Origin of the sequence: Luteimonas salinilitoris, from assembly GCF_041300785.1 — a bacterium.
Taxonomy (GTDB): domain Bacteria; phylum Pseudomonadota; class Gammaproteobacteria; order Xanthomonadales; family Xanthomonadaceae; genus Luteimonas; species Luteimonas salinilitoris.
Map to the genome: position 1 here is coordinate 403,701 of NZ_JBFWIB010000001.1, position 226,287 is coordinate 629,987.

202 protein-coding genes, 5 tRNA genes and 7 pseudogenes (2 of these 214 running past the window's edge) are annotated in these 226,287 nt (G+C 69.2%); 142 read left to right on the forward strand and 72 right to left on the reverse strand.

The window, feature by feature from the left end:
• Positions 1-938, forward strand: the final stretch of a protein-coding gene (locus AB5T46_RS01575; RefSeq protein ID WP_370562059.1) for a bifunctional (p)ppGpp synthetase/guanosine-3',5'-bis(diphosphate) 3'-pyrophosphohydrolase. 1,204 nt of this gene lie to the left of the window's left edge; the window shows 938 of its 2,142 coding nt (coding positions 1,205-2,142); the start codon falls outside the window, past its left edge; the stop codon is at positions 936-938.
• A 40-nt stretch (positions 939-978) separates the two neighbouring features.
• Positions 979-2,592 (forward strand): hypothetical protein, encoded by a 1,614-nt coding sequence (locus tag AB5T46_RS01580; RefSeq protein WP_370562060.1) that lies wholly within the window; start codon positions 979-981, stop codon positions 2,590-2,592.
• A 4-nt stretch (positions 2,593-2,596) separates the two neighbouring features.
• On the opposite strand, the gene AB5T46_RS01585 is transcribed toward AB5T46_RS01580, so the two are convergent.
• Together AB5T46_RS01585 and AB5T46_RS01590 are read right to left on the reverse strand one after the other, a co-directional pair.
• The gene (locus tag AB5T46_RS01585) at positions 2,597-3,919 is read right to left on the reverse strand and encodes a glycosyltransferase family protein (RefSeq protein WP_370562061.1); all 1,323 of its coding nucleotides are present in this window, start codon (positions 3,917-3,919) and stop codon (positions 2,597-2,599) included.
• Positions 3,919-5,187: a glycosyltransferase gene (locus AB5T46_RS01590; RefSeq protein WP_370562062.1), complete on the reverse strand. Its 1,269-nt coding sequence runs from the start codon at positions 5,185-5,187 to the stop codon at positions 3,919-3,921. The genes AB5T46_RS01585 and AB5T46_RS01590 overlap by 1 nt, the downstream gene beginning before the upstream one ends.
• A 171-nt stretch (positions 5,188-5,358) precedes the next feature.
• On the opposite strand from AB5T46_RS01590, the gene mrcB reads away from it, so the two are divergent.
• The 5 genes from mrcB (at position 5,359) to lepB (ending at position 12,055) form a co-directional block, all read left to right on the forward strand.
• Positions 5,359-7,833, forward strand: a complete 2,475-nt coding sequence (gene mrcB, locus AB5T46_RS01595) for a penicillin-binding protein 1B (RefSeq protein ID WP_370562063.1) — start codon at positions 5,359-5,361, stop codon at positions 7,831-7,833.
• Complete coding sequence (locus AB5T46_RS01600) at positions 7,830-8,369, forward strand: tetratricopeptide repeat protein (RefSeq protein WP_370562064.1); 540 nt, start codon at positions 7,830-7,832, stop codon at positions 8,367-8,369. The genes mrcB and AB5T46_RS01600 overlap by 4 nt, the downstream gene beginning before the upstream one ends.
• Before the next feature lie 67 nt (positions 8,370-8,436).
• Positions 8,437-10,494, forward strand: coding sequence for an ATP-dependent DNA helicase (locus tag AB5T46_RS01605; protein ID WP_370562065.1), 2,058 nt, complete (start codon positions 8,437-8,439; stop codon positions 10,492-10,494).
• Positions 10,495-10,617: 123 nt separating this feature from the next.
• Positions 10,618-11,331, forward strand: a complete 714-nt coding sequence (tsaB, locus tag AB5T46_RS01610; RefSeq protein WP_370562066.1) for a tRNA (adenosine(37)-N6)-threonylcarbamoyltransferase complex dimerization subunit type 1 TsaB — start codon at positions 10,618-10,620, stop codon at positions 11,329-11,331.
• A 94-nt stretch (positions 11,332-11,425) separates the two neighbouring features.
• A complete protein-coding gene (gene lepB, locus AB5T46_RS01615; protein WP_370562067.1) occupies positions 11,426-12,055 on the forward strand; it encodes a signal peptidase I in 630 nt (209 codons plus the stop codon).
• Positions 12,056-12,451: 396 nt separating this feature from the next.
• Here lepB and AB5T46_RS01620 read toward each other — a convergent pair whose 3' ends face one another.
• Both AB5T46_RS01620 and gshB read right to left on the reverse strand, forming a co-directional pair.
• Complete coding sequence (locus AB5T46_RS01620; RefSeq protein ID WP_370562068.1) at positions 12,452-13,330, reverse strand: energy transducer TonB; 879 nt, start codon at positions 13,328-13,330, stop codon at positions 12,452-12,454.
• A 108-nt stretch (positions 13,331-13,438) separates the two neighbouring features.
• Complete coding sequence (gene gshB, locus AB5T46_RS01625) at positions 13,439-14,395, reverse strand: glutathione synthase (RefSeq protein WP_370562069.1); 957 nt, start codon at positions 14,393-14,395, stop codon at positions 13,439-13,441.
• A gap of 197 nt (positions 14,396-14,592) precedes the next feature.
• On the opposite strand from gshB, the gene pilG reads away from it, so the two are divergent.
• From pilG to AB5T46_RS01650, 5 genes and pseudogenes are all read left to right on the forward strand, one after another.
• The gene (pilG, locus tag AB5T46_RS01630; RefSeq protein ID WP_370562070.1) at positions 14,593-14,994 is read left to right on the forward strand and encodes a twitching motility response regulator PilG; all 402 of its coding nucleotides are present in this window, start codon (positions 14,593-14,595) and stop codon (positions 14,992-14,994) included.
• Between the two features lie 21 nt (positions 14,995-15,015).
• Positions 15,016-15,387: a response regulator gene (locus AB5T46_RS01635; protein WP_370562071.1), complete on the forward strand. Its 372-nt coding sequence runs from the start codon at positions 15,016-15,018 to the stop codon at positions 15,385-15,387.
• Positions 15,384-15,941 (forward strand): chemotaxis protein CheW, encoded by a 558-nt coding sequence (locus AB5T46_RS01640; protein ID WP_370562072.1) that lies wholly within the window; start codon positions 15,384-15,386, stop codon positions 15,939-15,941. The genes AB5T46_RS01635 and AB5T46_RS01640 overlap by 4 nt, the downstream gene beginning before the upstream one ends.
• A gap of 31 nt (positions 15,942-15,972) precedes the next feature.
• Complete coding sequence (locus tag AB5T46_RS01645; RefSeq protein WP_370562073.1) at positions 15,973-17,994, forward strand: methyl-accepting chemotaxis protein; 2,022 nt, start codon at positions 15,973-15,975, stop codon at positions 17,992-17,994.
• A gap of 91 nt (positions 17,995-18,085) precedes the next feature.
• Positions 18,086-20,257, forward strand: a pseudogene (locus tag AB5T46_RS01650) (Hpt domain-containing protein); the annotation flags it as partial.
• Positions 20,258-20,711: 454 nt separating this feature from the next.
• On the opposite strand, the gene AB5T46_RS01655 reads toward AB5T46_RS01650, so the two are convergent.
• Positions 20,712-21,614 carry a pentapeptide repeat-containing protein gene (locus AB5T46_RS01655; protein WP_370562429.1) on the reverse strand — a complete coding sequence of 301 codons (903 nt, stop codon included), beginning with the start codon at positions 21,612-21,614 and terminating at the stop codon, positions 20,712-20,714.
• A 143-nt stretch (positions 21,615-21,757) separates the two neighbouring features.
• On the opposite strand from AB5T46_RS01655, the pseudogene AB5T46_RS01660 reads away from it, so the two are divergent.
• The 3 genes and pseudogenes from AB5T46_RS01660 to AB5T46_RS01670 all read left to right on the forward strand — a co-directional run.
• Positions 21,758-24,052, forward strand: a pseudogene (locus AB5T46_RS01660) (response regulator); the annotation flags it as partial.
• Entirely contained in the window at positions 24,045-25,586 is a 1,542-nt protein-coding gene (locus tag AB5T46_RS01665) for a chemotaxis protein CheB (RefSeq protein WP_370562074.1), read from the forward strand. The pseudogene AB5T46_RS01660 and the gene AB5T46_RS01665, both read left to right, overlap by 8 nt.
• Complete coding sequence (locus AB5T46_RS01670) at positions 25,583-26,053, forward strand: chemotaxis protein CheW (RefSeq protein WP_370562075.1); 471 nt, start codon at positions 25,583-25,585, stop codon at positions 26,051-26,053. Before AB5T46_RS01665 ends, AB5T46_RS01670 begins: the two co-directional genes overlap by 4 nt.
• A 475-nt stretch (positions 26,054-26,528) precedes the next feature.
• On the opposite strand, the gene AB5T46_RS01675 is transcribed toward AB5T46_RS01670, so the two are convergent.
• A complete protein-coding gene (locus AB5T46_RS01675; RefSeq protein WP_370562076.1) occupies positions 26,529-27,272 on the reverse strand; it encodes a 16S rRNA (uracil(1498)-N(3))-methyltransferase in 744 nt (247 codons plus the stop codon).
• Positions 27,273-27,576: 304 nt separating this feature from the next.
• Positions 27,577-28,974: an adenosylmethionine--8-amino-7-oxononanoate transaminase gene (gene bioA / locus AB5T46_RS01680; RefSeq protein ID WP_370562077.1), complete on the reverse strand. Its 1,398-nt coding sequence runs from the start codon at positions 28,972-28,974 to the stop codon at positions 27,577-27,579.
• 38 nt (positions 28,975-29,012) lie between these two features.
• Between bioA and nudE the strand changes: the two genes are divergently transcribed.
• The 12 genes from nudE (at position 29,013) to AB5T46_RS01740 (ending at position 39,981) form a co-directional block, all read left to right on the forward strand.
• Positions 29,013-29,567 (forward strand): ADP compounds hydrolase NudE, encoded by a 555-nt coding sequence (nudE, locus tag AB5T46_RS01685; RefSeq protein WP_370562078.1) that lies wholly within the window; start codon positions 29,013-29,015, stop codon positions 29,565-29,567.
• On the forward strand, positions 29,554-30,348 hold the full coding sequence (cysQ, locus tag AB5T46_RS01690) for a 3'(2'),5'-bisphosphate nucleotidase CysQ (RefSeq protein ID WP_370562079.1): 795 nt from the start codon (positions 29,554-29,556) through the stop codon (positions 30,346-30,348). The genes nudE and cysQ overlap by 14 nt, the downstream gene beginning before the upstream one ends.
• 178 nt (positions 30,349-30,526) lie before the next feature.
• Complete coding sequence (gene mazG / locus AB5T46_RS01695; RefSeq protein ID WP_370562080.1) at positions 30,527-31,390, forward strand: nucleoside triphosphate pyrophosphohydrolase; 864 nt, start codon at positions 30,527-30,529, stop codon at positions 31,388-31,390.
• A 200-nt stretch (positions 31,391-31,590) separates the two neighbouring features.
• Positions 31,591-31,893, forward strand: a complete 303-nt coding sequence (locus tag AB5T46_RS01700) for an Mpo1-like protein (RefSeq protein WP_370562081.1) — start codon at positions 31,591-31,593, stop codon at positions 31,891-31,893.
• 166 nt (positions 31,894-32,059) lie between these two features.
• Positions 32,060-32,773, forward strand: a complete 714-nt coding sequence (locus AB5T46_RS01705; protein WP_370562082.1) for a response regulator transcription factor — start codon at positions 32,060-32,062, stop codon at positions 32,771-32,773.
• 28 nt (positions 32,774-32,801) lie between these two features.
• A complete protein-coding gene (locus tag AB5T46_RS01710) occupies positions 32,802-34,073 on the forward strand; it encodes a sensor histidine kinase (protein WP_370562083.1) in 1,272 nt (423 codons plus the stop codon).
• 119 nt (positions 34,074-34,192) lie between these two features.
• On the forward strand, positions 34,193-35,713 hold the full coding sequence (locus AB5T46_RS01715) for an efflux RND transporter periplasmic adaptor subunit (RefSeq protein WP_370562084.1): 1,521 nt from the start codon (positions 34,193-34,195) through the stop codon (positions 35,711-35,713).
• Positions 35,710-36,465, forward strand: coding sequence for an ABC transporter ATP-binding protein (locus AB5T46_RS01720; RefSeq protein ID WP_370562085.1), 756 nt, complete (start codon positions 35,710-35,712; stop codon positions 36,463-36,465). The genes AB5T46_RS01715 and AB5T46_RS01720 overlap by 4 nt, the downstream gene beginning before the upstream one ends.
• Positions 36,462-37,697 carry an ABC transporter permease gene (locus AB5T46_RS01725; protein WP_370562086.1) on the forward strand — a complete coding sequence of 412 codons (1,236 nt, stop codon included), beginning with the start codon at positions 36,462-36,464 and terminating at the stop codon, positions 37,695-37,697. The genes AB5T46_RS01720 and AB5T46_RS01725 overlap by 4 nt, the downstream gene beginning before the upstream one ends.
• A 172-nt stretch (positions 37,698-37,869) precedes the next feature.
• Positions 37,870-38,883 (forward strand): isoaspartyl peptidase/L-asparaginase family protein, encoded by a 1,014-nt coding sequence (locus AB5T46_RS01730; protein WP_370562087.1) that lies wholly within the window; start codon positions 37,870-37,872, stop codon positions 38,881-38,883.
• Positions 38,884-38,931: 48 nt separating this feature from the next.
• The gene (locus AB5T46_RS01735; protein ID WP_370562088.1) at positions 38,932-39,579 is read left to right on the forward strand and encodes an RNA polymerase sigma factor; all 648 of its coding nucleotides are present in this window, start codon (positions 38,932-38,934) and stop codon (positions 39,577-39,579) included.
• A 24-nt stretch (positions 39,580-39,603) separates the two neighbouring features.
• Positions 39,604-39,981: a VOC family protein gene (locus tag AB5T46_RS01740; RefSeq protein WP_370562089.1), complete on the forward strand. Its 378-nt coding sequence runs from the start codon at positions 39,604-39,606 to the stop codon at positions 39,979-39,981.
• Between the two features lie 157 nt (positions 39,982-40,138).
• Here AB5T46_RS01740 and AB5T46_RS01745 read toward each other — a convergent pair whose 3' ends face one another.
• Positions 40,139-40,864: an SGNH/GDSL hydrolase family protein gene (locus tag AB5T46_RS01745; RefSeq protein ID WP_370562090.1), complete on the reverse strand. Its 726-nt coding sequence runs from the start codon at positions 40,862-40,864 to the stop codon at positions 40,139-40,141.
• Between the two features lie 263 nt (positions 40,865-41,127).
• On the opposite strand from AB5T46_RS01745, the gene AB5T46_RS01750 reads away from it, so the two are divergent.
• From AB5T46_RS01750 to AB5T46_RS01770, 5 genes are all read left to right on the forward strand, one after another.
• Positions 41,128-41,508 carry a diacylglycerol kinase gene (locus tag AB5T46_RS01750; RefSeq protein ID WP_370562091.1) on the forward strand — a complete coding sequence of 127 codons (381 nt, stop codon included), beginning with the start codon at positions 41,128-41,130 and terminating at the stop codon, positions 41,506-41,508.
• A gap of 41 nt (positions 41,509-41,549) precedes the next feature.
• Positions 41,550-42,329 carry a TerC family protein gene (locus AB5T46_RS01755; protein ID WP_370562092.1) on the forward strand — a complete coding sequence of 260 codons (780 nt, stop codon included), beginning with the start codon at positions 41,550-41,552 and terminating at the stop codon, positions 42,327-42,329.
• A gap of 31 nt (positions 42,330-42,360) precedes the next feature.
• Entirely contained in the window at positions 42,361-43,284 is a 924-nt protein-coding gene (lgt, locus tag AB5T46_RS01760; protein ID WP_370562093.1) for a prolipoprotein diacylglyceryl transferase, read from the forward strand.
• Positions 43,284-44,078: a thymidylate synthase gene (locus AB5T46_RS01765; protein WP_370562095.1), complete on the forward strand. Its 795-nt coding sequence runs from the start codon at positions 43,284-43,286 to the stop codon at positions 44,076-44,078. Before lgt ends, AB5T46_RS01765 begins: the two co-directional genes overlap by 1 nt.
• Before the next feature lie 114 nt (positions 44,079-44,192).
• Positions 44,193-44,696, forward strand: coding sequence for a dihydrofolate reductase (locus AB5T46_RS01770; RefSeq protein ID WP_370562096.1), 504 nt, complete (start codon positions 44,193-44,195; stop codon positions 44,694-44,696).
• Between the two features lie 81 nt (positions 44,697-44,777).
• Here the strand turns inward: AB5T46_RS01770 and AB5T46_RS01775 are convergent.
• From AB5T46_RS01775 to lptD, 7 genes and pseudogenes are all read right to left on the reverse strand, one after another.
• Positions 44,778-45,593: pseudogene (locus tag AB5T46_RS01775) on the reverse strand (symmetrical bis(5'-nucleosyl)-tetraphosphatase); the annotation flags it as partial.
• 25 nt (positions 45,594-45,618) lie between these two features.
• Positions 45,619-46,002 carry a Co2+/Mg2+ efflux protein ApaG gene (gene apaG, locus AB5T46_RS01780; RefSeq protein WP_370562097.1) on the reverse strand — a complete coding sequence of 128 codons (384 nt, stop codon included), beginning with the start codon at positions 46,000-46,002 and terminating at the stop codon, positions 45,619-45,621.
• A 35-nt stretch (positions 46,003-46,037) separates the two neighbouring features.
• Complete coding sequence (gene rsmA, locus AB5T46_RS01785) at positions 46,038-46,844, reverse strand: 16S rRNA (adenine(1518)-N(6)/adenine(1519)-N(6))-dimethyltransferase RsmA (protein ID WP_370562098.1); 807 nt, start codon at positions 46,842-46,844, stop codon at positions 46,038-46,040.
• Positions 46,841-47,179 carry a tRNA-binding protein gene (locus AB5T46_RS01790; protein ID WP_370562099.1) on the reverse strand — a complete coding sequence of 113 codons (339 nt, stop codon included), beginning with the start codon at positions 47,177-47,179 and terminating at the stop codon, positions 46,841-46,843. The genes rsmA and AB5T46_RS01790 overlap by 4 nt, the downstream gene beginning before the upstream one ends.
• On the reverse strand, positions 47,176-48,195 hold the full coding sequence (gene pdxA, locus AB5T46_RS01795) for a 4-hydroxythreonine-4-phosphate dehydrogenase PdxA (RefSeq protein WP_370562100.1): 1,020 nt from the start codon (positions 48,193-48,195) through the stop codon (positions 47,176-47,178). The genes AB5T46_RS01790 and pdxA overlap by 4 nt, the downstream gene beginning before the upstream one ends.
• A 257-nt stretch (positions 48,196-48,452) precedes the next feature.
• Positions 48,453-49,781 (reverse strand): peptidylprolyl isomerase, encoded by a 1,329-nt coding sequence (locus tag AB5T46_RS01800; protein ID WP_370562101.1) that lies wholly within the window; start codon positions 49,779-49,781, stop codon positions 48,453-48,455.
• On the reverse strand, positions 49,778-52,153 hold the full coding sequence (gene lptD / locus AB5T46_RS01805) for an LPS-assembly protein LptD (RefSeq protein ID WP_370562103.1): 2,376 nt from the start codon (positions 52,151-52,153) through the stop codon (positions 49,778-49,780). The genes AB5T46_RS01800 and lptD overlap by 4 nt, the downstream gene beginning before the upstream one ends.
• A gap of 182 nt (positions 52,154-52,335) precedes the next feature.
• Here lptD and AB5T46_RS01810 point away from each other — a divergent pair.
• Both AB5T46_RS01810 and AB5T46_RS01815 read left to right on the forward strand, forming a co-directional pair.
• Positions 52,336-52,584 (forward strand): annotated as a pseudogene (locus AB5T46_RS01810) (peptide-methionine (R)-S-oxide reductase); the annotation flags it as partial.
• 62 nt (positions 52,585-52,646) lie between these two features.
• Positions 52,647-53,126, forward strand: coding sequence for a hypothetical protein (locus tag AB5T46_RS01815; RefSeq protein ID WP_370562104.1), 480 nt, complete (start codon positions 52,647-52,649; stop codon positions 53,124-53,126).
• Between the two features lie 124 nt (positions 53,127-53,250).
• On the opposite strand, the gene AB5T46_RS01820 is transcribed toward AB5T46_RS01815, so the two are convergent.
• The 3 genes from AB5T46_RS01820 to AB5T46_RS01830 all read right to left on the reverse strand — a co-directional run bounded on the left by AB5T46_RS01820 (position 53,251) and on the right by AB5T46_RS01830 (position 55,567).
• Positions 53,251-54,204, reverse strand: a complete 954-nt coding sequence (locus AB5T46_RS01820) for a histone deacetylase family protein (protein ID WP_370562105.1) — start codon at positions 54,202-54,204, stop codon at positions 53,251-53,253.
• Between the two features lie 157 nt (positions 54,205-54,361).
• Complete coding sequence (locus tag AB5T46_RS01825) at positions 54,362-54,910, reverse strand: cob(I)yrinic acid a,c-diamide adenosyltransferase (RefSeq protein WP_370562106.1); 549 nt, start codon at positions 54,908-54,910, stop codon at positions 54,362-54,364.
• A gap of 60 nt (positions 54,911-54,970) precedes the next feature.
• A complete protein-coding gene (locus AB5T46_RS01830) occupies positions 54,971-55,567 on the reverse strand; it encodes a DUF6580 family putative transport protein (RefSeq protein WP_370562107.1) in 597 nt (198 codons plus the stop codon).
• A gap of 130 nt (positions 55,568-55,697) precedes the next feature.
• Between AB5T46_RS01830 and ubiH the strand changes: the two genes are divergently transcribed.
• Together ubiH and AB5T46_RS01840 are read left to right on the forward strand one after the other, a co-directional pair.
• Positions 55,698-56,903 carry a 2-octaprenyl-6-methoxyphenyl hydroxylase gene (gene ubiH / locus AB5T46_RS01835; protein WP_370562109.1) on the forward strand — a complete coding sequence of 402 codons (1,206 nt, stop codon included), beginning with the start codon at positions 55,698-55,700 and terminating at the stop codon, positions 56,901-56,903.
• Positions 56,900-58,078: a UbiH/UbiF family hydroxylase gene (locus AB5T46_RS01840; RefSeq protein ID WP_370562111.1), complete on the forward strand. Its 1,179-nt coding sequence runs from the start codon at positions 56,900-56,902 to the stop codon at positions 58,076-58,078. The genes ubiH and AB5T46_RS01840 overlap by 4 nt, the downstream gene beginning before the upstream one ends.
• Positions 58,079-58,180: 102 nt before the next feature.
• Here AB5T46_RS01840 and AB5T46_RS01845 read toward each other — a convergent pair whose 3' ends face one another.
• The 5 genes from AB5T46_RS01845 to AB5T46_RS01865 all read right to left on the reverse strand — a co-directional run bounded on the left by AB5T46_RS01845 (position 58,181) and on the right by AB5T46_RS01865 (position 62,694).
• Positions 58,181-58,708 (reverse strand): EF-hand domain-containing protein, encoded by a 528-nt coding sequence (locus AB5T46_RS01845; RefSeq protein ID WP_370562112.1) that lies wholly within the window; start codon positions 58,706-58,708, stop codon positions 58,181-58,183.
• A gap of 118 nt (positions 58,709-58,826) precedes the next feature.
• On the reverse strand, positions 58,827-59,873 hold the full coding sequence (gene rlmM / locus AB5T46_RS01850; protein WP_370562113.1) for a 23S rRNA (cytidine(2498)-2'-O)-methyltransferase RlmM: 1,047 nt from the start codon (positions 59,871-59,873) through the stop codon (positions 58,827-58,829).
• 102 nt (positions 59,874-59,975) lie between these two features.
• Positions 59,976-60,551, reverse strand: coding sequence for a nucleoside deaminase (locus AB5T46_RS01855; protein ID WP_370562114.1), 576 nt, complete (start codon positions 60,549-60,551; stop codon positions 59,976-59,978).
• On the reverse strand, positions 60,551-60,931 hold the full coding sequence (locus tag AB5T46_RS01860; RefSeq protein ID WP_370562431.1) for a hypothetical protein: 381 nt from the start codon (positions 60,929-60,931) through the stop codon (positions 60,551-60,553). The genes AB5T46_RS01855 and AB5T46_RS01860 overlap by 1 nt, the downstream gene beginning before the upstream one ends.
• 20 nt (positions 60,932-60,951) lie before the next feature.
• On the reverse strand, positions 60,952-62,694 hold the full coding sequence (locus tag AB5T46_RS01865; protein ID WP_370562115.1) for a glutamine--tRNA ligase/YqeY domain fusion protein: 1,743 nt from the start codon (positions 62,692-62,694) through the stop codon (positions 60,952-60,954).
• A 269-nt stretch (positions 62,695-62,963) separates the two neighbouring features.
• Here AB5T46_RS01865 and AB5T46_RS01870 point away from each other — a divergent pair, with 269 nt between their 5' ends.
• The gene (locus tag AB5T46_RS01870; RefSeq protein ID WP_370562116.1) at positions 62,964-65,147 is read left to right on the forward strand and encodes a diguanylate cyclase; all 2,184 of its coding nucleotides are present in this window, start codon (positions 62,964-62,966) and stop codon (positions 65,145-65,147) included.
• A gap of 319 nt (positions 65,148-65,466) precedes the next feature.
• Entirely contained in the window at positions 65,467-66,387 is a 921-nt protein-coding gene (locus AB5T46_RS01875; protein WP_370562117.1) for a DMT family transporter, read from the forward strand.
• An 87-nt stretch (positions 66,388-66,474) separates the two neighbouring features.
• On the opposite strand, the gene rnk is transcribed toward AB5T46_RS01875, so the two are convergent.
• From rnk to ahpC, 4 genes are all read right to left on the reverse strand, one after another.
• Positions 66,475-66,999 carry a nucleoside diphosphate kinase regulator gene (rnk, locus tag AB5T46_RS01880; protein WP_370562118.1) on the reverse strand — a complete coding sequence of 175 codons (525 nt, stop codon included), beginning with the start codon at positions 66,997-66,999 and terminating at the stop codon, positions 66,475-66,477.
• 51 nt (positions 67,000-67,050) lie between these two features.
• Positions 67,051-68,004 carry a DNA-binding transcriptional regulator OxyR gene (gene oxyR / locus AB5T46_RS01885; protein WP_370562120.1) on the reverse strand — a complete coding sequence of 318 codons (954 nt, stop codon included), beginning with the start codon at positions 68,002-68,004 and terminating at the stop codon, positions 67,051-67,053.
• Between the two features lie 22 nt (positions 68,005-68,026).
• The gene (gene ahpF / locus AB5T46_RS01890; protein WP_370562122.1) at positions 68,027-69,619 is read right to left on the reverse strand and encodes an alkyl hydroperoxide reductase subunit F; all 1,593 of its coding nucleotides are present in this window, start codon (positions 69,617-69,619) and stop codon (positions 68,027-68,029) included.
• A gap of 154 nt (positions 69,620-69,773) precedes the next feature.
• Entirely contained in the window at positions 69,774-70,337 is a 564-nt protein-coding gene (ahpC, locus tag AB5T46_RS01895) for an alkyl hydroperoxide reductase subunit C (protein ID WP_370562123.1), read from the reverse strand.
• Between the two features lie 586 nt (positions 70,338-70,923).
• Between ahpC and prmC the strand changes: the two genes are divergently transcribed.
• Together prmC and pip are read left to right on the forward strand one after the other, a co-directional pair.
• On the forward strand, positions 70,924-71,784 hold the full coding sequence (gene prmC, locus AB5T46_RS01900; protein WP_370562125.1) for a peptide chain release factor N(5)-glutamine methyltransferase: 861 nt from the start codon (positions 70,924-70,926) through the stop codon (positions 71,782-71,784).
• Between the two features lie 35 nt (positions 71,785-71,819).
• The gene (gene pip / locus AB5T46_RS01905) at positions 71,820-72,761 is read left to right on the forward strand and encodes a prolyl aminopeptidase (RefSeq protein WP_370562126.1); all 942 of its coding nucleotides are present in this window, start codon (positions 71,820-71,822) and stop codon (positions 72,759-72,761) included.
• Between the two features lie 160 nt (positions 72,762-72,921).
• On the opposite strand, the gene AB5T46_RS01910 is transcribed toward pip, so the two are convergent.
• From AB5T46_RS01910 to AB5T46_RS01925, 4 genes are all read right to left on the reverse strand, one after another.
• On the reverse strand, positions 72,922-73,479 hold the full coding sequence (locus tag AB5T46_RS01910; protein ID WP_370562127.1) for an NUDIX hydrolase: 558 nt from the start codon (positions 73,477-73,479) through the stop codon (positions 72,922-72,924).
• Positions 73,480-73,886: 407 nt separating this feature from the next.
• On the reverse strand, positions 73,887-74,762 hold the full coding sequence (locus AB5T46_RS01915; RefSeq protein WP_370562128.1) for a hypothetical protein: 876 nt from the start codon (positions 74,760-74,762) through the stop codon (positions 73,887-73,889).
• A gap of 74 nt (positions 74,763-74,836) precedes the next feature.
• A complete protein-coding gene (locus AB5T46_RS01920; RefSeq protein WP_370562129.1) occupies positions 74,837-75,739 on the reverse strand; it encodes a 5'-3' exonuclease in 903 nt (300 codons plus the stop codon).
• A complete protein-coding gene (locus tag AB5T46_RS01925; RefSeq protein WP_370562130.1) occupies positions 75,736-76,332 on the reverse strand; it encodes a nitroreductase family protein in 597 nt (198 codons plus the stop codon). Before AB5T46_RS01925 ends, AB5T46_RS01920 begins: the two co-directional genes overlap by 4 nt.
• 100 nt (positions 76,333-76,432) lie before the next feature.
• Here AB5T46_RS01925 and AB5T46_RS01930 point away from each other — a divergent pair, with 100 nt between their 5' ends.
• Positions 76,433-78,763 carry a DUF1631 family protein gene (locus tag AB5T46_RS01930; protein ID WP_370562132.1) on the forward strand — a complete coding sequence of 777 codons (2,331 nt, stop codon included), beginning with the start codon at positions 76,433-76,435 and terminating at the stop codon, positions 78,761-78,763.
• A 263-nt stretch (positions 78,764-79,026) separates the two neighbouring features.
• Entirely contained in the window at positions 79,027-80,118 is a 1,092-nt protein-coding gene (locus AB5T46_RS01935; protein ID WP_370562133.1) for an NAD(P) transhydrogenase subunit alpha, read from the forward strand.
• 177 nt (positions 80,119-80,295) lie between these two features.
• On the opposite strand, the gene AB5T46_RS01940 is transcribed toward AB5T46_RS01935, so the two are convergent.
• The 3 genes from AB5T46_RS01940 to AB5T46_RS01950 are packed head-to-tail and all read right to left on the reverse strand — an operon-like array spanning position 80,296 to position 81,708.
• Positions 80,296-80,712, reverse strand: coding sequence for a DUF3106 domain-containing protein (locus tag AB5T46_RS01940; protein ID WP_370562134.1), 417 nt, complete (start codon positions 80,710-80,712; stop codon positions 80,296-80,298).
• 7 nt (positions 80,713-80,719) lie between these two features.
• A complete protein-coding gene (locus AB5T46_RS01945; protein WP_370562135.1) occupies positions 80,720-81,106 on the reverse strand; it encodes a hypothetical protein in 387 nt (128 codons plus the stop codon).
• Entirely contained in the window at positions 81,103-81,708 is a 606-nt protein-coding gene (locus AB5T46_RS01950; protein ID WP_370562432.1) for an RNA polymerase sigma factor, read from the reverse strand. The genes AB5T46_RS01945 and AB5T46_RS01950 overlap by 4 nt, the downstream gene beginning before the upstream one ends.
• Positions 81,709-81,879: 171 nt before the next feature.
• Here AB5T46_RS01950 and AB5T46_RS01955 point away from each other — a divergent pair, with 171 nt between their 5' ends.
• Together AB5T46_RS01955 and AB5T46_RS01960 are read left to right on the forward strand one after the other, a co-directional pair.
• Positions 81,880-82,194, forward strand: a complete 315-nt coding sequence (locus tag AB5T46_RS01955; protein ID WP_370562136.1) for an NAD(P) transhydrogenase subunit alpha part 2 — start codon at positions 81,880-81,882, stop codon at positions 82,192-82,194.
• Complete coding sequence (locus AB5T46_RS01960) at positions 82,191-83,594, forward strand: NAD(P)(+) transhydrogenase (Re/Si-specific) subunit beta (RefSeq protein WP_370562137.1); 1,404 nt, start codon at positions 82,191-82,193, stop codon at positions 83,592-83,594. Before AB5T46_RS01955 ends, AB5T46_RS01960 begins: the two co-directional genes overlap by 4 nt.
• A gap of 12 nt (positions 83,595-83,606) precedes the next feature.
• Here AB5T46_RS01960 and AB5T46_RS01965 read toward each other — a convergent pair whose 3' ends face one another.
• The 7 genes from AB5T46_RS01965 to AB5T46_RS01995 form a co-directional block, all read right to left on the reverse strand.
• On the reverse strand, positions 83,607-83,750 hold the full coding sequence (locus AB5T46_RS01965) for a hypothetical protein (protein ID WP_370562138.1): 144 nt from the start codon (positions 83,748-83,750) through the stop codon (positions 83,607-83,609).
• A gap of 247 nt (positions 83,751-83,997) precedes the next feature.
• The gene (locus AB5T46_RS01970; protein ID WP_370562140.1) at positions 83,998-84,870 is read right to left on the reverse strand and encodes an alpha/beta fold hydrolase; all 873 of its coding nucleotides are present in this window, start codon (positions 84,868-84,870) and stop codon (positions 83,998-84,000) included.
• 145 nt (positions 84,871-85,015) lie between these two features.
• On the reverse strand, positions 85,016-85,891 hold the full coding sequence (locus AB5T46_RS01975; RefSeq protein WP_370562141.1) for a helix-turn-helix transcriptional regulator: 876 nt from the start codon (positions 85,889-85,891) through the stop codon (positions 85,016-85,018).
• 709 nt (positions 85,892-86,600) lie between these two features.
• A complete protein-coding gene (locus tag AB5T46_RS01980; RefSeq protein WP_370562142.1) occupies positions 86,601-89,576 on the reverse strand; it encodes a TonB-dependent receptor domain-containing protein in 2,976 nt (991 codons plus the stop codon).
• A 192-nt stretch (positions 89,577-89,768) separates the two neighbouring features.
• Positions 89,769-90,305: a hypothetical protein gene (locus tag AB5T46_RS01985; RefSeq protein WP_370562144.1), complete on the reverse strand. Its 537-nt coding sequence runs from the start codon at positions 90,303-90,305 to the stop codon at positions 89,769-89,771.
• A complete protein-coding gene (locus AB5T46_RS01990) occupies positions 90,305-90,766 on the reverse strand; it encodes a hypothetical protein (RefSeq protein WP_370562146.1) in 462 nt (153 codons plus the stop codon). Before AB5T46_RS01990 ends, AB5T46_RS01985 begins: the two co-directional genes overlap by 1 nt.
• Positions 90,767-91,033: 267 nt before the next feature.
• A complete protein-coding gene (locus AB5T46_RS01995; protein WP_370562147.1) occupies positions 91,034-91,558 on the reverse strand; it encodes a hypothetical protein in 525 nt (174 codons plus the stop codon).
• Positions 91,559-91,753: 195 nt separating this feature from the next.
• Here AB5T46_RS01995 and pdxR point away from each other — a divergent pair, with 195 nt between their 5' ends.
• Positions 91,754-93,226: a MocR-like pyridoxine biosynthesis transcription factor PdxR gene (pdxR, locus tag AB5T46_RS02000; protein WP_370562149.1), complete on the forward strand. Its 1,473-nt coding sequence runs from the start codon at positions 91,754-91,756 to the stop codon at positions 93,224-93,226.
• Positions 93,227-93,235: 9 nt separating this feature from the next.
• Here the strand turns inward: pdxR and AB5T46_RS02005 are convergent, their stop codons facing one another.
• Positions 93,236-93,649, reverse strand: coding sequence for a hypothetical protein (locus tag AB5T46_RS02005; RefSeq protein ID WP_370562150.1), 414 nt, complete (start codon positions 93,647-93,649; stop codon positions 93,236-93,238).
• 99 nt (positions 93,650-93,748) lie between these two features.
• Between AB5T46_RS02005 and sufT the strand changes: the two genes are divergently transcribed.
• The 5 genes and pseudogenes from sufT (at position 93,749) to AB5T46_RS02030 (ending at position 99,804) form a co-directional block, all read left to right on the forward strand.
• Complete coding sequence (gene sufT, locus AB5T46_RS02010) at positions 93,749-94,300, forward strand: putative Fe-S cluster assembly protein SufT (protein WP_370562151.1); 552 nt, start codon at positions 93,749-93,751, stop codon at positions 94,298-94,300.
• Between the two features lie 501 nt (positions 94,301-94,801).
• Positions 94,802-96,547, forward strand: a pseudogene (locus AB5T46_RS02015) (S8 family peptidase); the annotation flags it as partial.
• 141 nt (positions 96,548-96,688) lie between these two features.
• A pseudogene (locus tag AB5T46_RS02020) lies at positions 96,689-96,910 on the forward strand (proprotein convertase P-domain-containing protein); the annotation flags it as partial.
• Between the two features lie 111 nt (positions 96,911-97,021).
• Positions 97,022-99,337 (forward strand): pre-peptidase C-terminal domain-containing protein, encoded by a 2,316-nt coding sequence (locus AB5T46_RS02025; protein WP_370562152.1) that lies wholly within the window; start codon positions 97,022-97,024, stop codon positions 99,335-99,337.
• Between the two features lie 29 nt (positions 99,338-99,366).
• Complete coding sequence (locus AB5T46_RS02030; protein WP_370562154.1) at positions 99,367-99,804, forward strand: hypothetical protein; 438 nt, start codon at positions 99,367-99,369, stop codon at positions 99,802-99,804.
• An 81-nt stretch (positions 99,805-99,885) separates the two neighbouring features.
• On the opposite strand, the gene AB5T46_RS02035 is transcribed toward AB5T46_RS02030, so the two are convergent.
• The 3 genes from AB5T46_RS02035 to wrbA form a co-directional block, all read right to left on the reverse strand.
• Positions 99,886-100,374, reverse strand: a complete 489-nt coding sequence (locus tag AB5T46_RS02035) for an asparaginase domain-containing protein (RefSeq protein WP_370562156.1) — start codon at positions 100,372-100,374, stop codon at positions 99,886-99,888.
• Between the two features lie 203 nt (positions 100,375-100,577).
• Positions 100,578-100,943, reverse strand: coding sequence for a DUF2069 domain-containing protein (locus tag AB5T46_RS02040; protein WP_370562157.1), 366 nt, complete (start codon positions 100,941-100,943; stop codon positions 100,578-100,580).
• Entirely contained in the window at positions 100,940-101,533 is a 594-nt protein-coding gene (gene wrbA / locus AB5T46_RS02045; RefSeq protein WP_370562159.1) for an NAD(P)H:quinone oxidoreductase, read from the reverse strand. The genes AB5T46_RS02040 and wrbA overlap by 4 nt, the downstream gene beginning before the upstream one ends.
• Positions 101,534-101,649: 116 nt before the next feature.
• Here wrbA and AB5T46_RS02050 point away from each other — a divergent pair, with 116 nt between their 5' ends.
• The 3 genes from AB5T46_RS02050 to yccX are packed head-to-tail and all read left to right on the forward strand — an operon-like array spanning position 101,650 to position 103,759.
• Complete coding sequence (locus AB5T46_RS02050) at positions 101,650-102,924, forward strand: YihY family inner membrane protein (protein ID WP_370562160.1); 1,275 nt, start codon at positions 101,650-101,652, stop codon at positions 102,922-102,924.
• Positions 102,921-103,490, forward strand: coding sequence for a TlpA family protein disulfide reductase (locus AB5T46_RS02055; RefSeq protein ID WP_370562161.1), 570 nt, complete (start codon positions 102,921-102,923; stop codon positions 103,488-103,490). The genes AB5T46_RS02050 and AB5T46_RS02055 overlap by 4 nt, the downstream gene beginning before the upstream one ends.
• Positions 103,487-103,759, forward strand: a complete 273-nt coding sequence (gene yccX, locus AB5T46_RS02060; RefSeq protein WP_370562162.1) for an acylphosphatase — start codon at positions 103,487-103,489, stop codon at positions 103,757-103,759. The genes AB5T46_RS02055 and yccX overlap by 4 nt, the downstream gene beginning before the upstream one ends.
• A gap of 136 nt (positions 103,760-103,895) precedes the next feature.
• Here yccX and ppk2 read toward each other — a convergent pair whose 3' ends face one another.
• The 7 genes from ppk2 to hemA form a co-directional block, all read right to left on the reverse strand.
• On the reverse strand, positions 103,896-104,684 hold the full coding sequence (ppk2, locus tag AB5T46_RS02065) for a polyphosphate kinase 2 (RefSeq protein WP_370562163.1): 789 nt from the start codon (positions 104,682-104,684) through the stop codon (positions 103,896-103,898).
• Positions 104,685-104,838: 154 nt separating this feature from the next.
• On the reverse strand, positions 104,839-105,183 hold the full coding sequence (locus tag AB5T46_RS02070; protein WP_370562164.1) for a helix-turn-helix domain-containing protein: 345 nt from the start codon (positions 105,181-105,183) through the stop codon (positions 104,839-104,841).
• Positions 105,184-105,187: 4 nt separating this feature from the next.
• Positions 105,188-105,706: a molybdenum cofactor biosynthesis protein B gene (moaB, locus tag AB5T46_RS02075; protein ID WP_370562165.1), complete on the reverse strand. Its 519-nt coding sequence runs from the start codon at positions 105,704-105,706 to the stop codon at positions 105,188-105,190.
• A gap of 25 nt (positions 105,707-105,731) precedes the next feature.
• Entirely contained in the window at positions 105,732-107,462 is a 1,731-nt protein-coding gene (locus AB5T46_RS02080) for an O-linked N-acetylglucosamine transferase, SPINDLY family protein (protein ID WP_370562166.1), read from the reverse strand.
• Positions 107,463-107,465: 3 nt separating this feature from the next.
• On the reverse strand, positions 107,466-107,921 hold the full coding sequence (locus tag AB5T46_RS02085; protein ID WP_370562167.1) for a GNAT family N-acetyltransferase: 456 nt from the start codon (positions 107,919-107,921) through the stop codon (positions 107,466-107,468).
• 532 nt (positions 107,922-108,453) lie between these two features.
• Positions 108,454-109,536 carry a peptide chain release factor 1 gene (prfA, locus tag AB5T46_RS02090; RefSeq protein WP_370562168.1) on the reverse strand — a complete coding sequence of 361 codons (1,083 nt, stop codon included), beginning with the start codon at positions 109,534-109,536 and terminating at the stop codon, positions 108,454-108,456.
• A complete protein-coding gene (hemA, locus tag AB5T46_RS02095; RefSeq protein ID WP_370562169.1) occupies positions 109,514-110,788 on the reverse strand; it encodes a glutamyl-tRNA reductase in 1,275 nt (424 codons plus the stop codon). Before hemA ends, prfA begins: the two co-directional genes overlap by 23 nt.
• Positions 110,789-110,866: 78 nt before the next feature.
• Between hemA and AB5T46_RS02100 the strand changes: the two genes are divergently transcribed.
• The 54 genes from AB5T46_RS02100 (at position 110,867) to AB5T46_RS02365 (ending at position 155,107) form a co-directional block, all read left to right on the forward strand.
• Complete coding sequence (locus tag AB5T46_RS02100; protein ID WP_370562170.1) at positions 110,867-112,558, forward strand: tetratricopeptide repeat protein; 1,692 nt, start codon at positions 110,867-110,869, stop codon at positions 112,556-112,558.
• Positions 112,559-112,725: 167 nt separating this feature from the next.
• On the forward strand, positions 112,726-113,364 hold the full coding sequence (gene lolB / locus AB5T46_RS02105; RefSeq protein ID WP_370562171.1) for a lipoprotein insertase outer membrane protein LolB: 639 nt from the start codon (positions 112,726-112,728) through the stop codon (positions 113,362-113,364).
• A 10-nt stretch (positions 113,365-113,374) separates the two neighbouring features.
• Entirely contained in the window at positions 113,375-114,241 is an 867-nt protein-coding gene (gene ispE, locus AB5T46_RS02110) for a 4-(cytidine 5'-diphospho)-2-C-methyl-D-erythritol kinase (RefSeq protein WP_370562172.1), read from the forward strand.
• A gap of 74 nt (positions 114,242-114,315) precedes the next feature.
• A tRNA-Gln gene (locus AB5T46_RS02115) sits at positions 114,316-114,392 on the forward strand.
• A 135-nt stretch (positions 114,393-114,527) separates the two neighbouring features.
• Entirely contained in the window at positions 114,528-115,487 is a 960-nt protein-coding gene (locus AB5T46_RS02120) for a ribose-phosphate diphosphokinase (RefSeq protein WP_149195987.1), read from the forward strand.
• 158 nt (positions 115,488-115,645) lie between these two features.
• Positions 115,646-116,329, forward strand: a complete 684-nt coding sequence (locus AB5T46_RS02125; RefSeq protein WP_370562173.1) for a 50S ribosomal protein L25/general stress protein Ctc — start codon at positions 115,646-115,648, stop codon at positions 116,327-116,329.
• A 57-nt stretch (positions 116,330-116,386) separates the two neighbouring features.
• Positions 116,387-116,971 (forward strand): aminoacyl-tRNA hydrolase, encoded by a 585-nt coding sequence (gene pth, locus AB5T46_RS02130; RefSeq protein WP_370562174.1) that lies wholly within the window; start codon positions 116,387-116,389, stop codon positions 116,969-116,971.
• Positions 116,972-117,051: 80 nt separating this feature from the next.
• On the forward strand, positions 117,052-118,143 hold the full coding sequence (gene ychF, locus AB5T46_RS02135) for a redox-regulated ATPase YchF (RefSeq protein ID WP_370562176.1): 1,092 nt from the start codon (positions 117,052-117,054) through the stop codon (positions 118,141-118,143).
• Between the two features lie 282 nt (positions 118,144-118,425).
• Positions 118,426-118,511, forward strand: a tRNA-Tyr gene (locus tag AB5T46_RS02140).
• Positions 118,512-118,534: 23 nt separating this feature from the next.
• A tRNA-Gly gene (locus AB5T46_RS02145) sits at positions 118,535-118,608 on the forward strand.
• 155 nt (positions 118,609-118,763) lie between these two features.
• Positions 118,764-118,839 (forward strand) — tRNA-Thr (locus AB5T46_RS02150).
• Positions 118,840-118,884: 45 nt separating this feature from the next.
• A complete protein-coding gene (gene tuf / locus AB5T46_RS02155; RefSeq protein WP_370562177.1) occupies positions 118,885-120,075 on the forward strand; it encodes an elongation factor Tu in 1,191 nt (396 codons plus the stop codon).
• 178 nt (positions 120,076-120,253) lie between these two features.
• Positions 120,254-120,329 (forward strand) — tRNA-Trp (locus AB5T46_RS02160).
• A 37-nt stretch (positions 120,330-120,366) separates the two neighbouring features.
• A complete protein-coding gene (gene secE / locus AB5T46_RS02165; protein ID WP_370562178.1) occupies positions 120,367-120,747 on the forward strand; it encodes a preprotein translocase subunit SecE in 381 nt (126 codons plus the stop codon).
• A gap of 16 nt (positions 120,748-120,763) precedes the next feature.
• Positions 120,764-121,339 (forward strand): transcription termination/antitermination protein NusG, encoded by a 576-nt coding sequence (gene nusG, locus AB5T46_RS02170; protein WP_370562180.1) that lies wholly within the window; start codon positions 120,764-120,766, stop codon positions 121,337-121,339.
• Between the two features lie 154 nt (positions 121,340-121,493).
• Positions 121,494-121,922 (forward strand): 50S ribosomal protein L11, encoded by a 429-nt coding sequence (gene rplK / locus AB5T46_RS02175; protein WP_149196634.1) that lies wholly within the window; start codon positions 121,494-121,496, stop codon positions 121,920-121,922.
• Between the two features lie 4 nt (positions 121,923-121,926).
• Positions 121,927-122,628 (forward strand): 50S ribosomal protein L1, encoded by a 702-nt coding sequence (rplA, locus tag AB5T46_RS02180; RefSeq protein ID WP_370562181.1) that lies wholly within the window; start codon positions 121,927-121,929, stop codon positions 122,626-122,628.
• Positions 122,629-123,054: 426 nt separating this feature from the next.
• A complete protein-coding gene (gene rplJ / locus AB5T46_RS02185) occupies positions 123,055-123,579 on the forward strand; it encodes a 50S ribosomal protein L10 (protein WP_370562183.1) in 525 nt (174 codons plus the stop codon).
• A gap of 174 nt (positions 123,580-123,753) precedes the next feature.
• The gene (gene rplL, locus AB5T46_RS02190) at positions 123,754-124,131 is read left to right on the forward strand and encodes a 50S ribosomal protein L7/L12 (RefSeq protein WP_370562185.1); all 378 of its coding nucleotides are present in this window, start codon (positions 123,754-123,756) and stop codon (positions 124,129-124,131) included.
• Positions 124,132-124,450: 319 nt separating this feature from the next.
• Positions 124,451-128,623 carry a DNA-directed RNA polymerase subunit beta gene (rpoB, locus tag AB5T46_RS02195; protein WP_370562187.1) on the forward strand — a complete coding sequence of 1,391 codons (4,173 nt, stop codon included), beginning with the start codon at positions 124,451-124,453 and terminating at the stop codon, positions 128,621-128,623.
• 128 nt (positions 128,624-128,751) lie between these two features.
• Entirely contained in the window at positions 128,752-132,987 is a 4,236-nt protein-coding gene (gene rpoC / locus AB5T46_RS02200; RefSeq protein WP_370562188.1) for a DNA-directed RNA polymerase subunit beta', read from the forward strand.
• A gap of 347 nt (positions 132,988-133,334) precedes the next feature.
• On the forward strand, positions 133,335-133,709 hold the full coding sequence (gene rpsL / locus AB5T46_RS02205; protein WP_370562190.1) for a 30S ribosomal protein S12: 375 nt from the start codon (positions 133,335-133,337) through the stop codon (positions 133,707-133,709).
• Positions 133,710-133,811: 102 nt separating this feature from the next.
• Complete coding sequence (rpsG, locus tag AB5T46_RS02210) at positions 133,812-134,279, forward strand: 30S ribosomal protein S7 (protein ID WP_370562191.1); 468 nt, start codon at positions 133,812-133,814, stop codon at positions 134,277-134,279.
• A gap of 170 nt (positions 134,280-134,449) precedes the next feature.
• Entirely contained in the window at positions 134,450-136,540 is a 2,091-nt protein-coding gene (gene fusA, locus AB5T46_RS02215) for an elongation factor G (RefSeq protein WP_370562192.1), read from the forward strand.
• Between the two features lie 99 nt (positions 136,541-136,639).
• Entirely contained in the window at positions 136,640-137,830 is a 1,191-nt protein-coding gene (tuf, locus tag AB5T46_RS02220) for an elongation factor Tu (protein ID WP_370562177.1), read from the forward strand.
• A 529-nt stretch (positions 137,831-138,359) separates the two neighbouring features.
• Positions 138,360-138,671: a 30S ribosomal protein S10 gene (rpsJ, locus tag AB5T46_RS02225; RefSeq protein ID WP_010341589.1), complete on the forward strand. Its 312-nt coding sequence runs from the start codon at positions 138,360-138,362 to the stop codon at positions 138,669-138,671.
• A 10-nt stretch (positions 138,672-138,681) separates the two neighbouring features.
• Positions 138,682-139,335, forward strand: coding sequence for a 50S ribosomal protein L3 (rplC, locus tag AB5T46_RS02230; protein ID WP_370562193.1), 654 nt, complete (start codon positions 138,682-138,684; stop codon positions 139,333-139,335).
• 12 nt (positions 139,336-139,347) lie between these two features.
• Positions 139,348-139,968 (forward strand): 50S ribosomal protein L4, encoded by a 621-nt coding sequence (rplD, locus tag AB5T46_RS02235; RefSeq protein WP_370562194.1) that lies wholly within the window; start codon positions 139,348-139,350, stop codon positions 139,966-139,968.
• A 26-nt stretch (positions 139,969-139,994) separates the two neighbouring features.
• Complete coding sequence (gene rplW, locus AB5T46_RS02240) at positions 139,995-140,294, forward strand: 50S ribosomal protein L23 (RefSeq protein ID WP_370562433.1); 300 nt, start codon at positions 139,995-139,997, stop codon at positions 140,292-140,294.
• A gap of 45 nt (positions 140,295-140,339) precedes the next feature.
• Positions 140,340-141,167, forward strand: a complete 828-nt coding sequence (rplB, locus tag AB5T46_RS02245; protein ID WP_149195994.1) for a 50S ribosomal protein L2 — start codon at positions 140,340-140,342, stop codon at positions 141,165-141,167.
• A 6-nt stretch (positions 141,168-141,173) separates the two neighbouring features.
• Complete coding sequence (gene rpsS / locus AB5T46_RS02250; RefSeq protein ID WP_149195995.1) at positions 141,174-141,440, forward strand: 30S ribosomal protein S19; 267 nt, start codon at positions 141,174-141,176, stop codon at positions 141,438-141,440.
• A gap of 13 nt (positions 141,441-141,453) precedes the next feature.
• The gene (gene rplV / locus AB5T46_RS02255; RefSeq protein ID WP_370562196.1) at positions 141,454-141,813 is read left to right on the forward strand and encodes a 50S ribosomal protein L22; all 360 of its coding nucleotides are present in this window, start codon (positions 141,454-141,456) and stop codon (positions 141,811-141,813) included.
• 2 nt (positions 141,814-141,815) lie between these two features.
• A complete protein-coding gene (gene rpsC / locus AB5T46_RS02260) occupies positions 141,816-142,556 on the forward strand; it encodes a 30S ribosomal protein S3 (protein ID WP_370562197.1) in 741 nt (246 codons plus the stop codon).
• A 2-nt stretch (positions 142,557-142,558) separates the two neighbouring features.
• Positions 142,559-142,972: a 50S ribosomal protein L16 gene (gene rplP, locus AB5T46_RS02265; protein ID WP_149195998.1), complete on the forward strand. Its 414-nt coding sequence runs from the start codon at positions 142,559-142,561 to the stop codon at positions 142,970-142,972.
• Positions 142,972-143,160, forward strand: a complete 189-nt coding sequence (gene rpmC, locus AB5T46_RS02270) for a 50S ribosomal protein L29 (RefSeq protein WP_370562198.1) — start codon at positions 142,972-142,974, stop codon at positions 143,158-143,160. The genes rplP and rpmC overlap by 1 nt, the downstream gene beginning before the upstream one ends.
• 12 nt (positions 143,161-143,172) lie before the next feature.
• Positions 143,173-143,439 carry a 30S ribosomal protein S17 gene (rpsQ, locus tag AB5T46_RS02275; RefSeq protein ID WP_149196000.1) on the forward strand — a complete coding sequence of 89 codons (267 nt, stop codon included), beginning with the start codon at positions 143,173-143,175 and terminating at the stop codon, positions 143,437-143,439.
• Between the two features lie 16 nt (positions 143,440-143,455).
• Complete coding sequence (gene rplN / locus AB5T46_RS02280; protein ID WP_149196001.1) at positions 143,456-143,824, forward strand: 50S ribosomal protein L14; 369 nt, start codon at positions 143,456-143,458, stop codon at positions 143,822-143,824.
• A gap of 16 nt (positions 143,825-143,840) precedes the next feature.
• Complete coding sequence (gene rplX / locus AB5T46_RS02285) at positions 143,841-144,155, forward strand: 50S ribosomal protein L24 (protein ID WP_370562199.1); 315 nt, start codon at positions 143,841-143,843, stop codon at positions 144,153-144,155.
• Positions 144,156-144,166: 11 nt separating this feature from the next.
• Complete coding sequence (gene rplE / locus AB5T46_RS02290) at positions 144,167-144,706, forward strand: 50S ribosomal protein L5 (protein ID WP_370562200.1); 540 nt, start codon at positions 144,167-144,169, stop codon at positions 144,704-144,706.
• 108 nt (positions 144,707-144,814) lie between these two features.
• Positions 144,815-145,120, forward strand: coding sequence for a 30S ribosomal protein S14 (gene rpsN / locus AB5T46_RS02295; RefSeq protein WP_149196004.1), 306 nt, complete (start codon positions 144,815-144,817; stop codon positions 145,118-145,120).
• Between the two features lie 140 nt (positions 145,121-145,260).
• Complete coding sequence (rpsH, locus tag AB5T46_RS02300) at positions 145,261-145,656, forward strand: 30S ribosomal protein S8 (RefSeq protein ID WP_149196005.1); 396 nt, start codon at positions 145,261-145,263, stop codon at positions 145,654-145,656.
• A 14-nt stretch (positions 145,657-145,670) separates the two neighbouring features.
• Entirely contained in the window at positions 145,671-146,198 is a 528-nt protein-coding gene (rplF, locus tag AB5T46_RS02305; protein WP_370562201.1) for a 50S ribosomal protein L6, read from the forward strand.
• 27 nt (positions 146,199-146,225) lie between these two features.
• Positions 146,226-146,579, forward strand: coding sequence for a 50S ribosomal protein L18 (gene rplR, locus AB5T46_RS02310; RefSeq protein ID WP_370562202.1), 354 nt, complete (start codon positions 146,226-146,228; stop codon positions 146,577-146,579).
• Positions 146,580-146,852: 273 nt separating this feature from the next.
• Positions 146,853-147,386: a 30S ribosomal protein S5 gene (gene rpsE, locus AB5T46_RS02315; protein WP_370562203.1), complete on the forward strand. Its 534-nt coding sequence runs from the start codon at positions 146,853-146,855 to the stop codon at positions 147,384-147,386.
• A complete protein-coding gene (gene rpmD / locus AB5T46_RS02320; protein ID WP_149196008.1) occupies positions 147,379-147,576 on the forward strand; it encodes a 50S ribosomal protein L30 in 198 nt (65 codons plus the stop codon). Before rpsE ends, rpmD begins: the two co-directional genes overlap by 8 nt.
• Positions 147,577-147,581: 5 nt before the next feature.
• Positions 147,582-148,031: a 50S ribosomal protein L15 gene (gene rplO / locus AB5T46_RS02325; RefSeq protein ID WP_370562204.1), complete on the forward strand. Its 450-nt coding sequence runs from the start codon at positions 147,582-147,584 to the stop codon at positions 148,029-148,031.
• Between the two features lie 175 nt (positions 148,032-148,206).
• The gene (gene secY / locus AB5T46_RS02330) at positions 148,207-149,535 is read left to right on the forward strand and encodes a preprotein translocase subunit SecY (RefSeq protein ID WP_370562434.1); all 1,329 of its coding nucleotides are present in this window, start codon (positions 148,207-148,209) and stop codon (positions 149,533-149,535) included.
• A 400-nt stretch (positions 149,536-149,935) separates the two neighbouring features.
• Positions 149,936-150,292 carry a 30S ribosomal protein S13 gene (rpsM, locus tag AB5T46_RS02335; protein WP_149196011.1) on the forward strand — a complete coding sequence of 119 codons (357 nt, stop codon included), beginning with the start codon at positions 149,936-149,938 and terminating at the stop codon, positions 150,290-150,292.
• Between the two features lie 12 nt (positions 150,293-150,304).
• Positions 150,305-150,694: a 30S ribosomal protein S11 gene (gene rpsK / locus AB5T46_RS02340; RefSeq protein ID WP_149196012.1), complete on the forward strand. Its 390-nt coding sequence runs from the start codon at positions 150,305-150,307 to the stop codon at positions 150,692-150,694.
• A gap of 14 nt (positions 150,695-150,708) precedes the next feature.
• The gene (gene rpsD / locus AB5T46_RS02345; protein ID WP_370562206.1) at positions 150,709-151,341 is read left to right on the forward strand and encodes a 30S ribosomal protein S4; all 633 of its coding nucleotides are present in this window, start codon (positions 150,709-150,711) and stop codon (positions 151,339-151,341) included.
• Positions 151,342-151,506: 165 nt separating this feature from the next.
• Complete coding sequence (locus AB5T46_RS02350; RefSeq protein ID WP_149196014.1) at positions 151,507-152,505, forward strand: DNA-directed RNA polymerase subunit alpha; 999 nt, start codon at positions 151,507-151,509, stop codon at positions 152,503-152,505.
• A gap of 175 nt (positions 152,506-152,680) precedes the next feature.
• On the forward strand, positions 152,681-153,061 hold the full coding sequence (gene rplQ, locus AB5T46_RS02355; RefSeq protein WP_370562207.1) for a 50S ribosomal protein L17: 381 nt from the start codon (positions 152,681-152,683) through the stop codon (positions 153,059-153,061).
• Positions 153,062-153,125: 64 nt separating this feature from the next.
• A complete protein-coding gene (locus tag AB5T46_RS02360; protein WP_370562208.1) occupies positions 153,126-153,632 on the forward strand; it encodes a disulfide bond formation protein B in 507 nt (168 codons plus the stop codon).
• A gap of 80 nt (positions 153,633-153,712) precedes the next feature.
• Positions 153,713-155,107 (forward strand): class II 3-deoxy-7-phosphoheptulonate synthase, encoded by a 1,395-nt coding sequence (locus AB5T46_RS02365; RefSeq protein WP_370562209.1) that lies wholly within the window; start codon positions 153,713-153,715, stop codon positions 155,105-155,107.
• Between the two features lie 6 nt (positions 155,108-155,113).
• Here the strand turns inward: AB5T46_RS02365 and AB5T46_RS02370 are convergent, their stop codons facing one another.
• The 3 genes from AB5T46_RS02370 to typA form a co-directional block, all read right to left on the reverse strand.
• Positions 155,114-156,763, reverse strand: a complete 1,650-nt coding sequence (locus tag AB5T46_RS02370; protein WP_370562210.1) for an amidase — start codon at positions 156,761-156,763, stop codon at positions 155,114-155,116.
• An 84-nt stretch (positions 156,764-156,847) separates the two neighbouring features.
• Positions 156,848-157,417 (reverse strand): 2'-5' RNA ligase family protein, encoded by a 570-nt coding sequence (locus AB5T46_RS02375; RefSeq protein WP_370562211.1) that lies wholly within the window; start codon positions 157,415-157,417, stop codon positions 156,848-156,850.
• Between the two features lie 10 nt (positions 157,418-157,427).
• Entirely contained in the window at positions 157,428-159,272 is a 1,845-nt protein-coding gene (typA, locus tag AB5T46_RS02380; protein WP_370562212.1) for a translational GTPase TypA, read from the reverse strand.
• 153 nt (positions 159,273-159,425) lie between these two features.
• On the opposite strand from typA, the gene AB5T46_RS02385 reads away from it, so the two are divergent.
• The 5 genes from AB5T46_RS02385 to AB5T46_RS02405 all read left to right on the forward strand — a co-directional run bounded on the left by AB5T46_RS02385 (position 159,426) and on the right by AB5T46_RS02405 (position 164,479).
• Positions 159,426-159,920, forward strand: coding sequence for a peptidylprolyl isomerase (locus tag AB5T46_RS02385; protein ID WP_370562213.1), 495 nt, complete (start codon positions 159,426-159,428; stop codon positions 159,918-159,920).
• A gap of 978 nt (positions 159,921-160,898) precedes the next feature.
• Positions 160,899-162,098 carry a pyridoxal phosphate-dependent aminotransferase gene (locus AB5T46_RS02390; protein ID WP_370562214.1) on the forward strand — a complete coding sequence of 400 codons (1,200 nt, stop codon included), beginning with the start codon at positions 160,899-160,901 and terminating at the stop codon, positions 162,096-162,098.
• A gap of 15 nt (positions 162,099-162,113) precedes the next feature.
• Complete coding sequence (locus AB5T46_RS02395) at positions 162,114-162,470, forward strand: glutaredoxin family protein (RefSeq protein WP_370562215.1); 357 nt, start codon at positions 162,114-162,116, stop codon at positions 162,468-162,470.
• Positions 162,471-162,513: 43 nt separating this feature from the next.
• The gene (locus tag AB5T46_RS02400) at positions 162,514-163,500 is read left to right on the forward strand and encodes a malate dehydrogenase (protein WP_370562216.1); all 987 of its coding nucleotides are present in this window, start codon (positions 162,514-162,516) and stop codon (positions 163,498-163,500) included.
• Positions 163,501-163,549: 49 nt separating this feature from the next.
• Positions 163,550-164,479 carry a glycosyltransferase gene (locus AB5T46_RS02405; RefSeq protein ID WP_370562436.1) on the forward strand — a complete coding sequence of 310 codons (930 nt, stop codon included), beginning with the start codon at positions 163,550-163,552 and terminating at the stop codon, positions 164,477-164,479.
• Here the strand turns inward: AB5T46_RS02405 and AB5T46_RS02410 are convergent.
• On the reverse strand, positions 164,409-165,827 hold the full coding sequence (locus tag AB5T46_RS02410) for a hypothetical protein (RefSeq protein WP_370562217.1): 1,419 nt from the start codon (positions 165,825-165,827) through the stop codon (positions 164,409-164,411). The two genes, AB5T46_RS02405 and AB5T46_RS02410, sit on opposite strands and share 71 nt — an antisense overlap.
• A 337-nt stretch (positions 165,828-166,164) precedes the next feature.
• On the opposite strand from AB5T46_RS02410, the gene prpE reads away from it, so the two are divergent.
• Positions 166,165-168,072 carry a propionate--CoA ligase gene (prpE, locus tag AB5T46_RS02415; protein WP_370562218.1) on the forward strand — a complete coding sequence of 636 codons (1,908 nt, stop codon included), beginning with the start codon at positions 166,165-166,167 and terminating at the stop codon, positions 168,070-168,072.
• A 138-nt stretch (positions 168,073-168,210) separates the two neighbouring features.
• On the opposite strand, the gene AB5T46_RS02420 is transcribed toward prpE, so the two are convergent.
• On the reverse strand, positions 168,211-169,848 hold the full coding sequence (locus tag AB5T46_RS02420) for a M14 family zinc carboxypeptidase (protein WP_370562219.1): 1,638 nt from the start codon (positions 169,846-169,848) through the stop codon (positions 168,211-168,213).
• A gap of 123 nt (positions 169,849-169,971) precedes the next feature.
• On the opposite strand from AB5T46_RS02420, the gene prpB reads away from it, so the two are divergent.
• The 3 genes from prpB (at position 169,972) to prpC (ending at position 172,542) form a co-directional block, all read left to right on the forward strand.
• Entirely contained in the window at positions 169,972-170,856 is an 885-nt protein-coding gene (prpB, locus tag AB5T46_RS02425) for a methylisocitrate lyase (RefSeq protein ID WP_370562220.1), read from the forward strand.
• Positions 170,856-171,311 carry a GNAT family N-acetyltransferase gene (locus tag AB5T46_RS02430; protein ID WP_370562221.1) on the forward strand — a complete coding sequence of 152 codons (456 nt, stop codon included), beginning with the start codon at positions 170,856-170,858 and terminating at the stop codon, positions 171,309-171,311. The genes prpB and AB5T46_RS02430 overlap by 1 nt, the downstream gene beginning before the upstream one ends.
• A gap of 70 nt (positions 171,312-171,381) precedes the next feature.
• Positions 171,382-172,542, forward strand: a complete 1,161-nt coding sequence (gene prpC, locus AB5T46_RS02435; protein ID WP_370562222.1) for a bifunctional 2-methylcitrate synthase/citrate synthase — start codon at positions 171,382-171,384, stop codon at positions 172,540-172,542.
• A 446-nt stretch (positions 172,543-172,988) separates the two neighbouring features.
• Here the strand turns inward: prpC and AB5T46_RS02440 are convergent, their stop codons facing one another.
• The 5 genes from AB5T46_RS02440 to AB5T46_RS02460 form a co-directional block, all read right to left on the reverse strand.
• Complete coding sequence (locus AB5T46_RS02440; protein WP_370562224.1) at positions 172,989-173,447, reverse strand: cell wall hydrolase; 459 nt, start codon at positions 173,445-173,447, stop codon at positions 172,989-172,991.
• 335 nt (positions 173,448-173,782) lie between these two features.
• Entirely contained in the window at positions 173,783-175,837 is a 2,055-nt protein-coding gene (locus AB5T46_RS02445; RefSeq protein ID WP_370562225.1) for an oxidoreductase, read from the reverse strand.
• Positions 175,838-176,230: 393 nt separating this feature from the next.
• Entirely contained in the window at positions 176,231-177,247 is a 1,017-nt protein-coding gene (locus AB5T46_RS02450) for a zinc-binding alcohol dehydrogenase family protein (protein WP_370562226.1), read from the reverse strand.
• A 24-nt stretch (positions 177,248-177,271) separates the two neighbouring features.
• Entirely contained in the window at positions 177,272-178,303 is a 1,032-nt protein-coding gene (locus AB5T46_RS02455; protein ID WP_370562227.1) for an aldo/keto reductase, read from the reverse strand.
• 34 nt (positions 178,304-178,337) lie between these two features.
• Entirely contained in the window at positions 178,338-179,567 is a 1,230-nt protein-coding gene (locus AB5T46_RS02460) for an MFS transporter (protein WP_370562228.1), read from the reverse strand.
• 102 nt (positions 179,568-179,669) lie between these two features.
• On the opposite strand from AB5T46_RS02460, the pseudogene AB5T46_RS02465 reads away from it, so the two are divergent.
• From AB5T46_RS02465 to AB5T46_RS02480, 4 genes and pseudogenes are all read left to right on the forward strand, one after another.
• A pseudogene (locus tag AB5T46_RS02465) lies at positions 179,670-180,588 on the forward strand (LysR family transcriptional regulator).
• A 109-nt stretch (positions 180,589-180,697) separates the two neighbouring features.
• The gene (locus AB5T46_RS02470) at positions 180,698-182,137 is read left to right on the forward strand and encodes a bifunctional 2-methylcitrate dehydratase/aconitate hydratase (RefSeq protein ID WP_370562229.1); all 1,440 of its coding nucleotides are present in this window, start codon (positions 180,698-180,700) and stop codon (positions 182,135-182,137) included.
• A 180-nt stretch (positions 182,138-182,317) separates the two neighbouring features.
• Positions 182,318-183,463, forward strand: coding sequence for an OmpA family protein (locus tag AB5T46_RS02475; RefSeq protein ID WP_370562230.1), 1,146 nt, complete (start codon positions 182,318-182,320; stop codon positions 183,461-183,463).
• Between the two features lie 178 nt (positions 183,464-183,641).
• Positions 183,642-184,199: a hypothetical protein gene (locus tag AB5T46_RS02480; RefSeq protein ID WP_370562438.1), complete on the forward strand. Its 558-nt coding sequence runs from the start codon at positions 183,642-183,644 to the stop codon at positions 184,197-184,199.
• A 76-nt stretch (positions 184,200-184,275) separates the two neighbouring features.
• On the opposite strand, the gene kbl is transcribed toward AB5T46_RS02480, so the two are convergent.
• The gene (gene kbl / locus AB5T46_RS02485; protein ID WP_370562231.1) at positions 184,276-185,469 is read right to left on the reverse strand and encodes a glycine C-acetyltransferase; all 1,194 of its coding nucleotides are present in this window, start codon (positions 185,467-185,469) and stop codon (positions 184,276-184,278) included.
• Positions 185,470-185,644: 175 nt separating this feature from the next.
• Entirely contained in the window at positions 185,645-186,667 is a 1,023-nt protein-coding gene (gene tdh / locus AB5T46_RS02490) for an L-threonine 3-dehydrogenase (protein WP_370562439.1), read from the reverse strand.
• Between the two features lie 189 nt (positions 186,668-186,856).
• On the opposite strand from tdh, the gene AB5T46_RS02495 reads away from it, so the two are divergent.
• On the forward strand, positions 186,857-189,010 hold the full coding sequence (locus AB5T46_RS02495; RefSeq protein WP_370562232.1) for a S46 family peptidase: 2,154 nt from the start codon (positions 186,857-186,859) through the stop codon (positions 189,008-189,010).
• A 108-nt stretch (positions 189,011-189,118) separates the two neighbouring features.
• Here the strand turns inward: AB5T46_RS02495 and AB5T46_RS02500 are convergent, their stop codons facing one another.
• Positions 189,119-189,337 carry a DUF6289 family protein gene (locus tag AB5T46_RS02500; RefSeq protein ID WP_370562233.1) on the reverse strand — a complete coding sequence of 73 codons (219 nt, stop codon included), beginning with the start codon at positions 189,335-189,337 and terminating at the stop codon, positions 189,119-189,121.
• A 78-nt stretch (positions 189,338-189,415) separates the two neighbouring features.
• Positions 189,416-189,643 carry a DUF6289 family protein gene (locus AB5T46_RS02505; protein ID WP_370562234.1) on the reverse strand — a complete coding sequence of 76 codons (228 nt, stop codon included), beginning with the start codon at positions 189,641-189,643 and terminating at the stop codon, positions 189,416-189,418.
• Between the two features lie 284 nt (positions 189,644-189,927).
• On the opposite strand from AB5T46_RS02505, the gene AB5T46_RS02510 reads away from it, so the two are divergent.
• The 5 genes from AB5T46_RS02510 (at position 189,928) to AB5T46_RS02530 (ending at position 195,518) form a co-directional block, all read left to right on the forward strand.
• Positions 189,928-190,575, forward strand: a complete 648-nt coding sequence (locus AB5T46_RS02510) for a histidine phosphatase family protein (RefSeq protein ID WP_370562236.1) — start codon at positions 189,928-189,930, stop codon at positions 190,573-190,575.
• 23 nt (positions 190,576-190,598) lie between these two features.
• On the forward strand, positions 190,599-191,876 hold the full coding sequence (folC, locus tag AB5T46_RS02515; protein WP_370562238.1) for a bifunctional tetrahydrofolate synthase/dihydrofolate synthase: 1,278 nt from the start codon (positions 190,599-190,601) through the stop codon (positions 191,874-191,876).
• Between the two features lie 57 nt (positions 191,877-191,933).
• Positions 191,934-192,863, forward strand: a complete 930-nt coding sequence (locus AB5T46_RS02520; protein ID WP_370562239.1) for an SPOR domain-containing protein — start codon at positions 191,934-191,936, stop codon at positions 192,861-192,863.
• 158 nt (positions 192,864-193,021) lie between these two features.
• Positions 193,022-194,494, forward strand: a complete 1,473-nt coding sequence (gene purF, locus AB5T46_RS02525) for an amidophosphoribosyltransferase (protein ID WP_370562240.1) — start codon at positions 193,022-193,024, stop codon at positions 194,492-194,494.
• 199 nt (positions 194,495-194,693) lie between these two features.
• Positions 194,694-195,518 carry a ferritin-like domain-containing protein gene (locus AB5T46_RS02530; RefSeq protein ID WP_370562241.1) on the forward strand — a complete coding sequence of 275 codons (825 nt, stop codon included), beginning with the start codon at positions 194,694-194,696 and terminating at the stop codon, positions 195,516-195,518.
• Between the two features lie 68 nt (positions 195,519-195,586).
• On the opposite strand, the gene lpxH is transcribed toward AB5T46_RS02530, so the two are convergent.
• On the reverse strand, positions 195,587-196,324 hold the full coding sequence (lpxH, locus tag AB5T46_RS02535; RefSeq protein ID WP_370562242.1) for a UDP-2,3-diacylglucosamine diphosphatase: 738 nt from the start codon (positions 196,322-196,324) through the stop codon (positions 195,587-195,589).
• Positions 196,325-196,683: 359 nt separating this feature from the next.
• Between lpxH and gltX the strand changes: the two genes are divergently transcribed.
• Together gltX and AB5T46_RS02545 are read left to right on the forward strand one after the other, a co-directional pair.
• Positions 196,684-198,087 carry a glutamate--tRNA ligase gene (gene gltX, locus AB5T46_RS02540; protein ID WP_370562243.1) on the forward strand — a complete coding sequence of 468 codons (1,404 nt, stop codon included), beginning with the start codon at positions 196,684-196,686 and terminating at the stop codon, positions 198,085-198,087.
• Positions 198,088-198,310: 223 nt separating this feature from the next.
• The gene (locus AB5T46_RS02545; protein ID WP_370562244.1) at positions 198,311-198,835 is read left to right on the forward strand and encodes a transcriptional repressor; all 525 of its coding nucleotides are present in this window, start codon (positions 198,311-198,313) and stop codon (positions 198,833-198,835) included.
• Positions 198,836-198,889: 54 nt separating this feature from the next.
• On the opposite strand, the gene AB5T46_RS02550 is transcribed toward AB5T46_RS02545, so the two are convergent.
• Positions 198,890-201,100 carry a TonB-dependent receptor gene (locus AB5T46_RS02550; protein ID WP_370562245.1) on the reverse strand — a complete coding sequence of 737 codons (2,211 nt, stop codon included), beginning with the start codon at positions 201,098-201,100 and terminating at the stop codon, positions 198,890-198,892.
• A gap of 92 nt (positions 201,101-201,192) precedes the next feature.
• Between AB5T46_RS02550 and AB5T46_RS02555 the strand changes: the two genes are divergently transcribed.
• Both AB5T46_RS02555 and AB5T46_RS02560 read left to right on the forward strand, forming a co-directional pair.
• Complete coding sequence (locus tag AB5T46_RS02555; protein ID WP_370562246.1) at positions 201,193-201,588, forward strand: MerC domain-containing protein; 396 nt, start codon at positions 201,193-201,195, stop codon at positions 201,586-201,588.
• 78 nt (positions 201,589-201,666) lie between these two features.
• The gene (locus AB5T46_RS02560; RefSeq protein WP_370562247.1) at positions 201,667-201,849 is read left to right on the forward strand and encodes a 30S ribosomal protein THX; all 183 of its coding nucleotides are present in this window, start codon (positions 201,667-201,669) and stop codon (positions 201,847-201,849) included.
• A 220-nt stretch (positions 201,850-202,069) separates the two neighbouring features.
• Here the strand turns inward: AB5T46_RS02560 and AB5T46_RS02565 are convergent, their stop codons facing one another.
• Positions 202,070-203,272, reverse strand: coding sequence for a dipeptidase (locus tag AB5T46_RS02565; RefSeq protein WP_370562248.1), 1,203 nt, complete (start codon positions 203,270-203,272; stop codon positions 202,070-202,072).
• Between the two features lie 181 nt (positions 203,273-203,453).
• Positions 203,454-204,686 carry an imidazolonepropionase gene (gene hutI / locus AB5T46_RS02570; protein ID WP_370562249.1) on the reverse strand — a complete coding sequence of 411 codons (1,233 nt, stop codon included), beginning with the start codon at positions 204,684-204,686 and terminating at the stop codon, positions 203,454-203,456.
• A gap of 65 nt (positions 204,687-204,751) precedes the next feature.
• On the opposite strand from hutI, the gene AB5T46_RS02575 reads away from it, so the two are divergent.
• The 3 genes from AB5T46_RS02575 to AB5T46_RS02585 all read left to right on the forward strand — a co-directional run bounded on the left by AB5T46_RS02575 (position 204,752) and on the right by AB5T46_RS02585 (position 210,178).
• Positions 204,752-206,050, forward strand: coding sequence for a formimidoylglutamate deiminase (locus tag AB5T46_RS02575; protein ID WP_370562440.1), 1,299 nt, complete (start codon positions 204,752-204,754; stop codon positions 206,048-206,050).
• A gap of 154 nt (positions 206,051-206,204) precedes the next feature.
• Positions 206,205-208,883 carry a DUF2339 domain-containing protein gene (locus AB5T46_RS02580; RefSeq protein ID WP_370562250.1) on the forward strand — a complete coding sequence of 893 codons (2,679 nt, stop codon included), beginning with the start codon at positions 206,205-206,207 and terminating at the stop codon, positions 208,881-208,883.
• 122 nt (positions 208,884-209,005) lie between these two features.
• Positions 209,006-210,178 (forward strand): phosphoglycerate kinase, encoded by a 1,173-nt coding sequence (locus tag AB5T46_RS02585; protein WP_370562252.1) that lies wholly within the window; start codon positions 209,006-209,008, stop codon positions 210,176-210,178.
• A gap of 9 nt (positions 210,179-210,187) precedes the next feature.
• On the opposite strand, the gene AB5T46_RS02590 is transcribed toward AB5T46_RS02585, so the two are convergent.
• Positions 210,188-210,862, reverse strand: coding sequence for a GNAT family N-acetyltransferase (locus AB5T46_RS02590; RefSeq protein WP_370562253.1), 675 nt, complete (start codon positions 210,860-210,862; stop codon positions 210,188-210,190).
• A 155-nt stretch (positions 210,863-211,017) separates the two neighbouring features.
• On the opposite strand from AB5T46_RS02590, the gene pyk reads away from it, so the two are divergent.
• The 7 genes from pyk to AB5T46_RS02625 all read left to right on the forward strand — a co-directional run bounded on the left by pyk (position 211,018) and on the right by AB5T46_RS02625 (position 223,615).
• A complete protein-coding gene (pyk, locus tag AB5T46_RS02595; protein WP_370562255.1) occupies positions 211,018-212,484 on the forward strand; it encodes a pyruvate kinase in 1,467 nt (488 codons plus the stop codon).
• A 232-nt stretch (positions 212,485-212,716) separates the two neighbouring features.
• Complete coding sequence (locus tag AB5T46_RS02600; RefSeq protein ID WP_370562256.1) at positions 212,717-213,727, forward strand: class I fructose-bisphosphate aldolase; 1,011 nt, start codon at positions 212,717-212,719, stop codon at positions 213,725-213,727.
• Positions 213,728-214,432: 705 nt separating this feature from the next.
• Entirely contained in the window at positions 214,433-218,434 is a 4,002-nt protein-coding gene (locus AB5T46_RS02605; protein WP_370562257.1) for an amino acid adenylation domain-containing protein, read from the forward strand.
• A gap of 240 nt (positions 218,435-218,674) precedes the next feature.
• Positions 218,675-220,000 (forward strand): glycosyltransferase, encoded by a 1,326-nt coding sequence (locus AB5T46_RS02610; RefSeq protein ID WP_370562258.1) that lies wholly within the window; start codon positions 218,675-218,677, stop codon positions 219,998-220,000.
• Entirely contained in the window at positions 219,997-221,343 is a 1,347-nt protein-coding gene (locus AB5T46_RS02615; protein ID WP_370562260.1) for a condensation domain-containing protein, read from the forward strand. The genes AB5T46_RS02610 and AB5T46_RS02615 overlap by 4 nt, the downstream gene beginning before the upstream one ends.
• Positions 221,340-222,323: a glycosyltransferase gene (locus AB5T46_RS02620; protein WP_370562261.1), complete on the forward strand. Its 984-nt coding sequence runs from the start codon at positions 221,340-221,342 to the stop codon at positions 222,321-222,323. Before AB5T46_RS02615 ends, AB5T46_RS02620 begins: the two co-directional genes overlap by 4 nt.
• The gene (locus AB5T46_RS02625) at positions 222,320-223,615 is read left to right on the forward strand and encodes a condensation domain-containing protein (protein ID WP_370562262.1); all 1,296 of its coding nucleotides are present in this window, start codon (positions 222,320-222,322) and stop codon (positions 223,613-223,615) included. Before AB5T46_RS02620 ends, AB5T46_RS02625 begins: the two co-directional genes overlap by 4 nt.
• A gap of 81 nt (positions 223,616-223,696) precedes the next feature.
• Here the strand turns inward: AB5T46_RS02625 and cysK are convergent, their stop codons facing one another.
• Positions 223,697-224,653 (reverse strand): cysteine synthase A, encoded by a 957-nt coding sequence (gene cysK, locus AB5T46_RS02630; RefSeq protein WP_370562263.1) that lies wholly within the window; start codon positions 224,651-224,653, stop codon positions 223,697-223,699.
• A gap of 186 nt (positions 224,654-224,839) precedes the next feature.
• Between cysK and AB5T46_RS02635 the strand changes: the two genes are divergently transcribed.
• Both AB5T46_RS02635 and AB5T46_RS02640 read left to right on the forward strand, forming a co-directional pair.
• The gene (locus AB5T46_RS02635; protein WP_370562265.1) at positions 224,840-225,964 is read left to right on the forward strand and encodes an efflux RND transporter periplasmic adaptor subunit; all 1,125 of its coding nucleotides are present in this window, start codon (positions 224,840-224,842) and stop codon (positions 225,962-225,964) included.
• A 39-nt stretch (positions 225,965-226,003) separates the two neighbouring features.
• Positions 226,004-226,287, forward strand: partial view of an efflux RND transporter permease subunit gene (locus AB5T46_RS02640; RefSeq protein ID WP_370562266.1) — the 5' end (the start) only. It continues 2,851 nt past the right edge of the window; the window shows 284 of its 3,135 coding nt (coding positions 1-284); the start codon lies at positions 226,004-226,006; its stop codon lies beyond the right edge, outside the window.

A 226,287-nucleotide genomic window follows, 5' to 3' on the forward strand; every position in this document is an offset into this window, starting at 1 on the left:
CGCGCGGCGCGACGCCGCTGGATTTCGCCTACCACGTGCACACCATGGTCGGGCACCGCTGCCGTGGCGCCAAGGTCAACGGGCGCATCGTGCCGCTCGACCATCGCCTGCACAGCGGCGACCGGGTCGAGATCCTCACCGGCAAGACCGCCGAGCCGCGCCGCGACTGGCTGGTCGCCGCCAACGGCTATCTCGCCAGCGGCCGCTCGCGCGACAAGGTGCGGGCCTGGTTCCACAAGCTCGATCGCGAGCGCAACCTGCAGGCCGGGCGCGACCTGCTCGATCGCGAACTCAAGCGGTTGGGATTGCAGCACGCCGACCCGGCGCCGGCGCTGCGCAAGTTCAGCGTCGCCACGCTCGACGACCTGCACGTGCTGGTCGCGCTCGGCGACATCGGCCCGCACCAGGTCACGCGCGCGTTGCTGGAGCACGCGTCGCCGCCGGAGCCGGCGACGGTCGCCGCGCCGCGGGCGCCGCGCAAGCCGCCGCAGTCGAGCTCGGCCTTCAGCGTGGTCGGCGTCGACAACCTGCTGGTGCAGACCGCGCGCTGCTGCCGGCCGTTGCCGGGCGAGGCGATCGCCGGCTATCTCACCCGCTCGCGCGGCGTCAGCGTGCATCGCGCCGACTGCACCGTCCTGCAGCGCCTGGCGGCGCGCCAGCCGCAGCGCATGCTGCCGGTGGAGTGGGGGCGGACCGGCGGCGCCCACGACGCCGACGTGACCGTGGAGGGCGTCGACCGCAAGCACCTGCTCAAGGACCTGACCAACCTGATCGCGCAGGAAGATGCGCACGTGCTGGCGATCAGCAGTGACGGCGGCCGCGGCCTCGGCCGGATGCGGCTGCGATTGCAACTGCGGGTGCAGGACTACGGCCAGCTGTCGCGGTTGCTGGGCAAGATCGAGGGCATCGCCGGGGTGGAACGCGCCTGGCGGGCTTGAGCACCGGCACTCATGCGCTTGTCTTGAGTATGCTGCGTGCGTGAGCCGTGACCGCGATCCGCAGATTCCGCCCGCTTCCGGCGAAACGCCGGCACGCCGGCCGGACGGCAGGCGTGAACCGGTATTCGGTGAACTGCACGCATGGCTCCCCGACAGGCGCCGCATGCGCCGCGGGTTGGGGACGGCGACCGGGTGGCAGCGCCACTGGCCATGGCTGGCGGCGGTCGCGGGCGTATTCCTGCTGCTGTTGATCGTCCTGCGGGAGCCGCTCGCCGATCGTCTTTGGCCGCAGACGCGCGCCCAGGAGCTCCGCGAGGACGCCGCCGCCGCCCTGCAGCGCGGCCACCTGAGCGCCGCCGACGGCAGCGGTGCCCGCGAGCTGTACGAGGCCGCGCTGGCGATGGAACCCGACCGCAACGAGGCGCACCAGGGGTTGGCGCAGGTCGCCCTGGCCGCTCTGGCGCAGGCCGAGAACGCCACCCGGCAGAACCGCTTCGAAGACGCCCACCGCGCGCTGCGCCTGGCGCGTGAACTATCGTCGCCGCGCGACGCCACCCGGGCCACCGCCGACGCCCTGCGCGTGCGCGAGGCGGCCCATGCCGGGCTCGATCGCATGTGGGCCCGCGCGCAGCAGGCGCATGAGGCCGGGCGCCTGCATGGCGCCGAAGACACCGCGCTGCCGCTGTATCGCCGCATCCTGCAACTGGACCCGGGCAACGACGACGTGCTGCGCGCCCGCGAGGACGCGATCGGACAACTGCTGCAGGACGCGCGCGGCGGCCTGCGCCGCGGGGAGTTTGCGCCGGCGGCCGCGGCGATCGCGGTGGCGCGCGAATACGATCCCGGGCATGTCGATCTGCCCGACACCGAGGCGCGCCTGGCCGAGGAGCGCGACGCCGCGCTGCGCAGCGCCAACGAGGACCTGGAGGCAAACCGCCTGGAATCGGCCGAGCGGCGCTACCGCCGGTTGCTGGACATCGATGCCGATGCGCCCGATGCGCGCGCCGGTCTGGTCCAGGTCGGCGTGGCCCTGGCGCGGCGCGCCGAGCGGCTGGCATCCGATTTCCGTTTCGCCGATGCCGATGCCGCCCTGGTACAGGCCCGCGTCCTGGCGCCGGAGCACGCGGCGGTACGGGACGCGACGCGACGCATCGAGCGCTCGCGCCGGCTCAAGGCGCAGTTGCAGCCCGCACCGTCGCGACAGCGGCAGCAACGTGTCGAGGTCCTGTTGCGCGAGGCCGCCGCAGCCGAACAGCGGGGCGAGCTGTTGGCACCGCCGGGCGACAGCGCCTACGACAAATTACGCGCAGCGCGCGCCATCGCGCCGGACGATGCGCGGGTGCGGCGGGCCAGCGACCGGTTGCTGCCGTTCGCGCGCGACTGCTTCGAACGCGAGTTGCGCAGCAACAGCCTCGGTCGTGCCCGTGCCTGCCTGGACGCCCGGGTCGCGTTGGCCGACGAAGGGGATGCCCTGGCGCAGGCGCGGCGGCGCCTGGCGCAGCGCTGGCTCGCGGTCGGCGATGAGCGCCTGGCCGCGGGCGAAGTGCAGGCGGCGAGATCGGCGCTGCGGTTCGCGCGGGAGGTCGACACGGCGGTGCCCGGGCTGGCGGAGTTCGCCGAACGGCTGCGTGCGGCTTCGGCGTCGGGCGACTGAGCGGTCAGCGGCGCCCGGCGCCTGCGGCGACCGCCAGCAACAGCGCCTCCAGCCGGCCGGCGATCTGCCGCCAGCCGTATTCGCCGACCGTCTCGGGACCGAGCGCAAGGCCCTGTTCGAGGCGTCCTCGCGCTTTTTCCTGTGCCAGGGCCAGTAAACGTTCGCTGATGGCTTCGGCGTCGTTGTGGCAGGTCCAGCCGCGGCGCAACCGCACCACCATCGCGGCGACGGGATCATCGCCGTTGCCCAGGTGCAGGATCGGCCGGCCGGCCCCCAGGTACTCGTAGAACTTGCCCGGGATCTGGGTGACGTCGTCGTTGGCGATGTTGACCAGCACGTCGGCGTGCCGCTGCAGGTCCAGGATCGCGTCGTGCGGCAGGAAACCGAGTAGGCGGATCCGCTCCGGCGCAGCCTTCGCCGCGGAGACCATCGCTTCGGGGACGGTCACCGCGGCAATGCTGAGCCGAAGCGCGGGATGCGCCTCGAGGGCCCGCATCAGCGCGTCGGCGCGACGGAAGCTGTAGAAGCTGCCGGTGTACAGCAGCTCGAGCCGGTCGCGGTCGAAGATGCGGGGTGCCGCGGTCGCCCGCGCGCGTGACCGGTCGTCGAATCCTTGCGGCAATATTCCGATGTCTGCGCAGCGCCCGTGCCGCTGGCGCAGCAGTTCGGCGGCGCCGGCGTTGGTGACCGTGACCAGGTCGGCACGATCGCAGACCTCGTTTTCCAGTCGCCCGGCGCGGTCGCGCCAGTGCGGCGCGACATAGCCCGCCAGCACCGGATCGCCGAGATCGGCCGCCCAGCGGAAGCCCAGCGCCTGCGCCGACAAGCCGAGTTCGAGCGTGGTGGCAGGTTCGTGCGAACTGATCACCAGGTCGGGAGCGATCCGGTCGAGCAGCGGCTCCAGCGCGCGCTCTGCCCAGAACCGCCATTCGCCGCGGACATCGGGAAACCAGATGCGCTGCGCCGCCGACTGCACCATCTCGGACACCTGTTGCTTCCAGTTGCGCGGGGGACGCAGGGCCGCGCTCCGTGTTCCGGAATCGGCGGACACGGGAGGATCCATGTGTGGGTGCACGGCGGTGGCCGCCCGGCGCCGGCGCCGCTTGCGGATGAACGCGAGCATGCCCCGCACCGGCCCCGCAAAGGTGCGGTGCACACGCACGCTGTCGGGCAACGCCGGCAGCCCGGGCGTCTCGCCGCCCAGGTCCGGCGCCAGCACATGCACCTCGTGCCCGAGCGCGGCGAGCTCGCGCGCGAGATAGGTCCAGCGCAGCGACTGCGGCGACGGGCTGGGCGGGAACTCGTAGGCGATCAGCAGCAGGCGCATCAGCCGGAGGCGGGTGGCAGGGAGGCGGCGATGGTGGCGCGCGCGGCCTCGAATGAGAAGTGTCGGCGCACGTTGTCGCTGCCGGCGCGCGACAGCCGCGACCACAGCGCCGCGTCGCCATGCAGGCGGACGACGGCGTCGGCGAACGCCTCGGCGGCGTCGGCCACCAGCAGGTCGTCGCCGTCGCGCAGGTGCATGCCCTCGGCGGCGGACGAGGTCGCCACCACCGGCATGCCGGCGGCCATGCACAGGTTGATCTTGCCCTTGACCCCCGCGCCGAAGCGCAGCGGCGCCAGGCCGACCCGGCACCGTGCCAGCAGCGGTCCCAGGTCGGGCACGTGTCCGTGGAGTTGCACGCCATCGGCGAGCGGAGCATTTCCGGTCGCGGCCCCGGACATGCCTTCGCCGACGATGTGCAGCATGCAGCCGGGCATGCGGTCGCGGACCCGCGGAAAGATCTCGGCCAGCAACCAGCGGACCGCGTCCACGTTCGGCGGATGCCGTGCGCCGCCGACGAACAGCAGTCCGCTGCGCTGCGGGAACGGCGCCGGCGCATTCTCGGCCTCGTGCAGGTTGGGCACGACCTCGACCCGTGCGGTCGGCAGCGCTCCGCGCAGCAGTTCGGCTTCCACCGGGCTGACCACCCAGGTCGCGTCCGCGGCCGCCGCGGCCTGCAGCTCGCGCTTGCGGGTGACCGCCGCCAGTCGCCTGAGCCGACGATCGTCGTGCAGGTCGGCTTCGCGCGCCTCGCGCAGGTGGTGCAGGTCCACGGTATCGAGCACCACGTGCAGCGCGGGCGCGATCTGCCGCGCCAGCGGAATCAGGAACTCGGCCAGGTGATAGCGGCTGACGACCAGGACGTCGTAGTCGCGCAGGTGGCGCGCGAACCAGCGCGGGTAGGCCTCGGCGCCTGCATGCACGGTCACGCCGAGGCCGCGCAGGGCTTCCGTGTATTCGCCGGCCTCGGCGCGATCGTCGGGCAGGAAGTCGACCCGGTAACCGTCGGCGCGCAGCAGCCGCATCAGGTTGAACGCCCGCAGCGAGCCCGAATCGCGGTCGGGTCGCGGCGTGGCGACGTCGATCAGCAGGATGCGGCGGCCGCCTCCGGACGCCTCCGATACCTGCGGCCGCGGTACCGGGGAGGGCTCCGGCCGTGGCGCCTTCAGCCGCGCCAGCATGCCGCGCCATCCGCGCGCGTGCAGCGCCAGGCGCAGCCGGTGCAGGCGGGCGCGCAACCGGCGCCAGTGGTACATCAGGGTCGGAAACACGGCGTCGGCTGTCGCTCGCAATCTGAATGGTCGGTCACCCGCGGCGCAATCGCGCCGGCGCCGCTGCGCTAGACTCGCGGGAATGCCCATTGTCGCATCCCGCGCATGCGTCGTATCGGATTCCGTTCGCCCGTGCGGAGTAGGTCGCGTCGGGCCCTAGACCCCAGGTTCATGGCCCGCATCGATTACGACGAAGACGATCAAGACGACCGCGCGCGCGCCGACTGGCGGCGGCGGATCCTCACCTGGGGACTGGCGGCGATCGGCCTCGGCCTCGGCTTCCTGATCCCCTACACCCTGTACCTGAACCAGCAGGTGAGCCGGCACTTCGGCGAGCTGCAATGGCAGGTTCCGACCCGCGTCTACGCCCGGCCGCTGCAGCTGGCGCCGGGGCTCGCGATGGACGCGCGCACGCTGCAGGTCGAACTCGAATCGGCCGGCTATCGTGAGGGCGACGGCGAGCGCGCCGGCACCTGGTCCGGCGGCGAAGGCAAATGGGTGATCGCCAGCCGCGGCTTCCAGGACGTGGACGGCGCCGTCGCGCCGTCGCGGCTCGAGGTCACCTTGTCCGGCGGCCGGATCTCGCGCCTGCGCGATGCCGGCAGCGACAAGGGGGTCGAGCGCGCGCGGCTCGATCCGGCGCGGATCGCCACCCTGTACGGGCAGAAGCAGGAAGAGCGGCGGCTGGTGCGGATCGAGGAGGTGCCGGTGCTGCTGACCGACGCGCTGCAGGCGGTCGAGGACCGCGATTTCGCCCACCACCACGGCGTCGATCTCAGCGGCATGCTGCGCGCCGCCTGGGTCAACCTGCGCGCCGGCGAGGCGAAGCAGGGCGGCAGCACGCTGACCCAGCAGCTGGCCCGCTCCGGGCTGCTCGGCATCGGCCGCGAGCAGACCTATGCCCGCAAGTTCAACGAGATCCTCTACGCCCTGCTGATCGAGGCGCGCTACGACAAGGGCACCATCCTCGAGGCCTATCTCAACCAGGTCTACCTGGGCCAGCGCGGCGCGCAGGCGATCCACGGCGTGGCCGCCGGTGCCGAGTTCTGGTTCGGGCGCCGGCTGGCCGACCTGGAGACCGAGCACATCGCGCTGCTGGTGGGGATCATCCGCGGGCCGTCGTACTACGATCCGCGGCGGCACCCGGAGCGGGCCAGGCAGCGGCGCGATTTCGCGCTGGCGCAGATGCGCGAAAGCGGGCTGATCGACGCCGCTGAGTTCGAGCGCGCCGTCGCCGCGCCGCTGGACATCAGCAGCTCGCCCGGCAGCCTGGCGGCCAACCGCTTCCCCGCCTATGTCGACCTGGTGCGGCGGCAACTGGCGCGCGATTACCCTTCCGACGCCCTGCAGGGCGCGGGCCTGAGCGTGATGACCGCGATGTCGCCTTCGGCGCAGGGCTATGCCGAGGGCGCGGTACGGCGCACCATCGAGGCGCTGAGCAAGGGCAAGGGACCGCCGCTGCAGACCGGGCTGGTGCTGACCGACGTCGACAACGGCGAGGTGATCGCCGTTGTCGGCAGCCGCGATCCGACCCAGCACGGCTTCAACCGCGCGATCGAGGCGCATCGTCCGGTCGGCTCGCTGCTCAAGCCGTTCGTGTACCTGCTGGCGTTGGCGCAGCCCGCCAGCTATTCGCTGGCGACCTGGGTGGACGACGCGCCGGTCACCGTCACCCTGCCCAACGGCAAGCGCTGGACGCCGGTCAATTCCGACAAGCGCAGCCACGGCAGCGTGCGCCTGATCGACGCGCTGGCGCGCTCCTACAACCAGGCCACGGTGCGCATCGGCATGCAGGTCGATCCGCGCCGGCTGGCGGACCTGCTGCGCACGCTCGCCGGGATCGAGGCCGATCCCAATCCGTCGCTGATCCTGGGTTCGGTCGACCAGAGCCCGTACGCGATGGCACAGCTGTACCAGTTCCTGGCCTCCGGCGGCGAGATCCAGCCGCTGCGGCTGGTGCGCGGCGTGCTCGATCCGGAAGGGCGTACCGTCAACCGCTACGACCAGGCGCCCGCCGATGCCCAGGAGGGCGACGCGGTGGCCGCGCGCCTGGTCACCCTGGCGCTGCAGCATGCGGTGACCTCCGGCACCGGCCGCCAGCTGGTCAACGACGGCCTCGGCCGACTCAAGCCCGCCGGCAAGACCGGCACCAGCAACGACGGTCGCGACAGCTGGTTCGCCGGCTGGACCGGCGACCATCTGGCGGTGGTGTGGATCGGCAACGACCAGAACGAGTCCACCGGTCTGTACGGCGCCACCGGCGCGATGCGCGCCTGGTCGGACCTGTTCGCGCGGCTGCCCAGTGCGCCGCTCGAGGTCGGCGACGGTGGTCTCGACTGGCAGTGGGTGGTACAGGGCTTCAGTACCGAATCCGGATGTCCGCAGGCGCGTCGTTTCCCCTTCGTCGAAGGATTCGCGCCGCCTTACCAGCCCTGCGACTATGGTCAGCCCGACCCCTACTACAGCGCCTACGGCCAGTCCGATGGCGCGCAGGTTCCACAGCAGGGAGAGCCGGCGCAGCAGCAGGCGCCGGCACGTGGCTGGCGGCGCTGGTTCGGGCTTGGCGACCGCGCGCCGCCGGCCGAGGCCCCGCCCGCCGCCGAACCAGAAAGCCAGCCCGTTCCGCAATCCGAAGACGAACCATGAGCAAACGCCTCGCCATCTCCCTGCCGCATTCGGCTTCGATCCTGTTGGCCGTCGGCCTGGCGGCTTGCGCCAGCGCACCTGCGGATGCGCCCGGTGTTGCGAGCGAGGCGAAGGTTCCGGCGGAACAGATGGTCGCGAGCATCCGCGCGGCCGCCGGCGACGGCGAGGGCGAATTGGCGGTGCAGCCGCTGCGCGATCCCCAGGTCGAGGACCTGCGCCAGCAGGCGGCGCGGCTCGAAACGCAGCGCGACTACGCCGGTGCCGCGGACGCGCTCGACCGCGCGCTGCAGATCGTCGACGACGACCCGGCGCTGCTGCAGGAGCGCGCCGAAATCGCACTGCTGCTGGGCGACGACGACACCGCCGACCAGCTGGCCCGGCGCGCCTATGCGCTCGGCGCGCAAGTCGGGCCGCTGTGCCGCCGCCACTGGGCCACCCTGGAGCAGCTGCGGCTGCGTGCCGGGGATGCGGCCGGCGCGGCGTCGGCCAGGGAACAGGTCGACGGCTGCAAGGTCGCCGGTCCCGTGCGGTACTGAGCATGCGGCATCGATTCCGCGGCGGGAGCGAGCCCCCGCGCCCGTCGCCGCCGCACGGGAAGGTGGCATGAGTCCGGATCCTGCCGTGGCGATCATCGCCGGCGATACGCTGGCCGGGGCCGGCCGCGCCGCGCTGGGCGAGGGCGGCGCGCTGGCGGGGAAGATCGCCGCCTTCGTGCCGCGGCCTTCGCAGCAGGCGCTGGCGGTCGCGATCGCCGCCGCCTTCGACCGGCGCGGCACGTTGCTGGCCGAGGCCGGCACCGGCACCGGCAAGACCTTCGCCTATCTGGTGCCGGCGCTGCTCTCGGGCCTGAAGACCATCGTCTCCACCGGCACCCGCGCGCTGCAGGACCAGCTCTACCACCGCGACCTGCCGCGGGTGCGCGACGCGCTCGGCGTCGGCCTGAAGAGCGCGCTGCTGAAGGGCCGTGCCAACTATCTTTGTCGCTATCGGCTCGAACGCGCCAAGGGTGAGCCGAAGGCGTTCACCGGCGCGTTCGCCTCGCACGAGCAGGTGGCGCTGTTCCAGCGCGTCGTCGCCTGGGCCGGGCGCACGCGCATGGGCGACCTGGCCGAGCTGGAAGCGCTGCCGGACGATTCCCCGCTGATCCCGATGGTGACTTCTACCGTCGACAACTGCCTGGGCAGCGAATGCCCGTTCTGGAACGAGTGCTTCGTGGTGCAGGCGCGGCAGCGCGCGCAGTCCGCCGACCTGGTGGTGGTCAACCATCACCTGCTGCTGGCCGACCTGGCGCTCAAGCAGGAGGGCTTCGGCGAGATCCTGCCCGGGGCGCAGGCGTTCGTGGTCGACGAGGCGCACCAGCTGCCGGAACTCGCGGCGCAGTTCTTCGGCGAGGGACTGAGCGCCCGCCCGCTGGTCGAGCTCGCCCGCGACGCGCTGGGCGAATGCAAGGAGGTCGAGGGATCGCTGGCGGTGCTGCAGGCGCCGGCGCGCGACCTGGAGCAGGCGGTGCGCGGGCTGCGCGCGGCGATGGAAACGTTGCCGCCGCGCGGCACCCGCGACCGCGCCCTGGACGACACGGCGGTGGACGAGGCGCTCGCCACACTGGCCGCGGTGCTGCGCGATTTCACCGCGGCGGTGGCGCCGCTGCGCGAAGCGGCGCCGGGGCTGGACGCCTGCCACGCGCGTACGCTCGAGTTCTGCAATCGCCTGTCGAGATGGCGGCAGGAGGGCGAGGACGCCGCCGCCGAAGACGACGCCGACGATGCGCCGGCGCCGCGCGACCTCGCGCGGGACGCCGACGACGTGCGCTGGTACGAGCTGTCGCCGCGCGGCTTCCGCCTGCAGCGCACGCCGCTGGACGTGTCCGGTCCGCTGCGCCAGCACCGCGAGCAGTCGCGCGCGGCCTGGGTGTTCACCTCGGCGACGCTGGCGGTCGACGGCCGCTTCGACCACATCGCCGAGCGCCTGGGGCTGGACGCGCCGGAGACCCTGCTGGCGCCGAGCCCGTTCGACTGGAATACGCAGGCGCTGTGCTACCTGCCGCCACGGCTGCCACAGCCGGCGGCGCGCGACTACACCGGCGCCGTGGTCGATGCGATATTGCCGGTGCTGCACGCGTCCGGCGGCCGCGCCTTCCTGTTGTTCGCCTCGCACCGCGCGCTGCGCGAGGCCGCGGCGCTGCTGCGCGGCGGGCCCTGGCCGCTGTTCGTGCAGGGCGACGCGCCGCGTCATGTGCTGCTGCAGCGCTTCCGCGAATCCGGCAACGGCGTGCTGCTCGGCGCCGCCAGTTTTCGCGAGGGCGTGGACGTGGTCGGCGCCGCGCTCAGCGTGGTGATCATCGACAAGCTGCCGTTCGCAGCGCCCGACGACCCGGTGTTCGAGGCGCGGCTGCAGGCGATCCGCCGCGCCGGCGGCAACCCGTTCCCCGACGAGCAGCTGCCGCAGGCGGTGATCGCGCTCAAGCAGGGCGTCGGCCGCCTGATCCGCAGCGAGAGCGATCGCGGCGTGCTGGTGCTGTGCGACCCGCGCCTGACCGGGAAGGGCTACGGCCGGGTGTTCATGGATTCCATGCCGCCGTTCCCGGTCACCCGCGAGGTGGCGGACGTCGAGGCATTCTTTGGTGAGGCCGGGAATCGGGAATCGGGAATCGGGAATCGTTGAAGCAAAGGCGGGAACAAAAGCGGCAGCAACGCCGTATGCTTTTCCCGATTCCCGATTCCCGATTCCCGATTCCCGATTCCCGATTCCCGATTCCCGATTCCCGATTCCCGATTCCCGATTCCCGTGATCCTCCTCGCCTTCGAAACCGCCACCGAGGCCTGCTCCGTCGCGCTCTGGAACGACGGCGACGTGCTGGAGCGCTTCGAGCTCGCGCCCAGGCGGCACGCCGAACTGGCGCTGCCGTGGGCGGAGGCGTTGCTGGCCGAAGCCGGGATCGCCCGCGCGCAGCTCGATGCGGTCGCGGTCGGCCGTGGGCCCGGCGCCTTCACCGGCGTGCGGCTGGCGATCGCGCTGGCGCAGGGGATCGCGCTGGCGCTGGACCGGCCGGTGGTGCCGGTGTCGACCCTGGCCGCGCTGGCGATGCGGGCGGCGCCCGACCGGCTGGGACCCGTGCGCATCCTCGCCGCGATCGACGCACGCATGGGTGAGGTCTACAGCGGCGCCTTCCGCCGCGCCGACGGGACGCTGACGGCGCTCTCGGCCGAATCGGTCGCCGCCCCCGACGGGGTCGTGCTGCCCGACGAGGCGTCCGGGTGGTGGGGAGCGGGGACCGGCTTCGCCGCCGCCGAGGGCGCGCTGTCCACGCACCTGGCGTCGCGGATGAGCGCCATCGATCGCGCCGCATTGCCGCGGGCCGGCGATGTCGCGCGGCTCGCGGCGCCGGAGTTCGCGGCCGGCCGCGCGCTCGCGCCGGAGCGGGTCGAGCCGGCCTACCTGCGCGACCGGGTCGCCCTGACGCTGGCCGAGCAGCAGGCGCGACGCCGGGCCGCGGAGTAGCCACCGCGCGAGCCCGGGCGGCGCGAATGCGAACTCCGCCGGTGCGGAGCGGTCCGAGTAGCTGCCGTGGCTTCCCCGGTACATGGAGACTTCGATGGAGATCGCCGAACCCGAACGCAGCAGGACCCGCAAGACGCTCGACCGGCTGCGCACCGACGTGCTGCCGTTGCTGGTGCTCGCGGTGCTGATGCTGGCGGCGCGCTCGTCGTTCGCCAACCACTACCACGTGCCCAGCGGCTCGATGCAGCCGACGCTGCAGCCCGGCGACCGGGTGGCCGTGGACATGACCGCCTACGGCGTGCGGATTCCCTTCACCCTGGTCGACGTGGTGCCGCGCGGCGGGCCGCGCCCGGGCGAGGTGGTGGTGTTCGACTCGCCGGCCGACGGCACGCGGCTGATCAAGCGGGTGGTGGCGGTAGCAGGCGACACCGTAGAACTGGTCGACGGCCGCCTGCGCATCAACGGTGCCGCATTGCAGCCGGAGGATGCCGACGACGCGGAACGCTTCGGTGCGCGCCTGGTGGCGCTGGACCTGCGCCACGGCGGCGGCCCGGGCATCGTGCCGACCGTGGTCCCGGACGGCATGGTGCTGGTGCTCGGCGATCATCGCGGGCGCAGCGCCGACGGCCGCTACTTCGGGCTGGTGCCGGAGCGGGAGTTCTATGGGCGGGCGGTCGCGGTCTATCACCGCCGCGGCGAGGGGTTCGTCTGGAAGCGCCTGTAGCTGCCAGCGTCCTTCCGCGTTCCGAGCGGAGGCGTACGCATATCGCAGGACATTCCCTCTCCCGCTTGCGGGGCGAGCGCCCGCTCCGCTGGAGCAGGCCGGGCGCGGAGCGGGGTTGGGTGAGGGCGCTTTCAGCGAGAAATCAAAAGCGCCCTCATCCGCCCCCCGACTAGTGCACTCGTGGGCAGGCTCTTCGGGCACCTCGCTGCGCGCCCCGGCCCACGCGCGCAGCGCGTGGGCGTTCGGTCGTGCACGGGCCAATGGCCCGTAAGCGGCACGCCCTCACCCCGCAAGCGGGAGAAGGGAGATATATCGACAATTGCGCCAAAGCCGCTCTAGCCTTTCCCGATTCCCGATTCCCGATTCCCGATTCCCGATTCCCGATTCCCGAAACCGTCAGCCGTCGATCAGCTCGCCCGCCGGCAGGAACTGCCAGGTACGGGTGACGTGGAGGACATCGACCTCCTCGTCGGTCCTGGGCAGCGGCGGGTAGGGCTCGGCGAGCCGGGCGATGCGCAGGGCGGCATCGTCGAGCAGGCGGATGCCGCTGGAGCGGATCACCTGTGCGTTCTCGACCGATCCGTCGCGGCGGATCGCCACGCTGATCACCAGTTCGCCGGCCAGCTGGCGGCGCCGCGCCTCGTCGGGATAGTTGAGGTTGCCCACCCGCTCCACCCGGTCCACCCACGTGCGCAGGTAGGCGGCGTAGGCGTATTCCTGTGTGCTGGCGGAGACGAACTTGCGCTTGGGCCGCTTGGCGTAGCGTTCGGAGCGCAGGTGGATCTCTGCAGCCAGCCGCGCCATCTCCATGTCGCGCTCGATCCGGTCGCGGCCCTCGGGCAGCAGCGAGGGATCGGCCTGCGGGGTCGGATCGGGCGCTGCCATCTGCTGCTCGCCGCGGTGGCTGCTGATTACCCGCGCCTGCGGCGGCGGCCGCGCGTCCGGCGACTGCGCGCGCAGCGGTTCCGGGGCGATCCCGGGTTCGTCCTGCGGCGCATGGCCGAGCTGCGACTCGCGCGGGCGCCGGCTCTCGTCGTGCTCGCCGCCGCCCTGGTTGCTGGCCTGGGCGAGGAAGTCGGCCTGCGATTGCGTCAGCGGGCTGGTGGTCTCGGTCAGGATCACGTCCAGCGTCGGCAGCACCGGCGCGGCGTCGTCCAGGGCGAAGCCGAGGCCCAGCACCAGCATGCCGTGCAGCAGCAGCGACAGCACCAGGGTCGCGCTCAGGCGCTCGCGATCGCCGATCGGCGGCGGTGGAATGGCGACGACGGCGTTCATGCGCCGCGGAGGAAAGCCGTTTTGCCGCGGATCCACGCGGATACACGCGGATGGAACAGGGCCGCTTGTGGAAATGCTTGATCCGTGTTCATCCGCGCAAATCCGTGGCTAATTGCTTCCACCATCCGACGCCTCGATCGCGGCGAACAGGTCGCCGGCGATGTCGAGGCCGAACTGCGCATCGAGTTCGCGGATGCAGGTCGGGCTGGTGACGTTGACCTCGGTCAGCCAGTCGCCGATCACGTCCAGGCCGACGAAGACCATGCCGCGACGCTTCATTTCCGGGCCGACCTGCGCCGCGATCCAGCGGTCGCGCTCGCTCAGCGGCCGGCCTTCGCCGCGGCCGCCGACGGCGAGATTGCCGCGGAACTCGTCGCCCTGCGGGATCCGTGCCAGGCAGTACGGCACCGGCTCGCCCTCGATCAGCAGGATGCGCTTGTCGCCTTCGACGATCTCGGGCAGGTAGCGTTGCGCCATCGCCGTTCGCGTACCGCCGTGGGTGAGCGTTTCCAGAATCACGTTGATGTTGGGGTCGCCGGCGCGGGTGCGGAAGATCGATCGTCCGCCCATGCCGTCCAGCGGCTTGAGCACGGCGTCGCCGTGCTCGGCCACGAAGCCCTTGAGCGCGGCCGCCTCGCGGCTGACCAGGGTCGGCGGGCAGCACTGCGGGAATTCCAGCGCCGCCAGCTTCTCGTTGAGGTCGCGCAGGCCTTGCGGGTCGTTCACCACGCGCGCGCCGGCGCGCTGCGCCAGGCCGAGGATCTGGGTGTCGTAGAGGTATTCGGCGTCGACCGGGGGATCGCGGCGCATCAGCACCACGTCGCCGGTCCCGAGGGCACGCTGCGACGCCGGTCCCAGTTCGAACCAGTCCTCGGCATCGTCGCGGACGGCCAGTGACGCAACGCGCGCATTGGCGACGCCGTTGGTCACCGACAGCCCGCCGGGCAGGACGTAGTGCAGGCGATGGCCGCGGCGCTGTGCCGCCAGCAGCATCGCGAAAGTCGAATCCTTGGCGACCTTGATCGATCCGATCGGGTCCATCACGACGACGACGTCGAGCGGCATGGCAGGTGACGGTGTGGGAGACGCGGCGATGTTATCAGGCGCGGAGTAGCAGGCGTGGATTGCGACGCAGTGCCGTGAAATGAGGGCTCGCGGTGGCGCGCGTCCCGTGCGAAGCTTGACAGTGCGCCGGCCGACTGGGATATAAGACGGTTTGCAGCGGTGTCGGCCGTCGGGAACACCGCGCCAGGGGATCATTGATGACGCAAGACGAAAAACGTGCCGGCAGCCTCGATGGCTTGCGGGTGATGGTGATCGACGATTCGAAAACCATCCGCCGCACCGCGGAGACGCTGCTCAGGCGCGAGGGGGCAGACGTCACGACCGCGGTCGACGGGTTCGAGGCGCTGGCCAAGATCGCCGACCAGCATCCGCAGATCATCTTCGTCGACATCATGATGCCGCGGCTGGACGGCTATCAGACCTGCGCGCTGATCAAGAACAACCAGATGTTCCGGCAGACACCTGTCATCATGCTGTCCTCCAAGGACGGGCTGTTCGACAAGGCGCGCGGGCGCATCGTGGGCTCGGAGCAGTACGTCACCAAGCCATTCACGCGCGAGGAACTGCTCGACGCGATCCGCAAGCACGTCAACGCCTGACCGGGGGGGGTAGGGCAATCCATGGCACGCATCCTGTTGATCGAAGATTCGCCGACCGATGTCGCGGTCCTGACGCAGTTGCTGGAGCGCAACGGCCACCAGGTGCTGACGTCGGGCAGCGCCGAGGACGGCATCGAGGTCTGCCGGCGCGAGCGCCCGGACCTGGTGCTGATGGACGTGGTGCTGCCGGGCATGAACGGCTTCCAGGCCACGCGCGCGCTGTCGCGCGATGCCGACACCAGCGCGATCCCGGTCGTCATCGTCAGCACCAAGGGCATGGACACCGATCGCGCCTGGGGCATGCGCCAGGGCGCCAGGGGCTACCTGGTCAAGCCGCCGAGCGAGGAAGCGCTGATCGGCAGCATCGACGAGCTGCTCGGCGCCGCGACATGAAAGCGGCAGGCGCACCGCGGCTCACGGGCGATCCGTTCGGCACCCTGCTCGATTACGAGCGCCGGAGCCTGGCCCATGTGGCCGGCCTGCCGGAGCAGCTGGACGCGCCCGGCCTGTGGCGCGGCGTCGGCTACCGCATCGGCGACCGCCGCCTGGCCTCCGGCTTCGACGAGGTGATCGAGATCCTGCCGATGCCGCAGATCACGCCGGTGCCCGGCGCGCAGCCGTGGATGCTCGGCGTGGCCAACATCCGCGGCAACCTGCTGCCGATCGTCGATCTCAAGCAGTTCCTGGAAGGTGCGCGCACGGTGCTGCACGAAAGCCAGCGCGTGCTGCTGGTGCGCCAGCCCGGCGGCGATGTCGCGGTCACGATCGACGAGCTGTACGGCCAGCGCAGCTTCCTCGAGGAGCAGCTGATGCCGGTCGAACAGCTGGCGGAGGGGCGCTACGTGCATTTCCTCGACCGCGCCTACCGGCTCGGCGACGACGAGTGGGCGGTCTTCAGCCTCGACCGGCTGGCCCGCACGCCCGAATTCAGACAAGCCGCGGCCTGATCGCCGCATCGAAAGACACAGGGGTAACGCCATGAGCACCGTAATGGACACCGTCGCCGGCAAGGGCCGCAATCTGGGCACCAACTTCTGGTTGACCGTGCTGGCGGTCGCGCTGCTGATCTTCGGCGCCAACACCGGCTACGCGATCTGGAAGGCGGCGCGCCTGGGCGGCGCCAGCACCGCGGCCTCCAGCCTGCAGGTGAACTCGCAGCGGCTGGCGATCCAGGGCCGCGAGGCGGTCGCCGGCGACGCCGAGGCCTACGCGGCGTTCAAGGCGACCAAGGCGCAGATCGACGGCGACATCGCCGGACTCAACAGCAACTTCGGCACCACCGCCGGCGTCGCCGGGCCGATCCGCAGCGTGAGCGAGACCTGGGCGCCGCTGGACCAGCACGCGCAGCAGGTGATCGCCAGCGAACAGGCGGTGCTGGCGTTGGCCGGCAATGCCGAGCGCTTCACCCAGCGGGTGCCGCAGCTGCAGGCGCAGCTCGACGAACTGGTGCGCGCGATGTCCAACAGCGGCTCGCCGGCCTCGCAGGTCTACATCGCGCTGCGCGAGGTGGTGCTGGCCTCGACCATGGCCCGCCGCGTCACCGAGATCCAGGCCGGTGGCGGCGCCGCGGCGATCGCGGGCGAGGCGCTGGCGCGCGACGTCGGCGTGTTCGAGCAGGTGCTCGAGGGCCTGCGCGAGGGCGACGAGGGCATGAACGTGCAGGCGCTGAGCAACAGCGGTGCGCTGGCGGCGCTGGAGAACGCCACCGGGCTGTGGACCGAGATGAAGCAGGACCTCGACGCCATCCTCGGCAGCGCGCAGAACCTGTTCGGCGCACAGGCGGCGGCGGCGGCGCTGACCGCCGGTTCCGACCGGCTGCTGTCCGACAGCGAGGCCCTGTTCCAGGCCTTCACCGCGTTCGGCTCGCTGGCCGACACCAGCATCCTCGGCAACGTCTGGATCAGCATCGCCGCCGGCGCGCTGGCGCTGGCCGCGATCGTGCTGCTGGTGCTCAGCCTGAACCGCGCGCAGAAGCAGCGCTACGAAACCACCATGGAGCTCAACAACCGCAACCAGGAGGCGATCATGCGCCTGCTGGACGAGATGGGCTCGCTGGCCGAAGGCGACCTGACCGTCAAGGCCACGGTGACCGAGGACATGACCGGCGCGATCGCCGACTCGATCAACTTCGCGGTCGAGCAGCTGCGCAACCTGGTGCAGACGATCAACGACACCTCGGTGCAGGTGTCCTCCAGCGCCCAGGAGACCCAGGCCACCGCCATGCACCTGGCGGAGGCCGCCGAACACCAGGCGCGTGAGATCACCTCGGCCTCGACCCGCATCAGCGAGATCGCGGCCAGCATCGATCAGGTGTCGAAGAACTCCGCCGAGTCGGCCGACGTGGCGCAGCGCTCGGTGCGGATCGCCACCAAGGGCGCCGGCGTGGTGCGGCAGACGATCCAGGGCATGGACTCGATCCGCGACCAGATCCAGGAGACCTCCAAGCGCATCAAGCGCCTGGGCGAGAGCTCGCAGGAGATCGGCTCGATCGTGGAACTGATCAACGACATCTCCGAGCAGACCAACATCCTGGCGCTGAACGCGGCGATCCAGGCGGCGTCCGCGGGCGAGGCCGGCCGTGGCTTCGCGGTGGTGGCCGACGAAGTGCAGCGACTCGCCGAACGTGCCTCCAACGCGACCAAGCGCATCGAGACCCTGGTGCAGACGATTCAGTCGGATACGAACGAGGCGGTCAGCTCGATGGAGCAGACGACCTCGGAAGTGGTCGCCGGCGCACGACTGGCCGAGGACGCGGGTACCGCGCTGGGCGAGATCGAAAGCGTGTCGACCAGCCTGGCCGACCTGATTCAGGGCATCTCCAGCGCCGCGCAGCAGCAGTCGGCCGCGGCCTCCAACATCACCCAGGCGATGAACACGATCCAGTCGATCACCGCGCAGACCTCGCAGGGCGCCAGCCAGACCGCCGAGTCGATCGGCAACCTGGCCCAGCTCGCGGCCGACCTGCGCCGTTCGGTCGCCGACTTCAAGCTGCCGGCCTGACCGCGGCCGATCGCCAGGACGAGACGAACACGCGCATGAAGCCCACCGGTACCTGCCACAGCGCGCATGCGCATCTTCCTCGGGGGATGCGATGACGGCGCTGCGCGATGCGATCGACTACACCACGCTCGGCTGGGTCAAGCCGGAGCTCGACGAGACGCTGCAGCAGGCGCGGATCGAGATCGAGGCATTCGTCGACGATCCCACCGACGCCAGCCGCATGCGCTTCTGCGCCGGCTACCTGCACCAGGTGCAGGGCACCCTGCGCATGGTCGAGCTGTACGCCCCGGCGATGGTCGCCGAGGAGATGGAGCGCCTGGCGCAGACGCTGCAGGAAGGCGCCACCCGCGACCGCGACGGCGCCTGTGCCTCGCTGATGCGCGGCGCCGTGCTGCTGCCCGACTACCTGGAACGTCTGCAGGGCGGTCACAAGGACATCCCGATCGTGCTGCTGCCGCTGCTCAACGAGCTGCGTGCGGCGCGCGGCGCCGCCGGCCTGAGCGAGAGCGTGCTGTTCGCGCCCGACCTGCAGCGTCCGCTCCCGGCCGACCTGCCGCAGGCGGCGCCCGAGCCGGATCCGGCGCGCGGCCGGACGGCCGCGCGGCTTGCGGAACTCAACGCGGCGATGGCGGCCTGGCCGGACGACGGCGGCCCGGCCGATGCGGCGGCGTTCGCGGCCACGCTGGAGGCGCTGTTGCCGCAGACGCGCGAGGAACCGGTGCGGCGGATGCTGTGGGTCGCCTCGCGGACGATGCAGGCGCTGCGTGACGGCGCCATCGCGCCGGACGCGGCATTGCGCCAGGGCTTCGCCGGCGTGGTGCGCGAGGCGCGCCAGCAGCTGCAGCACGACGGCTTCGGCGTGCCGTCGCCGGAAACCGCGCTCGAGCCGACCCGGCAACTGCTCTACCACGTCGCCAGCAACGGCGGCGAGCATGCGGCGCTGCGCGAGCTGCGCGACACCTTCGACCTGGACGCCCCGGCGCCGAGCGAAGCCGAACTCGACCACGCCCGCGGCAGCTTGCGCGGCCGCAACCGTACGCTCCTGGATACGGTGGCCGGCGCGGTGAAGGAAGACCTGCTGCGGGTCAAGGACGTCCTCGACCTGCACCTGCGCACCGGCGAGCGCAGCACCGCCGCGCTGCAGCCGCAGGTGGAGGCGCTGGGCCGCGTCGCCGATACCCTCGGCATGCTCGGCCTCGGCGTCGCCCGCACCGTGGTGCAGCAGCAGCGCGAGGCGATGGAAGCGATCGTGCGCGGCGACCGCCACGCCGACGAGAACGCCCTGCTCGACATCGCCGGTTCGCTGCTGTACGTCGATGCGTCGCTGGACGACCAGGTCGCGCGCCTCGGCGACGGCGACGCCAGCAACGACGAGGATCCGCTGGTCGGCGAATCGCGCAAGGCCGGGGAAGTCCTCGCCCGCGAGGCGATCGCCAACTTCTCCGACGCACGCCAGGCGTTCGTCGCCTTCGTCGAGACCAGCTGGGACCACGGCGAGCTGGTGGAGGTCCCGCGCCTGCTGCAGGAAGTCTCCGGCGCGCTGCAGATGCTCCAGCTGCCGTTGCCGGCCGATTACCTGACCGGCGTGCGCCGCTATACCGAGACCGAGCTGCTCGCGCGCAAGCGCGTGCCCAACGGCCGCCAGCTCGACACCCTGGCCGACGCGCTGGCCAGCCTCGAGTACTACCTCGAGGCGCTGCGCGAGCAGCGCGGCAACCGCGACGACATCCTCGACATCGCGCGCAACAGTCTCGAAACGCTCGGCTACTGGCCGCTGCCGCCGGAACAGACACCCGTTGCCGAATCCGCCGATGTCGCCGCCGCCGCCGGCAGCGGGCGGACCGCGGCGCCCGAGGCGATCGCCGCCGGCGTGGCCGCGTTCATCGACCGTCCGCATGCCGGGCAGGACCCGCGCGCCGAACCCGCTGCGCCGGCGGCGTCCACGGCCGCGGTCCGCATGGATGGCGGCTTCGAGGCGACGGACGACGACATCGACGACGAGATCCGCGAGGTCTTCCTCGAGGAGTTCGCCGAGGAGATCGACAATCTCGACCGGCTGCTGCCGCCGTGGCGCGAGCAGCCCGACGACATGGAGCGGCTGCGCCCGATCCGGCGCGTATTCCATACCCTCAAGGGCAGCGGGCGCCTGGTCGGCGCACGCGCGCTCGGCGATTTCAGCTGGAAGGTCGAGAGCCTGCTCAACCGCGTGCTCGACGGATCGCGCACGGCTACCCCGACGGTCGTGGCGATGGTCGACCAGGCGTTCCAGACGCTGCCGCAGCTACAGTCGGCGCTGCGCGGCGAGGCCGCGGTCGAGGTCGACCTGGCGCAGATGCAGACCGATGCCGAGCGCATCGCCGCGGGCGACGAGGCGCCGCCGCGGCCCGCGATGGTCCGTGCCGAGACAACGGCCGCCGCGCCCGAAACGGACGAAGCCGCCGCGCCGGTGACCGACGAAGCGCAGGCATCGGACGCGACGGATGCCGCAGTCGGTGTGCCCGGACCGGAGACCGTCGGTGCCGATGTTCCCGACATGGTGCCGGCCTCGGTCGATGCACTGCTGCTCGAGATCCTCGATGCCGAGGTCACCGGCCATCTCGCCACCGTGGACGCATGGGTGAAGCGCGCGGCCGCCGGCGACAGCGCGGCCGACGATGTCCTGCTGCGCGCGGTTCACACCATGAACGGCGCTTTCGCGATGGCCGAGGTGCCGGTGATCACCGAGGCGCTGGCGCCCGCCGAGTCCTACATCCGCCGGATGCTGGCGGCACAGGCCGTTGCCGACGCCGAGGGCGTCGCCGCGATCGGCGAGCTGTCGACACTCGTGGGCGCCACCGTCGCGGGGCTGAAGTCCAGCCGTCCGCAGGTGCCGACATGCGATGCCCTGGCCGCGCGGCTGGCGGCCTTGCGCGACGGCTTGCCGGAAGTCCGGCCGACACCGCCGGTCGACGACGCCGATGACGATGGCGATGACGCGTCGCTGGCGATGGGGCCGGTGGATGCGGAGCTGTCGGCGCTCGACCTGAGCGCCTACGGCGATCTTGCCGGGGTTGCGGTGCCGGAGTTCGGGCGCGAGTCCGGGGAAGAGGCGGTAGCGGCGGAACGCGGTGGCGAGGCCGAGCGCCTCGAAGCCGAACGCCTCGAAGCCGAACGCCTCGAAGCCGAGCGCCTCGAAGCCGAACGTCTCGAAGCCGAACGTCTCGAAGCCGAACGTCTCGAAGCCGAGCGCCTCGAAGCCGAGCGCCTCGAAGCCGAACGTCTCGAAGCCGAACGCCTCGAAGCCGAGCGCCTCGAAGCCGAACGCCTCGAAGCCGAGCGCCTCGAAGCCGAGCGTCTCGAAGCCGAGCGTCTCGAAGCCGAACGCCTCGAAGCCGAGCGCCTCGAAGCCGAGCGCCTCGAAGCCGAACGTCTCGAAGCCGAACGCCTCGAAGCCGAGCGCCTCGAAGCCGAACGTCTCGAAGCCGAACGTCTCGAAGCCGAACGTCTCGAAGCCGAACGTCTCGAAGCCGAACGCCTGCAGGCGGAGGAGGACGCCGAGTACGCGCGCCTCGAAGCCGAGTACGCGGAACAGGACAGGCTTGCCCGCCTGGAGGCCGAAAATGCCGCCGCGGCCGCCGGATCCGGGGCCGAGGTGCCGGAGTCCATCGCGGAACCGGCGACGCCCGATGATGCCCCGGCCGCGACCGCGCAGGCCGGGACGGCGTCGGCCGAGGACCCGGACGCGCCGCTCGAGCTGGCCGATCTCGACGCCGAACTCGTCGACATCTTCGTCGAGGAAAGCAGCGATCTGCTCGATCATGCCGATCGCCTGCTCTCGCAGCTGCGCGAGGCGCCCGGCGAGCGCGAACCGCTGGTCGGGTTGCAACGCGACCTGCATACCATCAAGGGCGGTGCGCGCATGGCCGGGATCATGGCCATCGGCGAACTCGGCCATGCGATGGAGTCGCTGCTGGAGTCGGTGGTCGAGCAGCGCTGCGAACTCGGCAGCGACGGCATTCCGCTGCTCGAGCGCGGGTTCGACCGCCTGCACGTGATGGTGACGCGTGTCGGCGAACGCCGTGCGGTATCGCCGTCCGAGGAATTGAGCGCCGAGTTCGACGCCCGTGCCCGCGGCGAAACGCCGGCAGCACAGGTCGAAACCGGGCCTGCTGCCTCGGTCCCGGCGCCGGTCGTGGAGCTCGCACCGCTGTCGGCGCCGATCGGCGATGACACGGCGGGCGACGGCGACGACATCACCGTGCGCGTCCCGCAGGAGCAGGTACGCATCCGTGCCGACCTGCTCGACCGCCTGGTCAACTACGCCGGCGAGGTGGCGATCTACCGCGCCCGCCTCGAGCAGCAGCTGGGTGCCTTCCGCGCGGCCATGGCGGAGATGGAGCAGACCAACACCCGTCTGCGCGACCAGCTGCGCCGCCTCGACATCGAGACCGAGGCGCAGATCATCGCCCGCTTCCAGCGCGAGGGCGACAGCGGCGACGCCACGTTCGATCCGCTGGAACTCGACCGTTTCTCCACCCTGCAGCAGCTGTCGCGCGCGCTGGCCGAATCGGCCACCGACATGACCAGCCTGCAGGGCACGCTCGACGACCTGACGCGCCAGTACGAAACCCTGCTGCTGCAGCAGTCGCGGGTGAGTTCCGACCTGCAGGAAGGCCTCATGCGCACGCGCATGGTGCCCTTCGACGCGCTGCTGCCGCGCCTGCGGCGGGTGGTGCGGCAGGCCGCCGCCGAGACCGGCAAGCAGGTGCAGCTGAAGCTCGACGGCGCCCAGGGCGAACTCGATCGCAACGTGCTCGAGCGCATGACCGCGCCGCTGGAGCACATGCTGCGCAACGCCGTGGTGCACGGCCTGGAAGATCCGAAGGCGCGCCGCAGGGCGAACAAGCCGGAAGAGGGCACGGTGCGGATCGCGGTGCGCCGCGAAGGCTCGGAAGTGGTGCTCGAGGTCGGCGACGACGGGCGCGGCCTCGACCGCGACGCGATCCGGCGCCGCGCCGAGCAGCGCGGCCTGGTGCGTGCCGACGCGGTGCTCGGCAACAGCGACCTCGACACGATGATCTTCGAGCCCGGCTTCTCCACCGCCGACGAGGTCAGCCGGCTGGCCGGCCGCGGCGTCGGCATGGACGTGGTGGCCAGCGAGGTGCGCCAGCTCGGCGGCACCCTCGACATCGATTCGCGCAGCAGCGAAGGCACCAGGTTCACCCTGCGCCTGCCGCAGACGCTGGCGGTCACCCAGGCGGTGTTCGTGCATATCGGCGAGACCAGCTTCGCGGTGCCGATCGCCTCGGTGCGCGGCGTCGGCCGGATCTCGCGCGCGCGCATGGGCGACCCGCAGCAGGCCGGCTATTCGTACGGCGGCGAGGAGTACGCGCTGCACGACCTCGGCAAGCTGGTCGGCCATGCGCCGGCGCGGGCCGACGGACAGCTGCAGATGCCGCTGCTGCTGATCGGCGCCGGCGACCTGCGCGCCGCGGTGGCGGTCGACCAGATCGTCGGCAACCGCGAGATCGTGGTGAAGCCGGTGGGGCCGCAGGTCGCCTCGGTGCCCGGCATCTTCGGCGCCACCATCATGGGCGACGGCAGCGTGGTCGTGATCCTCGACGTCGCGCCGCTGGTGCGCCGCCAGGTGGTGCAGCCGCGCGAGGAAGGCTCCACCGGAGCGCCGGAACGGCGCCAGGTGCCGCTGGTGATGGTGGTCGACGACTCGGTGACCATGCGCAAGGTCACCGGCCGCGTGCTCGAGCGCCACAACCTCGAGGTGGTGACGGCGAGGGACGGCATCGATGCGCTCGAGCGCCTGGACGAGCGTGTGCCCGACCTGATGCTGCTCGACATCGAGATGCCGCGCATGGACGGCTACGAGCTGGCCACGCAGATGAAGGCCGATCCGCGCCTGCGCGGCGTGCCGATCGTGATGATCACCTCGCGCACCGGCGAAAAGCATCGCCAGCGCGCGTTCGAGATCGGCGTGGAACGCTATCTCGGCAAGCCGTACCAGGAGAACGAACTGATGCGCAACGTGCTGGACCTGCTCGGGAGCGGACGCGGCGATGGTTGACGGCGCCACCCGCGTCGCGCTGCTGGCGCGTCCCGGCGATGCCCGCGAGCGCCTGGCGTCGGCGCTGCGCGAGGCCGGCGCGGACCTGGTGGTGGTCGCCGATCCGGTGTCCACCGACGTCGGCGAGGTCGCCGCGACCTCGCCGCAGGCGATCCTGGTGGCGCTCGAGCCGGCCATCGAGGATGCGCTCGATGCCTACGAATCGCTGCTCGGCGACCCGCGGATCGCTGTGATCTTCGACGAGGCGGAACTGGCGGCGCAGCGCGCCGGCTGGGACGCCGCACGCTGGGTGCGGCATCTTGCGGCCAAGCTCAACCGCCACGACGACGTGCTGCCGCCCGGGCGCGAGCAGGACGGCGAATGGCAGCCGTTGCCCGGGCCGCTGTCGCCGGGCTACCGCGAAGTGTCGGCACTCGACCTGGCGTCGATCGCCGGCGAAATGCAGACGGCGGCGGAAGACGTGCCGCGCGACGGCGGCCTGGACGCAGTGGAGTCGGCCGATTCCACACTGGAGCCCGTGGGTTCGATGGAAGCCGCTGCGTCCGCGATCGTGGCCGAGGTCGTCGCTTCCACCGCCGACGGCGGTGCGTTCGCTGCCTCCGCCGAGGACGTCGCGCTCGGCGGAATTACGCTGCAGGACGTGACCCTCGACGGGCTGGATGTCGAGGGACTGTCGCTGGAGGACATCAGTTTCGAAGCCGGCGACGACGTCGATGACGACGCGCGGGATGCACCGGCCGATGCAGATGAGGCGACGGCCGCGACGGAGGCGAGCCCGGGCGCCGGCGATGATGCGTTCGCCACCGATGCCTCGCTCGATGACCTGGAGTCGATGCTCGCCGACGGTGCCACGGCGCCGGATTCCGCTTCCACCGACCGGCGCTTCAGCCAGGACCTGGCCGACCTGGAGGTGCGGATCGCCGGCCTCGAGCTGGTCGATGCCGACAGCTACGGCCATGGCCCGGAACGCGGCGCGGTGCTGATCGAAGGCGGGCTGGGCGGACCGGACGCGGTGCGCCAGTTGCTGGCGGCGATCCCGTCCGGATTTCCGCGTCCGCTGCTGGTGCGCCTGCGCCTGGACGGCGGGCGCTACGACCGCCTGGTGCGCCAGATGGAGCGCGCTGCGCAGTTGCCGGCGGTCCTGGCCGAGGACGGCGCCGCCGCCGAGCCCGGCCATGTGTATTTCCTGCCGCCGGACATCACCGTCGTGCGCGATCGCGCGCAGTTGCGCTTCGCGCGCGCCGAAGGCGCCGGCGCGGAATTGCCGGAGGCGCTGCCGCCGGGAGACACCGCGGTGCTGTTCCTCAGCGGCAGCGATCCTGCACTGGTCGATGCCGCCATGGGGCGCGCCTGGGGCGGCGCCCTGGTCGCCGGCCAGTCGCCCGAGGGTTGCTACGACGGCGCCGCGGCCGACGTCGTGATCGCCCGCGGCGGCGAGTCCGGCATGCCGCGGCAACTGGCCGCGCGTCTCGCCGAGCGCTGGCCGTCCTCCGACCGTCCGGCCGGTGCAGATCTCGAGGAGCCAGAAGCGTGAACGACGATCGCCAGGACATCCGCGGCGTGCTGATCCAGATTCAGGGTGCACGCCTGCTGCTGCCCAACGCCACCATTTCCGAAGTCCTGTCCTACGCCGATCCGGAACCGGTCGCCGATGCACCCGACTGGCTGCTGGGCCGCATTCGCTGGCGCGGCTGGCAGCTGCCGCTGGTGGCGTTCTCGCGCATGGCCGGCATTGCCGCCGAGCAGGGCGGGCTCGGCAGCAAGGTGGCGGTGATGAAGGCGCTGCACGGCAGCGACCGCATGCCCTTTTTCGCGCTGCTGACCCAGGGCTTTCCGCGCCTGGTCACGGTCGCGCGCGACGCATTGGTCGCCGATGCCGACGAGGGCGCGTTGCCCGAGGGCGTGCTCACCCGCGTGCTGCTCAACGACGACCCGGCGCTGATCCCGGATCTCGACGCCGTCGCCGCCTCGGTCGAGGACGCGCTGCAGCGCGCCGCCTGATTCTTTGAAGCAAACTCCCGGCTCTGCCGAGGGACTATCAAAGGTTTAACCCCTGCCTTCGCAGGGACAGACTTTGTCCGGCAGTCGGCTTTGAAGCCCCTCTCCCGTCGGGGCGAAAGCGCACGGCTTGCGCGCCATCGGCGCGCGTGCGCTTGAGCGTCCGCGCCGCTGGCGCGGACCGGGGCGCGGAGCGAGGGGTTGGGGTGAGGGTACGGCGAAGTCGCGACGGTTCAGGCCTCTACTCTTTCGCCGTACCCTCATCCGGCCCTTCGGGCCACCTTCTCCCGAAGGGAGAAGAAAGAATGTGGTGTCTGCCACCTTGAGACGGCGCACGCTTGATCGGCCGCTTTGAGAGGACAGGTTCATACTTACTGCGCAGGATTGCTGAAGGCGCGGTGCGGCAGAATTCGGGGCATCGCGCGCATGGCGCGCTCCTACGAAGAGAGCCGGCAAGAACTCGCCAACCGGCGACCGCTCATCCGCCCAGATCGCCGAAGCGCGACTGCAGCGACGCGATCGCGGCGATGCCCGCGGTCTCGGTGCGCAGCACGCGCGGGCCGAGGCGGATCCCGGCGAAACCGGAGGCGTGCAGGGTCTCGCGATCGCGGGCCGACCAGCCGCCTTCCGGGCCTACCGCGATCACCACCGGTGCATCCTGCTGGGGGACGGGCAGCGAAGCCACCGTTTGCGTGGCAAACGGGTCGAGCAGCAGTCGCGGCCCGCCCTGCGGCAGCGCGGGCAGCGCCGCGGCGAGGGGCTGGGCCGCGGCGACGCCGGGAACCCGCGCCCGGCCGCTCTGCTCGCAGGCGGCGACCACCACGCTGTTCCAGTGCGCGAGCCGCTTTTCCGCCCGCGCGGCGTCCAGCTTCACCTCGCTGCGTTCGCTGCCGACGGGAACGAACCCGGCCACGCCCAGTTCGGTCGCCTTCTGCAGGATCCAGTCCATCTTCTCGCCGCGGGCGATGCCCTGCAGCAGCACGATGCGCAACGGCGACTCGTTGTCGACCGTGCGCACCGCCAGCACCTCGGCTTCGCCGCCGCGCTTGCCGGCCGCGGCGATGCGGCAGTCGTAGTCGTGACCGTCGCCGTTGAACAGCACGCAGGCATCGCCTTCGCGCAGGCGCAGCACGCGCAGCAGATGCGCCGCGGCAGCGTCCGACAACGCGACGCGCATGCCCGGCGCCAGTGATGCATCGAGGTAGGCGCGGGTCAGGCGCATGAGGCCTTCTCTGCCCGATCCACGACACGGACATGCCTGGGAAACGGTCGTAGGAGCGCGCCATGCGCGCGATGCCGCGCCAGGCAGCCCTTTCCGCCGCAGGGAGAAACGAGCCGTCGCCACGGCTGTCGCCAATGAATAGCCCACACCTCGAGCCATCGGGTGACGTGTTGGTCCATCGGGATGGGCTTGGCTATTGATTTATACCGCCCGTGGCGACGGGCCTTGTCTCGCCGCAACGGAGAAGGCTGCTTGGCGCGGCATCGCGCGCATGGCGCGCTCCTACGGAATTCCATGTCCGCGCTCATGCGGTCGCCGTCTCGATCGCGGCGCGGGTGGTCTCGGCCAGCAGCTGCAGCTGGTCGTCGTCGATGCAGTACGGCGGCATCCAGTAGAGAATGTCGCCGAGCGGACGCAGCAACACCCCGCGCTCGACCGCGGCGCGGTAGGCACGCAGCCCGATGCGGCGGGCGGGATCGAACGGCGTGCGCCGGTCGCCGTTTTCCGTCAGTTCGAAGGCGACGATCATTCCCGCCTGGCGCACGTCGGCGACGTGCGGGTGCGCCGACAGCGGCGCGGCGAGAGCGGCCATCTTCCCCGCAGTCACCCGGTTGCGGGCGAGCACGTCGTCGGCCTCGAAGATGTCCAGCGTCGCCAGCGCGGCGGCACAGGCCAGCGGGTTTCCCGTGTAGCTGTGCGAATGCAGGAACGCACGTTCGCGCGAATCGTCGAGGAAGCCTTCATAGATCGTCTGCGTGGCCAGCACCGCCGCCAGCGGCAGGAAGCCGCCGGTCAGGCCCTTCGACAGGCACAGCAGGTCCGGCATCACGCCTGCCTGCTCGCAGGCGAACAACGTGCCGGTGCGCCCGAAGCCGACCGCGATCTCGTCGGCGATCAGGAACGCGCCGTGCACGTCGCACAACTCGCGTGCGCGCTTCAGGTACACGGGGTCGTACATGCGCATGCCGCCGGCGCACTGCACCCGCGGCTCCAGCACCAGCGCGCAGATCTCGCCCGGATGCTCGTCGAACAGCCGGGCCAGCGCATCGCCGGCGTCCTCGGCGTGGCCGGCCGCGGTCTGGCCCTCGCGGGCGAGATACGCGTCCGGCGAGGGCGCGAACAGCGTCTCCATCAGTAGCGGCGCATAGACCCGCCGGTACAGCGGGATGTCGCCGACCGACAGCGCGCCGATGGTCTCGCCGTGGTAGCCGTTCTCCAGCGCGACGAACTTCGTCCGCCGTTCCTCGTCGCCGCGGTTCACGAACCATTGGAACGCCATCTTCAGGGCGACCTCGACGCCGGCCGAGCCGTTGTCGGCGTAGAACACCTTCGCCAGCGGGTCGCGGCCGGCCTGGCGCGGCGCCAGCGCCAGCAACCGTTCGGCCAGTTCCACCGCCGGCAGGTGCGAGCAGCCGGCCAGGATCACGTGCTCGAGCGTGCGCGCCTGCCGCGCGATCGCCTCGGCGATGCGCGGTTCGGCATGGCCGAACAGGTTGGTCCACCAGCTCGACACCGCGTCCAGCATGCGGCGGCCGTCGGGCGCGACCAGCCAGGCGCCGTCGCCGCGTGCGACCGGCAGCAGCGGCAGGGTGTCGGGATGCTCGCGCATCTGCGTGCACGGATGCCACAGCACGGCGAGGTCGCGGGCGCGCCAGTCGGCGGCGTCGGCTAGAATGCCGGGATCGTGAAACTTCTCAGTCATCCCGGCATTATCGCCCGGCCGGCGGCCGGACTTCGACCATGACGCGCCGCCTGCCGATCATCCACTCCATCACCGAGCACGACGCCGGCCCCTACCGCATGGAGCGGCTCGACCTGGAGTTCGGCAACGGCGAGCGCCGCCGTTTCGAACGCCTGCACGGACGCGGCCACGGCGCGGTGGCGGTGGTGCCGCTGATCGACGACGACACCGTGCTGCTGGTGCGCGAATACGCCGCCGGCGTGCACCGCTACGAGCTCGGGCTGGTGAAGGGCCGCATCGACGCCGGCGAGACGCCGCTGCAGGCCGCCGACCGAGAGCTCAAGGAGGAGGCCGGCTACGGCGCGCACCGGCTGGAGGTGCTGCGCTCGCTGACGCTGGCGCCGACCTACATGAGCCATCTCACCTGGCTGGTGCTGGCGCGCGACCTGTATCCCGAGCGCCTGCCCGGCGACGAGCCGGAGGAACTCGAAGTGGTGCCGTGGAAACTCGACGCGCTGCACGAGCTGACCCTGCGCGAGGATTTCTCCGAGGGTCGCTCGATCGCCGCGCTGTTCCTCGCCCGCGAATACCTGCAGCGCCATGCTGGTCGCTGAACGCATCCGCGAAGGCGTGATCGCCATCGCCCGCGAGGCCGCGGACGCGATCCTGCACGTCTATGCCGGCGAATTTTCGGTCGAGCACAAGGACGACGCCTCGCCGCTGACCGCCGCGGACCTGGCCGCGCACCGCTGCATCGTCGAGGGACTGGCGGCGCTGACGCCCGAGATTCCGGTGCTGTCCGAGGAATCGGCGCACACCGTGCCATTGGCGTTGCGGCGGCAATGGCCGCGGCTGTGGGTGGTCGATCCGCTCGACGGCACCCGCGAGTTCGTCAAGCGCAACGGCGAGTTCACCGTCAACATCGCCCTGGTCGAGGACGGCATCGCCACGTTCGGGGTGATCCAGCAGCCGGTGACCAGCGCACTGTGGCACGGCGCCCCCGGCCATGGCGCCTGGCTGCGCGAAGGCACCAGCGAGCGCGCGCTGCACGCGCGCCGGCCCGCGCACGCGCCCCTGCGCGTCGCCGCCAGCCGTTCGCACCGCGACGGCCGCACCGAGGCGCTGATGGCGCGCATCGGCGACACCGAGCCGGTGGCGCTGGGCTCCTCGCTGAAGTTCTGCTGGCTGGCCGAGGGACGCATGGACGTGTATCCGCGTTTCGGCCCGACCAGCGAATGGGACACCGCCGCCGGGCAGGCGATCCTGGAAAGCGCGGGCGGCCTGGTGGTCGACCCGCGCGGGCGGCCGTTCCGCTACAACCGGCGCGACACCCTGCTCAACGGCGATTTCATCGCCCTGGGCGATCCGGCGCTGCCGTGGAAGGATTGGCTGTGAGAGCAAGCGCTTCTTGGTCGGACTGTAGGAGGGGCTTCAGCCCCGACCTGGCGTAAGTTGACAGCAGATGCTCTCTGCCCTTGTTTCCCTTCGCAACGCGCGGCGGCGCGTTTATCGTCGCCGCCACCGATGGGGCTGCCTGGCGCGTTGCGGCTGAAGCCGCTCCTACAAGGGCAGGATGGTTCTGGAGAAGGATGGCATGCAGGAAAACGACGACACCCGGCGATTGCTCGAGATCATGGCGCGGCTGCGGGATCCTGACGGCGGCTGCCCCTGGGACGTCGAGCAGACCTTCGCCACGATCGCGCCGTACACGGTCGAGGAGGCCTACGAGGTCGCCGACGCGATCGACCGCGAGGACCTGCCCGCGCTGAAGGACGAGCTCGGCGACCTGCTGCTGCAGGTCGTGTTCCACGCGCGCATGGCCGAGGAGATGGGCGCGTTCGCCTTCGGCGACGTGGTCGACGCCATCTGCGACAAGATGGTGCGCCGGCACCCGCACGTCTTCGCCGGTGCCTCGGTGGAGGACGCCGAGGCGCAGACGCGCGAATGGGAGGCGCACAAGCGCCGCGAACGGGCGGCGGGCGGCGAGACCGACGCTTCGGCGCTGGCCGGCATCGCGCGCGGGCTGCCCGAGTGGCAGCGCGCGCTGAAGCTGCAGAACCGCGCCGCCAAGGTCGGCTTCGACTGGCCCGGCCCGGCGCCGGTGATCGACAAGCTGCACGAGGAGATCGAGGAGGTGCGCGCCGAATTCGACGCGATCGCCGCCGCCCCGGGCGATGCCGCCGCGCAGGCGCGCCTGGAGCAGGAGCTCGGCGATCTGCTGTTCGTCGCCGCAAATCTGGCGCGGCATGCGCGGGTCGACGTCGGCACCGCGATGCGCCGCGCCAATCTGAAGTTCGAGCGCCGCTTCCGCAGCATGGAGGCGCTGGCCGCGGGCGACGGCACATCGCTGCCGGCGCTGCCGCTGGCGCAGCAGGAGGCGTACTGGCAACGCGCCAAGCGTGCCGAAATCGCGGACGGGGAAGCCGCGGACGAATAACCGTGTGCGCCGGCCGGCATGGTCCTGGCGATGCCGGCGTTGCGGCGTTGGGCGGAGCAGGCCGCTCCACGCCAGCGGTGCGGCGGCGGTCCTGGATCGGGTCCGCCGACTTGTCGCGGCTGGCCTGGCGCGCCGTTGTGCGCGGCCGGTCTGGAGCCCATCATGAGGCTTCCGTGCGGCCCGACCCGGGAGAATCATGCATGAGCCGTTTCGCCAGCTTCCGCGAGTTCTATCCCTTCTACCTGGGCGAACACGGCAACCGGATCTCGCGGCGGCTGCATTTCATCGGCAGTTGCGGCGTGCTGGTGGCGGTGGCGGTGGCGATCTGGCAGCGCAGCGGCTGGTGGCTGCTGGCGGCGCTGGCCTGCGGCTACGGGTTCGCCTGGGTGGGGCACTTCTTCTTCGAGAAGAACCGGCCGGCGACCTTCCGGCATCCGTTTTACTCGTTTGTCGGGGACTGGGTGATGTTCAAGGACATCCTGACTGGCAAGATCAAGTTTTAACGGCATTGACGCCGTCGTTCACCTTCGTAAGCGGCGCGCGCGGCATTTGGCGGGACCGGCCGCCGGGTCGTGCGGGAGGCGGGCAACGACTTCTTCACAATCTCTGCACCGTCTCGCCGGCATTCTTCACAAACCTGAAGAATCCCCTTTGCCAATCGGAGTCGGTATGCGTGGAAACCAGGAACCCGGCGGTCTGATCCTGATCGTCGAGGACAACCGCAACATTTCGGAAATGGTCGGCGAGTATCTCGAGGGCCGCGGATTCGAGGTCGATTACGCGGCCGACGGCCTGGACGGCTACCGCCTGGCGTCGGAGAACAGCTACGACGTGATCGTACTGGACCTGATGCTGCCGCGGCTGGATGGAATCGAGGTCTGCAAACGCCTGCGCGAAGAGGCCCGCAAGTCCACTCCGGTGTTGATGCTGACGGCGCGCGATACCCTCGACGAGAAGCTGACCGGCCTGGGTTCGGGCGCCGACGACTACCTGACCAAGCCGTTCGCGATCCAGGAACTGGAGGCGCGGCTGCGGGCGCTGATCCGCCGCGAGCGCCGGCAGGTGGGATCGGAGGTGCTCAAGGTCGCCGATCTGGTGCTGGATCCGGCCAGCCTGCGCGCCACCCGTGCCGGCCAGGAACTGCAGCTCTCGCCGATCGGTCTCAAGCTGCTGACGATCCTGATGCGCGAATCGCCGCGGGTGGTCAGCCGTCAGGAGATCGAGCGCGAGATCTGGGGCAACAGCCTGCCGGACTCCGACACCCTGCGGAGCCACCTGTACAACCTGCGCAAGACGATCGACAAGCCGTTCGAGCGGTCGTTGCTGCACACGGTGCAGAGCGCGGGCTACCGGATCGCCGATATCGAGCAGTCGCCGAACTGACAACGCCGTCGCTGTCCGGTCACGCATCATGCCGCAGGGTCTGCCCCGCAAGTTGCGCTTCGCATTCCTGTTGCAGGCGGCGCTGGCCAGCCTGGCGATCGTGATCGGCGTCGCCCTCGCCTGCGCCGTCGCCGTGCGGGTGCTGATCGACGCGCGGCTGCGGGCCGAGGCGGGCGAGTACTGGTCGGGGCATGCGGCCGGCGGCTCCCACCGGCCGCCGCGCACCGACGTCACCGAGGTCTACTTCGCCGCGCCGGGCACCCTCCCGCCGGACCTGCCGCCGGCGCTGCGCCCGCTGCCGCCGGGCGTCCATCAACTGCCGGGTTTCGACCGCCACGTACTGGTGGAGGAGCGGCCGGCGGGCCGCCTGTACGTGAACATGTCCTTCGCCTACGCCAAGCGCGTGCTCTGGAGCGGCGCGCTGATGCTGATGCTGACCGGCATGCTGGCGCTGTACCTGGTGACCTGGATGACCTATCGCACGTCGCGGCGACTGGTGGCACCGGTGAGCTGGCTGGCGAACGAGGTCTCGCACTGGGAGCCGGATGCCGTCGACGCCGACAGGTTGGCGCCGGAACGGATCCCCGGGGACGTCGGCAGCGAAGTGCGCCAGCTCAGCGGCGCGCTGCGCGACTTGTCCGAACGGGTACGGGCATTCGTGCAGCGCGAGCGCGACTTCACCCGCGACGCCAGCCACGAACTGCGCACGCCGTTGACGGTGGTCCGGGTCGCCACCGACATGCTGCTGGCCGACCCCGGGATGCCGGCGCATTCGAACCGTTCGCTGCGGCGCATCCAGCGTGCCGGACGCGACATGGAAGCGGTGATCGATGCCTTCCTGATCCTTGCCCGGGAGGCGCAGATCGCGCCGCAGGGCGAGGAGTTCGACGTCCGCGAGGTGGTGCTGGAAGAGGTCGACAAGGCAAGGCCGCTGCTGGCGGGCAAGCCGGTGGAGCTGCGTGTGACCGGCGATGCCGCGCCGCGCCTGCACGCGCCGCCGCGGGTGCTGGGGGTGATGCTCGGCAACCTGCTCAGCAATGCCTGCGTGTTCACCGAGAGCGGGAGCGTCGAAGTGGCGATCGCCGAAGACCGCATCACCGTGCGCGACACCGGCATCGGCATGTCGCCGGACATCCTGCAGCGGGTCTACGATCCGTTCTATCGCGCCGACCAGTTCGCCGCCGGCGGCAAGGGCATGGGGCTGTCGATCGTGCGCCGGCTGGGCGAGCGCTTCGACTGGCCGGTGTCGCTGGACAGCCTGCCGGGGCAGGGCACCACCGCGGTCGTTCGCTTTGCCTGAGCGCCGCCGCGCGTGCTTCCTGGCGGCGCTGCCGGGGCCGTTCAAACGGCGTTGGCCTGCCGTGTCAACGCCGACTGGTGCGGCGCGTTCCTGCCTTGACCTCCGATGACCGACACCCGATGAGTCCAACCAGCCGCAAGCCCGCGCGCCCGCGCACGACCCGGTCGAAACTCCTCCGCAATCTCGTCCTCGTCGCCGTGGCGTTCGCCGTGGCCGCCGGCCTGTGGGTCTGGCAGCAGGGGCGCGCGGGCGCCGACGAGGGCACCTGGCGCACCACCGAGATCGAGCGCGGCGACATCCGGGTGGCGATCTCGGCCACCGGCACGCTCAGCGCCACCTCGACGGTCATCGTCGGCAGCCAGGTCTCCGGCCAGGTCACGGACGTGCTGGTGGACTTCAACGACACCGTCGAGAAGGACCAGGTGATCGCGCGCATCGATCCCAGCACCTACCAGGCGCAGATCGAGCAGGGCAACGCGCAGGTCGCCGCCGCGCGCGCCGCATTGGCACAGGCGCAGGCCACGCTGCGCAACGCGGAACTGGACCACCGGCGCAAGGCCGATCTCGGCGGGCGGCAGCTGGTCGCGCGCAGCGACGTCGACCTGGCCCGCGCCGCCCTCGACCAGGCGCGCGCGCAGGTCACCTCGGCACAGGCGCAGATCCGGCAGCAGACCGCTTCCACCCAGGCCACCCGGGTCAATCTCGACCGCACCGTGATCCGCTCGCCGGTCGACGGCGTGGTCCTCACCCGCACCATCGAGCCCGGCCAGACCGTGGCTGCCAGCCTGCAGGCGCCGGAGCTGTTCACCATCGCCGAGGACCTGAGCAAGATGCAGATCGAACTGGCAGTGGACGAGGCCGACATCGGCCAGGTACAGAAGGGCCAGGACGTGTCGTTCACCGTCGACGCCTTCCCCGATCGCCAGTTCCGCGGCGTGGTGCAGCAGGTGCGCCTGTCGGCGACCGACACCAACAACGTCATCACCTATCCGGTGGTGGTGAGCGTGGACAACAGCGACGGCACCCTGCTGCCGGGCCTGACCGTCAACGCCGAGATCCTCGTCAGCCGGCGCGACGACGTGCTCAAGGTGTCGAACGCCGCTTTGCGCTACAAGCCCGCCGATGCGCAGGCGGCGCTGCCGCAGGGCGCGCCGGCGCGTGCCGGCGGCGGGCTTGCCGACGATCTGGCGCGGCTGGCGGATGCGCTCGAGCTCACGCCGCCGCAGCGCGCCGAATTCGAGCCGGCGCTGGCCGCGATCCGCGAGCGCATGAACGCACGCCAGGCGGCACCACGCAGCGGCGGCGGCCCCGGCATGTTCGGCGGGGGCGGCGGCATGCGCATCGTCGCCGGCGGCCCGGGCGGCGGCGGTGACGCGGCGCAGATGCGCCAGCGCCTGCTGCAGCGCTACCAGCAGGACTTCGGCGCGTTCCGGGAAACCCTCGACGAGGCGCAGCGCGCGCAGTGGGATCGGGAGCTTGCGGCCCTGCTGGGCGCACGCCGCGCACCGCTGTACAGGCTGGTCGACGACCGGCCGCAGATGGTCATGGTCCGGGTCGGCGCCAGCGACGGCAGCAGCACCGAGGTCGCCGGCGACCTCGCCGAGGGCGATCCCGTCATCACCGGCGAGCGCGCGCGGTGACCGGCGCGGAGGTCCCGATCATCGAGACCCGGGCGCTCGGCAAGGTCTACTCGCCGGGCACCCAGGCCGAGGTGGTGGCGCTCAGGCACGCCGACCTGCGCATCGGGCGTGGCGATTTCGTCGCCATCATGGGACCGTCCGGCTCCGGCAAGTCGACCTTGATGAACCTGATCGGGTGCCTGGACACCCCCAGCAGCGGCCAGTACCTGTGCGACGGCATCGACGTCGCCACCCTCGACGCCGAGGAGCTGGCGGTACTGCGCCGCGACAAGATCGGTTTCGTGTTCCAGGGCTTCAACCTGCTGCCGCGGATGTCGGCGCTGGAGAACGTGGCCATGCCGCTGGGCTACGCGCAGGTGCCGCCGGACGAGCGGCGCGAGCTCGCCCACGAGACGCTGGTCGCGGTCGGCCTGGGCGATCGCGCGTCGCACCGGCCCAGCGAGCTGTCCGGCGGCCAGCAGCAGCGCGTGGCGATCGCGCGCGCGCTGATCAACCGTCCGCCGATCCTGCTCGCCGACGAGCCCACCGGCGCGCTCGACAGCCGCACCGGCGAGGAGATCCTGGCCCTGTTCAAGCGCCTGCGCGACGACGACCACACGGTGGTGCTGATCACGCACGACGCCGAGGTGGCCGCGCATGCGGGCCGCATCTTCGTGATGCGCGACGGCGAGATGCATGAAGAGCCGGGATTCGGGAGTCGGGAATCGGGAGTCGTAGAGCCACAGATCCCCGGTCCAGGACGCGCGCCATGAACTTCAGCGACGTCCTGCGCACAGCGATATTCGCCCTGCGCGGCAACTGGATGCGCAGCGCGCTGACCTCGCTCGGCGTGATCATCGGCATCGCCGCGGTGATCGTGATGGTCTCGGTCGGCCAGGGCACGCAGTCGGAGATCGACAACCTGGTCTCGGGCCTGGGCTCGCAGCGGCTCGACATCTCGCCGGGTTCGCGGCGCGGGCCCGGTGGTGCACGCATGAGCGCCAGCAGCTTCTTCACCCTCAGCGAGGGCGACGTGGAGGCGATCCGCAACGAGATCCCGGAAGTGCAGTACGTCTCCGGGTCGCTGCGCGGCAACGCCCAGGTGGTGTTCGCGGAGAACAACTGGGCCGCGACCTGGCAAGGCGTGCAGCCGGACTACTTCGAGATCAACGGTTGGCGCCTGGCCGAGGGCGAGGGCTTCCAGCCGCAGGACTACACCGGTGCCGGCAAGGTGGTGATCCTCGGCGAGACCGTGCGCCGCGAGCTGTTCGGCGAGGACAGCGGCGTCGGCGAGACCGTGCGCCTGGGGCGGGTGCTGTTCACCGTGGCCGGCGCGCTCGAGCCGAAGGGCCAGGGCGGGTTCGGCCAGGACCAGGACGACGTGGTGATGGTGCCGATGGAAACCGGCCGCCGCCGGCTGCTCGGCGCGATGGGCCTGCCGCCGAACGCGGTCATGCAGATCGCGCTGACCGTGCGCGACGCCGACGACCTGCCCTACGTGCAGGGCGAGATCGAGGCGCTGCTGCGCCAGCGCCACCGTATCGATCCCGGCGACGAGGACGACTTCACCGTGCGCAACATTTCCGAGATCGTCGCCACCCGCACCGCGACCACGCGGCTGATGTCGTTGCTGCTGGGCGCTGTGGCGACGATCTCGCTGATCGTCGGCGGCATCGGCATCATGAACATCATGCTGGTCTCGGTGACCGAGCGCATCCGCGAGATCGGCCTGCGCATGGCGGTCGGCGCCGGACCGTCCGACGTGCGCCGGCAGTTCCTGGCCGAGGCGATGCTGATCTCGCTGATCGGCGGCGCGATCGGCATCCTGCTGGGCGTGGCCGGCGCGCTGCTGGTCGGCCGGCTCGGCGCGCTGCCGGTGCAGCTCAACGGCCAGGTGATCGCGCTCGCCGCCGGCTTCTCGATCGCCACCGGCCTGTTCTTCGGCTACTACCCGGCGCGCAAGGCCTCGCAGCTGGACCCGATCGAGGCGTTGCGGCAGCAATGAATGAACCCGTAGAGCGGAGCTTGCTCCGCTACGCGGGTTCCGGAGCCGAGAGCAGCGGAGCAAGCTCCGCTCTACGGCGGCCGGGTGCCGGCGCAGCAAGAGCCGGCGGATGGAGCGCATGCCTGCGGCTCCGCGCTCGGGTATCCTCCGGTTTTGAGCGGAGGATAGGCGCATGCGTGGGTTGGCTCTGCTGTTGTTGATGGCGACTGCGATGACTGCGAACGCGTACGATCGGCCTGCTGCACGCGTCGCCCTGGTGATCCACGGCGGTGCCGGCGTGATCGAGCGCGACAAGCTGGATGCCGACGACGAGCGCGCCATCCGCGCCGACCTCGACCGCGCGCTGGACGCCGGCCATGCGCTGCTGGCCGATGGCGGCAGCGCACTGGACGCCGTCGAGGCCGCGGTGCGGGTGCTGGAGGAATCTCCGCGCTTCAATGCCGCCAAGGGTGCGGTGTTCAACGCCGAGGGCCGTCACGAGCTTGACGCCTCGATCATGGAAGGCCACACCCGCCGCGCCGGCGCGGTGGCGGCGGTGCGCACCGTGCGCAGCCCGATCCGCCTCGCCCGCCGGGTGATGGAGCGGTCGCCGCATGTGATGCTGATCAGCGACGGCGCCGAGCGATTCGCCGACGATCATGACGACCTGGAGCGGGTGGCGAACGACTGGTTCGACACCGAGCTCCGGCGCGAGCAGCTGGAGCGTGCGCAGCAGCGCGAGCGTGCCGAGGCCGAGGCGGGCGTCCCTGCCGACCTGCGCGGCCGTTATTTCGGCACCGTCGGCGCGGTCGCGCTGGACGTGCACGGGCACATCGCAGCCGCCACCTCCACCGGCGGCATGACCAACAAGAAGTGGGGCCGGGTGGGCGATTCGCCGGTCATCGGCGCCGGCACCTGGGCCGATGCCCGCTGCGGCGTGTCCGGCACCGGCTGGGGCGAGTTCTTCATCCGCAACGCGGTGGCGCACGACATCTGCGCGCGCGTGGCCTACGGCGGACAGTCGCTGCAGGAGGCGGCCGACGCGGTGGTGATGCGGGTGATCCCCGAGCACGGCGGCGACGGCGGCGTCATCGCGCTGGATGCCGACGGCAATATCGTCATGCCGTTCAACACGTCCGGCATGTACCGCGGCTGGGTGAAGCCAGACGGTTCGCGCGGAACCGCGGTGTTCCGCGAGCGCGACTGACGGCGAGCGCCGCGCGGGCATGCGTTGGTCGCCGGCCCGAGCGCCGCGATGATGCCCGCGATCGATCGGGAGACGTATCGCGCGCTGCGCGACCAGGCCCGGAAGCTGACGCGCAGCGCGGCCGATGCCGAGGATCTGCTGCAGGAAGTACTGCTGGCGGCGTTGCGCGCCGGGCGCGCCGATCCGCCATGGCTGGCAGGGGTGCTGCGCCGCCAGGCGGCGCTGGCGATCCGCGGCTCGGTGCGTGCGCGTCGCCGGGAACGGCATGCCGAGGCAGGCGCATCTCCGGGGCACGATGAACCGGCGACGGAGTCGGTCGCCGACCCCTGCACGGCGCCGCAGGTGTTGCGGCAACTGTCGCCCGCGGCGCGCCAGGTGGCTGTGCTCGCCCTGCACGGATTGTCGCCGGAGGAGATCCGGTGGGTGCTCGAACTCTCGGCCGCCGCCTTCCGCCAGCGCCTGACCTCGATCCGCAAGTCGCTCGATCTCGCGTCGTCCGACCTGCGGGCGCAGGCGCGGGCGCTGGCGTACGTTCGTGACCCGCCGCGCAGCGTCGACCTCCAGTTCGGACTGGTGCGACGCGCACTGAAGGCAGCGATCGGCGAGCGCGCCGCGCTTGGCACCCACGACGAGGACGGCCACCTGCTTCTGGTCCGCCGGCATGCTCACACTTCCGGCACCGGCGGCAACGAATAGACGTCACCAACACAGGAGATGGCCATGCTCGGCCAAGCCAAGCTTGAAACCGTGGTGTTTTTCGTTTCCAGGCTGGAGCGCAGCATCGCGTTCTATCGCGATACGTTGGGGCTGGAGGTGGCCCCGATGGACGGACACGACGGTCCGTTCGCCGTCGCCCAGGCGGGACCGGTCTCGCTGGTGTTCATCCAGCGGGAGGCCAGGGCGGGCGAGACGCCGATCGCCGTGTTCAGTCTTGCCGGCGGCATCGACGACTGCGCGCAGGCGCTGGCCGCGAAGGGAGTGGAGATCGTGGTGCCGGTCAGCGAGGCGCCGGACGGCGGACTGGCGCTGGATTTCCTTGATCCGGACGGCAACGTGCTCAGCCTCTACCAGCCGGCGGGCGCACCGCGTTCGGGTTGAGACCGCGCTGCACTTCGCCGCATCCGTCGCCTTGGATTGCCAGCTGGGGTCGACCCCCTCCGGGGCGGCCCCATGTTGTGCCGCATGGCCGCGATGTTCGCAGCTTCCGGCTCAGGAACGCGTGAGGCAGCAGGACGGCGTGCCGGCCGGCGGCGCGTCAGCGCAGGTACGGCGCGATGATGCCGCGCCACAGCGCATAGCCTTGTGCGTTCATGTGCAGCGCGTCCTCGGCGAACAGTTCCGGGCGCGGTTGGCCGTCGGCGCCGAGCATCGGCGTGAACACGTCGACGTAGTCGACGTCCGGCGTCCGCGCCGCCCAGTCCCGCACCAGTGCGTTGGACGCGCGCTGCACCTGCAGCAGCTGGGCCCGCGACGGGCTCGGCTTGATGGCGATGAAGGCGATCGGCGTGCCGGGCAGGTCGCGGTGGACACGGGCGACGAAGGCCTGGAAATCCGCCAGCACCTGCCGCGGGCTGCGCCCGTCCATGGTGTCGTTGTCGCCGGCGTAGATCAGGATCCGGCTGGGGCGGTAGCGGATCGCCACTTCGTCGGCGTAGTGCACCGCGTCGCGAATGTGCGAGCCGCCGAAACCGCGGTTGAGCACCGGCCGGTCCGGAAAATCCCCTGCCAGTGTCGTCCATAGCCGCACCGAGGAGCTGCCGGTGAAGACGACCGGGCGCGCCGGCGGCGGGCTGGCCGCGTCCTCGGCTGCGAAGCGCGCCATGTCGTTGGCCCATTCCGGCGAGGACACCGGATCGGGCGCGGGCACGCTGCCGGTCGCCCTGTCGGCCATGGTGGCCGGCGTACCGGTGGCGGCACATCCGGTGGCGAGCAGCAGTGCTGCCAGCATGGCGGTCAGGAACGGCGTTGGGCACGGCGACATGAAGGCTCCGGAAGCGGCTCGAAGCACCAGTGAAGCAGCCGGCTGCGGGCTTTGCAAACCGGGTCCGTCGCCGGTCGCTGTCATCGGCAGTGGCGGGCGTTGTGGCAGAATGTCGCCATTCCGGCCTGGCCCGAAGCACCCGAGTCCCATGCAGCCGATTCCCGAGCAGTCCCCTTTCGGCCGCCGAGCCGTCGACCGCCAGCCCACCGTCCTTCCCGCTCACGCCGGCCGTTTCGCCCGGCGCGCGGCTTGACGGCAATCCCGTGGCCGACGAATTCGGGCACCTGCCGCGCCGGCCGGAGCGGATCCTCAAGGCGACACTCTGGTCGCTGCAGGGCCTGCGCGCCGCGTGGCTGTACGAGTCGTCGTTCCGGCTCGAGGTCTACCTGCTGGCGGTGCTCGCGCCGCTGGCGCTGTGGCTGGGCGGCAACGGCGTCGAGCGCGCGCTGCTGCTCGGCAGCTGCCTGCTGGTGCTGGCCATCGAATTGTTGAACTCGGCGATCGAGGCGGTGATCGAACGCTACGGTCCCGAGCATCACGAACTGGCCGGGCGCGCCAAGGACATGGGCTCGGCGGCGGTGTTCGTCGGACTGCTCAACGCGGGCGCGACCTGGGCGCTGATCCTGGTGCCGCGCTGGCTGTAACGCCGCGCGTGCCGCCGCAAAGATACGAGGAAACGTAACGCATGATGGAGCTGTTGACCGATCCGCAGGTCTGGATCCTGCTGCTGACGCTGAGCGCGATCGAGATCGTGCTCGGCATCGACAACCTGGTGTTCATCTCGATCGCGGTCGGCAAGCTGCCGATGGCGCGGCGCGAGTTCGCCCGCAAGTTCGGCATCGCGGTGGCGTGCATCACCCGCATCGGCCTGCTGCTGACGCTGGCCTGGCTGGCGCGGTTGACCGACGACCTGTTCACGCTGTTCGGCCACGGCATCTCGGTGCGCGACCTGGTGTTGATCCTGGGCGGCGTGTTCCTGGTGGTGAAGGGCGTGCTCGAGATCCGCGAGCAGGTCGGGGGCGGTGAGGAGGAGGCCGGCCACGTCGCCGGCAAGGCGGCGGTGTCGTTCGGCGCGGTGATCGCGCAGATCGCGGTGATCGACATCGTGTTCTCGCTCGACTCGGTGATCGCCGCGGTCGGCATGGCTGCCGAATACGTGCCGGTGATGGTGGCCGCGATCCTGATCGCGGTTGCGGTGATGCTGCTGGCGGCGCAGCCGCTTGGGCGCTTCATCGATGCCAACCCGACGGTGAAGATGCTGGCGCTGGCGTTCATCGTGCTGATCGGCGCCTACCTGATCGCCGAAGGTTTCGGGGCGCACATCCCGCGCGGCTACATCTACGGCGCAATGGGCTTCTCGGCGCTGGTCGAGATCCTCAACCTGTGGGCCAAGCGCAATGCCATGCGCCGGGCCGGCGTCAAGCCGCCGCCGGTGGACGAGCCGCGGCGGCCGATGCCGCGATGAACCTCCAGGAGTCCCAGGGAGCCGATATCCGATGACGCATCTGCACCAGATCGACCCGGTCGCCATTTCGCTGCCCGCCTTCGAGTTGTTCGGCCGCAGCTTCCATCCGCAGGTGCACTGGTACGGGATCATGTACGTGGTCGCGTTCGCCGTCGCCTGGCTGCTCGGCCGCAGCCGGATCCGCGCGGGACGGTTGCCGGGCGTGGACGAGCACGCGTTCGGCGACCTGATGTTCTACGGCATGCTCGGCGTGATCCTGGGCGGCCGCATCGGCTACGTGCTGTTCTATGCGTTCGGCGATTTCCTGGCCGACCCGCTGCTGCTGTTGCGGGTGACCGACGGCGGCATGAGCTTCCACGGCGGCCTGCTGGGGGTGTTGATCGCGTGCTGGCTGTGGGCGCGCAAGCACGGCCTGAATTTCTTCGACCTGATGGATTTCGCCGCGCCGATCGTGCCGCCGGGTCTCGGTTTCGGCCGCCTGGGCAACTACATCGGCGGCGAGCTCTGGGGCAAGCCGACCGGCGGCGACTGGGGCGTGGTGTTTCCCGGCAGCCTGCCCCCGCAGTACCGGGAGCTGGGCCCCGACGCCCTGCGCAGGCTGCACGAGTCCGGGGCACTGGACGCGTTCGCGCGGCATCCTTCGCAGCTGTACCAGGCGTTCCTCGAGGGCCTGGTGCTGTTCTGCATCCTGTGGTGGGCGTCGCGACGGCCGCGTGCGCGTTATGCGCTCTCGGGGCTGTTCGCACTGGGTTACGGCACGTTCCGCTTCCTGGTCGAGTTCGTGCGCGAGCCGGATGCGGACCTGGGTTACCTGGCCTTCGGCTGGCTGACCATGGGCCAGTTGTTGAGCCTGCCGCTGATCCTGGTGGGCGTGTTCTGGCTGTGGAAGTCGCGCGGCGCGCCGGTGCTGCAGCCGCAAGCACCTGGGAAAACCGCAGCGCCGGAGGCATCCTGATGCGCCAGTATCTGGAACTGCTGCGGCACGTGCTCGAGCGCGGCGCCGGCAAGTCCGACCGTACCGGCACCGGCACCCGCAGCGTCTTCGGCTGGCAGATGCGGTTCGATCTTGCCGAAGGTTTCCCGCTGGTCACCACCAAGAAACTGCACCTGCGCTCGATCGTGCACGAGCTGCTGTGGTTCCTGCAGGGCGACACCAACATCGCCTATCTGAAGGACAACAAGGTCTCGATCTGGGACGAGTGGGCCGATGCCGATGGCGAGCTGGGGCCGGTCTACGGCAAGCAGTGGCGGCGCTGGACCGCGGCCGACGGCGGCGAGATCGACCAGATCCGCTGGGTGGTCGACGAGATTCGCCGAAATCCCGACTCGCGCCGGCTGCTGGTCAGCGCCTGGAACGTGGCCGACCTGCCGCGGATGGCGCTGATGCCGTGCCATGCGCTGTTCCAGTTCTACGTGGTCGACGGCAAGCTCAGCTGCCAGCTGTACCAGCGCAGCGGCGACATCTTCCTCGGCGTACCGTTCAACATCGCCAGCTACGCGCTGCTCACCCACATGGTGGCGCAGGTGACCGGCCTGGGCGTCGGCGATTTCGTGCATACGCTGGGCGACGCGCACCTGTACTCGAACCACTTCGAGCAGGCGCGCGAGCAGTTGTCGCGCGCGCCGCGGTCGCTGCCGGCGCTGCGGCTGAATCCAGAGGTCGACGACCTGTTCGCCTTCACCTACGACGACATCGCCGTCGAGGGCTACGACCCGCATCCGGCGATCAAGGCGCCCGTGGCGGTCTGAGCGTGTCGCGCGGGTCAGTGGCGGGCACCGGCTTGCGGCCACGGATCGCGTTCGCGGAAGATGCGTGTCCGATCCCGTGCCCGCCGTCCATGATGCCGACGCCGCACCCATGACATGACCGAGATCGCCTTGATCGCGGCGCTCGACCGCGACCGCGCCATCGGCCGCGGCAACGCCTTGCCCTGGCGCCTGCCGGACGACCTGATGCGCTTCAAGGCGCTGACGCTGGGCAAGCCGGTGCTGATGGGCCGGCGGACGGCGGAATCGCTCGGACGCGCGCTGCCGGGCCGGCGCAACCTGGTGATGACGCGCGGTGCGCACGTTCCGTTCCCCGGCATGGAGGCAGTCGGGTCGCTGGCCGAAGCCGTGGCCCGCGCGCAGGCGGACGACGCGGACACGTTGTGCGTGATCGGCGGGGGCGAGATCTACGCGCTCGCGCTGCCGCTGGCGACGCACATGTACCTGACCCATGTCGACACGCGGGTGGAGGGCGCGGACGCGTTCTTTCCGGCCTTCGATGCCGTGCAGTGGCGGGTCGAGGCGCGTGAGCCCAGGCCGGCCGACGCCCGCCACGCGCATGCGTTCACCTTCGTGGATTACGCCGGGCGCGACGAGTAGCCGGGGTGGGGCAGGAAGCCACAGCTCCCCTCCCGCTTGCCGGAGGGTTGGGATGGGCCAAGCCGAAGCCGGTTACTTTGTCTCCCGGCCGGGCACCTGCACGACATGCAGCTCCTCGCTGTCGAGCTGCAGTGCGGTCAGCTTGCCGCCCCACACCGCGCCGGTGTCGAGCGCGTGCACGCCGTGGCCGATGAACAGCCCCAGGGTGGACCAGTGCCCGCAGGCGATCTTCAGGTCGCGTTCGGCGCGGCCCGGCACTTCGTACCAGGGATAGAGCCCCGGGGCCTGGGTGCCCGGCGCGCCCTTCTCCTCGACCGCGATGCGCCCGCGCGGCGTGCAGTAGCGCATACGGGTGAGGATGTTGATGATCGCGCGCTCGCGCTCGACGCCCTTCAGGCCCTGGTTCCAGTCCGGGCGGTCGCCGTACATGTTCTTCAGCAGCTTGCGGTAGCCATCGCCGCGCAACCTGTGCTCGACCTCGCGCGCGTAGCCCTCGGCCATCTGCGTGGTCCACTTCGGCGCCAGGCCGGCGTGCACCATCATCCAGCCGAGGTCGCGGTCTGCGTGCAGCAGCGGACAGCCGCGCAGCCAGTCCAGCAGCGTGTCGCGGTCGTCGGCGAACAGCACCCGCTGCAGGTCCGTGTTGACCCTGCGCTGCTGCGCCTCGTCGCGTTCGGCGATCGCCAGCAACGAAAGATCGTGGTTGCCCAGCACCACGTGGCTGCGCGCGCGCAGCGTGTGCACCAGCCGCAGCGTCTCCAGCGACTCGCCGCCACGGTTGACCAGGTCGCCGCAGAACCACAGCGTATCGGCGGCCGGGTCGAAGCGGATCCGTTCCAGCAGGCGCTGGGTCGGCGCGTAGCAGCCCTGCAGGTCGCCGATCGCCCAGACGCTCATTCGCTGCCCGCCATGCGCGCCGGCCTCAATGCAGCGTACGCGGCACGGACAGGGTGAAGGGCGGGATTGGCGCGTCGAAGTAGGTGCCGTCGTCGCCGACCATGTCGTAGTTGCCCTGCATGCTGCCGACCGCCGTCTCGAGCACCGCGCCGGAGGTGTACTCGAACTGCTCGCCGGGCTCGATCCGCGGCTGCTGCCCGACCACGCCGTCGCCGCGCACCTCGTCGACCTTGCCGTTGCCGTCGGTGATGATCCAGTGACGCCGCAGCAGCTGGGCCGGCAGGCGGCCGAGATTGCGGATGCGGATGGTGTAGGCGAATACGTAGCGATCGCGCTCGGGTTCGGACTCGTCGTCGAGGAAACGCGTCGCGATCTGGATTTCCAGGGTGTAGTCGGGAGTCTCGTCCATCTCGCCAGTGTAATGGCCGCGGGTGAAGGGTTCGACTACTGCGGGCGGGAAATGTTCGCCAGGCGGACGAAATCGGCCACCGCCAGCTGCTCGGCACGGGACGTGGGGTCGACCCCGGCGGCCGTGATGGCGGCGGCGTCGCAGACGCCGGACAGGGCGTTGCGCAGGGTCTTGCGGCGCTGGCCGAAGGCGGCGCGGACGACGGCGGCGAAACGGGCCGGATCGTCGATGCCGATCGCCTGCGACGGCCGCGGCAGCAGCCGCACCACGGCCGAATCCACCTTCGGCGGCGGCCGGAACGCGCCGGGCGGGACGTCGAACAGCGGAATCACCTCGCAGCGCGCCTGCAGCATCACGCTGAGGCGGCCGTAGACCTTGCTGCCGGGGGCCGCGCCCATGCGATCGACCACTTCCTTCTGCAGCATGAAGTGCATGTCGCGGATCGCCGTGGCGTGGTCCAGCGCGTGGAACAGGATCGGCGAGGAGATGTTGTAGGGCAGGTTGCCGACCAGCCGCAGCAGGCGGCCATCGGCCGCGAGCGCGGTGAGATCGACCGCGAGCACGTCGCGGTGGACGATCGCCAGTTCGCCGACGCGTTCGGCAGCGGCGGCGAGCGGCGCGATCAGGTCGCGGTCGAACTCGATCACCGTCAGTGCGCCGTGCCGGCGCAGCAGCGGCAGCGTCAGCGCGCCCTGCCCGGGGCCGATCTCGACCAGGCGCTCGCCCGGCCGTGGATCGACCGCCTGCACGATGCGATCGATGTATGCGCGCTCGTGCAGGAAGTGCTGCCCGAGCGCCTTCTTGGCGCGGCCGAACGTCGTGGCACCCTCGCGCGTGCTCACAGCAGCCGGGTTCCGGGCGGCACGTCCCGGTCCGGCACGCAAAGCGCGACATGGCCGTCGGCATCGTGGAAGCCGGTGACCAGGCATTCGGACATCAGCGGCCCGATCTGCTTGGCCGGGAAGTTCACCACGCCCACCACCAGCCGCCCGACCAGCTCCTCGGGGCGATACAGCGCGGTGACCTGCGCGCTGGACTTGCGCACGCCGATTTCCGGGCCGAAGTCGACCCGCAGCACGTAGGCCGGCTTGCGCGCCTGCGGGAACGGCTCGGCCGACAGCACCCGGCCGACGCGCAGCTCGACCTTCATGAAGTCGTCCCAGCCGATCGTGTTCATGCGTCCGATTCCCCTTTTCGGCAGAGGCGTGTTCGGCGGATACGCGCGATGCGCGCGCAGGTGTCGACCGCGGCGATGAGGCTGGACGGATCGGCAGTGCCCTTGCCGGCCAGGTCGAGCGCGGTGCCGTGGTCGACCGCCACCCGCGGGTAGGGCAGGCCCAGGGTCAGGTTCACCGCCTGTTCGAAGCCGCTGTACTTGAGCACCGGCAGGCCCTGGTCGTGGTACATCGCCAGCACCGCGTCCACCTCGGCCAGCTTGCGCGGCAGGAAGGCGGTATCGGCCGGCAGCGGACCGGTCAGCCGCATGCCGTCGGCGCGCAGCCTGGCCAGCACCGGCGCGATCGTCTCGATCTCCTCGCGGCCGAGATGGCCGTCCTCACCGGCGTGCGGATTGAGGCCGAGCACCGCGATCGCCGGATCGTCGATGCCGAAATCGCCGCGCAGCCCGGCGTGCAGGATCCGCAGCGTCCGTTCGAGCCGGCCGGCCGTCAGCGCGTCGGCGACCGCGCGCAGCGGCAGGTGGGTGGTGGCCAGGGCGACGCGGACGATGTCGTTGGCGAGCATCATCACCACCTCGCGCCCGGCGTGCGCGGCCAGCAGCTCGGTGGTGCCGGTGTAGGCGATGCCGCCGGCGTTGATCGTGGCCTTGTGCACCGGGCCGGTGACAATGCCGTCGTACTCGCCGGCGATGCAGGCTTCGGCCGCCATCCGCAGGGCGAGCACCACGCTGCGGGCGTTGCGCGGGTCCGGCGTTCCGAACGTCGACGCGACCGCATTCGGCACCTCGACCAGGCGCAGGCCGTCGACGCCCAGGCATTTCCGGTCCGCATCCGCCGGGTGAAAGCTGGCGGTGGTTCCCAGCGTCTGCGCCGCCCTTGCGAGCGTGGCGCCGTCGCCGAACACCACGAGCTCGGCGTCGGCCGCATGGCGCAGTGCCGCGATCGCCAGTTCAGGCCCCACGCCGGCCGGTTCTCCGGGCACCAGTGCGAGTCTGGGTCTAGCGTCCGTGGCCATATGCGGGATGGGTCATGTCGCGCCTCGGTGGCGGTCGGCGTGTGGCCGTTGCGAATCGTATCGTCGCGGCTGCCGGGCCTGTCGAGATCGGCATCCGGCGGTCACGACGGGCGGTACCGAAGCGCCGGAGCGGATGATCGGTTGCGCCATCGCTATCGGGCAAGTGTCCGCACGCATCGGGGCTTCGTTCCGTCCCGGTGTGCCGTTGGCTCCCGGCGTGGCCGTGCCCTCGCCTTGTGTCGCCTTGTGCCCGGTGCTTAGCCGCCGTTCCCGCCGTCTTCCCCGGCCGCGGCGGCGGAGGCGCTGCGGATGTCGATGAAGGCCTCGCCGCGCATCTGGCGCAGGAAGCGGTTCCACTCGTCCTCGAGCTTGCGCTGGCCGATGCTTTCGCGGACCTGCGTGCGACGGTTCTCGTCGTCGACGCTGGCCTGGCGCGAGCCGATGCGCTGCACCACGTGCCAGCCGGCCTGGGTCTTGAATGGCTCGGAGATGCCGCCGTCCTCGAGCGCCGCGACCCGGCCGCCGAACTCCGGACCGAACTGGTCGGCGGCGAACCAGCCGAGATCGCCGCCGCGTTCGCGCGAAGCCGCATCCTCGGAGTTCTCGCTGGCCAAGGCGGAGAAATCGGCGCCGCCGGCGGCGCGTGCGCGCAGCGCCTCGGCCCTGGCGCGGGCCTCCTCGTCGCCGGTGTCGTCGTCGGTGCGGATCAGGATGTGCCGGGCCTGGTACTGGGTGACGCCGGAGGCATCGGCCTGGCTGGCGTCGCGGGTGGCGACCAGCTGCAGCAGCTGGAAGCCGCTCGGGCCGCGGATCGGACCGATGACCTCTCCCGGCTGCAGGGTGCGGATCGCGCTCGCGAATGCGGCCGGGATCTCGTCCAGGCCGCGCCAGCCGAGGTCGCCGCCCTCCAGCGCGTTCGGGCTGTCGGAATAGCGCACCGCGGCCGCGGAGAACGCCATCTCCTGGCGGTCGAGCAGGCCCTTGATGCCCTCGATCTTCTGCTCGGCGGTCGAGATCTGGTCCGGGGTGGCGCCGTCGGGCAGCGCGACCAGGATGTGCGCGAGCTGGTACTGGGAACCACCGGCGGCCTGCGACTGCAGTGCGGCCTCGACCTCTGCGTCGCTGACGGAGATGGTGCTCTGCGCGAAGCGCTGGCGCAGGCGCTGGATCAGCAATTCATCGCGCAGGGAATTGCGGAAATCGGTGTAGGACAGGCCGTCGCGCGCCAGTTGCTCGCGCAGCTGGTCCGGCGTGAAGTTGTTCTGCTGGGCGATGTTGGACACCGCGGCGTCCACTTCGGCATCGCCGACGCGAACGCCGGTGGCGGCCGCGCGCTCGGTCTGCAGCTTCACCAGGATCAGGCGCTCGAGCACCTGGCGCTCGAGCACGTCGCGCGGCGGCAGCTGGTCGCTGCGGTCGCCGTACTGGGCCAGGATGTTGGCCACCGCGCGGTCGAGCTCGCTTTGCAGGATCACGTCCTCGTCGACCACGGCGGCGATGCGTTCCAGCGGCTGGACTTGCTGCGCCTGCGCGGTGGCGCCGAACAATGCGGCGGCGACCAGGAGGGAGAGGAGGAAATTCTTCATGGCAGGGGATCGATCGGGTTGTCGTCGTCCGCATCGCCATTGCCGAGATCGGATGGCGGGACGAGATAGAGGTCGTCTCGGTAATAGCCGAGAATAGCACGGCGCAAACGGCCTTCCGTGTCCGGTCCGGCGGACCCTAGCCCCTTGAGTTCGACTTCCAGCTGAATGGCGTTGTTGGTCTCGCCGATGCGGTTGCGCACGTAATGGCGGCCGACCAGGCGCACGGCCAGGCAGCAGCTGTCCCACTGCACGCCGGCGATGCCTTCGAGCACCTTGCTGTCGCGCAGCGAGTAGTAGTAGCGGCCGACCAGGCTCCAGGTGGGGTTGATCGGGTACAGGAACGAGAAGTCGACCTGCTCGAGCTGCGCGCGGCGGTAGCGGTAGCTGAAGTTGGCGATGCCGTCGTCGCCGATCAGGTAGCGCGTGCGCAGGCTGACCAGGTCGTCGCGGCGGACTTTCGGATCCCACTGATAGGCGGCGCTGAGATTCCAGCGGTCGTTGACGGCATAGGTGCTTTCGGCGACCCAGGAGGATTTACCGGCCTCGATCGGGTCGCGGCTGCTGCTGAGCACCACCCGCGAGTCGTCGAAATAGCGGATCTGGCCGACGCTGGCCGACAGCTTCTCCAGGCCGTCGGACTCGCGGATCAGGCGCGTGGTCAGCGCCACCGTCAGCTGGTTGGCGTCGGTCTGGCGGTCGGCGCCGGAGAACCGGTTGTCGCGGAACAGCTGGCCCCAACTGAAGGTCAGGTCGCGGGTGTCGAACAGCGGCAGGTTGGACTGGTCGCGGTACGGCGCGTTGAGATAGAACAGCCGCGGCTCCAGGGTGTGCAGGTACTGGTCGCCGCGGAACAGGGTCTCTCGGTCGAAGAACAGGCCGGCGTCGACGCTGGTGATCGGCAGGCTGCGCGAGGGCGATGTGTCCGGATCGCTGGCGTCGATGTTTTCCGCCAGCGCGTCGTCGAGCCGGTAGCCGGTGTAGCGCCAGGCCAGGGTCGGGCGGACATACCAGGCGGCGCCTTCCAGCGGGAAGGACACGTAAGGTTTAAAGTCGACGCGGCTGCCGCCAGGCCTCCGCGTACTGTCGACATGGTCGAAGCGGGTGAGATCGGCATCCATGCCGGCGACGATCCATTGCCCGAACGGCTGTTCCCAGCTGGCGAACAGGCGCGGCATGGGGTTGTGAGGAAGGTTTCTTTCTCTGAGCGTGTAATCCGAGAGCATGCGATAGCGGGCTTCCAGCCCAGCGTCCCAGTAGCGTCCGCGGCCGTAGATGCCGGCGCTGCTGTTGATGGTGCTCGACGAACCGCTGGTGAGGCTGCTGCTCTGGTCCTCGATGTAGCGCGGGTCGCTGATCCAGTTGAGGTTGGCACGGGCCTGCCAGGTGCGGCTGATGTTCTGGCGGCCGACGTAGCGGAACATGCCGCGGTCGTCCTTGCGGCGGTTTTCCTCCGGGATCTCCCGGTCGATCTCCTCCTGCCGTTCGTCCTCGGTCAGATCGTCGGAAGGCAGGTATTCGAGATCGAACGTGCCGCGGCCGGCCTCGGTCAGGTAGCGGAACTCGGTGCCGAGCAGGATGCCGCGCCGGGTCATGATCCGCGGCTGCAGGGTCATGTCGTAGTGCGGCGCCAGGTTGAGGTAGATCGGCTGCCGGTAGTCGAAACCGTTGCGGCCGGAGTAGCCGATCGCCGGGTACAGCAGTCCGGTCTTGCGGCGGTCGTCGATCGGGAACTTGAACCAGGGCATGTACAGCACCGGCATCCTGCCCACGCGCAGGGTGGCCCCGCGTGCGGTGCCGAAGCCTTCCTCCATGTCGACGTCGATCCGCCCGGCGTGCAGTTCCCACCAGCGCTGCCCGGGCGGGCAGGTGGAGTAGGTCGAGCCGAGCAGCGCGCCCTGGTCGCCGGTCATCTCGGCGCGATCGGCGCCGCCGTTGCCGCGGCGCTCGATCAGCTGGTAGCGCACGTTCTCGATGCTGTGCGAATCGGCGTCCTGGTCGCCGGTCAGGCGGTCGGCGACGATGCGCATGCCCGAATCCTGGTAGCGCACGCTGCCGTCGGCGACGTACCTGCCGGTCTCGGCGTCGTAGGTGAGGTTGTCGGTGGCGAGAAACTGGTCGCCGCGCTTCAGGGTGGCGTTGCCCTGCAGGTGGCTCTGCTCGCCGTAGATGCCGGTCAGCGCATCGCCGCCGATCTCGGTGGGCTGGTTTTCGCGGTCCTCCGGCGTGCCCACCGGCGGCGGCGCGTCCGGGAACTCCGGCACCGCATCCTCCAGCGGGCACAGGCGCCAGTCCTCGGGGCGTTCGTCGGCCAGGGCGTTCAGCGAGAGCGCGATGCACAGCGGCAAGGGCAGCAGGCGGAGGGCTGGGCGCACGCAGGAGTCCGGTCGGGCAAACGGTCGTCAGCATGCCGCATCCCTTGCGAAGCGGCAATGCGAGCGCCATCTTGCCGAAACCCGCTTCCGGAGCACGACCATGGGCCGCGATCCGAACGACAGAACGGATGCTGAATGGCGCGAGGGGCTGACCACCCGGGCAGTAGGTCGTCTGCCGCTGCTCGGGCACCGAGCCCGCCTTCACCGTCAAGTGGAATCACAAGGCGGCCGGCACCTACGTCTGCGTGGGCTGCCGGGCGCCGCTGTTCTCCTCGGAGACGAAGTGCCAATCGGACAGCGGCTGTTTGGCTTCTTCGCACGGTCGTCGCGGACACGGCGACGACAAGCTTTATTGGCGATACTGTGATTCAGTGTGTGATCTTGCTTGTTCCGGCGATATATGCTTGTTCGCGGTGACAGTGTCTATATAGTCATGGCATTTTTGTCACCGTGGCCTATCTTTTAGGACTGTAGTTCAAGGAGAAATGGAGAAATGAAGAACTTAGCAGAAAAGACTCTTCTGTGCGTAGCTGCGTTTATAGCGCCGTCGGTGGCCGCGGCTAAGGATATCGTGAGTCCGATGCTTCCGGAAGAAGTTCTTGTTCGTGGCGATAGAATGTTTTCAGAGAATGGTCAATATCGTCTAGATTTTCAAAGCGATGGCAATTTGGTGCTATACAGGACATCAAATGGGGTGGCGCTTTGGAGTTCTAATACGCATGGAACGCCAGTGACGATGTTGCGTTTTGGTGAGTTATATACTGGCAGTGTTGGCTGCTACCCAGAAGTTGAAGCACATTCCACCCAACTTTTTCTTACAGAAGGGGCAGATAATACCTGGCCGTATCATTGGTGCGTATCAGGAACTCGGGAAGCTTTTTATCCCGAGGGTCCAACAAGGCTCATCCTTCAAGATGATGGCGGTCTCTATTTATGGCAAGTTCCAATTGGTGCTTTTAAGAAAATTAACTAATCGCGTGAGGATGTAAGTATATATTGTGATTAGCGCGTGGCTCAGATAAAAGCAGCGTGCCTGCCAATTGCTACTATGCATGACAGTCTGGATGCGAATTTGCATCTTTGATCTGCGCGCTTTTTTACGAGTCAATCAATACGCGAACGTGCGCCAGGCTGCCTTCGCGCAGCGCCTGCAGGTCGTAGCCGCCCTCCAGCATCGAGACGATGCGGCCGGCGGCGTGGCGCGCGGCGAGCGCGTGCAGTTCGCCGGTGAGCCAGCCGAAGTCCTCCGCGTCGAGTTGCATCTGCGCCAGCGGATCGCGCCAGTGCGCGTCGAATCCGGCCGACACGAACAGCAGTTGCGGCGCGAACGCGTCCAGCTCCGGCAGCAGCCGCTCGCGCCAGGCTTCGCGGAACGTGCGGCTGCCGGCGCCCGGCGGCAGCGGTGCGTTGACGATGTTGCCGATGCCGCGTTCCTGCCTGGCACCGGTGCCCGGATAGAGCGGGTACTGGTGCGAGCTGAAATACATCACCCGCGGTTCGTGCTCGAAGATCGCCTGGGTGCCGTTGCCGTGGTGCACGTCGAAGTCGGCGATCGCCACCCGCGCCAGGCCGTGCCTGTCGAGCGCATGCGCGGCGGCGACGGCGATGTTGTTGAACAGGCAGAAACCCATCGCCTCGCCGCCGGTGGCGTGGTGGCCGGGTGGGCGCACCGCGCAGAAGGCCGTCCCGGCCTGGCCGTTCATCACCGCATCCACTGCGGCGATGCCGGCGCCGGCGGCGCGCAGGGCGGCTTCCGGCGAAGCCGGTGAAAGCACCGTGTCGGGGTCGAGCGGGATGGGCGCATCCGCACCGGACTCGAGCACCGCGGCCAGCAGCGCCGCCGCGTGCACGCGCAGCAGCTGGCCGCGGGTGGCGCGCGGGGCCTCATGCCAGTCGAGGTCGGGCAGGCCGTCGCGCAGCGCCTCGACCACCGCGCCCAGGCGCTGCGGGCGTTCCGGATGGCCCGGCCCGGTGTCGTGGGCCAGGCAGGCGGCGTGGGTGTAGATGCGCAGGCTCAATTCAACATTCCGTAACTCGTCGCAGCCATCCATGGCCTTGCCGACAGACTCCGGTAACGCGGCCCGGCCTGCCGGCCCCGCGCAGCGCGCAGGGCGTTCGCCCGAGGCGCGAGGCAATGCCTCGAAAACGCCTCGTGCTCACTCATGGCCGGCCGCTCGGGAGCGCAGCGAATGCCATTCAAGGCATTCGCTAGCGGCGCTCCCGCACCCACAGCACCTCGCCATGGCCGTCGGCGCGCGCCAGCACGCGCGCCAGCACGAACAGCAGGTCCGACAGGCGGTTGAGATAGCGGATCGCCTGCGGCCGTACCGCGTCGTGGCGCGAGAGCGTCACCGCCTCGCGCTCGGCACGGCGCACGACGGTGCGGGCCAGGTGGCAGCGCGCGCCCGCCTCGCCGCCGCCGGGAAGAATGAAGTCCTTGAGCGCTGGCAGAGCCTCGTTGTGGTGGTCGAGCTGCTGCTCCAGCCGTTCGACGTCGGCATCCTCGATTGCGGCATGGCCGGGGATGCACAGCTCCCCGCCGAGATCGAACAGCTGGTGCTGGACCGTGGTCAGCAGTGCGCGCACGTCGTCGGGCAACGGGCATGCCAGCACCAGGCCGATCGCCGAGTTGGCCTCGTCGACGGTGCCGTAGGCCGCCACCCGTGCCGAGTCCTTCGGGACCCGGCTGCCGTCGCCGAGTCCGGTCGTGCCGTCGTCGCCGGTGCGAGTGTAGATCTTGGAGAGGCGGTGTCCCATTACCGGCTTCAGCTTGATATCCGGGCGGCACGACCTTGCGGACAGGAAGCCCGCATGTGGTCAGACCGTCTGCGGCTGCAGCATCGGCAGCCGCCTGCGCAGCAGTGCGAAGCCGCCGAACAGCAGTGCGGAATAGAACAGGGTGCCGAGCAGCGTCCATTTGAAGAACGGCAGCGCGGCGACATAGCAGGGCAGCAGCCCTTCCCGGCAGGTGGAAAGGCCGGCGACATCGAAGGCCGTCAGCCAGGCTGCGAAGTTGCTGAGCATGAAGAACAGCACCGAGCCGATCAGCGAATAGCCGAGCACGCGCGTACCGTTCACCCGTCCGCGCAGGCCGAAGCCGAGCACGGTGGTCACGGCGATGCAGGCATAGTTGGTGAGGAGGCTGGGCGCATATGCCGCGCTGGTGTAGTACTCGAAGTACGTCGAGCCGAGGACCAGTCCGAGCACGAAATCGGAGATCAGCATCGCCAGCAGCGGGACGACCAGCGCCAGCCAGCGCTTGGCGAAGTAGGCACCGCCGAAAAGCGCCACCGCCTCGAGCGGCGCGAAATTGGGGGGCAGCGGCAGCAACCGGGACAGTGCCGCCAGCAGGATCATCGCGGCGAGCACCAGCGGACCGGGGGCGAAATTCGATGCACGGGCGGAAGAGGTCATTGCGGGCGCATGTCGGAGTTCGGGCGGGTAGTTTAGCGGAAGGGGAGAGGGGCCGCCGAAAAGGGAGGCACAGGTGTGAAGGCGGGCCGGCTTCCGGTTCCAACGCGTCGCGCTCACGTATCATCCACCCATGCCATCGCAACACGACGTCCTGATCATCGGCGGCGGCCTGGTCGGCGCCAGCCTGGCGATCGCGCTGGAGCGGACCGGCGTGGACGTCGGCCTGGTGGAGGCGACGCCGGGTGCGCTGCCGGCGGTCTTCGACGAGCGCAACCTCAGCTTCGCCGATGCCACGGTCAATGCGCTCACCGCGCTCGGTGTATTGCGGAAACTGCGCGCACCGGCCGGGGAAATCCGGCGCATCCACGTCAGCCGTGCCGGCGACTTCGGTCGCGTGCTGCTCGACGCGCGCGACTACGGGCGGGAAATGTTCGGCCGGGTGGTGGTGGCGCGCGATTTCGGCGAGGCGCTGGCGGAGCGGCTGGGCGAGCTGTCGCGGCTGACTCGCTACCGTCCGGCGCGTTTCCTCGGCTGCGAGGAGGCCGGCGAGGTGCGCGCCGTGCGGCTGGCCGACGGCGACGGCGAGCGCATCGTCCACGCCCGCCTGCTGGTCGCCGCCGACGGCACCCACAGCGCCGTGCGCGGCGCGCTCGGCATCGATGCGGACGTGCACGACTACGCGCAGACGCTGCTGGTGGCACGGGTGCGCACCTCGCGAGCTCCTGACGGCACCGCCTACGAGCGCTTCACCGCGCACGGGCCGACCGCACTGCTGCCGCGGGGCGATCGCCACTACGGCGTCGTCCATGGCGTTGCGCGCGCGGAGGCGGAAATCGCCCTCGCGCTGGACGAGGCCGGGTTCATCGACCGCATCCAGCGCGCCTTCGGCTGGCGCGCCGGCCGCCTGCTTGCCGCCGGTACGCGCAATGCGTATCCGGCGCAGCGGGTGGCGGCGCGACGCACCACATCCGTGCGTGCGGTGTTGGTCGGCAACGCCGCGCAGACCTTGCATCCGGTCGGCGCGCAGGGCTTCAACCTCGGGTTGCGCGATGCGCTGGTCCTGGCCGAGTTGATCGCGCAGCGGCCGGAGGATCCCGGCACGGAAGCCCTGTTGCAGGCGTACGTCGCGCGCCGGCACGAGGATCGCGAACGCACGCTGGCCTTTTCCGACGGACTGGCGCGGATCACCGCCAACGATGCGCCGCTGCTGCGGCCGCTGCGCAGCCTCGGCCTGCTGGCGGCGGATCGGATGCCGTCGCTGCAGTCGCTGCTGGCCGGCGGCGCGATGGGCTATCGCGGCGACGTGCCCGCGCTGTGCCGGAATGCCCGCGCATGAGCCGGCGCCGGCGCAGCGACGTGGTCGTGGTCGGCGGCGGCGTGATCGGGGCCGCCTGCGCACTGGCGCTGGCGCGGCTGGACCTGACGGTCGAACTGGTCGAGGCGGCCGCGCCGCCGGCATGGTCCGCCGACCGGTCGGACCTGCGGGTGTACGCGTTCGCGCCTGACAACGCGGCGCTGCTGGATGCGCTCGATGTCTGGCGCGGTGTCCGTGAGAGCCGCGCGCAACCGTATCGCCGCATGCGCGTGCGCGATGCCGGCGGTGGCGGCGAGCTGACGTTCGATGCCGATGCCCTGGGGCGCGAGGTGCTGGGCTGGATCGTCGAGCACGGTCTGCTGGTCGACCGGCTGTGGGCGGCGTTGCCGCAGGCGGGCGTGCACGTGCGCTGTCCGGCGCGGGTGCAGGCGCTGGAGCAGGACGACGACGGCGTGGTGCTGCGCCTGGACGACGGAGGCCGCCTCGCCGCCCGGCTGGCGATCGCCGCCGACGGCGCCGATTCCACGTTGCGCCAACTCGCCGGGATCGGCGTCGCCACGCACGACTATGGCCAGCGCGGGGTGGTCGCCTATGTCGCCACCGAACGCGCGCACGAGGACACCGCCTGGCAGCGTTTCCTGCCCGGCGGGCCGCTGGCGTTCCTGCCGTGCGCGGACGGCAGCAGTTCGATCGTCTGGACGCTGCCCGCCGCCGAGGCGACAGCCATGCTTGCGCTCGACGACGATGCCTTCGGCGCGGCCGTCACCAACGCCTTCGATGCGCGCCTGGGCGCGGTGCGGCCGTTGTCGAAGCGGATCGCGTTCCCGCTGCGGCGTCAGTTGAGCGAGTGCGAGGTCGACGGCCGCGTGCTGGTGCTGGGCGATGCGGCGCATGTCGTGCATCCGCTGGCGGGGCAGGGCGTGAACCTCGGCCTGCGCGACGTGACGGCGTTGCGCGATACGGTGGCGCGGGCGCAGCATCGCGACAGCGACTGGACCGCGCCGCAGCGGCTGCAACGCTGGGCACGCCGGCGCCACAGCGAGAATTCGGTCGCCGCATGGAGCTTCGACGGCATCAACCGGGTGTTCTCGAACGACGCGCTGCTGCCGACGCTGCTGCGCGGGCCGCTGCTCGGCGCGGCCGGACGGATGCCGCCGCTGGTCGCGGCGCTGTGGCGGCGCGCCGCCGGCGGCTGACAAGGAACTGCGACAGGGCTTGTCAACAGGCCCTAGGCTGTATCGACATTACGCTTTCCATGCCCCGTTGTCCTTGTAGGAGGGAGTGAATGTCGATTCGCCCTAGCGGGTCCAGCCCGACAGTTCTTCCTGGCTCAGGCGGCCGTCGCGGTAGCTGTCGGCGGCGTCGAATTCTGCGCTGAGGCTCTCGTTGGCGCGCGCCTCGCTGCGGCTGAGGTGGCCGTCGCCGTTGCTGTCGAGGGTGGCGAAGTCGATCCGGTACTGGCCGACCACCGAGTTCGGCAGCTGCGAGTTGATCCGCACTTCCTGGCCGTTCTGCGTGATCACCGCGGTCCCGGTGTCGGTCGACGCCGGTGGCGCGGTCGAACCGGTCGGCGTGGTGGGGGTGGTCGGCGTGACCGGCGTCGGTGCCGGCTGCGCGGTCGGATCGACCGGCGTGGCCGGTTGCGGCTGTGCGGGATCGACCGGCGTCTGCGGCGTGGTGTCCGCGACCGGGTCGACCGGAGGTTCCGGCGCCGTCTGGGTGGCGGGGTCGGCGGCGGTGGGCGGCGTCATCGCATCCTGTGCCGGCGCGGCCAGCGGTGCGATGGCGAGCAGGGCGATCGTGAGGGCTTGGTTCCGATATGACATGGGAGTTCTCCTCCGATGACATGGTGTGAAAGCCGGATGAAGAACCGAACGTGTCATCCGGTGCTCGACCGGAACCGTATGCCGCCCGCCATGAACAGGGTTTGAAATCCTGCCGCGTTCAGCCTGCTGCCGCGAACACGGTGATCTCCTCGCGGTCGTGGTACAGCTGCCGTGCACGGATCGTCAGCGGCCGGCCCGCCTGGTCGGCGAACAGGTCCAGGCACAGCCGGGTTTCCTGCCAGCGCTTCTTCATCGGCAGTTTCAGGTTGAACACCGCATGACGGCACCACTCCTCGCGGAACCAGGTAGCCATGCGTTCGGCGACGCGGCGCGGCTGCTCGACCATGTCGCAGACCATCCAGTCCAGGGTGCGCTCGGGCGACCAGCGGAAACCGTCGGCCTGCAGGTGCTGCACCAGGCCGGTATCGAGCAACTGCGGTTGCAGCGGACCGTTGTCGATCGCGGCGACGCGGAGGTGGTGCCGGGTCAGCACCCAGGTCCAGCCACCGGGCGCGGCGCCGAGGTCCGCGGCCTGCATGCCCGGCTTGATCCATGCGCCGCGCTCGCGTTCGCCCAGCAGCGACAGCAATGCCTCCTCCAGCTTCAGCGCCGAGCGCGAGGGCGCGCCGGCATGCAGTTTCAGCCGCGGGATGCCGAGCGGCCAGGGGGCGCTGTCCTCGATCCGGCTGCGGCCGAGCAGGACGCGGTCGCCGGCGACGAAGCACACGTGCAGCCGCGACAGCCGTGGATCGGGCTGCGCGGTGAGGAAGCCGCGCTGGCGCAGGACCGGCCGCAACGCGTTGCCGAAGCTGCGCGCCAGCCCGGACAGCGGCTTGCCGGCATCCGAGTCCGGGTGCTCCATCCACAGCTCGCCGTAGCGGCCGCGGCCTTCCAGCGCGGCCAGCACGGGGGTAATGCGATCGCGTGGATCGAGCCCCTCCAGTTCGGCGATCAGCACCGCCTTTTGCCGCGCGAACACCAGTTGCCGCCATGGCAGCGCCTGCGACAGCGCGTCGGCGTCGTCGGCGTGGAAGATCAGGTAGCCATCGTCGCGGCCGGCACGGGCGTAGCCGGCGATGCCGGCCAGCGCCGCGCGTTCGGTGAGCTCGGCCGCCAGTTCCGGTTCGAAGCCGGCGCGGCAATAGCAGATCAGGCCATCGGGCATGTGGATCCCTTCATTTCGCCCCGTAGAGCGGAGCTTGCTCCGCTGCTCTCGCGGCTACGGAGACTGCGTAGCGGAGCAAGCTCCGCTCTACCGGGAGGCGGATCAATATCGTTCGCCGCCGCCGGTGCCATAGGCGCGCAGCACCTCGCAGGCGGCGTCCCGATGCAGATCGCGCACCACGGCGATGCCGCGGCGCTCCAGTTCGCCGGCCCAGTCGGCCGGCAGCGGACCCTCGTCGAACTCGGTCAGCGCCATGACGTCCTCGGCGCGGGCGCCGATCAGCAGCCGGTCGATGCCGGCCCAGACCGTCGCGCCGTAGCACTGGCAGCACGGCTGCGCGGAGGTCGCCAGGGTGTAGTGCCCGGCCGGCCGATCCTGATCGTCGCGGTTCAGGCGCGCGCGCTGCAGCCGCTGCTGCGCCAGCATGCAGGCCATGGTTTCGGCATGCGCCACCGAGCAGTGCTGCGCCAGCACCCGGTTGACGCCGACCGCGACGATGCGGTCGTCCGGGCCGAACACCGCGGCGCCGAACGGTCCGCCGCTGCCGGCCTCGACGTTGCGCCGTGACAACTCGACGGCCAGCGCCACCTTGTCGGCGTCGCCGGACACCGCGGCGTCCGGATCCACCGCCTCGTGCACCCACGCCGGCAGGGCGAGTTGCAGCTGTGCGCGGAGCATCACTCGAGCGGTGCCTGCAAGGGCTGCCGCACCGCCTCGCAGCGGTCCTGCACGCAGCTGCAGGCGGAGATCTCGCGGAAGCCGCAGGTCGACGCCATGCCGGTTTCGGTGCAGCGCGCGCGCACTGCCTCGGGATCCGGCTGCGCCTCGCGGTTGACGCAGGCGGGGAAGTAGCCGCAGCAGTTGCCGACGTTCTTGACCGCACAATCGCTGTCGGCGCGGCAACTGCGATCGAGTTGCAGTGGATCGCCGCCGGTGCTGCCCGCCGCTTCCGGCACGGGTGCGGGCACGGACGCGGTCTGGCCGGTCGCCGGCGGCGCCGCGCAGGCGGCGAGCGCCAGCATCAGCAGCCAGGTGCACAGGTTCGGAATTGGTTGCATGCGCATTGTGCCCTCCGTTGTCAGGTCCGTGCCGCCCAGGTGTCGCGCAGCGTCACACTGCGGTTGAACACCGGCGCGTCGGCGGCGTGGTCGTGCCGGTCGGCGACGAAATAGCCGAGCCGTTCGAACTGGACGCCCTGCTCGGCCTCCGCGCGCGCCGCCGCCGGCTCCAGGTAGCCCCGGACGCTGCGGCGCGACTCCGGATTCAGGTGATCGCGATAGCCCAGGCCGTCGCGCTCGTCGTCGGGGTCGGGCACCGAGAACAGGCGGTCGTAGAGCCGGATCTCGGCCGCGACCGCGTGCGCGGCGCTGACCCAGTGGAGCGTGCCCTTGATCTTGCGGTTGGCGCCTTCCATGCCCGGGCGCGATTCCGGGTCGAGCGTGCCGCGCAGCTCGACGATCGCGCCTGCGGCATCCTTCACCACCTCGTCGCAGCGCACGATGCCGGCGCCGCGCAACCGCACCTCGCCGCCCGGTACCAGCCGCTTCCAACCCTTGGGCGGGACCTCCGCGAAATCGTCGCGCTCGATCCAGAGCGCGTTCGAGAACGGCACCTCGCGGATTCCGAGCGATTCGTCTTTCGGATGGTTGGCGAAGCGCAGGGACTCGGCATGGCCGTCCGGCAGGTTGGTCAACACCAGCTTCAGCGGATTGATCACCGCCATACGCCGCGGCGCGTGCGCGTCCAGCTGGTCGCGCAAGGCGCCTTCCAGCACCGAGAAATCGATCACCGAATTCTGCTTGCTGATGCCGATCCGGTCGATGAACAGCCGCAGCGCCCCGGGGGTGTAGCCACGCCGGCGCAGGCCCTGCAGGGTGTACATGCGCGGATCGTCCCAGCCGTCGACCAGGCCCTCCGCCACCAGCGCCGCCAGCTTGCGCTTGCTCATCACGGTGTAGTTGATGTTCAGGCGCGAGAACTCGATCTGGCGCGGCTTGCCGGCCTCGTTCGGCAGTCCCTTGGCCAGCAGCGGCGCCAGCAGGTCGGGCGAGCGGGCGAGGTCGACCTTGTCCACGCACCAGTCGTACAGCGGCCGGTGGTCCTCGAACTCGAGCGTGCACAGCGAATGGGTGATGCCCTCGATCGCATCGCCGAGCGCATGCGCGAAGTCGTACATCGGGTAGATCGGCCAGGCGTCGCCGGTGTTCTGGTGCGTCGCCCGCTTGATCCGGTACAGCGCCGGGTCGCGCATGTTGATGTTGCCGCTGGCCATGTCGATCTTCGCGCGCAGGGTGCCTGCGCCATCGGCGAACTCGCCGGCGCGCATGCGCCGGAACAGGTCCAGGTTCTCCTCCACCGTGCGGTCGCGGAACGGCGAGGCGCGGCCGGGCTCGGTGAGCGAGCCGCGGTACTCACGCACCTGTTCGGCACTGAGATCGCAGACGAAGGCATCGCCCTGGCGGATCAGTTTCTCGGCGGCGAGGTAGTACACCTCGAAGTAGTCCGAGGCGTGGCGCAGGCTGGCCCATTCGAAGCCGAGCCAGCGCACGTCGTCCTGGATCGCGCGCACGAACGCCGGGTCTTCCCTGGCCGGATTGGTGTCGTCGAAGCGCAGGTTGCAGGCGCCGCCGAACTCCTCGGCGAGGCCGAAGTCCAGACAGATCGCCTTGGCATGGCCGATATGCAGATGGCCGTTGGGTTCGGGCGGGAAGCGGGTGCGGACCACCCGGTGCTTCCCGTCGGCGAGGTCGTCGCGAACGATCTGGCGGATGAAGTCCTGCTTGGCGCCCGCCGGCGGCGCGTCGGCGGGGGCCGCGGACACGGGCGGAGGCGTGGACGTGGGAGGGGTGCTCATGCGGTGCGGAGGGCCAAAAAACGACAGTGTAGGGCCTGCTGCCCACCCGTGAGCGGCCGGCGGCGGCAGGCCGGCTGGCCGGTCGGGGCCGCGGCAGCCCGTTCAAGTGAATTGTGACGGTGTTATCGTTTCCGCGGCATGCAATTTGCGACTGACCGGGAGGGGAGAAGCATGCAGGTCATCGAACAGGTCATTGAGCGATACGCGCCACGGGTTTCCCGGGCCGGAAGACCGGTGTGCTGAACCGGTCCGGGCGGGCACGCCGCCACGACGCCGTTTTCGCGGCCGGGCTCGCCGTGCTGCTGTGCCTGCTTGGCGCCGCGATCGTCGGCGGCAGCGATCGCGCTGCTGCCGTCCCGCTGACGGTGATCCCGGCGAGCGAAGCCGGCATGGGTGCCGGCGGGGCCCTGCTGCATGCGGGCGCCCGCCCGCGGCAGGGCCCCGCGCGCCTGCGCTTCGAGCTGCCGCCGCTACAGCCGGAAGGCCAGAGCTGGACGGTCTGGATTCCGCGCGTGCCGATCTCGGCGCTGTGGCTGCAGGGCCGCGACTGGCGCAGTCCGCAGCACGGGTTCTTCTCCTCGGACGAGGGCGAAGAAGCGGCACTGTCGGGCGGTTATCTGATTCCGTTGCCCCGGGACTGGCAGGGCACCGTGGAGCTGGACCTGTACGTCGAAGGCGCCGCCGCGACCGCACTGCAGCCGCGGGTGCTGCGCGCGGATGCCGCCACGCGGGTCGAGCGGCGCGCCGTGGCCATCGCCGCGGCCATCTACGCCGCACTGTTCACGCTGTCGCTGCTGTCGCTGGCACTGTATGCCGCCGCCCGCGACCGCACCTTCCTGTCGCTGTCGACCTGCGCGATCCTGGCGCTGCTGATGCTGGCGGGGATCAACGGCCATCTCTACGGCATGCCCGGATTGCGCCTGCTCGCCGGCTGGCAGACGCACGGGCTGTGGATGTTGGCGTTCCTGTTCCTGGCGTCGTGGGCGAAGCTGGTGCAGCACTATGTCGGCCTCCAGGGGTCCGGCACCGTCACGATGCGGTCCTTGAACGTCGCGGTGCTGGTCCTGCTGGCGGCCGCCGGCCTGTCCCTGCTCGATCTGCGCCTGTTCGATCCGGTGCTGCAGCCGCTGGTGGCCCTGGGCTGGGCCGCGGTCGGCCTGGGCAACCTGGTGTTGCTGGTGGACGCGGGCCGGGGGCGGCTGGCGATGGCCCTGCCGTTGGCGGTCGTGGTGCTGGCCACGCTGCTGTTGGCGCTGCTGCGACATCTCGCGGACTTCGGCGTCGTGCCCGGACTGGCGGCGACGCGCTACGGCTTTCAGTGCGGACTGGTGGTGCTGATGATCGTGTTCGCGGTGGGCCTGGTCGGCAGGATCAGCGAGTACCGCGACCAGCGCGACTACGATCGGCTGGCGCGTGAGGACACCGAGCGGCGGATGCTGCGGGAGGCTGCGCGCACCGATCTGGTCAACGCGCTGCAGGCCAAGTTGCGGCAGCTGGCGCCGGGCGATATCGAGTGGACCGCCTTCAGGCTGCTCTTCGATCATCTGCTGCCGCTGCTGCCGGTGGAGTCGATGGTGGTCGTCGCGCAAGGCTTCCATGGGCGCGACCTGCTGGTGACGCACCCGCATGACCAGAAGGACCGGCTGTGGCTCGACCTCGAGCGTCGCCTGCTCGCGCTCAAGCGCCAGGCCGCCAACAGCATCGCGTTGCAGCAACCCGTGACCACACCGGAAGCAGTCGCGATCGAGGCGATGATCCCGCTGCAGATCCGCGCCCCGGCCTGGGGCGCGGTGCTGCTGCAGCGCCGCGGCGGCGACGGCTTCACCAGCGACGAGATGGCGCTGGCGACGGAATTCGCGCGACTGGCCCAGATGCAGGTCGAACAGGCGATCGCAGCGGTCAACCTGCGCCGCTCGGCCGAGCTCGACGCCCTGACCGGCAGCCTCAACCGGCGTTCGATCGACCAGTGGCTGGCGCGCTCGTTCGTCGAGGCCGAGCGCGATGGGCAGCCGCTGTCGGTGCTGTTCGTCGATCTCGACCGGTTCAAATCGGTCAATGACCGCTTCGGCCACGCCTGCGGCGACCATTGCCTGCGCGCGGCCGCCGCGGCTCTGCGTGGAGCCCTGGGCGGGGGCGACCTGTTCGGTCGCTACGGCGGCGAGGAGTTCATCGCGATCCTGCCGGGTCACGGCGGCGCGGCGGCGCGGCAGGTGGGCGAAGAGTTGCGCGCGGCGGTCGAGCGGCTGGCGGTCGAATGGGAAGGGCAGTCGCTGCGGCTGACGGTCAGCGTCGGCGTCGCCACTCGCCGCGACCGCGAACGCACTCCGGCCGCGACCATTGACCGTGCCGACAAGGCGCTCTATGCCGCCAAACGCAGTGGGCGCAACTGCGTGCACGTGGCGCCGGCGGTGTTCAGCTGATCGGTGGCGGGAGGCGGGCTGTGGACGCCGGGATGCGAGTTCGAGTCGCGAGTTCCGGGCCGGAAAGGTGCGCACGAACGTTGCTCGTGATGCCGGCGCAGGGCGAAGTGCTTCACGACGGTGCAGGTTGCTCATCCTTTTTGAGACGGCGGTGAAAGCGTAGGGGTCCCGGCTCTTTTATTTACACTGCCCGTGGCGACGGTGCTTTTGTCGCCGCGTCGGAATGGTCTGCCTGGCGCGGCCGTCTCTCGGCGCAACGGAGAAGTCTTCCTGGCGCGGCGCTGCTAAAGTTCGCGGCCCTACCGATCGCGGACGCAACATGCAGCAGGCAAGAGGCGAGCGCGGCGCCCTGTTATGGATGCTGACCGGCGCCGCGCTGATCGGCACCAACGCCCTGATGGTGCGTTTCGCGGAGACGCCGCCGACGGTCTCGGCGTTCTACCGCATGTTGTTCGGCGGCCTGCTGCTTGTGTTGCTGGTGGCCGCGCGGCGCGACTGGCGGCCGTTGCCGGGGCGCGTGTGGCTGTGGACGCTGGTGCCGGCGGCGGCGTTCGCCGGCGATCTGTGGCTGTGGCACCGCAGCATCCTGCTGGTGGGCCCCGGCCTGGCGACGCTGCTGGCCAACGCGCAGGTGTTCTTCATGGCGCTGGCCGGCGTGGCGCTGTACCGCGAGCGGATCGGGCCGCGTTTCCTCGCCGGGATCGTGCTGGCGTTCTTCGGCCTGTGGCTGCTGCTGGGCGGGGAATGGGACAGCCTGCCGCCGGAGTACCGCTGGGGCGTCTGGCTCGGACTCGCCACCGGGGTGTGCTATGCCGGCTACAACCTCGGCCTCAAGCGCACCCAGCACGAGGCGCACCGGACTACCGGCGGCAACGCGCCGATCGCGCAGGTGCTGGCGCTGGCGTCGCTCGGCAGCGCGTTGCTGCTGGGGCTGGCCGGGGCCGTCGAGGGCGTGTCGTTCGCGATTCCGAACGCGCGCTCGCTCGCCTGGCTGTTGCTGCTGGCCGGGCTCGGGCACTGCCTGAGTTGGGTGCTGATCTCGCGGGCGATGCCGCACCTGCGGGTGGCGGTGGTTGGACTGCTGCTGCTGCTGCAGCCGGTGATCGCGTTCCTGCTCGACGTTGCGCTGCTCGACCGGCTCACCAGCTCGCGCGAGTGGCTCGGATTGGGATTCACCCTGGCCGGCATTTTCCTGGCCGGGCTCAGGGGCCGCACGCGGCTGCCGCTGCAGTCTGGCTGACACGCCGTCGCGCAGCCCGGCGGTTGAGCCGGCCCCGTCGATCTCATGCGACATCGTGTGCCCCTGCGATCGCGAGCGCGCGCAGGCTCATCGCTCCGTGTCGGCACCGGTTCCGGGTGGCTGGACGGCCAGTACCGTCAGGCGCAACTGACGGCCATCCGGCGTGCGCCAGTCGATGTGCTGGCCGACGGAGAGGCCGAGCAGGGCGCTGCCGACCGGCGCCAGCACCGACACGCGTCCGGAGGCGACGTCGGCCTCCTTCGGATAGACCAGCGTCAGGCAATGCCTGTCGCCGCTGCGCTCGTCCTCGCATTCCACCGACGAGTGCATGCCGACCACTTCGGCGGGCATGTTTCCCTGCGGACGCACCTCGGCGCGCAGGAGTTCGTCCTGCAGAGCGCGTGCCGCCGGCTGGGAGCGCCACTCGTCCGACTCGAGCAGCGATTCCAGGCGCTCGGCGTCGGGTTCGGACACGATGATCGAAGGCGGGATGATCGAAGGCGGGATGATCGAAGGCGGGATGATGGAAGGCGGGAGTCCGCTGTGCCGGTTGTCGATCATGGTCTGTTCCTGTGAGGTGAACGGTTGACGAAACGCAGGCGGGCGGCGCATCGCGCGCCGCCCGCCGTAGTGTCGTCACCGTAGCCCTCGCCGGGACGGGGTTCAAGTGGCCGTGGAATCCCGTTCGGCGGGCGGCATCCCGCCGGTCCGCGGCTCGAACTCGAACAGGTCCGCAGGCAGTTGCCGGAACACCTCCGCCAGCCGCAACAGGAAGCCCTCCATCGCCGAGCTGCGCCGCCAGACCATGGCGATGCGGCGGCTCGGACGTGAATCGTGGAAGTCGAGCAGATGGATGTTGTCGGAACGTGCGACCGGCGGCTTCACCGCCAGCATCGGCAGCAGGGTGACGCCGACATCGGCGGCGACCATCTGCCGCAGCGTCTCCAGGCTGGTGGCGCGGAACTCGCTGCGCTCGCCGGCGCCGCCCAGGTGGCAGACCTCGAGCGCCTGTTCGCGCAGGCAGTGGCCGTCCTCGAGCAGCAGCAGGCGCTGCTCCGACAGCTCCCGCAGCGCCAGCGAGTCGCGTTGCGCCAGCGGGTGGCGGCCGGGAACCGCCAGCAGGAACGGCTCCTCGAACAGGAACTCGGCATGCAGCTGCTCGTCGTGCACCGGCAATGCCAGCAGCCCGGCGTCGAGCCGGCCATCGCGCAGCCGCGTCAGCAGCACGTCGCTCTTTTCCTCCACCAGCAGCAGCTCCAGCTGCGGGAAACGTTCGCGCAGGCGCGGAATGACATGCGGCAGCAGGTACGGCCCCAGGGTGGGAAACATGCCCAGCCGCACCGTGCCGGCCTCCGGGTCGCGGTTGCGCCTGGCGGCCTCCTTCATCTGCTCGACCTCGGCGACGATCCGGCGCGCGCGCTCGGCGGCCTCGTGCCCGGCCGGCGTCAGCATGACCTTGCGCGGCGCCCGCTCCACCAGCACCACGCCGAGTTCCTCCTCCAGCTTGCGGATCTGCGTCGACAGTGTCGGCTGGCTGACGAAGCATGCCGCGGCGGCGTGGCCGAAGTGCCTGTGGTCGGCCAGCGCCACCAGATAGCGGAGATCGCGCAGGTTCATCGCGGTCGGCCGTCGGGGCCGGTCACGCGGCCTGCGCCACCGGCTTGCCGGAGGCGGGCAACGGCGCGCGGATCAGGTGGTCGAACGCGGACAGCGCCGCCCGCGAACCTTCGCCCATCGCCACCACGATCTGCTTGTAGGGCACGGTGGTGCAGTCGCCGGCGGCGAACACGCCGGGCACGTTGGTGCGGCCGCGCTCGTCGACCACGATCTCGCCGCGCGGCGAGAGCTCGACGGTCCCGGCCAGCCACTCGGTGTTGGGCAGCAGGCCGATCTGCACGAACACGCCCTCCAGCGCCAGTCGGTGCGCGTCGCCGCCTTCGCGGTCGCGGTACACCAGGCCGTCGACCTTGCTGCCGTCGCCCACCACCTCCAGCGTCTGCGCGCTGGTGATGATGGTGACGTTGCCCAGGCTGCGCGCCTTGCGCTGCAGCACCTCGTCGGCGCGCAGCTTGTCGTCGAACTCCAGCACGGTGACGTGCTGGACAATGCCGGCCAGGTCGATCGCCGCCTCGACGCCGGAGTTGCCGCCGCCGATCACCGCCACGTGCTTGCCCTTGAACAGCGGGCCGTCGCAGTGCGGGCAGTAGGCCACGCCGTGGTTGCGGTACTCGTCCTCGCCGGGGACGTTCAGCTGCCGCCAGCGGGCGCCGGTCGACAGCACCACCGAGCGCGCCTTCAGTTCGGCGCCGCCGGCCAGGCGCAGGCCGACCAGGCCGTCGTCGCCGGCCGGAAGCAGCGCTTCCGCGCGCTGCAGGTCCATCACGTCGACGTCGTACTCGCGCACGTGCCGCTCGAGCGCAGCGGCCATCTTCGGCCCCTCGGTCTCGGGCACCGAGATGAAGTTCTCGATCGCCAGCGTGTCGTGCAGCTGGCCGCCGAAGCGTTCCGACACCACGCCGGTGCGGATGCCCTTGCGCGCCGCGTACACCGCCGCGGCGGCGCCGGCCGGCCCGCCGCCGACCACCAGCACGTCGAACGGCGCCTTCGCCGCCAGCTTCGCCGCCTCGCGCTCGGCCGCGCCGGTGTCCAGGCGCGCCAGGATCTGCTCCAGCGTCATCCGGCCCTGTTCGAATTCCCTGCCGTTGAGGTAGACCGTCGGCACCGACATGATCTGCCGCGCCTCCACCTCGTCCTGGAACAGCGCGCCGTCGATGGCGGTGTGGCGGATGCGCGGGTTGAGCACGGCGGCGAGGTTGAGCGCCTGCACCACGTCGGGGCAGTTCTGGCAGGACAGCGAGTAATAGGTCTCGAAGTGGAAGTCGCCCGCCAGCGCGGCCACCTCCTCGAGAGTCTCGGCCGCGGCCTTGGGCGGGTGGCCGCCCACCTGCAGCAGCGCCAGCACCAGCGAAGTGAACTCGTGGCCCAGCGGCAGCCCGGCGAAGCGCAGGGAGATCTCGCGTCCGGGCGTGGCGAGGGCGAACGAGGGCTTGCGCTCGTCGTCGTCGCGGCGGGTCTCGACGCTGATGCGGTCGCTCAGCCCGGCGATGTCGTCGAGCAGCGCAAGCAGGTCGCGCGACTTCTCGCCGTCGTCGACCGAGGCGACGATGTGGATCGGGCGGACCAAGCGTTCGAGGTAGCCCTTGAGCTGGGTCTTGAGATCGGCATCCAACATGGCATCTGTTCCGGAAGTCGTGGGGCGTGCGGCCGCTTGGGCCGCGTCGGGGGGAGTGCACCGAAGCCGGCTGACCGGCGGCTGGCGGCGGCGGGCGTGCCGACCGACCGGCTTGGGTGCACTCCCGTCCGGGGACGGGAGTGCGGGTGCGGCGTCAGATCTTGCCGACCAGGTCCAGCGACGGCTTGAGGGTCTTCTCGCCCTCCTGCCACTTGGCCGGGCAGACCTCGCCCGGATGGGCGGCGACGTACTGGGCAGCCTTGACCTTGCGCAGCAGCTCGCCGGCGTCGCGGCCGACGCCCTCGCAGGTCACCTCGACCAGCTGGATCACGCCCTGCGGGTCGATCACGAACGTGCCGCGGTCGGCCAGGCCCTGGCCCTCGCGCATCACGCCGAAGTTGTTGGTGACCACGCCGTTGGGGTCGCCGATCATCGGGAACTGGATCTTGCCGATCGCCTCGGAGGTGTCGTGCCAGGCCTTGTGCGAGAAATGCGTGTCGGTGGACACGCTGTAGATCTCGGTGTCGATCTTCTTGAACGCCTCGTAGTGGTTGGCCAGGTCCTCGAGCTCCGTCGGGCAGACGAAGGTGAAGTCGGCCGGGTAGAACACCACCACCGACCACTTGCCCTTCAGGTCGGCCTCGGTCACTTCGATGAATTCGCCGTTCTGGAACGCGGTGGCCTTGAACGGCTTGATTTCGGTATTGATCAGGGACATGGAGATCCTTTCGATTGGGGTGATGGGGAGGGGAAAAAACCGGCCGTTGCCGACCGGGGAAGCGACAGGATAGGGCAGACCTATTGATACGTAAAATCGATAGTCAGAATGTATTTAATAGAGATTACCTATCGATATGCTCGGTATTCATCTATTTCGCAAGGGGGCTTGACCTACGTGCTGCGTTGCAACAAAATCGAGACGTCTCCCGGTGTCACCGAATGTGTGGTGGCCCGGCAAGTACGACGAGCGGTGACGATCCGCTCAACAGGTTCCGTGTCCCGTACTCCCTCCCACGCGCGATACGGAATTTGAAGGCGGCTTCGGCCGCCTTCTTTTTGCCTCTTTCGCGTGGTTTCCGGAAGCCGGCGTGGTGCCTCGCCGGGGTGGCCGTCCACCGACCGTCGATCCTTGTGTGGGAGCGGCACCGGACGCGACCGCGCAAGCCGACGGCAGATGTTCTCTGCCGTTGTTTTCCTTCGCAACGCGCGGCGGCGCGTTCATCGTGGTCGCCACCATTGCGTCTGCCTGGCGCGATCGCCGCCGATGGGTCTGCCTGGCGCGGCGGCGGTTACGATTGACGCCCATGACGATCTCTCCCGCGCCGTGTCCGGACGCCTCGCAACTGCTGCGACGCGCCGGCGCGCGCATCGACCCCGCCGACGCCGCGCTGCTGCTCGCGCATGCGCTGCGCCGGTCACAGGCGTGGCTGTACGCGCATGCGACCGATCCGGTGGAGGCCGCGGCCGCGGCGGAGTTCGAGGTGCTGGTTGCGCGCCGCGCTGCCGGCGAGCCGGTGGCCTATCTCACCGGCCATCGCGGCTTCTGGACCCTCGACCTCGCGGTCACGCCGGACACCCTGATCCCGCGCCCGGAGACCGAACTGCTGGTCGAACAGGCGCTGCTGCGGATCCCGCCGGGACGGCCGGCGCGCGTCGCCGACCTGGGCACCGGCAGCGGCGCGATCGCACTGGCGGTGGCGAGCGAACGTCCCCGTGCCCGGGTGGTCGCCACCGACATCAGCCGTCAGGCGCTGGCCGCCGCCGCCGCCAATGCCGACAACCACGGGATCGGCAACGTCGAGTTCCGCCATGGCGACTGGTGGTCGCCGCTGGCGGGCGAGCGCTTCGATCTGGTCGCCAGCAATCCGCCCTACATCGCCGCCGCCGATCCGCACCTGCTGCAAGGCGACCTGCGCTTCGAGCCGCCCGGCGCGCTGGCGTCCGGCCGCGACGGGCTGGATGCGATCGGCGCGATCGTCGGCGGTGCGCCGGCACACCTCGCGCCGGGCGGCTGGCTGCTGTTCGAGCACGGCCACGCGCAAGGCGAGGCCGTGCGCGCGCTGCTGCTGCGCGCCGGCTTCGTCGCGACCGCGACCGAACGCGACCTCGAGGGACGCGAACGCGTCACCGGTGGCAGGCTGCCCGGTCCGGCCGGGGTGGACTGATAAACTGGCGCGTCAGTCTTCAAGACGGATCCGCGATGCGAACGCTTTACCCCGAGATCGAGCCCTACGACACCGGCACCCTCAAGGTCGACGACCGCCACACGCTCCATTACGAGCAGTGCGGCAATCCGAAAGGCAAGCCGGTCGTGCTGCTGCACGGTGGCCCGGGCGGCGGCTGCAGCGCCAAGATGCGCCGCTTCCACGATCCGGACAAATACCGCATCGTGCTGTTCGACCAGCGCGGTGCCGGGCGCTCCACGCCGCATGCCGACCTCGCCGGCAACACCACCTGGGACCTGGTTGCCGACATCGAGAAGCTGCGCGAACTGCTCGAGATCGAAGGCTGGCAGGTGTTCGGTGGTTCCTGGGGCTCGACCCTGGCGCTGGCCTATGCGCAGAGCCATCCGCGGCGGGTCACCGAACTGGTGTTGCGCGGCATCTTCATGCTGCGGCGCTGGGAACTGGAGTGGTTCTACCAGGAGGGGGCCTCGCGATTGTTCCCCGAGGCCTGGGACCAGTACGTCGACGCCATCCCGCCGGCCGAGCGCGACGACCTGATCGCCGCCTTCCACCGCCGCCTGACCAGCGACGACGAGGCCACCCGGCTGGCCGCGGCCCGCGCCTGGAGCGTATGGGAGGGCGCGACCTCGTTCCTGCGCGTCGACCCGGATTTCGTGCAGGGGCACGAGGATCCGCGCTTCGCGCTCGCCTTCGCCCGGATCGAGAACCACTACTTCGTCAACGGCGGCTTCTTCGAGGCCGACGACCAGTTGCTGCGCGACGCCTACCGCATCGTCGACATTCCCGGCGTCATCGTCCACGGCCGCTACGACGTGGTCTGCCCGGTGCAGAACGCCTGGGACCTGCACAAGGCCTGGCCGAAGGCCGAGCTGGTGATCACCCCGGCCTCGGGCCACTCCGCGTTCGAAGCCGAAAACGTCGACGCGCTGGTGCAGGCGACGGATCGCTTTGCCTGAGGCGCGCCAGGCAGACGCATCGGTGGCGACCACGATGAACGCGCCGCCGCGCGTTGCGAAGGGAAACAACGGCAGAGAGCATCTGCTGTTTGGTCCGCGCGTCGGGGCCTCTCCTACAGGGGGTTGTGGTCAAGCTCCGGGGTAGGGCGATTCTGTCTGACTAGCTGGCCGGCGAGCCGTCCGGATTGAATTCGATCATCCACAGCCCCGCCCACAGCTTGAGGTCGATCTCGAAGCCCTCGGCATGCTTGCGCATCAGCCAGGCTGGGGCGTCGCGTCGCGGCACCGTGTGCACGGTGATGTTCTCGCTGCCGACGCCGCCGCCTTCGCCGACCTTGTGCAGGTCGCGGGCACGGGCGAAGGCGACGCGCTCGTTGCTCATGCCGGCCGTGGTGGGGCCGGTCAGCAGCACGTCGATGCGATCGGCATCCCAGCCGGTCTCCTCGATGAGCTCGCGGCGTGCGGCGGACTCGACCGAATCGTCGTCGAGATCGTCCCCGATCAGGCCGGCCGGCATCTCGATGGTGGGCGCGCCCAGCGGCACCCGGAACTGCTCGACGAACAGCACATGGTCGTCCGGCGTGACCGCGATGACGATCACCGCCATCCCGTCGCGGCCGTGCGTGCGCTCGCACGATTCCCATTTGCCGCGCCGGACCATGCGCAGCCATTCGCCCTCGTAGAGCAGTTCGACGTCGTCCGCTGGATGTTCGTTCATCGGCGCATGCTAGCGCGTGACGCATGACAGGCGAAATGGAGCGAGGCGCCGTAGAGCGGAGCTTGCTCCGCTACGTGGGCTCCGGAGCCGGGAGCAGCGGAGCAAGCTCCGCTCTACGAGAGCGCCGGAGGGCGAGCCGCGGCGTTCAATCAAGGCGCGAATGCGAGCCCTGCGACGGCATGCAGGCACCGCCGCGTCAGCGGGCCCGAAGCGTAGCAACTCGCACAACAGCGCCTGTTCGCGATGCTCGTGCAGTTCGCCGTGGTCTGCTTGGCGCCGCGCAGGTGCAGGAACGGCACCTTGTCAAGGAGTTCGAGCTGCGCCCGGCATATTGGCAGTGATCAAAAAAGTACCCTAGAGCATTAATGCTCTACGGCGATGAAAACGAAGTTCGGGACGCAACTTCCTTAATTCGGTACGGTGGTTACGACGCAAATTTCCGGAGTGCAAGATATTCCCGTCACGGTTCCAGATGATCCTCCAGAATACGTGATAGCCCCACCCAATCCACGTATGTGGCTGACCATCGGGGCCAGGTTGTCCACGCCAGGACCGCCGTGCCATTCGCCTTGAACGGCGTTGCGTGTCTCAGGAATGATTTGCCCGCCATCTGTGCGAGCGGTTCCCTCGACAAATTCCCCGATAGGGTGATCCAGCTTCACAAAAACGTAGACGCTGCTTCCGTCACTCATTACAATGCGGAACATCAGGCCAGTTTGATCGCGCAGCCCCAAATACGATTGTACCAGCACCATTAAATCAGCAATCGCTGTTTGCAGATTCGCACCAGTGACGGTAGAAACCACATCGGGATGAGCGGCAGCGCTTTCTATCATGCCGCGCAGATTAAAATCGTTGATTACGTTGTATGCTGTTTTGTTTTGTACTTGAGGCATCAGGTCAAGCACCGACACGGGGACGTTGATCATTGGCCGCACCGAGCCCCCAATGTTGTAAACCCTGTGCGCCTTGTCCAGTTCCTTGACCGCTCCCGCTTGAGGGGTCAGCTCTGTGGGATGGGACGAAGAAGGCAGTGCTCGGCTGCCTTGCTGACCAAACGGATCGATTGGTGGCGAATCATAAGGGATTCGCCATCGCTGCAGAATATTGTCCTGCAAATTGTATATGAGGTGATCGCCGGGCCCGATCTCTTGGGCGATCAGCCTGAAATCGTAATCACTCGTGCAGGCGTCGCATCGACGCACTGCCGCCTCAGCATGTGAAAGTAGCGAGCTTAACCCCATCACTGAGCCCAGCAGCGCAACAGCTATTGCTCTAGTCATCCTTGATTGCTCCTAGCAAGTGGTTGGGCCCGATTCGTCAATTTCATGACTATCGCAAAATCAACCTAGCATGTTCAGCCTGCTGCTGCCTGGTGCAGGCGCCGCCGCGTCAGCGGGCCGAAGCGCAGCGCCTCGCACAGCGCCAGCAGCGCGGCGGCATCGGCGGCCGCGCGCAGGAACGGCGGCATCGCCTCGGCCAGCGGTGCGTCGAGCGCGATCGTCGCCAGTTGCCGGCACAGCAGCGCTTGTTCACGGTATTCGCGCAGCTTCGCCGCGGCCTGCTTCGCGCCGCGCAGGCGCAGGAACGGCACCTCGTCGACGCGCGCGAGCAGCGCGTCGAGGCTGCCGAAGTGCCTCAGCAGCGCCGCGGCGGTCTTGGCGCCGATCCCCGGCACGCCGGGGATGTTGTCGACGCTGTCGCCGCACAGCGCCAGGTAGTCGACCATCTGCCGCGCCTCGACGCCGTGGCGCGCGGCGACGCCGGCCATGTCCCAGCGCTGGCCGCGGGCGAAGTCCCACTGCTCGTCGCCGAGCTCGAGCAGCTGCGAGAGGTCCTTGTCGGCGGAGACGATCACGCCGCGATGGCCGAGCGCACGCGCCAGCTGCAGCGCGCTGCCGATCAGGTCGTCGGCCTCGTATTCGCGGTGCGCCAGCACCGTCAGCCCCAGCGCGATGCACAGCGCCTTGCAATGCAGGAACTGCGCCTTGAGTTCCTCCGGCGCCGGCGGGCGGTTGGCCTTGTAGGCGGGATACAGCGCATTGCGGAAACAGCTGTCCAGCGCCTCGTCGAAGGCGATGACGATGTGCCGTGGGCGTTCTCGTTCCAGCAGATCCAGCAGGAAGCGGGCGAAGCCATGCACCGCGTTGGCCGGCCGGCCGTCGGCATCGCGGAACTCGTCTGGCATCGAATGCCAGGCGCGGAACACGTACAGGCTGGCGTCGACCAGGTACAGCGGCGGCTTCGCGACGTCGCTCATGCCGGGCGCCAGTCGGACAGCAGGGCCTGCGGGTCCGGCCGTTCGCGCTCCGGTGCCGCCATCCTGGGCGTGCCGATGTGGATGAAGCCGGCGATCCGTTCCTGCGCGCCCAATCCGAGCAGCACGCGCACCTCGTCGTCGTAGGCGGGCCAGCCGGTCAGCCAGGTGGCCCCGAACCCGGCCGCCTGCGCCGCCTGCAGCAGGGCGAAGCAGGCACAGCCGGCGCTGAGCAGCCGCTCCTGTTCAGGAATCGCCGCGTCGGCCGGGTCGAGCACGGCGACGACCGCGATCACCAGCGGCGCGTGCCCGAATCGCTGGCGGTCCTTGTCGACGGCGGCGGCCGCCGCGCCCGGATCGCGGCGCAGGGTGATCGCGGCCAGGGCCTCGCCGAGCGCGGCGCGGGCGTCGCCGGCGATGCGCAGGAACCGGAACGGCACCCGCTTGCCGTGGTCGGGCACGCGCACGGCCGACCGCAGCATGCGCGCCAGGGTGGCGTCGTCGGGGCCGGGCTCGCCGAGCTGCCGCGCCGGGACCGAGCGCCGCCCGTCGAGTTGCAGCCAGATGTCGGCGGTTCTATTTGAGACCGGGCTCACAGACGTGGTTTTCCCCTTTCAGGAATGTATGCTGACCGTGCACGAACCTCGTGCCGTCGCCCGCATTGTCCCCCGAATGGCGTCTCCAGACGATACCGCCGTGAAATTCCGCGCGCGCAGCTCCGGCAGCCGCGCGGGCGAGCGCGTGCTCGAGACGCTCAAGCGCGACGCCGTCACCGAACTGGTCGGCGTGCTCTCCGGATTCTGGAGCTCGATCGAGGAGCAGGTGCGGCTGGCGGCGCTGGCGGGCCACGACTTCAGCGCAGCGCAGGAGGACCGGGTCGCGGTGATCGCGCTCAGCCACCGGGCGCTGGAGCTGGCCACGCGCTACCGCGAGGCGATCGAGAGCGCATTCGAGCGCTGGCACGCGCCCGGCGACGAGCAGAGACGGGTGGAGTCGCTGGAGCTGATGTCCGAGGGCGAGCTCGAGATCCATCTGGCCGGGCAGCAGATCACCGAATTGCTCGAGCACCAGTTCCTGCATCCGCTGGCGCAGCTCGACGAACGGCTGGAAGCGCTGGCGGCGAGCCTGGGGATCGAGGGCCGGCCGCTCAACCCGCTGCGGCCGGAGGTGGCGGTATCGGCCTTCGTCGATCTGTTCCAGCCGGACGACCTGACGCCGGGCCTGCGGATGATGGTGTTCCACCAGTTCGACAAGCGCCTGCCGAAGGTGCTCGCCGAGGTCTACGCCAAGGCCAACACCACGCTGCAGACCGCGGCATTCGGCGGCCACGGCGTCGCGACGGTCCGGCGCAGCGGCGGTTACGAGCCGCAAGCCGCGGCACGGCGCGATGAAGCGCGCGCTCCGCGCATCGGCGAACAGGCCGCGGAAGGCTGGGTGCCGGACGGCGGCACTGTCGAGCACATCGGGGCTCCGGCTCCCGGTGGCGGGGGACAGCACGCCGGCCCGTCGTCCGCCGGTTCCGGCGGCATGCCGCTGCGCTATCGCGATCTCGTCCGCGAACAACTGCAGGCCTGGCGCGCGCGCGGCGGCCTGCCTGCGGAATCGGCAGACGCCGGCACCAGCGTGGCGGAGGAAGTCGAGGCGCTGGCGGAGGCCGCTTCCGAAGCAGCGGGCCGGATGCTCGGCACCGAGGACATGCTCAACATCGCCTCGCTGCTGCAGGGCGACGACCCCGGCCCGTACACCCGTGCGCTCGCCGGCGAGGACAAGCGTGCGCTGGCCGAGGTGATCCGCGCCGAGATCCTGGGCGGCGTGCGCCAGCTCGGCTTCGATCCCGAGAAGACCCGTTTCAGTGCCGACGAGGAGGATGCCATCGACCTGGTCGGCATCCTGTTCCAGTCGCTGTGCGAGGCCAATGACCTGCTGCAACGCTCGCGTTCGTTGTACGGCAGGCTGGTGGTGCCGTACGTCAAGGTGGCGCTGACCGACGACTCGATGTTCAACCGCCGCGGCCACCCGGCGCGGCAACTGCTCGACGCGCTGACCGAGGCCTGCGACGGCAACACCGGCGAAACCGTGCAGGACAAGGAAACCCTGGACAAGGCCGAGCACGCCGTGGACCGGGTGGTCGAGGAATACCGGGAAGACCAGGCGGTGTTCGAGCTGGCGGCTGCCGAATTGCGCGATCAGCTCGACCAGCAGCGCCGGCGCTCGGAGCTTGCGGAAAAGCGCGTGGCCGAGTCGATCCACGGCCGCGAGCGCCTGCAGATGGCGCGACGCAACGCCGAGGGCCTGGTCGCCTCGCGCATGGCGGACCGTCCGCTGACGGCGCCGGTTGGCCACTTCCTCGACCAGCACTGGCGCCATTACCTCACCCAGACCTGGTTGCGCGACGGCCCGGAGTCGGAGCGGCACCACGCCGCGATCGGGCTCGGCGACGCGATGGTGCAGGTCGATGCCGACGCTGCCCAGGTGCGCGGCGCCGCGGTCGCCGACCAGCTGCTGGCGCTGCAGGTGCCGCTGGGCGAGTGCTATTCCAGCTGCGGACTGGATGCGGCCGCCGCGCGCGACGCCATGGCGCGGATCATTTCCGCGCTGGCGATGCCCGACACCCAGCGCAGCGTGCGCACGCCGAACGGCGGTGAGATCGACGACGAGCCGGGCGACGACAGCATCGCGCCGCTGCGCGTGGCCGGCGGTACCGACGCAGTGGCCTGCGATCCGGCCGTCGCCGCGCGCATGCGCCGGTTGCGGGTCGGCCAGGGACTGCGCCTGATCGACCGTGGCGGGCACGAGACCGCGGCGCGGATCGCCTGGATCAGCCCGTTGACCTCGCGCTTCCTGATCGTCAACCGCCGCGGCGTGCGCAAGATGGTGGTCTCGCCCGAGGAGCTGGCGCTGCTGGCCGCTTCCGGACGGGCGGTGGTGCGCTCGGTCGACGCGCCTTTCGACGAGGCGATGAAGCAACTCTGGCAGCGCCTCAACCAGGCGCCGGCGTCGGCCTTGAAAGCCGCCAACGCCGGCTGAGCATCGGGCCGGCCGCGCACTTCGCGCTCGATCCGGATCGACGTCGCGGACGCGGACTTGCGGTGGTCGCGCCGGGGGACGAAGCGCGTCTTCTTCCATGACGATGTTCGCCGTTCGCGGCGGCGCTCGCCGTGGAGCGGCGACCGTTCTGCTGTCCGGTGCCGAAACGAAAACAGCCGCCGCGCGCCGCGCTACCCGGCGGGCGGCCGTGGCGGTGCGGCCGATTCGCGTTTAGGATGCAGGGCAAGGTCGCGGAGCCGAACATGACGTTGAAGATCGGGATTGCGCGGGAAACCGCGCCGGGTGAACGGCGCGTCGCCGTTACGCCGGAGACGTGCAAGAAGCTGGTGGCCGCAGGCGCGCAGGTGTGCATCGAGCGCGGCAGCGGCGCCGGCGCACATTTTCCTGATCGGACCTACGAGGAGGCCGGGGCCACGCTCGTGGACGCAACCGAGGCCGCCATCGCCGACGCCGACGCCGTGCTGTGCGTGCAGCCGCCGCCGGCGACCGCGATCGCCGCCATGAAGACCGGCGCGGCGCTGGTCGGCACCCTGCAGCCGCAGGCCGACGCGGCACGCGGCGAGGCCATCGTGCAGCGTGGCGTGGTCGCGTTCCCGCTGGAGCGGTTGCCGCGCACCACCCGGGCCCAGGCCATGGACGTGCTCAGCTCGCAGGCCGGCATGGCCGGCTACAAGGCGGTGCTGATCGCGGCATCCTTGGCGCCGCGCTTCTTCCCGATGCTGACCACGGCCGCCGGCACCATCCGTCCGTCGAAAGTGCTGGTGATCGGCGCCGGCGTCGCTGGATTGCAGGCGATCGCGACGGCCCGGCGCCTGGGCGCGCAGGTCGAGGGCTTCGACGTACGCCCCGAGACGCGCGAGCAGATCCAGTCGCTGGGCGGGCGCTTCCTCGACCTCGGCGTCAGCGCCGCCGGCGAAGGCGGCTATGCGCGCCAGCTCACCGACGAGGAGCGCGCCGAGCAGCAGCGCCGGCTCGGCGAGCACCTGAAGAACGTCGACGTGATCGTCTGTACCGCGGCCGTTCCAGGCCGGCCTGCGCCGAAGATCGTCTCGGCGGCGATGGTGGGCGGCATGAAGCCGGGCAGCGTGGTCGTCGACCTGGCGGCGGAAACCGGCGGCAACTGCGAGCTCACCCGTCCCGGCGAAACCGATGACCACGGCGGCGTCGTCGTCGCCGGTCCGCTCAACCTGGCCAGCCAGGGCGCGCAGCATGCCAGCGAGATGTATGCGCGCAACGTGTTCAACTTCATGCAGCTGCTGCTGAAGGACGGCGCGATCGGGTTCGACTGGGAGGACGAACTGCTGTCGAAGACGGTGTGGCCGGAGCGGAGCTGATCCGCTCGGATCCGTTCGTCGCTCCGGCAGCGCGGTTCGCTCTCACCCGGGTCGATACCCCGCCGCTTGCGGCGTAGAGTGGAGCTTGCTCCGCTGCTTCCGGCTCCGGAGCCAAGAGCAGCCGAGCAAGCTCGGCTCTACGTGTGCCCAGGTCCCCCGCGGCTTGCCGCCGCAGCCTCATTCCTCCGGCTGGTGGCGTTCCAGCCACTCGTGCCGCTGTTCCGGCGTCATCGCCTTCCAGCGTTCGCGCAGGGCCTCGCGTTCGGATTTCGGTAGCTCGCGCATCCGCTGGTACAGCACGCGCGCGCCCTCGCGCCCCTCGGGACTCATCTGCTTCCAGCGCCGCATGCCGTGATGCGCGTGCCGGCGCTGTTCCGGTGTCATCTGCTGCCAGCGCTCGGCATGGCGCAGCATGCGGTCGCGCTTCTCAGGTTCGTCGTTCCAGCGGTCGCGCACGATGGCGGTCAGCGTTTCGCGCTGCTGCGGCGTCAGCCGCTCCCATTCGGGCAGTGCGCCGGCGGACTGCGCCAACGCGGAGCCGGTCGGCAGCGACAGCGCCAGCAACAGGATCGAGGCGGTGATTCGGATTCGCATGGATCGTTTACTCCATCGCCAGCGGCGGCGCCTCGGCGGAGGCCAGCCACAGGAACAGGTCGGGATCTTCCTCGAACGCCACCAGGGCATCCTCGTAAAGTTCGATCCGCGGTTCGACGGTGACCGGGTCCACGATCGCGACCGGCACCGCGGTGGTTTCGGCATCGTCGCCCGGCGCGAGCAGCTGCATGCCGGCGGCGAAGGCGAACACGATCGCGCAGGCGGTCGCCAGCGACCAGCGCAGCGGTTGCGCGCGCCAGCCGCGGCCGGCGCCTGCGGGTGCCCGCGGGCGCAGCGTGGACAGCGTGCGCTGCGGGACCTGACGCAGCGCCTCCTGGTGACAGGCGCGTGCGGCGCGGTCGAAACGGGTGCCGTCGTCGTGGTCGGCGGTCATCGGAAATCCTCCAGTTGTTTCTGCAGCGCCTCGCGGGCGCGCGAAAGGTGCGTCTTCACCGAGCCCTCGCCGCACCCCATGATCTTCGCGGTGGTGGCCACGTCGAGTTCCTCGAGCACGCGCAGGCTGAAGGCCTCGCGCTGCCGGCGCGGCAGCGCCCGCAGCGCCTCCACCAGCCGCGCATAGGCCTCGCGCCCGTCATGGGCGCGCGCCGGATCCGGCCCGCCGTCGGCCCAGTCGAGGCTGTCGTCCTCGCGTTCCCCGGCATCGGAGATCCAGCTCAGCCGGAACATGCGCCGGCGCTGGATGTCGACGATGCGGCTGCGCAGGACCGTCCAGAACAGTGCGGTCCATTCCTCCGCCGGTCGCTCGCGGTAGCGCAGCATCCGGGTCATCGCGTCCTGCACCGCATCCTGCGCGTCGTCGCGGTTGCGCAGGCCGATCTCGGCGAAGCGGAACGCGCGGGCACGGACCCCGGCGAAGAACGCGTCGAGCGTGGCGGCCGGCGCCGCGGCGGCCGTCGGCAGGGGCGCGGCGATGTCGGCGAATGCCCTCACGCCGACGAGCTTACCGCCGCCATGGCCGGCGCGGGCGCCGGGCATGGGCCGCAGCGCCTGCCGGTAGTGATCGAGATTGCCGTCCATGTCGCGCGGATCCGAAGTCCTGCCAGGGTTCGCAGCTGTCAACGCGCGTGGCGGACCGCGGTTGACCCGCTGGCAACCGGTTCATGTACGGTTATGATGCGGGCCAGAACCGGATCCCGGGAGCAGCGCATGATCGATGGTTTCGTGGCCTTGTACATCTTCATGCTGGCGGCGATCGCCGGCCACGTGATCATTTCGCGGGTGCCGGTGATCCTGCACACGCCGCTGATGTCGGGCTCGAACTTCATCCACGGCATCGTGCTGATCGGGGCGATGGTGGTGCTGGGGCATGCCGATACCACGCTGGAGAAGGTGATCGGCTTCGTCGCGGTGCTGATGGGCGCCGGCAACGCCGCCGGCGGCTACGTGGTGACCGAGCGCATGCTGGAGATGTTCAAGTCCAGCCGCAAGCCGGGCGCCGGCGCCGCCGGGGACAAGGCATGAGCGGGTCGTTGCCGGAACTGCTCGCGCTGGCGGTGAAAGTCAGCTACCTGGTCGCGGCGACGCTGTTCCTGCTCGGGTTGCAGCGCATGGCCTCGCCGCTGACCGCGCGCAGCGGCATCCTGTGGGCTGGCTGGGGCATGGTGATCGCCACCGCCGCCACGTTCTTCCTGCCGGGATTGGAGAACATCGCGCTGATCCTGCTGGCGATCCTGATCGGCGCCGGCCTGGCCTGGTATTCGGGCAGGAAAGTCGCGATCACCGACATGCCGCAGATGGTAGCGCTGTACAACGGCCTGGGCGGCGGCTCGGCGGCGGCCATCGGCGCGGTGGAGCTGCTGCGCTGGTCGGATGCGGGCGTGGCGCCCGGCATGGTCGTCCTGGTGCTGGCGGTGCTGGGCGCGCTGATCGGCGCGGTGGCGCTGTCCGGCTCGATCATCGCCTGGGCCAAGCTCGACGGGCGCATGGACAAGCGCTACACCTTTCCCGGCCAGCAGCTGTTCAACGCCGCGGTGTTCCTGGTCGCGCTGGCGCTGGGCGGCATGGTGATCCATTCGCTGGGCGTGCCGCTGGTGATCGCGTTCTTCATTGCCGCACTGGCGCTGGGCGTGCTGATGACGCTGCCGATCGGCGGCGCCGACATGCCGGTGGTGATCTCGCTGTACAACGCCCTGACCGGCCTGGCGGTGGCGTTCGAGGGCTACGTGCTCGGCAACGAGGCGCTGATCATCGCCGGCACCATGGTCGGCGCGGCCGGCATGCTGCTGACACGGCTGATGGCCAAGGCGATGAACCGCTCGATCAAGAGCGTGCTGTTCTCCAACTTCGGCGGCGGTGGCCAGGCGCAGGAGATCAGCGGCTCGCAAAAGCCGATCGAGGCCGGCGACGTCGCCGCGATGATGGCCTTCGCCGACCGCGTGGTGATCGTGCCCGGCTACGGCATGGCGGTGGCGCAGGCGCAGCACAAGATCTGGGAACTGACGCAGAAGCTGGTCGAACGCGGGGTCAAGGTGAAGTTCGCGATCCACCCGGTCGCCGGGCGCATGCCCGGGCACATGAACGTGCTGCTGGCCGAGGCCGGCGTGCCCTACGACCTGATCGCGGACATGGACGACATCAATCCCGAGTTCGCCAACACCGACGTCGCCCTGGTGATCGGTGCCAACGACGTGGTCAATCCGGTCGCCAAGACCGATCCGGTCAGCCCGATCTACGGCATGCCGATCCTCGACGTGGTGAACGCCAAGAACGTCATCGTCATCAAGCGCGGCAAGGGCACCGGCTTCGCGGGCATCGAGAATGCGCTCTTCTATGCCGACAACACCCGCATGCTGTACGGCGACGGCGCGGAGATGGCGAGCGCGCTGGTGAGCGAGTTGAAGGCGCTGGACGGCGGGCACTGAGCCCGCCGTTCGTCATTGAGGCGCAGATAGCGGCTCCCGCCGTACGATCCGGCCATCCTTCATCACCAGGCGGACGCGCCGCAGCGAGCCGGCATCGGTCAGCGGATTTCCGCCGTCGACGATGATATCGGCATGCTCGCCGGACTCGATCGCCAATCCGATCGGCTATGCCGAGCGCAAGTCACGACCCGGTCGTTCCGATCGCGTGGACAACCACCTTGCGACCGTTTCCGTGCGCCGTTTCGACTGAACGGATGCGTGCCTCGCGATCGATTGCGCTGGATTGTGGGTCGGTCGAGTCGTCGCCGGTTCACCGGCCACGTGCGGCTTGACCACATCGACTCCCTGGTCGAGCGTCTCCTCCAAGCGTCGACGGACAGCGCTTGGTCCGGCGGCGCCATCGTCATTCTTCCTGCGCGAAAAAATCGAGGACCAGGCGGTTGAACTCGGTCGGCGCCTCCATGCTGGGCAGGTGGCCGACGCCGGGGAGGGTCACGCGTTCCGCATTGGCGAGCTCGTGCTCCAGCCGTGCCACGATCGCGTGGATACCGGGGGTATCCCGCTCACCGAGCAGGATCAGCGTCGGCGTGTGGATTTCGGCAAGACGTTCGATGGTCGGGGGATCCGGCAGCCGTTCCGGAGGCCGCGGCATGGCCCAGGCATGGGCGTTCTCCATGACCAGCCTGCGCACGCGCCCGGCCAGTTGCGCCTGTTCCATCGCCGGCGCCAGGTAGGGCATGGCCAACGACAACTTCGCGGCTTGTTCCGGTTCTCCTGCTCGAGCCGCGGCGATGGCGGCGGCCAGTGCCGGGTCACGGGGCTGTTCGAATCCCGTCAGTCCCGGGCCGGCGAGCACCATGCGCCTGACCCGTTCCGGGTGCTCCAGGGCGAAATCGAGCGCGATCCGACCGCCGAGGGAAAGCCCCACCAGCGATGCCTGCTCGATTTCCAGACGATCCATCAGCCGCCCGAGGTCCTCGACGTGCGAGAAGCCTTCCGATTGCGGCCCGGATCGGCCGAATGGCCGCACGTCATACCGGATCAGCCGGAAGGAAGCGGCGAGCGGTTCCATCTGTTCGTCCCACATCCGGAGATCCAGGTTGGCGCCGTGGATGAGGACGACCGGTGGGCCGGTGCCGGCAACCTGATAGTAGAGCTGTGCACCCCCGACATCGACGAATCCGTCGCGTTGTTCCGGCTGTTCCTGAGTGCATGCCGTCACGGCGGAAAACAGGAGAAGCGCAAGGAAACAACGAAAGGAGGGAATGTTTCGCATCGCGGATTCGGTCCCCTGCTGGCCCATGGCCGATGTGAGAAGCGGGCTGCACGCCTGGATGCATCCGGTTGCGTACGGCCGCAAGCCAGGCGCCCGATGTGCCGCCGTCATAGCTGCAGTCGCGCCGCCCGTGGTCCCACGGACTTCAGGCAGCCCGCAGCCGACTATGGCATGAGTCCTGCCGTACCTGGCTGGTGGTCAGACCGAAGGTGCTCTTGAACGCGCGGCAGAACGCGCTCTGGCTTTCGAAGCCAAGCGCGGCGGTGATCTCGCAGACGGGCATCCGCGTCTCGCGTACCAGCTGCCAGGCCCGCTCCGACCGCAGTCGCGCGGCGTACTCGGACGGCGTCTCCCCGAACACGTCGCGGTAGCTGCGGATCAGGTGGCAGGGGGAGTAGTTCGCGCTGGCGGCCAGCTGTGCCAGGTCGACGCGTCCGTCGTCGTGTCGGCGGATCAGGTGCTGTACCCGCAGCAGCCGCATCAGCGTCTGTTGCCGGCGCAGCAGCGTGCGCCCGGTGCAGCGCGGCAACAATGCATGGAGGTCGCGCTGGTGCTCGGTCAGCGCCGCGCACAGCATGTCGACGACGGCGTCGACGCCCAGTGGGCACAGGTCCGGCCGCCGCGCCACGCGCGCCAGCCGCACGGTCAGCCGGCGCAGCTCGCGCGTGCAGCGCGACTCCGACGGCAACAGATCGACCGCCGGGTCGCCCGGCCGCGGGCGCTGGTGCCGCGCCCAGGCCGCGGGGCTCCCGCACACTGCCAGCCAGCGTCCGTCGCGGCGGCTGCCGGCCCGCAGCGCACCGTCGCGCCAGACCAGCAGTTCGCCGGCGCGCAGCAGCCAGTGGCAATCCGGCGTCTCCAGTTCGATCCCCTCCGACAGCGGCAGCCACACGCTGATCCAGCGAGACGGTATCGCCAGCTGGTTATTGCGGCCGCTGCCGTGGAGCACGTGCAGCGAATCGTCGGGCACGGACAGGTCGAGCAGTTCGTGGGAGCGCAATGGTCGATAGATGGGATGCATGGCGGTCGTTTCGCTTTCGTTGTCGGAGAGGATCGCGACGGCGCGTCGGCGGCGGCAATCGCATCGTTGGCAACGGCAACTCCAGCGGGGCGAACCGATCGCCATGTGTGCCGAACGTCAGCCGGATGTGCCGCGGCGCGCGGACGCGTTGCTTCGCGCATGCCGTCGTCATTGCCAGACTAGCGATGGCGATGGCCCGGTTGAGGCGCCAATTCGACGACGTGCGGTGGGGCCAATCCGCGGCCTGGCCGGTGCGAACCGGCTTGTTGAATGCGGGGCAAGCCCCGACGCCGGCGCACAGTGGGTCGGGCGAAACCCGCAAGTTCAGCTCCTTCCCGCCATCGGGAGGCGGCTCGAGCGCTCATCGCACCCCCGGCCCTTGCCCGCTTCGATTCGTATCGGGGACGTTTCTTTCGTCCTTGCCCACGACATCGGCTGCAAAAAAAAGCCCGGACGGACCGGGCGATGTCCACGGATGGTGGTGGCGGTTCCTTTGGAATGATGATCGCGACCGGGGATAGTCGCTGGAACCGACAGCCAGCCTTGCTGGAGAGAGAGACGAGCAATGCGGACCGGTACAGCGTGCCGCGGATTCGCGGCCGAGGTTGTCCCTTCCGATACGCCTTGCTGACGGCCGCGCGCACTTGCGATGTGCATGCATGCGCATAAAAAAGCGACGGCCCGTCCGGGCCGTCGCTGCGGGTCGGGGTCAGAACCGCTGTTGGTACTTCATGTACACGAAGCGGCCGATGTCGAAGCCGCCGTAGTAGTTGGTGTTCGAGTTCGGCTGCGTGTACAGCGGTGGTCCGTAGCGGTTGAATACGTTGTTGGCACCGACGGAAACCGTTGCATTCCATGGCGCGGTCCAGCGGACCTGGACGTCATTGAACGTAACCGATCCGGTGCGGTTGATCGGGCTGGTGTCCGCTGGATTGGCGGCAATGTAATCCGGATCCGAGCACTCCCCCGGGAAGAGCGTGGCGCTCAGGCACTCCTCCTTGATGGTCGAGTGATAGCGCATGTTCCAGCTGGCACCGAAGTCGCCCTGGTCCCAGGTCAGGCCCAGGTTCGAACGCAGTCGGAAGTTGGCACCGGCGGTGGTGACGAAACTGTTGGCCTGGGTGGTGAACTGGGCATCGTCGCTGGTCTTGAACTCGTTCTTGCTGGTGTAGGTGTTCTGCCAGTCGACCCCGAAGCGGCCGAAATCAGTGTCGATCCGGTAGATGGCGCCGAAATCGTAGCCTTCCACCTCGATGTAGCCGGCATTGCGGCTGCCGAAGTTCATGTTGTTGACGATGCCGAGCACCGGGTCGCGGGTGAAGTTGACGCAACGCGAGGCGATCTGCTCGACATAGCAGTCATCGAGCATCTGCGTCGGGGTGTCGGCGACGATGGTGTTGGTGATCTCGATCTGCCACCAGTCGAGGCTGAAGCTCAGGCCCTCGGCGAAGCTGGGGCTCCAGACGAAGCCCACGTTCTTGCTGGTGGACTCCTCGGGTTCCAGATCGATATTGCCGGCACCGGTGAAGAATGCCAGCGGAGTCTGCGCATTGGCGAACTCGGTCGGCACGAAGCCCTGCTGCAGCTGGCGGAAGGTGTCGGCGTTGGCGATGTCCTGGGCGCAGCGGGCGCGGACGGCCGGATCGCCGGCCGAAGCGCCGAACTGGGTGTCGCAGGGATCGGTGTAGAACGCGAACGTCTGCGAACCGCCGCCGAACAGGTTGTTGACGTTCGGCGCGCGGAAGCCCTGCGCCCAGGTGGCGCGGATCAGCAGGTCATCGATTGGTTTCCACTTCAGGCCGAACTTGCTGTTGAGCGTGTCGCCGAACGTGTCGTAGTCCGAGTAACGGCTGGAGATGTTGAGGCTCAGCTCCCGCGCGCCCACGACGTCAGCCAGGATCGGCACGAACAATTCGCCGTACAGCGATTCCTCGCTGTAGCTGCCGCGGGTGGCGCGACCGGCCAGATTGGTCGAGCCACCGGTCACGGCCAGTGCGTCCGGAATGAACTTGCCCTCTTCCTTGCGATGCTCGACGCCCAGCGCGAACGACATCTCGCCGGCCGGCAGTTCGAACAGGCCGCCGGTGAGGTTGGCGGTGAAGATGGTGGTCTCGGTCTCGCCGGTGGAATGCTCTTCCTGGTACAGGAAGTTCTGCACGTCCTCGTCGGCCAGGCTGCCCTGACCGGCTTCGCCGTAGTGCAGCAGCGGGTTCCAGGGGACGCAATCCGTGAACGAGATCGGGCTGTCTGGCGATCCGCACTGAACCCGACCGGCGTCGTTCAGGAACGATGGGCCGACCGCCTTCTGCACGTTGGCCAGGTTGAAGTTGCCGAACGAGGACTGGATCACCTTGTTCTGGTTGTACATCGCGCCGACGTCCCAGTCGAAGTAGCGCTCGCCGAGCTCGAAACTGCCTTCCAATGCGCCAGTGAAACGCCAGGTGGTCACGTCACTGGTGGCGGTGCGCGGGACTTCCCAGCCGCGACGCCACCAGGTGGCAATCTCGTCACCAGTCGGGCTGAAATAGCTGTCGGCAGACATCGGAATGCCGGCGCCGGCGTCGAACGAGCCGAATGAAGTCGCCTGCAACGGATAACCGGCAATCTGGCGATCAGTGATGCGGTTGCTGTACATCATGTTGCTACGGAAGCGGACGGCATCGGTAATGTCGTAGCTGCCATCCACGAACAGCGACTTGCGCTCCAGCGGCGTGCGCAGGTGCATCTGCTCGCCGGCGTTGCTCCGGTGCAACGGAGAGGCCGAACTGGGGTTCTGGTTAATGTAGTCGGCCGGATTGCGCGGATCACCGCCCGGACGCACGATCACGCGGGTGTTCTGGTCCGGGTTGGTGTCCGTCGGCGCGGGATACGTGACGTTCGGCAAAGGATTGCTCGTGGGGTTGCTCACGAAGCCGCCGAACGCGCCTACGGACGTCCAGTTCCTGCCGGGATGGCGGTCGCCCAGCGGCTCGGCACTGAACGGACGGTCCCGCTGCCAGACTTCGTCTTCCTGGGCGTACTCGACACCGATGGTGATCGAGCCGCGGTCACTGCTGGCGCCCATCACGAAGTCGTACTTCTCGACGGCGCCGTCGCCCTGGCTGTACTGCCCGTAGTAGACGCTGCCCTGGATGCCTTCGTAGTTGGAGCGAGTGATGATGTTGACCACGCCCGCCATCGCGTCGGAGCCGTACACGGCCGACGCACCGTCCTTCAGCACCTCGATGCGCTCGACCATCGCCGTCGGGATGGTGGAGATGTCCTGCACGCCGGTGGTGGTGATGCCCAGGCGCTTGCCGTTGACCAGTACCAGGGTGCGCTGCGGGGTCAGGTTGCGCAGGTCGATGGCCAGGCCCCCGGCTGCCTCGCCGGACGCAAGTGGCGAGGCGCGGCTCAGCGGCGGCGAACCGGCGGAGGTGATGTTCTGCAGGATGTCGGCGACCGACTGAAACCCCTGGTTCTCGATGTCTTCTCGGCTGATGGTCAGCACCGGCTGCGCGGTCTCGATGTCGACCTGGCGGATACGCGAGCCGGTGACCTCGATCCGGTCGAGGGTCGTGGCTTGCTGCTGGTCCTGCGCGTCGTCCTGCGCGCTGACGACGCCGAAAGGCAGCGCGGTGATGCCCAGGGCGGTGCCCGCCAACAGCGCATGGCGCACGGCGTGGCTCAAAAGGTGGATTCGCATTGCTGACTCCGCTGGTTGAATGGATACGGCTTGGCCGTCCAGCGAAATTACGAATCTTTAACGGCGCAACATGCGCAGCTCAGGGACCGCTGCATGTGCGGGAGTTGACGAGTGAGCAGTGCCGCTGGCCCGTGGGCTCCACGGGATTGCCATTCCCGCGATGCGGCAAGGCGACAGCGGGTGTGTACCGCGTCAGGCGTCTTGGTTTCCGGCGATGGGTGCAGCGGTCGCCGGCTGCGGCGCGGGCGCGACACGCGCCGCGAGCCGTGCGGCAAGGGCGCATGGAATGCCGACCAGCAGCATGTGCGCGAGCAGATGCGACACCTGCATCCATTCCCAACGCGGCGGCCCGCTCCCGGCCGCCGACAGCGGCACCACGACGAAATTCATCGCCAGGTACAGCGCGATGCCGTAGAGCGCGCCGTACCGGAGCGGGTTTCGCAGCAGTCGCGGCCAGCGCCGGCTCGCCAGACCGTAGACGCAGGCCATGACGATCGCGATCGCGTAGTGCGAGACCAGGCCGAGCAGGGCGGTGGCGATGCCGCCGGCGAGCGCCGCCTCCCGCCCGAGCCAACCTGCCGCCACGCTCTGCAGGATCCGCATCGCGCCGATGCCTTTCGCGGCCCACAGACTGCAGATGTAGATCAGATCGAGGGTTCCGGCGAGCAGCCCGCCGAAGATCAGGCACAGATAACGGGCGCGAGAGCGTACGCCGGGCGGGCCACGCATCAGTCAGGCCGGCAGAGCCGGCCGGTGATCCGAGTGCTGATCACGCCGCTCCCCAGCTTGTGACCGTTGACGAACAAGTGGCCGGTGTAGCCGCTGTATTCGCCGGTGGCGTCCACGACCTGCTGGTAGGCGGTGACGACTTTCGGGTCGGTGATGCCGGTCTCGCGCATGAACAGGCTGCCGGTGGCGGTGTGGTATTCGAACGGTCCGCTGTACGGCAGGAAATCCGGCGACGTGGTCGGCCGGCCGCCGATCCCGTCTGCCTTGAAATGGGTGGTGCCGCGCAAGCCGTGATTGCCGTCGATCTCGCCGAGAAAGCACGAGGTATGCGGTGGATTACAGCCCTCGGTGGCGGCGATCTCGACCATCTCGGCGTGGATCTTCTTGCATTCGCCGGCGACCGCCGCGGGGGCGGCGACGAGCGCGACGGTCGCGAACAGGATGAGGGAGGGGGCGTTCATCGGGATCTCCTGCGGGTGTGGCGGACAGAACGCGGGTCGGCACCCGGCGGTGCCGCGTCGCATGCCGGCAATGCCGGCGCCCTCGGCGCGCCGGACCGGACCAGCCTAGAGGCGCCGATTGATTCGGGCGAGCGCCACTTGCAGGCCAATGAGACGGAGCCAATCGGCGGGTTCGCGGTGTGCCGGCGCCGACCGGTCGCGATGACTCGATCGCGGTGCCGCGTAGGTGCGCAGCGTGCAGGAGTAAGGACGACGTCTGGGACGGGCTCAGCGAACGTCGGTGGCTCGCTTGGCGAACAGCGCGCACGGTATGCCCACGCACAGCGCGTAGGCGACGATGCAGGTCAGCGTCCAGGCCGGGTCTGCCTGCCGTGGCGGCGGCGCCGCCGACAGCGGCACCAGGATCCGGAACATCAGCACGTACAGGGCGAGGCCGTACAGTGCGCCGTATCGCAACGGGTGCGCGTGCAGTCCGGGATAGCGCCGGCCCAGGCAGTAGTACGCCGCGGCCATCGCCGTCACCAGGTAGACGTACAGCGCCGCGCCCAGCGCCGCCGTCTGCGCCCCGCCGGCGAACGCCGCCTCCCTGCCCAGCGCCCAGGACGCGATCGCCTGCAGGATCCGGAGCGGGCCGACGTCCCGCAGGGCCCAGAATCCGAACGCGACGGACAATTCCAGGCCGCCGGCGACCAGGCCGGCCAGCAGCAGCCACGGCAGCGGTGAGCGCACGGCGAGGCGTGTGCGTGCGGCCCGCCGGGGCGGGCGCCAAGTGTCGATGCCGGTCGTGGTCATGGGTGGCTCCTGTCCGGGAAAGGGTGGATTGGCTCTATCTCGCGCCAGGAAAGTGGCACTATCAAGGGCCAATCGATCGGGTTTCAATGGGGCCAATCCGCAACGCGGAAACGACAGGGCACACCCGTGCGTCGATCCGCGATCTCGGGACGGCCAGGCGGCCCCGCTTCCGCGCCTTTCCGATGGAGGCCGACGATGCACCTGCAATTCGATGGACAGGGCCCGCTGCACGCGCAGCTGACCCGCGCGCTCAAGTCGGCCGTGTTCGCCGGCCGGGTGGGGTGCGGCGCGCGCCTGCCGCCGACCCGGCTGCTGGCCCGCGAACTGGGCCTGTCGCGCAACACCGTGCTGGCCGCCTATGAGCAGCTGCGTGCCGAAGGCTTCGTCGCGGCCCGGGTGGGTGCGGGCAGCTACGTCTCGGTGCCGCTGCAGGCCCGGCCCCCGTCGCTCGCGGGAGACGAGGCGGACCCGGTCGAGCTTCCGCCGCAGTCGGATTTCGCCGACCGCGCGCGCCGCTTCCACGATCAGGCCCGGCTTGCCGACGAAGGCAACGGCGGTCTGCGCTATGCCTTCCAGTACGGCGTGCCGCTGACCAATCCGGTGCTGACCAGCGCCTGGGCGCGCGAACTGGCCAAGGCCGCCCTGTACACCCCGCCCAGCTACCCGATGAGCCAGGGCCTGCCGGCATTGCGCAAAGCGGTCTGCGATTACCTGACGCGGCGGCGCGGCGTGCAGGCCGCGCCGGAGGACGTGCTGATCGTCGCCGGCACCCAGCAGGCGCTGTCGCTGACCGCCAGGATCCTGCTGAACGAAGGCGACACGGCAGTGATCGAGGATCCGCAGTACTACGCGATCCGCACCGTGCTGCGCGTGCACGGCGCGCACCTGTGCGGAGTCCCCGTCGACGGCGAGGGCCTGGTGTGCGAGGCCCTGCCGGCGCGCGGTGCGCGGCTGGTCTGCGTCACGCCCTCGCATCAGTTTCCCACCGGCGCGCTGCTCTCGCTGTCGCGACGGATGGCATTGCTCGACTATGCGCAACGCACCGGCAGCTGGATCTTCGAGGACGACTACGACGGCGAATTCCGCTACGACGCCCGCCCTCTGGCCGCGCTGCGCTCGCTCGACCGGCACGACCGGGTGATCTATGTCGGCACCTTCTCCAAGGTGATGTTTCCCGCCCTGCGCCTGGGCTACCTGGTGATGCCGGCGGGGCTGCGCCGGGATTTCGTCGCCGCCAAGTGGCTCGACGACTTCGGCTCCCCCGCCATCGAGCAGGCGGCGATGGCGAACTTCATCGCCGACGGCGGGTTCGAACGGCATCTGCGCCGCACCGCGCGCGAGTTGAAGCGGCGTCGCGACGCACTGCTGGCGGGCTTGCGCCGGTACGGCGGCGATCGTTTGCAGATCGCCGACTCGCGTGCCGGCATGCACCTGGCGGTGTGGCTGCGCGGCCGCGGCCGCGCCGATGCCGAAGCGCTGATCGCCCGTGCGCGCCGGCGCGGCCTGGGGCTGTACTCGATCAGCCCGCGTTACCTCGATCCGCCCGACCGTGCCGGGTTGCTGATGGGATACGGCGGCCTGTCGGTGGCAGAGATCGAACAGGCGGTGGCGCTGCTGGGGTGCTGCCTGGACGAGCTGTTTCCGGTCCAGGGGCCGCTTCAGGGCTGACGACGGGCGTTAGCGCGACGCCACGACCGCGATCACCAGCGCGGCGCCGAGCCAGGCGAGATCGACGCGACCATTGGCCAGCTGCGACAGCGTCCACGCGTGGTGCGCGCCGAGCTTGAGCGCCGACTCCCACGGCAGCAGTCCCAGCATCTTGCCCAACTGGGTGGCGACGATGAACCAGTTGGCCAGCGCGATCGCCGCCGCGGTCGCGAGCATCCCCCATAGCGCCCGCAGCATGCCGGGCCGCACCCGCACCATCCGCAGCAGCAACGCGGCGTCGAATGCGGCCACCACCGCCATCCAGCTGCACTGGCGCCCGGTGGCCGCGGCGAGCAGGATCCACAGCGCGGCGCAACCGGCGGTCCCCAGCAACAGCAGCAGAAAGGCGAACCAGGAAGAGGACGGCGCGGCGGGCTTCGGCATGCGGTATGGGGAGGGTCGGGCGCGCCAGCATAGCGTCCCCGCCGGGCGGCGATACAATGCCCGTCTTGCGCGCCGCGGCGTCGACCCCATGTTCTCCGTATGTATTCCAGCAGCAGCGAACCCGTGCGTCTCGAACGCGACTGCGCCGCCGTCCTGGTGCCGCAGGGCGAGGGCGTGACCCTGCCCGCCGGCAGCATCGGCTACATCACCCAGGCGCTGGGCGGCAGCTATACGGTCTTCATCGAGGGCAACCTGTTCCGCATCGCCGGCCGCGACGCCGACGCGATCGGCAAGGAACCGCCGCCGGCGCTGGAACTGCCCGGCGACGCCGACGATTCGGCGGTCGAGCAGCTGGTGTGGAAGCAGCTGCGCACCTGCTTCGATCCCGAGATCCCGATCAACGTGGTCGATCTGGGCCTGGTCTACGAGGCCGTGGTCCGGCCGGCGGAGGAGGGTGGGCGCATGGTGGAGGTGAAGATGACCCTGACCGCGCCCGGCTGTGGCATGGGCGAGATCCTGGTCGACGACGTGCGCAGCCGGCTGGAGATGATACCGACCGTGACCGAGGCGGACGTCGAGCTGGTGTTCGACCCGCCGTGGAACCAGTCGATGATGTCGGAAGCCGCGCGCCTGGAAACGGGCATGCTGTAGGGCGTGGAGACGATGCGGCACTCGTGCCGTCCCGGTTCCGCTTTCTCGCGGCGTGGCGCGTAGCCGCGTCGATCAAACGCTCGCTCCCCCGCTCGTTGCGCTGCAGTCGCGGAGCTCCAGAAAGCATCGTGCCTCCGGATCGCCTCGACATGCCGCATCGCGGGCCGGCGCGGCCGATGCGGCCGCGTGGCGGACGGCAGGTACGTGCATGCTTCCGGGCCGGTCAGGCCCGCGCCGACACGGCGCACGGCAAAAAGTTTCCGCTGTAATCGACCAATGATCGATTATGTGACGAACATCATTTTTTTACTGCAACGGCCCGCTCCTTGGCCGCTTGCGTTCACGTCGAACGGTCGCTTAGCGTCAGTTTGTGGACAGGATTGTCAATGTCCGCATTCATGTCGGGATGCAGTGCGATCGTCCGCAACTCCACGACTCGCGTGTGCCCCGGTTCCTGCCGCTTCCGCGGTTTTGTTTTCCGATTTTCCGGGGGTAACACCGATGTCCGATGTCTCGAAACGCCGTATTCGCATGCGCGCGCTGGCGGTTGCGACCGCCACCGCCCTGTCGTCGATGGCCGTGGTTCCGGCCGTGGCCGGCGAACGCCTCAATCTCAGCGGCTTGCAGGCGTCCGAACTGCACGACCGCTTCATCGTGAAGTATCGCGACGGCAGTCCGGAACTTGCCGGCGGGGCCGCGCTGGAGGCCAGCCTGCGTGGAGCCGCGCGCGCCGTGCCCGCCAAGGCCGCAAGCGGCCGTGCGCTGGGCATCCGCGCGCTGCGGCGCATGGCCGTCGGCGCGGAGGTGATCGCCACCGACCAGAAGCTCGACCGCGCCGAGGCCGAGTCGCTGATGCGGCAGATCGCCGCCAATCCGAACGTCGAGTACGTCGAGGTCGACAAGCTCAACCAGGTCCTGCTGACACCCAACGATCCGAACTTCGGCCAGCAGTACGGCTTCGGCACCGGCGCCGGCGGCATCCGTGCCACCGAGGCCTGGGACGTCACCAGCGGCAGCGGCACCGTGGTGGCGGTGCTGGATACCGGTATCACCAACCACGCCGATCTCAACGCCAACATCCTGCCGGGCTACGACTTCATCGTCGATACCTTCGTCTCGCGCGACGGCAACGGGCGCGACTCGAACCCGGCCGATCCGGGCGACTGGGTCACCGCCAACGAATGCGGCGGCCTGCATGCCGCGCAGCCCTCGAGCTGGCACGGTACCCACGTCACCGGCACCGTCGCCGCGGTCACCAACAACAACACCGGCGTCGCCGGCACCGCATTCAATGCCAAGGTCGTTCCGGTGCGGGTACTCGGCCGCTGCGGCGGATACGATTCGGACATCGCCGACGCCGTCATCTGGGCATCGGGCGGTTCGGTCAGCGGCGTGCCCGCCAACGCCAACCCGGCCGAGGCGATCAACCTCAGCCTCGGCGGCGGCGGCTCGTGCGGCTCGGCCATGCAGAGCGCGATCAACGGCGCCGTCGGCCGCGGCACCACCCTGGTGATCGCCGCCGGCAACAGCAATGCCAACGTGTCCGGCTTCTCGCCCGCCAACTGCAACAACGTGGTCGCGGTGGCGTCGAACACCAACACCGGCGCGCGTTCGGGCTTCTCCAACTACGGCGCGCTGATCGACGTCTCGGCGCCGGGTTCTAGCATCCTGTCGACGCTCAACAGCGGCAGCACCACGCCCGGCAGCGCCAGCTACGCCTCCTACAGCGGTACGTCGATGGCCGCGCCGCACGTGGCCGGCGTGGTCGCGCTGATGCAGTCGGTCGCCGACCCGGTGTTGACCCCGGCCGCGGTGGAGTCGCTGCTCAAGAGCACCGCGCGCGCCTTCCCGTCGACGCCGTCGCAGCCGATCGGTGCCGGCATCGTCAACGCCAAGGCAGCGGTGGACGCGGCCGGCGACGGTGGCGGCCCCGGCCCGGGCGAGGGCGAACTCGAGAACGGCGTGCCGGTGAGCGGCATTTCCGGCGGCAGCGGCAGCACCCAGTACTGGACGATCGTGGTGCCGGCGGGCGCCAGCAACCTGAGCATCGGCATTTCCGGCGGCAGCGGCGACGCCGACCTGTACGTGCGCCGCGGCTCGCAGCCGACCACCTCGGCCTACGATTGCCGCCCGTACCTCAACGGCAACAACGAGACCTGCAGCTTCGCCTCGCCGCAGGCCGGCACCTACCACGTCATGCTGCGCGGCTACTCGGCCTACTCCGGCGTGACCCTGACCGGCAGCTTCAGCGGCGGTGGCGGCGGTGGCGCGCAGACCTACAGCAACACCAGCGACTATCCGATCGCCGACCATTCGACGGTGGAAAGCCCGATCACGATCTCCGGCCGCAGCGGCAGCGCGCCCGCGAGCACGCCGGTCGGCGTCGACATCCGCCACACCTACCGCGGCGACCTCAAGGTCGACCTGGTGGCGCCGGACGGCAGCGTCTACGTGCTGCACAACCGCAGCGGCGGCAGCGCCGACAACGTCATCGGCACCTACGCGGTGAACCTGTCGAGCGAGGCGATCAACGGCACCTGGCGGCTGCGGGTCAACGACAACTACGCGGGGGATACCGGCTACATCAACAGCTGGGATCTCACCCTCTGAGCGTCCAGGTGCACCTCTACGGTCTTTGAACATCTCTTCGGCACCCCGAACCCACCGGGGTGCCTTTTTTCGACGCGGCGCAGGCCGCCAACACGAAGGGCAGGAGGAGTGATGAGATACGCGATAGGACTGATCATGGCCGGCATGCTGTCGGCAGGAACCGCGCTGGCAGCGCAGCGCGACGCCAGGCCGGCCGCTTTCGACCATCGGCTGCCGGCCGAACATACGATCGAGGTGCGCAGCATGCCCGCGGTCGACGTGGCCAGGCTGCGCGCCGAGGACGCCCGGCGCGCCGCGGCGCGCCGCGACGAGCCGGTGCGCTTCGCCACCCCGCATCGGGTCGACCTCACGCCGTTGAACGCCGGCGACTGGGACAAGATCGACGGTGACACGCTGGTCTGGCGCCTGCGCCTGGAATCCAAGGGCGCGCTCTCGCTGAACTTCGGTTTCGACGAGTACGCGATGCCGGAAGGTGGGCGCATGCTGATCTACCCGGCCGGCCTGAACGCAAGCGCCGACCCGGCGGCGATCCGCACCTTCACCGACGCCGACAACAAGGCCCACGGCAAGCTGTGGACGCCGGTGGTGCCGGGCGACCATGCGGTGATCGAGGTGGTGGTGCCGCGCGCGAAGGCCGGCGAACTCAAGCTGCGCCTGGCGAGCGTCAACCACGACTATCTCGGCTTCGGCGACCTGGCGCGCCGCGGCGCGATGGAGCAGGCGCAGGGCGTCTCCGGATCCTGCAACATCGACGTGGTGTGCCCGGCGGGCGACGACTGGCGCGACCAGATCCCCGCGTCCGGCGCGTACTCGCGCTTCGGCACGTTCTATTGCAGCGGATCGCTGGTCAACAACACCGCCAACGACCAGAAGATGTACTTCCTGACCGCGCACCACTGCAGCATGGGCACCGCCGACGCGGCCGCCTCGATCGTGGTGTACTGGAACTACGAGAACTCGTACTGCCGCACGCCCGGCAGCGCCGAAAGCGGCGCCGACGGCGACGGCAGCCTCGACCAGAACCAGACCGGCGCCGTGCCGCTTGCGACCTGGTCGACTTCCGACTTCACCCTGCTGGAGTTCGACGATCCGGCCGATCCCGAGTTCAACCTGTACTGGGCCGGCTGGGACCGCCGTGACTCCAGTTTCGACGGCGCCACCGGCATCCACCATCCGCGGGTGGCCGAGAAGCGCATCACCCATTCGTCGAACCCGCTGGTGATCAGCGGCTACTTCGGCACCGGCAACGACCACCTGCACGTGTTCTGGAACCAGCCCGGCACCACCGAGGGCGGTTCCTCCGGGTCGCCGCTCTACAGTCCGGACAAGCGCGTGATCGGTCAGCTGCACGGCGGCCTGGCTTCGTGCAGCACCAGCGGCGACGACCACAGCGACTACTACGGTCGCCTGCATACGTCATGGGACGGCGGCGGCACGGAGGCCACGTCGCTGGCCAGCTGGCTCGACCCGCTCGGCACCGGTGCCGAGTTCATCGACGGCATCGGCGCCGACGGCGGCGAGCCCGGCGATCCGGTGGCGGGCTTCACCTATGCGGTCGACAACGACACGCTGACGGTGACCTTCACCGACACCTCCAGCGACGAGGACGGCGAGATCGTCGCCTATGACTGGGACTTCGGCGACGGCACCGGCTCGAGCGAAGCCAATCCGGTCAAGACCTACGACGCGGCGGGTGTCTATACCGTCACCCTGACCGTCACCGACGACCAGGACAACACCGGCAGCACCAGCCAGACCATCGAGGTTGGCGACACCGGCCCGGACGCCACCGAGATCTTCAACCGCCAGCCGGTGACCGGACTGGCCGGCGACGCGGGCAGCGAACAGCTGTACAGCCTGACGGTGCCCGAGGGCGTCGACGGTCCGCTGAGCTTCATCACCTCCGGCGGCAGTGGCGACATCGCGATGTACGTCAGCTTCGAGGCCGAGCCGAACGCCGAGGAGCACGACTACGCCTCGCAGCGTCCGGGCAACAACGAGGTGGTGCGCATCGCGGCGCCGCAGGCCGGCACCTACTACGTCAAGCTGGTCGGCGTGCGGGCCTTCAGCCGCGTCACCCTGCAGGCGCGCCACGCCGAGCCCGGGACCGGGCCTGGCGACGGCGAGCTCGAGAACGGCGTACCGGTGACCGACATCGCCGGCGACGCCGGCAGCCAGCAGTACTGGACCATCGAGGTGCCCGACGGCGCCGGCAGCCTGACCGTTGCCATGACCGGCAACAGCGGTGACGCCGACCTGTACGTGCGCCACGGCGTGCAGCCGACCACCTCGGAGTACGAGTGCCGTCCGTACCTGTCCAACAGCAACGAGACCTGCACCATCAGCTCCCCGCAGGCGGGCACGTGGCACATCATGATCCGTGGCTTCAGCGCCTTCTCGGGCGTGACCCTGACCGGCAGCTACTGAGCCGTCCGTCCTCACCCCGGGAAGCCGGGGTGAGGGCATCGGTCCGTTTCCCGGTGCCCGCGCACCTGCATGCCTGCCTGCTCGCCCTTATGCTGTCGGCAAACCCGGCGGGCGCGGAGGAGACCATGACGGCGACGGTGGGCGAGCCTTCGGGCCCCGGCCCGTACCAGCGCTTCATCGTGAAGTATCGCGGCGACAGCGCCCCGGGACGCGACTCCCGCGCGGTGCAGGCGCGGCTCGACCGCGCCGCAGCCGCGCCCGGCGTGTCCACCGGCGACGGCACGCCACCGGCTCTGACCTGGCAGCGGCGGTTGGGCGTGCAGGCCGATGTGTTCAAGGCCGACCGCCCACTCGACAGGGACCAGGCACAGCGCCTCATGCAGCGGCTGGCGGACGATCCGGACGTGGAGTACGTGGAAGTCGACGCGATGATGGGCATCGCCCCCATCCGTGGCGGGGATCTTTGAGCCGAGCGCTTTTCTGTCGCGATTTCTCCTGCGGAGGCATAGAGCACGCCGATTCAGGTTAGACCCGGCCCAGCGGGGCTGTCAGCCGGTCGCCTCGAAGCGGTTCGCATCCACATTCTTGCGCACCTGGCGGGGGTCCCAGATGCGGCCGTTCATGGCGATGTACACGCCCTGCGCGAGCGATTGCACCGCGCCGACCGCGGTGCCGATGTTGAACTCGGCATCCGAGCCGCGGAAGCGCGCCGGATTCAGCGCACCGGTCAGCACGATGGTCTTGCCGGCGATGGACGCCAGCGCCTGCGCCGTCTGCACCATCGAATCGGTGCCGTGGGTGATCAGCACGTGCCGTGCCGGCTGCGCGGCGATGGTGGCGTGGATCAGTTCGCGGTCTTCATCGGTGATATGCAGCGAATCCTTGCGTAGGATCGGGATCACACGGAAGCGGAACGCCACGCCCAGTTCCTCGAGGATGCGCCCGATCTGCGGCTCGCCGACCTGGTAGTCCGACTTGTCGTCGAAGTACACCTTGTCGATGGTGCCGCCGGTGGTGACGATCAGCAGTTCTTCCATTGGGTCGTTGTCGGGACAGCCGGGCCAGCGCGCATTCTATGGCCTCGACGCACTGCGTGCCGCGCGTAGGAGCGCGCCATGCGCGCGATGCCGCGGGTGCTTCGCCGCCCGCGGATTCCGGTGACCGGCATGCCTGCCGGTCCAGAATCGCGGCATCCACCGAATGCTGCCGACACCCGCGGCATCGCGCGCATGGCGCGCTCCTACGGAGGTGGCGGCCGATCGGAAGGGCGGCGCCAGCCGAAGCGGGCAGCCAGCCCCGGCCAGCTGGAGGCGGCGATCACCACCAGTGCCAGCGTGATTTCCGCCCATGCCGCCAGGCGCAGCGCCGGCTCGCTCCAGGCCTCCATCACGCCGTGCGAGAACCACAGCAGCCCGCACACGCCGGCCCAGAACGCCGCTTTGGCGCTGCCGCGCAGCACGCCGGCCAACAGCAGCAGCGGCGGCAGCACGAACACGATCAACGCCGCGGCCAGCTGGCCGCTGTCGTGGAAACGGAACGCGAACAGCGCCGCCAGCGCGAGCAATGCCGCACCCAGCAGGCCGCGCGAGCGCCGTGGCCGGTTCACGTCGCCAGCTTCGCCGACAGCTGCGCGACGCGCCGGCCGAGCGAGCGCGCCAACGCAGCCTCGTCGTCGCTGGGCTGGGGGTCGTTCGCATTGCCGGAGACGTGGCTGGCGCCGTAGGGCGTGCCGCCGCCGCGGGTACTGCTCAGCGCCGGCTCGGTATAGGGGATGCCCACCAGCACGCAGCCGTGGTGCAGCAGCGGCACCATCATCGACAGCAGCGTCGATTCCTGGCCGCCGTGCTGGGTGGCGGTGGAGGTGAACACCGCCGCCGGCTTGCCGACCAGGGTGCCGCTGGCCCATTCCGCGCCGAGGCCGTCGATGAAGTGCTTGAGCGGTGCCGCCATGTTGCCGAAACGGGTCGGGCTGCCGAACACCAGGCCGACGCATTCGGCCAGGTCGCCGCGCTCGACGTAGGGTGCACCGTCCTCCGGTACCGGCGGGCTGGCGGCCACGGTCACCGCCGCCACCGGCGGCACCGTGCGGACCCGCGCGACCATGCCGTCGACCTCGCCGATGCCGCGGGCGACATGGCGCGCGAGCCTCGCCACCGAGCCGCCGCGACTGTAGTAGAGCACCAGGATGTCGGGCATCGGCTCCTCCGCAAAGGCGCAAGGATAGAGCATGCCCGATGCGCAGGGCCGGACGGGCCCCGCTTCATGCGTGCGCGGGGACGTCCGCGCCGCGCGTCTTCGGGTACTCTCGGCGCGTGGAGCCGCTCGATACCCTGAACCGCTGGACCGACCGCGCCATCGATCGCGCCCGTGCACGTTCCTTCGTGCGTTTCCTCGGGCGGCGCTTCCTCGACGACCGCCTGTTCGAGGTGGCCGGCGCGCTGGCGTTCACCACGGTGTTCGCGTTGGTGCCGCTGTCGATGGTGATCTTCGGGGTGCTGTCGGCGTTCCCGGTGTTCGACGCCTGGAGCCAGCAGCTGAGCGACTACATCTTTTCCAATTTCGTGCCCAGCTCGGCGCGCGCGGTACAGGGCTATCTGCTGCAGTTCTCGCAGAACACCGGCCAGCTCACCGCCATCGGCGTGATCGCGCTGGTGGTCTCGGTGCTGATCACGCTGCTCGGCATCGAGAACGCGTTCAACCGCATCTGGCGCGTCGGCACCGCGCGCCCGCAGGTCTCGCGGTTCCTGGTGTACTGGACGGTGCTGACGCTCGGTGCACTGGTGGCCAGCGCCAGCCTGGCGATCTCGACGCGCTTCTTCGCGCTCGGCGTCTTCAGCACCGCCTCGGGGCAGTGGCTGCAGGGCGTGCTGCTCGCGATGGCGCCGTTGACGATCGAGCTGATCGCGTTCTCGGCGATCTACCGCGTGGTGCCGCACCGCACGGTGAAGTGGCGGCACGCCTTCGCCGGCGCGCTGCTGGCGGCGGTGCTGCTGGAGATCGCCAAGCACCTGATCGCGCTGTACCTGGGCAGCTTCGACGCCTACCAGAAGATCTACGGCCAGGTCGCCTTCATCCCGGTGCTCCTGCTGTGGATCTACTTCGCCTGGATCTCCGTGCTGCTGGGCGCGTCGTTCGCCTCGTCGATCTCCGCGTTCCGCTACCAGCCGGCCGCGATGCGGTTGCCGATCGGTCACGAGATGTTCGGCCTGCTGCGCCTGCTCGGGCGCTTCACGGAGGCGCGCCGTGGCAGCCGCGGATTGCACAGCGACCAGATCCTCGAGCTCGAGCCCTGCCTCACCGACGCCCTGGTGCAGCAGCTGATCGCGCAGCTGGCCAGGATCGACCTGCTGGTGCGCGCCGAATCGGGCGAATGGGTGCTGGCGCGCGATCTGGACCGCCTGACCCTGGGCGAGCTGTACGAGGCCTGCCACCTGCGCATCCCCATCGCCGAGGCGCACCTGCCGTGCCGCGACGACGCGCTCGGCATCGCTGCGCAGGCGGCGATCGACGATCTGCGCGTGCCCCTGCGCAACCTGCTCAAGCGCCGCGTCGGCGAACTCTACGAACCCATGAAGGAGGCTCCATGAAGATCCACTGGCTGTTGCCGTTGCTGTGCGCGTTGTCGCTGTCGGTCGGGTGCCAGCGCGAGCCGCCGGAGGCCGATCCGGACGCCGTCGCACCGGCGGTCGAGCCCGCGGATGCGCCGCCGGAAACGGCGGAGGCGCCGCCCGGCGTGCCCGCGCTGCAGGTCTCCACCATTGACGGCGCGTCCTATGATCTCGCCGATCACCGCGGCAAATGGGTGGTGGTCAACTTCTGGGCCACCTGGTGTGCGCCCTGCCTGAAGGAAATGCCGGAACTGTCCGCGCTCGGCACCATGCGCGAGCACATCGAAGTGGTCGGCCTGGCCTACCAGGAGATCGAGCCCGACGAGATGCGCGCATTCCTGGAGAAGCACCCGGTGCTGTATCCGATCGCGATCGTCGACGTGTACGCGCCACCGGCCGACTTCGACACCCCGCGCGGCCTGCCGATGACCTACCTGATCGATCCCGACGGCAGGATCGCCAAGAAGTTCCTGGGCCCAGTAACCGCGCACGAGATCGAGACCGCCATCGCCGCCGCGGGAGGCCCGGAGGTGCCGCAGGCATGAGCGCGGCGACACGTTTCCTGGTCAGCGGCAAGGTGCAGGGCGTGTTCTTCCGCGCCTCCACCCGCGAACAGGCGCAGCGGCTGGGCCTGCACGGCTACGCGAAGAACCTGGCCGACGGCCGGGTCGAGGTATTGGCCGCGGGCGATGCCGGCGCGATCGACGCACTGGCGGAATGGCTGAAGCGGGGGCCGCCGCAGGCGCGGGTGGAGTCGGTGGAGCGCCACGCCGCCGATCCGGTGGAGGCGGGAAGCGGCTTCGCGGCAAGCTGACCGCGTCGCGCGCCGCAAGCCGGGACCACCCGTCCACCCCTCGAACTCGACGCCCCGTCCATCCTGTTGCACCGGCTGAAACGGAAACGGCGCGGGACGAGCCGGGGCGATGCGTCGACCATGCCGGGCACAGCGGTCAATCTTCCACGGACTCCGCATCGGCGGGGATCGGCTTCAGCACGCCGTAGCGTTCCTTCTTCGGCCTGCCCGGCAGCGACGGAAAATCCGGCTGGCTGCGCGGCACGTGCACGTCCGGCAAGCGGTCGAGCAGGTGGCGGATCAGTGTCAGGCGGCCGCGCTTCTGGTCGTTGAAATCGACCAGGGTCCACGGCGCGTGGTCGGTGTGGGTGGCCTCGAGCATGGCCTCGCGAGCGCGGGTGTAGTCGGTGTAGCGCTTGCGCGCCTCGACATCGATCGGAGACAGCTTCCAGGCCTTGAGCGGATCGTTCAGGCGCTCGGCGAAGCGCTCCTCCTGCTGCGCCTGGTCGCAGCACAGCCAGTACTTGAACAGCAGGATGCCGTCGTCGGTGAGCATCTTCTCGAACACCGGTGCCTGCTGCAGGAACCGCTTCACCTGGGCGGGGCTGGCGAAACCCATCACCTTCTCCACGCCGGCCCGGTTGTACCAGCTGCGGTCGAACAGCGTGATCTCGCCGGCGGCCGGCAGGTGCTCGATGTAGCGCTGGAAGTACCACTGGGTCTGCTCGCGCTCGCTGGGTTTGGGCAGCGCGGCGACGCGGTACTGGCGGGTATCGAGATGCTCGGTGATCGCCTTGATGGCGCCGCCCTTGCCGGCGGTGTCGCGGCCCTCCATCACGACGACGATGCGCTTGCATGCGTGGCGCGCCCAGCGCGCCATGGCGACCAGTTCCAGCTGCAGCGGCTCGAGTTCGTTCTTGTACGGCTTGCGCTTGAGCTTCGGCATGGCGGCTCCTGTCAGGACGGGCTGAAGCGGCAGTATGGACAGGCGCGGCCGTTGCGCACCAGGCGAACGATCCGCCGGCATCGGCAGTGCCCGGGGCAGCCGCCCGCCAAGGCGCTGGCGGATATCGACCCTGCCCGAGGCCGCTCTTGCAGGATCAGCCGTGTTTGCGGCGACCGGCGCCATGCCCGGCCATGCCGCGCGCCACTTCCAGCAGCGCACCCTGTTGGCGCGTGTTGAGCGCGCGATACGCGGCCAGCAGGCCGTGCTCGCCCTTGGTACGCGCGGGATCCAGGGTGCTGGCGAGTTCGGACAGCAGCGCGCCGGCCGGCACGCCGAAGGTCCGCGCCAGGGCGTCGAGCTGGTCGCGGCCGGGCAGCTTGTCGCCGCGCATCCAGGCCGACACGGTGGCGGCGCCGGCCCGCGGGATCGCGGCGGCGATCTCGGCCACGGTCAGGCCGCGGGCGCGCGCCAGCAGGCGCAGGGTCTGGTCGATCGGCATGCGCTTACTCCTTCAGTCGCGGGCGCAGCGTGGCGAGGTTGCAGGGGCGGGTGCGCGCGTCGAGCTGGTCGCTGACGATCCGCTCCCACGCCGTGCGGCAGGCCGAGTTGGAACCCGGCAGACAGAACACGAAGGTGCCGTTGGCGAGTCCGGCGAAGGCCCGCGACTGCAGCGACGAGGTGCCGATCTCCTCGAAGCTGATCGCGCGGAACAGCTCGCCGAAGCCCGGCATTTCCTTGTCCAGCAGCGGCAGCAGGGCCTCGGGCGTGGAATCGCGGCCGGTGAAGCCGGTGCCGCCGGTGACCAGCACGCCGTCGACGTCCGCGTCGGCGATCCATTGCGACACCGCGGCGCGCAGGCGGTAGCGGTCGTCGGGGAGCAGCGCGCGATGCGCGAGCCGGTGGCCTGCGGCCTGCAACGCTTCGACGAGATAGTCGCCGGAGCTGTCGGTGTCGGGCGTGCGGCTGTCGGAGACCGTCAACACGCACAGGGAGAGAGGAATGAAGTCGTCGTCGGCGCTCATGGCGGGAGCCTAACCTATCGCGGACTTACAGGGCCGCGTCGGTGCCGCGCTCCGGCCCCGCCATCGCCCGCACCGCATCGGTGAAATTTGCGGCAAACCCGTCCATGTCGAACAGGCCGCTGTGCTCGCGGCGCCGGGCGAGTTCGGCACGCAACCCTGCCAGGGCCTGCGGGTCGCGGCCGAGCGTGATCGCGCGGGCGACGAAGGCCTCGTCGCCGTCCACGTTCATCGCGTCCATGCCGAGGTGGTGGTTGAGGCTGCCGGCCACGCGCGCGGCGAAGGTGTCGCCGGGGCGGGTCAGCACCGGGCAGCCGACCCACAGCGCATCCGAGGCGGTGGTGTGGGCGTTGTACGGTTCGGTGTCCAGGAACAGGTCGGCGAGCTGCAGCCGCGCCAGGTAGGCGGCGTGCGGCTGCTTGGGCATGAACACCAGCCGCCGCGGATCCACGCGCTGCGTCTCGGCGAACGCGCGCAGGCGCGCGTCGGCGCGGCCGGGGCCGGACAGCAGCCACAGCACGCTGCCGGGCACCTCGCGCAGCACCGCCAATGCCCGCGTGGTGCTGCGCGGGTTGAGCTTGTAGCTGTTGTTGAAGCAGCAGAACACCACGCCGCCGCCGTCGGCCGCGCGTTCGGGCAGGCCGCAGTCGGTGCGTACCGGCGCCGGCGGCACTTCGCGGCGAGTGTCCGAGGGCTGGAAACAGCGCGGCAGGCGCACGACCCGCTCGCTGAAATGCGGCGCCAGTGCATCGGGCAGCACGAAACCGTCGGCCAGCACGTGGTCGATCCACGGCGCGCCCGAGGTGCCGGGGTAGGCCAGCCAGTTCACCTGCACCGGCGCCGGCCGCATCGCCAGCACCTCCGGCGCGCCACCGCCGCCCCAGCCGCGCATGTCGAACAGGACGTCGATGCCGGTCTCGCGGATGCGCTGCGCGATCGGTGCGTGCGCCAGTCCGGAGACATCGTGCAGCCGCTGCGCCGCCCGCTGCAGGCGCTGCCGGACCGCACTGCCGTCGTCGCGGTTGAGCGCGAACAGGTGCGTTTCGAGCGTGCCTTGCGCCGCCAGCGCCTCGAAGAAAGCGGCGGTCAGCAGCCCGGTCGGATGCGCGCCGAAGCCGTTGGACAGGAATCCGATGCGCAGCGGTGCATTCGCCGCGCGTGGCGGCGCAGGTGGCAACGTCCGGATCCGCTCGGACAGTGCCCGCGCCCGCAGCCGCGCGCACTGGAGCTGCTCGGCGGGCGTGGCGTCCTCGCTGAGGAAGGCGAACGGCTCGACCACGCCGTGCCCTGCGCGCACCGCATCGCGCACCTGCCGGGAGAGGCGTTCGAGGTCGCGCCAGTCGCACAGGCGCCGGCGCCAGGCCAGCAGATGGGCGGCGATCAGCGGGTGTTCCGGTGCCAGCGCATGCGCTTGCGCATAGGCGTCGTTGGCGCCCTCGGCATCGCCGGCGTCTTCCAGCGCGTGGCCGAGCCAGACCGCGATACCGGGATGTTGCGGCGCTTGCCGTGCGGCGGCACGCAGGCTGTCGGCGGCCTCGGCATGGCGGCCCAGCATCCATTGCGCGCGGCCCAGCCGCGCCAGCGCTTCCGGATGACCGGGCGCCAGCTGCAGCGCGCGCTGCGCGGCGGCGGCGCCGTTGCGGGCGTCGCCGGCATCGAGTTCCACGTCAGACAGCACGACCCAGGCCATCGCATTGCCGGGCTCATGTTGCACGGCGTACCGGGCCTGCGCGAGCGGATCGTCGGGTGCCGCCGGCATCGTTCAGCCGTTCCCCACGGGCAGGTGGAAGCGCAGGGTCTCGTCGTAGGGCTGCCAGCCGGTGGCGCGATACAGCGCCTGCGCGGCGTGGTTGTCGGGCGTGGTCTCCAGCTCCAGGCGCAGCGCGCCGTCGTTGCGGGCGAAATCGGCCGCGGCCGCCAGCAGGGTGCGAGCCACGCCGGCGCCGCGCGCCTCCGGCGCCACGAACAGGTCGTTGAGGATCCAGGTGCGCGTCGTGCGCACCGAGGAGAACATCGGGTAGAGCTGGGTGAAGCCGGCGCCGCGTCCATCCTGTTCGGCCAGCAGCACCATGGACTCCGCGCGCTGCAGGCGCTGGCGCAGGAATTCGCGTGCCAGGCCGGGGTCCGACGGTTGCGCATAGAACATGCGATAGCCATCGAACAGCGGCACCAGGGGTTCGAGATCGGCCAGCTCGGCGCGGCGAACGGAAATGGACATGCGCTTGGATCGTCTGGAGTTAGGCCTGCATCCTCGCCCGTGGGACGTCGCTTGTCATCCGCGCCGCGCCAAGCAGTCCCGTCCGTTGCGGTTTGGCGTCACCGTCGCCACGGGCGGCGCCAATGAATAGCCGACCAGACAGCCTTCGTTGCAACGAGATGGGCTTGCCGCCAAGGCGGTTCCGGAAGAGATCTTTGGCTTCGGAAAGAGCGGCGCCCAGGCCGGGGACTGCTCCCCGGCTCGGTCCGGCCATCCATAGCCGGACTCGCCGCCGCAGGCCGCGCCAGGCAGACCCCTCCGCTGCGGCTTGGCAACACCGTCGCCACGGGCGGTGTGAATGAATAGCCGCGCCGAGCAGCCTGCGTTGCAGCGAGATGGGCCAGAGCTTGGGCTTCGGAGAGAGCGCCGCCCGGCAAGTCACTGACCCGGATTCTGTCGGCGGGGAGCGCCCACCGCGCCGCCGCTCACGCATCCCGCGTGCCATCCGAAGTCGCGCTTCGCTTTGCCTGATTAGCTCGAAATGCGCCCGGACTCAGGCATCGGTCAACCGCGCCAGCTCCTCGACCTGGTGCTCGCGGCTCAGGCGCTCGATCAGCGGATCGAGCCCGCCTTCGAGGATGTTGGGCAGGTCGTACAGGGTCAGGCCCTCGACGCGGTGGTCGGTGATCCGTCCCTGCGGATAGTTGTAGGTGCGGATGCGCTGGCTGCGGTCGCCGCTGCCGACCTGCAGCTTGCGCGTCTGCGCGGTGGCGGCGGCGCGTTTCTCGGCTTCCGCCTCGACCAGCATCGCCTTCAGCCGCTTCATCGCCTTGTCGCGGTTGGCGTGCTGCGAGCGCTCGGTCTGCGATTCGACCACGATGCCGCTGGGCGCGTGGGTGATGCGGATCGCCGAGTCGGTCTTGTTGACGTGCTGGCCGCCTGCGCCGGAGGAGCGGAAGGTGTCGACCTTGAGGTCGGCCGGATTGATCTCGATCGGCTCCGCCTCCTCCGCGACCGGAATGATCGCCACCGTCGCGGCCGAGGTATGGATGCGGCCCTGCGATTCGGTCTCCGGCACCCGCTGCACGCGGTGGGTGCCGGATTCGAACTTCAGCCGCGCGTAGGCGCCGCGGCCGTCGACGCGGGCGACGACTTCGCGGAAGCCGCCGTGCTCGCCGGGGCTGGCCGATTCCACCTCGATCCGCCAGCCCTGGCGCTCGGCGTAGCGCGCGTACATGCGCAGCAGGTCGCCGGCGAAGATCGCCGCCTCGTCGCCGCCGGTGCCGGCGCGGATCTCCAGGTACAGGCCGCCCTCGTCGCGGGCGTCCTGCGGCACCAGCATCGCCATCAACCCCTGGTCGAGTTCCTCCAGGCGGGCGGTGGCGGCGGCGATCTCCTCCTCGGCCAGTTCGCGCAGTTCTGGGTCGGCGCGCATCGTTTCGGCGGCGGCGAGATCGGCGCGGGCACGGGTCTCCTCCGCGAGGCCGGCGGCCAGCGGTTCCAACTGGGCGAACTCGCGCGAATAGGCGCGGAAGCGCGCCTGGTCGCCGGCGACCTCCGGATCCGCCAGCAGGCGTTCGAGTTCGTCGCGGCGTTCGGCCAGCGCCTCCAGCTTACGGCGCAGGGTCGGCAGCATCGCGGTCCTCGTCGTCGGAGTGCAGCGCCTGCGCAATGGCGCGTGCGAGCTCCAGGTTGCCGCTGGCGGCGGCCTCGCGCACCGCGGCGGTGGGCGCGTGCAGCAGGCGGTTGGTGAGGGTGTGGGCGAGAAACTCGAGCACCGCCTCGGGATCCTGGCCGGCGGCCAGCTGCTGGCGCGCGCGGGCCAGCGTCTGCACGCGGGTGTGCTCGCCGTGCGCGCGCAGCCTGCGCAAGGGCTCGTTGAGCGGGCCCGCGGCCAGCGCCTCGGCGTAGCGCGCGACCTGCAGCTCGACGATCGCCTCGGCGGCGTCCGCGGCCTCGCGGCGGTTGCGGCGGTTGTCCTCGACCGAACGCTCCAGGTCGTCGACGGTGTAGAGATAGGCGTCCTTCAGTTCGGCCACGTCCGGGGCGATGTCGCGTGGTACCGCCAGGTCCAGCAGCAGCATCGGCCGGTGCCGCCGCGCCTGCAGGGCGGTTTCGACCTGGGCGCGATGCAGCACCGGCTCGCGGCTGGCGGTGGCGGAGAACACCAGGTCGGCCTGCGACAGGTGGCGGTCGAGCTCGGCCAGCGGCAGCGCCACGCCGCCGTGGCGCGAGGCCAGGTCCTGCGCATGCGCCAGGGTGCGGTTGGCGACCAGCAACCGCTTGACGTCGGCCTGCACCAGGTGCCGCGCGACCAGCTCGATGGTCTCGCCGGCGCCGACCAGCAGCACCGTGGAGTCGGCCAGGCGCGCGAACGACTCCTGTGCCAGCCGCACCGCCACCGAGGCCACCGATACCGGGCTGTTGCCGATCCGGGTCTCGCTGCGCGCGCGCTTGGCGGTGACGAAGGCGTGCTGGAACAGGCGGTCGAGCCGGGTGCCGAGCGTACCCGCCGCGCGCGCCGCCGCCCAGGCCTGCTTCACCTGGCCGAGGATCTGCGGCTCACCCAGCACCAGCGAATCGAGCCCGGTGGCAACGCGGAACAGGTGCCGCACCGCGTCCGCGTCGCGGTGCCGGTAGAGATAGGCGTGCAGGTCTCCGCCCTCCGGATGCGTGGCCAGCCAGTCGGCCAGCGCCTGGCCGTCGTCGTCGGTGATCGCGTAGAGCTCGGTGCGGTTGCAGGTGGACAGCAACGCGGCCTCGCGCACCTGCGGCAGCGCGCGCAGCGCCGCCAGCGCCTCGGGCAGCGCATGCTCGGCGAACGCCACGCGCTCGCGCAGGGCGACCGGGGCGCTCTGGTGGTTGATGCCGAGGGCATGGAAGTTCATGACGGTGGCCGTCGTCCGTTCAGGTGCTTGCGATAAGCTTGCTGGCGAATCTCGTATTTTACGGCCCGCCCGCCCACGATGCCTGCAATCCACTTTTCCAGCCGTGGTTTCTTCCTGGCCGGGCTGCTCGCCGCCGTCCTGCCGGTCCTCGCCCCGCCCGCTTCCGGGCAATCGCGCGGACAGCCGGAGGACGTGCTCGCCGCCTCCATGGCCGGCGAATATGCGCTGCAGTCCGGCCGGCTGGACCAGGCCGCCGACTGGTACCTGCGCGCGGCACGGGCGGCCGCGGACGACCCCGGCCTGGCCGAGCGCGCCGCGCGCATCGCGCTGCTGGCCAACGACGACGCGCTGGCCGGCGAGGCGATCAAGCTGTGGAAGCTGCGTGCGCCGCGTTCGCTGCCGATGCGCTCGGCCGAGGCCACCTGGCTGCTGCGCGGCGGCCGCGAGCGTGCGGCGCGGCGCGAGCTCGAGGCCATGTTGCGCGATCCCGACCCGGACGGTTGGCGCCACGCGCTGGCGGCGCTCGGCAGCGGCACCCGTGATCCGGCCGCTTCGGCCAAGGTGCTGGGCCGGCTGATCGACGCCGGTGCGATCCCGGACCGGCTGCAGGCCTGGCTGGCCTTCGGCGGCCTGGCGCAGCGTTTCGGCGAGCTGCCGCTGGCCGAACGCATCGTGCAGGAGGTCGTACGGCGTTTTCCGGACGAGCCGCGGGTGGCGCTGCTGCGCGCCAGCCAACAGCGCGAGGGCGGCGATGTCGAGGCGGCGACGCGGACGCTGGCGGCGATCGAGGACCAGGCCGAGGTCTCGCCCGAGCTGCGGCTGGCGATCGCGGCCGAATACGACAACCTCGGCGATCCCGTCGCCGCGGCGCGGATCATGGCGCGTGGGCCGCAGGACGAGCGCAGCTATGGATTGCGCGCCTCGCTGTTGGTCAAGGCCGGGGACACGCCGGCGCTCGAGCAGGTCTATGCGGAACTGCGCAGCGAAGCCGGCGCCCCGGATCCGGGCCAGCGCCTGCTGCTGGGACAGCTCGCCGAGTACCTGGAACGCCACGAGGACGCGCTGGAGTGGTACCGCAGCGTGCCGGGCGGCGAGCAGCGCCGGGTCGCGCAGCTGCGCGCGACCAAGGTGCTGCACGACCTCGGCCGCGGCCAGGAGGCCTTCGCAGCGCTGCGCGCGCTGCAGTCCGATGCCGTGGTCGACGAGGACACGCGTCGCGACGCCTACCTGCTGGAAGCCGAACTGCACAAGGAAGACGGCGATGCCGAGGCCGAGCACGACACCTTCGCGCGCGGGCTGGCCGCCTACCCCGACGAGGGCGCGCTGCTGTACGCGCGCGCGCTGATGTGGGAACGCCGCGACGACATCGCCCGCGCCGAGGCCGACCTGCGCCGCATCCTGGTGGCCGAGCCCGAGAATGTCGCCGCGCTCAACGCGCTCGGCTACACCCTGGCCGACCGCACCACGCGCTATGCCGAGGCGCTGGAGCTGATCGACCGCGCCCGCGTCGCCGAGCCCGACGCCGCCGCCATCGTCGACAGCTACGGCTGGGTGCTGTACCGGCTCGGCCGCCACCAGGAGGCGCTGGTCGAGCTGCAGCGCGCCTGGCGCTTGATGCGGGACCCGGAGATCGGGGCGCATGTCGCCGAAGTGCTGTGGGTGCTGGGCCGCCGCGACGAGGCGCGCGAGTACTTCGAGAAGTCGCGCGAGCTCGACCCCGAAAACCGCTCGCTGCTGCGCGCGCTGCGCAAGACCGGAGCCGACATTTGAAGCCGATGCGAGCGCAGGTGCGGGAACTCCTCCTCTTTCCCAAGGAAAGACGAGCGCGTTGCGTTGAGGCGGCTCCCTCCTGTGAAGGAGGGGGGCAGGGGGGATTTGCTTTTGACCTTCACCCCACTTTCCTTTCGGCGAAAGCGTGCGCCGCGCTGCTCGTCGCAATGCTGGCCCTGGCCGGCTGTGTCTCGCAGCCGCAGCGGGCGCCGGCGCCCGCTGCCCTGACCGGCACCGCGCTGGCGGCGGCGGCGGCGCGGGTCGAGGCGCGCGAGGCGCGGGTGCGCGCGGTGGCGCGGCTGGATTTCAGCGGCCGGGTGGCGTTGTCGAACGGTCGCGAAGGCGGCAACGGCCGCATCGAGTGGTCGCAGGCCGGCGACGGCTATCGCGTGGTGCTCAGCGCGCCGGTGACGCGGCAGAGCTGGAGCCTGGCCGGCGACGCCGCCGGCGCGAGGATCGAGGGCCTCGACGGCGGCCCGCGCGAGGGTCGCGACGTCGAGTTGCTGCTGCTCGAGGCGACCGGCCTGCGGATCCCGGTCGGGGCGATGGCGGCCTGGGCCGCCGGGATCCGCGCCGATGCCGGCGCGTTCGGCCCGGCCCGGCTGCATTTCGATGCCGGCGGGACCCTGGTCCGCATCGAGCAGGACGGCTGGACCATCGATTACCAGGCCTGGCAGCCGGCGGACGCGGCCGATGCCGAGGTCCCGCGGCTGCCGCTGCGCATCAGCGCGCAGCGCGGTGAGGCGCGGGTGCGTCTGATCGTCGACCAATGGGCGCTGGGCGCCGCGCCGGCGCAGGGCGGCTGACGCGGTGCCCATGCCGGCGGATGGATGGAGCGCCTGGCCGGCGCCGGCCAAGCTGAACCTGTTCCTGCGCATCACCGGCCGCCGGCCCGACGGCTACCATGCGCTGCAGACGGTATTTCGCCTGCTGGACTGGGGCGACACCCTGCGCCTGCGGCCGCGCAACGACGGTCGCATCGTCCGCCACGGGGCGTTGGCGGCGGGGGTGGAGAGCGCCGAGGACCTGGCGGTGCGTGCTGCTAAATTGCTGCAAACAGAAGCGAATATCAGCCAAGGCGCCGACATCATCGTCGAAAAGTGCATTCCCGTCGGTGGTGGTTTCGGAGGTGGTTCGTCCGATGCGGCAACCGTGCTCGTCGTCCTCAACCGGCTTTGGGGCGCCGGCCTGGGCGGCGCCCGGCTGGCCGAACTCGGCTTGCGGCTCGGTGCCGACGTGCCGGTGTTCGTGCGCGGCGCGAACGCCTGGGCGGAAGGCGTCGGCGAGCGGCTGTCGCCGCTGGCGCTGCCGCCGGCCTGGTACCTGCTGGCCGATCCCGGCGTCCGGGTGTCCACCGCGACCCTCTTCCAGAGTATTGAATTGACGCGAAATGCTGCGCCCGCGACAATACCCGACTTCACTTCGGGTGCTCCGCTCGGCAATGCGTTCGAGCCGGTGCTGCGCCGCCGCGAACCGGCCGTCGAGGCCGCGTTCGCAGCGCTGGCGCGGGTCGGCTCGCCACGGTTGACCGGGACCGGTAGCGGCTGCTTCGTCGAATTCGCCACGCGCGAATCCGCCGAGGCCGCGCTTGCCCGGCTGCCACCCGGCCTCGCGGCCTGGGTGGTCGCCGGCGCGGCGCGCTCGCCGCTGCTGGAGGCGCTTGAAGTGAGGAGAGAGGAGTGAGAAACGAGTAACGGCGTTCGCGCTTCAAGCTTTCACTCGTTTCTCACTCCTCTTTACTCGTTTCTCGGCATTGAAGGGGCGTAGCCAAGTGGCCCAAGGCACCGGGTTTTGATCCCGGCATTCGCAGGTTCGAATCCTGCCGCCCCTGCCAACTGCCGGGAGTCGGGAATGGAGAATCGGGAATCGTAGAAGCAGTGCACCGCCGCTTTTCCGATTCCCCATTCCCGATTCCCCATTCCCGGCTCCATCCCCCCGCCACGGTCAGAGCGACGCGGAGAACCCTCCAATGAAAGAAGATCGCAACCTCCTGATCTTCTCGGGAAATGCCAACAAGCCGCTGGCGCAGGCTGTCTGCCGCGAGCTCGGCACGCGCCTGGGCAAGGCGCTGGTGTCGAACTTCTCGGACGGTGAGGTGCAGGTCGAGATCGAGGAGAACGTGCGCAAGCAAGAGGTGTTTGTGCTGCAGCCGACCTCCGCGCCGAGCGCCGAGCACCTGGTGGAGCTGCTGGTGCTGATCGACGCGCTCAAGCGCGCCAGCGCCGCCAGCGTGACCGCGGTGGTGCCGTACTTCGGCTACGCCCGCCAGGATCGCCGCCCGCGCTCGTCGCGGGTGCCGATCACGGCCAAGGTGGCGGCGCGGATGTTCGGCGCGGTCGGCTGCGATCGCGCGCTGACCATCGACCTGCACGCCGACCAGATCCAGGGATTCTTCGACATCCCGGTCGACAACGTGTACGCCTCGCCGCTGCTGCTCGCCGACATCTGGCGCGCGCACGGCACCGACAACCTGATCGTGGTCTCGCCGGACGTCGGCGGCGTGGTGCGCGCCCGGGCGATCGCCAAGCGCCTCGACGACGCCGACCTGGCGATCATCGACAAGCGCCGGCCGCGCGCCAACGTCGCCACGGTGATGAACATCATCGGCGACGTCGAGGGCAAGACCTGCGTGCTGGTCGACGATATCGTCGATACCGCCGGCACCCTGTGCGCGGCGGCCGGGGCACTCAAGGACAACGGCGCCACCAAGGTGGTGGCGTACTGCACGCACCCGGTGCTGTCGGGCGCGGCGATCGACAACATCACCCGCTCGCAGCTGGACGAACTGGTGGTTACCGACACCATCCCGCTGGCGTCGGCGGCGCAGGCCTGCAACCGGATCCGGCAGCTCAGCGTCGCCGAGCTGCTGGCCGAAACGATCCGCCGGATCGCCTTCGGCGAGTCGGTGAGTTCGTTGTATGTGGATTAGGGGCCGGGATTCGTGATTCGGGATTCGGGATTCGTGAAAGCGGAAGCCGTCTCCAATCCCGAATCCCCAATCCCGGCTTTTCAACCGTCTCTCCTGGTCGCGGGAGAGACGCCAAAGCCGCCGCGAGGCGGTTCATTCAACCAAGGTAGTGAAACAACATGGCAACCACGCATGAAATCAAGGTGCAGCGCCGCGAGGACGAGGGGAAGGGTGCGAGCCGCCGCCTGCGTCACTCGGGCAACGTGCCGGCGATCGTCTATGGCGGCGATCTCGACCCGGTGAGCATCCAGCTCGTCCACGAGGACGTCCTGCTCGCCAGCAAGAACGAATGGTTCTACTCGTCGATCCTCGACCTGAACCTCGGCGGCGACCTGCAGAAGGTGCTGCTGCGCGATATGCAGCGGCACCCGTACAAGCAGCAGATCATGCACCTGGACTTCCAGCGCGTCAGCGCCGACCAGGCGCTGCGCACCTCGGTGCCGCTGCACTTCCTCAACGAGGACAAGTCGCCGGCCGGCAAGGCGGCCGACGTGGTGATCACCCACGAGATGAACGAAGTGGAGATCAGCTGCCTGCCGCAGGACCTGCCCGAGTACGTCGAGGTGGACCTGGGCGAGCTGAAGCTCGGCGACGCGATCCACCTGTCCGACCTGAAGCTGCCGCAGGGCGTCGGGATTCCCGAGCTGAAGTTCGGCAAGGAGCACGACGTCGCCGTGGTCATCGCCCGTCACGGCCGCATCGAAGCCGCGGAAACCGAGGGCGAGGAGGCCGAGGGCTCCGCCGAGGTTCCGGCGAGCAAGGTCGACGAAGACGCCGGCAAGTCCGCCGGCGACGACAAGTAACGGGTGAGCGACGCCTGTCGGGGCGCCCACGCGGGCGCTCCGGCATCGGTGTACGCGATGACGGCGTTGCGGCTCATCGTCGGACTGGGCAATCCCGGTCCCGAATACGCGCGGACCCGGCACAATGCCGGGTTCCACTTCGTCGACGCGCTCGCCGAGCGCGCCGGTGAACGCTTCCGGATCGACGCCAAGCTGTTCGGCGAGACCGCGAAGATCGCCGTCGGCGGTCACGCGTTGTGGCTGCTGAAGCCGGCGACCTTCATGAACCTGAGCGGCAAATCGGTCACTGCCGCCCTGCGTTTCTGGAAGATCGAACCCGAGGAATGCCTGGTGGTCCACGACGAGCTGGACCTGCCCCCGGGCGTGGTGCGGTTGAAGTTCGACGGCGGCCACGGCGGCCAGAACGGCCTGCGCGACATCATGCGCCTGCTCGGGCACGGCCGGTTCCATCGCCTGCGGATCGGCATCGGGCATCCCGGCCACAAGGACAAGGTGACGCCCTGGCTGCTCAAGGGCGGCCCCGGCAAGGAAGACGAAATCCTCATCGACCGCGCCTTCGATGATGCCCTCGGCGTGCTGCCGCTGGCGGTCGCCGGGGACTTCAACGAGGCGATGAAGCGGTTGCATACAAGCAGGGATTAGGGATTAGGGATTGGGGATTCGGGATTTGGAAGCGCGGCTCTTCCGAATCCCGAATCCCGAATCACCAATCACGGATTTCCATGGGCATCAAATGCGGCATCGTCGGCCTGCCCAACGTCGGCAAGTCGACCCTGTTCAACGCACTGACCAAGGCGGGCATCGCCGCGGCCAACTTCCCGTTCTGCACGATCGAGCCCAACGTCGGCGTGGTGCCGGTGCCGGATCCGCGGCTCAACCAGCTGGCGGAAATCGTCAAGCCGCAGAAGGTGCTGCCCACGGCGGTCGAGTTCGTCGACATCGCCGGCCTGGTGGCCGGCGCGGCCAGCGGCGAGGGGCTCGGCAACAAGTTCCTGGCGCACATCCGCGAGGTGGACGCGATCGCGCACGTGGTGCGCTGCTTCGACCACGGCGACATCGTGCACGTGGCCGGCAAGATCGATCCGGTGTCGGACATCGAGACCATCGACACCGAGCTGGCCCTGGCCGACCTGGAATCGGTGGAGCGGGCGCTGCAGCGCGCCGAGCGCTCGGCCAAGACCGGAGAGAAGGAGGCCAAGGCGCGGGTCGAGGTGCTGACGCGGGTGCGCGACGGGCTGGATGCCGGCAAGCCGGCGCGGGCGCTGGCGCTGTCCGCCGACGACCGCGCTGCGCTGCGCGACCTGTTCCTGCTGACCTTGAAGCCGGTGATGTACGTGGCCAACGTGCTCGAGGACGGTTTCGAGAACAATCCGTACCTGGACATCGTGCGCGAGCGCGCGGTGGGCGAGGGCGCCGAGGTGGTGCCGGTGTCGGCGGCGATCGAGGAGGAGCTGTCGCAGCTCGACGAGGCCGATCGCGACGTGTTCCTGGCAGACCTGGGCCTGGACGAGCCGGGGCTGAACCGGGTGATCCGCGCCGCCTACAAGCTGCTCGGCCTGCAGACCTACTTCACCGCCGGGGTGAAGGAGGTCCGTGCCTGGACGGTGAAGTCCGGCGCCACCGCGCCGCAGGCGGCGGCGGCGATCCATACGGATTTCGAGAAGGGCTTCATCCGCGCCGAGACGATCGCCTTCGACGACTTCATCCGCTATCGCGGCGAGGCCGGCGCCCGGGATGCCGGCCGCCTGCGCCTGGAGGGCAAGGAGTACCGGGTCCAGGAGGGCGACGTCCTGCATTTCCGCTTCAACGTCTAGGGGTGCGGCTACGCGCCCGTCATTCCGCGCGCAGGCCGCGATCCGGGTTGCCGCCGCTGCCAGCCGGCGCCTCGTTGGGCTGCGCAGGCACTGACGGCTGCGGCCAGGCGGCTCGTTAATGTTCGTGAACATGCGGCCGTCCTTGCCGGAGGGCACCGCCGATCGTGCCGGCTCGGGCCGCCGATGCGCCGGATCGACCGACGCAAGGGCCGGTACGCGTTGACAGGCCTTCCGCTTCAGGCGAAAATCGCGGGCTGTTTTCACCGGCTTGCCAGAAACACCGGAGGGATACCCAAGCGGCCAACGGGGGCAGACTGTAAATCTGCTGGCTTACGCCTTCGGTGGTTCGAATCCACCTCCCTCCACCAGCTCCATGCAAGTTCCGCGCGGCGCGGGAGTAGTTCAACGGTAGAACCTCAGCCTTCCAAGCTGATGGTGCGGGTTCGATTCCCGTCTCCCGCTCCATTGGACCCCGCGACAGCAGGACACCAGTTACCTACCGGGGCAAGGATGCCCCGGCGCGCGACGCGGAAGCGGCGTGCGGGAGCGAACCCCGGCTTGGCCGGGGTCGCGACGCAGAAGTCGGGCAGGAGTCCGGTCTTTTGCAACAAAAATGCCACGCTCACGTAGCTCAGTCGGTAGAGCACCTCCTTGGTAAGGAGGAGGTCGATGGTTCGATTCCATTCGTGAGCACCATCTTCAGCAGTCTTCCATTCCAACAGTTCAACGAGAAACGCAACCATGGCCAAGGGTAAGTTCGAGCGCACCAAGCCCCACGTGAACGTGGGCACGATCGGTCACGTGGACCACGGCAAGACGACGCTGACGGCGGCGCTGACGAAGGTGGGCGCGGAACGGTTCGGTGGCGAGTTCAAGGCCTACGACGCGATCGACGCGGCGCCGGAGGAGAAGGCGCGCGGGATCACGATTTCGACGGCGCACGTGGAGTACGAGAGCGCGAACCGGCACTACGCGCACGTGGACTGCCCGGGACACGCGGACTACGTGAAGAACATGATCACCGGAGCGGCGCAGATGGACGGCGCGATCCTGGTGTGCTCGGCGGCGGACGGCCCGATGCCGCAGACGCGCGAGCACATTCTGCTGGCGCGGCAGGTGGGCGTGCCGTACATCGTGGTGTACCTGAACAAGGCCGACATGGTGGACGACGCCGAGCTGCTGGAGCTGGTGGAGATGGAGGTGCGCGAGCTGCTGGAGAAGTACGAGTTCCCGGGCGACGACACCCCGATCATCACCGGTTCGGCGCTCAAGGCGCTGGAAGGCGACGAGTCGGAGATCGGCGTGCCGTCGATCCTGAAGCTGGTGGAGGCGCTGGACAGCTACATTCCGCAGCCCGAGCGCGACATCGACAAGGCGTTCCTGATGCCGGTCGAGGACGTGTTCAGCATTTCCGGTCGCGGCACGGTGGTGACCGGGCGGATCGAGCGCGGGATCGTGAAGGTGGGCGACGAGATCGAGATCGTGGGCATCCGTCCGACCACCAAGACGACGGTGACGGGCGTGGAGATGTTCCGCAAGCTGCTGGACCAGGGGCAGGCGGGCGACAACGCCGGGCTGCTGCTGCGCGGCACCAAGCGCGACGACGTGGAGCGCGGCCAGGTGCTGGCCAAGCCGGGCTCGATCACCCCGCACACGCAGTTCGAGGCGGAGGTGTACGTGCTGTCGAAGGACGAGGGCGGCCGCCACACGCCGTTCTTCAAGGGTTATCGTCCGCAGTTCTACTTCCGGACCACGGACATCACCGGGGCGGTGACGCTGCCGGAGGGCACGGAGATGGTGATGCCGGGCGACAACGTGAAGATGGTGGTGGAGCTGATCAACCCGGTGGCGATGGACGAGGGCCTGCGCTTCGCGATCCGCGAGGGCGGCCGCACCGTCGGCGCCGGCGTGGTGGCCAAGATCCTGAAGTGACGATCTGACCCGTGCGCCCACCATGGCGCACGGCTTTGTCAGATCGTCATCCCGGCGAAAGCCGGGATCCAGGCCCGCGCCACCAGGCGCAAGCCGGGATCCAGCGAAACGAGCCGAACGGCGGGCCGGATCTTCGGTCCGCCTTCGCCGTCTAAAGGAAACCGTCGAAGCAAACGATACGCCAGTAGCTCAATTGGCAGAGCAGCGGTCTCCAAAACCGCAGGTTGGGGGTTCGAGTCCCTCCTGGCGTGCCACCCGTCGGAAGCAGCCGAAAGGTACGCACTGAAACGCATGAACAGCAGAGTAGAGCAATCCCGGGGCACGTCCAGCGGCGACATCGTCAAGTACGCGCTCGCGCTGTTGCTGGTGGTCGCCGGTGTGTTCGCCTTCTACTGGTTCGACGGCCAGTGGCCGGCGCCGGCGCGGGTGCTGGCGGTGGCGGCGGGCGTGATCGCCGGCGCGGTGGTGTTCCTGACCAGCGGCAAGGGCGTGCAGACCCGCGAGTTCCTGTCCGAGACGCGCTTCGAACTGCGCAAGGTGGTCTGGCCGACGCGGCAGGAAGCGGTGCGGATGACGTGGGTCGTGATCATCGCGGTGATCATCATCGCGCTGATCCTTGCCGGCTTCGACACCGTGATCCAATGGCTGCTGCGCCTGTTCCTGGGCCAATGACGGAGATTCGGGTTTGATGGAAACACAAGAAGTCGACAAGCGCTGGTACGTGGTGCATGCCTACTCCGGCTTCGAGAAGTCGGTGGCGCAGGCGCTGCGCGACCGCATCGTGCGTGCCGGGATGCAGGACCGCTTCGGCGACGTGCTGGTGCCGACCGAGGAAGTGGTGGAAATGCGCGCCGGCCAGAAGCGCCGTTCCGAGCGCAAGTTCTTCCCCGGCTACGTGCTGGTGCAGATCGCCACCCACGAGGAAAGCGGCATTCCGCGGATCGACAGCGAGAGCTGGCACCTGATCAAGGAAACGCCGAAGGTGATGGGCTTCATCGGCGGCACCGCCGACCGCCCGCTGCCGATCAGCGACAGCGAGGCCGACGCGATCCTGCAGCGCGTGCAGGAAGGCGTCGAAAAGCCGCGCCCGAAGGTGCTGTTCGAGCCGGGGCAGATGGTCCGCGTCAACGACGGCCCGTTCAACGACTTCAACGGCGTGGTCGAGGAAGTCAACTACGAAAAGAGCCGCCTGCGTGTGGCGGTGCTGATTTTTGGGCGTTCCACGCCGGTCGAGCTGGAGTTCGGCCAGGTGGAGAAGGCCTGAGTAGCCGGGAATGGGGAATCGGGAATAGGGAATCGATAGAGCTTTCGGCTTTCACGATTCTCCATTCCCGATTCCCGATTCCCATTACGAAGCGACGGGGAGCTATACGAGCCAGCAACGGCTCCGAGGCGTTCGAACCCGAGGAGAAGCAACAATGGCAAAGAAAGTCGTCGGTTACATCAAACTGCAGGTCAAGGCCGGGCAGGCCAATCCGAGCCCGCCGGTCGGCCCTGCGCTGGGCCAGCGCGGCCTCAACATCATGGAGTTCTGCAAGGCGTTCAACGCCGCCACGCAGAAGCTGGAGCCGGGCCTGCCGATTCCGACCGTGATCACGGCCTACTCGGATCGTACCTTCACCTTCATCACCAAGACGCCGCCGGCGTCGATCCTGCTGAAGAAGGCGGTCGGCATCCAGTCGGGCTCGAAGCGTCCCAACACCGAGAAGGTGGGCAAGGTGACGCGCAAGCAGCTCGAAGAGATCGCCAAGACGAAGGAGCCGGACCTGACCGCGGCCGATCTGGAAGCGGCGGTGCGCACGATCGCGGGCTCGGCCCGCAGCATGGGCTTGACGGTGGAGGGCTGACGACATGGCGAAGCAGACGAAGCGACAGAAAGCGAGCATGGCCGCGGTCGAGCCGGGCAAGGCCTATCCGATCGGGGAAGCGCTGAAGATCATCAAGGACCACAGCAAGGCGAAGTTCAACGAGGCGGTCGACGTGGCCGTGCGCCTCGGCGTCGATGCCAAGAAGTCGGACCAGCAGGTGCGCGGCTCGACCGTGCTGCCCGCCGGCACCGGCAAGACCGTGCGCGTGGCGGTGTTCGCACCGGCCGGCGCCAAGGCCGAAGAGGCCCTGGCCGCGGGCGCCGATGTCGTGGGCATGGACGACCTGGCCGAAAAGATGCAGGGCGGCGACCTGAGCTACGACGTGGTCATCGCCACGCCGGACGCGATGCGCGTGGTCGGCAAGCTCGGCACGCTGCTCGGTCCGCGCGGCCTGATGCCGAACCCGAAGGTGGGCACGGTCTCCCCGAACCCGGGCGAGGCAGTGAAGAACGCCAAGGGCGGCCAGGTCCGCTACCGCACCGACAAGGCCGGCATCATCCATTGCACCATCGGCAAGGCCGACTTCGAGGACGGCAAGCTGCAGGAGAACCTGCAGGCGCTGCTGGCGGACCTGGTCAAGGCCAAGCCGGCGACCGCCAAGGGCACCTACCTGCAGAAGGTTTCCATCAGCTCGACCATGGGCCCCGGCGTCGCCGTCGACCAGTCGTCGCTGGCGCTGAAATGATGAAGCCAGGAACGAGAAACGAGGAACGAGTAACGAGAGGAAAAGCCACGGCGCCCGAGAATGGGCCGCTGCTCTCTCGTTTCTCGTTTCTCTCCACTCGTTCCTAGATTTTTGAGGGCATCGCAACGGGTTTCGGCCCAGCGCGGCGCCGTCAAAGACCGCAGGCGCGGTCTGCGTGGCAACGACGACGGGCACGGAGGCTCGAATTGGCAGGGAATCGCCGTCGTTGCATGCGTCGACCGCTTAATCCCGGACCGCGCGAGCGGGAAAGGGCCTGCGTAGATGGTCGCCGACCCTCCAGTGGATTCTGGAAACGGCTGCCAACCGAGAGCGCTTCGGCGTTCCCCGCATCGAAGGACCGATGCGGCCCCAGGACCGCCCCGACGAGGAACCCGACGGGCGGAATGAGTAGTCAGGAGGAGTGCAATGGCTCTTAATCTGAACCAGAAGAAGGAAGTCGTTGCCGAACTGGCCGAGGTCGCCGGCAAGGCGCACTCGCTGGTCGCCGCCGAGTATGCGGGTCTGACGGTCGAGCAGTTGACCGGCCTGCGCAGGAAGGCGCGTCAGGAAGGCGTGTTCTTGAAAGTAGCCAAGAACACGCTGGTCTCGCGCGCGGTGGAGGACACCGATTATGCCGTCGTCAAGGACGCGCTGGTCGGCCCCCTGCTGTACGCCTTCTCGCAGGAAGACCCCGGTGCCGCCGGACGTCTGATCCAGGAGTTCGCCAAGGCGAACGACAAGCTGAAGCCGCGCCTCGTGTCGTTGGGCGGGCAGATGTACCCGGGCTCCCATGTGGATGTCCTGGCGTCGCTGCCGACCCGCGATCAGGCGTTGTCGATGCTGCTCAGCGTCATGGTCCAGCCCGCCACCATGCTGGTGCGCGTTCTGGCCGAGCCGGCCTCGCAGGTCGCCCGCGTCACCAACGCGGTCGGCCAGCAGAAAGCCGCCTGACGGCGGCTTTGGGATTCGAGATTCGGGATTGGGGATTCGCAAAAGCAAAGGCAGCAGCTTCGGCTTTACGAATCCCGAATCACCAATCCCGAGTCCCCCGGCAAACAACCAGTTCGGTATCCGAGTTCCAAATCAATCAGCCGTTTCCAAAATTAGTTAACAGAGGTAATCACGATGTCCCTTTCGAATGAAGAAATCATCGAAGCGATCAGCAGCAAGACCCTCGTCGAGGTGATGGAGCTGGTCAAGGCGATGGAAGAGAAGTTCGGCGTGTCCGCCGCCGCTCCGGTGGCCGTCGCCGCCGGGCCGGCCGCCGCCGCCGCCGCTCCGGCCGAGGAGCAGACCGAGTTCACCGTGCTCCTGAAGGCCACCGGCGAGAAGAAGGTCGAGGTCATCAAGGTGGTCCGCGCGATCACCGGCCTGGGCCTGAAGGAAGCCAAGGACCTGGTCGAGAGCGCGCCGAAGGAAGTGAAGGAAGGCGTGTCGAAGGACGAGGCCGAGAAGTTCAAGAAGGACCTCGAGGCCGCCGGCGCCACCGCCGAGCTGAAGTAAGCGTTAGTTGCGTCGCCAGATCCATCAGGCGACCAGCCGGGGCTGGGGGCGAAAGCCCCCGGCCTTTGGCCGTTGTTGAAAGGCCGGGATTAGGGAGTAGGGATTCGGGATTGGTAAAACGGAAAGCTCCGTTTTTGCCAATCCCGAATCCCGAATCTCCAATCCCGGCTCCATAGAGTCGACAGTCGGAAGTAGCGGGAGAAGGCGTGCTGGTGCCGGCAATACCAGCGACTTCCCACTGGCGATTTTCCCGATCAGATATTGATTCCCCCAGAGCCGCGGACGCGCGGCTCGCAGATGCCAAAGGCGGTCATTCCTCATGACGACATCCCCGCAGCAATCCGGTTATTCGTTCACCGAAAAGAAGCGTATCCGCAAGGACTTCGGCAAGCGCCGGACCATCCTCGAGGTGCCGTTCCTGCTTGCGATCCAGGTCGACTCGTATCGCGACTTCCTGCAGGCGGACGTCGATCCGGCCAAGCGCCAGGACCGCGGCCTGCACGCCGCGCTGAAATCGGTGTTCCCGATCGTCAGCTACAACGGTTACGCGGCGCTGGAGTACGTCGGCTACAAGCTGGGCGATCCGGTGTTCGACGAGCGCGAGTGCCGTAACCGCGGCCTGTCCTACGGCGCGCCGCTGCGCGTGACCGTGCGCCTGGTGATCTACGACCGCGAGTCGTCCAGCAAGGCGATCAAGTACGTGAAGGAGCAGGAGGTCTACATGGGCGAGATCCCGCTCATGACCGGCAACGGCACCTTCATCGTCAACGGCACCGAGCGCGTCATCGTCTCGCAGCTGCACCGCTCCCCGGGCGTGTTCTTCGACCACGACCGCGGCAAGACCCACAGCTCGGGCAAGCTGCTGTACTCGGCGCGCATCATCCCTTACCGCGGTTCGTGGCTCGACTTTGAGTTCGACCCGAAGGACGCGCTGTTCACCCGCATCGACCGCCGCCGCAAGCTGCCGGTGTCGATCCTGCTGCGTGCGCTCGGCTACTCCAACGAGGAGATGCTGAACGAGTTCTTCGAGATCAACACCTTCCACATCGATCCCGAGCAGGGCGTGCAGCTCGAGCTGGTGCCCGAGCGCCTGCGCGGCGAGACCCTCGATTTCGACCTCGCCGACGGCGACCAGGTCATCGTCGAGGCCGGCAAGCGCATCACCGCGCGCCACACCAGGCAGCTGGAGCAGTCCGGGATCGCCGCGCTGGCGGTGCCGGACGAGTACCTGTTGGGCCGCATCCTCTCGCATGACGTGGTCGATCCGGAGACCGGCGAGCTGCTGGCCACCGCCAACGACGAGATCAGCGAGGAACAGCTCGCCTCGTTCCGCAAGGCCGGCGTCGAGGCGGTCGGCACCATCTGGGTCAACGATCTCGATCGCGGCCCGTACATCTCCAATACCCTGCGCATCGATCCGACCAAGACCCAGCTCGAGGCGCTGGTCGAGATCTACCGCATGATGCGTCCCGGCGAGCCGCCGACCAAGGATGCCGCGCAGAACCTGTTCCACAACCTGTTCTTCACCTTCGAGCGCTACGACCTGTCGGGCGTGGGCCGGATGAAGTTCAACCGCCGCCTCGGCCGTAAGGAGACCGAGGGCGCCTCGGTGCTCTACGACTCGCATTACTACGCCGAGCGCAAGGACGAGGATTCGGCGAAGCTGCGCGAGCAGTTCGGCGACACCTCCGACATCCTCGACGTGATCAAGGTGCTGACCGAGATCCGCAACGGCCGCGGCACCGTCGACGACATCGACCACCTCGGCAACCGCCGCGTGCGTTCGGTCGGCGAGATGGCCGAGAACGTGTTCCGCGTGGGCCTGGTGCGCGTCGAGCGCGCCGTGCGCGAACGCCTGACCATGGCAGAGGCCGACGCGCTGACCCCGCAGGAGCTGATCAACGCCAAGCCGGTCGCGGCGGCGGTGAAGGAGTTCTTCGGTTCGTCGCAGCTGTCGCAGTTCATGGACCAGAACAACCCGCTGTCCGAGGTCACCCACAAGCGCCGCGTCTCCGCGCTCGGCCCGGGTGGCCTGACCCGCGAGCGCGCCGGCTTCGAGGTGCGCGACGTGCACCCGACCCATTACGGCCGCGTCTGCACCATCGAGACCCCGGAAGGTCCGAACATCGGCCTGATCAACTCGCTGGCGGTGTTCGCCCGCACCAACCGCTATGGCTTCCTCGAGACGCCGTACCGCAAGGTGGTGGGCGGCAAGGTGACCGACGAGATCGAGTTCCTCTCGGCGATCGAGGAGAACGAGTACGTCATCGCCCAGGCCAACGCGCCGCAGGACGACAAGGGCAACCTCGACGCGCAGTTCGTCGACTGCCGCTACCAGGGCGAGTCGCTGCTCAAGCCGCCGTCGGAGGTCGACTTCATGGATGTCTCGCCGATGCAGACCGTGTCGGTCGCCGCGGCGTTGGTGCCGTTCCTGGAGCACGACGATGCCAACCGCGCGCTGATGGGCGCCAACATGCAGCGCCAGGCGGTGCCGACGCTGCGTGCGCAGAAGCCGCTGGTCGGGACCGGCATCGAGCGCGCCGTGGCGCGCGACTCGGGCGTGACCGTGAATGCCCGCCGCGGCGGTGCGATCGAGCAGATCGACGCCGGCCGCATCGTGGTCAAGGTCAACGAGGAGGAGATCTCCGGCGAGCACGATGCCGGCGTCGACATCTACTCGCTGATCAAGTACACGCGCTCCAACCAGAACACCTGCATCAACCAGCGCCCGCTGGTGAACGTGGGCGACGTGATCGCGCGCGGCGACGTGCTGGCCGACGGCCCCTCGACCGACATCGGCGAGCTGGCCCTGGGCCAGAACATGCTGGTCGCGTTCATGCCCTGGAACGGCTACAACTTCGAGGATTCGATCCTGCTCTCCGAGCGGGTGGTCGAGGAGGACCGCTACACCACGATCCACATCGAGGAGCTGACCGCGGTCGCCCGCGATACCAAGCTGGGGCCGGAGGAGATCTCCGCCGACATCCCGAACGTGTCCGAGCAGGCGCTCAACCGCCTCGACGAGTCGGGCGTGGTGTACATCGGCGCCGAGGTCCGCGCCGGCGACATCCTGGTCGGCAAGGTCACGCCGAAGGGCGAGTCGCAGCTCACTCCGGAGGAGAAGCTGCTGCGCGCGATCTTCGGCGAGAAGGCGTCCGACGTGAAGGACAGCTCGCTGCGCGTGCCGCCGGGCATGGACGGCACCGTCATCGACGTGCAGGTCTTCACCCGCGACGGCATCGAGAAGGACAAGCGCGCGCGCCAGATCGAGGAGAACGAGGTCAAGCGCGTCAAGAAGGACTTCGACGACCAGTTCCGGATCCTGGAGGGTGCGATCTACGCCCGCCTGCGCTCGCAGATCGTCGGCAAGGTCGCCAACGGCGGCGTCGGCCTGAAGAAGGGCGACGCCATCACCGACGCCTTCCTCGACGGATTGAAGAAGTCCGACTGGTTCGCGATCCGCATGAAGGACGCCGAGGCGGTCGAGGCGGTCGAGCGCGCGCAGAAGCAGATCGAGGCGCACCGCAAGGAGTTCGACCTGCGCTTCGAGGACAAGCGCGGCAAGATCACCCAGGGCGACGACCTCGCCCCGGGCGTGCTGAAGATGGTCAAGGTGTTCCTGGCGGTGAAGCGCCGCATCCAGCCGGGCGACAAGATGGCCGGCCGCCATGGCAACAAGGGCGTGATCTCCAACATCGTGCCGGTCGAGGACATGCCGTACATGGCCGACGGCACCTCGGTCGACATCGTACTCAATCCGTTGGGCGTGCCGAGCCGCATGAACATCGGGCAGATCCTGGAAACCCACCTGGGCTGGGCCGCCAAGGGCCTGGGCCAGAAGATCCAGCGCATGCTCGAGGCGCAGGCCAAGGTCGCCGATCTGCGCAAGTTCCTCGACGAGGTCTACAACCACGACAGCAAGCTGATCGGCGAACGCGTCGACCTCAAGCAGTTCAGCGATGCCGAGCTGTTGGCGCTGGCGAAGAACCTCACCGACGGCGTACCGATGGCAACGCCGGTGTTCGACGGCGCGGCCGAGTCCGAGATCAAGGCCATGCTAACGCTCGCCGATCTGCCGACCAACGGCCAGACCCAGCTGTACGACGGCCGGACCGGCGAGGCGTTCGACCGTCACACCACGGTCGGCTACATGCACATGCTGAAGCTGAATCACCTGGTCGACGACAAGATGCACGCGCGCTCGACCGGTCCGTACTCGCTCGTCACCCAGCAGCCGCTGGGCGGCAAGGCGCAGTTCGGCGGCCAGCGTTTCGGCGAAATGGAAGTCTGGGCGCTGGAAGCCTACGGCGCGGCCTACACCCTGCAGGAAATGCTGACGGTGAAGTCCGACGACGTGCAGGGCCGCAACCAGATGTACAAGAACATCGTCGATGGCGAACACGAGATGGTCGCCGGCATGCCGGAGTCGTTCAACGTGCTGGTCAAGGAGATCCGCTCGCTGGCCATCAACATGGAGCTGGAAGAACACTGAGAGCCGTGATTGGGAATTCGCGATTCGTGATTCGACAAAACATGAAGCATCGAATCCGAAGACCGCGAATCCGCATTGACTGATCGCCAATCACCAATCACGAATCACGCTCCACCGGAGACAAATCAATGAAAGACTTGCTCAACCTCTTCAACCAGCAGCGTCCGACGCTCGATTTCGACGCGATCAAGATCGCGCTGGCTTCGCCGGACATGATCCGTTCCTGGTCCTACGGCGAAGTCAAGAAGCCGGAGACCATCAACTACCGCACCTTCAAGCCGGAGCGCGACGGGCTGTTCTGCGCCGCGATCTTCGGACCGGTCAAGGACTACGAGTGCCTGTGCGGCAAGTACAAGCGCATGAAGCACCGTGGCGTGGTGTGCGAGAAGTGCGGCACCGAGGTCACCCTGGCCAAGGTACGCCGCGAGCGCATGGGCCACATCGACCTGGCCTCGCCGGTCGCGCACATCTGGTTCCTGAAGTCGCTGCCCTCGCGCATCGGCCTGATGCTGGACATGACCCTGCGCGACATCGAGCGCATCCTCTATTTCGAGGCGTTCGTCGTCACCGAGCCGGGCCTGACCCCGCTCGAGCGCGGCCAGCTGCTCAACGAAGAGCAGTTCATGCAGATGCGCCAGGAGCACGGCGACGACTTCGACGCCGCGATGGGCGCCGAGGCCGTCTACGACCTGCTGCGCACGATCGACCTGCAGGCCGAGATGGTCCAGCTCAAGGAGGACATCGCCGCCACCGGTTCGGAGACCAAGCTCAAGCGCCTGACCAAGCGCATCAAGCTGGTCGAGGCCTTCGTCGAGTCGGGCAACCGTCCCGAGTGGATGATCATGACGGTGTTGCCGGTGCTGCCGCCGGACCTGCGTCCGCTGGTGCCGCTGGACGGCGGCCGCTTCGCGACCTCCGACCTCAATGACCTGTACCGCCGGGTCATCAACCGCAACAACCGCCTGCGGCGCCTGCTCGAGCTCAACGCGCCGGACATCATCGTGCGCAACGAGAAGCGCATGCTGCAGGAGTCGGTGGATGCGTTGATGGACAACGGCCGCCGCGGCCGCGCCATCACCGGCACCAACAAGCGCCCGCTGAAGTCGCTGGCCGACATGATCAAGGGCAAGCAGGGCCGGTTCCGTCAGAACCTGCTCGGCAAGCGCGTCGACTACTCGGGCCGTTCGGTCATCGTGGTCGGCCCGACCCTGCGCCTGCACGAGTGCGGCCTGCCGAAGAAGATGGCGCTGGAACTGTTCAAGCCGTTCATCTTCTCCAAGCTGCAGCGTCGCGGCCTGGCGACCACGATCAAGGCCGCCAAGAAGCTGGTCGAGCGCGAGGAAGCCGAGGTCTGGGACATCCTGGAAGAGGTGATCCGCGAGCATCCGGTGCTGCTCAACCGCGCGCCGACCCTGCACCGCTTGGGCATCCAGGCGTTCGAGCCGGTGCTGATCGAGGGCAAGGCGATCCAGCTGCACCCGCTGGTCTGCACCGCGTTCAACGCCGACTTCGACGGCGACCAGATGGCCGTGCACGTGCCGTTGAGCCTGGAGGCCCAGCTGGAAGCGCGCGCGCTGATGATGTCGACCAATAACATCCTCTCGCCCGCCAACGGCGAGCCGATCATCGTGCCGTCCCAGGACGTCGTGCTCGGCCTGTACTACATGACCCGCGCGCTCGAGGGCAAGAGCGGCGAGGGCATGGCCTTCGCCAACGTGGCCGAGGTCAAGCGCGCCTACGACCACCGTGTGGTCGAGCTGCACGCCAAGGTCAAGGTGCGCATCACCGAGACGGTGATCGACGAAGAGGGCAACAAGGAGCGCCGCACCTCGGTCGTGGACACCACGGTCGGCCGCGCGCTGCTGGCCGAGATCCTGCCCGACGGCCTGCCGTTCGCGTTGGCCAACACCGAGCTGACCAAGAAGAACATCAGCCGGTTGATCAACTCCTGCTATCGCCAGCTGGGCCTGAAGGACACGGTGGTGTTCGCCGACAAGCTGATGTACACCGGCTTCGCGTACGCCACGCGGGCGGGCGTGTCGATCGGCATCGACGACATGACCATCCCGGACGAGAAGAAGGGCATCCTGGCCGAGGCCGAGACCGAGGTGCTGGAGATCCAGCAGCAGTACCAGTCGGGCCTGGTCACCGCGGGCGAGCGCTACAACAAGGTGGTCGACATCTGGTCGCGCACCAACGAGCGCGTCGCCAAGGCGATGATGGACGCGATCGGCACCGAGACCGTGACCAACGCCAAGGGCGAGAAGGTCACGCAGAAATCGATGAACTCGATCTACATCATGGCCGACTCCGGCGCCCGTGGTTCGCAGGCGCAGATCCGCCAGCTGGCCGGCATGCGCGGCCTGATGGCCAAGCCGGACGGCTCGATCATCGAGACCCCGATCACCGCGAACTTCCGCGAGGGCCTCAACGTCCTGCAGTACTTCATCTCCACCCACGGTGCCCGAAAGGGGCTCGCGGACACGGCGCTGAAGACGGCGAACTCCGGTTACCTGACCCGTCGCCTGGTCGACGTGGCGCAGGACGTGGTGATCACCGAGGACGACTGCGGCACCACCACCGGCCTGACCATGACCCCGATCGTGGAAGGCGGCGACGTGGTCGAGCCGCTGCGCGATCGCGTGCTCGGCCGCATCGTGGCCGAGGACGTCTACCTGCCGGGCGACGACGAGGATCCGATCGTTACCCGCAACACCCTGCTCGACGAGGCCTGGGTGCAGAAGCTCGAGGACGCCGGCGTGCAGACGATCCAGGTGCGCTCGACGATCACCTGCACCTCGTCGTTCGGCGTCTGCGCCATGTGCTACGGCCGCGACCTCGGCCGCGGTCACCTGGTCAACCACGGCGAGGCGGTCGGCGTGGTCGCCGCGCAGTCGATCGGCGAGCCCGGCACGCAGCTGACCATGCGTACGTTCCACATCGGTGGTGCGGCCTCGCGTGCTGCGGCGATCGACAACGTTACCGTCAAGACCACCGGCTCGGTCAAGTTCAACAACCTGAAGTCGGTCAACCACGCCAGCGGCGGCCTGGTCGCGGTGTCGCGTTCGGGCGAGCTGTCCGTGCTCGACGGCCACGGCCGCGAGCGGGAGCGCTACAAGCTGCCCTACGGCGCGATGGTCAACATCAAGGACGGCGCCGCGGTCAAGGCCGGGCAGACGGTCGCCAGCTGGGATCCGCATAACCACCCGATCGTGTCGGAAGTCGCCGGTTCGATCCGCTTCGTCGACTTCATCGACGGCGTCACCGTGATCGAGAAGACCGACGAGCTGACCGGCCTGGCCTCGCGCGAGATCACCGATCCCAAGCGTCGCGGTTCGCAGGGCAAGGACCTGCGCCCGCTGGTGCGCATCGTCGACAAGAAGGGCAACGACCTCACCATCCCGGGCACCGACCTGCCGGCGCAGTACCTGCTGCCGCCGCGCTCGATCGTCAACCTGCAGGACGGCGATGCGGTCGGCGTCGGCGACGTCGTCGCCAAGATCCCGCAGGAAGCGTCCAAGACCCGCGACATCACCGGTGGCCTGCCGCGCGTGGCCGACCTGTTCGAGGCCCGCAAGCCGAAGGATCCGGCGATCCTGGCCGAGAAGTCCGGTGTGGTTAGCTTCGGCAAGGACACCAAGGGCAAGCAGCGCCTGATCATCAAGGGACCGGATGGCGACGAGCACGAGGAGCTGATTCCGAAGTACCGCCAGATCATCGTGTTCGAGGGCGAGCACGTCGAGAAGGGCGAGACCGTGGTCGACGGCGAGCCGAGCCCGCAGGACATCCTGCGCCTGAAGGGCATCGAGGAGCTGGCCGCCTACCTGGTCAAGGAGATCCAGGACGTCTACCGCCTGCAGGGCGTGAAGATCAACGACAAGCACATCGAGGTGATCATTCGCCAGATGCTGCGCAAGGTCGAGATCACCGATTCCGGCGACAGCCGGTTCCTGCATGGCGAGCAGGTCGAGCGTCAGCGCGTGATCGAGGCCAACGCCCGCGCCGAGTCCAAGAACGAGCTGCCGGCGAGGTTCGACCCGGTACTGCTGGGCATCACCAAGGCCTCGCTGGCGACCGAGTCGTTCATCTCCGCGGCCTCCTTCCAGGAGACCACCCGCGTGCTGACCGAGGCGGCCGTGCGCGGCACCCGCGACGGCCTGCGCGGCCTGAAGGAGAACGTCATCGTCGGCCGCCTGATCCCGGCGGGCACCGGTCTGGCCTACCACGCCCAGCGCCGTCGCGATGCTTCCGGGCTGACCGAGTCGGAGATGGAGGCCCTCTCGGGCGGTGCCGCCGAGGAAACCTCGGCGGTCGCCGAGGGCGCCGGCGGCGACTCCGGCCCGGAGGCGGGCGCGGACGAGTGAGCCACGGCCGCGGATTTCCCGACACCGGCGGCGGACGGCCGCCGCCGGGGCTTGTGAAACCCTGCCGATGACCCTATAACTGCACGCCAGCGACGGTCTCAGGGCCGTCCCAGATCACGAAATGAGGCGCCATGGACGCGCCTCGTATTCGGCCCAGGATGGGCGGGATGACGCGGAAACGTCACCCGGTGGCGCCTTGCGGCGGACTCCGGGCGCATGGGTTGGTCTTGCGTTGACGCTCGGCGTCTGCGCCGGCTATACTTTTCCGTCTCGGCGGGCCGGGTTCACCTGGCCTGTCTTCGTTTTTCACGCATGGGCTCCGGCCCCAACGACAGAACCCACACACGATGGCAACGATCAACCAGCTGGTGCGGAAGCCGCGCAGCCCGGAAACCTACAAGAGCACCTCGCCCGCGCTGGCGAACTGCCCGCAGCGGCGCGGCGTATGCACGCGCGTCTACACCACGACGCCGAAGAAGCCGAACTCGGCCCTTCGCAAGGTCGCCAAGGTGCGCCTGACCAACGGTTACGAGGTCATCTCGTACATCGGCGGCGAAGGCCACAACCTGCAGGAGCACTCGGTGGTGTTGATCCGCGGCGGCCGCGTCAAGGATCTGCCGGGCGTGCGCTACCACACCGTCCGCGGCTCGCTCGACGCCGCCGGTGTCGCCAAGCGCAGGCAGGCCCGTTCGAAGTACGGTGCCAAGCGCCCGAAGGGTTGAGGCATCGCCATCCGTTCCGACCGACCGCGCCGACGAGTCGCGGGTCGGAGCACCGACCTCGGCAGTCGCCGAATCGAAGATTGATAGAACAAGGTCTGCATCATGTCCCGTAAAGGTTCTGCTCCGCAGCGCAACGTCCTGCCCGACCCCAAGCACGGCAGCGAGACGATCGCGCGTTTCATCAACATGGTCATGAAGAGCGGCAAGAAGTCCGTCGCCGAGAAGATCGTCTATGGCGCCATGGACGTCATCGGCGAGAAGAACGGCGACGCCCTCGAGCTGGTCGAGAAGGCGCTCGGCAACGTGTCGCCCTCGGTCGAGGTGAAGTCGCGCCGCGTCGGCGGCGCCACCTATCAGGTGCCGGTCGAAGTGCGTGCGTCGCGCCGCAGTGCGCTGGCGATGCGCTGGCTGATCGAGTCTGCGCGCAAGCGCGGCGAGAACACCATGCCGCGCAAGCTGGCGGGCGAGCTGATCGATGCCGCCGAAAGCCGCGGCGGCGCGATCAAGAAGCGCGAGGAAACCCACCGCATGGCGGAAGCGAACAAGGCGTTCGCGCACTACCGCTGGTGATCCCCGGCGCACCCTGAGGGGTGCCCATCCAGGCGTCCGCCACGCATGCCGCGGGACGCCGCCTGCGACCCGGCCCGTCCGGGCCGCGACCGCGAATCCGGAAGCCGCCGTCCTGGCGGCGTCTGGCCATTCCGGCCCGGCATTGCCGGGCCCAGAAACGAGAGACGACCGTGGCTCGCACCACTCCCATCGAACGCTATCGCAATTTCGGCATCATGGCCCACATCGATGCCGGCAAGACCACCACGTCCGAACGCATCCTGTTCTACACCGGTGTCAGCCACAAGATCGGCGAAGTCCATGACGGCGCCGCGGTGATGGACTGGATGGAACAGGAGCAGGAGCGCGGCATCACCATCACTTCCGCCGCCACGACGGCGTTCTGGAAGGGGATGGACCAGTCGCTGCCCGAGTACCGCCTCAACATCATCGACACCCCCGGCCACGTCGACTTCACCATCGAGGTCGAGCGTTCGCTGCGCGTGCTCGACGGCGCGGTGTTCGTGCTGTGCGCGGTCGGCGGCGTGCAGCCGCAGTCCGAGACGGTGTGGCGCCAGGCCAACAAGTATTCGGTGCCTCGGCTCGCGTTCGTCAACAAGATGGACCGCACCGGCGCCAACTTCGACAAGGTCGTCGAGCAGCTCAAGACCCGCCTGGGCGCCTATCCGGTGCCGATGCAGACGCCGGTCGGCGCCGAGGACGGCTTCGAGGGCGTGATCGACCTGATCAAGATGAAGTACATCCACTGGGATCCGGCCTCGCAGGGCACGATCTTCGAGTACCGCGAGGTTCCCGCCGAGCTGGCCGACAAGGCCGCCGAGGCGCGCAACTTCATGGTCGAGGCTGCGGCCGAGGCCAACGAGGTGCTGATGGACAAGTATCTCGGCGGCGAGGAGCTGAGCGAGGACGAGATCGTCGCCGGCCTGCGCGAGCGCACGCTGAAGACCGAGGTGATCCCGGTGTTCTGCGGCAGCGCGTTCAAGAACAAGGGCGTGCAGGCGATGCTCGACGGCGTCGTGCAGCTGCTGCCGTCGCCGGCGGATCGTCCGCCGGTGCAGGGCGTCGACGACTCGGAGAACGAGGCGTCGCGCAAGGCCTCCGACAGCGAGCCGTTCGCGGCGCTGGCGTTCAAGATCATGACCGATCCGTTCGTCGGTTCGCTGACGTTCTTCCGCGTCTACTCGGGCGTGCTCAACTCCGGCGACCAGGTCTACAACCCGGTCAAGTCGAAGAAGGAGCGCGTGGGCCGCATCCTGCAGATGCACTCCAACAACCGCGAGGAGATCAAGGAAGTGCGCGCCGGCGACATCGCCGCCGCGGTCGGCCTGAAGGACGTCACCACCGGCGACACCCTGTGCACCCAGGACAACATCATCACCCTGGAGCGGATGATCTTCCCGGAGCCCGTCATCTCGATGGCGGTCGAGCCGAAGACCAAGTCCGACCAGGAGAAGATGGGCCTGGCGCTGGGCCGCCTGGCGCAGGAGGATCCGTCGTTCCGCGTGCGTACCGACGAGGAGTCCGGACAGACGATCATCTCCGGCATGGGCGAGCTGCATCTGGAGATCCTGGTCGACCGCATGAAGCGCGAGTTCAACGTCGAGGCGAACGTCGGCAAGCCGCAGGTCGCCTACCGCGAGACCATCCGCAAGGCGGTCAAGGCCGAAGGCAAGTTCGTGCGGCAGTCGGGCGGCAAGGGCCAGTTCGGTCATGTCTGGCTCGAGATCGAGCCGCAGGAGCGCGGCGAAGGCTATGTGTTCGAGAACGCGATCGTCGGCGGCGTGGTGCCGAAGGAATACATCCCGGCGGTCGACAAGGGCATCCAGGAAGCGATCGCCAACGGGCTGATGGCCGGGTATCCGATCGTCGACGTCAAGGTGAAGCTGGTCGACGGCTCGTACCACGAGGTCGACTCGTCGGAAATGGCGTTCAAGATCGCCGGCTCGATGGGCTTCAAGGAAGGCTTCCACCGCGCCAGCCCGGTGCTGCTGGAGCCGATCATGAAGGTCGAGATCGTCACCCCCGAGGACTACCTGGGCGACGTGATGGGCGACGTCAGCCGCCGTCGCGGCATCCTGCAGGGCTCGGACGACACGCCGTCGGGCAAGGTGATCAACGCCATGCTGCCGCTCGGCGAGATGTTCGGCTACGCCACCTCGTTGCGGTCGATGTCGCAGGGTCGCGCCACCTTCACGATGGAGTTCGACCACTACGCGGAAGCGCCGGCCAACATCGCCGAGACGGTCACAAAGAAATCGTGATTCGTGATTCGGGATTCGTGATTCGACAGAGCACGAATCCCGCTTTAAGCGAATCACCAATTACGAATCACGAAACTACGAATCACGGAGCTAAAACCAATGGCCAAGGGTAAGTTCGAGCGCACCAAGCCCCACGTGAACGTGGGCACGATCGGTCACGTGGACCACGGCAAGACGACGCTGACGGCGGCGCTGACGAAGGTGGGCGCGGAACGGTTCGGTGGCGAGTTCAAGGCCTACGACGCGATCGACGCGGCGCCGGAGGAGAAGGCGCGCGGGATCACGATTTCGACGGCGCACGTGGAGTACGAGAGCGCGAACCGGCACTACGCGCACGTGGACTGCCCGGGACACGCGGACTACGTGAAGAACATGATCACCGGAGCGGCGCAGATGGACGGCGCGATCCTGGTGTGCTCGGCGGCGGACGGCCCGATGCCGCAGACGCGCGAGCACATTCTGCTGGCGCGGCAGGTGGGCGTGCCGTACATCGTGGTGTACCTGAACAAGGCCGACATGGTGGACGACGCCGAGCTGCTGGAGCTGGTGGAGATGGAGGTGCGCGAGCTGCTGGAGAAGTACGAGTTCCCGGGCGACGACACCCCGATCATCACCGGTTCGGCGCTCAAGGCGCTGGAAGGCGACGAGTCGGAGATCGGCGTGCCGTCGATCCTGAAGCTGGTGGAGGCGCTGGACAGCTACATTCCGCAGCCCGAGCGCGACATCGACAAGGCGTTCCTGATGCCGGTCGAGGACGTGTTCAGCATTTCCGGTCGCGGCACGGTGGTGACCGGGCGGATCGAGCGCGGGATCGTGAAGGTGGGCGACGAGATCGAGATCGTGGGCATCCGTCCGACCACCAAGACGACGGTGACGGGCGTGGAGATGTTCCGCAAGCTGCTGGACCAGGGGCAGGCGGGCGACAACGCCGGGCTGCTGCTGCGCGGCACCAAGCGCGACGACGTGGAGCGCGGCCAGGTGCTGGCCAAGCCGGGCTCGATCACCCCGCACACGCAGTTCGAGGCGGAGGTGTACGTGCTGTCGAAGGACGAGGGCGGCCGCCACACGCCGTTCTTCAAGGGTTATCGTCCGCAGTTCTACTTCCGGACCACGGACATCACCGGGGCGGTGACGCTGCCGGAGGGCACGGAGATGGTGATGCCGGGCGACAACGTGAAGATGGTGGTGGAGCTGATCAACCCGGTGGCGATGGACGAGGGCCTGCGCTTCGCGATCCGCGAGGGCGGCCGCACCGTCGGCGCCGGCGTGGTGGCCAAGATCCTGAAGTGACGATCTGACCCGTGCGCCCACCATGGCGCACGGCTTTGTCAGATCGTCATCCCGCGCCAGGCGGACCTCCCCGCCGCGGCGAGGCATGGCCCGTCGCCACGGGTGGTGCCAATGACTCGCCGGGATCAGCTTGCCGATGCCGGATGCAACCCGGGTCCCCCGGAAAGCCGACCAGGGGTGTTGCATTCGCCCCGGTCGACTCCCTATAATGATCGACCACTTCGCGGATCGCCTTCGGACGATTCGCGAAACCGCGAAATGAGGCGCAGGAGGCACCTCGTTTTCGCCAGACAGGGAAAATGTCGCGCGGCAGCGCCCCCGCCGTCCCGAAGTGCTTCGGGACACTATCGGCAGGGGCATTTTGTCGCGCTTGCAGTTTTCCGTCTGGGCGGGCCATATCGGCCTGCCTTGTTTTTTGCAGGGATACTCCCGGTGCCGGCGGTTTCAGGTTCCGGAAAGTCATTGATTCCACGGGGTTTTGCGCACCCAGCCGCGAAACCTGTCGCTCTTTCAACCAAGGAATTCCGTCATGGCGGACCAAAAGATCCGGATCCGGCTGAAAGCGTTCGATCATCGCCTGATCGACCGTTCGGCCAGCGAGATCGTCGAAACGGCCAAGCGGACCGGCGCGCAGGTGCGCGGCCCGATCCCGCTGCCGACCAAGATCGAGCGCTACACCATTCTGGTGTCGCCGCACGTCGACAAGGACGCGCGCGACCAGTACGAGACCCGCACGCACAAGCGCGTGCTCGACATCGTCGACCCCAACGACAAGACCGTGGACGCGCTGATGAAGCTCGAGCTCGCGGCGGGCGTCGACGTACAGATCAAGCTGACCTGAGGCCGAGACCATGACCGCGAAGAAGTATTCGTTGGGAATCGTCGGCCGCAAGGCCGGCATGAGCCGGGTGTTCACCGAGGACGGCAAGTCCGTGCCGGTGACCCTGATCGAGGCGACCCCGAACCGCATCACCCAGGTGAAGACCACCGACAGCGATGGCTACAGTGCCGTCCAGGTGACCGTCGGCACCCGCCGCGCCGCGCTGCTGAACAAGCCGCAGGCCGGACACCTGGCCAAGGCCAAGGTGGAGCCGGGCCGTGGCCTGTGGGAGTTCCGCGTGGCGGACGACAGCATCGACGGCTTCGACGTCGGTGGCGAGATCAAGGCCGACATCTTCAGCGTCGGGCAGAAGGTCGACGTCCAGGGCGTGACCAAGGGCAAGGGCTTCCAGGGCACGATCAAGCGCTGGAACTTCAAGATGGGCGACGCCACCCACGGCAACTCGCTGTCGCATCGCTCGCCGGGCTCGATCGGCCAGCGGCAGACGCCGGGCCGCGTGTTTCCGGGCAAGAAGATGTCCGGCCACATGGGCGCCGTGAACCAGAGTACGCAGAACCTCGAAGTGGTCCGGGTCGACGCCGAGCGCGGCCTGATCGCGGTCCGGGGCGCGGTGCCGGGCGCGCCGGGCGGTGACGTCATCGTGCGTCCCGCGAGCAAGGGATAAGAGGAGACCACGATGGAACTCGCCATCAGTGCAAGCAATGGGAAGGCCGGCAAGGAGACGCTGTCGGTTTCCGACGCCGTGTTCGACCGCGAATTCAGCCGTGACCTGGTCCATCAGGTCGTCGTCGCCTACCGCAACGCGGGTCGCGCCGGCACCAAGGCGCAGAAGACGCGTTCGGAAGTCAGCGGCACCACCAAGAAGTCGAAGCGCCAGAAGGGCGGTGGCGCCCGCCACGGCGCGCTGACCGCGCCGATCTTCGTCGGCGGCGGCGTGACCTTCGCGGCCAAGCCGCGCAGCTTCGAGCAGAAGATCAACCGCAAGATGTACCGCGCCGCGATGGCCGCGATCCTGTCGGAGCTCAACCGACAGGGCCGCCTGAAGGTCGTCGATGCGTTCGACGTCGAGGTGACCAAAACAAGCGGCCTGGTGGCCAAGCTCAAGGAATCCGAGGTCGGCCAGCGTCCGCTGATCGTCACCGAGGAGGCTTCCGAGCACCTGTACCTGTCCGCGCGCAACCTGCCGTACGTGCAGGTCCGCGACGTGCAGGGCCTGGACCCGGTGGCGCTGGTGTCGGCCGACACCGTGCTGATCACCGCCGATGCGGTGAAGAAGATCGAGGAGTGGCTGGCATGAACGGCACCCAATCCGGCGCGAGCAACATGGCCGCGAGCAAGCTCTACGAAGTGATCCGCGCCCCGCGCGTGTCCGAGAAGACCGCGCGCCTGCAGGAAGTCTCCAACCAATACGCGTTCGAAGTGGCCAAGGACGCGACCAAGGCCGACATCAAGGCCGCGGTGGAGAAGCTTTTCGACGTCAAGGTCGAGGCGGTCAACGTGGTCAACGTGAAGGGCAAGAACAAGTCCTTCCGTTTCCGCAGCGGCCGTCGCGGCGACTGGCGCAAGGCGTACGTGACGCTGGCCGACGGCCAGTCGATCGACGTGATGACGGCCAAGGTCTGACGAAGTTCTGACCCGTCAGGACTTCAATAAGAGGATTCCATTCCCATGGCATTGATGAAATTCAAGCCCACTTCCCCCGGCCGCCGTTCCGCGGTCCGCGTGGTGACGCCCGAGCTCCACAAGGGCGCCCCGCACGCGGCGTTGGTCGAGAAGCAGGGCAAGACCGGTGGCCGCAACCACCACGGCCGCATCACCACGCGCCACATCGGCGGCGGTCACAAGCAGCACTACCGCATCATCGACTTCAAGCGCGGCAAGGAAGGCATTCCGGCGCGGGTGGAGCGGATCGAATACGATCCCAACCGCACCGCCCATATCGCCCTGCTGTGCTACGTCGACGGCGAGCGCCGCTACATCATCGCGCCGAAGGGCCTGAAGGCCGGCGACCAGGTGATCGCGGGCGCGGACGCGCCGATCAAGACCGGCAACACGCTGCCGCTGCGCAACATCCCGGTCGGCTCGACGGTGCACTGCATCGAGATGAAGCCGGGCAAGGGTGCGCAGATCGCGCGCGCCGCCGGCGCCTCGGTGCAGCTGGTCGCGCGCGAGCAGGGCTACGCGACGCTGCGCCTGCGCTCGGGCGAGATGCGCCGGGTGCCGGCCGAGTGCCGCGCGACCATCGGCGAGGTCGGCAACGTCGAGCACAACCTGGAGAAGCTGGGCAAGGCAGGCGCCAAGCGCTGGCGCGGCATCAAGCCGACCGTTCGCGGCGCGGCGATGAACCCGGTCGACCATCCGCACGGTGGCGGCGAAGCCCGCGCCGGCCAGGGTAACCCGCATCCGGTCACGCCCTGGGGCGTGCCGACCAAGGGTTACAAGACCCGCAAGAACAAGCGCACGCAGCAGTTCATCGTGCGCGATCGCAGGAGCTAATCGGCCATGGCACGTTCACTGAAGAAAGGCCCGTTCGTCGATCATCATCTGATCAAGAAGATCGAGACCGCGGGCACCAGCAAGCGACCGATCAAGACCTGGTCGCGCCGCTCGATGATCCTGCCGGAGATGGTGGGCTATACCATCGCCGTGCACAACGGCAGGAACCACATCCCGGTGCTGGTCAACGAGAACATGGTCGGCCACAAGCTCGGCGAGTTCGCCCTGACCCGTACGTTCAAGGGTCACAGCGGCGACAAGAAGTCGCGTTAAGGAGATGACGACCATGAGCAACGAAAATGGCGCCAAGGCGGTCCTGCGTACCGCGCGCATCTCCCCGCAGAAGGCCCGCCTGGTCGCCGATCAGGTGCGCGGGCTGTCGGCCGAGCGCGCCGTCAACCTGTTGAAGTTCTCGGACAAGAAGGCCGCGCACATGATCCGCAAGGTGGTCGAGTCCGCGATCGCCAACGCCGAGAACAACCGTGGCGCCGACGTCGACGAGCTTTCGGTCACCACCATCATGGTCGACGAGGGCCCGACGCTGAAGCGCTTCATGGCGCGCGCCAAGGGCCGCGGCACGCGCATCCTCAAGCGCACCAGCCACATCACCGTGGTGGTGGGCGAATCCTCCGGAAAGGGCAAGTAACCATGGGTCATAAAGTTCATCCCACCGGCATTCGCCTCGGCATCGCCAAGGACTGGAACTCCAAGTGGTATGCCGGCAAGAAGGAATACGCCGACTACCTGGTCGCCGACCTCAAGGTTCGCGAGATGCTGCGCAAGAAGCTGGCGCAGGCAGGGATCAGCAAGATCCTGATCGAGCGTCCCAACAAGACCGCGCGCGTCACCATCCACACCGCCCGCCCGGGCGTGGTGATCGGCAAGCGCGGCGAGGACATTGAGAAGCTGCGCAAGGAAGTCAGCGACATGATGGGCGTGCCGGCGCACATCAACGTCACCGAGGTGCGCAAGCCGGAGCTCGACGCGCAGCTGGTCGCCGAGTCGATCGCGCAGCAGCTCGAGCGCCGCATCATGTTCCGCCGCGCGATGAAGCGCGCGGTCGGCAACGCGATGCGCCTGGGCGCGCTGGGCATCAAGGTCAACGTCGCCGGCCGCCTCAACGGCGCCGAGATCGCGCGTTCGGAGTGGTACCGCGAAGGCCGCGTGCCGCTGCATACGCTGCGCGCCGATGTCGACTACGGTTTCGCCGAGGCCAAGACCACCTACGGCATCATCGGTATCAAGACCTGGATCTACAAGGGTGAGATTTTCGACTTCAGCCAGGTAGGCCAGGAGAAGCAGGACGATTCGCCGCGTGGCGATCGCGGCGAGCGCAACGAGCGCCCGCGCGGTCCGCGCCGCGATCGTGATCGCGAGGCGAGGGACTAATCATGCTGCAACCGAAGCGAACCAAGTACCGCAAGCAACACAAGGGCCGCAACGACGGTCTGTCCTGGAACGGCAATCTCGTCAGCTTCGGCGAGTACGGCCTGAAGGCGACGCAGACCGGGCAGCTGACCGCGCGCCAGATCGAGGCCGGCCGCCGCAGCATCAGCCGTCACGTCAAGCGCGGCGGCAAGATGTGGATCCGCGTGTTTCCCGACAAGCCGATCACCAAGAAGCCGATCGAAGTGCGCATGGGCTCGGGCAAGGGCAACGTGGAGTTCTGGGTGGCCCAGATACAGCCCGGCCGCATGATCTATGAGATCGAGGGCATCGACGAGGCGACCGCGCGCGAGGCGTTCCGCCTGGCCGCCGCCAAGCTTTCGGTCACCACCCAATTCGTGACCCGGACGGTACGCTGATGGCTACGATCAAGGAACTCCGCGAGAAGTCGGCCGACGACCTCGAGACCCACCTGGTGGACCTGCACAAGGAGCAGTTCTCGCTGCGCATGCAGAAGGCCACCGGTCAGCTCGCCAAGACCCACGATGCCCGCCGGGTGCGCCGCGAGATCGCGCGCGTCAACACCCTGCTCGGTCAGACGAAGTAAGGAATGGCCGCCATGAGCGAAAACACAGAAAAGAAGCTGCGCACGGTCGAAGGCCGCGTCGTCAGCAACAAGATGGACAAGACCGTGACGGTGCTCGTCGAGCGTCAGGTCAAGCACGCGCTGTACGGCAAGTACATCCGTCGCTCGACCAAGCTGCACGCCCACGACGCCGACAACTCCTGCAACGAGGGCGATATGGTCCGCGTGGTGGAGATCGCGCCGATGTCCAAGACCAAGAACTGGCGCGTGGTCGAAGTCGTCACGCGTGCGGCCGAATAACTGAGGAGCGCCGACCATGATCCAGATGCAAAGCCACCTCGACGTGGCCGACAACTCCGGCGCCAAGGAAGTGATGTGCATCAAGGTGCTCGGCGGCTCCAAGCGCCGGTACGCCCACATCGGCGACATCATCAAGGTGTCGATCAAGGACGCCATCCCGCGCGGCAAGGTCAAGAAGGGCGAGGTCTACAATGCCGTGGTCGTGCGCACCCGCAAGGGTGTGCGTCGTCCGGACGGTTCGCTGATCCGCTTCGACGGCAACGCCGCGGTGCTGCTGAACAACAAGCACGAGCCGATCGGCACCCGCATCTTCGGGCCCGTGACCCGCGAGCTGCGTTCCGAGAAGTTCATGAAGATCGTCTCGCTCGCACCCGAAGTGCTGTGAGCGGAGGAAGCTGAAGATGAATCGAATCAAGAAGGGCGACCAGGTCATCGTGGTCGCCGGCAAGGACAAGGGCAAGAAGGGCGACGTGGTGCGTGTGCTCGGCGACAAGGTCGTCGTGTCGAACGTCAACGTCATCAAGCGCCATACCAAGCCCAACCCCCAGGCCAACCAGCCCGGCGGGGTGATCGAGCGCGAGGCGCCGATCCATGTGTCCAACGTGATGCCGTTCAATCCTGCCTCCGGCAAGGGCGAGCGCATCGGTACCAAGGTGCTGGAGGATGGACGCCGGATCCGGGTGTTCCGCTCCAGCGGTGAGGCGCTCGACGCCTGAGGAATGCAGAAATGACCCGTTTGGAACAGTTCTACAAGGATGAAGTGGTGCCGAAGCTGATGAAGCAGTTCGGCTACACCAATCCGATGCAGGTGCCGAAAGTGGACAAGATCACGCTCAACATGGGCGTGGGCGAGGCCGCGGCCAACAAGAAGATCCTCGAGAACGCGACCGCCGACATGGCGAAGATCGCCGGCCAGAAGCCGCAGATCACCAAGTCGCGGGTCTCGGTGGCGTCGTTCAAGATCCGCGACGGCTGGCCGATCGGCTGCAAGGTGACCTTGCGTCGCAGCCGGATGTACGAGTTCCTCGACCGCCTGGTCAACGTCTCGCTGCCGCGCGTGCGCGACTTCCGCGGTGTCTCGGCGCGTTCGTTCGACGGCCGTGGCAACTACAACATGGGCGTGAAGGAGCAGATCATCTTCCCGGAGATCGACTACGACCAGGTCGACGCGATCCGCGGCATGGATATCGCCATCACCACCACCGCGAAGACGGATGCAGAGGCCAAGGCGCTGCTCGAGGCGTTCCGCTTCCCGTTCCGCAATTGAAAGCCGGGATTGGGAATTCGAGATTCGGGATTCGCAAAAGCTGAAAAGTCCCAGCGATCCCGCACTTACGAATCCCTAATCCCTAATCCCTAATCCCGAGGTAAAAAAATGGCTAAGACCTCCATGGTCAACCGCGAGATCAAGCGGGCCAAGCTGGTGAAGAAGCACGCCGCCAAGCGCGACGCGCTGAAGAAGATCATCAGCAGCGAATCGGCGAGCTACGAGGAGAAGATGGACGCCGCGGTCAAGCTGCAGAAGCTGCCGCGCGATTCCTCGCCGGCGCGCCAGACCACGCGTTGCGCCCTGACCGGCCGCCCGCGCGCCGTGTACAGCAAGTTCGGCCTGGGCCGCAACAAGCTGCGCGAGGCGACCATGCGCGGCGACGTCCCGGGCCTGCGCAAGGCCTCCTGGTAAAAAATGCCGTGATTCGTGAAGCGTGATTCGCAGAAGCGCCCGCTGTTGCTCCTTCGAGTCACCAATTCCGAATCACCAATCCCGGCTCTCAAACGAATTCGCAATCCCGCGGATATCGGTGCACTCAAAGGTAACAATCAATGAGCATGACTGATCCCATCGCCGACATGCTGGTCCGCATTCGAAATGCGGCCGCCGTCGGCAAGCCGTCGGTGAAGATGCCGTCGTCCAAGACCAAGACGGCGATCGCCAAGGTGCTGAAGGACGAGGGTTACATCGGCGAGTGGCGCGTGACCGAGAACGGCGCAAAGGCCGAACTCGAAATCGAGCTGAAGTACTACGAAGGCCGTCCGGTGATCGAGAACCTCAAGCGCGTTTCGCGCTCTGGCCTGCGCCAGTACCGCGGCAAGGACGAGCTGCCCAAGGTCCTGAACGGCCTCGGCATCGCCATCATTTCCACCTCCAAGGGCATCATGACCGACACGCAGGCGCGCCAGCAGGGCGTCGGCGGTGAAGTCCTGTGCTTCGTGGCCTAAGGGAGAACGCCCCAATGTCTCGCGTCGCCAAGAAGCCGATCGCCCTGCCGAAGGGCGTCGAACTGAACATCCAGGCCGATACGGTCAGCGTCAAGGGCGCGAAGGGCACGCTGTCGATCGCGCGTCCGGAAGGCGTCGACATCAAGGTCGAGGACGGCACCGCGGTGCTGGCCCCCTCCGATCCGTCGCGCATGGCCATCACCGGCACCCTGCGCGCGATCCTGGCCAACATGGTCAAGGGCGTGTCGGAAGGCTTTGAGCGCAAGCTCGAGCTGGTCGGCGTCGGCTATCGCGCCTCGATGCAGGGCAAGGACCTGAACCTGTCGCTCGGCTTTTCGCATCCGGTGGTGTTCACCGTGCCGGAGGGCATCAGCATCGTCACGCCGACCCAGACCGAGATCGTGGTCAGCGGCGCCGACAAGCAGCGCGTCGGCCAGGTCGCCGCGAAGATCCGCGGCTATCGCCCGCCGGAGCCCTACAAGGGCAAGGGCGTGAAGTACGCCGGCGAAAACATCATCCGCAAAGAGGCCAAGAAGGCGTAGTTCGTCGATCCGCCTCGGAGAAAGACCATGGAAAAGAAGATCGCCCGCCTGCGCCGTGCCAAGTCGACCCGCGCGCGCATCCGCGAAGTCGGCACGCCGCGCCTGTCGGTGCTGCGGACCGGCCAGCACGTGTACGCGCAGCTGTTCAGCGCGGACGGCTCCAAGGTGCTGGCCTCGGCCAGCACCACCCAGGCCGACGTGCGCGACGGCCTGAAGAGCAACAAGAACATCGAGGCCGCCGCCAAGGTCGGCCGCGCCATCGCCGAGAAGGCCAGGGCGGCCGGTGTCGAGAAGGTCGCCTTCGACCGCTCGGGCTACCGCTATCACGGCCGGATCAAGGCGCTGGCCGAGGCCGCGCGCGAGGGCGGGTTGCAGTTCTGACATCGGCGGGCCTTGGCCCGCCACTCCGGTTCGAGAGGAGGCTGCCGTCCTTGGCGTACCATTGGCGGCTTCGGATCGTCCGGCCCGATGCTCCATGGCCGGGCGTTCGCCAAGGTGGCGTGGCAGTGCCGCGCCGGGCTTGCCTGGAGTCACCCTGCCGATGCGGGCTGCATCGGGCGCAACGACGATTTGTCCGTCGCTGCGAAACACCCGCATCACACCACAACGATAAGCGGCCACGCCGCAAATTTCCTCAACTACCGAGATATGGCAATGGCAGAACAACGTGAATCCCGGGGGCGCAATCGCGACCGCGAGGAGATGGACGACGGCATGGTCGAGAAGCTGATCGCGGTCAACCGCGTCAGCAAGACCGTCAAGGGCGGCCGCCAGTTCACCTTCACCGCGCTGACGGTGGTGGGCGACGGCAACGGCAAGGTCGGCTTCGGCTACGGCAAGGCGCGCGAAGTGCCGGTCGCGATCCAGAAGTCGATGGAGTACGCCCGCAAGAACATGAGCAGCGTCGAGCTCAACGGCGGGACCCTGTGGCACACGGTCAAGGCCGGCCACGGCGCCGCGCGCGTGTTCATGCAGCCCGCGTCCGAGGGTACCGGCGTGATCGCCGGCGGCGCCATGCGCGCCGTGCTCGAGGCGGTCGGCGTGAAGGACGTGCTGGCCAAGGCGGTCGGTTCGCGCAATCCCATCAACCTGGTCCGCGCCACGGTCCGGGGCCTGGAGGGGATGCACTCGCCGGGCAAGATCGCGGCCAAGCGCGGCAAGAAGGTGGAGGACGTTCTCCATGGCTAAGCAGGAATCCGGCGGCGGCACCGTCAAGGTGCGCCTGGTCAAGGGCTTGCGCGGAACCCAGGCGCGTCATCGCCTGTCTGTGAAGGCTCTGGGCCTCAACAAGCTCAACGATGTCCGCGAACTGAAGGACAGCCCGCAGGTGCGCGGCCTGATCAACAAGGTCCATTACCTGGTCCGGGTCGAGGAGTAACGAACATGCGTATGAATACACTCAAGCCGGCCGACGGCGCCCGCGAAGACCGCAAGCGCGTCGGCCGCGGCATCGGTTCCGGCCTCGGCAAGACCGCCGGCCGCGGCCACAAGGGTTCGTTCGCGCGCTCGGGCAAGGGCAAGATCAAGGCTGGCTTCGAAGGCGGCCAGATGCCGATGCACATGCGGCTGCCGAAGGTCGGCTTCCGCTCGAAGCTGAAGAACGACACCGCCGAAGTGATGCTCTACAACCTGGACAGGCTGGAGGGCGAGATCGATTTCGCCGCGTTGCGCGCCGCGAAGCTGGTGCCGCGCACCGCCAAGCGCGCCAAGATCGTCAAGAAGGGCGAGATCTCGAAGCCGCTCGTGCTCAAGGGCGTGCTGGCCACGGCCGGTGCGCGCGCGGCGATCGAGGCCGCCGGCGGCAAGGTCGAGGGTGAGCCGGCACGCGCTTAGCGCGGCATTGCCGCGCTGTGCTGGCGAACGCCCGGCCAAGGATGGCCGGGCCGGGCAATCCGGAGCCCACAAGGCTGCGCCATGGATGGCAGCCGTCGTCGTTCGAGTGAAGGGTTGATAAGCGTGCGGATAGATCGTCATATCGGAGTACCCAATGTCACGCAGCGGTAGCGCAATGGGCGGGATGGGCGCGGGCCTCGGCAAGTTCACCGAGCTGCGCCAGCGGCTGCTGTTCGTGCTCGGTGCGCTGCTGGTCTACCGCATCGGCTGCTACATCCCGGTTCCGGGCGTCAATCCGGAAGCGATGCTGCGGCTGATGGAGCAGCAGCAGGGCACCATCGTCGACATGTTCAACATGTTCTCCGGCGGTGCGCTGGAGCGCTTCAGCCTGTTCGCGCTGAACGTGATCCCGTACATCTCGGCGTCGATCGTCATGCAGCTGATGGTGCAGATCGTGCCGAGCCTGAAGGCGATCCAGAAAGAGGGCGAGTCCGGGCGCCGCAAGATCACCCAGTGGTCGCGCATCGGCGCGATCCCGCTGGCGATCTTCCAGTCCGCGGGCATCGCCGTGGCGCTGCAGGGCTCGGGCGCCAGCAACGGCATCCAGGTGGTGTACGCGCCGGGGATGGGCTTCGTGCTGACCGCGATCGTCGCGCTCACCGCCGGCACCATGTTCCTGGTGTGGCTGGGCGAGCAGGTGACCGAGCGCGGCGTCGGCAACGGCGTGTCGCTGATCATCTTCGCCGGCATCGTCTCCGGGCTGCCGAGCGCGATCTTCAGCACGCTGGAGCAGGCGCGCAACGGCGACATCAGCCCGATCTCGGTGATCATGATCGGGGTCATCGTGCTGGCCTTCATCTTCTTCGTGGTGTTCATCGAGCGCGGGCAGCGCCGGATCACGGTCAACTACGCGCGCCGCCAGGGCGGCCGCAACGCGTACATGAACCAGACCTCGTTCCTGCCGCTGAAGCTGAACATGGCCGGCGTGATTCCGGCGATCTTCGCCTCGTCGATCATCATGTTCCCGGCCACGATCTCGACCTGGTTCGGCCAGGCGGGTTCGGCCCTGTGGCTGCAGCGGGCGGCGCAGGCGCTGTCGCCGGGCGAGCCCCTGTACATCCTGCTCTACGGCGGCCTGATCGCCGGCTTCGCCTTCTTCTACACGGCGCTGGTGTTCAACAGCCAGGAGACCGCGGACAACCTGAAGAAGTCGGGCGCCCTGATCCCGGGCATCCGGCCGGGCAAGGCCACCGCGGACTACGTCGACAGCGTGCTCACGCGGCTGACCGCGGCCGGTGCGCTGTACCTGGTGATCGTGTGCCTGCTGCCCGAGTTCATGCGCGCGCAGCTGAGTACCTCGTTCTACTTCGGCGGCACCTCGCTGCTGATCGTGGTGATCGTGGTGATGGACTTCATCGCGCAGATCCAGGCGCACCTGATGTCGCACCAGTACGAGAGCCTGCTGAAGAAGGCGAATCTGAAGGGGGGAGCGCGGGCACGCTAGCGCGGCACTGCCGCGCTGCCCGCGCGAGCGCCCGGCCATGGATGGCCGGGCCGGACGACACGCAAGCCGGTGCGGTTGCGCCAATGGAAGGCCGCTGGAAATTGATACCCCGTCCCTGGCAACAGCGCAGGGAGGGGAGATGGGCGACCTGTGCGGCGGTCTCGCGCGCAGGTGGGCCGTCGCCGGTCTTCCGCTTGAGTGGCGGAGGCGGCCGGAGCCGGGGTTTCCCGGATCCGGTACAGCGGCGGCCCTTCGCCGGAGCATGGGCACACTCCCCATGCCGGAGTCCTGGATGGTTCGCCATCCGGGGCTTCCCGAAAACCCGAGGCCTTGCTATAATTTCTTGTTCACTCCGCCGGATTCCAGTGATCCGGCCGCCAAACCAGTTGGAGATCGCCTCATGGCGCGTATCGCAGGCGTCAACCTGCCTGCCCAGAAGCATGTCTGGGTCGGGCTGCAAAGCATCTACGGCATCGGCCGTACCCGTTCCAAGCAGGTCTGCCAAGCGGCCGGCGTCGAGGTTTCGACCCGGATCGTCGACCTGTCCGAGCCGGAAGTCGAGCGCCTGCGCGCCGAGGTCGGCAAGCTGGTGGTCGAGGGCGATCTGCGTCGCGAGGTCGGCATGTCGATCAAGCGCCTGATGGACCTGGGCAGCTACCGTGGCCTGCGCCACCGCCGCGGCCTGCCGCTGCGCGGCCAGCGCACCCGCACCAACGCGCGCACCCGCAAGGGCCCGCGCAAGCCGATCCGGAAGTAAGGGGACAACGCTATGGCCAAGCCGGCTGCCAAGACCAAGAAGAAGATCAAGCGCGTCGTCACGGACGGCATCGCCCATGTGCACGCTTCGTTCAACAACACCATCATCACGATCACCGATCGCCAGGGCAACGCGTTGTCGTGGGCGACCTCCGGCGGCGCGGGTTTCCGCGGCTCCCGCAAGTCGACCCCGTTCGCGGCGCAGGTTGCCGCCGAGAAGGCCGGCAAGGTCGCGCTGGACTACGGCGTGAAGTCGCTGGAAGTGCGGATCAAGGGCCCGGGTCCGGGCCGCGAGTCGGCGGTGCGTTCGTTGAACAACGTCGGCTACAAGATCACCAACATCATCGACGTGACGCCGATCCCGCACAACGGGTGCCGGCCTCCCAAAAAGCGTCGCGTCTGAGGAGCTGAGAAGATATGGCTCGTTATATCGGTCCCACCTGTAAGCTCGCCCGCCGCGAAGGCGCCGACCTGTCGCTGAAGAGCCCGACGCGCGCGTTGGACTCCAAGTGCAAGCTGGAGCAGAAGCCCGGCCAGCACGGCGCCACCAACACGCGCCGCAGCAAGCTGTCCGACTACGCCACCCAGCTGCGCGAGAAGCAGAAGGTCAAGCGCATCTACGGCCTGCTGGAGCGCCAGTTCCGCAACTATTACAAGAAGGCCTCGACCAAGAAGGGCAACACCGGCGAGAACCTGCTGCAGTTGCTGGAAACCCGCCTCGACAACGTCGTCTATCGCATGGGCTTCGCGGTGACCCGCCCGGCCGCGCGCCAGCTGGTCTCGCACCGTGGCGTCACCGTCAACGGCAAGCCGGTCAACCTGCCGTCCTATCAGGTCCAGGCTGGCGACGCGATCGCCCTGTCCGAGCGTGCGCAGAAGCAGATGCGCGTGCAGGAGGCGCTTGACGTCTCGTCGCAGATGGACCTGTCGCCGGGCTGGGTCGAGGTCGACGCCAAGAAGTTCGCCGGCGTGTTCAAGTCGGTGCCGGATCGCGGCGACCTGCCGTCAGACATCAACGAAGCGCTGATCGTCGAGCTGTATTCGAAGTAAGGCCGGAAGGGCGCTCGCAGCCGGTCTGCCGGCCCCGATCGCGTCCTTTCGCAACCCCCGCCAGCGCGCGCAGTCGCGCGCTGGGCTCCCCCGGTTCCAAGGGGGCTCCAAACGCGCCACGGCCTCGCGCCCCCACGCGACGGCATTTGAGGAGAAGCCAAGAAAATGACGGTTACTGCCAACCAGGTCCTGCGCCCGCGCGCTCCGCAGATCGAGCGTCTCGCCGGCAATCGCGCCAAGGTCGTGATCGAGCCCCTGGAGCGCGGCTACGGGCATACGCTCGGCAACGCGCTGCGCCGCGTGCTGCTGTCGTCGATTCCGGGCTTCGCGATCACCGAGGTCGAGATCGACGGCGTGCTGCACGAGTACAGTGCCCTCGAGGGCCTGCAGGAAGACGTGCTCGAGGTGCTGCTGAACCTGAAGGATGTCGCCATCCGCATGGGCACCGGCGAGTCCTCGACCCTGTCGCTGGCCAAGTCCGGCCCGGGCACGGTCACCGCTGCGGACATCAAGACCGACCACAACGTCGAGATCCTCAACGGCGACCATGTGATCTGCACCCTCACCAAGGATGCATCGGTCAACATGCGCCTGAAGATCGAGCGCGGATTCGGCTACCAGCCGGCCGCCGCGCGCCGTCGTCCGGACGAGGAGACCCGCGCCATCGGCCGGCTGATGCTGGACGCGTCGTTCTCGCCGGTGCGCCGCGTCGCCTACGAGGTCGAGGCCGCCCGCGTCGAGCAGCGCACCGACCTCGACAAGCTGGTCCTGGACATCGAGACCAACGGCACGATCGACGCCGAGGAGGCCGTGCGCACCGCCGCCGACATCCTCACCGACCAGCTGTCGGTGTTCGGCGACTTCACCAACCGCGACCGCGGCGCTGCCAAGCAGCAGACCGCCGGCGTGGATCCGCTGCTGCTGCGTCCGATCGACGATCTCGAGCTGACCGTGCGCTCGGCCAACTGCCTCAAGGCCGAGAGCATCTACTACATCGGCGACCTGATCCAGAAGACAGAGGTCGAGCTGCTCAAGACCCCGAATCTCGGCAAGAAGTCGCTGACCGAGATCAAGGAAGTGCTGGCCCAGCGCGGGCTGTCGCTCGGCATGAAGCTGGAGAACTGGCCGCCGGCCGGCGTCTCCCAGCACGGGATGCTTGGGTGAGCGACCGCGCTTAGCCGATGCCCTATCGGCATCGGCTGCGGTCGCGAACGCCCGGCCATGGATGGCCGGGCAGGACGATCCGAAGCCAGTTTCGCTCCGCCATGGATGGCAGGCATAGAATTCGAGAGGCGCGCGTTGGGCGTCGCCATCCGAGACAAATTCAGGAATCACGACCATGCGCCACCAGAAAGCCGGACGCAAATTCAACCGCACCAGCGCCCATCGCGAAGCGATGTTCCGCAACATGGCGGCGTCCCTGTTCAAGCACGAGATGATCCGCACCACGCTGCCGAAGGCCAAGGAGCTGCGTCGCGTCGCCGAGCCGCTGATCACCATCAGCAAGAACGACGGCGTCGCCAACCGGCGGCTGGCGTTCGCCCGGCTGCGCGACAAGGAAGCGGTCGGCAAGCTGTTCGTCGAGCTGGGACCGCGCTACCGCGCGCGTCCGGGTGGGTACCTGCGCATCCTCAAGTGCGGTTTCCGCGATGGCGACAACGCGCCGATGGCCTACGTCGAGCTGGTCGACCGTCCGCAGGCGGCCACGGACGCCGAGTAAGCCGGACACAATGTTCCTTGCATGACCCCGGCCTCCGTGCCGGGGTTTTTGCTATCTTGCGCCGATGCAATCCAACCCCTTCCGCTGGTCCTTCCGTGCGCAGTTCCTGGCCGGCGCCGCGATCTGCGCGGCGCTGATCGGCTTCGCGATCTTCTCGCAACTGCAATGGGGACTGGAGCCGTGCCCGCTGTGCATCTTCCAGCGCATCGCGTTCGCAGGGCTCGGCGCCGTGCTGTTGCTCGGGGCGCTGCATGCGCCGCGCGGCAGGGCGGGCAGGGGCGCATACGGCGTGCTCGGATTCGTAGCGGCCGCGGTCGGGATCGGCATCGCCGGGCGCCATACCTGGATGCAGCTGTTCCCGCCGGAGATCCCGGCGTGCGGCCCGCCGCTGGATTTCCTGCGCGAGACCATGTCGACCACCAGCCTGATCCGCAAGGTGCTGACCGGCACCGGTGACTGCGGCAACGTCGACTGGACCTTCCTGGGCCTGTCGATGCCCGCCTGGAGCCTGGTCTGGTTCGTCCTGCTCGGTGCATGGGCGCTGTACGCCGGTTTCCGCCGTCGCGCCTGAACCGCTCCGGCGACGGTTGCAGACGAAATTGACGCGGTGCAGCAGTCTGGCATGATGATCGGCCAAGACTGGATCCGAACATGCCCCCGTCCGAACGCAACCTCCGTGCCGTGACCCTGTCCGCCGACTGGCGGCCGGACAGCTGGCGCGCGCGTCCGGCGCTGCAGCTGCCGACCTACCCGGATCCGGCCGAGCTGGCGGCGGTGCAGGAGGAACTGCAGGCGCTGCCGCCACTGGTGACGTCCTGGGAAATCCTGGCCCTGAAGCAGCAGATCGCCGAGGCGCAGGACGGCCGGCGCTTTGTGCTGCAGGGCGGCGATTGCGCGGAGAACTTCAGCGACTGCAGTTCGGAACTGATCTCCAACCGGCTCAAGGTGCTGCTGCAGATGAGCCTGGTGCTGGTGCACGGCCTGCACCTGCCGGTGGTGCGGGTGGGGCGCTTTGCCGGGCAGTACGCCAAACCGCGCTCCGCCGATACCGAGACCCGCGACGGCGTGACCCTGCCGAGCTACCGCGGCGACATGGTCAATGCCCCCGCGTTCACCCCCGAGGCGCGCATCCCGGACCCGCGGCGCATGGTCAAGGCGCACGCGCGCTCGGCGATGACCATGAACTTCACCCGTTCATTGATCGACGGCGGCTTCGCCGACCTGCACCATCCCGAGTACTGGAATCTCGGCTGGGTGGGGCACTCGCCGCTGGCGGCCGAGTATCACCGCATGGTCGCCAGCATCGGCGACGCGGTGCGCTTCATGGAGACGCTGTCGGGCACCGAGGTCTACAACCTCAACCGGGTCGATTTCTACACCTCGCACGAGGCGTTGCTGCTGCCGTACGAGGAAGCGCAGACGCGGCAGGTGCCGCGGCAGTGGGGCTGGTTCAACCTGAGCACGCATTTCCCGTGGATCGGCATGCGTACGGCGGCGCTTGACGGTGCGCATACCGAGTACTTCCGCGGCATCCGCAATCCGGTCGCGGTCAAGGTCGGCCCATCGGTGACGCCGGACCAGTTGCTGCGCCTGATCGAGGTGCTCAATCCCGACGACGAGCCCGGACGGCTGAGCTTGATCCATCGCATGGGCGCGTCCGGCATCGCCGAGCGGCTGCCGCCGCTGCTCGAGGCGGTGAAGCGCGAGGGCCGCCGCGTGCTGTGGATCTGCGACCCGATGCACGGCAATACCGAATCGACCAGCAACGGCTTCAAGACCCGCCGCTTCGACAAGATCCGCAGCGAGGTGGAGCAGGCGTTCGAGCTGCATGCGGCCGCCGGCACCCGCCTGGGCGGCGTGCACCTGGAGCTGACGGGTGAGGACGTCACCGAGTGCACCGGCGGCGCCCGCGACCTGACCGACCTCGACCTGACCCGCGCCTACCGCTCGACCGTCGATCCGCGCCTGAACTACGAGCAGGCGCTGGAGATCGCGATGTCGATCGTGCACAAGCAGAACCAGATCGCCGCGCCCGCGGCGACCTGAGCCGGTTCACTTGCCCGCGGCCAGCGGCACCGTGGCAAGGAAGCGCGGTGGCCGGCGTGCCCGGGTCATGCGCTCGAAGGCGTAGGCCAGTTCGATCAGCCGCGGCTCGCTCCAGGCCGGGCCCAGGAAAGTGAGCCCAAGCGGCAGGCCGTGGCTCTCGCCCATCGGCACGGTGATGCTCGGGGTGCCGGCGACCGCGGCGACGCCGTAGCCGGCGCCGGGAAAGTGATCGCCGTTGAGCGGATCGATCGGCCAGGCCGGACCGGTGGTCGGCACCACCAGCGCATCCAGGCGCTGCGCCTGCAGCGTCGCCTCCAGGCCTTCGCTGCGCGCCAGCCGGCGCGCGCGATCGCGCGCGCGCAGGTAGGCGGGATCGTCGAGACCGCCCTTCGCCTCGGCCTGCTCGAACAGCTCCTGGCCGAACCACGGCATTTCCGCCGCGGCGTGTTCGCGGTTGAAGGCGATGAGTGCGGCGAGGTCGCGCAGCGGCGCCCGCCGCGAGACCAGGTAGCGCTCGAGCCCGTGCTTGAACTCGTACAGCAGGACTTCGAGTTCGGCGTCGTCCCAGTCGCCGGCGGTGGCGATTTCGGCGTCGACCACGGTGGCGCCGGCGGCCTGCAGCGCGCGCACCGCGCGCGCGAAGGCGGCATCCACGTCGGGCTGCGCCGCCACGCCGTTCTCCCGCAGCACGCCGATGCGGACACCGTGCAGGCCGTCCGCGCGCAGATGCGATCCGTAGTCGGCCGGCTTGCGGCCGGTGCCGTCGCGCGTGGCCGGGTCGGCATCGTCGGCGCCCGCCAGCACGGTCAGCAGGATGGCGGCATCGGCGACGCTGCGCGCCATCGGGCCCGCGGTGTCCTGGGTGCGCGAGATCGGGATGATGCCGTCGCGGCTCACCAGGCCCACCGTCGGCTTGAGCCCGACCAGGCCGTTGACCGCCGCCGGGCACAGGATGCTGCCGTCGGTCTCGGTGCCGACGCCGACCGCGGCGAGGCTGGCGGCGATCGCGGCGCCGGTGCCGGCGCTGGAGCCGCAGGGGCTGCGGTCGAGCACGTACGGATTGCGGGTCTGCCCGCCACGCGCGCTCCAGCCGGAGCTGGAGCGGCTGGAGCGGAAGTTCGCCCATTCACTGAGATTGGTCTTGCCCAGGATCACCGCGCCGGCTGCGCGCAGCCGCCGCACCAGGAACGCGTCGCTCCCGGGGCGATGGTCCGCCAGTGCCAGCGAACCGGCGGAGTTGACCATCGGCGTGGCGTCGATGTTGTCCTTCAGCAGGATCGGGATGCCGTGCAGTGGGCCGCGGACACGTCCCGCGCCGCGTTCGGCGTCGCGCGCCGCCGCTTCCGCCAGGGCGCGGGGATTGGTCTCGATGACCGCGCGCAGGGTGGGCCCGGCATCGTCGATGGCGGCGATGCGGTCCAGGTAGGCGCGGGTCAGCGTGCGGCTGTCGAGCTCGCCCCGCGCCATGCGCGCCTGCAGTTCTGCGATATCGAGTTCGGCGAAGGCGAAATCCGGCGTGGCGGGTGTCGTCGTGGCGGGCGCACTCGTCGCATCCGCAGCCACCGGGCTCGGCTGCCGTTCGCAACCGGCGGCGAACACGCAACCCAGCAGCAGCCAGGCGACCGGGTGCGACGCGCGGGTCGGGAGGTCGTGCATGGGCGGCGTTCCGTGGGTCCGGCGGGCAGCATGGCGTGCGGCGCGGATTCCCGCAAACGCCCGCGCACCCTGCAACGCCGGGCCTCAGGCGAGCGGGTCGTCAGGTGGTGCCGCTTCCTGCAAAGGCCACCAATGCGGCGTGTCGTAGCCGCCGGGCACGGTATGCGCGACTGCGATGCGCCCCAGGCAGGTCGCGAACGGCAGCGGCGGCAGGCTGCCGGGCCCGGTGTCGAGCGAGGCCGGCAACGTCGCCGTGCGCTGTTCCGGATAGGCCAGGGTGACATGCGGTGCGGCGGCCCCGCGCTCCGGCGCCTCGCCGCATGCCCTGGCCACCGCTTCGATCCCGGCGAACAGGCGCTCCAGCGCCGGATCCGGCGCCGGGCGCGCCACCAGCACGCGCGGCCAGATTTCGATCCGGTCGAAGACGACCTCGATGCGCCGGGTGCGTGAGGCGATGTCGGCGAGCATGGCGTAGAGCGGTCCCGGATCGGGTGGCAGCCCACCGTGGAGGAAGCGCAGCGTCACGTGCAGCTGGCGCCGGTTGCGCCATTTGAGGCGCCCGGCCGGCGGCAGCCGGCCGGCGATCGAGGCGCACAGCGCCGCCAGCGCGTCGAGCGCATCCTCGTCCGGCATCCAGGCGACGAAGACGCTCATGACGCCGGACTCAGGCGGCGCGGCTCGCGCGCTTGCGGTCCATCTCGGTGCGAAACTTCTTGCGCAGGCGAATCTGTCTGGGCGTGACCTCGACCAGCTCGTCGTCGTCGATGAACTCCAGCGCCTGCTCCAGGGACAGCTTGACCGGTGGGATCAGGCCTTCGTCCTGGTCCTTGCCCGAGGCACGGAAGTTGGTCAGCTGCTTGCCGCGCAGGGCGTTGACCGTGAGGTCGTTGTCCTTGGAGTTGATGCCGACGATCTGGCCCTCGTAGATCTCCTCGCCCGGCTCGATGAACAGCCGCCCACGCTCCTGCATCGCGATCTGCGCGTAGGCCGGCGACGGGCCGGTGCCGTTGGAGATCAGCACGCCGTTGATGCGCTGGCCGATCTCGCCGTCGGCGCGTGGACCGTAGTGATCGAACACGTGGAACAGCAGCCCGGTGCCGGCGGTCAGGGTGCGGAACTCGGTCTGGAAGCCGATCAGCCCGCGCGCCGGGATGATGAACTCCAGGCGCACGCGGCCCTTGCCGTCCGGTTCCATGTTCTGCAGCTGCGCCTTGCGCTCGCCCAGGCGACCCATCACGCCGCCCTGGAACTGCTCCTCCATGTCGACGACCAACTGCTCGTAGGGCTCCTGCTTCACGCCGTCGATCTCGCGCACGATCACTTCCGGGCGCGACACCGCCAGCTCGTAGCCTTCGCGGCGCATGGTCTCGATCAGGATCGACAGGTGCAGCTCGCCGCGGCCGGAGACCTTGAACTTGTCGGCATCACTGGTGTCCTCGACCTTCAGCGCGACGTTGTGCTGGGTCTCGCGGGTGAGGCGGTCGCGCAGCTGGCGGCTGGTCAGGAACTTGCCGCCGCTGCGGTCCTTGACCCCGGCGAACGGCGAGTCGTTGACCTGGAAGGTCATCGAGATGGTCGGCTCGTCGACGGTCAGCACCGGCAGCTGCTCGACCGCGTTCGGCGCGCACAGCGTGTCGGAGATGCCGAGGCTCTCGATGCCGCTGAAGGCGATGATGTCGCCGGCCTGCGCCTGCGGCACTTCCACGCGCTCCAGGCCCATGAAGCCGAGCACCTGCAGCACCTTGGCGTTGCGGGTCTTGCCTTCGCGGTCGACCACCGTGACCTGCTGGTTGGTCTTGATCGTGCCGCGCTGGATGCGTCCGATGCCGATGATGCCGACGTAGCTGTTGTAGTCCAGCGAGGTCACGCGCATCTGGAACGGACCGTCGGGGTCGACCGGCGGCGGCGAGACGTGCTGGCAGATCGCCTCGAACAGCGGCGTCATGTCGCCCTCGCGCACGTCCTCGCTCATTCCCGCGTAGCCCTGCAGGCCGGAGGCGTAGACGGTGTGGAAGTCGAGCTGGTCGTCGTTGGCGCCGAGGCGGTCGAACAGGTCGAAGGTCTGGTCCAGCACCCAGCTCGGGCGCGCGCCGGGGCGGTCGACCTTGTTGATCACCACGATCGGCTTGAAGCCCATCGCGAAGGCCTTCTGGGTGACGAAGCGGGTCTGGGGCATCGGCCCGTCCATGGCGTCGACCAGGATCAGCACCGAGTCGACCATCGACAGCACGCGCTCGACCTCGCCGCCGAAATCGGCGTGGCCCGGGGTGTCGACGATGTTGATGCGCCAGGTCTCGCCCTGCGGGTCGGTCCAGCGGATCGCGGTGTTCTTGGACAGGATCGTGATGCCACGCTCCTTTTCCAGGTCGTTGCTGTCCATCACCCGGTCGGGGACGATGGCGCGCTCGTTCAGCGTGCCGGACTGCTTGAGCAGCTGGTCGACGAGGGTGGTCTTGCCGTGGTCGACGTGGGCGACGATGGCGATATTGCGCAGGCGTTCGATGGACATGGGCGAGGCGCGCCGGTGCGGTGATGCAGGGCGCCGAAAGGGCAGTGGAGGAAGCCGGGTATTATAGCGTGTTGCGCTGCCGCAATCCGGCTCCCGGTTGAATCCGGGTGACTGGCCCGCATCTGATTATCTAACTTCCCGTGAGGATCACCCATGCCCCTGAACGCCGTCTTCGATACCGACCGTGGCCAGATCAAGGCCGAGCTGTACGCCGACAAGGCGCCGCTGACCGTGGCCAACTTCGTCAACCTGGCCCGGCGCGGCTTTTACGACGGCCTCGGCTTCCATCGGGTCATTCCCGATTTCATGATCCAGGGCGGCTGCCCGGAGGGGTCCGGCCGCGGCGGCCCGGGCTACAAGTTCGAGGGCGAGACGGGCAACGGGGTCAAGCACGAGCGCGGGGTGCTTTCGATGGCCAATGCCGGCCCGGACACCAACGGCAGCCAGTTCTTCATCACCCACATCAAGACCGACTGGCTGGACGGCAAGCACACCGTGTTCGGCAAGGTCACCGAGGGCCTCGACGTGGTCGATGCGGTGAAGCAGGGCGACGGCATCCGTTCGGTGAAGATCGAGGGCGATGTCGATGCGGCACTGACCGCGAAGGCCGACCGCGTGGCCGAATGGAACAAGATCCTGGCGGCCTGAGCCCCTAGTCGGTCTGGGTCCTCGGCGAAAGCTCAAGAGCGGCTTCGGCTTGCCGTGCGGGGCGTGAGCCGCGCCGCGGGAATTACTCCGCCCTTCGGTCCGGCCATCCATGGCCGGACTCAGGGCCGCTGCACATCCCTGTGCAGCTCTCCGCAATCCCCACGGCACGTCCCCCGCTGCATCCCTCGTTGGCTTCGGTAGGAGGGCCTCCGAGCATCGCGCAAGCGAATGACCGGTGCGGCGCCTGGGTCGGGGTATGCGGATAGCAGGCCATGGATGGCCTGCGGCGGCGAGTCCGCCATGGATGGCGGACCGAGCCGGGGAGCATGCCCCGGCCCGGGCGCCGCTCGTTCCGAAGCCGAAGATCTCTTCCGGAACCGCCATGACAACGGGGCTTGTCTGGTTGCGACGGATGCCTGGTGCGGCTATTCATTGGATGCCGCCCGTAGCGACGGGGCTTGCTTCGTCGCCACGGAAGGATCTGCCTGGCGCGGCCTGCGGCGGCGAGTCCGCCATGGATGGCGGACCGAGCCGGGGAGCATGCCCCGGCCCGGGCGCCGCTCGTTCCGAAGCCGAAGATCTCTTCCGGAACCATCATGACAACGGGGCTTGTCTGGTTGCGACGGCTGCCTGGCGCGGCGATTCACTGGATGCCGCCCGTGGCGACGGGGCTACTTCGTCGCCACGGTAAGATCTGCCTGGCGCGGCCTGCGGCGGCGAGTCCGGCCATGGATGGCTCGACCGAACCTGGAAGCATGTCCCGGGCTAGTCCGGAGCCGAAGATCTTTCTCTGGAATCGCCCAGAGCGACGGTCGTTGCAATGGAAGAAGCCGCAAGTGGGCTATTCGCTCGCACCGCCCCGTGGCGACGGTGTTGGGCATCGGCGCGACGGAAGGATCTGCTTGGCGCATGCTAAAATTCCGCACCGCAGCAGAAGCCGTCTGCCCGCGTCCGTCCGTCTCCGAGAGAGGTTCCGCGATGCCCCAGCTTGCCCGGCGCATTGGTCGCGCCAAGCCCAGCGCCATCATGCAGGTTGCCGAAAAGGCCAAGCGCCTGAAGGCGGAAGGGCGGGACATCATCAGCTTCTCGATCGGCGTACCCAATTTCCTCCCGGGCGAACACGTCTATGCCGCCGCGCGCGAGGCGCTGGACAAGGATTCGGGCCAGTACGGCAGCAACCGCGGCGCCGACGCGCTGCTCGACGCCTTCATCGCGCACATGGCCGAGATCGGCCTGACCGGCTACACCCGCGCCAACTGCGCCACCGGCGTCGGCGCCAAGCACCTGATCTACAACCTTGCCGAGGCGCTGCTGGACGAGGGCGACGGCTTCGCCTTTCCGACGCCGTACTGGACCAGCTACCTCGACGTCGGCGAGATCGTCAACGCCGACATCCAGCTGCTGCCGTGCCCGCCGGAGCGGGACTACAAGCTCACCCCGGCGCAGCTCGACGCCGCGCTGGCGAAGAAGCCGCGGGTGTTCCTGTTCAACAATCCGTCCAACCCGACCGGCATGGTCTACACCAGGGACGAGATCGCGGCCCTGGCGGACGTGATCGTCAAGTATCCCGAGACCTGGATCATCACCGACGACATCTACAACCGGATGGTGTTCGACGGCGTCGGCTACCACAACTTCCTGCACGCGCGTCCCGAGCTGCGCGACCGCGTCATCTTCCTCGACTCGCTGTCCAAGACCTACGGCATGCCCGGCTGGCGCCTGGGCCTGATGGCCGGCCCCGAGGAAGTCGCGCAGGCGGTCACCACGCTCAACTCCAACCACATCACCAACGTGCCGGAAATCGTCGGCGCCGCCGGCGTGGCCGCGCTGTCGGGCCCGCAGGACGTGCCGCAGCAGAAGTGCGCCGAGTTCCAGGCCAAGCGCGACCAGGTGATGGCGGTGCTGGCGGAGATCCCGGGCGTCGTCTGCCCGCGGCCGCAGGGCGCGTTCTACGTGTTTCCCGATGTCAGCGTCGCCTTCGGCAAGTCGCACGGCGGCAAGCCGATCGCCAACGACATCGACCTGTGCAGCGCGCTGCTCGAGGCCAAGGGCGTGGCCTGCGTGCCGGGCTCGGCGTTCGGCGAGCCGCGCGCGCTGCGGATCAGCTACACCTGCCCGACGCCGCAGCTGGCTCCCGGGCTGCAGCGGATCCGGGAATTCTTCGCCGAACTGGCCTGATCGCGGAGCCGGACGATGCGCGCGCTGTGGATCCTGATGCTGCTCGCGCTGATCGGCGCATTCCTGCACTTCCGCGGCGGCGGCGAGCCCGAGCTGCAGCCGGACGACCCGCGCACGACCACCGGCGACGCGCGCATCGTCATGCTCGCCGCCGAGTGGTGCGGCTACTGCCGCAAGCAGCAGAAGGACTTCGAACTGGCCGACGTCCGCTACCGCGTGCTCGACATCGACACGCCCGAAGGCGATCGCGCCATGCGGGCGCTCGGCGCGCGCGGCGTTCCGGTGACCGTGATCGGGCAGCATGTCGTGCGCGGCTACGACACCGCGGCCCTGGACGAAAGACTCAGACCCCTCGGCTATCGCGTGTACTGAGCGCGTTGGCCATGCAATCCCCACGAATCGAGAGGACATCCCCATGAAGACGCCCGTCCGAGTTGCCGTCACCGGCGCCGCCGGCCAGATCGGCTACGCCCTGCTGTTCCGCATCGCCTCCGGCGAGATGCTGGGCAAGGACCAGCCGGTCATCCTGCAGCTCCTGGAGCTGCCGATGGAAAAGGCCCAGGCCGCGCTCAAGGGCGTGATGATGGAACTGGAGGACTGCGCGTTCCCGCTGCTGGCCGGCATGGTCGGCACCGACGATCCGGAGGTCGCGTTCAAGGATGCCGACGTCGCCCTGCTGGTCGGCGCGCGCCCGCGCGGCCCCGGCATGGAGCGCAAGGACCTGCTGCTGGAGAACGCCAAGATCTTCACCGCCCAGGGCGCGGCACTGAACAAGGTCGCCAGCCGCGACGTCAAGGTGCTGGTGGTCGGCAACCCGGCCAACACCAATGCCTACATCGCCATGAAGTCGGCGCCGGACCTGAACCCGCGCAATTTCACCGCGATGCTGCGCCTGGACCACAACCGCGCGTTGAGCCAGCTGGCGACCAGGCTAGGCAAGCCCGTCGGCGGCATCGAGAAGCTGGTGGTGTGGGGCAACCACAGCCCGACCATGTACCCGGACTACCGCTTCGCCACCGCCGACGGCGCCTCCGTCGCCGAGGCGATCGACGACCAGGCCTGGAACGCCGATACCTTCATCCCGACCGTCGGCAAGCGCGGCGCGGCGATCATCGAGGCGCGCGGCCTGTCCTCGGCCGCCTCGGCCGCCAACGCCGCCATCGACCACGTCCGCGACTGGGTGCTCGGCAGCGACGGCAAGTGGGTCACCATGGGCGTGCCGTCCGACGGCAGCTACGGGATTCCCGAGGGTGTGATTTTCGGCGTGCCGGTGACCACTCAAAACGGTGAATACACCCTCGTCAGGGACCTGCCCATCGACGACTTCAGCCAGAAGTACATCGACAAGACCCTGGCCGAGCTGGAAGAGGAGCGCGCCGGCGTCGCTCACCTGCTGGGCTGAGCGGGCGGTCTTCCGGAACGATGCAAGCGTGACTTCTCCCCGCATCGCGGTGCTGGTGCCTTGTTACAACGAGGCGCCGACCGTGGAAAAGGTGGTCGTCGACTTCAGGCGGGCCCTGCCCGGCGCGATCGTGCATGTCTTCGACAACGATTCCGAGGACGAAACCGCCCGGCTTGCGCGCAACGCGGGCGCCCGGGTGCAGGTGGTATCCGCCCGCGGAAAGGGGCACGTCGTGCGGCGCCTGTTCGCCGATGTCGAAGCCGATGTCTATCTGCTGGTCGATGGCGACGACACCTATTCGGCCGGGCACGGGCCGTTGCTGGTTGAACAGGTGATGGCCGGCCACGACATGGTGGTGAGCGTGCGTGAGGCGACCGATACGTCCGCGTACAGGTCGGGACACGCGTTCGGCAACCGGGCGCTGACGGGATTTCTCGCCTGGCTGTTCGGGCGGCCCTGTCGCGACATTCTTTCCGGCTATCGCGCGTTCTCCAGGCGCTTCGTGAAGAGCTTCCCCAGTCAGTCGTCCGGGTTCGAGATCGAAACCGAACTCACCGTGCATGCATTGGAGCTGCACATGCCGGTCGCGGAAGTGACGGCGCCGTACAAGGAGCGGCCCGACGGATCGGCGAGCAAGCTCGACACGTGGCGGGACGGGTTCCGGATACTGCGTACGATGCTGACCCTGTTCGCCAGGGAGCGGCCGGTTGCGTTCTACGGCACGATCGGTGCTGCGTTGCTGGCGTTGGCGGCCGTTCTCTCGGTTCCGCTGCTGATTACTTACGCGCAGACCGGCCTGGTGCCGCGGTTTCCCACCGCGATCCTGACGGCGGCGCTGCTGGTGATGTCCGCGCTGTCCCTGCTGGTCGGGGTGATTCTGGATTCGGTGACGAGAGGGCGCAGGGAGCTCAAGGCGCTGGCCTACCTGCGGTGGCCCGCACCGGCCCGGCCGGAGCCGACGCCCGCCGACGGGCCGTGACCAGACAGGCGATCGCGGCCAGATTGGCGAGCACGAACCACGGGAAGGGATGGATGTAGCGGTACGACACGATATGCGCGAACAGCAGATGGTTCGCGACCAGTCCGAGCGATGCCAGCGCCAGCAGCAGGTACTGATCGCGTCGTGGATGCCGCCAGCACATGAATGACGTTGCCAGCGCGAGCGGCGCAAGGACGAACAGGCACAGGGTCAGCCAGCCCGCCGAGGCGGCGAAATAGGCCCTCGCGGGTGTTTCGGTTTGGTCGATCCCGCGCGCGTCCCACCCCGTCCACGCCAGGATCAGCTGCAGATCGCGTTCGCTGGGTGCGCTCACGCCCTTGTCGTCGAGCATTCTCAGGCGGCTTCTCCTGTCGTCGAAATAGCCGCCGAGGGTTGCGACGTTGATCTTCAGCAGGCCGACCGGATCGCCGAGCATCGCCCGCCGCGTGATCGTGCGGGCGACCAGTTCCGGCTGCTCGCTATGCTTCTCCAGCATCGGCCACAACCCGTCCTTCTCCCAGATGTGATGGCCGCGTTGCCAATGATCGTCGAGGGGCCGCTTCACCTGCTCGAGGATGTCGCCCGAAACGCCGGTTCCCTCGAAGTGCTCCGGGCGGATCAGCGGTGCGACCAGACCGATCCTCATCATGCCCGTGTAGGCGAGATAGCCGGGCGGGTACTTCGTGACGTAGCCGTAGGCGTGGGTGTATGCCAGATGCGTGCCGGCCAGCATCGCCAGCGCCAGGGCGAGGTGCCGCCCCCATTTCGTGCGTTGCTGCGAATGGGGCGCCGGATTCAGGAACAGGTACACCAACGGAATGCTGAGCCCGAGGCCGATCGCCACCGGCAGGAAATTCATGCGAAAGGCAGCCGCGGCCAGCCCTCCCAGGGTGGCCAGGAAGTACCAGCGCAGATTGCCCGTCGCCAGATACCGTGCGAACACCAGGACGGTGGTGACGAAAGCCAGCAGGCCGAGGGTTTCCGCCATGACCATCCGTTCCATGAATACCTGTACGGGCTCCGCCGCCAGCAGCCAGGCGGGGACCGCGCTCCACCAGAATGACGCCCGCAGTGCGTGCCGCAGAAAGGCGAACAATGCCAAGGACGTGAGCAGCGACCAGAGCGCCTGGACGGCGATGACGGCCACCGGGGTATCGAACGGCAGTGCCGTGAAGCGCAGTGTCCACCCGTACAGGAACGACCGCCCCCCGGTGCCCGTCAGCATGGCGGCCGAATGCAGGTAGGTCATGGAATCGCCCATGTAGACGCGAAGCGTATGGTCGATGCACAGCCACGCCAGCTTGATCGCGAACAGGACGATGCCGACGGTGGCGAGTTCGCGGGTCATTGCACGAACGGAAGGCGCATCGTGCGCCGGGTGAATGGAGTCCATGGAATCTCGCGGCAGTTGGGGAAGGCTGCGGGCAAGCAGCTTGCACGATTGTAGAACGTCGCAGCCGACGCCCCGGTCACGCTCGGAGCGGGCGCCCGCCCGGCATGGCACCAGGCCGACGGTCGTGCCCGGATCTGCAGTCGGAGCGACAGCGTCCGGTCCGGGCAGCGCCGCAGTTCCCCCCAGATGCGTGAGGCGGTGCGTCCGCGGCTTCCATGCTTCGACCAAAGTCTGACGGTCCGTGGGGTTGGTCCATCGGTATGCTCCGGTGGTCGCCGCGAGGAGCATCGAGATGGGCTATCGGGAGACCTATCTCCGGTCCATCGAGGATCCGGAGGCGTTCTGGGCCGAGCAGGCGGAAGCCATCCACTGGCACAAGCCGCCGCGGCAGATCCTCGACTACTCGAACCCGCCATTCCGGAAATGGTTCGTGGGCGGCGAGACCAACCTCTGCTACAACGCGGTCGATCGTCATCTGGAGGCGCGCGGCGACCAGCTGGCGCTGGCGGCGATCTCCAGCGAAACCGGGAAGGCCGACGAGCTGACCTACCGCGACCTGTACCGGGAAGTGAACGTGTTCGCCGCGGTGCTGAAGTCGCTCGGCGTCGGTCGCGGCGACCGGGTAGTGATCTACATGCCGAACATGGCCGAGGCGGTGTTTGCGATGCTGGCGTGCGCGCGCATCGGTGCGGTCCACTCGGTGGTGTTCGGCGGGTTCGCGGCGCACAACCTGGCACTGCGCATCGACGATGCCGAGCCGAAGCTGCTGATCGCCGCCGATGCCGGCATGCGCGGCGGCAAGATGATTCCGTACAAGCCGCTGATTGATGCGGCTTGTATGGAAGCGCGGTATGCGCCGCCGCACGTGCTGATGATCGGGCGCGGCCTGGATCCGGGATACGAGTGGGTCGACGGCCGCGACCTGGACTACGCCGAACTGCGCACCGCGCACGCCGGCGCCGAGGTCGAGGTCGAATGGCTGGAGTCGAACGAGCCGAGCTATCTGCTCTACACCTCCGGCACCACCGGCAAGCCCAAGGGCGTGCAGCGCGACGTCGGCGGCTATGCGGTGGCGATGGCGCTGTCGATGTGGGCGATCTACGACGTGCGCGCCGGCCAGGTGATGTTCTCGACCTCCGACGTAGGCTGGGCGGTCGGCCATTCGTACAACGTCTACGGGCCGCTGATCGCCGGCGCGACCTCGATCCTGTACGAAGGCCTGCCCACCAGGCCGGACCCGGGAATCTGGTGGAAGCTGTGCGAGAAGTACGGCGTGCGCACGATGTTCTCCTCGCCGACCGCCATCCGTGTGCTCAAGCAGCAGGACGCGGCCTACCTGAAGCGGCATGACCTGTCGCGGTTGCGTTACCTGTTCCTCGCCGGCGAACCGCTGGACGAGTCGACCGCGCAGTGGATCAGCGACGCGCTCGGCAAGACTGTGATCGACAACTACTGGCAGACCGAGACCGGTTGGCCGGTGCTGGCGCTGATGCCCGGCGTGGAGATGAAGCCGGTGAAGTTCGGTTCGCCGGGATTGCCCATGCCCGGCTACGACCTGCGCGTGATCGAAGAGGCGACCGGCGAGGAAGCGGCCCCCGGACGTAAAGGCGTGCTGGTCATCAAACCCCCTCTGCCGCCGGGCTGCATGAGCACGGTTTGGCGCGACGATGCGCGTTTCCTCGAGAGCTATTTTTCCCATTTCAGCGAACTTCTCTACAGCTCGCTGGACTGGGCGATCCGGGACGAGGACGGCTACACCTTCATCCTCGGCCGTACCGACGACGTGATCAACGTGGCCGGGCACCGGCTCGGCACCCGCGAGATCGAGGAGTCGGTGTCGTCCTGCGCGAGCGTGGCCGAGGTCGCGGTAATCGGGGTGGCGGACGAGATGAAGGGCCAGGTACCGGTGGTGTTCGCGACGCTGCGGGATCCCGTTGCCGGCCAGGCGGCGCGCGATGCCGCCGCCGCCGACATGCTGCGCGCGGTGAGCGGTTCGCTCGGTGCCGTGGCGCGGCCGGCTCGCGTGTACATCGTTGGCGCGCTGCCCAAGACCCGTTCGGGAAAGTTGCTGCGGCGTTCGCTGCAGGCGCTGGCACAGGGCGGCGACCCCGGTGACCTGTCGACGCTCGATGATCCGGGTGCGCTGGAGGAGGTGAGGCGCGCGCTGGCACGGGGACCGGAATCCGGTTCAGGCGGCTAAGGAACCTCTGAACAAGTTCGGAGGTTCCGCAAACCAGGAGGGTTTGCTCGCGACCTTCCCCAACTGCGGGCATGCACATCGTTCTGGACGTCCTGCCGGCAGGAGGCGCGATCTCCGGTGCCGGCCGCTGCGCCGGTGTCAGTCGGGACGTGGCCGTTGCGGGTCGACGTCGCCGGCCAGCGTCCAGACGATGTCGCTGCCGGCCGCGTCGCGGCTGAGGTGGAAATATGCGGGTCCGCCGACCGCGATGCCGGCCGGCGTGCGGGACTCCGCGCCGGGCGCCGGTGCCGCCTCGATCGGCACGATGAACAGGTCGGAGGCATCCAGCGCGTGCCGCGCCTTCGTCGATTCGAGGTCGCCGATGTCGGCGATGGTTCCGCCGCGTTCGGCCAGGGGATGCTCGAAGTTGACCAGCACGTCGGCCCGGACCGGTGGAAGCCCGGGCGCGGCGATGCTGCCTCCCCGGATCAGGAGGTCGGGGAAAACTCGGCCGTTTTCCGGAAGTCCAGAGTAGAGCGCGTGCGGCGTGCCGGCATGGCTGCCGTCCGCGATCACGTCCAGTGCAGCCGCGAGCGCGAGGAAGTTCAGCCGGCGCAGTGCCTGTTTCTCCGGATCGCCCTCGATGCCGCCCGACTCGATCAGGATGGTGCTGGTGCCCCACTGCGTCATCAGGTCCCCGAACGCGCGCGGGTTGAAGGTGTCGTCCCAACGGGCGATGCGCCCGGAAACGTGGGGTTCCAGAGCGATCCGGATGACGGCAGCGACCTCGATTGCGCGTGCGCGTACTTCGTTCACGCCGCGGTCTGCGTCGAACGGCGGCGCGAGCAGGGCGATCGCGGTGCCGAGATCCGAGTCGCCGGCGCGGTAGCCCGGGTCCTGGTCGTGCAGGTTGAATCCGTACGCGGGTTCCAGCCGGTCCCGCAATGCCTTCAGCGCGCGGGCCTCCGGCGTGGCGAGCGCCCTGGCGTCGCGGTTCACGTCGATCCCCTGGGCATTGCGCCGCTGGAAGCGGGCCGCACCGTCCGGATTCATGACCGGGAGGAAATGCAGCGACGTCCGTTCGCGCAGGCGCGCGACCACCGGGTGATCGGGATGTTCGCCGAGAAAGCGGAACAGGTCCGCCAGCGCCATCGACGCGGTGCTCTCGTCCCCATGCATCTGCGACCACAGCAGGACCCGGGTCGGCCCGTTCCCCCAGTGGACGTGGCGGAGCGGACGCCCTTCGACGCTGCTGCCGACCTCTTCCACGGCGAAGCCGCGATCCTCGGCCAGCAGCGGCGTGGCCGCTTCCCACCACTGTTCCGGGGAAAACGTGCGCGTTTCTAGTCCCGGCGCCCGCAGTTGTCCGTCGTAGCGCCGGTCGAGGTCATCCAGCCACGCGGGTGGGGCCGGCACCGGCATGGCGGCGGACGTCTGCTCGCCGATATCGCTGGATGGGACGCCGTGGGTACAGGCGGTCGTGGCCATGGTCGTCAGCGACAGAAGGAGTGGGAGCATCGGAAGCGAAAAGCGCATCGCGGACACCAGGAATGTGGAGGGACTGCCGGGTGGCCGCAGCGTCGGTGTCGGACACGTGAATGTCAATCGACGGCGGCCGCGGTACGCGCGTGCGCATGCCGGTGCCGGTTGCAGCCGCCTCTCCGTCCGATTCCCGACATGGCCCGCACGCGGGCGGACCCGGCTGCAGGCGCTGGCGCAGGGCGCAATCCCGGGCGGCCTGTCGACGCCTGACGATCGCGGTTCGCCAGAGAGGATGTCAGGCGGCCGTTGCAACACGGCACCGACCGGGAGGCTGAGCGCCCGGAGGGAGGCGACGACGATGTGGGCAGGGCGGCGGTGCGCACGCCGCCTGCGTTAAAATGTCCCGCTACGCACCTGCGCAGCGTCATGGAGGCCCGAATGACCATCCCATCGCCCGGCACGGCGTTCCGCGCCGCACTCGCGGCGGAGTCGCCGCTGCAGGTCATCGGCGCGATCAACGCCAACCATGCGCTGCTGGCCAAGCGCGCCGGCTACCGCGCGATCTACCTGTCCGGGGGCGGCGTCGCCGCGGGCTCGCTGGGCATGCCGGACCTGGGTATCAACACGCTCGAGGACGTGCTGGTCGACGTGCGCCGCATCACCGACGTCTGCGATCTGCCGTTGCTGGTCGACATCGACACCGGCTTCGGCCCGAGCGCGTTCAACATCGCGCGCACGGTGAAGTCGCTGGTCAAGGCAGGCGCCGCCGCCTGCCATATCGAGGACCAGGTCGGCACCAAGCGCTGCGGGCACCGCCCCGGCAAGGAGATCGTCAGCGCCGGCGAGATGGCCGACCGCGTCAAGGCGGCGGCGGACGCGAAGACCGATCCGGACTTCTTCCTGATCGCGCGCACGGACGCCATCGCGGTCGACGGCGTGGACGCGGCGATCGAGCGTGCCATCGCCTGCGTAGAGGCCGGCGCCGACGGCATCTTTGCCGAGGCGGCGTACGACCTCGATACCTACCGGCGCTTCGTCGATGCGGTGAAAGTGCCGGTGCTGGCCAACATCACCGAGTTCGGCGCGACGCCGCTGTTCAGCCGCGACGAGCTGGCGTCGGTCGGCGTGGCGATCCAGTTGTTTCCGCTGTCCGCATTCCGCGCCATGAACCGCGCCGCGGAGAACGTCTACACCACGATCCGCCGCGACGGTCATCAGAAGAACGTCGTCGACGCCATGCAGACCCGCGACGAACTGTACGAGCGGATCGGCTATCACGCCTACGAACAACGCCTCGACGCGCTGTTCGCAGCCAAGCGCTGATGGACGTCCGTTTCCGCGATGCGGTCCGCGGCGATCTGCCGGCGATCGTCGCCATGCTGGCGGACGATCCGCTGGGGGCCGCGCGCGAATCGTCGCAGGATCCGCTCGCATCGCACTACGTTCGGGCCTTCGAAGCGATCGAGCGCGATCCCAACCAGCGCCTGGTCGTCGGCGAGGACGCGCAGGGCGCGAACGCCGTCTGCCAGATCACCCTGGTGCCCGGACTGAGCCGCAACGGCGCGACCCGCGCGCTGCTCGAGAGCATCCGCGTGGCCGGCCGCTGCCGCGGGCAGGGCGTGGGCGAGCGGCTGCTGCGCCATGCCATGGACGTCGCCCGCGCGTCCGGGGCCGGCATCGCGCAGCTGACTTCCGACCGTTCGCGCGGCGATGCGCACCGCTTCTACCAAAGGCTCGGATTCGAGCCCAGCCACGTCGGCTTCAAGATGCAGCTGTAGCGTTAGCGCAGCCACCGGATTCCGAAAGCGCCGCGGCAAGATCCTCGGTGCAATGCCAAGGAGACAGTAGATGAGCGATACCCCCGCCAGCCCCGCCGGGTTCAAGCCGAAGAAGTCGGTCGCCCTGAGCGGCACCGCCGCCGGCAACACCGCGCTGTGCACGGTCGGCCGCAGCGGCAACGACCTGCACTACCGCGGCTACGACATCCTCGACCTGGCGACCAGCAGCGAATTCGAGGAAATCGCCTACCTGCTGGTGCACGGCAAGTTGCCGACGATGGCCGAACTGGAAACCTACAAGACCCGGCTGCAATCCCTGCGGGGCCTGCCGGCGGCGTTGAAGTCGGCGCTCGAGCAGCTGCCGGCATCGGCGCACCCGATGGACGTGATGCGTACCGGCGTGTCGGTGCTGGGCTGCACGGTGCCGGAGAAGGACGAGCACGGCCATCCCGGCGCGCGCGACATCGCCGACCGGCTGATGGCGTCGCTCGGCTCGATGCTGCTTTACTGGTATCACTTCAGCCACAACGGCCGCCGGATCGAGGTGGAGACCGACGACGACAGCATCGGCGGGCACTTCCTGCACCTGCTGCACGGCGAGAAGCCGCGCACCTCCTGGGTGCGGGCGATGCACACCAGCCTGATCCTGTACGCCGAGCACGAGTTCAACGCCAGCACCTTCGCCGCGCGCGTGATCGCCGGCACCGGCAGCGACATGCATTCGTGCATCGCCGGCGCGATCGGGGCGCTGCGCGGGCCCAAGCACGGCGGCGCCAACGAGGTGGCGTTCGAGGTGCAGAAGCGCTACGAGACGCCGGACGAGGCCGAGGCCGACATCCGGGCGCGGGTCGAGCGCAGGGAGGTCATCATCGGCTTCGGGCATCCGGTCTACACCGTCGGCGATCCGCGCAACCAGGTGATCAAGCAGGTGGCCAAGGACCTGTCCGCGGAGCAGGGCAGCATGAAGATGTACGACATCGCCGAGCGGCTGGAGGCGACGATGTGGGACGCCAAGAAGATGTTCCCGAACCTCGACTGGTTCAGCGCGGTCAGCTATCACATGATGGGCGTGCCGACGGCGATGTTCACGCCGCTGTTCGTGATCGCCCGCACCAGCGGCTGGGCCGCGCACGTGATCGAGCAGCGCATCGACGGCAAGATCATCCGCCCGAGCGCCAATTACACCGGTCCGGAGAACCGCGAGTTCGTGCCCATCGACCGTCGTTCTTAATCGAGTGGGAATAGCTGTCGCCGACGTTGGAGCTACGGGCTCCGGGCTCCGGGCTGACGCCGCGCCCTGGCGGCCGGGAAGTCGCTTTTCCCTCGGTCAGGGCATCCTGCCCTGACTCGGGCGCGCGCCATCCATGGCGCGCTTGCCGCGACTCCCCGGCCGCCAGGTCACGGCTGACAGGTACGGAGACATGATCACTCCGGTGCACTCACACCGGGGATCCGGTGCAAAAAAAGTCTGCTGCCGAGGTCCGTACATCCCAAAGCCCGATTGAAACCACTGCCGGTGCTGCACGACCCGGCGATTCCACCCGAACCACGGTCATTTCACTGGACACTGCTTCACCAGTCTGGAAAACCTGAAATACACCAGCTCCTTAATCGGGCGAAGAGCCAAAAAGAAGACCGCGCATTGCGCGGCCTTCTTCCATCACCGACTGGAGTCCGTTACGACTCGCGCGGCTTCAACCGCTGCACCCGGAGGAAGGTGTGATCGCCGATCGTCGCCACCTGGTAGGCGTTGCGCCAGCTCGGGCTGGCGATGTTGTGCGCGAGGAAGTGGCTGGCGCCGGGCACGATCTCCTTGCGCTCGCCGGCCGGCAGCGCCCAGTTGCGCTCGGACTCGATCGCGATGGTGACCGCACGCGACCACGCGTCGGCATTGCGCAGCCGCGTGCGCGGGGAGACGATGCCCGGCGCGAACTGCTTGCGCGCCGTGACCACCTCGCACATCGAGTCGCCCCACAGGCCGCTGTCCTGGCGGCGCAGCGCCACCTCGGCCACGGCCTGCTGGCCGCGCGTCGACTGGTCACGCGCTTCCAGGTACAGGGTGGTGCTCAGGCACAGCGAATCGGCCGCGGGCTGCGGCAGGATCGAGGCCAGCCAGAGGATCCAGTCCAGCTTCATCGGGTTCGGACTCCTTGCTCCGTTGCGCCGTTCCTCCCGCACCGCTTCGGCAGCGGTGTGGCACGGATCCGGCATGGCGAATGGGTGCATCCGCGTTGGGATGCTCGCGATGGCTCGCGACAAGAAGGGCAGCGGCTCTATGGCGCTTTGGCCCCGGCGGCCGAGGCGGGAAGATCCGCCCTGGCCAGGCCCGCCGTATTCGGTCCGGCGGGGAGGTGCGCGCACGGTAGCCGGCGCTTTCCGAACCGTCCCTGAATAGGGTGGCCTCAACTGGCTTGACGAAATTCCGATCCGTATCAGGCACTTGCTGCGGCGCAGCACGCCCGGCGCCCCGGCTAGAGCGCGGCGGCGACCCGGCTCCCCTGGGCGATGGCACGCTTGGCGTCGAGTTCGGCGGCGACATCGGCACCGCCGATGACGTGCACCTCGACGCCCGCCGCGTGCAGCGGTTCGAGCAGTTCACGCTGCGGCTCCTGGCCCGCGCAGACCACCACGTGGTCGACTGCGAGCAGCTGGTCGGCGCCGTCGACGCGGATGTGGAAGCCGTCGTCGTCCACGCGCAGGTATTCGATCCCGCCCAGCGCCTTCACCCCTTTGGCCTTCAGCGTGCTGCGGTGGACCCAGCCGGTGGTCTTGCCCAACCGCGCACCCGGGCGGCCGGCACTGCGCTGCAGCAGCCAGACCTGCCTGGGCGCCGGCTCCGGCCGCGGCGGCGCCAGGCCGCCGGCGCCGGCGAACGCCGGGTCGACGCCCCATTCGCGCATCCACAGCTGCGGATCCAGCGCCGGCGAGGGGCCGGCGTGGACCAGGTACTCGGCGACATCGAAGCCGATCCCGCCGGCGCCGACGATGGCCACCCGCCGGCCGCAGACCACGCGTCCCTGCAGCACGTCGAGGTAACCGACCACCTTCGGATGGTCGCAGCCTTCGAAATCGACCGCGCGCGGCACCACGCCGGTGGCGAGGACCACGCTGTCGAATTCGCGCAATGCCTGCGCATCGACCCTGGCGGACAGCCGCAGCCGCACGCCGGTTTCCTCGAGCCGGTGGCGGAAATACCGCAGCGTCTCGTGGAATTCCTCCTTGCCGGGGATTCGCTTGGCCAGGTTGAACTGGCCGCCGATCTCGTCGGCGGCGTCGAACAGCGTGACCCGATGCCCGCGCTGCGCGGCCACGGTGGCGGCGGCGAGGCCGGCCGGACCCGCGCCGGCCACGGCGATGGTTCGCGGTGTCTTCGCCGGCAGGTAGTTCAGTTCGGTCTCGGCGCAGGCGCGCGGGTTGACCAGGCAGCTGGCTGTCTTGTTCTGGAACACATGGTCGAGGCAGGCCTGGTTGCAGGCGATGCAGGTGTTGATCGCCTGTGCCCGGCCGTCTCGCGCCTTGCGCACCCAGTCGGGGTCGGCCAGCAGCGGACGTGCCATCGACACCATGTCGGCGCCGCCGCCGGCGAGGATTGCTTCGGCCACGTCGGGCATGTTGATGCGGTTGGTCGCGACCAGCGGCAGCCGCATGTGCGGGCGCAGCTTGGCGGTGACGCCGGCGAAGGCCGCGCGCGGCACCGAGGTGGAGATGGTGGGCACGCGGGCCTCGTGCCAGCCGATGCCGGTGTTGAGCAGCGTCGCGCCGGCGGCCTCGATCGCCCTGGCCTGGAGAACGATGTCGTTCCAGTCGGAACCGTCCGGCACCAGTTCGAGCATCGACAGGCGGTAGACGATGATGAAATCGTCGCCGCAGGCCTCGCGGACGCGCGCCACGATCTCGGTGGCGAAGCGCATGCGGTGCTCGAGGCTGCCGCCCCAGCGGTCGTCGCGGCGGTTGGTGCGCGCGCTGGCGAACTGGTTGATCAGGTAGCCCTCCGAGCCCATGACCTCGACGCCGTCGTAGCCGCCCTCGCGCGCCAGCCGCGCAGCCTGCACATAGGCGCGGACGGTGCGCTCGACGCCGGCGGCGCTCAGCGCGCGCGGGGTGAAGGGGTTGATCGGCGCCTTGATCCGCGACGGCGCCACCGAGAGCGGGTGGTAGGCGTAGCGCCCGGCGTGCAGCAGCTGCAGGCAGATCTTGGCGCCGTGCGCGTGCACCGCGTCGGTGACCTGGCGGTGCTTGCGCGCCTCCCATGGCCAGCTCAGTTTGCCGGCAAACGGCTTCAGCCAGCCGGCGATGTTGGGCGAGAAGCCTCCGGTGACGATCAGGCCGACGCCGCCGGCGGCCCGCTCGGCGAAATACGCCGCCAGCTTCGGGAAGTCGCGCGCCCGGTCTTCCAGCCCGGTGTGCATCGAGCCCATCAGCACGCGATTGCGCAATGTGGTGAAGCCCAGATCGAGCGGCGCCAGCAGGTGCGGATACTGCGGCGATTGTTCGACGGCGAGAGAGGCGGAGGCGGCGACCGGCATGCGAAATACGCTGGCGTACGGAGCGCGCACGATGCCATGACCGCCGCGGTTTCGCCACGGCGGCGGTACCAGGCAGCCGCCGACGGCGTCCGGAACCCTCCACTGCCACCCTGCGACCGTAGAGCCGAGCTTGCTCGGCTGCTCTTTTCTTCTTCCGACTGCGTAGGGTCCGCACATCTTGCCGGCGTGCCACGAGCACCGTCGTGATGGGCCTTGGGGTCCGGAGTTCCGGCCGCCGTCAGGGCGCGGTGTCCATCCGAGGCCGACATGCCCGCTCCTCCGAAATCTGGAGAAATAATCACGGGTTCCGGAGGACGTGCGGGAGCAGCGGAGCAAGCTCCGCTCTACGAGGGGGGAAACGCAGCCTGTGTGGACTGCGATGGCGTTGCCCTGCTACCAGCCCGCCAGCACCAGCTTGCCGATCGTGCTTCCGGACTCGAGCCGACGATGCGCCTCGCGCAAAGTGGCCGCGTCGATCCTGCCGAGCGTCTCGCTGCGGGTGCCGCGCAACGTGCCGGCATCGACCAACTCGCCGACACGATCGAGGATCCGGCCCTGCTCGACCATGTCGGACGTGCGGAAGCGCGCGCGCGCGAACATCATCTCCCAGTGGATGCCGATGCACTTGGCCTTGTAGGGATCGCCGATCTTCAGGGCGCTTTCCGGTTCGACGATCAGGCCGACGTGTCCCTGCGGGGCCAACAGTTCGCCCAGCGGCTCCCAGTAGCGGCCGGTGTCGGCGAGGTTGATCGCGGCATCGACGTGGTCGAAGCCGAGCTTGCCGACCTGCTCCGCCAGCGGCTGGCGATGGTCGATCACGTGATGCGCGCCCATCCGGCGGCACCAGTCGCTCGTCTCCTTGCGCGACGCGGTGGCGATGACGGTGAAGCCGGCCAGCCGCGCCAACTGGATCGCGATCGAGCCGACGCCGCCGGCGCCGGCGATCACCAGCAGCGCCTTGCCATCGCCGCCGCCGTCGAACGCGTAGGGCATGCGCTCGAACAGCAACTCCCAGGCTGTGAGCGTGGTCAGCGGCAGTGCCGCGGCATCAGCGAAATCCAGCGATCCCGGCTTGCCGCCGACCAGACGCTCGTCGACCAGCTGGAACTCGGCGTTGCTGCCGGGGCGAGTGATGTCGCCGGCGTAGTAGACGGCGTCGCCGGCCTTGAAGCGCGTGACCTGGTCGCCGACCGCCTCGACCACGCCGGCGGCGTCGTACCCCAGTACCTTCGGCGCATCCTCCACCTGCGGCTTCGGTGCCCGCACCTTGGTGTCGACCGGATTGACCGACACCGCCTCCACCCGGACCAGCAGGTCGTGTTCGGCCGCCTCCGGCCTGGGCAGCTCGATGTCGACCAGCGATTGCGGGTCGTCGATGGGCAGGTAGCGGGTGAGGGCGACGGCTTTCATGGCGGGACTCCGTGAGGGGAAGGATCAGACCGGCGCCGGGCTGCGTTCGGCGAACTGCCCGTTCCAGTAAGGGTAGTAGGGATAGGGTGGCGTCACCGTGCTGGCGGCATCGAGCCGCGCGACCTGTTCCGGCGTCAGCTCCCATCCGACCGCGCCGAGGTTCTGCCGCAGCTGCGCCTCGTTGCGGGCGCCGACCAGCACCGTCGCCACGGTCGGGCGCCGCAGCAGCCAGTTCAGCGCCACCTGCGGTACCGTCCTGCCGCATTCCTCTGCAACGGCATCGAGCGCATCGACCACGCGGTACAGGCGCTCCTCGTCGACCGGGGGCGCGAAGCCGGCAGTGTCGTGCAGGCGGCTGCCTTCCGGCAGCGGCTGGCCGCGACGGATCCTGCCGGTCAGGCGACCCCAGCCGAGCGGGCTCCAGACCACGGCGCCGAGCCCCTGGTCGATGCCGAGAGGCATCAGCTCCCATTCGTAGTCGCGGCCGATCAGCGAGTAGTAGGCCTGGTTGGCCACGTAGCGGCTGGTGCCGAGGCGATCGGCCGCGGCCAGCGACTTCATCAGCTGCCAGCCGGAGAAGTTGGAGGCGCCGAGATAGCGGATCTTGCCGGCGCGCACCAGGCCGTCGAGCGTCGACAGGGTTTCCTCGACCGGGGTGCGGGCGTCGAACGCATGCAGCTGCAGCAGGTCGATGTAGTCGGTGCCGAGCCGGCGCAGGGCGTCCTCCACCGCGCGCACCAGATGGAAGCGCGAGGCGCCGACCGCGTTCGGGTCGTCGCCGACGCGCAGGCCGGTCTTGGTCGACAGCAGCACCCGGTTGCGGCGGCCCTTGATCGCGGCGCCGAGGATCGATTCGGAGGCGCCGTCCGAGTACACATCGGCGGTGTCGAAGAAGTTGACGCCGGCGTCGAGGCAGATGTCGATCAGGCGGGTGGCCCCGGCCGCATCGGTATTGCCCCATGCCGAGAACAGCGGCCCCTTGCCGCCGAACGTGCCGACGCCGAAGCCGAGCGCCGGCACCTTGAGGCCAGAGGCGCCGAGAAAGCGATATTCCATGATGAAACTCCGGTTGCGGATTTTGAGAAGGGATTCAGCCTGCGCCTTCGGCGCAAGGTGCACTCCGTGGCGTCGCGGCGGCGTGGCGGCGGTCCAGCTGCAGCGCCCACAGCGCGACCAGGAACGCGGCAAGCGGCACCAGCGCCGCCACCCAGGTCAGCGACTCCAGCCCCAGGCCGCGGTCGATCGCCTGGCCGCCCAGCCATGCGCCCAGGGCGTTGCCGAGATTGAAGGCGCCGATGTTGAAGCTCGAGGCCAGGCTCTGCCCGGCCCCTTCGGCCCGGGACAGCACCCACATCTGCAGCGGCGGCACGGTGGCGAAGGCGGCGGCGCCGAGCAGCCCGACGAACACCACGGTCAGCCATTCGTCTTGCAGCGCGAAGGTCATCAGTCCCAGCACCGCCGCCAGCAGCAGCAGGGTGCCCAGCACGGCCGGTACCAGCCGGCGATCGGCGAGCCTGCCGCCGATCAGGTTGCCGGCGACCAGCCCGCCGCCGAACACCAGCAGGATCGGCGAAACCGCGGCCTCACTGAAGCCGGTGACCCGGGTCAGGATCGGCGCGATGTAGGTGAACACCACGAACATGCCGCCGAAGCCGAGCACCGTGGTCAGCAGCCCCAGCAGCACCGGCCCGCGCGCCAGCGCGCGCAGGTCGGCGCGCCAGTCGCCGGGCCCGGGCGGCGCGGCGGTGCGCGGCAGGTAGCGGGCGAGCACCGCCAGCGCGATCACCCCGATGGCGGTCACCGCGAAGAAGGTGGCGCGCCAGCCCAGCGCCTGCCCCAGCCAGGTGCCGAGCGGGACGCCGAGGACGGTGGCGACGGTCAGGCCGGTGAACATGATCGCGATCGCCGAGGCGCGGCGCCCGGGCGGCACCAGGCCGGTGGCGACCACCGAGCCGACCCCGAAGAAGGTGCCATGGGCGAACGCGGTCAGCACCCGTGCCGCCATCAGCAGGCCGTACGAAGGCGCGAGCGCACAGGCGAGATTGCCGAGGGTGAAGATCGCCATCAGCGCCAGCAGCGTGGTCCGTTGCGGCCAGCGACCGGTCAGCACCGTCATTAGCGGTGCGCCGACCACCACGCCCAGCGCATAGCCGGAGATCAGCAGGCCCGCGGCGGAAAGCGACACGCCGAGATCGGCGCCGACTTCCAGCAGCAGGCCCATGATCACGAATTCGGTGACGCCGATGCCGAAGGCGCCGGCGGTGAGCGCGTAGAGCGCCGGCGGCGTGCGCGGTCGCGTGGCGGTTTGGAGGACGGACATCGAGGACCCGCGAGCGTGATGGGGAACGCGCAGCCTAGGTGGTCGCAAATTCTTCGAAAACCGGAGATATGATGAATCACTTTCAATGAATGATTGAAAATTATGGATCGCATCGACGACATCGCCCTGTTCCTGCGCGTGCTCGACCTCGGATCGATCAGCGCCGCGGCACGCAGCCTGGACCTGTCGCCGGCGCTGGCCAGCCAACGCCTGCAGCGGCTGGAACGGGCGCTCGGCGTACGCCTGCTGCACCGGAGCACCCGACGCCTGCACGCGACCCCGGAGGGCGCGGTGCTGGCCGAGCAGGGCCGGGTGCTGGTCGAGGACCTGGAAACCCTGACCGGCGGGCTGCGCCAGGCCGGCACCGAGGTCGCCGGCAACCTGCGGGTCACGACCTCGGCCTCGTTCGGGCGCCAGTACATCTCGCCGCTGCTGCCGGAGTTCCTGGAGCGGCATCCGGCGATCAGGCTCAGCATCGACCTCGACGACCGCCAGCAGGACCTGGTGAGCGCCGGCTACGACGTGGCCATCCGTATCGGCACGCTCGACGATTCCAGCCTGGTCGCCCGTCGCCTGGCGACCAACCGGCGCGTGCTGTGCGCCTCGCCCCGGCTACCTGCGCCGGCGCGGCGTGCCCGGGACTCCGGAGGACCTGATGCGGCACGACTGCGTTCTGCTGGTCGGCAGCCGCGGGCGGCAGGATCTCTGGCATCTGGACGATGGACGCGGCGGCAGGACCGCGGTCCGGGTGCGCGGCCGCTTCGAGAGCAACTACGGCGAGGTGCTGCGCGACGCGGTGGTCGCCGGCTTCGGCATCGCCATGCATTCGGTCTGGCACGTCTGCGACGACCTGCGCGCCGGCCGGCTGCAGGTCGTGTTGCCGGACCACCCGATCGCCGACACCGGCATCCATGCGCTCATGCCGCAGCGGCGGCTGGTGCCGTTGCGGGTGCGGGCGTTCGTGGACTTCCTGGCGGAAAGGTTCGGCGAGAACCCGCCCTGGGAAGCGAGGAACGAGTGAGGAGGAACGAGAAACGAGAGGGATGACCTGCTCCACTCGTTTCTCGTTCCTAGTTTCTCGTTTCTCGGCGATGCAGAATAGCCGGCTCATTTCACCGCGAGCACGCCCGATGAGCCACGCCGACATCCGTTCCGCCACCCGTCCCAGCCCCGACCAGCCGATGGTCGATATCGCGGACTACGTGATCGATACCCGGATCGAGTCGCAGGAGGCCTACGACACCGCGCGCTACATGCTGCTCGACTCGCTGGCCTGCGCGATGCTGGCGATGAAGTTTCCCGACTGCGTGAAGCACCTGGGCCCGCTGGTGCCGGGCGGCGAGATCGCCGGCGGCGCGCGCGTCCCCGGCACGAAATTCGAGCTCGACCCGGCCCAGGCCGCCTTCAACATCGGCACCCTGGTGCGCTGGCTCGATTTCAACGACACCTGGCTGGCGGCGGAGTGGGGCCACCCGTCCGACAACCTCGGCGCGATCCTGGCCGTCGCCGACTGGCTGGCGCGCAAAGAGGGCAAGGCGATCACCGTGCGCGACGTGCTCGGCTGGGCGATCAAGGCGCACGAGATCCAGGGCGTCTACGCGCTGCAGAACTCGTTCAACCGGGTCGGCCTCGACCACGTGATCCTGGTGCGGCTGGCCTCGACCGCCGTGAGCACCGCCATGCTGGGCGGCGGCAAGGAGGAGATCGTCAACGCGGTTTCGCATTCCTGGATCGACAACGGCGTACTGCGCACCTATCGCCACGCCCCCAACACCGGCCCGCGCAAGAGCTGGGCCGCCGGCGACGCCTGCCGCCGCGCCGTCACCCATGCCATCAACGCCGCGCACAAGCGGGTGGTCGGCTACCCGAGCGCCCTGTCGGCCAAGACCTGGGGCTTCTACGACATCGCCTTCCAGGGCCGGGAATTCCAGTTCGAGCGTCCGTTCGGCAGCTACGTGATGGAGAACGTGCTGTTCAAGATCAGCTATCCGGCCGAATTCCACGCCCAGACCGCGGTCGAGTGCGCGATGACCCTGCACGGGCAGGTCGGTGGCCGAATCGACCAGATCGAGAAGATCGTGATCGAGACCCAGGAGGCGGGAATGCGCATCATCGACAAGACCGGCCCGCTGGCCAACTACGCCGACCGCGACCACTGCATCCAGTACATGGTCGCGGTGCCGCTGATCTTCGGCCGCCTGGCCGCGGCCGACTATAGCGACGATATCGCCGCGGATCCGCGTATCGACGCCTTGCGGGACGTCATGGAGGTGCGCGAGAACCCCCGGTTCACCCGGGACTATTTCGACCCGGACAGGCGCTATATCGGCAATTCGGTGCAGGTGTTCTTCAAGGATGGTAGTTCGACCGACCTGGTGTCGATCGATTATCCGATCGGGCACCGCAAGCGCCGGGCCGAGGGCATTCCGGTGCTCATGGCCAAGTGCGCGGCGGCGCTGCGGGCGCACCTGCCGGCGGACCAGGTCGACCGCCTGCTGGCGCTGGCGGCGGATCCCGCCGCCCTCGACGCGCTGCCGGTCGCCGACTTCCTGGGCCTCTACCGTGGCTGAACGGAGCGATGTGGCTGAACGGAGGGGCGTTCATTTTGCTTGGCGGCGGCCAACTGTTATGCTAGCGTTAACAGCGTCTTCACACGGCTGACCCTAGGCTATTCTACGAAGGCGCGCGACCTGCCGCCTCGTTAAGAAAGGTGCAGTCACGCTTTCCCCCTTGATCAAGGAGCTGAACGAATGAAAAAGAAACTCCTCTGTGCCGCGCTGTTGGGAGGTCTGGGCCTGGCCCAGGCGGCCAACGCGCAGGAGTTCGACGACCGCTGGTACATCACCGGTGCGGTGGGCTTTAACTTCCAGGACGAAGATCGGCGTACCGACGACACGCCGATGGTTTCGCTCGGCCTGGGCAAGTTCATCAGCCCGGTCTGGTCGATCGATGGCGAACTCAACTATCAGAACCCCAACATCGACGGTGGAGTCCAGGGCGGCAACAGTGACCTGAACTGGAGCCAGTACGGCCTCTCCGTCGATTTCCGTCGTCACTTCATCTCCGAGGGTCGCGGTTGGAACCCCTACGCGCTGTTCGGCGTCGGCTACCAGCGCAGCGAGGAGGAGTTCGACGCCTTCCCGAATCCGGACTCCCCGGGGGAGAACGAGGACGGCAACTTCGCCGCCAAGGTCGGCGTCGGCCTGCAGACCACGTTCGACAAGCGCGTCGCCGTTCGTGCCGAGATTGCCTATCGCGCCGACTTCAACGACGACAGCTTCGCCGCCAACGGCGCGCAGGACTGGAGCGGTTACCCGCAGAACCAGGAAGAGAGCTGGTTCGGCGACGTGCTGGCCTCGGTCGGCGTGGTGATCCCGCTGGGTCCGGAACCGGTTGCTCCGGTTGCACCGGCACCGGCACCGGTCGACAACTGCGCCGATCGCGACAGCGACGGCGACGGCGTCAACGACTGCGACGACCGTTGCCCCGACACCCAGGCCGGCACCACCGTCGGTCCGGATGGTTGCGCGGTTCCGGTCACCATCGACCTGCGTGGCGTGAACTTCGACTTCGACAAGGCGACCCTGCGTCCGGATGCCGTGGCGATCCTGAACGAGGCCATCGAGATCCTGCGCCGCTACCCCGACCTGCGCGTCGAAATTGCGGGTCACACCGACTCGATCGGCAGCGACGAGTACAACCAGGGTCTGTCCGAGCGTCGCGCCCAGACCGTGTATGACTACATCACCAGCAACGGCATCGACGCCAGCCGCCTGGTGGGCCCGACCGGTTACGGCGAGAGCCGCCCGATCGCGCCGAACACCAACCCGGATGGTTCCGACAATCCGGAAGGTCGTGCACGTAACCGCCGTACCGAGATGAACGTCCAGAACTGATCGGACAATCATCGTCGCAACACACGAAGCCCGGCCCTGTGCCGGGCTTCGTTTTTTGTGCGTCCGCATCCGGCGAATGTGCGACGCGTCGAATGAATGCGTCCCTGTCAAAACAGCGGCTTGTGAGGGAAAGCTGAGGCGCATACACTCCTGCGCAACGACCGATCGGGAATCGCGCATGCGCGCCGCTACAACGCTTCTGCTCTTGCTTGCGGTGCCTGCGCTCGGACATGCGGCCGATTGTTCGAGAACGCCGGGTTCGGTGCCGTCGGTGCCGCTGCAGCCGACGGTGCTGGCGCCGCTGTCACCGGAACTCGCCGCCCCCAGCTATCGTCTGGGCGCGCACGGCGGCGTGCTGTCGCATGCCTATGACGAGGCGCAGTCGGTCGATCAGGTGCTGCTGCGTTTGCGCGTTGAGGACTGCCGCAACGTCGCCAGCGCGATGCCGGCGCCGACCGTGGTCGACCCGCTGGATCCCTCGGTCTACAAGCCGAAGACGGAGCACGACAACACGCCGTGGCGCTTCGACATGAGCCAGAACGGCAAGATGATGACCGCCGACGAGTTCGACGCCTGGATGAAGGCGCGCGGGGTGCGCGTCGCGCGCGGCGCGCCGAAGCCCGCGGCGCAGCCGGAGGAAGTCCTGGTGATCGACGAAGAAATCGATCTGGTCCTGCCCGCCGCCGTTGCTCCGGAAACGGAGTCCGCCGAAGCCGCGCTTCCCATCCGCGACTGATACGGCCGCAAGACCGATCGCGCGCAGTACTTCGGCCGGTGTGCGCCGCAACGGCGCAACGGCGGGGATCAATGCTTCAGTGCTTCAGGACGCCGAGTTCGCGGCCGATCCGGGTGAACGCATCGATCGCAGTGTCGAGATGTTCGCGGGTGTGGATTGCCGAGATCTGTGTGCGGATCCGCGCCTGCCCCTTGGGCACCACCGGGAAGAAGAAGCCGATCGCGTAGATCCCTTCTTCGAGCAGGCGTTCGGCGAAGCGCTGCGCCAGCGGCGCGTCGTACAGCATCACCGGGCAGATCGGGTGCGTGCCGGGCTTGAGGTCGAAGCCGGCAGCGGTCATGCGCTCGCGGAAATACGCCGTGTTGGCGGCCAGCCGCTCGCGCAGGTCGTCGGCGGCGTCGAGCATCTCGAAAGCGCGGGTACCGGCGGCGACCACGTGCGGCGGCAGCGAGTTGGAAAACAGGTACGGGCGCGAGCGTTGGCGCAGCAGCTCGATTACCTCGCGCCTGGCCGTGGTGAAGCCGCCCAGCGCGCCGCCCATCGCCTTGCCGAGCGTGCCGGTGAAGATGTCGATCCGGTCCATCACCCCCTTCACCTCGGCCGAGCCGCGGCCCGTCGCGCCCAGGAAGCCGGTGGCGTGGCACTCGTCGATATGGACCAGTGCGTCGTAGCGCTTCGCCAGTGCGGTGATCTCGTCCAGCGGCGCGATGAAGCCGTCCATCGAGAAGACGCCGTCGGTGGTGATCAGGACGGTGCGCGCGCCGTCGGCACGTACCCGCTGCAGCTGCTGCTCCAGTTCGGCCATGTCGGCGTTGGCGTAGCGGTAGCGCCGAGCCTTGCACAGGCGCACGCCGTCGATGATCGAGGCGTGGTTGAGCGTGTCGCTGACCACTGCGTCCTGCTCGCCCAGCAACGGCTCGAACAGGCCGCCGTTGGCGTCGAAGCAGGCGGCGTAGAGGATCGTGTCCTCGGTGCCGAAGAAGTCGGCGATGGTTCGCTCCAGCCGCTTGTGCAGGTCCTGGGTGCCGCAGATGAAGCGCACCGAGGCCATGCCGAAGCCGTGGCTGTCCAGCGCGTCCTTGGCCGCCGCGATCAGATCGGGATGATCGGCCAGGCCGAGATAGTTGTTGGCGCAGAAGTTGAGCATCGTGCGCCCGTCCTCGAGCCGGATCTCGGCCGACTGCGGGGAGGTGATGACCCGCTCGGACTTGAACAGCCCCTGCTCGCGGATCTCGTCGAGGGTCTCGGTGTAGCGTTGGGTCAATGACATGGTGGCTCCATAGGTCCGTAGGAGCGGCTTCAGCCGCGACTGCGCGCAAGGTGACGGGTAGATACCTGCGGTCGTTTCCCTTCGCAACGCGCGGCGGCGCGTTTTACCGTGGTCGCCGCCGATAGGGCTGTCGGGCGCGGTCGCGGCTGAAGCCGCTCCTACAAGGGGGATGCGCTCAGTTCCAGCTCAGGACCACTTTGCCCGACTTGCCGGATTCCATCAGGTCGAAGCCCTTCTGGAACTCCTCGGCCGGCAGCTGGTGGCTGAGCACCTTGCCCAGCGGGAATCCCGAGAGCACCAGCTGGGTCATCTTGTACCAGGTCTCGTACATGCGCCGGCCGTAGATGCCGTGGATGGTGAGCCCCTTGAAGATGATCCGGTCCCAGTCCACGCCGGCGCCCTTGGGCAGCAGGCCGAGCAGGGCGACCTTGCCGCCGTGGTACATGGCGCCGAGCATATCGTTGAAGGCGCGCGGGTTGCCGCTCATCTCCAGGCCGACGTCGAAGCCTTCCAGGTGCAGGTCCGCCATCACGTCGCCGAGCGAGGCGTTGGAGACGTTGACCACGCGCGTGGCGCCCATGTCGGCGGCCAGCTTGAGGCGGTAGTCGTTGACGTCGGTGACCACCACGTTGCGCGCGCCGATGTGCTTGCAGATGCCGGCGGCCATCACGCCGATCGGGCCGGCGCCGGTGATCAGCACGTCCTCGCCGACCACGTCGAACTCCAGCGCACAGTGCGCGGCGTTGCCGTAGGGGTCGAAGAACGCCGCGAGTTCGCTGGGGATCTGGTCCGGGATCGGCCACAGATTGCTGGCGGGCATCACGATGTACTCGGCGAAGGCGCCGTCGCGATTGACGCCGATGCCGATGGTGTTCGGGCACAGGTGCTGCTTGCCGGCGCGGCAGTTGCGGCAGTGCCCGCAGACGATGTGGCCCTCGGCGGAGACGCGCTGGCCGGGCTGGTAGCCGCTCACGCCCGGACCGACCTCGGCGATGCGGCCGACGAACTCGTGGCCGATCACCAGCCCGGGCTTGATCGTGCGCTGGCTCCACTCGTCCCACAGGTAGATGTGCAGGTCGGTGCCGCAGATCGCGGTCTTCTCCAGCCTGATCAGGACCTCGTTCGGCCCCGGACTCGGGACCGGCACCTCCTCCATCCAGATGCCCTTGGCGGCCTCGCGCTTGACCAGCGCGCGCATGGTGGTTTGACGCTGGCTCGTCGGCTGCATCGTTGCGTCCGTCATTCGAAAACAGAAGCGGAATTATACGCCGCGGCGCATTCGCGCCCGGCATCGCCCGCGCGGCGGGCGTGCCTACCGGCACGGGCGGGGGGCGGCCGCGGCCGCTAGACTTCGGCCTCCCGATCCGTACCGCTCCGAGGACACCGCATGCGCCCAATGCCGATCGCCGCCGTATTGCTCCTGGCCGCCGCAGGCCTCGCACGGGCCGGAGAAGGGATGTGGGTGCCGCAACAGCTGCCGGAGATCGAAGGTCCGCTGAAAAAGGCCGGACTGCGGCTGTCGCCGGAGCAGCTGGCCGACCTGCGCGGCGACCCGATGGGGGCGGTGGTCTCGCTCGGCGGCTGCACCGCGAGCTTCGTCTCGCCGCAGGGGCTGGTGGTCACCAACCACCATTGCGCCTACGGCGCGATCCAGCTCAATTCGACGCCCGAGAACAACCTCATGCGCGATGGCTTCAATGCCGCCGCGCGCGGGGACGAGTTGAGTGCCGGTCCGACCGCGCGCATCTACGTGCTCGACTCCATCCTCGACGTCACCGAGCAGGTCGAGCGCGCCATCTCGGCGGCGCCGGATGCGATCGGGCGGGCACGGGCGCTGGAGCACGTCGAGAAGCGGCTGATCGCCAACTGCGAGTTCCGGCCGGGCCACCGCTGCCGGCTGTACAGTTTCGCCGGCGGCAACAGCTACCGCCTGTTCCGCAACCTGGAAATCCGCGACGTGCGGCTCGCGTACGCGCCACCGGGCGGCGTCGGCAACTTCGGCGGCGAAGTCGACAACTGGATGTGGCCGCGCCACACCGGCGATTTCGCCTTCTACCGCGCCTATGTCGGGCCCGACGGCGGCCCCGCCGATTACGCCGAGGACAACGTTCCCTACCAGCCGGCGCGCTGGCTGAAGTTCGCCGATCGTCCGCTGCGCGAGGGCGACTTCGTCATGGCGGCGGGGTATCCCGGGACCACCAGCCGCTATGCGCTGGCGAGCGAGTTCGAGCAGGTCGCGCAGTGGAGCTATCCCGCCATCAGCCGCCACTACAAGGCGTTGCTGGCCCTGGTCGAAGCGGAGGGTCGCGAGAATCCCGAGATCGCGGTCAAGTACGCCAGCACCGTGGGCGGATGGAAGAACACCTCGAAGAACTACGACGGACAACTGGAGGGCTTCGCGCGGATCGACGCGACGGCCAGCAAGCACGCGGAAGAGGCGGCGGTCCTGGCATGGCTGCGGGAGCAGGACGAGGCCGGACGCGCGGCGCTCGACGCGCACGCCGAACTGGAGCGGCTGGTCGAGGAAGGCCGCGCCACACGGGATCGCGACCTGGTGACCGGCCAGTTCCATCGTCTCGGCACGGTCGGCGCGGCGATGACGCTGTACCGCAACGCGATCGAGCGCAGCAATCCCGACGGCGATCGCGAACCGGGCTACCAGGAGCGCGACCAGCCGCGGATCAAGGGCTCGCTGGAGCAGATGGAGCGGCGCTATGACCCGGGGATGGACCGGATCCTGCAGCGCTACTGGCTGCAGCAATACCTCGCGCTCCCCGAGGAGCAGCGCGACGAGGCGATCGACGCCTGGCTCGGCGGCAGCGACGACGAGGCGATCGAGCGCGCGCTCGACGATCTCGCCGGGACCGCCCTGGTCAATCCGGAGGAGCGCATGCGCTGGCTGACCGCCGATCGCGACGCGTTCGAGAACAGCCGCGACCCCGCGATCCGCTACGCGGTGGCGGTGACGCCGTCGATGCTCAAGCAGGAACTGGAGCGCAAGGCCCGTGCCGGCGACGAGCTGCGCGCGCGTCCGCCGTACCTGCAGGCGGTGGCCGACCATCGCCACGCGCAGGAGCGGTCCGTCTATCCCGACGCCAACGGTTCGCTGCGGATCACGTTCGGCAACGTGACCGGCTACACCAAGCTCGACGGCCAGGCGCAGCAGCCGTTCACGCGGCTGGAGGAAGTGGCGCAGAAGGCGACCGGCGAGGAGCCGTTCGACGCGCCGCAGGCGCTGCTGGATGCGGTGGAGGCCGGACGCAACGGCGGCCTGGCCGATCGGCGGCTGCGCACGGTGCCGGTGAACTTCCTCTCCGACCTCGACGTGACCGGGGGCAATTCCGGGTCGCCGGTGCTCGATGCGCACGGCCGGTTGACCGGCCTGCTGTTCGACATGAACTGGGAGTCGGTGAGTTCCAACTGGGTCTTCGATCCGGCGATGACGCGCACCATCTCGGTGGACCAGCGCTACCTGCGCTGGATCATGCAGGAGGTGTATCCGGCGCCGCGGCTGCTGGAGGAGCTGAATCTGGTGCGCTAGCGCCTGTTAACACTTGACAGGCCCCAGGTGCCGCATGGGTGCGGCGGATCGCGTACGGAAAACGGCGGCCGTGGGCCGCCGTTTTCGTTTACCCGGTCATGGGGACGATCAGGGCCGATGACAGAACAGTTGCCCGTTGACCACGAAATTGCTGGTGCGCGTGCCTTCATAGCTGAAGACACCATCGCAGCTGACGACGAAGGAGCCGACGACGTTGCCCTGGTCGTCGAGGTAGATGCCCATGTCGCCGTTGCGGTGCTTGGCGATTGCCAATCCGGTAGCCAGCGCGGCGGCGAGGCCGAGGCCGATCAGAAGTTTGTTGCGCATATCGGGTACTCCTGTAGTGGACGATGTAGCGAGGGGTAGCGATCCGTTCCGGAAAGAATGCGGGTCCGGGGCCTGTTTCTAGATTTCCGGGTCGCAGATGAAGTAGCCGTCGGCGTAGTTGCGGGTGAACTTGCCCCAGGCTTCCCTGGTGCCGTCGCAATGGATGGCCTGGTAGCCGACCACGGCGCCGTCGTCGTCCAGGTAGTAGTAGAACTGGCCGGGGCCGGTGGGGCCGACCGCGGCAAAAGCCGCGCCCACCACGACGGTTGCCGCCAGAGCCAGGCCAAGGGCGATCTTGTTGCGCATGGGATTTCCCTCCTCGTTGCCATGTGCCGCCGAAGCGCGATCGCGCTGCGCGGCAAAATCCATTGTCGAAGCACGATGGGCGCTTGTCATGAGGAAATCGCCAGGCATGTGCTGGAGCGTGACGGCGTTCGCGCGGACGGCGGTCGGGCGTCACGCTCACGGCGCCGATCGTTCCGTGCACCGGGTGGCGGGCAGCGCGCATCCGGATCCGGATCCGGGCGGTCTGCTACCCTGCGCCGGCCGCGGCGTGCCCGCCGGTTTTCAAACGAGGGAGACCGGGAACGATGAGAATTCTGCTGGCTCGTCACGGCGAGACGCCCTGGAACGCGGAAGGCCGTTACCAGGGGAGGGAGGACATTCCGCTGTCCCCGGTCGGTGAAGCCCAGGCCGAGGCGCTCGGGGCGCGTCTGCGCGACCTACGGATCGACCGTGCGGTCGCCTCGCCGCTGTCGCGGGCACAGCGCACCGCGCAGCTGGCGCTCGGCGCGGCGCGGCATGCCCTGCTGCAGACCGACTCCGGCCTGCTGGAGATCGCACATGGCAGTTGGGAGGGCCTGCTGGCCAGCGAGATCCGCGATCGCGATCCGGATCGCCTGCAGGCCTGGCGCGAGTTCCCCGACAGCGTGCTGATGCCCGACGGCGGCGAGTCGCTGCAGCACGTGTTCGACCGCGCGTGGCCGGCGCTGGCGCGCGCCTGCGACGGACTCGGTGCCGACGGCACCGTGCTGGTGGTGGCGCACGACGCGGTCAACCGGGTGATCCTGTGCCGTGTGCTGGGCATCCCGTTCTCGCGGCTGTGGACCTTCCGCCAGGCGCCGACCACGCTCAACCTGCTCGAGGGCGACGGCCTCGATACGCTGGAAGTGGTGCGGCTCAACGATTGCGCGCACCATACCCCACTGTTCGGCGAGGCCGTGCACCGGGCGCTGTGAGCCACTCGACCTGCAACGCCCCCATGCCCCGCACGCTTGCCGACTGGCTCGACTACATCGAGCGCCAACATCCCCGCGAGGTCGAGATGGGCCTGGAACGCGTGCGCGCCGTCGCCGGGCGGATGCGGCTCGGGCGGCCGGCCCGGAGGGTGATCACCGTCGCCGGCACCAACGGCAAGGGCTCGACGGTCGCCTTCGTCGAGGCGATCGCGCGCGTCGCCGGTTGGCGCGTCGGCGCCTACACCTCGCCGCATCTGCTGGCCTACAACGAGCGCGTGCGCATCGACGGGTGCGATGCCGACGACGCGGCGCTGGTCGAGGCGTTCGCCGCGGTCGAGGCGGCGCGCAGCAGTGCACCGGCACTGCCGCTGACCTACTTCGAGTTCGGCACCCTGGCCGCACTGTGGCTGTTCGCGCGGGCACCGCTCGACCTGGCCCTGCTCGAGGTCGGGCTCGGCGGCCGCCTCGACGCCACCAACCTGGTCGACGCCGACGTGGCGGTGGTCACCACCGTCGATCTCGACCACCAGGACTGGCTGGGCGACGACCGTGAAGCCATCGGTCGCGAGAAGGTCGGCATTGCCCGCGCCTGGAAACCGCTGGTGCTGGGCGAGGACGATCCGCCCTCCAGCGTGCTCGGCCATGCCTATGCGATCGGGGCGTCCGCGATCCGTGCCGGCAGCGACTTCTTCTTCGAACCGGTGGATGCCGCGCACTGGCGCTGGCGCGAGGTCGGCTACGAGATCGAGCTGCCCAACCCGCGCCTGTCGGCACCCGCCCAGTTGCGCAACGCCGCCACCGCGATCGCCGCGCTGCGCGCGCTGCGGCGACCGCTGCCGAAGGCCGCGCTCGCGCAGGGCGTGGCTTCGGCGCATGCGCCGGGGCGGCTGCAGGCGTTCGTCCGCGACGGGGTGGAGATCGTGGTGGACGTCGGCCACAACCCGCAGGCCGCGCGCGAGCTCGCGGCCTGGTTGCACGGCGCCCCGGCGCATGGACGGACGCACGCGGTCTATGCGGCGCTGGCGGACAAGGACATGGCCGGCGTCGTTGCGGCGCTCGACGACGCGGTGGACGCCTGGCACCTGGCCGGTTTGCCGCAGGCCGGCGCGCGCGGGCTCGATGCCGATGCGTTCGCGGCGCGCCTGGCCGGGACCGCTGCCGATGGCGCCGCGCGCCATGCCGGGGTCGCGGAGGCGCTGGCCGCGGCGCGCGCCCAGGCGCGCGCCGGGGACCGCATCCTGGTGTTCGGTTCCTTCCACACCGCGGCGGCCGCGCTGGTGGCGTTGCAGGGCGGACATTAAGAAGTCGCCGCCGCATGCGGCGTATAATCCGCACGCCCCCCGTTCGCGAACGAGTCGATGGATTCCGGACTGAAACAGCGCCTGATCGGCGCCGCCGTGCTGGTTGCACTGGCGGTGATCTTCCTGCCGATGCTGGTCAAGGGCCCGGCGCCAGACAGCGGCGTCTCCGACCTGCCGTTGGAACTGCCGGACGAGCCACGGGGCGAGACCGTCACCCGCGACCTGCCGCTGCTGGCGCCCGGCGATGCGCCGGAGGGTGGCGCGGTCGGCATGCAGGCGCGCCCGGACGGCAACGAATTGGCGACCGTGGATACCGCCGACGCGCCGCACCCGGATGCCGCCGACCTGGCCTCGGAGGTCGAATCGGCCGAAGCGGAAACCGCGTCCCAGCCGGCATTGCCGGCCATCGCCGCCGGCGGCGACTACGCGGTGCATTTCGGCAGCTACGGCAGCAGCGTCAGCGCCGATACCGTGGTCAACCGGCTGCGCAGCGAACGGCTGCCGGCCGAGCGCAGCACGGCGACCGTCTCCGGCAAGCAGGTATGGCGGGTGCGGATCGGTCCCTACGCCACGCGTGCCGAGGCCGAGACGGTGCGCCTGCGCGCCGCGCAGGTCGGCAGCAACGACGCGCGCGTGGTCGCGCTCGATGCGACGCCCGCCCGGCCCTCTGCGCCCGTGGCGTCGACCACGACGCCCGCGCAGCCTCCGGCGGCACCGCCACCGGCGCCGGCGCCGGCAGCGGCGGCGCCGGATGTCGGGTTCGTGGTGCAGCTCGGCGCGTTCAGCAACGCGGCCGACGCTGGCGCGCTGCGCGATCGGGTGCGCGGCGCCGGGTTCACGGCGTTCACCGATACCGTCGCGACCGAGAAGGGCACGCTGACCCGGGTCAAGGCCGGCCCGGTGATGAGCCGCGCCGAGGCCGAACGGCTGAAGACGCAGCTGCAGGGCAAGACCGGCGTCGCGGGCATGGTGCGCTCGCACCCGTAACGGGACGATTCCAACGCGCCGCGGACGGCGCGTTTCGCAGGCCGGGCGACGAAACGCTTGATCCGGCCGGGACGGACCTCGATATAGGGGCCGTCCGACCGAGCGGTGCCGTCGCGGAGCGGCGCGCCGGTCCTCTCCCACAGCAACAGGCGAAACACATGTGCGGCATCGTCGGCATCGTCGGAACCACTGAAGTCGCGGCCGCGCTCTACGACGGCCTGACCGTGCTGCAGCATCGCGGGCAGGATGCGGCCGGCATCGCCACCGCCAACGGCAGCCAGCTGCGCGTGCACAAGGGCAACGGCCTGGTGCGCGACGTGTTCGACGACAAGGCGATGCGCCTGCTGGAGGGCCGCGTCGGCATCGGCCACTGCCGCTATCCCACCGCCGGCAGCGAAGGCCTCGACGAGGCGCAGCCGTTCTACGTCAACTCGCCGTACGGCATCGCGCTGGCCCACAACGGCAACCTGATCAACACCGATGCGCTGCGGCTCGAGGTGTTCGAGGAGGACCGCCGCAACATCAACACCGAGTCGGACTCCGAGGTGCTGCTGAACGTGTTCGCGCACGAGCTCGACCGCGAGCGCATGCTGACGCCGGAGGCCGCATTCAAGGCGATCGAGGGCGTGCACCGGCGCTCGACCGGCGGTTACGCCGCGGTCGCCACGGTGCTGGGGCTCGGCCTGGTGGCGTTCCGCGATCCGCACGGCATCCGCCCGCTGGTGCTCGGCAAGCGCGTCACCGAGGCCGGCGACGAGTACGCGGTGGCGTCGGAGTCGGTGGCGCTCGACATCCTCGGTTTCGAGCGCCTGCGCGATGTCGTGCCGGGCGAGGGCATCGTGGTCACCGCGCGCGGCGAACTGCACAGCCGACCGTGCGCGCCGCCGCAGCTGCGCGCGCCGTGCATCTTCGAGTACGTCTATTTCGCGCGTCCGGACTCGATGATCGAGGACATCTCGGTGCACAAGGCGCGCATGCGCATGGGCGTGACCCTGGGCGAGAAGATCCTGCGCGAGCGCCCCGACCACGACATCGACGTGGTCATCCCGATCCCCGACACCTCGCGCGATTCGGCGCTGGAACTGGCCAACGTGCTCGACGTGAAGTACCGCGAGGGCTTCATCAAGAACCGCTACGTCGGCCGCACCTTCATCATGGCGGGGCAGGGCGAGCGCGTGAAGTCGGTCAAGCGCAAGCTCAACCCGATCCCGCTGGAGTTCAAGGGACGGGTGGTACTGCTGGTCGACGACTCCATCGTGCGTGGCACCACCTCCAAGCAGATCGTGCAGATGGCGCGCGACGCCGGCGCGCGCAAGGTGTACCTGGCGTCGGCCGCGCCGCCGGTACGCTATCCGAACATCTACGGCATCGACATGCCGTCGGTGGACGAGCTGGTGGCGAACGGCCGCACGGAGAAGGAGATCGAGCAGTTCCTCGGCTGCGACTGGCTGATCTACCAGGATCTCACTGACCTGGAAATCGCCGTCGCCGGTCCGAAGTTTCCCGGTCGCCGCTTCGACAGTTCCTGTTTCAGCGGCGAGTACGTCACCGGCATCGAGTCGGGTTATTTCGAGCGCCTGCAGCAGCTGCGTTCGGACGAGGCCAAACGGAAGCGGCGCTTAGCCTCGTGAGCGGCGGAGCGCCCCGGCCTGTCGCCGCCCCTGTGGCAGCCGCACTCGTGAGAGTGGCGGTGGCATGCCGCCGCCGGGAAGTCGCGACGACGCAGAGTCGGCCTGCAACCGCCGCGGTTCGCCGGCGACGGCAGGCGATCGCGCCGTCGGGCGCCGCTTCAGCGGCGCCGTCGCCGGTAGCGCCCGTGCTCGCGGCGGCATGACCGATTCGCTGTTCCGACACGCCCGCGCCTGCCTCGCCGCCGCAGCGCCCGGGGACAAGATCGCCGCGACCTTCGCCGCCGCGGACGCGTTCGCCCGGGACGAACTGGATGTCGACACCGACGCTCCGCCGCCGGAGCCCATCCGCATGCCCGGTCGCCCCGCCAGGCCGGCGCTGGTGCATCCGCGCGACCTGCCCCGGCGCGGGCTCGGCACGCCCGAGGGGCGCGCCGCGTTCATCCACGCGATCGCCCACATCGAGTTCAATGCCATCGACCTGGCCTGGGACGCCGCCTACCGCTTCCGCGGCCTGCCGCGCGAGTACTACGCCGACTGGGTGTTGATCGCCCGGGACGAGGCGCGTCACTTCTCGCTGCTGCGCGAGCGGCTGCGCGCGCTCGGGTTCGAGTACGGCGACTTCGACGCCCACAACGGCCTGTGGGAGATGGCGGAGAAGACCGCGCACGACGGCCTGGCGCGGATGGCGCTGGTCCCCCGGGTGCTCGAAGCGCGCGGCCTTGACGTCACCCCGGGCATGATCGTGAAGCTGCGCGCGCTGGGCGACGACGAGACCGCCGGCATCCTCGAGGTGATCCTGCGCGAGGAGGTCGCCCACGTCGCCGCGGGCAGCCGCTGGTTCCGCTGGTTCTGCGCGCGCGCCGGCGTCGATCCGGAGCCGAAGTTCCGCGCATTGCTGGCCGAATACGCGCGCGCGGTGCTGCACGGGCCGTTCAATCTCGACGCGCGCAGCGCCGCGGGCTTCAGCGACGCGGAACTGGACGCATTGCGGCAACTCTCCTCCCCGCATCGCGTCCTCCGGTAGAGCGGAGCTTGCTCCGCTGCTCGCCGCCCCGGAGCCCACGCGCCAAAAGCAGCCGAGCAAGCTCGGCTCTACGACAGGGAGGTGAGGTCGTAGAGGCCGTCGGGACGCGCCCGCAGCACCGACCCCTGCGTGTACCAGTCGCCGAGCACGATGCGCCGGCAGGCGCGGCCGCCGGCCGTGAGGTCGTGGATGGCGGGGCGATGGGTATGGCCGTGGATCAGGGTGTCGACGCCGAAGCGGGCGAAGGTTTCAGCGACCGTCCGCGGCGAGACGTCGGTGATCGTCTCCATCGTGCCGGCCTCGCGCAGCTCGCCCTGGCGCGCCTGGCTGGAGGCGCGCGCCTGTTGCGCGAAGGCGAGCCGCGCCTGCAGCGGCTGGCTCAGCATGTGGGCCTGCCATTCCGGGTTGCGGGTCTGCGCGCGAAACTGCTGGTAGGCGACATCATCGGTGCACAGCAGGTCGCCGTGCATCAGCAGCACCGGCTTGTCGTACAGCACGATCACCGCCGGGTCGGGGAGGAGGGTCATCCCGGACCGCAGCGCATAGTCGCGGCCGAGCATGAAATCACGGTTGCCGTGCATGAAGTACACCGGCACGCCGCCGTCGGACAGGGCGTTCAGCTTCTCGGCGACCAGGGCGCCCGCCTCGGACGGATCGTCGTCTCCGACCCAGGACTCGTACAGGTCGCCGAGGATGTAGAGCGCATCGGCACCGTGCGCCTCGTCGTCGAGGAACTCGGCGAACAGACGGGTGATCTCCGGGCGCTCCGGATCGAGGTGCAGGTCGGAGATGAAGAGCGTGGTCATGGCGACATGATAAGGGAGCCGGGAATCGGGAATCGGGAATCGGGAATCGGGAATCGGGAATCGGGAATCGGGAATCGGGAATCGGGAATCGGGAATCGGGAAGAGCGTACCGCCTTTGCTCGTCATCCCAGCGCAAGCATGGGATCCATGCTGCGGTGCCCTTAGCTGTTCGGGAGCGACAGCGACATCAAGATGGATCCCAGCTTGCGCTGGGATGACGAGCGGAGGCCGTCGTTCTGTCCTGCCTTCCGCTTCCGCGGCGGCAGCGGCAGCGACGCCACTGCCGCGCTCGGCTCCCGCTCTCCACTCGCCTGCCCGCGAGCTCCGCTAAAATGGCGTCTCCCCACCGGCTGCCGCCCATGACCGTCCGTACCCGCTTTGCCCCCAGCCCCACCGGATACCTGCACATCGGCGGCGCGCGTACCGCGTTGTACTGCTGGCTCGAGGCGCGCCGCGCCGGCGGGCAGTTCGTGCTGCGGATCGAGGACACCGACCGCGAGCGCAGCACCCAGCCCGCGATCGATGCCATCCTGCAGGCGATGGACTGGCTCGGCCTGGACTACGACGAGGGCCCGGTCTACCAGACCGCGCGCGTCGACCGCTACCGCGAGGTGGCGGAGCAACTGGTCGCCGCCGGCCAGGCCTATTACGCCTACGAGACCAGGGCCGAGCTCGACGCAATGCGGGAGGCGGCGATGGCCGCCGGCGACAAGCCGCGCTACAACGGCGCCTGGCGCGAGCGCACCGATCCGCGCCGCGACGACCCGAACCGCGTCATCCGCCTGAAGAATCCGCTCGAGGGCGTCGTCGCCTGGGAGGACAAGGTCAAGGGCCGGATCGAGATCGCCAACAGCGAGCTCGACGACCTGGTGATCCTGCGCCCGGACGGCTATCCCACCTACAACTTCGCCGTGGTGGTCGACGATCTCGACATGCGCATCACCGACGTGGTGCGCGGCGACGACCATGTCAACAACACCCCGCGGCAGATGAACATCTACCGGGCGCTCGGCAGCGAGCCGCCGGCGTTCTCGCACCTGCCGATGATCCTCGACGAGCAGGGCGCCAAGCTGTCCAAGCGCACCGGCGCCGCCGACGTGATGCAGTATCGCGACGCCGGCTACCTGCCGCACGCGCTGCTCAACTACCTGGTACGGCTGGGCTGGTCGCACGGTGACCAGGAGGTGTTCTCGGTCGCGGAGATGCAGCGGCTGTTCGACCTGAAGAACGTCAACGCCAAGGCGGCGCGGTTGGATCCGGACAAGCTCGGCTGGCTGAACCAGCAGTACCTGAAGCACGACGAACCGGCGGACGTGGCTCGGCACCTGGAATGGCACCTGCGCAACGCCGGCTACGATCTGCCGCAGGGGCCGGCGCCGGTCGACGTGGTGGTCGCCCTGCGCGACCGCGTGCAGACGCTGGCCGACATGGCCGAGCGCGCCGCGGTCTGGTACCGGCCGCTCGAGCACTACGACGACAAGGCCGTCGCCAAGCACCTGAAACCGGAGGCGGGCATGCCGCTGGCCGAGGCCCGCGACCGCCTGTCGCGGTTGCCGGCCTGGAACGCGGAGGGCATCAACATTGCTCTGCACGCCACCGCCGAGGCATTGGGCCTGGGCATGGGCAAGATCGCGCAGCCGTTGCGGGTGGCGATCACCGGCACCCAGGTCAGCCCGGATATCGGCCATACGGTCTACCTGGCCGGCCGCGACGAGGCGCTGAAACGGATCGACGCCGCCATCGCGCGCATTCCGGCCGCCTGAACGCCGCGCGCCCGTAGAGCGGAGCTTGCTCCGCTGCTCTCGGCCCCGAAGCCGGCATAGCCGAGCAAGCTCGGCTCTATGGGGGCTCCGGAGCCGGCATAGCCGAGCAAGCTCGGCTCTACGGAGCTCCGGAGCCGGCATAGCCGAGCAAGCTCGGCTCTACGGTCCTTTCGGGCATGTCTGGCGACTTGAGTCGCGTGGGCGATGCCACCATCATCCAGACATGGTCACCGCCCACGCCTGCACCGATCCCAAGCACCACGTTCACGACGCCGCCGGTTTCGTGGCCGCGGTGGAAGCCGCGTGCCGCGACCGCGGCCTGCGGCTGACGCCGATCCGCGCGTACGTGCTCGGCCTCATCGCCGATGCCGGGCGGCCGCTCAAGGCCTACGACCTGCTCGACCAGGTGCGCGAGGGCGAGGGCCCGGGCGCCGCCGCGCCGCCGACGGTGTACCGGGCACTCGACTTCCTGCTCGGCCATGGCTTCATCCACAAGCTGGAGTCGGTGAACGCCTTCGTCGCCTGCCACCATCCCAACAGCCGCCAGCATTCGGTGCCGTTCCTGATCTGCGACAACTGCCAGAGCGCCACCGAGCTGGAGGACGAGCGGGTCGTCGAGCTGCTCGACGATCGCGCCCGCGCGCTGGGCTTCGTGCCGCAGGCGCAGACGCTCGAGGTGCACGGGCTGTGCGCCGAGTGCAGCCGGAGAAAAGCTAGGAACGAGGAACGAGGAACGAGGAACGAGTGAAGGGCACCCGCTCTCACTCGTTCCTCGTTTCTAGTTTCTAGTTTCTCGTCCTTGTCAGAAGAACAGCCGCACCCCTGCGGTCACGTTGCGCCCCGGCAGCGGCGCCAGATCCTTCAGGAACGAGGTGTGCGGGCGCGCCTCCTCGTCGAGCAGGTTGTTGCCGTCGACGAAGACCTCCCAGGCATTGCCGCCGGGCGTATCCAGGTGCCAGGCCAGGTTGGCGTGCACCAGGGTGTAGCCCGGCGTCTCCTCTTCGTGCTCGGCCACGTCGTCCTGGCGGGCGTAGCGCACCGCCCCCACGCCGGCACGCCAGTTGCCGTTGCCGGACCGCCAGCGCAGCTCGCCGCCCAGCCGCGCCGGCACGATGCGCGGCAGATTGCCGTCGAGCGCGATGTCGGCAGTGTAGTCGTGGGTGTGGTCGCCGTGCGGCACCGAGAACGCGACCTCCTGCGAGCCGTCGCCGGCCAGCTTGCCGCGGACCACGTCGCCGAACGTGCGCAGGCTCCATTCCCCGGACTCGTTCTCGGCGAACGTCCACTGCAGGTCGACCTCGGCGCCGTTGAAGCGGGCGTCGCTCTGGTTCCACACCCGCGCCGGCGTGCCGTCGTCCTCGATGCCGGTGTCGGCGAGATAGACGAAGTCGTCGTAGCGCACGTGGTACAGCGACGCGCCGAGCCGCAGCGGGCCGCGGTGCCAGTGCACGCCGATCTCGGCGCGGTTCGCGGTCTCGACGTCGAGGTCCGGGTTGCCGAACTCGAAGCTCTGCGTCGCCACGTGCAGGCCGTTGGAATACAGCTCCTCCGCGGTCGGCGAGCGCTGGGCACGGTCGAGGCCGAAGGACAGGTGGAAGTCCTCGCCGAAGTTCCAGCGCGCCGCGGCCGACAGGCTGGTGGCGCCGAAATCGCGTGACGGTCCGATCGCTTCGCCTTCGTCGACGTCGATACGGTTGCTGTCGTGACGCGCGCCGACTTCGAGGTCGAACGCGCCGAGCGTGCGCTCGCCGATCCAGAACAGGCCGATGTCGCGCGACTCCGAGGCCGGCACGAAGGCTTCCTCGCCGATCGCGCGGAAGTCCCGGCGCGAGCCCTGCACGCCGAAGGCGCCGCTCCAGCCGGCCCAGTCCTCGTGCACCAGTTCCACCCGCCCCTCGAGGCTGTCGTTGTCGAAGACGGTGCCGATCTCGTCGCCTTCGTACTCGGTGTGGGTGTAGTCGTTATGGGCGAATTTGACGCGCAGGCTGTCGAAAACGCCCAGATCGTCGAGGCCGCCGCGGATCTCGCTGCGGCGCTGGTCCATCACGATGTGCACGGGCGCCTCTTCCTCGTGGCCTTCTTCCTCTTCCTCCTCGTGATCTTCCTCGTGTTCCTCATGCCCGTGGGCATGGCCAGGCACGCCGTAGCGGGTGTTGAACAGGCTGTAGCCGACGCCGACGAAGCCGCGGTCGCCGACATACGACACGCCCAGGGCGCCGCTGTCGGTGCGCACGAAGCTGTTCGGCAGCACGCCGTGGACCTGCTCCTCCTCGTGCTCTTCCTCCTCGCCTTCCTGCTCCTCGTGGGCGTGTTCCTCGTGGGCATGCTCGCTTTCGGCGAAGCCGGGGATGTCATAGTCGCCGGTCTCGCGATGCAGCGCGTCGAAATGGAACACCACCCTGCCCGAGGCCGAGGTGCCGTCGAGACGCACCATGCCGGTCTTCTCGTCGTTGACGCTGCCCGCGCGCAGCTCCGCGCGGCCCTCCAGCGGCTGCGCGGTCGCTGCCTCCGGGATGCGGCCGTCGACCACGTTCACCGCGCCGCCGATCGCGCCGCTGCCGTAGAGCAGCGTGGACGGGCCTTTCAGCACTTCGATCTGGTTGGCGAGGAAGGGTTCGATGCTGACGGCATGGTCGACACTGACCGTCGATACGTCGCCGGAGGCCAGGCCGTCGCTGAGCACCTGCACGCGGGCGCCGTCGAGACCGCGGATGATCGGGCGGCCGACACCGGGACCGAAATAGGACGACTGCACGCCGGGCAGGCGCGCGACGGTCTCGCCGAGCGAGTTCGCCTTGGCCTCGTCCAGTCGTTCCCCCGCCAGCACTTCCACCGGACGCGTCAGGTCCTCGGCGGTCCGGGGCAGGGGCGTGGCCCGGACCACGATCGTCGACAGGTCCTTGACCTCGTCGTGGCGCGGGTCGTCCTGGGCCGCCCGGGCGGGCGGCGCCAGGCAGGCGAGCAGCGCGAGCGGGAGAAGGGCGGGGCGGAAACGGGCGGTCGTGTGGGGCATCGGCTTCTTCACGTCTGAAGGGGGAGGCGGTAAGCTGGAGTTACTGGATGATGTTATAATGTTTCACCTTGAACCGACATCCCCCGGAAGTCATGCGCGCATCAGGATCCGCTCTCCATCAGGCCGACCGAGTCGGCTTTGCCGCATCATTCGTGTGCGCCGTGCACTGCGCGCTGCTGCCGGTGGCGCTGGCGCTGCTGCCCGCGCTCGGCCTCAATTTCGGCGGCTGGATCGATTTCGACCAGGCGTTCGTGGTGTTCGCCACCTTGCTGGGACTGACCACGATGAGCCTGGGCTACCGCCGCCATCGCGCATTCAGGGCGTGGGCACTGCTGCTGCCGGGGCTGGTGCTGGTGTGGCTGGGCGCGTTCTCGTCCCTGCACGACCACACGCTCGGCCATGCCGCGATCATGGTCGCCGGCGGCCTGCTGTTGGCCGGGGCGCACCTGCTCAACCTGCGCCTGAGCCACGCCCGCAGCGGTCGTTGACGGCGGCTGCATGCTAGGATTTGCGGCCTCGCGCGCCGTTCGGCGCGCCGCAATCTTCTAGAGAATCAGGAGCATCCGATGGGCAAGGGCGATCGCAAGACCCTCAAGGGCAAGCGCTACAACTCCAGCTACGGCAAGTCCCGCGCGCACGCGGTGAAGAAGACCGCGACGGCGACCCAGGCGCCGGTGACCAGGAAGACCGTGGTCAAGGCGCCGGCGAAGAAGGCCGTCGCGAAGAAGACGGTGGTCAAGCCGGAGTAAGCGCTCGCTTGCGGCCAACGAAAAGCCCCGCCTCTGCGGGGCTTTTTTCGTTTGTCACAATTGGGCGCGGATAAAGCTCATCAGGCAGTGCCCTCGGCGAGTTTTCGACCCACCTGATCCGCGTTCATCCGCGTCAATCCGCGGCAAGAATGTTTTCACGTGACGATGGCAAGAAGGTATCCGCCCGAGGGACTGCCGAATCACCCGTCACGTATGCCGATCAGCGCGGCCCCGCGCCGGCCTCCACCTCAGTCCACACCCGCAGCAGGTTGCCGCCGAGGATCTTGCGGATGTCGGCGTCGGAATGGCCGCGTGCCTGCAGGCCGGCGACGAGGTTGGGATAGTCGGCGACGGTGCGCAGCGCGTCCGGCAGGTTGCCGCCGACCCCGTCGAAGTCCGAGCCGATGCCGACGTGGTCGACGCCGACCCGCGCCACCGCATGGTCGACCTGGTCGAGCACCGCGTCGATCTTCGTCGACGGCGTCGGATGGTCTGCTTCCCATTGCGCCTCGAACGCCTGCCGGTCTTCCGTCGGGCTGCCCGCCGCCTCCAGTTCCGCGTTGCGGCGGTCGAAGTCGTACGCCGCACGGAAGTACGCCTGGATGTTCTGCGCCGCCTCCGGGTTGACGAAGGCGGTGCCGAACGGGATCTGGATCACGCCGCCCTTCGCCGCGATCGCTTGCGCCAGTTCGTCGCTGAGGTTGCGCTCGAAGCCCGGGGTGAAGTGGCGCAGCGCCGAATGGCTGGCGATCACCGGCACCGTGCTGAGTTCGACCGCCTGGCGCACCGCAGCGTCCGACAGGTGCGAGACGTCGACCATGATGCCGAGCCGGTTCATTTCCGCGACCACTTCGCGACCGAACGGGCTGAGCCCGTTCCAGCGCTTCTGCAGTGTGTATGACGAGTCGGAGATGCGATTGTTGGCGCTGTGGGCGAGGGTGACGTAGCGTACGCCGCGATCGAAGAAGCGCTGCAGTTCGGCGAGGTCGTCGCCGATCGGCGCGCCGTTCTCCATGCCCAGCGCCAGCAGCACGCGGCCGCCTGCGCGCAGCCCGTCGACATCGCCGGGCGAGCGCAGGATCGCGAACCTGTCCGGGTGCCTGGCGGCAAGGGCCTCGACCGCATCGATCTGCATGTGCGCGGCCTGCCATGCCGTGCCGTCCTCGTCGCGCTTGGCCGAGGTGTAGATCGACATGAAGGCGACATCGAGGCCGCCGGCGCGGGCGCGCGGATAGTCGAATTCGCGGTCCGGCGCCTCGATGCCGAGGTCGGCCCATTTGTCCATCAGTATGCCGGGAGCGTCGATGTGGGTGTCGACGATGGTCGCGTCCTGCGCCAGCCGGCGCGCGGCTTCGGGCGGCTCCTGCGCGGATGCGGCGGTGGCGAGCATCAGTGTGCAGCAGAGCAGTGCGTGACGTTGCATGGTGTCTCCTGGCTGGAGCGGGCGGAAAGTGCGAAGGCGAAATCGGGCCGGCCGCACGCGATGGCGGCGCTGGCGGCCCTGCGGGCCGACGACGGCCGCGCCCGGAGGCGCGTTGCGGCGGGCGGGAGCGGGCGCCGGGCTCCGGTCGGGAGGGCGACGCCGGAACGCGGAAGCGGCGGGCTCATGCCACCCGGTTCCCGCCCGCGTAGACGGCGCTGGCCAGGCGTCCGCCGAGCCAGTAGCACAGCTCTGCCGGCCGCGCGATCGCCCAGTGCACGAAGTCGGCGCGCGTGCCCGGCCGCAGCACGCCGCGATCGTCGCGCCCCAGCGCGCGCGCGGCATTGACGGTCGTGCCGCGCAGCGCTTCCTCCGGCGTCAGCCGGAAGTGCGTGCACGCCAGCTGCATCGCCTGGCGCAGCGACAGCAGCGGCGAGGTGCCGGGATTGCAGTCGGTGGCGACCGCCATCGGCACGCGGTGCGCGCGAAAGGCGTCCAGCGGCGGCAGCCGCGTTTCGCGCAGCACGTGGAAGGCGCCCGGCAGCAGTACCGCCACCGTGCCGGCCTCGGCCATGGCGCGCACGCCGGCATCGGAGGTGTATTCGACATGGTCGGCGGACAGGCCGCCGAACTCCGCCACCAAGGCTGCACCCGCGCCGTCGCTGAGTTGGTCGGCATGCAGCTTGACCGGCAGGCCGAGTGTGCGCGCGGCCTCGAACACGCGCCGCGTCTGCGCGATGTCGAAGCCGATGCGCTCGGCGAAGGCATCGACCGCGTCGACCAGGCCCTCGGCGTGCAACCGCGGCAGCCATTCGATCACGGCGTCGATGTAGGCGTCGGCGCGGCCGGCGTACTCCGGCGGCAGCGCATGCGCGGCGAGATAGGTGGTGAAGACGCCGATGCCGAGTTCGTCGCCGATGCGCCGCGCCACGCGCAGCATCTTGCGTTCGCCGTCGAAGTCCAGGCCATAGCCGGACTTGATCTCCAGCGTGGTGACGCCGTCGGCGACCAGCGCGCGCGCCCGCGGCAGCGACTGCGCCAGCAGCGCCTCCTCGTCGGCTTCGCGCACGGCGCGGACGCTGGAGAGAATACCGCCGCCGTTGCGGGCGATCTCCTCGTAATCGGCACCTTGCAGGCGCTGCTCGAACTCGGCCGCGCGGTCGCCCGCGAATACGAGATGGGTATGGCAGTCGACCAGCCCGGGCGTGATCCAGCCGCCGCCGGCATCGACCACCGCGCCCGACAGGGCATTCGGGTCCGCCGGCAGTGCGGAGCGCGGTCCGGCGTGGACGATCGTGCCGTCGCGCCAGCCGAGTGCCGCGTCGCCGATCTCGCCGTAGCCGCCGTGGCCGTCGAGGGTCGCCAGCGATACGCCGACGATCAGTCCGTCCCAGGGGGCCTGCCGCGGATCGTTCATGCGGCCGATTGTACGGGAGCGCCCGCGCTCGCCGGACGCGGCATGGCGGGCGTCCGCCATCGGGGATCGCCTCGGGCCGGCCATCGCGCCACAATGCCGCCATGAACGATCCCATCACGCGCGTCCCCGGCGGCTGGCGCCTGCCCGGCATTCCCAACCTGCATTCGCATGCGTTCCAGCGCGCAATAGCCGGACTGGCCGAGCGCCGCGCCGCCCCGTCCCGCGATGGCAGCGGCGCCCGCAACGGCCACGACAGCTTCTGGACCTGGCGCGAAACGATGTACCGCTTCGCCGCCCGGATGACGCCCGATACCATGCGTGCGGTCGCGGCGCAGCTGTACGTGGAGATGCTCGAGGCCGGCTACACCAGCGTCTGCGAATTCCACTATCTGCACCACCAACCGGACGGCCGCCCTTACGCGCCCGCGGATGCGATGTCGGCGGCGCTGGTGGAAGCTGCGCACGAGACAGGCATCCGCCTAACCCTGCTGCCGGTGCTGTACATGACCGGCGGCTTCGACGGCCGGCCGCTATCGGAACGGCAGCGGCGTTTCGGTCACGAGGTGGACGCGTTCCTGCGGCTGGTGGAGATGCTGCGCGCGCGCGAGGCCGCCGGCCTGCGCGTCGGTGTCGCCTTCCACAGCCTGCGTGCGGTGCCCGAGGCGGCGATGCATGTCGTGCTGGCCGCGCTGCCCGCGGACGCACCGGTGCACATCCACATCGCCGAACAGGTGGGCGAGGTGCAGGACTGCCTGGCGGTGCGCGATGCGCGCCCGGTCGAATGGCTGTACGACCATGTCGCTGTCGACGCGCGCTGGATCCTGGTGCACGCCACCCACATGACGCCGGCCGAGACCGCGCGCATCGCCGCCAGCGGCGCCACGGTCGCACTGTGTCCGACCACCGAGGCCAACCTCGGCGACGGCCTGTTCCCGCTGCGCGCCTACCTCGACGCGGGCGGGCGCTGGGGCATCGGTTCGGATTCGCACATCTCGATCTCGCCGGTCGAGGAACTGCGTTGGCTCGAGTACGGGCAGCGGCTGGCCACGGGTCATCGCAACATCGCCGTGGCGGCCGGGTCGCACAACGTCGGGACCACGCTGCTGCGTGGCGCATTGGCCGGCGGCGCGCACGCGACCGGGTTCGCGTCAGTGGACGACACGGTAGTGCTCGATGCCGATGCGCCGATCCTCGCCGGTGCCACAGCCGACGACGTGGCCGATCGCTGGATCTTCAGCGGCAACCGCCCGCTGGTGCGCGAAGTGCACGTGGGTGGACGCAAGCGCGTCGATGACGGACGTCACGTCGACCGTGATGCCATCGCGGCGCGTTACCGCGACGCGGTGCGTACGCTCATGGCCTGAAACGCACGCGTCGCTTCACACCGTGGATGGCGGCTTCGTCGCCCGCCTGCCCGGTTTCGTCGCGCTACCCGAAACCCCGCCCCGGTGGGGCTTGATCTTTTCCGGTCGGGCGCGGGTATGGTGACGAGATGCCGATGGGGGAGATGGCCGGATCATGGAAGCGCTGATCGTGATGCTTGCGCTGGCGCTGCTGGCTGTGCCGGTGCTGCTGGTGGTGTCGCTGACGTCGATCGGTGCGTTGAAGCGCCGCATGAGCGACTTGGAGGACGAAGTGGCGCGCATGCAGGCGGTCCGGCCCGAACGGCCGGAGGCAATGCGTCCTGCGGGACGCTCGGACCGAGCTTCGTCGGCGCCGGAATCCGTCTCCGGCGAAGGCGCTTCGGCCCAGGACGGGGCTGAAGCCTCTCCTGCAAGGGCGATTGCGCCCAGCGCCGCACCCATGCCGCCGTTGCCGGAATCGCCCCGCGTCCAGGCGCCGCCGCACGTGCCGAACCGCTTCGCCTCCGCCGTCCGCGCGCTGGTGCGCTGGTTCACCGTCGGCAACGTGATCGCCAAGGTCGGCATGCTGGTGCTGCTGGCCGGCGTCGCGGCGCTGCTCAAGTACGCCAGCGACCAGGGATGGCTGACGTTGCCGATCGGCTGGCGCCTGGCCGGCGTCGCGTTGGCCGCGTTGGCGGGGCTGGCCTTCGGCTGGCGGCAGCGCACGCACCGTCGCGTGTTCGCGCTGACGCTGCAGGGCGGTGCGATCGGCGTGCTGCTGCTGACCGTGTTCGCGGCGTTCCGGCTGTACGGGCTGATGCCGGCGGTGCCCGCCTTCGCGCTGAGCGTGGCGCTGGTCGCGGCGCTGGGCGTGCTGGCGACGCTGCAGAATGCCGGGACGCTGGCGATCTTCGGTACCTTGGCCGGGTTCCTCGCGCCGATCTGGCTATCGACCGGCGACGGCAGCCACGTGGCGCTGTTCTCCTACTATGCGCTGCTCAATGTCGGCGTGCTGGCGATGGCCTGGCTGCGCGCGTGGCGCATGCTCAACCTGCTCGGTTTCGTTTTTACCTGGGGCATTGGAGTGCTCTGGGGCGTGCTGCAATACGATCCGGACAAGTTCGCCTCGACGCAGCCGTTCCTGCTGCTGTTCTTCGCCTTCTATCTGGCGCTGCCCGTCCTGTATCTGCGACGCCAGCCCGGACACCGCTACGACCGGATCGACGGCAGCCTGGTCTTCGGCACGCCGCTGATCGCGTTTTCGCTGCAGGCGGCCCTGCTCGACGGCGCGCGGGCACCGCTGGCCCTGTGCGCGCTGGCACTGGCGCTGCTGTACGCCCTGCTCGCATGGCGGCTGCTGCCCGCGATGCGCTATCGCATGCTGGGAACGGCGCACGCCATCCTGGCGGTCGGATTCGCGACCCTGGCCATCCCCCTGGCGTTTTCCGCCCATGCCACGGTCTGCCTGTTCGCGCTCGAAGGCGCCGCCCTGATCTGGTTGGGGCTGCGCCAGTGCCGCTGGCTGCCGCAGATCGCGGGAGTGGGGCTGCAGCTGGTGGCGGGCGTCTACCTCTGGGTCGGACGGATGCTGGACGGGCTGTTCGGCTCCCTGGCCGAGCACACGATCTGCGCCTGGTTGCCCGGGACGTGTACCGGCGACGAACTGATGTTCGTCAATGCGGATTACCTGAGTGCATTGCTGGTCGCGGTTTCCGGCTTCGCCAGTGCGTGGCTGTATCGCCGCTCCGGCCGAGGCGCGGCGGCGGGCGTCGCCTATCTATGGGGACTGCTGTGGTGGTGCGGAAGCGCGCTCGCCGAGATCGATCGCTTCGTCGCCGCTGCCTGGCAGCCGCCTGCCTGGCTGGCATTGCTGGCCGTGTCCGCCTGGTTGGCGGCGGAAGCCGACAGGCGTCTGGCCGCGCGCGGACTGATGTTGACCGTCATCGCCGGTTTCGCCGGCGCGCTGCTGCAGGCGTTCGGACCCCGGCCGGAATTGTTCGGCGACGGCGCCTGGGCATGGGCGCTGTTCGCGCTGCTGGGAGTGCGAAGCCTGTGGTGCCTGCGCGCAGGCGGGCGGCAGCTCGCCGCCTGGGCGCAACTGCTGTGGTGGGTGGTCTGGCCGGTGCTGTTGACCGATCCGGGCCTGGCCCGGCAGGCGGGACTGGCGGATGGCTGGGTGCGGGAGGCGACCGTGCTGCCCTGGCTGGCGATGGCCGCGATCTCCCTGTTCCGTTGGCCGTGGCTGCGATGGCCGCTGGGCGCGGGTTTCGACGCCTGCCGCACGCCGCTGCAGGGAGTGGTCTTTGCGGCCCTGGCGCTGGCGTGGCTGGACGCGCTGTTCCAGCCCGGCGTCAGTGCGCCATTGCCGTGGGTGCCGTTGCTCAATCCGCTGGAAGCGGTGCAGTTGGCGACGCTGGTCCTGGCGGCGCTATGGCTGCGGACGCCGCACGCTCCCGCGCTGCTGACGCGCGGGGCGCGGATGCTGCCGGCCCTGGCGCTGCTCGCGCTGCTGAGCTTCGCAATGCTGCGGACGGTCCACCACTGGACCGATACGGCATGGTCGCTGAAGGCGCTGTGGCCCGACCAGATCGCGCAGGCCTGCCTGACGGTGCTGTGGAGCGTGCTGGGCATGGCGGCGTGGATCGCCGGTTCCAGGCGCGGCGATCGCGGCCTGTGGCTGGCCGGCGCGGTGCTGATGGGTGTGGTGCTGGCCAAGCTGGTGCTGGTGGACCGCCAGCACCTCGGCAACCTCGCCGGGATCCTGTCGTTCATCGCCTACGGCGTGCTGTGCATGGCGGTGGGCTATTTCGCGCCCGCGCCGCCGAAAGCGCGGGAGGATGTGCCAGCGCGATGACGTCCGTCCGGCAGCCGGCGATGCGGCAGGTGGCCTCGGGCGCCCGGAGAAAACGTCCCGCGTTTGCCCGCGGAACGACGGCCGCCGAGAATACGCCCTCGTCCTGTCCGTCCGGAGCCCGCATGACCATCGTCCGCATGACCGATCTCGACCTCGCCGGCAAGCGCGTGCTGATAAGGCAAGACCTCAACGTGCCGATCGAAGACGGCAGGATCACCTCGGAACAGCGCATCGTCGCATCGTTGCCGACGTTGAAGCGCGCGCTGGAGCAGGGGGCCGCGGTGATGGTGATGTCCCACCTCGGGCGGCCGAAGGAGGGTGAGTGGAGCGCGGAGAACTCGCTGCAGCCGGTGGCTGAACGGCTCACCGCGCTGCTGCGGAAGAACGTGCCGCTGGTGCGCGACTGGGTCGATGGCGTCGAGGCGAAGCCGGGCGACATCGTTCTGCTCGAGAACTGCCGCATGAACGTCGGCGAGAAGGCCGACGCCGAGGCGCTGGCGAAGAAGTACGCCGCGCTGTGCGACGTGTTCGTGATGGACGCGTTCGGCACCGCGCACCGTGCCCAGGCATCGACCCACGGCGTGATCCGCTTCGCCGCGCAGGCCGCGGGCGGGCCGCTGCTGATGGCCGAACTCGATGCCCTGGCCAAGGCGCTGGGCGAACCGGCGCGACCGCTGCTGGCGATCGTCGCCGGCAGCAAGGTCTCGACCAAGCTGGAGCTGTTGGGCAACCTGGTCGGCAAGGTCGACCAGTTGATCGTCGGCGGCGGCATCGCCAACACCTTCCTCGCCGCCGAGGGCAAGGCGGTCGGCAAGTCGCTGCACGAGGCCGACCTGCTGGAGACGGCCCGCAAGATCCTGGCCGACGCCAAGTCCCGCGGCGCCGAGATCCCGATGCCGGACGACGTGGTGGTGGCCAAGCAGTTCCATCCCGACGCGGAGGCGAGCGTGAAGGCGGTGGACGAGGTCGCCGACGACGACCTGATCCTCGACATCGGTCCGCGCACCGCCGACCGCTACGCCCGCATGGTCGCGCAGGCCGGCACCGTGGTCTGGAACGGCCCCGTCGGCGTGTTCGAGTTCGACGCCTTCGGCCACGGCACCGAAACCCTGGCGCGGGCGATCGCCGCGTCCAGGGCGTTCTCGATCGCCGGCGGCGGCGACACCCTCGCCGCGGTCGAGAAATACGGCATCGCCGAGGACATCGGCTACATCTCCACCGGCGGCGGCGCCTTCCTGGAGTTCCTGGAGGGCAAGGCCCTGCCGGCGGTGGCGGCGCTGGAGGCGCGTGCATGAACGCCCCGGTCACGCCCGCTGCGCGTGTCTGTCCCAGTCCTCCTGCAGCAGGCCGTAGAACGCCGTATCGGTGATCTCGCCGGCCACCAGCCAGCGCTGGCGCAGCAGGCCTTCGCGCACGAAGCCCATGCGTTCCACCAACCTGCACGAGCCTTGGTTGCGCGGATCGATATCCGCCTCGATGCGGCGCAGCCGCAGCACGCCGAAGGCGTAGTCGAGGGCCAGCCGCATGGCCTCCTGCGCGTGGCCCCGTCCCCAGTGGGCGGACTGGAGGGCGTAGCCGATTTCGGCGCGGCGCTGCGAGCTGTCGATCGAGAACAGCGTCAATCCGCCGATCAAGGCGTCGTCGGCGCCGGCCACGGCCCAGGCATGAATGCCGTTGGCGCCCGGAGGCAGCAACGCGGTAGAAAACCGGTCGCGCGCCTGCGCAATGTCCGTCCAGGCGGGGAAGCTCCAGTAGCGCATCACCTTGGGATCGGAATACAGCGCAAAGAACGCGGACAGGTCGTCCTCGCGATGCGGGCGCAGATGGATCCGCTGGCCCTGCAGCGTCGGCAAGGGAGATCGTTCTTCGATCATGTCCGTTCCGTCCTGCGATGCGTTTACAGCAGCAGCAACCCCAATCCGATGGATCAGGCAGAAGCCCATGATGTCCTTCGCCTTCAGCCCGGCGATGGCGAGCATCTGCCTGCGGGTCGGGGTCCCGGCACGGACCGTAGCCGATTTTCGCGCGGATGACCTGTGGACATTGTTGCGGATGCATGACGACCGCCATTGCGGCGCCGTCGGTCGGAGGCTGCTTTATGCTAGTTTTCCCAGCTTGCCGAAGGGGACCTGACGTGACCGAATACCAGCGCCGCACCCGCATTCTCGCCACCCTGGGGCCAGCCACCGACCCCCCCGGCGTCCTCGATGCGCTGCTGCGCGCGGGGGTGGACGCGGTGCGCCTGAACTTCTCGCACGGCGATCCGGCCTCGCAGAAGGCGCGGGCGCAGGCGGTGCGCGAGGCGGCGCGGCGGGTCGGGGTGGAGGTCGGGATCCTTGCCGACCTGCCGGGCCCGAAGATCCGCATCGAGCGGTTCGCCGAAGGCAAGGTGCAGCTGCGCACCGGCGAGCGCTTCGATCTGGTCGCGCGCGCGGACGCGCCGCCCGGGAACGAACGCGAGGTCGGGGTCAGCTATCTCGGCCTGCCGAAGGACGTGCGCGCCGGCGATGTGCTGCTGCTCGACGACGGCGTGGTGCAGCTCAAGGTCGAATCGATCGAAGGCGAGCGCATCGTCACCAGCGTGCTCAACGACAGCACGCTGTCGGACCGCAAGGGCCTGAACCGGCTCGGCGGCGGCCTGTCGCTGGGGGCGCTGACCGATCACGACCGCGGCCTGATCGCCGTGGCCGCCGAGATGGACGTGGATTTCATCGCCGTCTCGTTCTGCCGCAACGCCGCCGACATGAACGAGGCGCGGCAATTGGCCCGCGCCGCCGGCTCCGATGCCGCCCTGGTGTCGAAGATCGAGCGCGCCGAGGCGATCGAGAATCTCGAGGAGATCGTCGACGCCAGCGACGTGGTCATGGTCGCGCGCGGCGACCTCGGCGTGGAGATCGGCGACGCCGAGCTGCCCGGCCTGCAGAAGAAGATCATCCGCGAGGCGGTGGCGCAGAACAAGGTGGTGATCACCGCCACGCAGATGCTGCAGTCGATGGTCGACAGCCCGATCCCCACCCGTGCGGAAGTGCTGGACGTCGCCAACGCCGTCATCGACGGCACCGATGTGGTGATGCTTTCGGCCGAATCGGCCGCGGGCAATTATCCCGTGCGCGCGATCGAGGCGATGGCGCGCATCTGCGTCGGCGCCGAGAAGCAGTTCGAGGCCGACACCGATTTCGAGGCGGCGCCACGCGACCTCGAGCGTGCCGACCAGGCGATCGCGATGGCGGCAATGTTCCTCGCCGAGCACATCGGCGTGCGTGCGATCGTGGCGATGACCGAATCCGGCGGAACCGCGCGCTACCTGTCGCGCTTCCGTGCCAGCGCGCCGATCTATGCGTTCTCCCGCCACGCCGGCGCGCGCCGGCGCATGGCGCTGATGCGCGGCGTGTTCCCGATCGACTACGACAGCCGCGGCCAGACCCCGCGCGAAGCCGCGCGCGGCAGCGTCGGCACGCTGGTCCAGTCCGGGCTGCTGTCCTCCGGCGAGCGCGTGGTCTTCACCAGCGGCGAGCACATGGAGACCCATGGCGCCACCAACACGCTGCGGCTGCTGGAGGTCGGCAGCGACGGCCGCGCCGAGGGGCTGGGCGAGCTCTAGCCAGGCGGACGGCCCGCCCCCGGCGGGGGAAGGGATGCGCCAACGCGCAAAATTGCGTTGCGCAGGCGTGTGACGCCCTGGATCAGGCAGCCCATCATCCGGCCGCGGCGGTTCGCTCCCGCGGACGCCGATGGCGCCGATTTTTGCGTGTTTTTCCCGCCACGATGACGGCGGCCGAACGAGCCGCCGGGCTATACTCGGCGTCTCCCGCAGCCAGGCAGACCGACACGACATGAGCATCGAACAGCTTGCAGAAACCGCCCAGGCCATGGTTGCCGCGGGCAAGGGCATCATCGCCATCGACGAGTCCACCGGCACGATCGCCAAGCGTTTCGACGGCGTCGGCATCCCGAACAACGAGGAGAACCGCCGCGCCTACCGCGAGCTGCTGCTGACCACGCCGAACCTGGGCGAATACATCAGCGGCGCGATCCTCTACGACGAGACCATCCGCCAGTCGACCCGCGACGGCGTGCCCTTCACCAAGGTCATGGCCGACAACGGCATCATCCCCGGCATCAAGGTCGACAAGAGCACGCATCCGCTGGCCGGTTTTCCGGGCGAGGTGGTCACCGAGGGCCTGGACGGGCTGCGCGACCGGCTCAAGGAGTACTACAAGCTCGGCGCGCGCTTCGCCAAATGGCGTGCGGTGATCAACATCGGCGACGACATCCCCTCCGGCACCTGCATCGAGGCCAACAGCCACGCGCTGGCGCGCTATGCCGCGCTGTGCCAGGAGAACGGCCTGGTGCCGATGGTCGAGCCGGAGGTGCTGATGGACGGCAGCCACGACATCGAGACCTGCTATGAGGTCACCGAGGTCACCTTGCGCTCGCTGTTCGATGCGCTCTACAACCACAACGTGATGCTCGAGGGCACGATCCTGAAGGCCTCGATGGTGCTGCCGGGCAAGTCCAGCGGCGAGCAGGTCGCCGTGGAGGAAGTTGCGGCTTCGACGCTGATGTGCCTGAAGTCGGCGGTGCCGGCGATCCTGCCGGGCATCGTGTTCCTGTCCGGCGGCCAGTCCGACGAGGACGCCACCGCGCACCTGGACGCGATGAACCGCATGGGTCCGCACCCGTGGCCGCTGTCGTTCTCCTACGGGCGCGCGATGCAGCAGGCGGCGCTGAAGCTGTGGTCCGAGGACCTGGTCAACAACGTCGCCAGGGCGCAGGAGACCGTCTACGCCCGTGCCAGGGACAACGGCCTGGCCGCGCTGGGCGAGTGGTCGAAGGCCGCATAGGCCCGGCGACCATCGCGGATCGGAACGGGACGCCGGCCTCGCGCCGGCGTCCTGCATTTGTGCGCACGGAAATCGCGGCTCGCGCGATCGCTGCACTCGTTTCCGGGCCCGATTGCGAAAATCACCCCGTCGGCCGGGCCGTTCCCGGCACGAGCGGACAGCTGTTCTCCGCATTGGCGAAACGGATCCGGTTGCGGCGGCGCCGGCGAGTATCTCCGATATCCCCGAACGCACGCCGATATTTTCTTCGGAAACCGATTGCAAGGAGTATCGGGCCAAAAAAATCGCACCGGCGTCGACAGATGACACGGATTTGACTTGTGACCCGCTTCTCAGCGTTCTCATCTCGAGGGGTCGATTCATTTGACTTGTGACCCGCTTCTCAGCGCGTGCATGGACATTCAAAAATGGATTGTGGATATTCGATCACGGGGAATCGAAAAGCGTTCGACTGAAGAACGCCTGCGATTTTCTTCCTCCCCGTTTCGATCGACAGCACCGATATTCATGAGCTGCTTTGGCGGCCGCGGATCGGTGCGGGCGGATCTCCTTGCCTCGCTCCATCGGGGCGGCAGTGCAGTGCAGGAAGCGGCGGAAGGGGAGTCTGCCGTCCGAGCGAAACAGATGCCGCAGACCAGGCGCCGCGCGAACGGCAAGCTTTCTGGATACCGCGGTCTGCACGGCCCGTCGAAGGAGCGATTTGCGATGAACGAGGCGTCCACGACCATCCTTCCCCTCACCACCGCTCAACGCGGCCTGTGGGTCGGCCACAAGATCGGCGGTGCCGAGGCGGTCATGAATATCGCCGAGGCGATCGAGATCCGCGGGTCGGTGGACCCGGCGCTGTTCCGGCGCGCGCTGCACCGGCTCACGTGCGAGATGGAGACCGCACGCGTGAACATCGTCGAGGAATCGGGCTTGCCGCGACAAGTGTTGCGGCCCGAGTACGGCGGCGATTTCCCGTTCCTGGATTTCAGCGGCGAGCCGGACCCGCGCGCGAGCGCGCGGCGCTGGATGATGGACGAGATCCACAGGCCGGTGGATCTGGCGCGCGACCCGCTGTGGGTCGGTGCGCTGATCCGGCTCGCCGAGGACGCCTCGCTCTGGTACCACCGTGCCCACCACGTGGTCTACGACGGCTACAGCGGCGGCATGGCGGCGCGGCGGCTGGCGGAGCTGTACACCGCCCTGGTCGAAGACAGGGAACCGGCACCGTCCGGATTCGGCAATCTGCACGCACTGGTCGAGGCCGAGGCCGCCTACCGGGGTTCGCCGCGCTACGAACGCGATCGCGCCTACTGGCTGGAGCGGTTGGCGGACCTGCCGGACGCGGTGTCGCTGGCCCGGCGCCGGGTCCGCAACCCGGGCGGCCTGCGCCGCAGCACCGGCACGCTGTGTCCGGCGAGTACGGCGCGGCTGCGAGCCGTCGCCGCACAATGCGGCGTCAGCCTGCCGCAGGTGCTGATTGCATTGATCGCCGCGTACTACCATCGCGCCACCGGCGCCGGCGACCTGGTCTTCGGAATGCCGGTGACCGGCCGCGTCAGCCGCGAGCTGCGCGCCACGCCGGGCATGGTGGCCAATGCGGTGACCATCCGCCTGTCGATGACACCGGACATGACCATGCCCGAGCTGTTCGCGCAGGTCGCGCGGGTGGTGCGTTCGGCGCTGCGCCACCAGCAGTACCGCTTCGAGGACCTGCGTCGCGACCTCGGCCTGCTGAGCCCCGACCGCCACATCGCCTGGCTCGGCGTGAACATCGAACCCTTCGAGTACGTCAGCTTCGGCGGCCATCCGGCGATCGGGGAGAACCTGTACAACGGCTCGGCCGAGGACCTGACGATCTTCGTCTACGACCGCGCCAACGACCAGGGCCTGGCCTTCGACTTCGACGCCAATCCCACCCTGTACGCCGCGGACGAGCTGGACGAACACCGCCGTCGCCTGTTCCTGCTGATCGAGCAGGTGTCGACCGATCCTGGCGTGGCGCTCGGCGCCATCGACGTGCTGGGCGCGCGCGAGCGTACGCGGCTGCTGACGCAATGGAACGACACCGCCGAAGCCACGGCGGAGGCGTCGCTGCCGCTACATCTGTTCGCACGCCAGGCGGCGCGGATGCCGGATGCGCCGGCAGTCGCCTTCGGCGAGCAAACGTTGAGTTATCGCGAGCTGGACGCGCTCAGCACCCGGCAGGCGCGGCAGCTGGTCGCACGCGGCATTCGCGCCGGCGACCTGGTCGCCGTGGCGCTGCCGCGCGACGAGCGGCTGCCGGCGGCACTGCTGGCGATCTGGAAGGCCGGCGCCGCCTACCTGCCGCTGGATCCGGACGCGCCGCGCGAAAGAATCCGGCAGCTGATCGACCTCGCCGCGCCGCGGGCGATATTGACGATCGCCGCATACGCCGCCGGTTTCGGCCCGCGTGCGCTGGTGCTGCCCGCGGCAGAAGGCGTCGATGCGGATGCGGATGCGGATGCGGCGCCGCCGATCGCGCGGCCGGGCGCAGACGATCTCGCCTACGTCATCTTCACCTCCGGTTCGACCGGGGTGCCCAAGGGCGTGGAGGTCGGTCACGGCAGCTTCGGCAACTTCCTGCTGGCGATGCAGCGGCAGCTGTCGCCAGGCGCCGGCGACTGCTTCCTGGCCCAGACCACGCTGGCCTTCGACATCGCCGGCCTGGAGCTGTTCCTGCCGCTGACCGTCGGCGCGCAGGTCGTGGTGGCCGCCAGCGACGTCGTGCACAACCCGCCGGCGCTGGCGCGGTTGATCCGCGATCGGCGCATCAGCGTGATGCAGGCGACGCCGTCGCTGTGGCGGGTCCTGCTCGCCAGCGCGGAAACGCAGTTGAGCGGCGTGCACGCGCTGGTCGGCGGCGAGGCGCTGCCGACGGACCTGGCCCGGAAGCTGGTGCGGCTGGCCGCCCGCGTCACCAATCTCTACGGCCCCACCGAAACCACGGTGTGGTCGACGGCGATGCCGCTCGACCGGGGCGCGCTCGATGCCGCCGGTGACGCGCCGCCGCCGATCGGCCGCCCGCTGCGGAACACTCACACCTACGTCCTCGACGCCGCGCTCAATCCGATGCCTACCGGCTGCACCGGCGAGTTGTACATCGCCGGTGCCGGCGTTGCCCGAGGATACCGGCACCGGCCGGACCTCACCGCCCGGTGCTTCGTCGACGATCCGTTTTCCGACGAAGGCGGCCACATGTACCGCACCGGCGACCTGGCGCGCTGGCGCGAGGACGGCGTGCTGGAGTTTCTCGGCCGCGTCGACCAGCAGCTCAAGATCCGCGGGCACCGCGTGGAACCGGGCGAGATCGAGGCCCACCTGATACGGCACGCGGAAGTGGCGGAAGCGGCCGTGGTGCCGCAGCGCAACGAACAGGGCGATACGGCGCTGGTCGCCTACCTGGTCGGTGCCGGGGGCGAGACGCCGCGGATCGACTCGGTCCGCAGCCACCTGGCCGCCCGGCTGCCCGACTGCATGCTGCCGGTGCACTACATGGTGCTGCCCGCGCTGCCGCTGACGCCGAGTGGCAAGCTCGATCGCAGGGCACTGCCGCTGCCCGATCGCCGCCGCACCGCCGCCTACGCACCGCCGACCACCGACATCGAATGCAAGCTGGTGGCGCTGTGGCAGGAGGTGCTCGGCGTGGAGCGCGTCGGCATCCACGACAACTTCTTCGAACTGGGCGGCGACTCGCTGGGCGCCGCGGAGCTGATGGCGGGCTTTCCCCGTCACTTCGCGATGGAACTGCCGCTGGGCAGCCTGTTCGAGGCCGCGACCGTGGCCGGACTGGCGGCGCAGCTCGAACGCGCCGGCAGTGGCGGCGATCCGCTCGGCCTGCTGCTGCCGTTGCGGCCGACGCATGGCCGCGGCGGGCCGCGGCCGCTGTTCTGCCTGCCGCCGGCGACGGGGTTCGGCTGGTCGTTCGCCGGCCTGCTGCGGCATCTCGACGAGGCGCTGCCGGTCTATGCGCTGCAGTCGGCCGGGTTGCGCGGCGGCGGCGAACTGAGCGACAGCCTGGAAGCGGTGGCGGCCGACTGTCTGGTGCAGATACGGCAGGTGCAGCCGGAAGGTCCATACCGCCTGTTGGGCTGGTCGCTCGGCGGCCTGGTCGGGCATGCGGTGGCCGCACGGCTGCTGGCGCAGGGCGAGCGAATCGAACTGCTGGCGATGATGGACGCCTATCCCTTCCTCGCGGCCACGGGCGAGTACCCGGACGAGGCCGCGCAGGCGCAGGCCGCGCTCAGGTTCCTCGGCTTCCATCGCCGCGCCGGCGAGGGTCCGCCGCGCGACATGCGGGCATTGACCGAACTGCTGTGCCGCGAGTACGAGGTCTTCTCGATGCCGCTGGTGCGCAGGATGATGCAGGACGGGATCGACCTGGTCGGCAACGTCGCCCGGGTGACGCAACGCAACCTGGAGCTCGCGCGCCGCTACCGTCCCGCCCGCATCGACGCCGACCTGCTGTTCTTCAACGCCGCGGTCAAGGAGCGCGTCGACCTCGACGGCGTCCTGCACTACCACTCCGCCGCCTGGCGGCCGTACGTAGCCGGCGAACTGGAGGTGCACGACGTCGACAGCCATCACCAGGCCATGCTGGAGCCGCGGGCGGCCGCACAGATCGCGCGCGTCCTGCAGCGCAGGCTGGCGCGTCAGGCGCCGTCGCCGGACGAACTGCCGCAGGCGGCGGTGTCTTGCTGAGGCTGTATCGACAGTCCCTTCGATGACCTCCGAAGCCTCTCTGCATGTTCCGGGCCCGTTCTCCGCCTTTGAAAAAGGAGGATCGAAGGGAACGAAAGCCACCGCTTGCAAGCCGCAGGCTTGCGGCGGCTTGAGCGCCCTCGCGCGTTGCGCGAGGGCCGGGAATCGCGTAGCGACTTGCTTTTGCTGTGGCTTGCGCCGGACGACGCCAACGTCCGAAGCCTGCTTGGCAGGCCGCCCATGACCGGGCGCGCCCCGATCGCGATCTTCACCATCGGTACGCAGGGCGACATTCGTCCCTGCGTGGCGCTGGGGCGGGGACTGCGGCGTGCCGGCTATCCGGTGCGGATCGTCACCAGCGACAACTTCGCCTCGCTGGTGCGCTCGGCCGGGCTGGACTTCTTTCCCCTGACCAGCGATTTCCAGGCGATGCTGGAGGCCGACCGCGGCATCGCCGACAAGGGCCTGGACATGCGCGCCATGGCGCGGATCTTCCGCGAGCGCTACGCCGGCTGGGCCGCCAACTGGGTCGACGAAGGCCTGGCGGCCAGCGATGGTGCCGGCCTGCTGGTCGGGGTGGGCAACAGCACGCTGCTGGCCAAGTCGCTGGCGCAGGCGCGCGGCATCCCTTTCGTCGGCGCGCAGCTGCAGCCGCTCACGCCGTCGCGGCTGCTGTCGCCGATGGTGCTGGCCGGCCGTGGCGGCACGCTGCCGCCGGCGCTGAACATGGGCGCCTACCACCTGCTGCGGCTGCTGGTGTGGTACGTCATGAAGCCGGCCATCAACGACATCGTGCGTCCGCAGCTGGGCCTGCGCAGGTATCCCTGGCACGGGCCGTACTTCGGCAAGGCCGGCGAGGACAACCGGGTCGTCTACGGCTTCAGCCGCCACGTGCTGGCACGGCCGGCGGACTGGCCGGAGACGGCGCAGGTGGCGGGCTACTGGTTCCTCGACCAGGCGGACTGGGCACCGCCGCGGGAGCTGGAGGCGTTTCTCGATGCGGGCCCGAAGCCGGTCTACGTCGGCTTCGGCAGCATGGTCAGCGGCGATGCCGGGGAGTTCACCCGGACCGTGCTCGAGGGCGTGCGCAGGAGCGGGCTGCGGGCGGTGCTGGCCACCGGCTGGGGCGGCCTGGACCACGCCGAGGGCGCGCTGGACGAGCGCACCTTCTTCATCCGCCACGCGCCGCACGATCGATTGTTCCCGCGCATGTCGGCGGCCGTGCACCACGGCGGCGCCGGCACCACCGCCGCGGCGGTGCGCGCGGGCATTCCTTCGGTGGCGGTGCCGTTCTACGGCGACCAGCCGTTCTGGGGGCGCCGCCTGCAGCGGCTGGAAGTCGCGCCGGCCGCGCTGGACCGGAAGCGTCTGCATGCCGGGGACCTGGCCGCGGCCCTGCTGGCGACGCAGCAGGCGCCGATGCGACGGGCGGCGGCGGAACTCGGCGGTCGGGTGCGGTCGGAGGACGGCGTCGGCGAGGCGCTGCGCTGGCTGCGGACCTGGGGACTGTTGCCCGCGAGCGAGGCACCGGTCCCGGCCGCGCAGCCGCTGCGCGGTGCGGCATGAGCGCGGAGCGGCCGCTGACGCTGTTCGAGCGCGGGCTCTACCTGGACGGGACGCGGCCGGTCAACATCGTGTTCGTGGCCGGGATCCGCGGACGGCTGCCGCCGGAACGACTGCGGCATGCGCTTGCGCGCGTGCAGGACAAGCACCCGCTGCTGCGCTGCGCGATCGTGCAGCGGGACGGCCGCCCCTGGTTCCGGCTGCTGCCGCGGCCGGCGCCGATCCCGTTGCGGGTCGTCGCGCGGACGGGCGACGACGATTGGCGGCGGCAGAGCGCGCACGAGCGCCGGCAGCGGTTCGACGGCAGCCGCGAGCCGCTGGTGCGGGCGGTGTGGCTACGCGGAGAGGGCGCCGGCGAGCTGCTGCTGGTCTGCCATCACTGCATCTGCGACGGCCGCTCGATCGTCACCCTGCTGCGCGAGATCCTGGCGCTGTGCGACCGGCCCGACCTCGACATCGGCGGCTATCGGTCGCTCGATCCGGCCGAGCGCCTGCTGCCCGACGCGGTGCTCGGCGACCGGGGCCTGCGCCGGCGCAGCCGCTGGATGGCCGGGCTGTTCGGATGGCTGGTGCGGATCCGCCGCCCGGGGCCCGAGCTGACCTATGGCGACGTGTATTCGATCCACTGGACGCTCGACCAGCCGGCATCGCTCCGCCTGGCCCGGCGTTGCGAGCGCGAGGGCGTGACGGTGTTCAACGCGCTCGCCGCAGCATCGGTGCTGGGCTTCCGCGCCGTGCGCGGCACGAAGGGCGCCGGCAGGTTCATGGTGCCGGTGGACGCGCGCAGGTTCCTGCCGAAACTGGCCGACGACCACCTGTTCGCGATGGCGCCGACGGTCGCGCTGTCGCCCCGCGTCCCGCATCCGGAGCGGACGTCGGAGACCGGGTTCTGGACCCTGGCGCGCACGCTCAGGCGCGACCTCGACCGGCGGATCGGCCGGCTCGGCGCCGGCGTCCACCGCAACCTGCTGGGCATGGAGCATCTGCACGCGCTGTTCGATCGGCTCATCGCCCATTCCAGGAGCCGGCGGTCTGGGAGGAACGTCACCCTGTCCTGGCTCGGCAGGCTGGACCTGCCGGAGGACTACCGGGAGTTCCGCATCGAAGCCGTCCACAGCCCGTCGGCGACGCTGCAACCGACCCCGGCCAACCTGCTGGTCGTCCTCGGCTTCGCCGGCCGCCTGGAGTTCGCGCTCACCTCGGACGAGGTGTCGCTGCCCAGGGCGCAGGCGATGGCGATCCGGGAAACGTCGCTGCGCCTGCTGCGGGCGCATGCGCGGTTGCCGGAGGACGCCGAGGCACGGGCCGGCCATGCGCCGGCGTCGCCCCAGGCGGACGCGACATGAGCGATTTCGGGCTGGTCTTCGTGCTCTATCGTCCGACCGCGGCGTTCCTGGACAACCTGCGCAAGGCGCAGGCGCTGTGCCGCCACGTCGTCGCCGTGGACAATTCGCCCGCGGCGGACCGCGCACTGCACGAGCGGCTGCGCCAGGTCGACGGCACGACGGTGCTGTTCAACCGCAACCGGGGCGGGCTGGCCGGCGCGTACAACCGCGGTGCCGAATTGCTGCTGTCCCGCGGCTGCGAGGTGATCTTCCTGCTCGACCAGGATTCCGAGATCGAGGCGTCGTTCTTCGACGGCATGCTGCGGGCCTGCGCATCGCTCGGCACCGAGTCTTTCCTGGTCGGACCGAAGATCCATGAGATCAACCTGGGCCGCTGCATGCCGGCGATCCCGCCGGGCAGGCGCTTTCCCAGGCCCAGGCGGATCGACGACATCGACGACGGCCTGTTTCCCACGCTGTTCGTGATCTCCTCCGGCTCGGCGCTCTCGGCCGCGGCCTACCGCAGGCTCGGCGCCTTCCGGGAGGACTATTTCATCGAGTACGTCGACATCGAATACGGCCTGCGTGCGTCCAGCCGGGGGGTGCCGGTCTACATGAACGCGGCCGTCACCATGCGCCAGACCACCGGACACATCGTCAGGCACGGCAGGCTGTTCACCACCCACCATCCGGCATGGCGGCGCTACTACGGCGCGCGCAACGCGGTGCATGCGCTCGGGTTGTACCGGGACCGCTGGCGCCTGCACTGGATCAGCGGCCCGCTGGCGCTCCACCAGGCGTTCTGCGTGCTGCTGTTCGAGCCGGACAAGCGCCGCAAGCTGGCGGCCATCGCGACCGGATACCTGGACGGACTGCGCGGCAGGCTCGGCGCGTTCGAGGACCGGCATCCGCGGATCGCGGCCTACTGCAAGGGGCCGGCGCGGAACGGGACGGATGCGGCCGGCAGGCCGTCGGCGGCGGTCGGGCAGGACGCGCCATGAAGCGGAAGCTGTCCACGCTCGAGCGCCTGATCGACGGCAACATCGCCTTCATCGTCGGCGTGGAAGGCAGTATCGCGCCGGCGTGCCTGCGGCGGGCGCTGGCGGCGGTGCAGCGCAAGCATCCGGCGTTGCGAATGCTGATGCGCGAGGAGGCCGGCGTGCCGGTCTACGAGATGGACGCGGCGCCCGAGATTCCGCTGCGCGTCGTCGACAGAACTTCCGATGCCGACTGCAGCCGGGAAGCCCTCGTCGAGGTGGCCGCCCCGTTCGGGCCGGGCCAGCCGCAGCTGCGGGTGGTGTGGATGCGCTCGGAGGAGAGGCACGAGTTGGTGGTGACGGCCGCGCACCGCATTTGCGACGGCATGGGCGTGCTCATCGTCGTCAGGGAGCTGCTGCGGGGGCTGTGCGGCGAAGAGCGGCTGGTGGCGTACCCGCCGGTCACCGTGCAGGACGTCATCGCCGGGAGCGCCGGCAAGGGCATGTGGAGGCAAAGGCTGGCCGCCGGTGCGGTCAACGCGCTGTTCGCGCTGCTGCCGTCCTCGCGGCGCCCGCTGGAGAACCGGGCGTTCTATCTGCAATGGCAGGCGGACGAGGCGCTGTCGGCGGCGCTCGTGCAGCGCTGCAGGGACGAGCGGGTGTCGATGCACAGCGCGCTGCTCATGGCGCTGTGCGAGGCGCTCGGGTCCACGCTCGGCAGGCGGGCGCCCGACCGGATCGAGAGCCCGGTGGACGCCAGGCGCGGGCGGCTGCCCGCGCTGAAGGCCGACATGCTGTTCTTCGGCGGCGGCAGCTTCAGGATCGCGGCCCGGCGCGATGCCGGGAGCGACTTCTGGGCCGCCGCCCGCGAGTTGAACCGCGAGATCCGGCTGAAGATCGACCGCGACATCGCCGAGATTCCGCAGAAATACCGGTTCTGCGAGATGATCCGGTCGCCTTCGCCCGGCAAACTGCGCTCGATCGTCCGCCTGGGCGATGCCGTGAGCCGCAATGCGAACTGGAACCTGTTCTCGTTCTCCAACCTGGGCAACGTGGTGCTGCTCGACGGGGACGCGCCACTCCGGGTGACAAGTCTGCGCCTGTACGTGCACTCGTTCTCCGCGCGCATCCTGGGCATCATCGCCCACGCGCTGGACGGGAAGCTGCAGTTCCTCTACGTCGGCGACGAGAAGTGCCTGGACCGCGCCGGGGCCGAGGCCCTGCGGGATGCCTTCATGGCCGTGCTGGAGAAGCGCGTCGGCGAAAGGACCGCCTCCGTGCCGGAGATCAGGGCGCTGGATGCGGCGACGGGCTAGCAGGGACTGTCACGCTCGTTTGCACGGCGGCGGCCGTTGCGCCGACGCGCTTCGCCCGCAGCGCACCGAGATGGCCGGCGGCTACGGCAATCCGGCCAGCCACTCGTCGTCGGAGCCCTCGTTGACGCCCTCGAACAGCGGCGTCGAGAAGTAGCGCTCGCCGGTGTCGGGCAGCATCGCCAGGATGACCGCGTCGGGTCCGGCCGTGCGTACGACTTCCAGCGCCGCGGCCACGGTGGCGCCGGCGGAGATGCCGACGAAGATGCCTTCCTCGGCGGCGAGGCGGCGTGCGGTCTCGATCGCGGCGGCGTCCTCGACCGGCAGCACCTGGTCGGCGGCCTCGCGGTTCAGCACTTCGGGCACGAAGTCGGGCGTCCAGCCCTGGATCTTGTGCGGGGCCCAGTCCTTGCCCATCAGCAGCGCCGCGGCGGCCGGCTCGCAGGCGGTGACCCGCACCTCCGGACGCGCGACCTTCAGCACCTCGCCGACGCCGGTGAGGGTGCCGCCGGTGCCCCAGCCGGTGACGAAATGATCCAGGCGGCGGCCGGCAAAGTCGCGCAGGATTTCGGCGGCGGTGGTCTGCCGGTGATAGGCCGGGTTGGCCGGGTTCTCGAACTGCCGCGCCAGGAACCAGCCGTGTTTCTCGGCAAGTTCCGCCGCCTTGCGCACCATGCCGCTGCCGCGTTCGGCGGCCGGCGTCAGGATCACCTTCGCACCGTAGGCGCGCATCAGCTTGCGGCGCTCGACCGAGAACGTCTCCGCCATGGTCGCGACGAACTTGTAGCCGCGCGCCGCGCAGACCATCGCCAGGGCGACGCCGGTGTTGCCGGAAGTCGCCTCGACCACGGTGTCGCCGGGTTTGAGCAGGCCCTTTTGCTCGGCGTCGAGAACGATCGCCAGCGCCAGCCGGTCCTTGACCGAGCCGCCGGGATTGAAGCTTTCGACCTTGGCGTAGAGGGTGACGTGGTCCGGGGCCAGCCGGTGGAGGCGTACGACCGGGGTGTGGCCGATGGTGTCGAGGATCGAGTCGTGGATCATGACGGAGATCTCCGGAGAGGGGTGACGCCGCCGCCGAGCGTGGCGGCGACCGGCCCAGAGTGCCGCGTAACGCACGGGTGCGCCAGCGGTTGACGACGATCGCGTGTTCACGGACATGCCTGACGGCACACGGCGGCCACCGCTGTGCCCGCTACAATCGTTCGGATCATCTTCGTCCGCTTCCCCATGCCCATTCGACGTTTCCTCCTGCCGGCCCGAGCCAGCGTACTGGTCCTGTTCTGCGCGATGTGCGCTGCCTGCGGCAGCGGCAGTGGCCGCGAAGCAGATGCGCCGGCGGACAACGCCGCCACCGTCACCACCACCGTCGTGCAGACACAGCCATGGAGCGACACCATCCAGGCGCTGGGCACGGTGAAGGCGCATGAGTCGATCATGGTCACCGCCAAGGTGAGCGAAACCGTGGACCGCGTGCATTTCGAGAGCGGCGACGAGGTCGACGAGGGCGATGTGCTGGTCACGCTGAGCGGGAACCAGCAGCGCGCCGCGCTGGCCGCCGCCGAGGCCGCGGCCGTTGAGGCCGACCGGATGTACGAACGCCAGCGCCAGCTCGCCGCGCAGCAGCTGATCGCCAGCGCCTCGCTGGACACGCAGCTCGCGGTCCGTGATTCGGCGCGCGCACAGGTACGGGAGATCCGCGCCAATCTCGGCGACCGCAGCATCCGCGCGCCGTTCGCCGGCGTGCTCGGGCTGCGCCTGGTCAGTCCGGGCTCGCTGGTGCAGCCCGGCACCGAGATCGCGTCGCTGGACGACGTCTCCGGCGTCTACGTCGATTTCCCTGTGCCCGAGGCGCGGCTGGCCCATCTCGCTCCGGGCCAGCGCCTGACCGGCCGCAGCAGCGCCTATCCCGGCCGCGACTTCGAAGGCAGGGTGGCGACGATCGATTCGCGGGTCGATCCGGTCACGCGCGCGGTCATGGTGCGCGGCGACTTCCCGAATCCCGATCGCGCGCTGCGCCCGGGCATGCTGCTGCAGGTGGTGCTGGAGCGCCCCGCACGCGATGCCCTGGTGGTACCCGAGATCGCGATCGTGCAGGTCGGTCGCGACACCTTCGTTTATCGCGTGCGCGACGACGATACGGTCGAGCAGGTCGCGATCGCGGTGGGTGCGCGCGTTGCCGGCCGTGCCGAGGTGGTGTCCGGCCTCTCCGCAGGCGACCGCATCGTGGTCGACGGCACCGGCAAGCTGCGGCCGGGGCTGAAGATCGCCGAGGCCGCGGCGCCGGACGCGGCCGACGCGGCCGACGACGACGCGATCGACACCGTCACTCCCGCCCCCGCCAGCGGCGGGTAGAGCCCGTCCGCTTCCGCGCCACAGGTTTCCCACACGCCCATGCGCCTTTCCGACATCTCGATCAAGCGACCGGTCCTGGCCGTGGTGATGAGCCTGATGCTCATCGTGCTCGGGCTGGCATCGTTCGACCGGCTGACGCTGCGCGAGCTGCCCAACATCGACCCGCCGATCGTCTCGGTCGGGGTGAACTACCCGGGCGCGTCGGCGGCGGTGGTGGAGACGCGGGTCACCCAGGTCCTCGAGGACGCGCTGGCCGGCATCGAGGGCATCCGCACGATCGAGTCGGAGAGCTCCAACGGCGAGGCCGACGTCGACATCGAGTT

Bases quoted from the DNA above. Each gene is read 5' to 3' on its own strand.
- AB5T46_RS01585 (WP_370562061.1), bottom strand. From the start codon at position 3,919: ATGCGCCTGCTGCTGATCGCCTACGAGTTCCCGCCCAGCCCGTCGCCG.
- mrcB (WP_370562063.1), top strand. From the start codon at position 5,359: ATGGCCCGCATCGATTACGACGAAGACGATCAAGACGACCGCGCGCGC.
- AB5T46_RS01600 (WP_370562064.1), top strand. From the start codon at position 7,830: ATGAGCAAACGCCTCGCCATCTCCCTGCCGCATTCGGCTTCGATCCTG.
- AB5T46_RS01605 (WP_370562065.1), top strand. From the start codon at position 8,437: ATGAGTCCGGATCCTGCCGTGGCGATCATCGCCGGCGATACGCTGGCC.
- lepB (WP_370562067.1), top strand. From the start codon at position 11,426: ATGGAGATCGCCGAACCCGAACGCAGCAGGACCCGCAAGACGCTCGAC.
- AB5T46_RS01620 (WP_370562068.1), bottom strand. From the start codon at position 13,330: ATGAACGCCGTCGTCGCCATTCCACCGCCGCCGATCGGCGATCGCGAG.
- gshB (WP_370562069.1), bottom strand. From the start codon at position 14,395: ATGCCGCTCGACGTCGTCGTCGTGATGGACCCGATCGGATCGATCAAG.
- pilG (WP_370562070.1), top strand. From the start codon at position 14,593: ATGACGCAAGACGAAAAACGTGCCGGCAGCCTCGATGGCTTGCGGGTG.
- AB5T46_RS01635 (WP_370562071.1), top strand. From the start codon at position 15,016: ATGGCACGCATCCTGTTGATCGAAGATTCGCCGACCGATGTCGCGGTC.
- AB5T46_RS01640 (WP_370562072.1), top strand. From the start codon at position 15,384: ATGAAAGCGGCAGGCGCACCGCGGCTCACGGGCGATCCGTTCGGCACC.
- AB5T46_RS01645 (WP_370562073.1), top strand. From the start codon at position 15,973: ATGAGCACCGTAATGGACACCGTCGCCGGCAAGGGCCGCAATCTGGGC.
- AB5T46_RS01665 (WP_370562074.1), top strand. From the start codon at position 24,045: ATGGTTGACGGCGCCACCCGCGTCGCGCTGCTGGCGCGTCCCGGCGAT.
- AB5T46_RS01675 (WP_370562076.1), bottom strand. From the start codon at position 27,272: ATGCGCCTGACCCGCGCCTACCTCGATGCATCACTGGCGCCGGGCATG.
- bioA (WP_370562077.1), bottom strand. From the start codon at position 28,974: ATGACTGAGAAGTTTCACGATCCCGGCATTCTAGCCGACGCCGCCGAC.
- nudE (WP_370562078.1), top strand. From the start codon at position 29,013: ATGACGCGCCGCCTGCCGATCATCCACTCCATCACCGAGCACGACGCC.
- cysQ (WP_370562079.1), top strand. From the start codon at position 29,554: ATGCTGGTCGCTGAACGCATCCGCGAAGGCGTGATCGCCATCGCCCGC.
- mazG (WP_370562080.1), top strand. From the start codon at position 30,527: ATGGTTCTGGAGAAGGATGGCATGCAGGAAAACGACGACACCCGGCGA.
- AB5T46_RS01700 (WP_370562081.1), top strand. From the start codon at position 31,591: ATGAGCCGTTTCGCCAGCTTCCGCGAGTTCTATCCCTTCTACCTGGGC.
- AB5T46_RS01705 (WP_370562082.1), top strand. From the start codon at position 32,060: ATGCGTGGAAACCAGGAACCCGGCGGTCTGATCCTGATCGTCGAGGAC.
- AB5T46_RS01710 (WP_370562083.1), top strand. From the start codon at position 32,802: ATGCCGCAGGGTCTGCCCCGCAAGTTGCGCTTCGCATTCCTGTTGCAG.
- AB5T46_RS01715 (WP_370562084.1), top strand. From the start codon at position 34,193: ATGAGTCCAACCAGCCGCAAGCCCGCGCGCCCGCGCACGACCCGGTCG.
- AB5T46_RS01725 (WP_370562086.1), top strand. From the start codon at position 36,462: ATGAACTTCAGCGACGTCCTGCGCACAGCGATATTCGCCCTGCGCGGC.
- AB5T46_RS01730 (WP_370562087.1), top strand. From the start codon at position 37,870: ATGCGTGGGTTGGCTCTGCTGTTGTTGATGGCGACTGCGATGACTGCG.
- AB5T46_RS01735 (WP_370562088.1), top strand. From the start codon at position 38,932: ATGATGCCCGCGATCGATCGGGAGACGTATCGCGCGCTGCGCGACCAG.
- AB5T46_RS01740 (WP_370562089.1), top strand. From the start codon at position 39,604: ATGCTCGGCCAAGCCAAGCTTGAAACCGTGGTGTTTTTCGTTTCCAGG.
- AB5T46_RS01745 (WP_370562090.1), bottom strand. From the start codon at position 40,864: ATGTCGCCGTGCCCAACGCCGTTCCTGACCGCCATGCTGGCAGCACTG.
- AB5T46_RS01755 (WP_370562092.1), top strand. From the start codon at position 41,550: ATGATGGAGCTGTTGACCGATCCGCAGGTCTGGATCCTGCTGCTGACG.
- lgt (WP_370562093.1), top strand. From the start codon at position 42,361: ATGACGCATCTGCACCAGATCGACCCGGTCGCCATTTCGCTGCCCGCC.
- AB5T46_RS01765 (WP_370562095.1), top strand. From the start codon at position 43,284: ATGCGCCAGTATCTGGAACTGCTGCGGCACGTGCTCGAGCGCGGCGCC.
- AB5T46_RS01770 (WP_370562096.1), top strand. From the start codon at position 44,193: ATGACCGAGATCGCCTTGATCGCGGCGCTCGACCGCGACCGCGCCATC.
- apaG (WP_370562097.1), bottom strand. From the start codon at position 46,002: ATGGACGAGACTCCCGACTACACCCTGGAAATCCAGATCGCGACGCGT.
- AB5T46_RS01790 (WP_370562099.1), bottom strand. From the start codon at position 47,179: ATGAACACGATCGGCTGGGACGACTTCATGAAGGTCGAGCTGCGCGTC.
- pdxA (WP_370562100.1), bottom strand. From the start codon at position 48,195: ATGGCCACGGACGCTAGACCCAGACTCGCACTGGTGCCCGGAGAACCG.
- AB5T46_RS01800 (WP_370562101.1), bottom strand. From the start codon at position 49,781: ATGAAGAATTTCCTCCTCTCCCTCCTGGTCGCCGCCGCATTGTTCGGC.
- AB5T46_RS01815 (WP_370562104.1), top strand. From the start codon at position 52,647: ATGAAGAACTTAGCAGAAAAGACTCTTCTGTGCGTAGCTGCGTTTATA.
- AB5T46_RS01820 (WP_370562105.1), bottom strand. From the start codon at position 54,204: ATGGATGGCTGCGACGAGTTACGGAATGTTGAATTGAGCCTGCGCATC.
- AB5T46_RS01825 (WP_370562106.1), bottom strand. From the start codon at position 54,910: ATGGGACACCGCCTCTCCAAGATCTACACTCGCACCGGCGACGACGGC.
- AB5T46_RS01830 (WP_370562107.1), bottom strand. From the start codon at position 55,567: ATGACCTCTTCCGCCCGTGCATCGAATTTCGCCCCCGGTCCGCTGGTG.
- ubiH (WP_370562109.1), top strand. From the start codon at position 55,698: ATGCCATCGCAACACGACGTCCTGATCATCGGCGGCGGCCTGGTCGGC.
- AB5T46_RS01840 (WP_370562111.1), top strand. From the start codon at position 56,900: ATGAGCCGGCGCCGGCGCAGCGACGTGGTCGTGGTCGGCGGCGGCGTG.
- AB5T46_RS01845 (WP_370562112.1), bottom strand. From the start codon at position 58,708: ATGTCATATCGGAACCAAGCCCTCACGATCGCCCTGCTCGCCATCGCA.
- rlmM (WP_370562113.1), bottom strand. From the start codon at position 59,873: ATGCCCGATGGCCTGATCTGCTATTGCCGCGCCGGCTTCGAACCGGAA.
- AB5T46_RS01855 (WP_370562114.1), bottom strand. From the start codon at position 60,551: ATGCTCCGCGCACAGCTGCAACTCGCCCTGCCGGCGTGGGTGCACGAG.
- AB5T46_RS01860 (WP_370562431.1), bottom strand. From the start codon at position 60,931: ATGCAACCAATTCCGAACCTGTGCACCTGGCTGCTGATGCTGGCGCTC.
- AB5T46_RS01875 (WP_370562117.1), top strand. From the start codon at position 65,467: ATGCAGCAGGCAAGAGGCGAGCGCGGCGCCCTGTTATGGATGCTGACC.
- rnk (WP_370562118.1), bottom strand. From the start codon at position 66,999: ATGCGCCGCCCGCCTGCGTTTCGTCAACCGTTCACCTCACAGGAACAG.
- oxyR (WP_370562120.1), bottom strand. From the start codon at position 68,004: ATGAACCTGCGCGATCTCCGCTATCTGGTGGCGCTGGCCGACCACAGG.
- ahpF (WP_370562122.1), bottom strand. From the start codon at position 69,619: ATGTTGGATGCCGATCTCAAGACCCAGCTCAAGGGCTACCTCGAACGC.
- ahpC (WP_370562123.1), bottom strand. From the start codon at position 70,337: ATGTCCCTGATCAATACCGAAATCAAGCCGTTCAAGGCCACCGCGTTC.
- prmC (WP_370562125.1), top strand. From the start codon at position 70,924: ATGACGATCTCTCCCGCGCCGTGTCCGGACGCCTCGCAACTGCTGCGA.
- pip (WP_370562126.1), top strand. From the start codon at position 71,820: ATGCGAACGCTTTACCCCGAGATCGAGCCCTACGACACCGGCACCCTC.
- AB5T46_RS01910 (WP_370562127.1), bottom strand. From the start codon at position 73,479: ATGAACGAACATCCAGCGGACGACGTCGAACTGCTCTACGAGGGCGAA.
- AB5T46_RS01915 (WP_370562128.1), bottom strand. From the start codon at position 74,762: ATGACTAGAGCAATAGCTGTTGCGCTGCTGGGCTCAGTGATGGGGTTA.
- AB5T46_RS01920 (WP_370562129.1), bottom strand. From the start codon at position 75,739: ATGAGCGACGTCGCGAAGCCGCCGCTGTACCTGGTCGACGCCAGCCTG.
- AB5T46_RS01935 (WP_370562133.1), top strand. From the start codon at position 79,027: ATGACGTTGAAGATCGGGATTGCGCGGGAAACCGCGCCGGGTGAACGG.
- AB5T46_RS01940 (WP_370562134.1), bottom strand. From the start codon at position 80,712: ATGCGAATCCGAATCACCGCCTCGATCCTGTTGCTGGCGCTGTCGCTG.
- AB5T46_RS01945 (WP_370562135.1), bottom strand. From the start codon at position 81,106: ATGACCGCCGACCACGACGACGGCACCCGTTTCGACCGCGCCGCACGC.
- AB5T46_RS01950 (WP_370562432.1), bottom strand. From the start codon at position 81,708: ATGCCCGGCGCCCGCGCCGGCCATGGCGGCGGTAAGCTCGTCGGCGTG.
- AB5T46_RS01955 (WP_370562136.1), top strand. From the start codon at position 81,880: ATGATCGATGGTTTCGTGGCCTTGTACATCTTCATGCTGGCGGCGATC.
- AB5T46_RS01960 (WP_370562137.1), top strand. From the start codon at position 82,191: ATGAGCGGGTCGTTGCCGGAACTGCTCGCGCTGGCGGTGAAAGTCAGC.
- AB5T46_RS01970 (WP_370562140.1), bottom strand. From the start codon at position 84,870: ATGCGAAACATTCCCTCCTTTCGTTGTTTCCTTGCGCTTCTCCTGTTT.
- AB5T46_RS01975 (WP_370562141.1), bottom strand. From the start codon at position 85,891: ATGCATCCCATCTATCGACCATTGCGCTCCCACGAACTGCTCGACCTG.
- AB5T46_RS01980 (WP_370562142.1), bottom strand. From the start codon at position 89,576: ATGCGAATCCACCTTTTGAGCCACGCCGTGCGCCATGCGCTGTTGGCG.
- AB5T46_RS01985 (WP_370562144.1), bottom strand. From the start codon at position 90,305: ATGCGTGGCCCGCCCGGCGTACGCTCTCGCGCCCGTTATCTGTGCCTG.
- AB5T46_RS01990 (WP_370562146.1), bottom strand. From the start codon at position 90,766: ATGAACGCCCCCTCCCTCATCCTGTTCGCGACCGTCGCGCTCGTCGCC.
- AB5T46_RS01995 (WP_370562147.1), bottom strand. From the start codon at position 91,558: ATGACCACGACCGGCATCGACACTTGGCGCCCGCCCCGGCGGGCCGCA.
- pdxR (WP_370562149.1), top strand. From the start codon at position 91,754: ATGCACCTGCAATTCGATGGACAGGGCCCGCTGCACGCGCAGCTGACC.
- AB5T46_RS02005 (WP_370562150.1), bottom strand. From the start codon at position 93,649: ATGCCGAAGCCCGCCGCGCCGTCCTCTTCCTGGTTCGCCTTTCTGCTG.
- sufT (WP_370562151.1), top strand. From the start codon at position 93,749: ATGTATTCCAGCAGCAGCGAACCCGTGCGTCTCGAACGCGACTGCGCC.
- AB5T46_RS02025 (WP_370562152.1), top strand. From the start codon at position 97,022: ATGAGATACGCGATAGGACTGATCATGGCCGGCATGCTGTCGGCAGGA.
- AB5T46_RS02035 (WP_370562156.1), bottom strand. From the start codon at position 100,374: ATGGAAGAACTGCTGATCGTCACCACCGGCGGCACCATCGACAAGGTG.
- wrbA (WP_370562159.1), bottom strand. From the start codon at position 101,533: ATGCCCGACATCCTGGTGCTCTACTACAGTCGCGGCGGCTCGGTGGCG.
- AB5T46_RS02055 (WP_370562161.1), top strand. From the start codon at position 102,921: ATGAAGATCCACTGGCTGTTGCCGTTGCTGTGCGCGTTGTCGCTGTCG.
- yccX (WP_370562162.1), top strand. From the start codon at position 103,487: ATGAGCGCGGCGACACGTTTCCTGGTCAGCGGCAAGGTGCAGGGCGTG.
- ppk2 (WP_370562163.1), bottom strand. From the start codon at position 104,684: ATGCCGAAGCTCAAGCGCAAGCCGTACAAGAACGAACTCGAGCCGCTG.
- AB5T46_RS02070 (WP_370562164.1), bottom strand. From the start codon at position 105,183: ATGCCGATCGACCAGACCCTGCGCCTGCTGGCGCGCGCCCGCGGCCTG.
- moaB (WP_370562165.1), bottom strand. From the start codon at position 105,706: ATGAGCGCCGACGACGACTTCATTCCTCTCTCCCTGTGCGTGTTGACG.
- AB5T46_RS02080 (WP_370562166.1), bottom strand. From the start codon at position 107,462: ATGCCGGCGGCACCCGACGATCCGCTCGCGCAGGCCCGGTACGCCGTG.
- AB5T46_RS02085 (WP_370562167.1), bottom strand. From the start codon at position 107,921: ATGTCCATTTCCGTTCGCCGCGCCGAGCTGGCCGATCTCGAACCCCTG.
- prfA (WP_370562168.1), bottom strand. From the start codon at position 109,536: ATGCTGCCGACCCTGCGCCGTAAGCTGGAGGCGCTGGCCGAACGCCGC.
- hemA (WP_370562169.1), bottom strand. From the start codon at position 110,788: ATGAACTTCCATGCCCTCGGCATCAACCACCAGAGCGCCCCGGTCGCC.
- AB5T46_RS02100 (WP_370562170.1), top strand. From the start codon at position 110,867: ATGCCTGCAATCCACTTTTCCAGCCGTGGTTTCTTCCTGGCCGGGCTG.
- lolB (WP_370562171.1), top strand. From the start codon at position 112,726: ATGCTGGCCCTGGCCGGCTGTGTCTCGCAGCCGCAGCGGGCGCCGGCG.
- ispE (WP_370562172.1), top strand. From the start codon at position 113,375: ATGCCGGCGGATGGATGGAGCGCCTGGCCGGCGCCGGCCAAGCTGAAC.
- AB5T46_RS02120 (WP_149195987.1), top strand. From the start codon at position 114,528: ATGAAAGAAGATCGCAACCTCCTGATCTTCTCGGGAAATGCCAACAAG.
- AB5T46_RS02125 (WP_370562173.1), top strand. From the start codon at position 115,646: ATGGCAACCACGCATGAAATCAAGGTGCAGCGCCGCGAGGACGAGGGG.
- pth (WP_370562174.1), top strand. From the start codon at position 116,387: ATGACGGCGTTGCGGCTCATCGTCGGACTGGGCAATCCCGGTCCCGAA.
- ychF (WP_370562176.1), top strand. From the start codon at position 117,052: ATGGGCATCAAATGCGGCATCGTCGGCCTGCCCAACGTCGGCAAGTCG.
- tuf (WP_370562177.1), top strand. From the start codon at position 118,885: ATGGCCAAGGGTAAGTTCGAGCGCACCAAGCCCCACGTGAACGTGGGC.
- secE (WP_370562178.1), top strand. From the start codon at position 120,367: ATGAACAGCAGAGTAGAGCAATCCCGGGGCACGTCCAGCGGCGACATC.
- nusG (WP_370562180.1), top strand. From the start codon at position 120,764: ATGGAAACACAAGAAGTCGACAAGCGCTGGTACGTGGTGCATGCCTAC.
- rplK (WP_149196634.1), top strand. From the start codon at position 121,494: ATGGCAAAGAAAGTCGTCGGTTACATCAAACTGCAGGTCAAGGCCGGG.
- rplA (WP_370562181.1), top strand. From the start codon at position 121,927: ATGGCGAAGCAGACGAAGCGACAGAAAGCGAGCATGGCCGCGGTCGAG.
- rplJ (WP_370562183.1), top strand. From the start codon at position 123,055: ATGGCTCTTAATCTGAACCAGAAGAAGGAAGTCGTTGCCGAACTGGCC.
- rplL (WP_370562185.1), top strand. From the start codon at position 123,754: ATGTCCCTTTCGAATGAAGAAATCATCGAAGCGATCAGCAGCAAGACC.
- rpoB (WP_370562187.1), top strand. From the start codon at position 124,451: ATGACGACATCCCCGCAGCAATCCGGTTATTCGTTCACCGAAAAGAAG.
- rpoC (WP_370562188.1), top strand. From the start codon at position 128,752: ATGAAAGACTTGCTCAACCTCTTCAACCAGCAGCGTCCGACGCTCGAT.
- rpsL (WP_370562190.1), top strand. From the start codon at position 133,335: ATGGCAACGATCAACCAGCTGGTGCGGAAGCCGCGCAGCCCGGAAACC.
- rpsG (WP_370562191.1), top strand. From the start codon at position 133,812: ATGTCCCGTAAAGGTTCTGCTCCGCAGCGCAACGTCCTGCCCGACCCC.
- tuf (WP_370562177.1), top strand. From the start codon at position 136,640: ATGGCCAAGGGTAAGTTCGAGCGCACCAAGCCCCACGTGAACGTGGGC.
- rpsJ (WP_010341589.1), top strand. From the start codon at position 138,360: ATGGCGGACCAAAAGATCCGGATCCGGCTGAAAGCGTTCGATCATCGC.
- rplC (WP_370562193.1), top strand. From the start codon at position 138,682: ATGACCGCGAAGAAGTATTCGTTGGGAATCGTCGGCCGCAAGGCCGGC.
- rplD (WP_370562194.1), top strand. From the start codon at position 139,348: ATGGAACTCGCCATCAGTGCAAGCAATGGGAAGGCCGGCAAGGAGACG.
- rplW (WP_370562433.1), top strand. From the start codon at position 139,995: ATGGCCGCGAGCAAGCTCTACGAAGTGATCCGCGCCCCGCGCGTGTCC.
- rplB (WP_149195994.1), top strand. From the start codon at position 140,340: ATGGCATTGATGAAATTCAAGCCCACTTCCCCCGGCCGCCGTTCCGCG.
- rpsS (WP_149195995.1), top strand. From the start codon at position 141,174: ATGGCACGTTCACTGAAGAAAGGCCCGTTCGTCGATCATCATCTGATC.
- rplV (WP_370562196.1), top strand. From the start codon at position 141,454: ATGAGCAACGAAAATGGCGCCAAGGCGGTCCTGCGTACCGCGCGCATC.
- rpsC (WP_370562197.1), top strand. From the start codon at position 141,816: ATGGGTCATAAAGTTCATCCCACCGGCATTCGCCTCGGCATCGCCAAG.
- rplP (WP_149195998.1), top strand. From the start codon at position 142,559: ATGCTGCAACCGAAGCGAACCAAGTACCGCAAGCAACACAAGGGCCGC.
- rpmC (WP_370562198.1), top strand. From the start codon at position 142,972: ATGGCTACGATCAAGGAACTCCGCGAGAAGTCGGCCGACGACCTCGAG.
- rpsQ (WP_149196000.1), top strand. From the start codon at position 143,173: ATGAGCGAAAACACAGAAAAGAAGCTGCGCACGGTCGAAGGCCGCGTC.
- rplN (WP_149196001.1), top strand. From the start codon at position 143,456: ATGATCCAGATGCAAAGCCACCTCGACGTGGCCGACAACTCCGGCGCC.
- rplX (WP_370562199.1), top strand. From the start codon at position 143,841: ATGAATCGAATCAAGAAGGGCGACCAGGTCATCGTGGTCGCCGGCAAG.
- rplE (WP_370562200.1), top strand. From the start codon at position 144,167: ATGACCCGTTTGGAACAGTTCTACAAGGATGAAGTGGTGCCGAAGCTG.
- rpsN (WP_149196004.1), top strand. From the start codon at position 144,815: ATGGCTAAGACCTCCATGGTCAACCGCGAGATCAAGCGGGCCAAGCTG.
- rpsH (WP_149196005.1), top strand. From the start codon at position 145,261: ATGAGCATGACTGATCCCATCGCCGACATGCTGGTCCGCATTCGAAAT.
- rplF (WP_370562201.1), top strand. From the start codon at position 145,671: ATGTCTCGCGTCGCCAAGAAGCCGATCGCCCTGCCGAAGGGCGTCGAA.
- rplR (WP_370562202.1), top strand. From the start codon at position 146,226: ATGGAAAAGAAGATCGCCCGCCTGCGCCGTGCCAAGTCGACCCGCGCG.
- rpsE (WP_370562203.1), top strand. From the start codon at position 146,853: ATGGCAGAACAACGTGAATCCCGGGGGCGCAATCGCGACCGCGAGGAG.
- rpmD (WP_149196008.1), top strand. From the start codon at position 147,379: ATGGCTAAGCAGGAATCCGGCGGCGGCACCGTCAAGGTGCGCCTGGTC.
- rplO (WP_370562204.1), top strand. From the start codon at position 147,582: ATGCGTATGAATACACTCAAGCCGGCCGACGGCGCCCGCGAAGACCGC.
- secY (WP_370562434.1), top strand. From the start codon at position 148,207: ATGGGCGGGATGGGCGCGGGCCTCGGCAAGTTCACCGAGCTGCGCCAG.
- rpsM (WP_149196011.1), top strand. From the start codon at position 149,936: ATGGCGCGTATCGCAGGCGTCAACCTGCCTGCCCAGAAGCATGTCTGG.
- rpsK (WP_149196012.1), top strand. From the start codon at position 150,305: ATGGCCAAGCCGGCTGCCAAGACCAAGAAGAAGATCAAGCGCGTCGTC.
- rpsD (WP_370562206.1), top strand. From the start codon at position 150,709: ATGGCTCGTTATATCGGTCCCACCTGTAAGCTCGCCCGCCGCGAAGGC.
- AB5T46_RS02350 (WP_149196014.1), top strand. From the start codon at position 151,507: ATGACGGTTACTGCCAACCAGGTCCTGCGCCCGCGCGCTCCGCAGATC.
- rplQ (WP_370562207.1), top strand. From the start codon at position 152,681: ATGCGCCACCAGAAAGCCGGACGCAAATTCAACCGCACCAGCGCCCAT.
- AB5T46_RS02360 (WP_370562208.1), top strand. From the start codon at position 153,126: ATGCAATCCAACCCCTTCCGCTGGTCCTTCCGTGCGCAGTTCCTGGCC.
- AB5T46_RS02365 (WP_370562209.1), top strand. From the start codon at position 153,713: ATGCCCCCGTCCGAACGCAACCTCCGTGCCGTGACCCTGTCCGCCGAC.
- AB5T46_RS02370 (WP_370562210.1), bottom strand. From the start codon at position 156,763: ATGCACGACCTCCCGACCCGCGCGTCGCACCCGGTCGCCTGGCTGCTG.
- AB5T46_RS02375 (WP_370562211.1), bottom strand. From the start codon at position 157,417: ATGAGCGTCTTCGTCGCCTGGATGCCGGACGAGGATGCGCTCGACGCG.
- typA (WP_370562212.1), bottom strand. From the start codon at position 159,272: ATGTCCATCGAACGCCTGCGCAATATCGCCATCGTCGCCCACGTCGAC.
- AB5T46_RS02385 (WP_370562213.1), top strand. From the start codon at position 159,426: ATGCCCCTGAACGCCGTCTTCGATACCGACCGTGGCCAGATCAAGGCC.
- AB5T46_RS02390 (WP_370562214.1), top strand. From the start codon at position 160,899: ATGCCCCAGCTTGCCCGGCGCATTGGTCGCGCCAAGCCCAGCGCCATC.
- AB5T46_RS02395 (WP_370562215.1), top strand. From the start codon at position 162,114: ATGCGCGCGCTGTGGATCCTGATGCTGCTCGCGCTGATCGGCGCATTC.
- AB5T46_RS02400 (WP_370562216.1), top strand. From the start codon at position 162,514: ATGAAGACGCCCGTCCGAGTTGCCGTCACCGGCGCCGCCGGCCAGATC.
- AB5T46_RS02410 (WP_370562217.1), bottom strand. From the start codon at position 165,827: ATGACCCGCGAACTCGCCACCGTCGGCATCGTCCTGTTCGCGATCAAG.
- prpE (WP_370562218.1), top strand. From the start codon at position 166,165: ATGGGCTATCGGGAGACCTATCTCCGGTCCATCGAGGATCCGGAGGCG.
- prpB (WP_370562220.1), top strand. From the start codon at position 169,972: ATGACCATCCCATCGCCCGGCACGGCGTTCCGCGCCGCACTCGCGGCG.
- AB5T46_RS02430 (WP_370562221.1), top strand. From the start codon at position 170,856: ATGGACGTCCGTTTCCGCGATGCGGTCCGCGGCGATCTGCCGGCGATC.
- prpC (WP_370562222.1), top strand. From the start codon at position 171,382: ATGAGCGATACCCCCGCCAGCCCCGCCGGGTTCAAGCCGAAGAAGTCG.
- AB5T46_RS02440 (WP_370562224.1), bottom strand. From the start codon at position 173,447: ATGAAGCTGGACTGGATCCTCTGGCTGGCCTCGATCCTGCCGCAGCCC.
- AB5T46_RS02445 (WP_370562225.1), bottom strand. From the start codon at position 175,837: ATGCCGGTCGCCGCCTCCGCCTCTCTCGCCGTCGAACAATCGCCGCAG.
- AB5T46_RS02450 (WP_370562226.1), bottom strand. From the start codon at position 177,247: ATGAAAGCCGTCGCCCTCACCCGCTACCTGCCCATCGACGACCCGCAA.
- AB5T46_RS02455 (WP_370562227.1), bottom strand. From the start codon at position 178,303: ATGGAATATCGCTTTCTCGGCGCCTCTGGCCTCAAGGTGCCGGCGCTC.
- AB5T46_RS02460 (WP_370562228.1), bottom strand. From the start codon at position 179,567: ATGTCCGTCCTCCAAACCGCCACGCGACCGCGCACGCCGCCGGCGCTC.
- AB5T46_RS02470 (WP_370562229.1), top strand. From the start codon at position 180,698: ATGAGCCACGCCGACATCCGTTCCGCCACCCGTCCCAGCCCCGACCAG.
- AB5T46_RS02475 (WP_370562230.1), top strand. From the start codon at position 182,318: ATGAAAAAGAAACTCCTCTGTGCCGCGCTGTTGGGAGGTCTGGGCCTG.
- AB5T46_RS02480 (WP_370562438.1), top strand. From the start codon at position 183,642: ATGCGCGCCGCTACAACGCTTCTGCTCTTGCTTGCGGTGCCTGCGCTC.
- kbl (WP_370562231.1), bottom strand. From the start codon at position 185,469: ATGTCATTGACCCAACGCTACACCGAGACCCTCGACGAGATCCGCGAG.
- tdh (WP_370562439.1), bottom strand. From the start codon at position 186,667: ATGCGCGCGCTGGTCAAGCGCGAGGCCGCCAAGGGCATCTGGATGGAG.
- AB5T46_RS02495 (WP_370562232.1), top strand. From the start codon at position 186,857: ATGCGCCCAATGCCGATCGCCGCCGTATTGCTCCTGGCCGCCGCAGGC.
- AB5T46_RS02500 (WP_370562233.1), bottom strand. From the start codon at position 189,337: ATGCGCAACAAACTTCTGATCGGCCTCGGCCTCGCCGCCGCGCTGGCT.
- AB5T46_RS02505 (WP_370562234.1), bottom strand. From the start codon at position 189,643: ATGCGCAACAAGATCGCCCTTGGCCTGGCTCTGGCGGCAACCGTCGTG.
- AB5T46_RS02510 (WP_370562236.1), top strand. From the start codon at position 189,928: ATGAGAATTCTGCTGGCTCGTCACGGCGAGACGCCCTGGAACGCGGAA.
- folC (WP_370562238.1), top strand. From the start codon at position 190,599: ATGCCCCGCACGCTTGCCGACTGGCTCGACTACATCGAGCGCCAACAT.
- AB5T46_RS02520 (WP_370562239.1), top strand. From the start codon at position 191,934: ATGGATTCCGGACTGAAACAGCGCCTGATCGGCGCCGCCGTGCTGGTT.
- purF (WP_370562240.1), top strand. From the start codon at position 193,022: ATGTGCGGCATCGTCGGCATCGTCGGAACCACTGAAGTCGCGGCCGCG.
- AB5T46_RS02530 (WP_370562241.1), top strand. From the start codon at position 194,694: ATGACCGATTCGCTGTTCCGACACGCCCGCGCCTGCCTCGCCGCCGCA.
- lpxH (WP_370562242.1), bottom strand. From the start codon at position 196,324: ATGACCACGCTCTTCATCTCCGACCTGCACCTCGATCCGGAGCGCCCG.
- gltX (WP_370562243.1), top strand. From the start codon at position 196,684: ATGACCGTCCGTACCCGCTTTGCCCCCAGCCCCACCGGATACCTGCAC.
- AB5T46_RS02545 (WP_370562244.1), top strand. From the start codon at position 198,311: ATGGTCACCGCCCACGCCTGCACCGATCCCAAGCACCACGTTCACGAC.
- AB5T46_RS02550 (WP_370562245.1), bottom strand. From the start codon at position 201,100: ATGCCCCACACGACCGCCCGTTTCCGCCCCGCCCTTCTCCCGCTCGCG.
- AB5T46_RS02555 (WP_370562246.1), top strand. From the start codon at position 201,193: ATGCGCGCATCAGGATCCGCTCTCCATCAGGCCGACCGAGTCGGCTTT.
- AB5T46_RS02560 (WP_370562247.1), top strand. From the start codon at position 201,667: ATGGGCAAGGGCGATCGCAAGACCCTCAAGGGCAAGCGCTACAACTCC.
- AB5T46_RS02565 (WP_370562248.1), bottom strand. From the start codon at position 203,272: ATGCAACGTCACGCACTGCTCTGCTGCACACTGATGCTCGCCACCGCC.
- hutI (WP_370562249.1), bottom strand. From the start codon at position 204,686: ATGAACGATCCGCGGCAGGCCCCCTGGGACGGACTGATCGTCGGCGTA.
- AB5T46_RS02580 (WP_370562250.1), top strand. From the start codon at position 206,205: ATGGAAGCGCTGATCGTGATGCTTGCGCTGGCGCTGCTGGCTGTGCCG.
- AB5T46_RS02585 (WP_370562252.1), top strand. From the start codon at position 209,006: ATGACCATCGTCCGCATGACCGATCTCGACCTCGCCGGCAAGCGCGTG.
- AB5T46_RS02590 (WP_370562253.1), bottom strand. From the start codon at position 210,862: ATGCTCGCCATCGCCGGGCTGAAGGCGAAGGACATCATGGGCTTCTGC.
- AB5T46_RS02600 (WP_370562256.1), top strand. From the start codon at position 212,717: ATGAGCATCGAACAGCTTGCAGAAACCGCCCAGGCCATGGTTGCCGCG.
- AB5T46_RS02605 (WP_370562257.1), top strand. From the start codon at position 214,433: ATGAACGAGGCGTCCACGACCATCCTTCCCCTCACCACCGCTCAACGC.
- AB5T46_RS02610 (WP_370562258.1), top strand. From the start codon at position 218,675: ATGACCGGGCGCGCCCCGATCGCGATCTTCACCATCGGTACGCAGGGC.
- AB5T46_RS02615 (WP_370562260.1), top strand. From the start codon at position 219,997: ATGAGCGCGGAGCGGCCGCTGACGCTGTTCGAGCGCGGGCTCTACCTG.
- AB5T46_RS02620 (WP_370562261.1), top strand. From the start codon at position 221,340: ATGAGCGATTTCGGGCTGGTCTTCGTGCTCTATCGTCCGACCGCGGCG.
- AB5T46_RS02625 (WP_370562262.1), top strand. From the start codon at position 222,320: ATGAAGCGGAAGCTGTCCACGCTCGAGCGCCTGATCGACGGCAACATC.
- cysK (WP_370562263.1), bottom strand. From the start codon at position 224,653: ATGATCCACGACTCGATCCTCGACACCATCGGCCACACCCCGGTCGTA.
- AB5T46_RS02635 (WP_370562265.1), top strand. From the start codon at position 224,840: ATGCCCATTCGACGTTTCCTCCTGCCGGCCCGAGCCAGCGTACTGGTC.